Below are 230,686 nucleotides of genomic sequence, written 5' to 3'. Positions count from 1 at the left end.
CAGACCATTGGATGGTGCCAAACACCAGCCTTTTGTTAAAATAAGGCGGTGAAAGAAGGAAAAAAGCGCTTAATATAGAAGTTTTATTGTATTTAGATGAATTTCTGTTAAATATTAAAGAGCATAGCAAAAGGGGGGCTTAATTATTTACGAATTAAAAACAAAAGAAACCGACAACAATGTAATTGAGTTTATTGAAAATGTTGAAAACCCTAAAAAACGTGAAGATGCTTATAAATTATTAGATATATTTACTGAAACAACAGGGAATAAAGCTAAGATGTGGGGACCAAGTATTATTGGGTTTGGTAAATATCATTATAAATATGAATCAGGTCATGAAGGTGATGCACCATTAGTGGGCTTTTCACCTCGCAAAGCAAAAATCAGTTTGTATTTTGCTACAGGTGACAAAAAACGGATGGAGTTGTTAATGGACTTTGGAAAGCATACAACTGGAAAAGGATGTGTGTACATTAATAAAGTAGCTGATATTGATGTTGAAGTTTTAAAAGCTTTAATTGAACAATCGGTAAGATTTTTAAAAGAAATCTATCCAAATAATATTTGAGAAAAATTCATATTTTTCCAATTGATAAAAAATTTTTAAGGGGTCTGTCATGTCAATAATTGAAAAATTAAAACTTAATAAATACAATAATATGGCCATAATCAATCAACCAAGTGACTATGACGTCTTTATTGATCAAAAGTCAACATTATTGAAAGACCATGATGCAATTTTCGTTTTTATAAAAACGATTGATGAAATGGTTACTCAAACTAAATTTATCCTAGATAATGACCAGCTATTACTTGAGAAAGGCTATTTATTTTTCGCTTACCCCAAAAAAGGAAACACTCGTTATGAAACATTTGTTCACCGAGACGAAATATTTCCCGCAATGAATGTGGGAGAAGATGGCTATGTAGGGAACAGCGATCTTAAGTTTTCTCGTATGGTAAGCATGGATGATGTATTTACCGTTGTGGGCTTAAAACGCGAGAAAAAGAAAGCACAGAAAACTTCAGCTGCGAGCCGGTGCGTTGAGGATTATCAGGATAATGTGAAGGATGTGGAAGCTTTATTAGGCGACCATCCGAGTGAACTCAAGTTTTTTCAAGGATTAACACCAGGGTATCAAAAAGACTGGGCACGGCACATATTTTCTGCAAAACAACAACCAACGAGAGACAAGCGGTATCAACAAATGGTTGAGATCCTTTCACAGGAATACAAATCACTTGATTTGTTCCGGCAAAAAAAGAAATAGGGACCATGTATTGAACCTAACTTAGCGGAACAATGTAGAATGTGGAATTTTAGTGCTTTAGTGAGGATAGCCTACATACATATAGAAAATAAAAACTAATATCCTACATAAATAATTTTTTGAATGGAATTTAAAAGAGGTTATTATATTTGGTTTTTTAAAGCTTGAATAACATTTATCAGAGGACATTAAGTAGAGGTAGTGTATGGTATGAGTGAGGAGTTAATAAAGAATGCTGATGAGTGTTATCGGCTTGTAGAGCAGAGGGCTTCCCATTATTTTAAATCACTAAATGTGCTGGTCTCACAAAAGACCTATGTTTCTACACTAACAAAAGATATTCAATCCTGGAAACACAACCATATCCGTCATCATTCGTTATTTTCCCTATTTTCGGGTGGAAAGGGAAAACCTAGTCCCGAGGATTATCACAATTATATCCAATGGTTGGATCGTACAGGCAAACTTGATCATTACCTGGATCGAAGTATTTCATATATTTTCATGAGGGACCTTGGCAAAGCACTAGACTCAAAAGAGACACAAACCAGTATTCGACGCGTGGTTGACAGTTTGAAAAATCAATTGATTCATTCCAACGAAACGGAACAAGTTGACCAAACTGAGATGTTTAACATGGCTGGGTTGTACCGGAAAGCCCAGTCGGAAGGCATTGAATCGACCATGATTTGGCTAGTTAACAAACTAAAAACAATATCCTCCAATATTCCAAGGGGGTTGGATGCTGAACAAGCCCAGAGAAAACTGATTAAAATTACTGCTGGGGTCCTGATGCATGAAGTTATAGAGATGGATGATGGTGTAACAGCTGATGTACGAGCTCAGAAACTTGATGAAGCGATTAGGTTAGGTTATTCCTATGGTCTTACATATCCCTTTATTGACGACCTTTTGGATGCAAAAGTCTTATCCGCTGAAGAGAAAAAACAATATTCTGATTTGATACGGACCACCCTTATCACTGGAACTGTTCCGGAATTGGGAGAGTGGGCTGGAAATAACGCGGTTTTAATCCGTTTTATTCATTCGGAACTCCGAGATGCTTTTGAGTATATTAAGGCCAAACAACGACCAGGGACAATAAAAAAATTTTTTGAGCAATCGTATGTGTTTTTTAATTCCCAGGAAGTGGACCGCGAAAAGGATTTATCCAATCCAAATTACACCAATGAGGAGCTTTATATCCCAATCATCTTAAAATCTTCTTTTTCACGATTGATTGCCCGTTCAGTAATCAGTGCTCCTCTTGACGAAGGATTTGACAACAGAACATTCTTTTATGGAATATACAACCAGCTGGCGGATGATTTTGCAGATATGTTTGATGACATGAAGGATAGTGCCGTTACCCCTTATACTTATTATTTGAAATATCATGATAAACGCTCGGATCTTATTAACCCTTTTGAATTATACTGGACAGTCATCTCCAATTTAATCCATAACGTATATCACACAGACCCCAAGACATGTGAAGTGATTCTAGATCGTGCAATAAACGGTTTGAAGCGATTCAAAGAAAGAATGGGAACGAAAAAATACAACGAAGTTATGTTGTTATTTTCTTCTGGGAATCCAAAATTCAACACTCTAATCCAAAAAATGGTTCGGAAAGCGGACGATGTGGATTTCTTTGACAAACTTCTTCGTGATCATATGATAACCATGCTAAAAAATGAAAGGAAGGAGCAGGAAGAATTTTTAGATACAATCGAAACCGTACGAAATCAAATTAACAGTATCTTAAAAATCCCTAAAATTGAAACCGTTTCTTTGAATGAGCCAATCGTTGACGCTGCAAATTACAGTCTTGATGGTGATGGAAAACGGCTAAGGCCAATTATCGCTTGGGTCATGGGCGTTAAGGGGTATGGGTTAAAAAGTTCAGCGATTTTGCCACTTCTCCGATCCTTGGAGTATATGCATACTGCGTCATTAATCTTCGATGATCTGCCATCCCAGGATAATGCATCCACTCGCAGGGGTCGGCCAACCATCCATATGTCGTCCACCACTGCCATAGCGGAATTAACTGGTCTCTATCTGACCCAGAAGGCGATTGGGGAACAAACGTCACTTGAAGAATTTGATTCAAAGACCTTACTTAATTTGATTCAATATTCCACACAAATAGCAGAGGATATGTGTAAGGGACAGGCGTTGGACTTGGATTCCAAAGGGAAACAATTGACACTGGACCAATTGAATATGATGTGTTTTTATAAAACTGGGTTAGCATTCGAAGCTTCCCTTATCATGCCGGCCATCCTTGCTCATGCAAAGATGGAGGAAATAGACGCTTTAAAAAAATTTTCTCAACATGCAGGTATTGCCTTTCAGATTAAAGATGATTTGTTAGACGTTGAGGGAGATTTGGCCATACTTGGAAAACCCATAGGCAAAGATGCTGAAAACAACAATTCTACTTTTGTATCTATCCTAGGTTCTGAGGGTGCCAGAAAAGCAATGTGGGATCATTACTGTCTTGCAATTGAAGCTTTGCGAGAATTACCACGTAAAACCACTTTTTTGAAGCATTTAATGAATTATATTGTGAACAGGGACCATTAATTTTTGGGAAAGAGGAATAAAATTGATTGCTATTATTTTTGGAGGTATCGGCATTTTAGGATATCTATTTTTAACCTATTACCCTCCCTTTGGTGGAAGAGCTACAAAGGAGATGAGGGCAAAATTCGAACAATCTGCTAACTTCTCTGAGAAAAGAAAATTTGTTAATTTGATTCCTACAACAATGGGAGTAAGCAGGGAGAATGAATGGATATTTTCCACATTGAAGGAATTTATTAAGGGTAATCCCAACAGACGACCTCAAAAGAAGTTGCCAATTGAAATCGTGAACAAACCGCTTAGATTAAAGTATAGCTCCAAACCAAAGTTTATTTGGTTTGGCCATTCTACCTTTTATATAGAATTGGAAGGAAAATCATTGTTAATCGATCCGATGTTCGGTAAATCACCCTCACCCATACCGCTCGTTGGAATGGGTCGCTTTAACAAGAAATTACCGATAGACATCGAGGATCTTCCACCAATTGATATTGTTTTAATCTCTCATGATCATTATGATCATCTGGATCACAGCTCAATTAAAAGGCTAAAAGGGAGGGTTAATCAATTTATTGTGCCACTTGGTGTTGGAAGCCATTTAGTAAGATGGGGGGTAAATCCTGCAATTATTAAGGAACTCGATTGGTGGGATCATGCAATGGATGGGGATTTGCAATTGGTTTGTACACCATCGCGTCATTTCTCGGGACGTAGCTTAACAGACCGGAACGCAACTTTATGGTCCTCATGGGTTATAAAAGGGGAACAAACCAACATCTTTTTTTGTGGAGATAGTGGGTATGGCCCCCATTTTAAAGAGATTGGCGAAAAATTCGGTCCTTTTGATCTAACTTTAATGGAATGCGGTCAATACGATAAGCGTTGGGCTTCTATCCACATGGTTCCAGAAGAAACGGTCCAAGCACACCTTGACCTAGACGGGAAGATGATGATACCAATCCATTGGGGTGCTTTCACTTTATCGTTCCATGATTGGACTGATCCAATTGAACGAGTAACTGAAGCGGCTAAAAAGTATAATGTTACCATTTCAACACCTAAAATTGGGGAAATCCTCCATCTTGACTCAACGGATTATCCAACCTCTACCTGGTGGAAGGGGTTATAAAAAACGAACTTCCATTAGTTTGCTGAACCTATTTCTATAAGAAAATAGGTTCTTTTTATTAGGCAAAGTCTGGCTATGTCGATTTTTATGTCAAAAATATTGGAGGAAACCGTTGGATTTTGTCGAATGTTTAAATTATATGAAATCGAAAGTTTCCAAAGGAAGAGGTGGGACAATAAATTGGAATCCACATTGAAAAAAGTATGTTATAAAGAAGTATTGGTCGACTTTCTAGAAGAGCAACAACCCTTGTTTTTAAATGAATGGAACGAATCCATATTGATCGAAGAAATTGATCCTTTCAAAGGAAGAATAAAAGAAAATGGATCTCAAATGTACTCTCTGGTCATGAATACCATAAAAGGATCTATGTCCGAAGATGTACTGAAAGAATTGGCTTATAAGGTTGCAAATGAACGGCTTAATGCAAACATTAATATTGGGGATTTTCTTTACAATATTAATTTAGGGAGAAATATTTTTGTTAAAAATATTTTTAAGGCAAATATTCCAATAAATTATATGCAAATGTACATCGATGTCATCAACAAACATTTTGATACGTTTAGCTATCATGCAGTTACTAGATATACAAATCTGAAAAATGAAATGATCGATGAAAAAACCCTCTTTATTAGCGAAAATCACAAAGATAAATTGGCATTATTGGGACAAATATCATCTAGTTTTGTTCATGAATTCAGAAACCCCTTAACTGCAGTAATTGGGTTTAATAAGCTCCTTAAAAGAGAGAACCCTAATTTAAAATATTTAGATATCATTGATTATGAATTGAATCAGCTTAATTTCCGGATAACGCAATTTCTCCATACTTCGAAAGCTGAGTTTAATGAGGAACTTAGTGAGGAAATTTTTGTCATGAATCTAGTTAATGAAATTCAACAATTAACTTATGCAAGTATCGTCGATGAAAGCATAATTGTTGAGATTGATATACCTTCTGATTTCTCCATTAAAGCCAATAAAAATGAGTTAAAACAAGTATTATTAAACCTTTTTATCAATTCAATTGACGCACTAAAACAAAAAGAACGTCCAAGGAATTTGAAAGTAATCGCCACAACTGAATCAGGCGAACAGGTAATTAAAGTGTCAAATAACGGGCCAGGTATTGGAAGTGAATACATTGACTCGATATTTGAACCTTTTTTCACAACAAAGGAATTAGGAACTGGGATTGGTTTGTATGTTTGCAGGAAGATTGTTGAGCGCTATGATGGTTTTATGAAGTGTGTATCTAATGATGATTTAACCACCTTCAGCATCCATTTTCCGAAAAAGGAACTTTCGCTCGACCACACCCCAAGCAGTAGTCAAGATCATCTAAATCCAGGAGTGGAATAGTGAACTTATTAAATAAAAAGATCCTGTAGAGAGGTGTCATCCTAAAATTGGGTGGTGCCTCTTTCATTTTTTGTTATTGCTATAAAAATGTCTTTTTTAAAATCTATTATATTTTTTTGCGGCTAGGTGTTAAAAACTATGTCAGGTTATTTAACAGGTTTATGGTATTTACATAAAATTACTATTATTGTAGATATTGTGGTTGAGAGAGTAAAACTCTTAATTTTTAGAATAATACGAGGAGGATTCAAATGACAAAATTAACCTTAAAACTGGCGAAGAAACTAATTGAGGCATCAGAAAGAAAAGCAAAGGATCTTGGTGTAGCGATGGTGATTACCATTGTTGATGAAGGAGGGAATTTAATTGCTGTTCACCGTATGGATGACGCTTGGATAGCAAGTATTGAAATAGCTCAAAATAAGGCTTGGACATCTGTTGCATTAAAAATGCCAACTTCTAATCTAGCAAGTGCTACAATTCCAAATAGCGAATTATATGGATTAAATACAACCAATAATGGAAAAATAGTTGTTTTTGGTGGTGGAATCCCGTTAGTTGAGGATGGGAAGGTTGTCGGTGCAGTGGGTGTAAGTGGCAGCTCCGTAGCAAATGATACCCAAGTGGCAGAAGCTGCTATTTTAGCATTTGAGAAGCAAGAGTTAGTTAATAGCTAAGAATCACCAGGGTCCCGTTGCATCCAATAAAACTTGTTTTAGAGGTTGTTTCACTATATGGGGGCTAAAGAAAAAAACGGAGAGAAATCAATAATATTGATTCTCTTCGTTTTTTATAAGTTTCTTTGCCAAATACAAACGGTCTAGCCGGTGATTCTTATAGGATTATTTTCGTTTCTTTCCAACGGCAGCTAGGTAAAGCACAAATTCCTCGTCCCCATCTAATTTTAAAATCCCGTCAATTAGCTTTTGATCATAAATACCAATAGCACAAGCCCCTGCTCCAATAGATTCACTAGCTAAATAAAGATTCTGACATACATGGCCAATATCAATTAGGATTTTTTATCATCCTTCCGACAGAATACCCCTTCCTCAAGGAATGTGAAGGGCGAAGCCCAATGTGTAGGGAGGGGATGAATGTAGGTTGGCGATAGCCAAAACTTTCTTCCTTGTGTTATAATAAGAACGAATGTTCTTGTGAGGCGAGGTGAAATATATGCTAGTAAACAAGGCTTACAAGTTCCGCATCTACCCAAATAAAAAACAAATTGAACAGATTAACAAAACCATTGGCTGTTCAAGATTTGTATTCAATTTCTTTCTTGGTAAACAAAAAGAAAAAGATGCTTACTGGTATATCGTCGAAGAAATGAGGCAAAATGGTCAGCTCCCAGCAAATAACTGGAAAGGCAAATTCCTAAACAAATTTGAAACTGTTAAATCGCTTCCTGAACTGAAGAAAGAGTACTCATTTTTGAAAGAAGTCGATAGTATTGCTTTGCAAAAATCAGTAGAAAATTTAGCTGATTCCTATGATCGCTACTACAAAAAGCAAAATAAACAACCTCGCTTTAAGTCAAAAAAGAATCCAGTGCAATCTTATACAACAAAATATACAAACGGAAATATAGCTGTCATAGACAACCACATCAAACTCCCCAAACTAGGGTACGTCCGTTTTGCAAAAAGTCGTGAAGTCGAAGGCCGTATTATAAGTGCCACCATCAGAAGAAACCCCTCTGGAAAATATTTTGTTTCTTTAGCTACTGAATCAGAAGTAAAAGAATTGCCTAAAACTAATTCAGCAATTGGTATTGATGTAGGACTGAAAGATTTCGCTATTCTTTCGGATGGAACGATTTACCCTAATCCGAAGTTTTTTCGTTCATTAGAAGAAAAATTAGTTCATGCGCAAAAAGTTATGAGCAGACGAACGATAGGTGGTGCGAACTGGTATAAAGCCAAAAGAAAAGTCGCATGTATTCATGAAAAAATTGTGAATGCAAGAAAAGATTATTTGGACAAGATTTCTTCCAAGATTGTCAAAAACCACGACATTATTGGGATGGAAGACTTGTCCGTATCCAACATGTTAAAGAACCACCATTTTGCTAAAGCAATCAGCGAAGTATCTTGGTCACAATTCAAATGTATGATCGAATACAAAGCGAAATGGTACAGTAGACAAGTGGTAACCGTTTCAAAAAACTTCGCTAGTAGCCAACTTTGTTCTAGTTGTGGCTACAAAAACAAAGACGTTAAAAATCTCGGATTACGTGAATGGGAATGCCCTAAATGTCATACCTATCATAATCGAGATATTAACGCAGGAATCAATCTAAAAAACGAAGCCCTAAGACTTCTAACCGCAGGGACTGCGGGGATCGCCTAATCAATAACTGGTGGATACACTGGTGTTCTTAGGAATCCCCTTCTTCAAAACAACCCGTAAGGGTGTTAAGGAGGGGTAGTTCAAGAGCTGAGATATCATACTTCCACTCTGAGCGATATGGAGTCGTACTCCATGCAAATACCACTGCAGCTTTTTTCGCGAAATTGGGTACAAAAGGTTGTTCGAGAGTAATTTCATCTATCTTATTATCTATTTCCTCTAATTCAAACATAAATAAGAGTTTGTGCTCTACTGGAAGATATCGGTAGATCCCCTGTTGTATTCCTTTAACTCTGGTAATGAATAAATAGGTTTCAAAGGTATGTGTTGCACCACTGCACGGGACAGTACGAAGGGTAAGTCCAGCTTTATTGGTTGTAGTAATACCCTGCGTAGCCCATAGTAGGTAGGACAACTCCTGAAGACTTTTAAATTCATCAGAAAGAAAGCTGGTCATAAGGCTTAACCTGTGTTGGTTTAGGGATTCCTTTTATTTTATCTGTTTTTATCTTCTTAATTTCACTAAAGTTAGACTTTAAAAAATTTCTCTGTTGTGCATATCTTGTCATATTAGAAGCTCCCTTAATTTTTCACTTTAAATTCTTTCCTTTCATAATAATATCCTATCCCATAAAAATATCTGTGACTTAGGTTACAGTATTTTGGCGATTCACTTTTTTTCGCAGATCGTCCAAGCCTTTTTCGTGTAACTTGTTTGAAACCGTTAATGTAGGTACAATTAGGGATGGAATTAGTTTCCTCTCTATATATAATGAGATAAATACAAATCTTATTTAATACATAGGCTGTGTTAAAGGTCATGTTGATTTTTTGCACAATGTTGATTGGAGCGGATACAGCGAAGACTCCTGCGGGAGTAGCGGGACAGGTGAGACCCCGCAGGCGCTTTAGCGCCGAGGAGGCTCACCGCCCGCCCCTAAGGTGCGCAAAGCGCCTGGAACGGAAATCAACATTTTATTTTAACAGAGCAAATTCATAATCTAAATAATGAATGGTTTATGTTTTTAGTGAAAGGAAGGAAGAATTTTGGCGAACACACATATTTATTCAAAAGAAGAAGAAATATCAAATTCAATTACCCACGGAATCGGTGCGTTATTAAGTGTGGCAGGACTGGTTATTTTAATCGTTTTCTCCTCTCTTTATGGTAACGCCTGGCATATTGTCAGCTTCACATTATTTGGGGTAACAATGGTTCTTTTATATACCTCTTCAACACTAGTTCACGCGTTTCGGCCTGGACGTGCCAAAGATTTTTTTGAAATTATGGATCATTCCGCGATTTATTTCTTAATTGCTGGTACATATACACCATTTCTGTTCATTGCGGTGAAGGGATGGGTAGGGTGGACTTTGTTTGGAATCGTGTGGGGTCTTGCAATAGGGGGAACCCTATTTAAATCTTTTTTCGTAAAAAAATACCTTTTCGCATCTACTTTTCTTTATGTTTTTATGGGTTGGTTGATCGTTTTCGCTTGGAATGATTTATCCTCAAACATTCATCCAACTGGTTTTCTTCTATTGGTAATTGGTGGACTTCTCTATACGGTGGGAGCGGTTTTCTATATGTGGAGATTATTTAAACATCATCACGCAGTTTGGCACTTATTCGTCCTAGGTGGAACCATTTGCCACTTCTTCTCGGTACTTTATCTACTAAAATAAATAGATAAAAAAACGCACCTAATTTGACACGTTCTTTACCTTTATCAATACTTTTTATTGAGAAAAAAATCAACAAAGAAAAAGAAGCTGATTATCTACTATCAAAGTAGGGGATCAGCTTCCTTTTTTATAGTTTATTAAGTAAAATACCGATTTTTTTAATCAAAGTGGGTCTTTTTACAATGGTCTTTCGTTTTAGCAAATTTGACGCCAAATTCGACCGCTCTCAGTTATTGAGATTTTTTCAATGATTGAGTAGGCTGCATTGATGATTGCTTGTTGTAACGTTTCGCCCTTTGCGCGTACGTCATTAAAACTAACCTCTGAAACTCCATTTGTTGTATATGAAAACCCGATTTCCTCTAATTTTTCAACGATTATCATGGCGTGGTCAAGATTTTGTTCGGGTTGAAATTCAGAATCATGAATGAAAACACCCTTTTCGTAATCGTACCATCTATCCCATCTGTTTAATTTCCACCCTAGTATTCTACGTGCAATTGAGTCTGTTTTGTTCATATTCCATTACCCCTTTTTCCTAGATTTTTTTTCATTTTCAAGAATCAAAAGATATCTTATCATTATATTAATTTATAGTGTTATATAACAGTGTGTTAGTATTTTTTTATTATATAACACGGAAAAGAAAACGACTAGCATTTTTTTGATTTTTTTAAATATTTTTTTTACAGCACATTATTTCAGTAGAAAGATCTTAATTTCAAGGGGAAGGCCATATAAAAAACCCACTCATCATTATGACGATTAGTGGGTTTTTTATATAAAAGCTACTATTTACTTCCGAGCTTTGACAGAGTGCGATAAATCTTCCAATTGGATAACCTTTTTTTCATGAGTTGACTTTCTCTTAGCTAATTCAAGTATATAGGGGGCTACATTTGCTGGATCATCACCGATGTGCATCAACCCTGTCTTCATTACACCAGGATTAAAGACGTGTACTTGTATTCCATTTTTATGTTCTTCATCCTCAACGGAAAAAGAAAGTGCTTCAACAGCAGCTTTGCTTGCTGTATAGGCACCGAAGCCGGCAGCACCTTCTTTTACTAATCCGGAAGTAAGATTTATTATATGACCAGACTGTTGTTTCCTCATCAATGGTAAACATTTTCTCATCATTAAAAATACACTTGTTGCATTATTATGAATAAGATATTCCCAAGAATCTAGTGGGCAATCGATAACGTCAAAATGATTAAAAACGGCTGCGTTATTGATTAAAATATCAATTCTTTTAAACTTTTCATAGGCTTTATCAATGAGCATTTCAACATCCGATTCTACTGAAACATCAGCGCGGACGGATAAAACCTCCACATTGTACTGGCTGGTGATTAGGTCTTCAACCACTTCCAATTTGCCAAAATGACGACCGCAAATGACTAGGTTTGTTCCTGCTTTCGCAAAGGCTATTGCCGTTTCCTTTCCTAAACCACTTCCTGCACCCGAAATAACTGCTACTTTTCCATTTAAAGTCATCAACAATAACCCCTCCTTTAAAATAAATCCTAATAGGTTTATAAATAAAGTGTAATAAGGTTTTGTTAAATTGTCAATAAATTCTGAAAATTAGAATGTGATATTTGAAAAAAGTTATAAATTAGAATGGGTTTTATAATTTTGCGAATAAGAGATTATTTAAGTATGATAGTTTCATTAGGAGAGCAAACCTTTTATAATAAATAATTTGTGAAAGGAAGAGTATCAAATGGTTGAAGTCAAATCAGTGAAAATTGATGGTGAAATTATTCATATTTTTAATAGTGCGATATATATCTTTGAGTCAAGTTCTGGATATACATTAGAATTGTCGATGATTGTAAGTGAAATTGTTTTAAAAAAATTCCGAGATGAAGAGAATTTAATTTTAGAAATTGAACTATCGAATGGGAGATTGATAAATACCATCATGCATCCCCAAGGTTTTTCAAGGGAATTACCGCAACTAAATTTGTACTGTGATCTGAATGATATTGACGAGTATCAAGATTTTTTAATGGTAAAAGAGGATGACCCTGTTTTCCCAATAATAGATGAAGGTATCACTTTAGCAGATATAAGAAAATATGAAATGCCTAATGAAAAGGTCACAATAAAATTAAATTTGCCAATCGATCAAGCTGAATGGTTAAAAAGGCAGAAAAAAAGTGATCTAGAAGAATTTTTTAAAGAAGTTATTTATGAATACTGGAGCAAACCATAAAGCCCAAAAAAGGGGGAAAAGATTCATCCCCTTATAAAAATAAAAAGACTGGTAACTGTCAGGGCTTCATCGGACATAGCTAATTCATTACGGTAAAGAAGCAGAGAATATCTTCTCTGTTTTTTTTGTTTGAAAAAAAACAGAATCAACAAACAGTGCACATTGTTGAAAGAAAAACTGTTTATTTTACTATTACAAGCATAGACATTATTAATCAGCATATTGTCAATTTGGAAATGTCCCCTTTGAGTGTGTTGGGGTTGATTAAAAAGGGGGAGTCAAAGATGATGGAACAACAAAAATTATTTATCAGTAGCGAACGCTTAAAAACTACAATCGAACAATTTGCCAACTTCGGACGGACAGCAAACAATGGCGTAACTCGCTTAGCGTTATCTGGGGAAGATCGCCTTGCAAGAGATTATTTTTGCACATGCTGTGATGAATTAGGGATGGCAATTGAAATCGATGATATGGGGAATATATACGCTACTTTGGCTGGGGTAGAAAATGAGCCGCCAGTCGTCATCGGTTCTCATTTAGACACAGTCAAAAAAGGCGGACGATTTGATGGAGTATTAGGAGTCGTGGCCGGTTTAGAAGTAGCACGTTTTTTTGTAGAAAATAATATTAAACCTCGAATTCCCCTGATGATCGCCAATATCACCAATGAGGAGGGAGCCAGGTTTGAACCATCAATGATGGCATCTGGAGTGTTGTCAGGTAAGTTCGATAAATCGACCATGTTAAAAAAAACTGATGTGAATGGTATTACATTTGAAACAGCCTTGCAATCAATTGGTTATGTTGGCTTAGAAGAGTCTCGTTTAAAAAAAGCAACAGCCTTTTTAGAATTGCACATTGAACAAGGGCCGATACTTGAGAGGGAGTCTAAGTCAATAGGTGTTGTGGAATGTGTGCTGGGAATGGTTTGTTATGAATTTGAAGTCACTGGGGAATCAGACCACGCCGGTACAACGCCAATGGAGATGAGAAAAGATGCACTTTTTGCTGCAAATAATTTAATCAGCGAAGCCCGGAAAATGCTTGGTCCTCTTGAAAAAGATTTAGTTTTCACAATAGGTAGAATGAATGTTTTTCCTAACGTACACACAGTCATTCCCAATAAAGTAGTCTTTACTTTGGAAGCAAGACATAAAGATCCAACGGTTATTAAACAAGTTGAGGAGATTATCCAAGGCTTAATACTCTTCCCAGCTAATGAGGGATGTGATATTAACGCGGTGAAATTATGGGATCGCTCCACGGTATGGTTTGATCAACAAATTTGCAATTTGTTAGAAAAATCAACACAGTCATTAGGATATTCCTATAAAAGGATGGTAAGCGGAGCAGGGCATGACTCACAATTCATAGCAAGCTTTGTGCCAACAGCGATGATTTTCGTTCCAAGTATCAATGGAAAGAGTCATTGTGAGGAGGAACTAACAACCTGGGAAGATTGTGCAAAGGGTGTAAACGTTTTGCTGGAAACAGTGCTGCTAATCTAATTTATGTGGCATTTTAATCAATTTCAGGGAGAGCGGAGTCCTAATATTTGTCAGTTTGCCGATAAAATCAAAATTTTACCGATATATTTAAAAATTTACCGATAAATCATGTTTTTTTGCCGATAAAACTAATTTTTCAGCGAAAAAACATAAACTAGTAGGTCAGATGTTGGAAATGAATATAAGGAGGTTATCGCTTTTGGGTATTACAAATCATTCAAGAATATCATCCGAAAATTTGAGTCTGAATTTTCAAGAAATAAATCCAGGATTAACGAAGCGTGATGCTCTTGAAGAATCTAATCGTTGTCTGTATTGCTACGATGCCCCTTGTATTAAAGCATGTCCAACAGGCATAGATATTCCAACATTTATAAAAAAGATTGCCTCAGGTAATTTAAAAGGTTCTGCTAAGACCATTTTTTCTGCAAATCCGATTGGTGCAAGCTGTGCACGTGTCTGCCCGACTGAAGAATTATGTGAGGGCGCTTGTGTCCTGAATCATGCTACAAAGCCGATTATGATTGGCAGTCTACAACGGTATTCGACAGACTGGACCATCCAAAATGAGCAAGTTTTGTTCGAACCAGGACAGAAAAATGGAAAATCAGTTGCCATCGTTGGGGGAGGACCCGCTGGTTTATCTGCCGCGAGGGAACTGGCGCTTCTGGGCTATCAAGTCACGATTTTTGAAGCAGAAAAGATGGCTGGTGGATTAAACAGATATGGCATTGTTTCATTTCGACTTCCAGTCCATATTTCCTATTGGGAAGTGAAGCAAATAAAAAACCTGAATGTTGAAATCCGAACCAATACCATAGTGGGAAAAGATATTTCTGTAGAAGAAATCCTGAAAAACTATGACTCCGTTATTCTGGCAATTGGCATGGCGAAGGTGCCAAAATTGGGCATTAGTGGCGAGGATTTAGCCGGTGTATATGACGCAATTGAATTTGTAAGGGACACAAAAACTAAACCAATTACAGGTCAACTCCAAGGGAAAAAGGTAGCAGTCATTGGAGCAGGGAACACAGCCATCGATGCAGCAACTAGTTCGATTCGTCTTGGTGCTGACAATGTCAAAATCCTTTACAGGAGAACTGCTGAGGAAATGACTGCTTATGAATTTGAATATGAATTTGCCAAACAAGATGGGGTTGAATTCAGATGGCTGACTTCACCACTCAAGATTGTAGGCGATGAACAAGGAATAGTAAAAGGAATCGAATGCATCAAAATGGAACTGGCAGAACCAGGAGAAGATGGCCGACGCCGACCTGTACATGTCAAAGGCTCGGATTTTACACTTGATGTTGATGTGGTAATAAAAGCAAACGGTCAATCTAGATATGTTGATTTGATTGAGAAGTTTAACCTAAAACACGATAGTGGCGTTGTAAAAATTAAAACTAACTCTTATCAGACATCAAACCAGAAAGTGTTTGCATGTGGGGATGTTATTTTTGGGAAAGGAAAACAAGGAGAAGCAATGGTTGTTTCTGCCGCACAACAAGGGAAAGAAACTGCCTATGCCATTCATCAATTTTTGAATCAAACTGCTGAGGAAACAGCTTAGGTCTGAAGGAATAAAGACAGAAACAGTAATTTAAGGGGGCTAGGATCATGGCAGATTTACGGATTAATGTAGCCGGAATTCAATCACCGAATCCATTTTGGTTGGCTTCAGCTCCTCCGACAAATTCAGGATATCAAGTACAACGAGCTTTTGAGGCAGGTTGGGGAGGTGTGGTCTGGAAGACATTGGGAGAACCGATTATCAATACTTCATCACGCTTTGCTGCTGTCAGCTTTAATGGGCAAAGGGTAGTGGGTTTCAACAATATTGAATTAATTACCGATCGACCCCTGGAAGTCAACTTAAAGGAAATTTACGAAACAAAAAAACGTTTCCCTGATCATGCCGTCATTGTTTCGTTAATGGTTGAGCCGAAGCAAGATAGTTGGCATGAGATTGTAAAAAAGGTCGAAGCTGTAGGCGTTGATGGCCTTGAACTCAATTTTGGCTGCCCACATGGAATGGCAGAACGGGGAATGGGCTCGGCTTCTGGCCAAGTACCAGCACTGGTTGAAAAACAAACGTACTGGGTAAAAGAAGTAGCGAAAACTCCTGTAATTGTCAAACTCACACCCAATATTACTGATATTACGGCAACGGCTGAGGCGGCTGAAAGGGGTGGAGCGGATTGCTTAAGTATGATCAATACGATTAATAGTTTAGCAGGGGTAGATCTTGATACTTGGAATACGATTCCACATGTTGGAGGAAAAGGAGCGCATGGCGGTTATTGTGGCCCAGCTGTCAAACCGATTGCTCTACATATGGTTGGGGAGTGTGCTAGAAACCCAAGAATTACGATTCCAATCTCTGGGATTGGTGGAATCGCAAACTGGCAAAACGCAGTCGAGTATCTATTGATGGGTGCAACAGGAGTCCAAGTTTGTACTGCTGCGATGCACCATGGATTTAGAATCGTCGAGGATATGATTGAGGGATTAAATAATTACTTGGATGAAAAGGGAATCGCCTCTGTAATAGATATAGTTGGGAAATCTGTTCCGAAATATTCTGATTGGGGTGACCTGGATCTTAATTACAATATTGTTGCAAAAATAAACACTGATGTTTGTATCAACTGCAATAAATGTTTTATTGCCTGTGAAGACACGTCTCATCAATGTATTGAAATGTTGAAGAGTGAAAACGGTGAAGGTTTCCTAAAAGTAAGAGAAGAGGATTGTGTTGGCTGTAATTTATGTTCCATCGTCTGTCCTGTCGATGGGGCAATTGACATGATTGAGGTCCCGAGTGAACTTCCATCGATGACCTGGAATGAGCGCCAAGTAGCAATTGGGTCGGTATCAGGTGGAAAAACCCGCTTGAAAAACAATAACTGAATTTTCAAACTTAACTGGAGGGGATCTCGTGAAAAAAATCATTAAAAATGGATTAATTGTTACTGCAACCGATACGTATCGCGCTGATGTGCGTATTGAAAATGGAATCATTACCCAAATTGGAGATCATCTGCCTACTGTCGGAGCTGAAGTAATAGATGCGAAGGGCTGTTATTTGTTCCCTGGTGGAATTGATCCACATACCCATTTGGATATGCCATTTGGTGGCACCGTTACAAAGGATGATTTTGAAACAGGCACAATTGCAGCAGCCTTTGGTGGAACGACAACTGTGATTGATTTTTGTTTAACAAATAAAGGGAAAACACTTAAAAGTGCAGTCGATACATGGCATGCAAAATCAAAAGAAAAGGCCGTCATTGATTACGGTTTCCACCTTCAAATTGTCGAAATGAATGAGGAGAAACTTAATGAACTTCCAAAAATGATTGAAGAAGAAGGGATTACCTCTTTTAAAATATTTATGGCCTATAAAAATCAGTTCCAAGCAGATGATGAAACACTTTTCGGAACATTGATTGCAGCAAAAGAACTTGGTGCACTTGTTATGGTACATGCAGAAAATGGTGATGTGATCGATTACTTAGTGAAAAAGGCATTAAAGGAAGGGAATACAGCCCCGATATATCATGCATTAACAAGACCACCAGAAGCTGAAGGGGAAGCGACTGGAAGAGCTGCAACTTTAACCAAACTGGCAAACTCGCAACTGTATGTAGTCCATGTTTCTTGTGAAGAAGCAGCCAGAAAAATAGCCGAAGCCAGAAATAAGGGCATTGATATTTGGGGAGAAACATGTCCACAGTATTTAGTTCTGGATCAATCCTATTTAGAGAAACCTGATTTTGAAGGAGCCAAATACGTCTGGTCTCCTCCTTTACGGGAAAAGTGGAATCAAGATGTGTTATGGAATGCATTAAAAACGGGACAACTGCAAACGTTAGGATCGGACCAATGCTCTTTTGATTTTGTCGGACAAAAAGAACTAGGCAGAGATGATTTTTCAAAAATACCGAACGGGGGACCAATTATTGAGGATCGCATCAGTGTTTTCTTTTCGGAAGGGGTAAATAAAGGCAGGATCTCACTCAATCAGTTTGTTGAAATTACTTCAACAAGAGCCGCAAAATTATTTGGATTATATCCGAAAAAAGGAACGATTGCTATTGGTACAGATGCTGACATTGTCATTTTCGATCCTACAGTGGAGCGGGTGATTTCAGCTGAAACACACCATATGGCTGTTGATTATAATGCATTTGAAGGGATGAAAGTAACAGGTGAGCCGGTTTCCGTATTGTCTCGCGGTGAGTTTGTCATCCATAATAAACAGTTTGTTGGTCATGCTGGAGCAGGACAGTATTTAAAACGTGCTAAATATGGAGTAACTCATCAAAATGACCAATAAAAAGTATTGATTCCCTTTTTACCCTATCAGAAGCTATTTTTGAAACATTATAGGGAGGAGATAGAATGTCGGAATATCAACAGTTTTTAAAAGAACGAAACCAAATTGACTCTCTTATGCAATCAGGTTTCAAAATTACCCAAATCACTGAGAATTTAAACGGTTCTATAGTCATTTTTTCAAAGAACAGGAGCGATAATCAAGGAAATATCATCGAAACCCTTCAAATTTCAAATGCCAATGCTCGGAAGTATTTCTCTGCCAAGTTAATTCAGCAACAAATAAATAGTAAAAAAGGAGACTAGTTAATGTCAACATCAATCCAGAAGATCAAGAGATTGAAAAATTACATTGGAGGAGAATGGGTTGATTCTACTTCCAAAAAAATAGAAATAGTCGTGAATCCAGCAACAGGGGCAGTGATCGCTGAAATTCCGCTTTCTACAAAAGAAGACGTGGATCAAGCTGTACAAGTTGCTAAAGAATCCTTTAAAACATGGTCACAAACACCTGTTCCAAAACGAGCTCGAATTTTGTTTAAGTATCAGCAGTTGCTTGTTGACAATGAGAATGAACTTTCCAAATTAGTAACAATTGAAAATGGGAAAAGTCTTTCAGAAGCAAAGGGGGAGGTACAACGAGGAATTGAATGTGTTGAATTTGCAGCTGGAGCACCAACATTAATGATGGGGAAACAGCTGCCGGACATTGCGACAGGCATTGAATCGGGTATGTATCGCTATCCTCTTGGCGTTGTTGGCGGTATCACGCCATTTAACTTTCCAATGATGGTTCCATGCTGGATGTTCCCGATTGCCATTGCTTGTGGAAACACATTTGTGTTAAAGCCATCCGAACGAACACCTATTCTGGCATCACGGCTTGTTGAATTAATGACAGAAGCAGGACTACCAAAAGGTGTATTAAACATCGTGAATGGTGCACACGATGTCGTGAACGGACTGCTTGAGCATAAAGACATCAAAGCAATCTCATTTGTGGGTTCACAGCCTGTTGCTGAATATGTTTACAAAACTGGGACGGGAAATCTGAAGCGGGTTCAGGCGCTTTCCGGTGCTAAAAATCATTCCATTGTGTTAAAGGATGCAAACCTGGAGCTGGCAGCAAGAGAAATTACCAATGCAGCCTTTGGTTCAGCAGGCGAACGCTGTATGGCTGCCTCAGTTGTTGCAGTTGAGGATAGTGTAGCAGACTTATTGATTAGGAGATTAGTTGACCTTGCAGATGAACTTAAGATTGGAAATGGACTGGAAGATTCGGTTTTCCTTGGTCCACTGATACGAGAGGGTAACAAAGTTCGGACAATCGACTACATTAAGTCAGGTATATCTCAAGGTGCCAAATTGGTTCGGGATGGACGGAAAGACGAAGTGGTTAACAGTGCAGGTTTTTTTATTGGACCCACCATTTTTGACCAGGTAACAAAGGATATGAAAATCTGGCAGGATGAAATTTTTGCCCCCGTTCTTTCTATTGTACGAGTAAAAGATTTAACCGAGGCGATTGACGTAGCCAATGTTTCTCCCTTTGCAAATGGTGCTTGCCTATACACAGATAGTGCAGCTGCAGTTCGTCAGTTCCGTGAAACAATCGATGCTGGCATGCTCGGTGTAAATGTTGGTGTACCTGCACCAATGGCTTTCTTCCCATTTTCTGGTTACAAAGATTCCTTCTATGGAGATTTACATGCGAATGGTACAGATGGATTTGAGTTTTATACTAGAAAAAAAGTGCTGACAGCCCGTTATCGATAGTCCGATAGAGGAAGGATGGGGAAAAATGTCGATGTTCAAAAATAAAACAGATGAAATGATGGAGAAAGATCGTCAATATTTATGGCACCATATGACTCCATATAGAGAAAAGGCAACTCCAACGGTTGCGGTAGCAGGGAAGGGTTCGTGGATTACTGATATTAATGGGAAAAAGTATTTAGATGCCATGTCTGGTTTATGGTGTGTAAATGTTGGGTATGGAAGAGAAGAACTTGCTCAAGCCGCCTATAATCAATTAAAAACAATGCCCTATTTTCCACTCTCACAAAGCCATCTCCCTGCTATCCAACTAGCAGAAAAATTAAATGAATGGTTAGAAGGAGATTATGTCGTTTTCTTTTCAAACAGTGGTTCAGAGGCGAATGAAACTGCCTTTAAAATTGCTCGTCAATATCATCAGCAAAATGGTGAACCGAACCGTTATAAATTTATTTCACGCTATCGAGCTTATCATGGTAATTCAATGGGAGCATTAGCTGCAACCGGGCAGGCCATTCGAAAATATAATTATGAACCGCTTGCTTCAGGATTTATTCATGTAAGCCCTCCAGACAATTATCGCCGTTCCGAAGGACAAACCGTTGAACAATTTAACCTTCAATGTGCATTAGAAATTGAAAAAACGATTATTTGGGAAGGGAAGGAAACGATCGCCGCAATTATTATGGAACCAGCCATCACTGGTGGCGGGATTCTTGTCCCTCATCCAATTTATATGGAAAAGACACAAGAAATCTGCCAAAAATATGGAGTTCTCCTCATTATGGATGAAGTGATTTGTGGATTTGGTCGGACTGGCAAGAAATTTGGCCATATGCATTTTAACCTCAAACCCGATATTGTCAGCTTGGCGAAGGGGCTAACTAGCGGTTACCTCCCACTTTCTGCAACAGCAGTTCGCCGTGATTTATACGAAAAATTCAAGTGTTCTGATGAGTTTGGTTATTTCCGACATGTGAACACATTTGGTGGAAACCCTGCTGCTTGTGCTGTAGCCCTTAAAAATCTAGAAATCTACGAAAAAGAGGAATTGGTTGAGCGTTCTCGAATTTTAGGTGAGCGGTTAAGACAAGAACTAAACGAACTAGTAGAGCATCCTATGGTGGGTGATATCCGCAGTTTTGGTTTTCTGCTAGGAATTGAACTGGTAGAAGATAAAGGAACGAAGGAACCGATAGCCACTTCAAAAATAGACCTAATTATCTCTGAATGTAAATCAAATGGTTTGATTATAGGAAAAAACGGGGCAACTGTAGCGGGCTATAATAATATTCTTGCCTTGTCGCCACCACTATCCTCAACCGATGGAGATCTGGAATTCATTGTGACAACAGTAAAGAAGGCGATATATAAGGTATTACAATAACTCATTTAGCCCCCCCATTTCCGTTGTGATACATGGAGGATTGAATGGGATTGGCATGGATTTTGTTGTATTATGGTTAAGAGTATCAGGTGAAGGGATATTCGTATCAACGTTCATCTCCAGAATGGCTGGGATTTAATTGCTTAAATTGCATCTTGTTTGCTAGTCATGTTCATGATTGTCCGACTTCCTATTTTATCCAATATTTTAAAGAGGGAGAAGAGAAATGAAGCGGAGTAAAAGAATTCTGTTAATGGCTCATTGTATCTTAAATCAAAATACAGTAATTGAGAATGAAGCACGAGCCGAAGGAGCAGTGAAAACGGCAGCAAATTGGGCAACGGAAGAGGGATTTGGAATCATTCAACTGCCTTGCCCAGAGTTTACTTTTCTTGGAATAAACCGTCCACCTATGACCTATGAGGAATACAATACCCCTGAATATCGGTTACATTGTAGGGAGATTTTGCAGCCTGCCCTTCATCAAGTTGATGAGTATTGTAAAAATGATTATGAAATTTCGGGTTTGTTAGGAATCCAAGGAAGTCCATCGTGCGATCCAAGTTATGGTAGAGGTGTATTCATGGAAGAGTTGATTTCGATGTTTGCGGAAAAGGGGATTAACCTAAAAAAGCTGTGGTATTTGCCTAACGCCAGTAAACCTGAATTTAACGGAGATGTGCACTTTTTGTAATGATTAGGTACTTGTACAACCTAATTAAACTTGTTTCATAGCAAGGGTACTGGCTCCTTGTTGCATTCAAATGCAATAAGGAGTTTTTTTTAGTCTCCTATAATTGATTCATAGTTACTGTTTATTTATTATACATGAAGGCAATAATAGAAGATTTGAAGCATTTATTTAAATAAAGTATTGTTAAGGGAGTCAATAGATTTCAGAAATGGAGCGGGTAATTGATGCAGAAAATTTATCTTGATTATAATGGTAGTACACCATTGGCACACGAAGTAGTAGATGTAATGAAACCATTATTAAATGATTATTTTGGAAATCCCTCAGCCTTACATTGGGCAGGAAAACCAGTTAAAGAATTGTTACATAAAGCCAGAGTTCAGGTTGCAGAATTAATCTCATGTTCTTCTAGAGAAATTATTTTTACGAGTGGCGGAAGTGAAGCTAATAACCAAGCGTTAAAAGGGTTTTATTTTAAAAACTCAAAAAAAGGGAATCACATCATAACATCAAAAATTGAACACCCTTCGATATTAAACCCATGTAAATTCCTAGAACAAGTAGGTGCAAAGGTTACGTATGTTGGAGTGGACCAGTATGGGAGAGTATCACCAGAAGAAATAGAAAAGGCGATTACAAAAGAAACCATCCTTATTACCATTATGCACTCAAATAATGAAGTAGGAACGCTTCAACCAATTATGGAAATTGGGGAAATAGCAAAAAGATATGGAATCGCTTTTCATTCAGATGCTTCACAGTCAGTTGGAAAGGTTCCTATCAATGTAAATGATTTGGGTGTGGATTTGCTTACGATAGCTGGCCATAAACTATATGCTCCAAAAGGAATAGGAGCACTTTATATTCGGACCGGAATCGAACTTGAGCCATTAATTCATGGTGCTAGTCATGAATACGGGCTTCGGGCAGGAACAGAAAATACTTTATTAGCTGTTGGTTTAGGAAAAGCATGCGAAATTTCCCGAGAGTATTTAAGTCATAATCAACTAAAAGATTTAACGAATGATTTATGGTTGGAATTAAAAAAGGAATTTGGTGTAAATGTAGTCTTAAATGGGCACATAGAGGAACGATTGCCAAATACGTTAAATGTTAGCTTTGTGAATAAAGTAGGTCAGGACATCCTGAATGCCATTCCAAATCTTGCTGCCTCAACAGGGTCAGCTTGTCATGCCGGAAGTATTGAATTATCCCCTGTATTAAAAGAAATGAAAGTACCTGAGCATATTGGAATTGGTGCAATAAGATTTAGTTTAGGTAGGAATACAACAAAAAATGAAATTGATCAAGTAATGAAATGGCTGAAAATACTGGAAAGCGCTAAGAATGTTAACAGTTAGATTGCACCATCCATATTTTGGGTGGTGTTTTTTGTATCAATACTTTCAAATTTACCCGTTTTCATTAATATTTCGGAATTCAAAATCTTAAAGTATTTTTACTACTATATAATTACTGTATATTCATTTTATAGATAAAAAATTTTTTAGGATGACTTGTAGAATTAATATCATGAATTTTAATACTTTAATAAAAGTTTCTATAATAAGGAGGGTATTTGTGAACGACAATAATAAAAAACTTTTAAAAGAGTTAGAAGAGCTGCGCTCACAAAATACTGAACTTGAAAGAGAAAAACAGGAGCTTTCAAAGAAAATTCGCGTAAATGAATCATTATATTTAAGCGTTCTAGATGCATTACCTATTAATATATTTCTTGAAGATCCTGAAGGGCACACCATTTTCGCTAATAGAGAAGCATGCCAATCAAATGGTATTGCTCTAAAAGATTTAATTGGAAAAACGGTATTTGATTTCTTTCCAAGACCCATTGCCGAAATCAATAGAGCACTTGATCTTGAGGTTTGGCACCAACGGAAACTAATTACTAAGGAAGTACTTGCTGGATTTAAAGGTGAAAAACATCATATGTTTTCTGGGAAAACCATTATTCATATAAATGAATCCAAAGAAGATTTTTTATTAGGATTTGGATTAGACATTTCTGATCGTGTTAGAACCGAGGCGTTGTTACGAGAAAGTGAAGAAAAATTCAGAAGCGTAATCGAGCAGGCGTCGGACAGTATTTTTCTCATCGGAATGGATGGTAGGTTCAAAGATATAAACCCTACTGCATGTGAGGTTTTGAACTATTCGAAGGAAGAATTCCTAAGTATGAGTACAGAATTGGTTTTTTCCAGAATACCTGAAAAAATTAAGTTATTACATAATGTTTCTAATGAAAATTTATCATCTAATTTTGAGGATATAATGACAGGCAAGAACAACACATTAATTCCAGTAGATATAAACATTCGTTTAATAACTATTGGTGAAAAAAAGATGTTTTTAGCTTTATGTAGAGATATTAGTGATAAAAAAAGAGCTGAAGCACAAATTAAGCATATGGCCTATCATGATGCATTAACCGAACTCCCAAATCGGTGGTTCATCCAGTCCTACCTTCAAGACTTTATATCAAACAATGATACAAACAAACCAATACTTGGTGTCTTCCTACTTGATTTAGATTATTTTAAAATAATCAATGATAGCTTGGGACATGATGCTGGGGATCTTTTATTAATTGAAGTGTCAAAGCGACTTGGAACAGCAACAGAGAATATAGACTCTGTCCTCGGCCGTTTTGGTGGAGATGAGTTTATTTTTCTTGTCCCACATTTATCAAGTAAAGATGATATATCAATGTTATGTGAAAAAATAATGCGAGAGATGTATGAACCTTTTATTATTTTTGATCAAAAAATTAATATCTCCGCGAGTATTGGTGTCAGTCTTTACCCAAAGGATGGGGAAGATCTTAATACTTTAATTAAAAATGCTGATCTAGCAATGTATGGTTCCAAAGACCAAGGGAGAAGTTGTTATAACTTATACAATCCAAATATGAAAACACAAGCAATTGAACGAATGGACTTAGAAATTCTTTTATGAGAGGCCCTTACCAGAAATGAATTTATACTCCATTATCAACCTAAAATTAGTTTAAAGACTGGGCAACCAAATGGGATAGAAGCATTAATCGGATGGAGAAATAAGGAAAACAAAATACTATATCCTGATTCATTTATCCACATTGCTGAAGAAACTGGCCTTATCATCCCAATTGGTGAGTGGGTAATCCGTGAAGCGTGTAGACAATGTAAAGAATGGCACAACAAGGGTTTAGAACATTTATCAGTAAGTGTTAATGTGTTAATTTATCTCCAAAGCAATTTCAAAAACATAACCTTGAGGATTTTATCGTTTCTGTACTAGAAGAGACCGGATTACCACCGTGGTCACTGGAACTGGAACTGACTGAAGGTATGATAATGAAACAACCTGAAGAAGCTGTTATCGTTTTAAAAAATCTAAAGGAATTAGGGATTAAGATTTCTATTGATGATTTTGGAACCGGTTTTTCTTCGTTGAGTTATTTGAAGCTATTCCCTATTGATACTCTAAAGATTGATAAATCCTTTATCATGAATATAGAAAGTGATGAAGCTAATGCAACTATTGCCGCAGCAGTTGTGTCCTTGGCACATAGCTTAAATTTAAAGGTAGTTGCAGAGAGGGTTTTGAAACTGAATACCAATATAATTTTCTCATGAACCTTTCTTGCGATTTTATCCAAGGTAACTATTTTAGTAAACCAAATAGTTCACGGGAGATCTTACCGTAATTAGACAGGTATGTTTTAGGATAATATGAAATGATTTAAAATGACGCAGTAAAATAACTGCGTCGTTTTAAATCAGATGACCTCTTTAATTACTTTTTTTAATACAACGCACCTATGCTTGTCTTCTTAATAATTAACGCTTAATATTCCCTCTAAGGTAAAGGCAAATTCTGGGAAGTAGTCAGTTTAATATTTTTCCCAAGTTAAGATGGATTTGTACTATATTTGGTCAAGGATTCGTAAAATTAGAAGATAGTATCTCGATAACACGTACCGAAAAAAATAAAAGGGGCGCTGAAAATGAAAAAAGTAATCGCACTTTTAGCTGTAATTTCTTTGACTGGTATCCTCAGTAGTTGTGAAATAAATAATGTCAACATCAGTAAAGAAAAAGAGAACAACAGCATTGTTGATAAGAACAATTATAAAAAAAATAGTACCAATCATACCAATGACGAAAATAAAAAACAAAAAACACAGTTAAACATACAGGAATATTACCCTATCAAGGAAAATACTCGTTACATATATGAAGGAACAGGGAACGAATTTGCTTCTTATAATGTATACAATGACTATATTTCCGGAGAAAAAGTTCAACAAAGAATCAATAATGGTGGTACAGTGATTGCTAGTGTAATTGAATTAAAAGATGGAAAACTCAACAAGATTTATTCTAGAGGTGAAGTATACTACAGAGAAAACCTTTTAGAAGCAACTGGTTATGGTGAAGAAACCCTTTTGATGGAACCATTAAAGAATGGGACAACATGGACTTTAAAGGATTCAAGAGTTAGAACCATAACCAATACCTCAGCTGATATTATGACTCCAACAGGGACTTTTAAAGCAATTGAAGTTACGACTGTAAGTACAGATGGAAAAAACCTTGATTATTATGCTAAAAATAAGGGCTTAATTAAATCAATATATATTTCTGGAGATACTCAAATATCTTCCACTCTAAGTGAAATTGAGGAAAATGTCCCAGAGAAGCAAAATATTAATTTTTATTATCCCAATATTAATGATGGGAAAATTTATTATAAAAATAAAGAGGTTAGTTTCAGAACTAATGAAATAACAAGAAAAGTTCTAGCTGAAGCTTATAAAGAAGAAGTTAATAATCAACTTGGAAAAGTATTTTCTCCAAATACACAGATCAACAGCCTATATTTGAATAATGACCAACATGTGTATATTGATTTGAATCAAGATTTTATAAAGGAAATGCAAGCTGGAGCACCTTATGAAACAATGATTCTTCAAAGCGTTGCTAATACATTTGGTCAATATTATCATTCAGATAGAGTTTATCTTACCATTAACAATAATCCATATGAATCAGGTCATATATCTATAAAAAAAGGAGAGTATCTCAAAGTTGGATTACAGAATATAATTGAAATGAAATAGTAATTAGAGACGAGTTTCACGGAATGCATTCTGAAATTTCCCCTTGCGTTAATACAAGGATGATGTTAATATATATAAGTCGCGTTACAAAGTGTATCAACAAAATTATTATTTACGTAATATTTTTTAAAGTTTTTATTGATAACACAGTAGATATGTGATATTATATTATTTGTCGCTTCTAAACGACGATAAACAAGTTGTTCTTTGAAAACTAAACAAACAAACGTCAACAATAAAATTTTTTATAGTGTGAATGACTTCGGTCATAACACTAGCCAACGTAACTTTTATGAGTCAATCAACTTTCTTGGAGAGTTTGATCCTGGCTCAGGACGAACGCTGGCGGCGTGCCTAATACATGCAAGTCGAGCGGATTGATGGGAGCTTGCTCCCTGATATCAGCGGCGGACGGGTGAGTAACACGTGGGCAACCTGCCTGTAAGACTGGGATAACACCGGGAAACCGGTGCTAATACCGGATAATCCTTTTCCTCTCATGAGGAAAAACTGAAAGTCGGTTTCGGCTGACACTTACAGATGGGCCCGCGGCGCATTAGCTAGTTGGTGAGGTAACGGCTCACCAAGGCGACGATGCGTAGCCGACCTGAGAGGGTGATCGGCCACACTGGGACTGAGACACGGCCCAGACTCCTACGGGAGGCAGCAGTAGGGAATCTTCCACAATGGACGAAAGTCTGATGGAGCAACGCCGCGTGAGCGATGAAGGCCTTCGGGTCGTAAAGCTCTGTTGTTAGGGAAGAACAAGTATCGGAGTAACTGCCGGTACCTTGACGGTACCTAACCAGAAAGCCACGGCTAACTACGTGCCAGCAGCCGCGGTAATACGTAGGTGGCAAGCGTTGTCCGGAATTATTGGGCGTAAAGCGCGCGCAGGCGGTTCCTTAAGTCTGATGTGAAAGCCCCCGGCTCAACTGGGGAGGGTCATTGGAAACTGGGGAACTTGAGTGCAGAAGAGAAGAGCGGAATTCCACGTGTAGCGGTGAAATGCGTAGAGATGTGGAGGAACACCAGTGGCGAAGGCGGCTCTTTGGTCTGTAACTGACGCTGAGGCGCGAAAGCGTGGGGAGCAAACAGGATTAGATACCCTGGTAGTCCACGCCGTAAACGATGAGTGCTAAGTGTTAGAGGGTTTCCGCCCTTTAGTGCTGCAGCTAACGCATTAAGCACTCCGCCTGGGGAGTACGGCCGCAAGGCTGAAACTCAAAGGAATTGACGGGGGCCCGCACAAGCGGTGGAGCATGTGGTTTAATTCGAAGCAACGCGAAGAACCTTACCAGGTCTTGACATCCTCTGACACTCCTAGAGATAGGACGTTCCCCTTCGGGGGACAGAGTGACAGGTGGTGCATGGTTGTCGTCAGCTCGTGTCGTGAGATGTTGGGTTAAGTCCCGCAACGAGCGCAACCCTTGATCTTAGTTGCCAGCATTCAGTTGGGCACTCTAAGGTGACTGCCGGTGACAAACCGGAGGAAGGTGGGGATGACGTCAAATCATCATGCCCCTTATGACCTGGGCTACACACGTGCTACAATGGGTGGTACAAAGGGTTGCAAAACCGCGAGGTCGAGCCAATCCCATAAAACCACTCTCAGTTCGGATTGTAGGCTGCAACTCGCCTACATGAAGCTGGAATCGCTAGTAATCGCGGATCAGCATGCCGCGGTGAATACGTTCCCGGGCCTTGTACACACCGCCCGTCACACCACGAGAGTTTGTAACACCCGAAGTCGGTGGGGTAACCGTAAGGAGCCAGCCGCCTAAGGTGGGACAGATGATTGGGGTGAAGTCGTAACAAGGTAGCCGTATCGGAAGGTGCGGCTGGATCACCTCCTTTCTAAGGATATTGTCGTAAAGACAATCGGAACACAACACTTATAGTGATGTGATGTTGATGGTTTGTTTGTTTAGTTTTGAGAGAGCAATCTCTTAAAGCTTTTTTGTTCCTTGAAAACTAGATAATCGTAAGAAGAAGAATTGTAAGACCGAGAAACACCACATTAGTTTTTTTCTCTCTTATATAATAAGAGATTAACCTTTAGGTTAAGTTAGAAAGGGCGCACGGTGGATGCCTTGGCACTAGGAGCCGATGAAGGACGGTACTAACACCGATATGCTTCGGGGAGCTGTAAGTAAGCTTTGATCCGGAGATTTCCGAATGGGGAAACCCACTGCTCGTAATGGAGTAGTATCTTTACCTGAATACATAGGGTATTGAAGGCAGACCCGGGGAACTGAAACATCTAAGTACCCGGAGGAAGAGAAAGCAAATGCGATTCCCTGAGTAGCGGCGAGCGAAACGGGAAATAGCCCAAACCAAGAGGCTTGCCTCTTGGGGTTGTAGGACACTCAACATGGAGTTACAAAGGAACGGGGTAAATGAAGAGGTCTGGAAAGGCCCGTCAAAGAAGGTAAAAACCCTGTAGTTGAAACTTCGTTCCCTCCTGAGTGGATCCTGAGTACGGCCGGACACGAGAAATCCGGTCGGAAGCAGGGAGGACCATCTCCCAAGGCTAAATACTACCTAGTGACCGATAGTGAACCAGTACCGTGAGGGAAAGGTGAAAAGCACCCCGGAAGGGGAGTGAAATAGATCCTGAAACCGTGTGCCTACAAGTAGTCAAAGCCCGTTAATGGGTGATGGCGTGCCTTTTGTAGAATGAACCGGCGAGTTACGATTACATGCAAGGTTAAGTTGATAAGACGGAGCCGCAGCGAAAGCGAGTCTGAATAGGGCGAATGAGTATGTGGTTGTAGACCCGAAACCAGGTGATCTACCCATGTCCAGGGTGAAGGTAGGGTAACACCTACTGGAGGCCCGAACCCACGCACGTTGAAAAGTGCGGGGATGAGGTGTGGGTAGCGGAGAAATTCCAATCGAACTTGGAGATAGCTGGTTCTCTCCGAAATAGCTTTAGGGCTAGCCTCACGTTGTAAGAGTCTTGGAGGTAGAGCACTGTTTGGACTAGGGGCCCTCATCGGGTTACCGAATTCAGACAAACTCCGAATGCCAAAGACTTATCCGTGGGAGTCAGACTGCGAGTGATAAGATCCGTAGTCAAAAGGGAAACAGCCCAGACCACCAGCTAAGGTCCCAAAGTATACGTTAAGTGGAAAAGGATGTGGAGTTGCTTAGACAACCAGGATGTTGGCTCAGAAGCAGCCACCATTTAAAGAGTGCGTAATAGCTCACTGGTCGAGTGACTCTGCGCCGAAAATGTACCGGGGCTAAACGTATCACCGAAGCTGTGGATTGACATCTTAGATGTCAGTGGTAGGAGAGCGTTCTAAGGGCGTTGAAGCTAGACCGTAAGGACTGGTGGAGCGCTTAGAAGTGAGAATGCCGGTATGAGTAGCGAAAGATGGGTGAGAATCCCATCCACCGAATGCCTAAGGTTTCCTGAGGAAGGCTCGTCCGCTCAGGGTTAGTCGGGACCTAAGCCGAGGCCGAAAGGCGTAGGCGATGGACAACAGGTTGATATTCCTGTACCACCTCTTTATCGTTTGAGCAATGGGGGGACGCAGAAGGATAGGGTAAGCGCGCTGTTGGATATGCGCGTCTAAGCAGTTAGGCTGGTAGCGAGGAAAATCCCGTTACCGTGAAGGCTAAGCTGTGATAGCGAGGGAAATATAGTACCGAAGTTCCTGATTTCACACTGCCTAGAAAAGCCTCTAGCGAGATAAAAGGTGCCCGTACCGCAAACCGACACAGGTAGGCGAGGAGAGAATCCTAAGGTGAGCGAGAGAACTCTCGTTAAGGAACTCGGCAAAATGACCCCGTAACTTCGGGAGAAGGGGTGCTCTTTAGGGTGAATAGCCTTGAAGAGCCGCAGTGAATAGGCCCAGGCGACTGTTTAGCAAAAACACAGGTCTCTGCAAAGCCGCAAGGCGAAGTATAGGGGCTGACGCCTGCCCGGTGCTGGAAGGTTAAGGGGAGAGGTTAGCCGCAAGGCGAAGCTTTGAACCGAAGCCCCAGTAAACGGCGGCCGTAACTATAACGGTCCTAAGGTAGCGAAATTCCTTGTCGGGTAAGTTCCGACCCGCACGAAAGGCGTAACGATCTGGGCACTGTCTCAACGAGAGACTCGGTGAAATTATAGTACCTGTGAAGATGCAGGTTACCCGCGACAGGACGGAAAGACCCCGTGGAGCTTTACTGTAGCCTGATATTGAATTTTGGTACAGCTTGTACAGGATAGGTAGGAGCCGTAGAAGCCGGAGCGCTAGCTTCGGTGGAGGCATTGGTGGGATACTACCCTGGCTGTATTGAAATTCTAACCCATACCCCTGATCGGGGTAGGAGACAGTGTCAGGTGGGCAGTTTGACTGGGGCGGTCGCCTCCTAAAGAGTAACGGAGGCGCCCAAAGGTTCCCTCAGAATGGTTGGAAATCATTCGTAGAGTGTAAAGGCACAAGGGAGCTTGACTGCGAGACCTACAAGTCGAGCAGGGACGAAAGTCGGGCTTAGTGATCCGGTGGTTCCGCATGGAAGGGCCATCGCTCAACGGATAAAAGCTACCCCGGGGATAACAGGCTTATCTCCCCCAAGAGTCCACATCGACGGGGAGGTTTGGCACCTCGATGTCGGCTCATCGCATCCTGGGGCTGTAGTCGGTCCCAAGGGTTGGGCTGTTCGCCCATTAAAGCGGTACGCGAGCTGGGTTCAGAACGTCGTGAGACAGTTCGGTCCCTATCCGTCGTGGGCGCAGGAAATTTGAGAGGAGCTGTCCTTAGTACGAGAGGACCGGGATGGACGCACCGCTGGTGTACCAGTTGTCTTGCCAAAGGCATAGCTGGGTAGCTATGTGCGGAAGGGATAAGTGCTGAAAGCATCTAAGCATGAAGCCCCCCTCAAGATGAGATTTCCCATAGCGCAAGCTAGTAAGATCCCTGAAAGATGATCAGGTTGATAGGTCAGAGGTGGAAGCGCGGTGACGTGTGGAGCTGACTGATACTAATCGATCGAGGACTTAACCAAAAACGGTGTTATTGGTTTTACAACTTCTTCTGCATTATCTAGTTTTGAGGGAATGAAAATTCCTAATTAAATAGTCTGGTGGCGATAGCGAGAAGGTCACACCCGTTCCCATACCGAACACGGAAGTTAAGCTTCTCAGCGCCGATGGTAGTTGGGGGATCTCCCCCTGTGAGAGTAGGACGTTGCCGGGCACATGAAGAACAACTCATTGGGTTGTTCTTTTTTGTATATATAAAAATGTCCGAAGGAACAATAAAGGACCTGTCATCGCTTTAGGAGGATGGAGCAGAAGGTATCGAGATGGGGACACGAGGTTCATTGCCACATGGGAATGTGTACATGCGGACACCAATGCCGCTATTAATGCATAAAGGAATGTTTTTGATAGCTTAACGGACACTAGAGTCTTTATTCGTTAGTAAGCAGGCATGATCCAGTGGTTTTTATGAAAATAAGGTATCCTGTGTCCTGTAAATCTAAAAAATGGGTAATTTCATGAAAATAAAGTCTTCTGTGTCCGTTTGGGATTAGCAGACGAATGGTAAGAGGATTAGGACGATAAAAGAAACATTTAATAAGTTTGGCTACCCAAAGACAAACATGGAAGTTAAGCTTCGGGCCCGATGGTAGCATGGTATTTTATTTTTTAACCAAATATAAAATTAAATTTCATGTTGTTCGCAATATTCATCAATGAGTTGCTCAATTTGATCAAGCTCCGGATATTTTCCAGAAAAAGAAAACTTCACTTCTTCAACAAATTCTCCTTTGATATAAACGTGAATCGCTCCATTTTGCCTAATTACACTATATTCTGGTTCAAATCTATACCCATTTCGTTCTATAGCACCCATTTAAAAACCACATCTTCTCTTCTAAATTTAACTACTTACTTACAAGTCAGTGTTTTTAACACCCTAGATTTTAAAATCTAGGGTGTTTCTGATGTATTGTAACTTTTACTTTCTGAAAGTCCTTTGTGTTCATAAGCGATTAGAGTACATCCTAATTCATTTTCAAATTGTTTCAATTTTTCCATCTGAGAGCTCTTTAAATTTGCCACTTTAAAATCAACTGTTTTCAAGAAATTCGCCTCCTACATCATAGTATGAACATCCTTTAACAAAAATATTTTTTAAAAAAGTTTACCCATATTTACTTATTCTAAAATAAATTTCATAATAGCATTAAATGCTAGGGGGGATTTTATGAATGATGAAGGCTATGTCCAAGTAAAGAATGGAAAGGTTTGGTACCAAGTATTTAATAAAACTGCGGGTGGTACGCCAGTGATTATTTTGCACGGTGGGCCCGGTTCTTCATCTTATTCACTACAAGGCCTTAAAGCTCTCGGAGAGAACCGGCCAGTTATTCTTTATGATCAGTTGGGATGTGGTAGATCGGATAGACCAACCGATAGGTCTTTATGGAAAATAGAAAGGTTTGTTGAGGAACTAGCACAGGTTAGAAAAGAATTAAACCTAAGTGAAGTACATATTCTTGGTCATTCTTGGGGGACTACGCTAGCAGCTGCTTATTGTTTAACAAAACCGAGTGGCATAAAGAGCGTAATTTTTTCTAGTCCATGTCTTAGTGCACCATTATGGGGACATGATCAGAAAAGAAACCTCAAAAAGCTTCCAAAAAATATCCAAGATATAATTAAAAGATGTGAAGAAACTGGAACAACCAATTCTGCAGAATATAAAGCTGCAACAGATGTATTTAATAAAAATTTTGTTTGTAGGTTAAATCCCTATCCTGAATTCTTAAAACGAGGGACACATTACAAAAACCCTCAAGTTTACAATATTATGTGGGGTCCATCTGAATTCACTGTGAAGGGTAATTTAAAAGAATTTGATTGTACAGGTAGATTAGGAGAAATAACATGTCCCACACTTTTTACATGTGGACGTTTTGATGAAGCTACTCCAGAGACAACAAAATTTTATAGTAGTTTAACGCCACATTCTGAATTTTATATTTTTGAGAAAAGTGCTCATATGCCATATATCGAAGAAGCTGAGGAGTATATACATATAGTTGGTAGCTTCCTAACATCCGTTGACTCTTTGGATAGGTTATAGTTAACTGGACAGAAATATTAAGGTCAAGTAGACTACAGATACTATTACTTAGGAGAATCTATTATGGCCAAAAGAGAGCGAAGAAAGTTCACAGAAGAATTCAAGAATCAGATGGTTCAGCTTTATTTGAACGGCAAGTCTAGACAAGAAATTATTCGTGAATATGACTTGACCCCTTCATCACTGGATAAGTGGGTGGGTCAAATGATTGTTCTAAATTTGTACCATTCAAGAAATTATTTAATCATCACTAGCTGATGATTAAATAATTTCTTCTTTGATCCACTAAGAGGTGGATTAATTTTCCCACTCAATATTAGGTAAACAGTCATTCCTAACTTCTTTTGTAAGATCCTAACAATATTATTTATAAAATGTCACCTACGCCCATTACTGGAAATTTAGGGAAGGAAGGAGAATGACACCATATTTTATTTTAATATTTACTGTAGTTTCTTACTTTTGAATAGGTTAGCTGCAATAGCCATTGCTAAAGTAATAAAAAATACAGGAACCTCCACAATCTCTGGCGATGATATCGCACTAAGAGTTTTTAGAAATGAAGCATGTTGAGGGGGTTAAAATTAGAAGATTGGATATTACTGGTGAAGATTTATATGATCCAATAGCACAAGTCATTCAGTTAGGAAAGAATGTATATGGCTGTAAAACCATTTACTCTTTAGCTGTAGGCTGTCACGAGGTGTGTCATGCAATGGATTTTCAATATCTTAGGTTTTTATCTGCACCGATAACTATAATAACAAAGTTTGTGTTTATCCCGTTATTTCTCCTCTCTTTGGTTTTTCAATCTTTACCAAATTATCACTAGTAAAAAAAGCTTAGTTCCGGAAGTAAAACTTAATAAAAAGGGCTATATAATGATGTAATTACGGCGAAAGAGTATGATAAAATATTATAATTTAAAAATAACATCAATGATTATCTCCAAGGAGGAACAGAGGTGAGAGGACAAGCTAAATTAATTACAGCTATGCTAATTTTTGGAAGCATTGGTGTATTCGTTAAGAATATTAATCTATCTTCAAGTGAAATTGCCCTTTTAAGAGGTGTTATTGGAAGTATATTCTTATTTTGTGCAAGTTTTTTTGTTAAGAAGAAGATTTCTTTTAAGGCAGTAAAAGAAAATATTGTTCTATTAATCCTATCTGGTGCAGCGATTGGATTTAATTGGATTTTTCTATTTGAGGCATACGGATACACTACGATTGCCAATGCAACAGTAAGCTATTACTTTGCACCAATCTTTGTCGTTGTCTTTGCCCCGCTCGTACTTAAAGAAAAACTGACACAGGTGAAAGTTGGAAGTATTATTGTAGCAATGATAGGTTTATTTTTAGTTGTTAACAATGGCGGGAGCGTTTCGAATGGTTCATACAATCATAGAGTTGGTATCCTGTATGGCTTATTAGCTGCAGGACTATATGCAAGTGTCATTTTAATGAATAAATTCATTAGAAATCTTTCTGGATATGAAACGACTCTAATTCAGTTAATGATGGCTTCTTTTGTACTGTTTCCATATGTGTATATAAAGGGACATATGGACTTATCAGGTCTCGATCCTAAAACGATGATGCTAATCCTGATTCTCGGTATCATTCATACAGGTATGGCGTATTTCTTATATTTTGGGGCTATTAAGGAGTTAAAAGGTCAAACGATTGCAGTTTTAAGTTATATTGACCCCATTTCAGCAGTCATTATCGCTGCCATTTTTTTACGAGAGAATATGAATGGTATTCAAATTGTTGGCGGGGTACTTATACTAACATCCACCTTTTTGAGCGAAAAACTTGGAAATGAACAGCTTGAAAGGGAATATTAATCATATTTAGAGGGTGGAAAAATGAATATAAACAATATATTAATGGTCAGTCCAATCTTTAATGAACTCCAAACTTTAATTGAAAAAGAGGATATAAATAAGAATTTCCGCTATCTACCTGAAGAAAAGATGACAGAGGAAGATTTAGTATGGGCAGATGCATTGGTTTGTTTTAACTTGAAATCAGATATTAATTATGATCAGGTGAAATGGGTTCATTCCCTAGGTGCGGGTGTTGATCGTTTATTATATAGGAAAGCTTGGAACAACGATGTTGTATTAACCAGGACAATTTGTTCTTTTGGACAAAGGATTGCTGAGTTTTGTTTAAGCTATCTGCTAAAAGATTTACAATTTCACGACGAATTTCATGAATTAAAGCTTCAAAAAAAATGGTCCCCAATTACTCCCAGGTTATTGAATGAACAAAAGGTGTTAATCTTTGGAACAGGGGAGATTGGTCAAACGACTGCCAAAATTTTTTCCGGATTAGGTATGGAAGTTTATGGCGTTTCTTTAAGTGGAAAAAGAAAAGAATATTTTCAGGAGGTCTTCCAAGTTAATTCACATTTTTCACGACTTGGTGATATGAATTTTATTATTAATACTTTGCCGTTAACGGAACAAACATCTAATTTAATTAATGAAGAAATTTTCCGACATTTATCAAATGTGGGATTTATCAATGTTGGCAGAGGTGCATCATTGGATGAACAAGCATTACTTGAGGCCTTAAATCAAGATTACATCCGCTTTGCTGTTCTTGATGTATTTACACAAGAGCCACTTCCTGAGGAAAACCCTTTGTGGAATCACCCAAAAGTACATATAACTCCTCATATTTCTGCGGTTACTACACCTGACGAGGGAGTTGCCTGTTTCATTGAAACACTGGAAAACATCGAAAAAGACCTACCTCTTCGAAATTTGGTTGATGTAAAGAATGGTTATTAAGCTTTAATGGGTAGCGTTATGTCAATATAGAGTAGCCTAAACAAAGTGCCATCCAATGCAAAACTCTACTTTGGATGGTGTTCTCGTTCATTTTCCCCAGTTTGAATTTACCTCCTATTCTAGAATTTTCCTCTCTCATAATGGAAGAGGCATTTTAGTGACAATTTATCTATAAATTCGGTTTCAATTGTCACAATGTTACTTATTATTGAAAATTCTTTTTGTGTTTTGTCGACATCACCTGTTATATTATAGGTAAACATATTTATTATGATAAAAAAAACGCACGCTAAAAGTTGAATATTATGAAAAATCATTCAGCATGTTTAAGCTTTGAAATTATAAACGAATTGTTATTTTTAAAAAGAAACATCTTCAGATTTGTGTCTATATGGGGGTAAAATAATGAGTCTAAAACAAAAAAAATATAATTTTTTTCAACGGATTGGACGGGCTTTTAAGTTGAATTTTATTAAGCTTTTTCGTTCACCTGGAGGAGCAAAAAAAGTATCAATGGGGTTTGCAATTGGTTTTGGGTTAGAAATGTTAGTAATATCATCAGCTTCGCTAATTTATATATTGTTTGTACCAATCGTCCGCTTTGCAAAAGGCTCTTTTCCCGCTGCTATTATTGGAAATGTCATTGGGAAAATATCTTTTCTTCCAGTAATCCTTTTACCTTTTGCTCGAAAACTTGGGAAAATTATTTATCCCATGAAAATAAAAATCGGGCACAGGACTCCATTTTCATTTCAAAATATGATCCATGGTGATTTTAAAGGCTTAATCAATGTCCTTCATGGAGGAATCCATCTTTTGATTGGCATGACCGTAATTGGAATTATTCTTGGGGTTTGTTCGTATTTTATCGTTCATTATTTTTACGAAAAAGAAAAAACAAAACGATTAACAAGAATTCGCGATAAACAAGGAATTAGTAAGAATAATTTAAATAAAAGTTTTATATAATTTTTAACTGTTCTGTTTGCTGCCTTTGTAGTTACCAGTATGCTTTAACAAGTTTTTTTATATGAAATATGGAAAGGAAAGTAATCGATTTTTGATTACTCTCCTATTTGATATGACGAAGATTTAATTATTATAAAGCGCCAGTCACCATCCAAAAAATTTGGAAGGTGACTGGCGCTTTAAATTAATTTTAAGGTGTTGATGGATTAGAGCGCTAAAGTTTTTTGTAATTTTAAAATATTTTTACTTCAAACAAGAAGTTATTTTAACATAACTTAATTCCGACCGTTAATATTTGTGTTAAAATCAAATGTTTTTATTATCAAAAGGTCAGAGTAGATAATGGTATCAACTGTTAGTATCGTAATATCATTTAGAACTTTTTATAATATTTTTACTATTTAATTTGGCGTTCACATAAACAAATGTCTATGCTACCATCAGAAATATAGTGAATTACTTGATATCTACTCCAAATTATTTTGAGGACATTAGCACAAGTAATCTAGCTTTTCAAAAATCATAGTTAAAAGGTGGGTCATAATATGATGTTAGGAAGAGAAACTATTCAAACTGAAAACATGAGCCTTTTAGTAGAAATAAGAAGTCTTAAAGAAAATTTACGTGAATTATACCTTCAAACTGGACCAGGAAATTCAAACTATATTTCGCTTTCCATAAAGCTAGATGTTCTGATAAATGAATATATTGAAGGGCAATTAGTGGAATTAACTTAGACCTAAGCCTTTCGAAATAACGATATTAAATCAACTTCTAGCCACTTCCGCACACTATTGATAAACCAAACTTTGTTGCAATTTTTTAAATCATTGACTGTTAATGTTTTTTCAAGGATTTCTCCATTTTTTATTAACAGTTCACGAAATGTGCCCGCTAACAAGCCGCTATTAACAGGGGGTGTCCAGTGGATACCATCTATTTCCAAGACGATGTTTCCATTTGTAAATTCGGTGAGTTCTTCATCTTCGTTCCAGAGGAGAACATCGAAAACATCAGCGGGCTTTTTCATTTGAAATCCTGAGTAGATTTTTCTATTTGTTGTTTTGTGGTATAGGAAAGGATTGTTCTTTTTTACCGGTTCCTCAGCGACCATTACTTTAATAGGTACCCCGGTAGGTTGAGTTATTAACTGCGTCTCTGTTGTGATTTCCCCATTTTTAGATAAAAGAAAACGAACTTTTAACAGTCCCTTGTTATTTTGACTAGCAAAATAGTTCAATGTGTTAACAACATTAGCTAATTGAAATGAAAATCCAAAGTATAATGCAGAGTTTTTAAGCCGGTTAAGGTGCTCTTCTAACAAGAAGTAATGGCCATTATCTAACAAAATGCTCTCGAGTAATTGAAACTCTGGCCGATCCTCCTCAAGTAAACTTGCTTTGGTAATGATTTCATCATATTCATCCTCAGTTGTAGAATCCCAAGTAATCCCACCACCAACGCCATAAGTTGCTTTTCCAGTCTGTTGATCAATCACAACTGTTCTGATTGGAACATTAAAAATAGCTTTCTTATTTGGTGTAATAAAACCAATGGCACCACAATAAACGTCACGAGATGTGGTTTCTAAATCAGCAATAATTTTCATCGTGCTGACCTTTGGTGCACCGGTAATCGAGCCACATGGAAAAAGAGCTTTGAAAATATCAACGAGTAGGATATTTTCTGAAACCTTTGCTGTTATAGTGGAGGTCATTTGATGTACGGTAGGGTACTGTTCTATTTCAAACAGCTTTGGTACTTGAACAGTTCCAGGTTTAGCAATCATGTTTAAATCATTCCGTAACAAGTCGACAATCATGATATTTTCTGCACGATTCTTTTCCGAATGAAAGAGCCAACTGGAGTTAGCCTGATCCTTTGAAAATGAATTTCCTCGTTTTGTTGTGCCTTTCATCGGCCTAGTTGTGATTGTGTGATTTTCTAAGTGAAAAAAAAGTTCAGGCGATGCAGACAATATGCTATGTACTCCCGTATTTAGATAGGCACAATAACTTGAGGTTTGAGCTCTTTTTAGTTTTTCAAAAAAAGCCAGGTCATCACCTTCGAATTGAGAGTTTAGGCTAATCGTATAGTTTGTCTGGTATGTATCGCCACTTTCAATTAATTGCTTAATAGCTAATATCGAAGAATGGTATTCATCCTTTTTTATCGAAGGTTTCCATTCCGTAACATTAAAATGTCCCGAGCTGCTGACTGATTGAAGTTCTGGCTTCGAAAAGATGCCGAACCATAATAACGGGAATGAATGTCCTTTTTTAACTTTAAATGCAGGATCAAAGGCAGGGGCACATTCATATGATAAATATCCCGCAGCATAATAACCAGCGTCAATTGCTTCTTGTATATGTTGGAAGCATAATAGTATATCTTCGATGGTATCAGTCGTTATGACCTTAATGGGATTTCTAAAAGTATATGGCTTGATTTCTCCAGTTTCGGAAGCGAATTCAAAAGATAATAGTGGTTCTTGTGTTACTGTTGTTTTCATGTCTATGTTCCTTTACAATCATGATTTTTGATAATATTTTGTTGATTGCTGTCCTAACTTCAATGTCCAATTAAATTGCTTAGTGATATTTGTTATATTAACACTAGATTCAATTATAGATGGAGAGATGAAGGCCGTGAAGAAATAAAACTTCACAACAATCAAGATATTTAACTAATTATTCAATAAATAAAGGATCCCATTAACATAATACCCATACTAAACCTGGAAAACAATATGTAAAGTTGTAAACAACAATGAGAAAACAGGTCATTTCAATCATGTTAATTTTTATGTTTGCTTTAATGAACACTCCGTTTATTGCAGAAGCAGAGGGTAGAACACCTGCGAAGGCAGCATGCTTAAATGAGAAAGTAATTAAATTAAAATATGGAATGCAAGAGCTTTGGATTGAACATGCGTGGTGGACAAGAAGTTATATCGTTAGCAATTTGGCTGGACTTGAAGACCAAAATAATGTATTAGAAAGGCTTTTACAAAATCAGGTGGATATTGGAAATATCATTAAACCTTATTATGAGGAAAAAGCTGGCAATAAGTTAACTTCCCTTTTAAAAGAACATATCTTACTTGCAGGAAAAATAATCGATGCTGCAAAAAAAGGGAGTCAAGCTGCTGTTGATCAATATAATAAGCTATGGCTTCGAAATGCTGATGAAATAGTTGCTTTTTTAACGAGCGCTAATCCACATTGCTCAAAACAAATGCTTACTGATATGTTTTATACCCATTTGAAATTGACTACGAGGTTGAACACAGACTAAAAAAGGAATGGAAAGAGGATATAATCACAGCCGACCATAATGAAACTCATCTGATCCATATGGGAGATATGTTAACTGATGGAATTGTAAAGCAGTTTCCTAACCAGTTTAAATAATCTTTGGGTTAACTTGTGCAGGGGCCATCCTATTTTGGGATAGCCCCTTATTTGTTTTCACTTGGATTGTTTAAAAAATGGTATCATGATTATTAGTTAGAATTCAGTTAATTGATTGGTTGGAGAGCCGGAATAAATATACAGGAGGGAAAATAATGAATAAGCATGAACACGAGGAAAAGCATTTCATGAATTCAGACCTCGTCCATGATATTGTAATAGGAATGTCTGATGGATTGACGGTTCCGTTTGCGTTAGCTGCGGGCTTGTCAGGCGCAGTTGATTCCACAGCTTTAGTTTTGACAGCTGGGGGAGCAGAAATTGCGGCAGGGTCGATTGCAATGGGTCTTGGTGGATACTTGGCGGGTAAGACGGATGCTGAGCATTACCAAACAGAATGGGAAAGGGAACAAAGAGAAATAATTGAGGTCCCTGAAAAAGAAGAGGAAGAAGTAGCTGAAGTGTTTCGTGGCTATGGTCTAGAAGAGAAGCAAATACAATCTATTACCGAGACTATGAAAAAAAACCCAGAACAATGGGTGGACTTTATGATGAGATTTGAACTTGGTTTAGAAAAACCGGAAAATGGTAGGGCAAGAAAGAGTGCATTAACTATAGCTATTTCCTATATTGTAGGTGGTATCGTACCTTTATTCCCATACATAATCATTTCTAATCCAACTTCAGCCTTAAAACTATCCGTTATTTTAACATTAATAGCTCTGATGATTTTTGGATATATAAAAGGGAGATTTACTGGAACCGCTCCGTGGAAAAATGCCATACAAACAACGATAGTGGGTGGATTGGCTGCCGCTGTTGCATTTTGGATTGCAAGATTACTTTCTTAACATAGGTTTGATAAAACTGTATAAAAAAGTGTGCTGTGCTCCATCTGAATATTGGATGGGGTCTTTTCCTATTTCGTTATATAATGGACGATTGAAGCTTTATAAAAAGTAAATAATGTTTAAAAATGGCTTAAAAATGCAACAATTTGAAGTAAGAATATATAATGAAACACTCTAGAAAGAGACAACCATCGATTTTTAAAGTAAAATGAATTTATCTAAATAATATTAATACATTATTAATAGTAAAATCTCAGGAGGTAAACATTGTTAACTAATCATTTAGATTTTAGACTTGAACCAAAATTAACGGAACTATATGAGGAACACAAGAAAAGAGCAGAAAAAATAGATTGGGGCTATCATGATTTCTTGCCCTGGGACAAAGCTCAGGATTTTCGAAGGGTACCATGGGATCCAAATCAGGTTACACTTCCACAAGGGATAGTTACTGCTGTCGAGACCGCTCTTTTGACAGAAGTTAATCTACCATGGTTTACATCCCACCTTGACCAGACCTTTAAAGGATCACTTTCTGTCATTAAAGATTTTGTTCACACATGGACAGCAGAAGAGGACCAACATTCGAATCTTTTGGAAACCTATTTGTTAATTACCAGAAACGCCGATCCTAAACGCCTTCGTCAGTTGCACAAACAAACAGTAGAAGGGGGCTGGCAACCGGGTTTCCACACACCATTTGAAACAATGGTCTATACGTCTCTACAAGAATTGGCAACGATGGTATTTTATAATAATGTAGCAAAAGTAGCTGGAGAACATGATAAAGAGTTGGCAACTCTCCTTAGAAGATTGGCAAAAGATGAAACTCTCCATTACGCTTTTTACCGTGATATCATCAAATATCATTTGGAACTAGAACCAAATTATTGTTACTATCTTGGATATGTTATTAAGAACTTCCAAATGCCAGGTACAGTTATGCCCGATTTTGAGGACCGTATGTCGATTATCGCAAAAGAAGCCAATTATGGACCGATGGAATATTTCGATCAAGTATTGGATGTAATTGTTGATTATTGGGATTTGGAAAAACTTCGGCCAATTGCTCCTGAGGCAGAAAAAGCACGTGTGGATATTCTTACTTATCGAGCAAGACTAAAACGCGTCAGAGATCGTTTTTACGCATCAAAAAGGAATTCAAGCAATTAGATCCCAACTTAATTTCTGGCTATAAATTGAACAAGGCCCTATCCGAGATGGGGCTTGTTTTCTATAAGTTGGTCAAAATAAGTAAAAAAAAAGAGCCTGAACTGCCCACGCTCCTTGAAAAAATATATAGTACCAGCCCCACCTACGCTGAATACCTTGATGACCACGTGTGTCATCCCGCCTATAATCATTATAAATGCAAACGCTTACATCTTTCAATACTTATTTGGTTAATTCAGTAAAAAGGGACAAAAGACCCACTAAATAATTGGAATAATAACCAGTCTTATAAGGATAATATCAGTTGATAAGGTTAGAAAAAGCATCTAATATATTTACTTAAGGAGGTGGGATGTTTTATGACGAAAGCATTGATAAATATTGATTACACAGTTGATTTTGTTGCAGATAATGGATCTTTGACATGCGGAAAACCTGGCCAGCAAATAGAAAAGGCGATTACGAAAATAACAAATGAGTTTATTAAAAATAATGATTTTGTCGTTTTCGCAATTGATGTTCATCATAAAAAGGATATTTATCACCCTGAAACAAAATTGTTCCCGCCCCACAACATCATAGGTACCAAGGGACGACAATTATATGGGGCTTTAAACACAATTTTTCAAAATCATCGGTTGGATGAAAATGTTTATTGGATCGATAAAACGCGTTATTCAGCATTTGTTGGAACGGATTTAGAACTGAAATTAAGAGAACGCGGGATTAACGAGATTCATTTAGTTGGAGTTTGTACGGATATTTGTATATTACATACAGCTGTCGATGCTTATAATAAAGGCTTCAAAATGGTTATACACCAAGACGCTGTAGCGAGTTTTAATGCAGCTGGACATGATTGGGCGTTGCAACACTTTGCCCAATCACTTGGAGCTATCGTTATTTGATTAACAGATAGATTCGAATTGATAAACCCAGAGAGACTGAACACAATTAGTTTCAGTTACTCTGGGTGGGCATTTACCCAATCTTTTACTTCATAAATGCCGACAATATCCTTTTTTGCCATTTCAAATACCTCAACGGATTCATCGCTTGAAACAGAAAATATATAATGAGTCGGTGTTTCAGTGAGAACCCGAAAGGAATCTAGTTTACCATCCTGAATTTCAATCATATAAATTTTTCCTGCTAAAACCGCTTTAGTATTTGCTAAATTTTTCATCAGTAACCAACCCCTTGAATTTTCTATACCAATATAGTATATCAAATCCATCTTTCTCTAACACAGAAAAAATTTGGTGGGAAGAGACCAAGTTGAGTGGTGATGACTAACTAACGTTTAATGATAAGGTAATCGAACCATTAGTTTATCATAATAGTATTATGTTAACTAATGGTTTTATTTAAAAAACCTTCTTTTTATAAACAATGTAATTTATTTCTTTTCTCCTTTTATATCAAATGTTAAAATATCTAATATCGCATTAGTTTTTTCAATTTTAAAAAAGATAAATAAATAGATAAAAGTGGGGAACAAAATGATTAAAGCTGTATTTTTTGATTTAGATGATACACTTCTTTGGGATCAAAAAAGTATAAAGGATGCCTTTGAAGCAACTTGTAAAATAGCTGAAGAGCGCTATGGATTTAATCCCGAACAATTTGAAGAAGCGGTAAGGGAAGCTGCAAGAACTTTATATTCTTCATATGAAACCTATCCTTTTACTCAAATGATTGGGATTAATCCGTTTGAAGGATTATGGGGTAATTTTTTGGATGATCAAGATGATTTTAAGAAAATGAAAGAAATTGCACCAATGTATCGAAAAGATGCTTGGACAACTGGTCTAAAGTCTATGGGGGTGGATGACCCTGACTTTGGATATGAATTAGCAGAACGCTTCCCACAAGAACGCCGGAAGGTACCGTTTGTGTATGAAGAGACTTTTAATACGTTAGATAAATTGAAAGGGAATTACCAGCTTCTACTTTTGACAAATGGATCACCAGATTTACAAAAAACGAAACTAGAGATTACACCAGAACTTGTTCCTTATTTTGATCAAATTGTCATATCTGGTGATTTTGGAAGAGGCAAGCCTGATCCTTCTATTTTTGAACATGCATTATCACTAATGTCATTGAAAAAAGAAGAGGTCATCATGGTCGGAGATAATTTAATGACGGATGTTCTTGGCGCTAATCGGGCCGGAATCAAAACGGTATGGATTAACCGCCATAATAAGGATCGAAATGAAGTGATCCCAACATATGAAATTAAACATTTAGAGGAGCTTTTTCCTATTTTAGCTGAGTTAGCGGAGAAGTAAGAAAAAATGAATAGCCAAAGTGCCAATTTCCATTCACAATTTAGATGGTAATTGGCACTTTTTTGTTTAATTATCAGGCTGTGTTAAATTAGAATGTTAACCTCCGCTCCCCAGGCGCTCGTGCACCTAAGGGCGGTCCGGGAGCCTTCTCAGAGCGCACGACTTCCGTTTCAATCAGTATTGTGTAACAAATCAACAATGAGCACTAACATAGTCTATTTTTTAAATAGCTTCAATAACATCTTTAATGATTTTTCCGTAGTTCTTTTTTACCTTTTCCACTGGTATTGAAAGTGATGTGGAAAGTTGGAGAAGTGAATCATTATCAAAACGAAGCCATGAGTTGGACTGACGTTTAATATAATTTTCTGCACTCTCATATGAATCAAAAGTTTGTTCTAATTTTTTATTATTTTGAATCACTTCGTAGTTCTCGTTAGATAAAGGCAGAATATATGAAATTTCTCCCCGACTGTTTTCATAACAAGTACCATATGAGGCACCTTTAACATTTAGTTCATTCCTATCAGGGTCTGGTTTTATTGGAGATAGCTGAAATACATTGACAACAAATTTTTCAAACAGTGTTTGTGATAATTCACATCCAGATGCTTTTGGATGTCCGCCACCACCAAATCGCGACGCAAATTCGGAAACATCCACATGATCGTGGATTGTCCTGAAGCCCACTTTTTTGCCTCCAGTGTTCAGCATAACAATCATATCCAGATGCGGGTTTAACTTATGTAACTCATTTCCGAGTTCTGATAAATATTGCTCAGCATGGACGATTCCTATGCAATAATCATCGGTTGTAGTTTGGACAATTTGTCTGTTTTTAGAAAAAATATATCGTTTAATTTTCTGATCTTCCACGTCAAGAAGGAGGTTTTCCGTTTCAGTTAATGAAAAAGATTCGGGATTCTCTTGTAACCTTTTTAAGATTTCTTCTTCAAACTGTCGTTTGTCCAAAATATAAAATAAATCATTTAGTCGTTTTGCGGTGACATTATCATTTGCATCCCATTCCCAAGTATCAAATTGGCGAACAAGATCAACAAATTCCTCCAATGCTTTGCTTCCTTGGATTTTATTATTTTCAATCAAGTAATCATAAAATAAAGAAGTCGCGCAAGTTTTTTTGCCTGTGTCATATTCAGGAATGACCATCCCCCATTTGTATTCGTTAAAATGCATGGCGGTGACATGATGGTCAATCATCTGTATATGATGTCCTTCATTAAATCGTTTTTCTAGCTTTTTTTCTACATCTTCATTAACTGCAAGGTCGGTAATATATGTTTCTTTATCGTTAAAATCCGGGTTATCAATAAAATGTTCTACCCGTTGGTTTAAATTCCGGTATGAACAATACGAAACATAAGCTTTTTCTCCAAAGGCAATCTTCGCGATTACTCCACAACCTAGACCATCTAGGTCAATATCTGTAAAAAGTTTCATCGAATCAAAACACCATCCCATTCTTTTTTTCCATAAAGCTTATTTTAAACTAGGCTGTCATTCTTATCCAGCAGTGATTGATAAAATTTGATTATTAATAAAGGAAGTGTACCTTTACAGTATCCTCTTTTTCATTTGAATAAGCAGGTATATACTCATACTAAAGAGCTTAAGGTAGGCTTGAAGGATTTTCTCAAAATATAATTTTCTTACGTATAAAAAAATATTTAAAATGCAAAAGGAGAAGATATGAAAGTTACTAAAGATGTCTTTGGTGAAGTGGATTGTCAAGTTGTTAAGTCGTATCAAGTGAGAACCGACAATGGAATGGAATTCACTTGTATTGACTATGGTTGCACGATTACAAAGATTGTGGTTCCTGATAAAAACGGTATAAAGGAAAACGTCGTTTTAGGTTTTGATACAATTGAAGAGTACCTAAATTTTTCAGCATATTTTGGTTCTGTCATTGGTCGGATTAGTGGAAGAATTAAAAATGCGGTGTTTACCTTAAACGGGGAAACATTTAAATTAGCAGAAAACGATAATGGAAATAATCTTCATGGGGGACCTCATGGCTTTAATCAAGTTATTTGGAATTCATCAATTGAAGAAAAAAAGGATGTAGTGAACATAACCTTTACCTATACAAGCCTTGATGGTGAAGAAGGGTTCCCAGGCACGTTAAAGGTTAAAGTGAGATATACAATAAAAAATGACAATGAAATCATCATTTCTTATCAAGCTATTTCTGATAAAAAAACAATTGTTAACTTAACGAATCATTCGTATTTTAATTTAAGTGGAGATCTTAAAAGAAACATATTAACACATGAAGTAACATTAAAAAGTGATAGTTATTTAGAGCTTGATGATCAACTTTTGCCAACCGGAACATTTCTTCCTGTTGAAAATACTGTGTTCGATTTTAGAAATGGTCAGCAGGTATTACAAGGAGTCAATTCTGGACATCCCCAAACAAAAATAGTGGGTAATGGGTTTGATCATCCTTTTCTATTAAACACGAATAACGACCAAGAAATTTCACTAGTTGATCATGAAAGTGGGCGGAAACTTGTCATTGAAACAGATCAGCCATGTGTGGTTTTCTATTCTGGAAATGCACTTAATAATAAATTCAAAATAAGAGGGGTTCAATCTGTCCAACATTTAGGTTTGTGTTTAGAGACGCAAATACCACCTAACATGATTGATCATCCTAATTTTCTATCGGCCATTTTGGAAGCAAACGAACTTTATTCAACTAAGACTAAATATGCTTTTGGAATAGTCTAACTTTTATGGACCGATTGGGTATTAGTGTTTTACATATAATTAAAAGGCTCTTTTCTAAAAGCTCTTTTCGTAAATTTTGTTGCTTTCTGAACTTATGTGTTCCCACTTAGCCGCTATTTGGGACATTGATGCCCAAAATTTCGAGGCGACTGGAAAAATGGGAACGAAAGAACCGTGTTGATGCCCAAAATTCGAGGCGACTGGAAAAATGGGAACGAAAGAGCCGTATTGATGCCCAAAATTCGAGGCGACTGGAAAAACGGGAACGAAAGAGCCGTATTGATGCCCAAAATTCGGGGCGACTGGAAAAACGGGAACGAAAGAACCGCATTTATGCCCAAAATCCGAGGATTCCTAGGTAAAAAAATTAAATTTGTTCAAAAAACAACAATCTTTGTGAAAACAGCCTTTCTAAAAGATTGTTGTTTTTTAATAGGTTTTTTTGAAAGAAAACAGTTTAAAAAGAAGTTGATTGGAGCGGAAGGTGCTCGACTCATGCGGGAGCAGCGGGACAGGTGAGACCCCGCAGGCGTAACACGCCGAGGAGGCTCACCGCCCGCCCCGCGGAAAGCGAGCACCTGGAGCGGAAATCAACCACACTTCTCTTTTAAAGACTATGGCTTAATATTTTCTTGTATTCTTTAGGTGTAAGTTGAATAAATTTCTTGAATTCCTTAATAAAGTGCGCTTGATCATAATATCCATTTTCATAAATGACATCGTATAGTTCAGATTTATCCTTTACTAAAACCATATCTAAGGAATTCTGAAATTTAACAACTTGGCAAAATTGTTTTGGAGAAAACCCAATATATTCTTCAAACTTTCTGCGAATATATTGCTGAGAATATCCAATAGAAGTGGATAAATCACAAATATTCAATTGACCCCGTGAAGCATAAATTTGATGTATGGCAAATTCGACCATATTTTGATCTTTCCCCATTTTAAAGCGGGTGCTAATTAAAAATTGTTCAAACTGTTCGATTCTTTCACAGAAAGATTCGCCCGAAGCAATTCTTTCAATTATGGATTTATTTCCACTCATCACATCAAAAAGCGGAATTTGCTTATCTAGAAGTTCCTCCATAGGGTAATTTACCTTTAAAATACTTTGTTCGGGAAAAAATCGAACACCAAAATATTCGCAGTCTTTTTTAAATTCAGGCTGTTTTCTGCGATGGAGTGGACTGGTCCAAAGAAATGCAGATGGAAAATTCGGATGACAACAAAATAAAATATCAAAGCAGCCATCTGGAATTAGTGAAAGGAACGTAGGAATACTTGTATCTGTTTTGAATTGGTAAAACAAAGCGATATCTTTACTATACCAAGAGAGAATAGGTTTTTGCTCCTTATAGAATTTGGTTTTGTCTTGAATTTCTGGCTGGTTAGGAAAATAGTTTTCTAGTCTATTCTGAGCATTTTTCATTCACTTACCCCTTTGTCATTACTTCGTTAACATGAGAAACAAAATAAATACCATAATATTTTGAATGTTTCATTATTTGGGATTTTATCACTAAATGAGATATAGGGATGTTTCCCTGTTAGATAATCTAACAGGGAAATTTTTATATTGCACGGTAGTCCTTGTTCTGGAAACCTACAAGCTATGGAAGGAACTAGAGGATTTGTATGGAAAACCATGCCAGATGCAGCCAATGATTTGGACGATAGATAATAGGGTTTAGATGAGGAAACCGAAAGAAGGAACACCGTTTAATGGTGCTCCTTCTTTCGGTGAGGTATTAACGCTTTGATTTTATCATTTTGTTCTGACTAGAAAAGGAACCCTAACAAAGTGCCGTTTTTTTTATTAAGGGACAATATTCCCTGCTGCTTTATAAATTAAGTACCATTCTTCTCTTGTTAGGGTGATCTCTGATGCTTTACAGGCATCTTTCAGCCTTTGTGGATTGGTCGTTCCAAGTACAACCTGAATGTTGGCTGGATGACGTGTAATCCAAGCAGTTGCGATAGCAGTATTCGTTACACCATATTTTGCAGCAAGTGTGTCGAGCAACGTGTTCAGTTCTGGAAAATGCACTAAGTCACCGAGAAATGGACCTTCAAAAAACCCTCTTTGGAACGGTGACCACGCTTGTAGAGTGATATCATGGAGACGGCAATATTCCAAGATGCTACTGTCGCGATTGATAGCTTGGTCAATATTCATATTTAAAGCAATCCCTGAATCGATAACAGGTGTATGTACAATACTAAATTGTATTTGATTTATCACAAGTTTTTGTGGAATATATTTTTGCAGCAGTTCAATTTGTAAGGGATTAAAGTTTGAAACTCCAAAATACTTTACTTTTCCACTATTATGAAGTGTTTCAAACGCTTCGGCTACTTCAGCAGGTTCCATTAACGGGTCAGGGCGATGTAGTAGGAGAATGTCAAGATATTCAGTTTTTAGACGTTTCAGAATACCGTTAACTGACTCGAGAATATGTTCTTTAGAAAAATCCAAATAGTTTTCTTTAGAGCGGATGCCACATTTACTTTGGATAATCATTTTTTCTCGGATAGTTGTGTTCATTTGAATTGCCTTAGCAAATAAGGCTTCACATTGCCCAGAATCATAAATATCTGCGTGATCAAAAAAGTTAATTCCTTCATCCATTGCCGTCCTGATTAGTTTTTCAGCCTCTGGAATTGAAAGTTGGGTCAAACGCATATTACCCATGACTAGGTTAGAAACATTTAAATCAGTGTTGGCGATTTTTTGATATTTCATAAATATTATCCTCCTTATTCTTTCATTATTCCGCTTGGATATATATACTTTTCGCTGCATTTATATATTAGCATAATATTTATGTCGTTGTTTAACACGCCCATTTTAAATGGGTAAATTTTATGCTGATAAACATTCCATTAAAATGAACGTTTCTGATTTTGTTATTTTATCAGTTGACTGTGTTAAATTAAAATGTTGATTTCCGCTCCAATCAACATTGTGCAAAAAATCAACAATGAGCATTAACACAGCCTATCAGTTAAAATATTAATTATACTATAATGGACATAAAGTAATATTAAAGCAAAAAGGGAAGTCTTTTTCTCGATAGCTTAAATAAATATAAAGGGGAATCTTATGAAAAATTACCAATCCAGAGAAGAAGTGCCAGTCATTGAAAAATGGAACTTGGAAGATATCTATTCTGATGTGAGTAAGTGGGAAGAGGATCTTGCACAAATTGAAAAGATGGCGGCAAAGCTGAAGGAATATGATGGTGCTATTAAAGATGGTAAAAGTTTGTATCAATATCTTAAACAAAGGGAAGAGTTGTCTTATAAATTTAATCATGTTTATGCTTATAGCATGCTGATGGTGGATCAGGACACCAGGAATACCGCTTCTCAATCCTTGTTGGACAGGACAAAAGGTTTAAGTGTCAAGGTCAGCGCGTCTAACTCCTTTTTTATGCCATATTTATTGAGCTTGGATGAAGAAAACCTAAAAGGATACATTACAGCTGAAGAGGGACTAAAGTATTTTGAAGAGGACTTAATTGATTCTTTTCGTTATAAGAAACACGTTCTAAATAAAGACCAGGAGGGAATCTTATCTCAGTTAGGTGAAGCACTCTCCGCACCAAGTAATACTTATGGAATGATCAACAATGCAGACATTAAGTTCGGGGAAGTTACTAATGAAAACGGTGAAAAGGTTGAGCTTACAAGGGGAATGTATTCAAAGTTAATAGAAGATGAAGACCGCAGAATACGTCGAGAAGCGTACAAGGCTTACTATAAACCCTATTTAGAATCAAAAAATACAATTGCTTCAACTCTTTCAGCAGCAATAAAAAATAATGTTACCTTAGCAAGGATTCGTCAATATCCTTCAGCTTTAGAGAAAGCACTGTTCGGTGATAAAGTCCCTAAAGAGGTTTATGAGAATCTAATTGCCTCTACAAAAGACAATATAACATCACTTCACCTGTACTCCAAAATTCGTAAAGAAAAATTGCAAATAGATGAACTCCACCAATATGACATGAGTGTCCCACTCGTGCAAGGGGTTAAAATGGTAATTTCTTATGAGGAAGCGTTTGATACCATGCTCAAGGGATTAGCTCCACTCGGTGTGGATTACATTAATATTTTAAAAGAGTTTAAAGCAAATAGATATATTGACGTTCGAGAAACTCCTGGGAAGCGCTCAGGGGCATACAATCTAGGTATATACGGCGTGCATCCATACATTCTTTTGAATCACCAGGACGACTTGGACAGTTTATTTACGCTAGTCCATGAGTGTGGTCATGGTGTTCACAGTAGACTAAGCTCACAGCATCAACCTCAAATCACAGCAGGGTATAGTATCTTTGTAGCCGAAGTGGCATCAACGGTCAATGAAGTATTAATGATTAATTATTTGTTAAACAATGAAAAAAACCAGGAAGTCCGTAAGCACCTTCTAAACCATTTTATTGATCAATTTAAAGGCACCTATTTTACTCAGGTGATGTTTGCAGAATTTGAGATGAAAACCCATGAAATGGCTGAACAGGGGATACCACTAAATGTGGAAGTATTCAACCAAACCTATGAAACACTGTTTAGGGAATACAATGGGGATGAAATGGTGTTCGATGATGAAGTAAAATATGGCTGGTCAAGAATTCCACATTTTTATCGACCTTTTTATGTATATAAATATGCAACTGGATTTGCTTCAGCCATTCATTTGGCTACCAAAATCCTTGAAGGAGATAAAAAAACACTCGAATCATATTTGGAATTCTTAAAAAGTGGCAGTTCAGATTATCCACTTGAATTATTAAAAAAGACAGGTGTGGATTTGACTTCGCCAATACCAATTGCCAATTCCCTAAAACGATTTAATGAGTTAGTGGAAGAGTTCGCAAAATTATAAAAATCAATAATGTTAACAAAGAAGGCTGTCTGAGCAAATTAACTCAGACAGCCTTCAATTTATATTACTTACTGATTGGAATTTATTCCTTGAGTAACTTGATAATTATATTTTGTTCTGTCAACTGGAACAAAGTTTTCAGGGGTGTAGAAACGTAATAAATCACCGTTGACTACTTCATCAGAAAGAGCTAATTTATGCTCTACACTTTCTTTCAATTTATTTGCCTCTTCGGTTTTGGCCTTTGCTAGTTCCATTCCTGTTTTTGAATCATAGAATTTGTCGTTAATAGACGTGATAGTAGAACTCACATAGTCTCCATTTCGGAAAGGTACTAAATCATTGTGCTGCTCAGATAATAGATCTGAACCAAACTGGATATAATCTTTTGTATCTGTTCCAAGTAAATGAAGAAGTGTTGGAAGGAGATCTGTTTGACCACCATAAGTGTGATTCACTCCACCCTGGACACCTGGTACACGAATGAATAATGGTACACGTTGTAAACCGGCATTTTCAAAAGGTGTTATCTCTTTTCCAAGAATTTGTGCCATTGCATCATTATGATTTTCTGAAATTCCATAATGGTCGCCGTACATTATAATAATGGAATGATCATATAAACCAGAACTCTTCAAGTAAACAAAGAATTGTTTTAAAGCCTCATCTGCATAACGCGCTGTTTGGAAGTACGAATCAACAGAAGCGTCACCAGTAGATGCAGGTGCTATTGTCGCATCTTTTTCATTAATTGGGTACGGAAAATGATTCGAAACGGTAATAAACTTTGTGTAAAATGGTTGTGGTAATGATTCCAAGAGTGGAATGGATTGCTCAAAGAACGGCTTATCCATTAGACCATACTCTGCTTGATCATCAGTACCCATTTTATAGTAATTTGAATCAAAAAACTTATTAAATCCAAACGATTTGTATATTTCATCTCGGTTCCAAAAGCTTCCTGAATTTCCGTGGAACACAGCAGATGTATAACCTTGCTGCCCTAATATAGCAGGGGCTGCTTGGAACGTATTTAAACCTTTTGTTGTATAAGCTGAACCTTGTGGTAATCCAAATAGAGAATTTTCTAACATAAATTCGGCATCAGACGTTTTACCTTGTGCTGTTTGATGAAAAAAATTATCAAAATAAAACGTATTTTTTTCACTCGTTAGTGAATTTAAAAATGGTGTTACTTCTTCACCATTTAATTTGTAATTAATAAGGAAGTTTTGCATTGATTCTAGATGTAAATATATTACATTCATTCCTTTTCCAGTACCGAAGTAAGCTGGATTAGGCTCAGCATAGTTAGATTGAGTGTAGTTAATGACTTCAGTTATGTCATTACTATCTGCCAAAACCCTTTGTGCCGATGCCTTTGTACTTTGAACAGCGTCATAAATCGTGTAATTGTACATACCTAAATATTTAACAATATAATTTCTATCAAATCCTCTTGTTAATAGTTGGGGACGGTCCGCCTCTGCTAAACCCAAATTTGCACTTGATATACCTAGAGCAAATAAAAATAAAGCAGCAACCCTTTGGCGGTTCATGTCTTTAACTTCAACTTTTACAAAACGAAATGATACTAGTGCGATTAGAACAATAATATCCAAAAAGAAAAAAATGTCATATGGTTTTAATAAAGAACCAACACTACCACTTACATCTCCAAAATTTTGGGTCTGAGTTAAAGTTGGTAAAGTAATAAAATCATTAAAGAATCGGTAATATAACACATTGGCATATAAAAGTAATGATAAAAGAAAATCTATAACAATCAACCCAACATACTTTTTTCTTCCTTTAAAAAAGGTAGCCAAGCCTAAAAATAATATAGCAGATCCTAAAGGATTAATTAATAAAAGAAACTTTTGGATAGAATTTTCAATTCCTAGGTCAAACTGTGTTAATTGAACAATATATGTTTTCATCCAAAGGAAGAATACAGCCAAAAAGAAAAAGCCCATATATTTATTGCAAACACTTTGACCCTTTTGAAATAAGCTATTCATTTTTGCACCCACCTTCGTTGTTTTGTATTAAATCATCGATAATTGAAAGAGCACCAGGATAATCTATAACCTATCATAACAGAAATATATGAACAATATATTAACAAGCTAAAAAAATGTAACACAAGAATATTAATATACTCCTTTTTTTTAAAATGTCAAATCGGTTAAATAAATATCCTTAAATATATCTGTTATACTTAAAACGCGAACAAATATTCTTATAAATGATGAATTAGCAAGCAGGTGATTTTGTGTCAGTAAATATTCAAATATCTGTCAGAACCCTTGTTGAACATGTGTTCAGAAGTGGAAGCATTGATACACGTTTTCGCTCACAATCGTCCCTTACAGAAGGAACGAGAATTCACCAAAAGATCCAAAAAACATATGGAGTGGGAGATTTAAAAGAAGTCTACCTCCGTGCACAAATTCCTTATGAAGCCTTAACCTTTATAATTGAAGGAAGATGTGATGGACTGTTATTTAGGAATGAATCGGTAATAGTTGATGAAATAAAGTCCTTCTCTCAACCACTAGAACAACTAGAATTGGATGGTTATCTGGTGCATTGGGCTCAAGCGAAGTTGTATGCGTATATGTATGCATTCGAGCATGGATTGAAGGAAATATCTGTTCAATTAACTTATGTTCACGTTGAGACAGAAACAAAACGATCCATGATTAGGCACTATTTTTTTTCTGAGTTAGAAACATTCATTATTGACGTAATAAAAACCTATGCACCGTATGCGTCGTTGCTGCAGGAGCATAGACTCAAACGAAATGAATCAATTAAAGAGATGGTTTTCCCGTATGATTCGTATCGCATCGGACAGCGGAAATTAGCGGGAGTTGTATATAAGTCTATTTTAGACGAAAAAAGTCTATTTGTTAAAGCCCCCACCGGGATTGGAAAGACCATATCGACGTTATTTCCTTCAGTTAAAGCAGTGGGAGAAGGCCACCTAAATCGGATTTTCTATCTCACCGCTAAAACGATAACCAGAAAAGCAGCTGAAGAAGCAATGAATCGAATGCGTTCCTGCGGTCTTCGTATGAATTCCTTAACAATTACCGCTAAGGACAAGGTTTGCTTTAAAGATGAAACGAACTGCCAGAAGGATTATTGTGAGTTTGCAAATGGCTATTATGACCGAATCAATGAAGCAATCGTGAATATTTTATCTAAAGAAGCGAGTTTGACAAGAGAAGTAATTGAGATTTATGCCCGTAAGCACACAGTTTGTCCCTTTGAATTTTCAATTGACCTTGCTTATACCGTGGATACGGTCATTTGTGATTACAATTATATATTCGACCCGCGTGTGTCATTAAAACGATTGTTTGAGGATCAAAAGAAGTCTACAGCTTTACTAGTTGATGAGGCCCATAATCTTGTTGATCGGGGTCGGGAAATGTTCTCAGCGCCGTTAAACAAAGAAATCTTCCTACAACTAAAAAAAGAATTCAAGGGTGTGAATAAAGAATTTTATCACGTAGTTAGTAAAATAAATTCATTGTTCATTTCTTTAAAAAAAGAGAATGACAATCACCATGAGTTTGTCATAGATAAATTGAATGTAGAGTTTATCGAACATCTCACTCATTTTGTCAACACTGCTGAACAAGTTCTTTTAATAGGAAATAATCCAATCAAAGCACTTTTAGATGTATATTTTATGGTTCAAAAATTCTTGAAAATTATTGAGATAGTGGACGAACATTATACAGTTTATGCTGAAAAAAATAAAAATGACTTAACACTAAAACTATTTTGTATTGACCCATCCAAACTTCTTAACCAAATGGGAAAAGGTTTTCGTTCAAAGGTTTTCTTTTCTGCTACACTAGCGCCACTCCCGTATTACCAAGATATTTTGGGAGGTGAAGAGGAAGATTTTTTGCTGTCCATTCCCTCACCATTCTCAGCCCAACAAGTAGACGTCTTTATTAATCCATTGTCCACACGCTACCGTGATCGAGATCGAACAAAGACCCCAATAGTTAACATGTTACAATCATTGATAAAAAACAGACCAGGGAATTATTTGACCTTTTTCCCTTCTTATCAATATTTAATGGATGTTTATGAGCAGTTCAAACATGTTGACGGAGAAACAAATACACTTATTCAAGAAGCTAGAATGAAAGAAGAAGAAAGGGAAGATTTTTTAGAATCCTTTAAGCCTAATCCGAAAGAGACATTAATTGCCTTCGCTGTCCTTGGGGGTGTTTTTTCGGAAGGAATAGATTTAGTTGGAGATCGATTAAATGGTGTGGTTGTTATCGGGGTGGGGTTGCCTCAGCTTTGTTTTGAAAGAAATTTGATCAAGGATCATTTTTCTCTCAAAGGCAAAAATGGATATGAATACGCTTATGTTTATCCAGGGATGAACAAGGTGTTACAAGCTGGAGGAAGGTTGATCCGATCGGAAGCTGATCGTGGAACAATTGTTCTTGTTGATGATAGATTTTTACAAAATCAGTATCAATCGCTTCTTCCAAAGGAATGGCAGCGATATACAATCATTTAATTTATTTTTTTAAGAAAATTCAAATTATTTAAAAAGTTTTTCATTTTTTGAAGGAATACCTTATTTAAGAACAGAATAAAATGGGAAATGGAAATGATTCCCTATGAATGATGTTTTGTTATTTTTATCGGACAAGGGTGTCAGTAAAAATAAAAGGGAAGCCGGTTGGGGGAAAAATGAATAAGCTTAAATGGATTATGGCAATTATTTTATTAGCTAGTTTAGTAGCGTTAACTGGATGTGCGGAAAAAACTGCCAAAGAAAAAATATTGGAGAAAAAAGTAGCTAATCTGGAAAAACAAATCGATCAAGAGAAACAAACCGGGGAAAATAAGACAAAAAATGAGGAACCAAAGCAAATTGTAGTGAATGTTGTTGATCCGAATACAAAAAGTAATATCAAAACTTTTGTACCGAAAGAAATGGGCTTTGGGACAGATGATGATAATTATAAAAGGGAGATCGAAAAAATATCAAAGGAGTTAGCTAAGGGAACAGATACTACACCTGGTTATGATGTTAGGAATACCCCAGATCGGATTGACGCAAATGGTCAGATTATTAAAGGAACGCCAAGAGTGATTCTTGAGGAAGTCTTGCTAACTCAGATGGTGATTGAGGCTTCTCAAAAGGGTGGCAATGTTGAATTACCTTTAACAGTAACCGAAAGTGGGTATAGGACAGAGGATGTTTCTCATTTAGGTGAAGTGGTGGTTGCTTCCTATACGACCAAATTTAATCCAAGTGTCGCGGGAAGAAATAAAAATATCGAATTGTCAGCACAGGCAATTAATAATGTCATTGTTGGTACGAATGATTATTTCTCTTTTAATACCACAGTTGGGCCAAGTGACGAAGCACACGGATATCAGCCGGCCCAAGAAGCGGTAGATGGAAAATTAATAATGGGAATTGGTGGAGGTATTTGTCAAACCTCATCTACACTATATAATGCCGTCGATCAGCTAGGTGTAAATTATATAGAAAAACATCATCATTCGGTAAATGTAGGGTATGTTCCGAGTGGAAGAGATGCAACGGTTTCGTATGGGGGAGTAGACTTTAGATTTCAGAACACAGCAGGTGCACCGTTTTTATTAAAAACAATTTTTGGAAATGGGACATTGACTGTGGAAGTGAGGACCTCCACACAATATCAAGGAGTCATAAAAAAGAGTGTCTAACTTTGAAGGTTAATCTGAGAAATAAGAAAAGCTGGCTTCCTAAATGGATAAAGCCAGCTTTTTTAATGCCGAATTATTTTTTTGAAAAATATAAATTAATATTTGTCAATTGATTATTATGTTTTTCTATTTAATAATCTCGCAATTGTTCGTTTTGTTGATTATACTAGAAAAGTATTGTATATGAGTGTATTGTATTTAATCAACGGAAAAGAAAGAGTGAAGGTAAAAAATGTGGTTTTTTGGGGCGATTTTGACAACCATTTGTTTTGGAATTAACAACACTATTTTTAAGTGGAGTACCGGGAAAGGCTATTCAAAAGTAAATCTCCAATTTTTCTTTTATTTATCGGCATTCATTATGACACTTGCTTATGGCATAGGATCTGGATCACTTCATATGAATCTTACAACGATTTTTCTTGGAGCACTAATTGGGGTATTGAACGCAAATGGAAATATTCAATTATCTAAAGCTTATGAAAAAGGACCTGCTAGTTTAACAGCCCCGATTATTGCGTCTAATGCTATTTTTCCAGTATTAAGTGCTGGACTGATTTTCCATGAACACATATCAAGTGTGCAATGGATTGGAATATTAATTATTCTATCGTCAGTGGTGGCCATCCAATACACCCCAAAACAATTAAAGGTAGATACAGATTACTCGGCGTGGATGTTTCGGATTTTGTTAGCCGTTCTTTCCTTTGGTATTTTAGGTGTATTAATGAAATTAACCACCTTTCTACATATTAGTTCGATCAATATATTAATCGCTATGTATGGAGGCGGCGGTGCCTATCTGCTCACGCTAATTATAAACGGGAAAGAAAAAATCTCTGCTCCTGTAGTTAAACTTGGCACTTTGGTCGGTGCAATTAGTGTTACAGGCTACAGTTGTTATTTCTTTGCGTTACAGAAGGGTATTGCAAGTATTGTTTTTCCAATAGTAAGTTTAAATTGTCTAGTCGTAGTATTTGTAGGATGTCTTCTTTTTAAAGAGAAATTACGATTCTATCAGCTTGTTGGAGTGTCGTCCGCTTTGGTTGGAATCATCCTTACGAAATTATAAGTCTCTGTTAAACTAGAATGTTGATTTCCGTTCCAGGCGCTTCGCTTTCCGCGGGGCGGGCGGTAAGCCTCCTCGGCGCTAAAGCGCCTGCGGGGTCTCACCTGTCCCGCTGCTCCCGCAGGAGTCTCGCGCCTTCCACTCCAATCAACATTGTTCAAAAATCAACCTTGAGCTTTAAAACAGCCAATTATAAAAAGAATTTTAGGCACGATACTTCATCTAGGGGTATCGTCTTTTTTATTTATCACTTTCTTAACATAGGCAAACATTAAACTCCTTTTTTGACATAAAGTATATAATGATTTGTTCGGACCTAGAAAAGAAATCAACTTTCTGTTGAATTTTGCATAACCGATAATGAGGTGCAATAATTGAACATAGATTCGTTGATAAAAAAAGATATATGGGCTAATTAAAATGAACAGAGGGGAAGAAAACAGGATGAATATTATGGACATTATTAAGACTCGTCGGACAATAAAAAAGTTTAAGTCAGACGGCATTAATCGTGCCGTGATCCTTTCATGGTTAAGCGCTGCAAGTATGGCACCAAATCACAGGATGACTGAGCCCTGGGAAATTGTTTTTATTGGAAGCGAAACGCGAGCAAACCTTCATCATAAAACAAACTTTGGCAATGCGCCAACTGTATTTGCAATCATCTCACAGCGTGGGAAAAATGAGGTAGAAAGGGAGGAAAATAGGTCTGCAACTTCTTGCTTCATTCAAAATTTTATGCTTGCTGCCTGGGCAGAAGGTGTGGGGACATTTTGGTCATCAATCGGAATCACACCAAAGAATCGCACCCTTCTAAATGTGCCTGATGATTATGACGTGATCGGTGTATTAGCCGTTGGATATCCAGAAGAGGTACCGGAAGCGAAGCCGAGGACACCAATTGAAGGGAAAATTCGTGAACTCTTTTGATTTTTTAATTTTAGTAGGGAAAGCTAGAATATTTTTCTCACTTGATAAATCTGATTATTTAATTTAAAAACCCAAAGTCCCATCACTAGGTGGGACTTTGGATACCATGTGTATTTCTTTATTTTGAAAAAATAATGATAAAAATACGTCTAATCATTTGCTGAAATGATAAAGTTTTATATTAAAGAAAATAGTTAACAAAAATCCTAGTGCAAAAATAATTTCACCAGTTAAGGAGTTTGGAGATAGATAATCCCATAGTTCCATGTTGAATCACCACCCTTTTTTGTCATTAATTCAGCAAAGCTTATATTTTCTTAAAAAAATCAAAATATATCTCAATGCGATATATCCTTCTGTTTTTATTATATCGTGGTAAGATATAATTATCAATATGAGAAAAGGGGAAATTTTTTGGATTCATTATTATCAAAGGAAGTGTATGAATACCTTGCTGAATTTAGATATCAGCTCCGAAAGTTTCAAAAATTTAGTGATTCAGCTGCGAGAAAACTTGGCCTTACTTCACAACAGCATCAATTAATGTTAGCCATTAAAGGTTTCCCTGGCAGAGATTTCGTCACTGCTCGGGAGTTAGCGGAACGATTGCAAATTACTCATCATGCGTGTGTCGGCCTAATTGACCGCTGTGAGGCATTGGGACTCGTACTTCGAAGACAGAATCCTGATGATGGTCGTAGTATTTTAATTGAAGTGACGCAACTCGGAATTGAAATCCTAGAACAGTTATCCGAAATACACCTTGAGGAAATAAAACGGATTGGGCTATTTAAAGAATAGGCTCTGTCTCAAATTGTCTCTCTAATCTTAGGAACATTAAGAGTGCCATCAAACTGCAAATAGATGAGTAAGAAAAGTGCCCGTTACCCAACTTTCCAATGGTGTATCAGGCACTTTTTTTTATTTAGTCATTGTTAAATAATGTTGTTGAGGAGCCAATATTTACATCATAAATTTTCTTACTTTTATAAAGAATAAGTATAGGGATGTCATTCTAATTAATATTTTCCCTTTGTGATTTCTATCCATAAGCAAATATGAGGTGATTAGCTTGAATCGGGTTGGGAAATATGCAGTTAGTGGAGAGGTGGACGAGCTCCTCCTAATGAATATGGTTTTTGAACTCTCAGAAAAAGAAAGAATGATTATGTGGTCAGAAGGTTATATAGATTTGATTATTGAAAAATTACCTGTCTTTGCACGAGATATTTTAGAAAATCGGAAGGAAAAGTGGGAAGACACTAAGGCATACATTATAGATACCCTTAATCAAATTTCAGGCCAAAGGGATTTTTTAGAAAGAATGAACGGGGAACGCAAGCAATTTGCTATTTTTGTCATCGAGCATTATCGGGTTTATCAATCATTATTGTTTTTAATGTATGATGGGAATTTAAAAGATGAAGATGTAAGGAAATTTGTTTATCGGCATAGATTTGGAGCAGGAAAATATTCACTAAAATGGACGATTCAAGGAAGTTCATTCTAGAAATATACAAAAAAAGAGGCGCCTGCCCGACTACTTCATTAATATAAATGAAGATAGCCGGAGTCAGACACCAACAGGTTATTTTATTATCTTACACCCTTCATAAGGCCCTGAATCTTTGGAGCGAACAAGAATAGGATTACACCCAAAACGATAGATGCCCCACCTATAACACCGAAGTAGGTCATTTCAGTTGCAGGTGAATAAAATTTAACCATCTGGGCATTTAGAGCCTGAGCGGCTGCGTTAGATAAGAACCATAAGCTCATCGTTTGTGCAGAGAATGCTGCAGGAGCTAATTTTGTTGTGGCAGATAGTCCAACAGGTGATAAACATAATTCACCAAGTACACAGACTAAATAACTAAGTACAAGCCACATTGGGTTTACTAAAGAATTAGATCCACCAAGGTAAGCAGGTAATAGAATGATAATGAATGATAAACCAGAGAACAATAAACCTAATGAGAATTTTTGCGGTATGGTTGGTTGTTTCTTGTCTAACTTAACCCATAACCAGGCAAAAACTGGTGCTAACGTAATAATAAATAGAGGGTTTAGCGATTGGAACCAAGCTGGTGATATATGCATACCAGCGAAGTCCAATTGGGTGCGTTTATCAGCGTAACTTGCTAGAATCGTTGAACCTTGCTCTTGAATTGCCCAGAACATAACAGATGCAAGAAAAAGCGGGATATAGGCAATGATTCTAGACCGCTCTACAGCCGTCGTTTTAGGACTGCGGTACATCACCACAAAGTAGATAGTTGGAATCAAGAATCCAAGAATCCCAACTACCGTAACAAAAAAGTCGAAGGTTAGAATTCCGGTTTGAATTGCAATAGCTATCAAAATCGCAAAAATTAACAGACCCAATCCAATGTAAGTATAGACTTTTTTCTTTTCAGATGGGGATAGCGGATTGGCAATTGTTTTGCCCGCAAGACCTAGGTTTTTTTTCTTTGTTAGAATAAAGACGACTAAGCCTAAGAACATACCGACTGCTGCTATACCGAATCCAAGGTGGAAATTGTAATTCATTCCCACGGTTCCGACAACCAGTGGAGATAAGAAACCTCCCAAGTTAATCGCCATATAGAAAATACTAAAACCAGCATCACGGCGGCGGTCTTCGATACTATAAATTTCACCAACAATACTAGATACGTTTGGTTTAAGTAAACCAGTACCAATAATAATTAAGACCATCGAAATAAAGAACATTGAAACACTTCCAGGTATAGCTAAAAAGATATGCCCGAACATGATTGAGATTCCACCGTAAAATACGGCTTTTGATGTTCCGAATATTCTATCTGCTAACCATCCGCCGATAATTCCAGACATATAAACTAGCGAGCCGTAAATTGACACGATCGAAAGTGCAAGGGTTTCATCTATCCCCAATCCACCTTTGGTGACTTTGTAATACATATAGTACACGAGGATGGCTTTCATTCCATAGTATGAGAAACGCTCCCAGAATTCAGTGAAGAAAAGTGTGAATAAGCCCATAGGTTGTCCTAAGAACCCTTTTTGCGGAACACTATCCACAATCTTCTGTCTATTTTGGTTTGACATGATACTACCTCCTTATTATTCTACTATATTACTTTCGGCGGTATTAACTTGTCAAAAACAATTTTTGTTAATGAAGTTGATTATGTTTAAAAACCTTTATACATTATGGATTTGAGAATGTTGGTTCAGAAAAAGAAAGTTTTTTTAAAAAAATAAAGCTATTTTGATAAAATAAAATACCTTTCCCCTAGTAAAGGAAAAGTGAATTATATAATAATTAGGCAAGGTTAAACTAAAATGTTGATTTCCGTTCCAGGCACTCGCTTTCCGCGGGGCGGGCGGTGAGCCTCCTCGGTTAAGCGCCTGTGGGGTCTCACCTGTCCCGCTGCTCCCGCAGGAGTCTTCGTGCCTTCCACTCCAATCAACATTGTGAAAAAATCAACATTGAGATTTAACACAGCCAATCATTAAAAAGAGGTTTGATTAATAAGATTGTGTCCATATTTTTTTTTGACGAAGTACCATCTTGTGCTAAATGTGTTATAATATTCTGAAAAAGGAGGGAGATAGATGGAAGAGACAATAGTTAAGGCAATTCAAGATGAGTACCCTGATGATTTTGCATGGTGTTATGGATGTGGACGATTAAATGAAAAGGGACATCAATTTCGAACAGGTTGGCAAGGGGAGAAAACTGTGACGATTTACACCCCGGAACCAGAACATACAGCCTTACCTGGTTTTGTTTATGGTGGGATCGTTGCGTCATTGATAGACTGCCATGGGACAGGCTCAGCAGGGTTAGCTCTACATAGGAAGAATGGTCATGAAGTTGGTGAAGGGGCAGAACCGCCACGTTTTGTAACCGCTTCCTTGCGTGTAGACTTTGTAAAACCTACCCCACATGGCGTTGACCTAAAAGCTGTGGGAACGGTGGAAGAGATTCATCCCAAGAAGTTTAAAGTGACGACAGAGGTTTTTGCTAAAGATGTTCTTTGTGCTCGTGGAGAAGTCATTGCTGTGGTAATGCCAAGTACTTTTTTGAAAAAAGATTAGATAAAGATAAATACCCAAAAGCAGGAGTGACTCAGATCCTGCTTTTTGCTTGTAAAAAATGCTATGGCAGTTGCTTATTTTTCGTCTAGTTATTTCGCACTTTCAAAACCCAATTACTGTGTGGTAAGTCATTGTTGATTCTGGTGATCTTATTTTAAAATTATATAGAAAAAGTAAATGAATCATAAGAAATTAACAGGCCATCGAAGCTAAGGGAAACAAACATTTTGGGGGAGAAGGCAAATGATTAGAATCGTAGTAGCGAGTGTTATAGGATTTATTCTTATTTTTATCGAATCGATGATTGTAATGAAACTAAAAGGTTATGAAACCATTGAATATGGAGGATTGGCACCTTTCCTAAACATTTGGGCGATGAATTTCTTCTTCGTATTTGCGATACTCACTCAATTAACCAATTGGTATGAAAACAAGAAAAATTTGGAGAATAATAGCTATTAACCTTAATTGGTATATATGATTAGACAAATAACCATGCGCATTACTCAGAAAATTTTTCGGAGAGATGCGCTATTTTTATATTATTTTATTTGGAAAGTGCCTGTGCAGCAGCGTCACAAAGCTAATAAAATAGTATAATTAAGATAAGAAGACATCTTGGTTAAGCAAATGAAGTATTCATAAAAAATCGACATTAAGATAAAAGACTAAGGAGGGGGTACAAATGGAATTCTTTCTGTTAGGCTTTAGCTTTGGGGATTGGGGTCTCTACTTGGTTGGTTTTATCTTATGGGGATTAATTATAGCGTCTGGTATATTATTGACTTGGGGTTTTTGGAAAAAATCCTGGAAAGCTTTCTTGATATGTGGTTGTACGGTATTGATTCCATCCATTATCATTTCAACCCAACCAGGTTGGTTAAGATTGTCTGTTTTAGTTCCTTTGATTGCCTTTGGTCTTGCCTTTTATATGAAAAAAAAGCAATAAGTCCTTTATAGTCTCAAATAAGCTTACATCCAATAATGATGGAATTTAAATGAAGGGAATCTTGGCATTATATGCTTTGATTCCTTTTATATCTTAGGCTCTGTTAAACTCGAATGTTGATTTCCGTTCCAGGCGCTTCGCGCACCTTAGGGGCGGGCGGTAAGCCTCCTCGGCGCTAAAGCGCCTGCGGGGTCTCACCTGTCCCGCTGTTCCCGCAGGAGTCTCGCGCCTTCCACTCCAATCAACATTGTTTAAAAATCAACCTTTAGCTTTAACACAACCATATCTTAAAAACAAACACATTCCAAAGGAAATCACGGTATAATGAAAGAAATAAAACCACTAGTCTCCTAGTATAAGAGGAGGAACCATACTTGTTACAAACAGCCCAACAAATATTAAAAACCCACTTTGGTTACGATGAATTCCGTCCTGGTCAAAAAATGACCCTTGAACACGTATTCTCAGGCCAAAACAGCTTATGTGTCATGCCAACTGGAGGAGGAAAATCCCTCTGTTTTCAAATCCCTGCACTTGTTTTTTCAGGGACAACCATCGTTATCTCCCCACTCATTTCTTTAATGAAGGATCAAGTCGATACTCTTCAACAACTGGGGATTGCGGCTACCTATATTAATAGCAGCCTAACAACAAATGAAATCCAAGAACGAATGATGCAAGCAAGGCAAGGAGTGTATAAGTTACTGTATATCTCTCCAGAACGACTGGAGTCTGGTTTATTTTTACAAGAGTTAGGGGAATTAGAAATCCCACTAATCGCTGTCGATGAGGCACATTGTATTTCACAGTGGGGACATGATTTTCGCCCAAGTTATATGTACATTTCTAGCATTCTTAATCACATCCAAACAAAGCCGATTATACTGGCACTAACGGCTACTGCAACAGCACAAGTTCGTCAGGATATCAGTCAGTCATTAAATATTGAACATGAAGTTGTGACCAGTTTCGAGCGCAACAATCTTTCTTTTTCAGTGGTTAAGGGTCAGGATCGCGACCGATATTTACTTGATTATGTGAAAAAGAATGATAAGGAATCAGGAATTATTTATGCAGCAACACGGAAAACAGTCGACCAGCTATATCAAGAATTAGTAAAAGCGAAAGTAAAAGTGGCACGCTACCATGCAGGTCTTAGTGATAAAGAGCGGCTAGAACAACAAAATGCTTTTTTGCTGGATGAAAAGCCTTTGATGGTCGCTACTTCAGCGTTTGGGATGGGAATTGACAAGTCCAACGTCCGATATGTCATACATTACCAAATGCCGAGAAATATGGAGAGTTATTACCAAGAGGCAGGTAGAGCAGGGCGAGATGGTCTCGATAGTACTTGTATTTTGTTGTATGGGCCAGGTGACACGCAAATTCACCGTTTTTTAATTGATCAGACCTTGGAACGGAATAGAATCCCATTGGAGTTAGAAAAACTTAATCAAATGGTTGGATATTGCCATACTGAAAATTGTCTTCAATCTTGGATTGTGGAGTATTTTAATGAGGCATCAGCTGGGAGTTGCGGTCGTTGCAGTAATTGCACGGACACAAGAGAGGCGGTTGATGTTTCAAAGGAAGCTCAAATCGTTCTTTCGTGTATTGTGAGAATGGGGCAACGATTTGGAAAAGCTGCTGTTGCCAAAGTCCTGACAGGTTCAAAAAGTAAAACCATAACACAATTCAATTTTGACAAGCTATCCACATATGGAATGCTACAAACAAAAAGTGCAAAGGATGTCACCGATTTTATTGATTATTTAATAACTGAAGATATCATTGGCATTGAAAACGGGCAGTATCCAACTATTTATGTGACTTCAAAAGGAAGAGAAGTGCTTATAGGAAATCAATCCGTTTCTCGAAAAGAGGAAATCCAAGCTAAAACGATTTCTAAGGCGGATCCATTATTCGAAGAGTTGCGACTGTTGCGGAAAAGTATTGCGGATCATGAAAAAGTACCGCCATTTGTGATTTTTTCCGATACCAGCTTACAGGATATGTGCCTAAGACTTCCGAAATCCAATGAAGAGTTTTTAAATGTTAAAGGTGTCGGTGCACATAAATTAGAAAAGTATGGACTCGAATTCATTCAAGCAATCCGGATATTTTGCGAAAGTAATCCTCACAGAATAACAGAAGACAAGACTGATAGTGAAGTTGAAAAAGGAAAAACGAAAAAAAGAGAACCAAAAGATCCTGATGGAAGACCTTCACATTTAGTAAGTTATGATTTGTATTCCTCAGGAGCAACCATTTCGCAAATTTCTAAGGAACGAAATTTGTCTGTTATCACCATACAAAGCCACTTATTAAGAAGTGCTGAGGAAGGGCAATTTATCAATTGGGAAAAAGAGCTTCCAAGCGATTGTCGACCATTAATAGAAGCTGCCATTGCCGAAGCGGGGACTGACAAATTGAAACCGATAAAAGAGCTGTTACCTGCAGAGATCAGTTATTTTATGATTCAGGCGTTTTTTTTCTTGCGAAATTCAGCTAATAATTAGATTTTAAGAAATTGGCCCGATTGCATCACTGTGATCTGGGCCTTTTGTTTTTTTAGTTGTACAAAATTTAATTTTTCTAGAAAAGTTTTAATTTTATTAATTGTTATAGTACAGTGTGTTATAATTTACACATAAACAGAAAATTCTATCTATTATTTTCAAAATGAAGGAAGTACCATTCCAATAATTTGGTCAAAATACTTCTTTGTAACAACAAAACTTTTTGTTAAAAGACCAGAAAGAAACCATTTTATAACAATTTTTTAAGGGAGAGGGAAAGAATGAGAGTTGGTATTAAAAGGATGGAAGAGGAACAAGCAAAAATCACCCTTCAAGAAACAGGTGGGTTAGCTATAATAACGATACATCGTCCTCAAAAGCGGAATGCACTAACTGCAAATATGTGGGACCAACTTGCTGAAATTGGTGAGATGGTTTTGGAGAACCCTAAAAATCGAGTGTTGTTATTAAGAGGAGCAGGGGAACAATTCACAGCAGGTTCAGATTTACAGGAATTCCATGAAATGTCACTCGAAGAGGCAGAAAATGCATTTGTTCTAATGGAAAAGGCCATCTCAACAATTGAAAATTTACCACTACCAACTATTGGTGTAATAAATGGTCCAGCGATGGGGGCGGGACTTGAACTTGCACTTGCTTGTGATTTGCGGATTGGTTCAGAAAAATCAAGATTGGGAATACCCGTCGGAAAATTAGGCATCACCTTGAATAATAAATTTGCTAAGCGTCTTGTAGATTTAGTGGGACCAAGTGTTACGAAAGAACTAGTTTATTTGGGTCGCATACTTAAAGCCGAAGAAGCATACTCGGTAGGAATGCTAAATTATTTGGTTGAAGAAGCAGAGTTAGGCCGATATGCTTTGAAAATGGGGAAATTGGTAGCATCCATGTCTCCGGCGTCATTACTTGCAGTTAAACAATCAGTTAATGAGTGTATAAATAGCACTCCAGTTCTTTGGAATGGATCGACTCCATTTGTAGATCAGCAGGATTTTCCTGAAGGAGTAGCAGCATTTGTTGAAAAAAGGGCTCCACAATTTACCCGTCGAACAAAATAAAATAAGATTTTCTATAAAAATAGAAAGCTCATTTTTTAATCGAGCTTTCTATTTTTTGTGACCATCTGAACATTTAGATTGACGGAGTACAATTCAATATTAAGTTTATTGATAAAGTGGAAACGTATATCACTTTGAAGTTTTTCAACGATTTCTATTAAGTTGGACGGAAGAGGGTGCTTGATTGTGATAGTAGCCTTTAGTATAGGTAGCCCATTTAATTGTAATTCAACAGACTTGCATTCATCAATATCTGTGAAACTCATACATATAATCTTTACAATATCGTTGAAGGCCTTCTTATGTATTTTTATTGCTCCTCGGTGAAAATCAGGATGAACAACTGTGTTTTCCCCGATTATTTCCTTTTTGGGTGAAAAAATTTCCACTCCTCTATGAATCAATTTTTTAAAAAAGCTTTGATCAACCTGTTGATATGGAATGGGAATAATATGTTTGCCTTCCGTTTTTCTAACAAACTGGGCTATTTTAATCTCACTAGATGAACGAACATCTTCTACATGATAAAAATGTTTAATTTCACCTAATTGTAGACGGCTAGCAATTAACTTGGTCATTCGGTCAGATGTTCCAATTATTAATATTCTATCAACATAATAATTATTAATGGCCATTTGTACTTCCCTGACATGATCCTCATCAAAAAAGGTAGCTCTTTTTACTGCAGACAGCGAATATTTTTCAAACTTTGCAGAAGTCCCAGCAATTTTTTGTCCATTAAAAATGAGCAACCCATCATCGATGATAGCTGGTATTTTTTGTTTATGTGCAAATGATAAAGCACTTGTGCTTTTCCCCGTCCCACTTGCCCCACTTAATGAAAATATCTCCATGATTGATTCCTCAATTCGATAATTATTGATACTTTTCTCTATTATATTTTCTTTTGATGGACATTTTATTCCACTAAAACAATTGATAAGTCTGGGGCATTTATCATAAAATGCCCCCTTTCAATAGGCTAATTTAATTTCACAAAAAAAGATTACTTAATAGGTGTCTGAAACCAAATGCGCCTAACGAACTAACACTTGTCACAAGTACCGCAATAGATAAATATTGAGTGTAACCAGATTTGTTTTTAAGTCTAAACCAAAATATGGAAGACCAGATGATTCCAACAATAAAAATAAAAGTCCAGAAACCGTTTAATAGCATCGTACTTTCAATATGTAGAACATAGTAACCAAAATAAAAGATATCTATTAATAGTAAAATAATGAGGATTATTTTATTCAAGTCTACCATCTCCCATCCATATTTTAACACATTACAATTCCGATTTGTAAAAATATACAGACTATTCGGAAATGAGGGAGATAATGTACATTTAAAACAAAAAAGACTCAAAACTGTTTTCGTTTTAAGTCTCATTATATGTAGAATAGGTAACCGTTAAATTTGCTGGAGCAACTCCCTAATTTTTATCGCCCATTTCTCTGCATGATCAAGTTCTGTTGGTCCAAGAGGTCCTTCCCATTTACTAACAAAAAAGCTTTCAGGTTTACAAATTGAATGAAAACCTAATTTATTTAGTCTTTTTGTCATCCGTTTTGCTGCAGAACCAGATAACCATATTGGCATGAAATATCTAGTATCAAAAATAGCGATATGTATTAATGGGAATTCTGATTTTCTAAGTTTATTTAAAAATATAGCCATTTCATGAGTAGGCCTATGCCCATGAGTGGGACTACCTATAATAAGAAGATCCTTATCAATAATTTGAGCTGGATCTATTTCATTATGGATTGAGCCGATGATCACTTCACAATTTTTTCTAAGTTCCTGTGAAATTCGTTCTGCAATCGCTTTTGTATTTCCGAAAATAGAATCATAAACAATAGCAACTGAAAGCTCCTTGTTCATAGAATATCCCCCCTTTTAAAAGCGTAAACAAACTCCTACCAACATTTAATTTACCATATTTTTATACAAAGAATCGCATTTGAAATATTCATTTTTTTATAAATACAAATTATTTTTGTGAAATAATTATATATTATTTTACTATAAAAATTAACGAAAACTATGTATAATAAAAACTTGGCTGTGAATTTTCATGAATTCCAGCACATAACTATCCATTCACTAGCTTTGAAAAAATAACAATCAAAACTTAGAGGTGTAATATGCCAAATTCTCAACTCGCAAGACAAGAAGAATACGACGATTTACAAATAGATAAACAGGGTAGTCCTGATGGAGAACATCTATCGAGAAAACTTAAGACAAGACATCTTTCGATGATTGCCATTGGTGGAACGATTGGAACGGGTTTATTTTTAGCTAGTGGGGCAACTGTTGCCGCTGCTGGGCCTGGCGGTGCACTTGCTGCTTATCTGATTGCCGGAATCATGGTTTATTTCTTGATGACTAGCTTAGGTGAAATGGCTGCTTTCATTCCGATTACTGGTTCATTTAGTACCTATACTTCAAGATTTGTTGATCCTGCCTTAGGGTTTGCGATTGGCTGGAATTATTGGTATAACAATGCAATTATTGTTGCGCTAGAATTATCAGCATCTTCGCTCATTATGAAATACTGGCTTCCTAACGTACCCGGAATTATTTGGAGCGCCATATTTCTCGCACTCATATTTGGTTTAAATATACTATCGGTTAAGGGATATGGAGAATCAGAATTTTGGTTTTCAATCATAAAGGTTGCCACTATTATTATTTTTATCGTTATTGGTTTATTGATGATATTTGGGATTATGAATGGACATACTGGTGGATTTGAAAATTTCACTAAAGGAGAGGCCCCATTTAAAGGTGGTTTTCTATCAATTATTAGTGTTTTTATGATCGTAGGATTTGCTTTTCAAGGAACTGAACTGGTCGGGATTGCGGCTGGTGAAAGTGAGAATCCAGGAAGAGATATGCCAAAAGCAATCAAACAAATTTTCTGGAGAATTCTATTGTTCTATGTTTTAGCAATTTTTGTCATTGGCTGTCTGGTAAGTTATAAAGATCCACAATTATTAAGTTCAGATTTAGAGAATGTTGCTGTTAGTCCATTCACACTTGTGTTTAAACACGCGGGTCTAGCATTCGCAGCGGCTTTAATGAATGCAGTTATTCTTACTTCGGTTTTATCTGCAGGCAACTCGGCTATGTACGCAGCTACTCGTGTTCTTTGGGTTTTGGCGAAAGAAGGGAAAGCTCCTGCATTCTTAAAAAAGGTAAATAGGGGTGGTATTCCCACAAATGCTTTATACTTATCTACTATTATTGGGATGGCGTGTTTCCTAACTTCTCTTTTCGGAGATGGAACGGTCTATTCATGGTTATTAAATGCTTCAGGTTTAGCAGGATTTCTTTCTTGGCTAGGGATTTCGATTACGCATTACCGATTCCGCAAAGCGTACGTCGCCCAAGGAAGAGATTTCAAGGATTTACCTTATGTTTCAAAATGGTTTCCGTTTGGTCCAATTCTCGCAACAGTATTATGTCTTGTTGCTATTTTGGGGCAAAATTATGGTGCTTTCTTTGGACCGAAAATTGACTGGTATGGTATTTTAGTTTCTTATATTGGTCTCCCATTATTTTTCTTGGCCTTCATGGGTTATAAAATAGTTAAGAAAACAAAAATGGTTGACCTTAATGAGGCAGATTTTAGTAAGGAATAGTGGGGAGGAGGGTTACGATGACAACATTAGATAATCTTGAAATTCGCTCCCTGCATTCTGTTGCAGAGCTTGAGGAAGTCAGAGCGCTAGAATCGAAAATTTGGGGTCCTCAAGATTCGATTCCAACCCACCAAACCATAACGTCTGTGAAAAATGGTGGGTTGGTTTTAGGTGCTTATGTAGATGAGCAACTGATTGCCTTTCAATATAGTTTTCCGGGCTTTAATGGAAGGAATGTTTACCTTTGTTCTCATGTTCTAGCAACTGATCCGCATTTTCGCAGCAAAGGGATTGGAGAGAAATTAAAAATTGCCCAACGTGAGGAAGCTCGCAAACTTGGTTACGAGCTGATAACTTGGACATACGATCCGTTAGAAAGCGTAAACGGATATTTGAACATCGGTAAACTAGCTGCTGTAAGCTCCACTTATATCCCAAACTGCTATGGGGAGATGGATGACCTTCTTAACGGTGGGATTCCTTCGGATCGTTTTCTAGTTGAATGGCAAATTCAGCTAGATTCAACTTCAGGGACCCCAGAACAGGAAGTTGAAGGAGAGTCTTATTTAAAGAATTCACTCATTCAATTTGAAATAGATCATAACGGTCTACCAATTCCTATGCCTACTCATTCTTTGCCTAGACAAACTGATCAAATAGTTTCCGTCGCGATTCCAAAGAATTTTAGAGAAATCAAAAAAATTAACATCGAAACAGCAATCCTATGGAGGATGAAAACGAGAGAAATCTTTATAGAGCTGTTTCGGGAAGGTTGGCAGGTCTCTGGTTTTAAAAAGAATCCAATCACCGAAAGTCCGGTTAATTATTATATCCTTACGAAAAAGTAATCAAGTGTTCTCTGATTATATTAGGAGGAACTCCAATTATGAAAATTAAACAAGTAATTTTACGGCACCTTAAACTGGATTTGCTTACGCCTTTTACAACTAGCTTTGGAACTGAATACGATCGTGATTTTATTTTGGTCGAAGCAATTAGTTCAGATGGCGTTTCCGGTTGGGCGGAGTCCGTTGCCATGCTTGACCCACTTTATAATGAAGAAACGTTAAAAACAAACTGGCATATCCTCGAAGATTATTTGATACCAATCCTATTAAAAAATGAAATTAGGCACCCTGATGAACTTTCTGAAAAATTATTTAGCCATATTCGTGGAAATTATATGGCTAAAGCTGCTTTAGAGGGGGCTGTATGGGATATTTATGCAAAAGAGCAAAATGCTTCATTGTCAAGTATGCTTGGTGGAACAAAAAAATCCATCGACGTTGGAGTTAGTATTGGTATAAAAGATTCGATTGATGAGACTTTAACAATCATTGAATCACGTCTAACGGAAGGTTATAAGCGGATTAAGTTGAAAATCAGACCGGGCTGGGATGTAGAATTAATTAATAAGGTCCGGAAAGTTTATCCGGAAATTCCGTTGATGGCAGATGCAAATTCAGCCTATTCTCTTCAAGACATCGATAGCTTAATTGCACTTGATGACTATAATCTGATGATGATTGAACAGCCACTTGCTTATAACGATATAATTGACCATGCAGAGCTACAAGCTAGATTGAAAACGCCGATTTGCCTTGATGAAAGCATTCATTCACTTGATGATGCCCGCAAAGCGTTAAAGCTTGGCAGTTGTAAAATTATTAACATCAAGATTGGTCGGGTTGGTGGCTTGACACCTTCACGTAAAATTCACGATTTGTGCCTTGAACAGGGAATTCCATTGTGGTGTGGTGGCATGCTAGAATCTGGGATTGGCCGTGCTCATAATATCGCGATTACTTCCCTGAAAAATTTCACTTTACCGGGAGACACTGCAGCATCATCATTATATTGGTCAGAAGATATTATTGAACCAGAAGTTACTGTTGATTATGGCACGATTAATGTCCCGACAACACCTGGAATTGGCTATAATGCCTCACTTAAAAAAATCAGTAAGTACACGAAATACGCTCAAACATATAGATTTTGATAGTCAATTACATAAACCGATTTTTATTTCTTTTGAAGTAAAAATCGGTTTTTTTCTGTTCTCTAGTGGTCAAAATAGACTGAGGAAACCCCTTTCGTTCGGTAGTATGACATTTGTCACTTTTTGTCCATGACACGTATGACTGCAAATTACCTTTTTCATTATTTATAATTAGAAATAGCATAAGAGGAAAGGAAATAACCAAATATGACACATCAAAAACAAATCAATTTACGTAAACAAGTTGCTCCATATGAAAAATCAAATACAAAGGATAGTGTTTTGCAAATCGTTAACACGATGGTCCCATTTTTTCTTTTTTGGTACTTAGCATATCAAAGTCTATCTGTTTCCTATATCTTAACATTGGTACTAGCGATGATTTCTGCTGGATTTTTGGTGCGTATTTTTATTATTTTCCATGACTGCTGCCACCATTCTTTTTTTAAAAGTCGTAAGGCAAATAAAATACTCGGTACCATTACTGGAATTTTAACCTTTTTCCCTTATTACCAATGGCAGCATGATCATTCCGTCCATCATGCAACGAGCAGTAATTTAGATAAGCGTGGTACAGGTGATATTTGGGTTCTTACCGTGGAAGAATATGTATCTTCTCCATTTTGGTTACGATTTTCTTACCGATTTTATCGGAATCCACTCGTAATGTTTGGTATTGGACCAATTTATGTATTCCTTTTTAAAAATCGTTTTAACAGAAAAGGCGCGCGAAGGAAAGAACGCCTTAATACTTATTTAACAAATATTTCGATTGCGATCTTAGTCACAATCCTTTGTTTAACAATTGGATGGCAAGCTTTCCTGTTGATTCAAGTTCCTATCTTTATGGTCTCTGGTGCAGCTGGCATTTGGCTCTTCTTCATCCAACATACCTTTGAGGATTCTTATTATGTAGAGGACGAACAATGGGATTATGTGAAAGCAGCAGTAGAAGGGAGTTCTTTTTATAAACTTCCTAAGATTTTGCAATGGATAACAGGAAATATTGGTTACCATCACGTCCATCATTTAAGTCCAAAGGTGCCAAACTATAAGCTTGAAGCGGTTCACAACAATACACCACCATTGCAAAACGTACCAACCATCACTTTAGCGACTAGTATTCAATCGCTTAAATTCGGACTGTGGGACGAAAACACAAATAAGTTCGTTCAATTTAAGGAGATCAAATCAATCGCTAAAATGAAGAGCAGTGTTTCGAATTAATTTCGATATGTAAATTACGCCCTTACTTACGATAGCAGTTTAACTAAAATTGCTATCGTAAGTAAGGGCGTTCATCATCTAATGAAAAGTGTAAACATTGCAAGAATTCGTAGCTTTTGCTATTTTTGTAATAGGTTGTGTTAAAGCTCAATGTTGATTTTTTGCACAATGTTGATTGGAGTGGAAGGCACGAAGACTCCTGCGGGAGCAGCGGGACAGGTAAGACCCCACAGGCGCTTTAGCGCCGAGGAGGCTCACCGCCCGCCCCTAAGGTGCGCGAGTGCCTGGAACGGAAATCAACATTCTAGTTTAACAGAGCCTTGTAATAAGAAAGCAATGGCAAAAGTATCTAATACTAATAAATGAGGTTCTAATCATGATTAAGAGGTATGCTTTTTTTCAAAAAAGCCCTGGGATTTCTCCATATATATGGACTATCCTTGGTATTTTACCATTTTATTTTATATTTCAATCTACCTCGACAATCAACATAATAATAGGAATTTTACTTACCATTTTGTTTTATGTCGTCTACCGTTTTGCCTTTATTTCAAAAGGGTGGTCCGTTTACATTTGGACATTGATACTGATTGGTATTTCTGTTGCTGCAACTAGCTTATTTAGCTATATTTATTTCGCTTTTTTTCTTGCCTATTTTATTGGCAATATTAAGAACCGTATGGCCTTTATTACCTTGTATATTGTTCATTTAGTCACCACGACCGTTTTAATAAATTATAATATCGTCATCCAAGAAGAATTATTCATTAAGCAATTGCCATTCATTATTATCACTTGGATTAGCGTCATATTGCTTCCTTTTAATATTCATAATCGAAATGAACGAGGACAGCTTGAAGAACAGCTTGAAGACGCTAATAAACGAATTTCGGAGTTGGTGATTATGGAGGAACGCCAAAGGATTGCACGTGATCTTCATGATACTCTTGGACAAAAGCTCTCTTTGATCGGTCTGAAAAGCGATTTAGCAAGAAAGTTGATAAATAAAGATCCCGAACAAGCTCGGAATGAGCTAAAGGATGTCCAACAAACCGCAAGGACAGCATTAAATGAAGTACGGAAAATCGTTTCATCAATGCGTGGCCTGCGATTAAAAGAAGAAATAGACAGGGTCAAACAAATTCTTGAAGCTGCTCAAATCGAGTTTGTATGCGAAAAGTGTAAGCCACTTACCAATGTTTCCTTGTTAACTGAAAATATCTTGAGTATGTGCTTGAAAGAGGCAGTAAATAATGTCGTAAAACATAGTGGTGCATCGATCTGTAATATTTCCATTCAACAAACATGGAATGAAATCACGATCATCGTTTACGATAACGGAAAATTCATAGAGACTACTGAGTCGTCCGGAAAAGGCCATGGACTGATGGGGATGAAGGAACGTTTGGAGTTTGTAAATGGAAGCCTTGAATTGAGTACAAAAGAAGGAACGTCACTAACAATAAAAGTTCCTAATGATGTAAAGCCGTCAGATAAGGAGGATCATCGATGATCAAAATCGTCATTGCCGAAGATCAGCAATTGCTTTTGGGAGCCTTAGGTTCACTGTTGAATTTAGAAGAAGATATGGAAGTGGTTGGAAAAGCTTCAAACGGCGAAGAAGCGATCTCTTTTGTAAAAAAACATCAGCCAGATGTCTGTATAATGGATATCGAAATGCCTGGAAAGAGTGGGCTTGAGGCTGCTGAAGAGCTAAAGGGGCTCGGCTGTAAGGTGATTATTCTGACGACATTTGCAAGGTCAGGTTATTTCCAACGGGCGTTTAAAGCCGGGGTAAGTGGGTATCTTTTAAAGGATAGTCCAAGTGAAGAGCTCGCTAGCTCGATTCGTAGCATCATGGCAGGTAAACGAATCTACGCACCTGAATTAATGGATGATGTCTATAGTGAAGGAAATCCGCTCACAGAACGGGAAAAGGAAGTTTTGGAGCTTGTAGCGGATGGGAAAAATACGAAGGAGATAGCCGATGAGCTTAGTCTTAAAGCCGGGACGGTCCGAAACTATATTTCCACGATTTTGGATAAGCTTGAGGTTAAAAACCGCATTGAAGCTATTACCCAATCAAAGGAGAAGGGTTGGTTTAAATAGAAACGGTTAATTCGTATTATCACCGAAAAAAACACTTTTAGTGTACTGCACCCCAAAAGTTAGAGTTAAAACCTAACTTTTGGGGTGTTTGTTTATTGCTCAAAATAGATTGCTACTTTAATAGCTCACTTAGGGTAACAAGCTTGTACCCTTTTGCAGATAAAATTGGAATGATATTGTCGACTGCTTCTGGTGTATTGATTCCACCAATATGCATGAGAATTATATCGCCGTTGCTTGCACCGGTTTCAATTCGAGAGATGATGACTGCAGATGAAGGCTGCTGCCAGTCTATCGTATCGAGAGACCATTGGATGCTAAGTGGATATCCAGCTTCTCCGACTGCTTTTAAAGCAGTGGTATTGTATGAGCCATAAGGAAAGCGGAAATAAGGACGTGGTGATTTTCCGGTAGCTGTTATGATGGCATGTTCCGCATTGGTAATTTCTTGAATAAGAGTGCTAGTGCTGATTTTTACTGGATCGGGATGAGAATAGCTATGATTTCCGATCTCGTGTCCTTCTACAACAATCCTTTTAGCATAGCTTGGAAACTTCTCTGCCCATTTACCAGTTAGAAAGAAAGTGGCTTTGATATTATACTTTTTTAAGACATCTAAAATTCCAATACCTGCAATATCGCTACCTGCGTCAAACGTTAAGGCAATTTCCTTTTGTGAAAGGATGCCATGTGAAAAAAGAACGGAAGTAGCGGTATTTTGTGGTGTTTCGGGTGTGGAGGGATTTGTCGGAGGCTGTGGCTCAATATTTTTCCCATATATCTTTAATTCTTGACCTACATAGATGACATCAGAAGAAAGGTTGTTCCATTGTTTTAATTTTGTAACGGTCACACCAGCTCGTGTAGCAATTTTCCATAGAGTATCGCCCTTTACAACTGTATAGTTGATTGTTCCATTTTCAGGAACAATTATTTTAGAAGGTTCAGTTGGGGAAGGGGGATTAGGGTCAGATGGAGGAGTTTGGGGTTCTGAGGGTTCCAGTGGTGGAGGTGTTTGTGTTGGAACTGGTTCCACACTAGGTTCTTCTGCTGGAGGTACCTCCACAGCCGGCTTTTCTTTTTCGATATTTTTTTCGTCATCTGTTTGAGTTTCTGGCTCTTTTTTGTTTATCTCAGTGTGGGGTGATGATGTCTTTTCTACTTTTCCAATATCACTCAAATCCCAGTGAATAATGGCCACCATTAATAAAGCTCCAATCAGGTTAAAAACAGCTAGTGCAAAATAAACCAACTTCTTGCCGGATTTTTTAAAATACGAGATTAACCCAATCACAAGAAAGACTAAAAACAATAGAATTAGAATAGCAAGCCAGATTTCTGACATACAAAATTCCCCCTTAAATTTAGCAATGGCTAGGGAGCAGAAATCAATATGAATATTTAGACACCATGAGAGTTTTATAGGAGTAATGGTGAGGTTGGAGAAGTTGAATTTCTACTTTAATTATACCATATAGGTCATTTATCCTCTTTTAGAATTTCTTAACACGGATTGGGCTAACCATTAAAATAGAAAGTAAAATGGTTATATACTGGTTGGTATAGAAAAATAAACCCATCGTTGCAATAGTAAGTCCTGCTAGAGGAATAGGTATGCCTAGAAAATAGCCAATAGTTGGTTTTGCGCTGAATCTTGCCAGTCTAAGAGCACCCATTGTTGGGTAAAGAAGAAATGCGATCGATGTTAATAAAGAGTGTGGTGATAATGTATGAAAGAGTATGGCTGGCGCTACTCCAAAGCTTACAACATCTGCTAAAGAGTCTAGTTCCACTCCTAGTTCACTATTCACTTTTAACTTTCTTGCAATCCTCCCATCAAATAAGTCAAAAATAGCAGCGAGAAAAATTAAAAAAACAGACTCGCGCATATACCCATTCATCATACAGGTAATGGAGAAAACGCCGCTTAATAGATTTGCAATTGTAAATAAATTAGGTATCCAGGATGCAAAAATGAATGGCAATTTTCTGTTCATCCTTTCGTGAGGAAAGATTCAAATGATTTTTACTAACATCCTTATTTTGTCGAGAATGTAAAATTTTATCCCGTTTTCTAAGGATTAATTCGGGATCATATATTGGGAATGTTTTCATTATATTGTTTAGTCAAGGTTAATCATAAATATGGAGGTGTATTCTTTGAGAACAATTTTAAATATGTATAATCATTTGGAGTGGGCTAATCAGCGGATTTTGGAACTCTTGCAATCTATAGAATTTGAAAATGAGAAGGCAATCCGATTGTTTAGTCATATCCTCCTTGCTGAACAGGTATGGTTTACTAGATTAAAGGGGGAGGATAGCTCTCAAATCTCGATTTGGTCAGATATAGATGTTGCAGCATGTGCAAAAATTGCCAAGCAAAACGAAGAAAGCTATTCGTTACTTTTAAAAGAATTAACAAATTCTGACCTAGATCTAATAATTTCCTATAAAAATAGCAAAGGGAAAGAGTTTGTTACTTCAGTCGGTGATATACTAACTCACATAGCACTTCATGGTCAGTATCATCGCGGACAAATAAACCAACTGGTTCGACGTAATGGGATTGAACCAGTAAATATCGATTATATTACGCTGGTAAGATAGGTAAATCAGACTATTTTCTGAAAAATACTTGTAATATTCAGAAAATTATATATAATTAAGATTAAGTTCTTCACCCTATCTGCCAGCCAGCAGAAGGAAGGGAAGACTCAGAAGTAGCATCAAAAATCATTGACTGTTAAGATTCATCGACCATCCTTTACCGGATGAAGCTTATGAATCATGTAGCCAGTCCTTACCACATTTATTGTGATAGGACTGGCTTTTTGTATTTTGAAAAAAATGATTTCACAAAAGGAGTGGATATGGTGGGAGGTGCTTTAGCTGGAATTAAAGTTTTAGATTTAACTAGAGTGCTTGCAGGACCTTACTGCACAATGATGCTAGCCGACCTCGGAGCAGATGTGATGAAAGTTGAAGCACCAGGAGGAAGTGATGAAACTAGAGGATGGGGTCCTCCATTCAAGAATGGTGTCAGTGCCTATTACTTATGTGCAAATCGTAATAAAAGGAGTATTACCGTAAATTTAAAAACCGAAGAAGGCCGGGACATTATTCGAACTCTAGCCAAAGATGCTGATGTTCTGATCCACAATTTTAAAACGGGTTCGATGGAAAAGTGGCTACTAGACTATGAGAGTTTACAAGAATTGAATTCAGGACTAGTATTTTGCTCGATTACCGGCTTTGGGGAAACAGGACCGTATTCTCAATTGCCTGGTTACGATTTCATCGTACAAGGGATGAGCGGGCTCATGAGTATAACTGGAACCGAGGAAAGCGGGCCGTTAAAAATTGGTGTGGCAATGGTGGACATTTTAACGGGATTATATGCTGCGATTTCCATCCAGGCCGCTCTCCTTGAACGAGTGAAATCGGGTTTAGGCCAAAAAATCGACATGTCTTTGCTGGATGCGGCAGTTGGGTCTCTAGCAAATGTTGCAAGCAACTATTTAATATCTGGGAAAGTTCCACAAAAGCTAGGAAATGAACATCCGAATATTGTCCCTTATGCTACTTTCCAGACTGCGGATGGTGAAATGATTATCGCGGTTGGAAACGATCGCCAATTTACAACCTTGTGCGAGTTGCTAGAAATGAAAGCGATTGCACAGCACGAAAAATTCCGAACGAATTCGGCTCGGGTCCAAAATCGACTGGAACTTACTAGCATTTTAAACGAGCGGCTTCAATCCCAATCTATGGAATATTGGACCAGTTTATTCTCAGCTTACAATATTCCATGCGGACCGATCAATACGATGGATCGTGTTTTCAACCATCCACAAATTAAAGCCCGACAAATGGTAGTCGAAATGAATCATCCTGAGGCTGGCGTGGTGAATTTAGTTGGGTCACCCCTCAAACTTTCTCGCACTAAAGTGAGAATGGAACGACATCCACCAGTTGCCGGAGAGCATACGATTGAAATAATGCAACAAGCAGGATTTTTACAAACAGAAATTAATCAATTCAAAAATAACAATATAATATAGGGGGTTTTTATATGAATTTCGAATTTACTGAAGAACAAGTGATGTTAAGAAAAATGGTCAGAAGCTTTGTTGATAAAGAGATTATGCCAAATATCGGTGAATGGGATGAAAATCAACAATTTAATCAAAATATTTTAAAGCGCTTAGCTGAATTAAATCTTATGGGTGTTTGTATTCCTGAAGCATACGGCGGAAGCGGAATGGATTATAATTCCTTAGCTATTGTTTGCGAGGAGTTAGAAAGAGGGGATACAGCTTTCCGCACAGCTGTCTCGGTGCATATCGGACTGAACAGCTTAACATTATTACAATTCGGGACTGAGACACAAAAGCAAAAATATCTTGTACCTCAAGCAAAGGGTGAAAAAATTGGGGCATTTGGATTAACAGAGCCTGGTGCGGGTTCTGACGTGGCATCTCTTGCTACGACAGCGGTGAAAGATGGCGATGATTATATCTTAAATGGTTCCAAAACATGGATTTCGTTATGTGACTATGCTGACAATTTCATTGTGTTTGCTTATACCGATAAAGATAAACGTCATAATGGGATTTCTGCCTTTATTGTTGAGCGTACAATGCCAGGCTTTTCATCGCATGCAATCAAAGGGAAGTTGGGAATTCGCGCAGGTAATACTGGAGAGTTGTTCTTTGACCAAGTACGAATTCCAAAAGAAAATCTGCTTGGTAAAGAAGGGGAAGGATTTAAAATCGCAATGTCTGCTCTAGATAACGGCCGATTCACTGTAGCTGCTGGAGCCGTGGGATTGATCATGGCAAGTTTAGAGGCAAGTGTGAAGTATTGTCATGAACGACAAACGTTTGGAAAGGAAATCGGCAAACATCAGCTTGTCCAACAAATGGTCGCTAAGATGGAAGCGGGATTGCAAATGAGTAGCTTGTTAGTTTATAAGGCAGGCGAAATGAAAAATAAAGGTAAACGAAATACTCGTGAAACTTCTTTGGCGAAATGGATGGCCTGTGATTTTGCTAATCAAGCAGCCGATGATGCTGTTCAAATTCATGGAGCTTATGGATATTCAAATGAATATCCAGTTGAACGCTACTTACGCAATTCAAAAGCGCCAGTTATTTATGAAGGAACACGTGAAATCCACACCGTTATGCAAGCCGAATATGTGCTTGGTTACCGAGCGGACAAACTACTAAATCAACCCTTACCTGCTTGGCCCTTTGAATGCGATAAAGAAGCAGTAAAAAACTGAGTTATTAGGGGCGGACTAGTAACCTAATCCGTCCCACCTCTAATAGTATTAATATTTTGTTCCTCATGAAAATAGAACATTATCAAAAAATTAGAGAGTTTGGCTAATAATGAATGGATCAAACTTTACTACTAAGTATAAACAAATGAGGTGTATAAAGAAAATTTAATGCAGTTAATATAAGGGGGATCAATATTGGGGGAGAATCAATCAAACAGAACATGGATTATTGTATTCGTCGCCTGTTTTTTAGGGCTATTAGTAGATGGAATGGATATTCAAATGCTATCTGTAACGATTCCAAGTTTAATGGAAGAATTTCACCTTACTAAAGCAGCGGCCGGGCTAATCAGCACATGGTCCCTAGTTGGTATGGCCATCGGAGGAATCATTGGTGGTTGGTTATCTGACAGATTCGGACGAGTACGAATGGCAGCCTGGATGATGGTACTTTTCTCTGTAGGAACAGCTTTTCTTGGATTTGTCCAATCTTACGAACAATTCCTCATCATTCGTTTTATTTCTGCCATTGGGATTGGGGCAGAATATTCTATTTGTACAATGCTTATGGCCGAATATGTCCCTACGAAAAAACGGACAACGATCCTTGGTGCTTTACAATCGTCTTATTCAGTCGGATATTTAGCAGCAGTCTTATTGGCTGGTGCAATCATCCCACAGCATGGTTGGCGACCTCTCTTCTTTATCTCTATTTTGCCAGTCATATTGGCAATTTTCATTGCTTACAAAATTCCAGAACCTAAAGGCTGGAAGGATGAAACGAAAAAGTCCAATGAGAACAAGAAAAATGAATGGGTTACAATTTTCAAAGATCCAAAAACAAGGGGGACTTTCTTGTTCTGGATTCTTACCGCAACTTTTTTACAATTTGGCTATTACGGTGTAGGAACCTGGCTCCCTACCTATATTGTAACCGAATTAGGTTTTACTTTTACTAAAATGACAGGGTATCTTGTTGGAACCTATACAGCTGCGATCCTTGGGAAGGCTATGGCAGGATGGTTAGCAGATCGATTTGGGCGGCGCAATGTTTATGTCATAAGTGCTTTTTTAACTGCAGGTGCCTTGCCATTCATTTATTTTTATCACACACCAACAAATATTATTATGCTTCTAACCATTTTAGGATTTATTTATGGGGCACAATATGGGATAAATTCTACTTACATGAGTGAAAGTTTTCCCACCCATATTCGGGGTACAGCTGTTGGTGGGGCGTATAATATCGGACGATTCGGAGCAGCGATTGCACCGATAAGCATCGGCATTATTGCAGAATCACATTCAATTGGACTAGGCTTAGCGATGTTGGGCATTGCTTACGCGATTTCTGGAATTATTCCAGCGTTATTTATCCGAGAAAAAATGTTTGATCCATTTGAAAATATATCAATCGATATTACGGATCAAAAAGAAGGCGCTTCCAAAAATCATTCGGCATAAAATCCTACATTTAATGGGGGCATTCATTTTATAGATGCCTCCCATTTCCATTTAATATCTTCCCATTATTTTGCTTCGTATTGTTTATATAAATCTTTTAATGCAGCAACCAGGGCGTTATTTGCTTTCCCAAAATATCCGTTTTTTAATGTTTCAAGCGGCAAATCAATTCCATCCAAAAGGCTGTGGCCTTTTAAAATTCTGCGAATAAAATCCTTCCCATGCTCAGTTGCTAATGTACATGAAGCATCGACGATTACCCCATATTTTTTATCAATTTCAGCAGTGATTGTCAATGTTTCAAAAACACTTCTCGCAGCCATCCCTGATGGTAATTTTGCATGTCCGGCAATAAAAATTGTATTCATCCAATCCCTCACTTAAATTATGAATTTTCTATATATTCAGGATAATGCAATTTTATAAGAATGAAAAGAATAATCGCAATATATTTCAATGAAATACATCTGAGTCTAAATCGCTCCCAATAACTACAGAAGTTCAATATTGAAAAAGTTCTAAAAACAATATTGAAATAAGACTCTTCGTTTTTAAATACTTTATCATGGCACTCCTCTACTATATTACTATACTAAAATATGGAAAATAAATTGACATTTAAGGTTCTGATGCATAAACTTATAGTAAGTTATTAGTTAATAGTTAAAATTCGAAATATGAGGTTGTGTATGAGTCAAAAAATAGCAATAGGAAAATTAGCCGTACTTCTGGCTGCCCTGACAGAGGAAGAATTAGAAAATTTTCAACCTTCACTTAAGGATGTCACATATTGTCAGGGAAAAGTCGGTTCGATGAATATGCAGAAGGTCATTTCAGCAGTGGAAACGGCTGCTAAGCGAACCAAGCTCATTCAAGATCAGTTTTACCGGGAAACTCATGCTTTATATCACGCCATATTAGAAGCCATTAAGGGTGTAACTAGAGGTCAGTCTGCTATTGGCGAAATGGGAAGGACCGTAGGACTTCGATTTGCAGTTGTTCGTGGGACTCCGTTTCCTGATAAAGGTGAAGGGGAATGGATAGCCGTTGCTTTTTATGGGACCATTGGTGCTCCCGTAAAAGGTTGGGAGCATGAAACGGTTGGTTTAGGAATTAACCATATATGAATCACATGCTACACGTTTGCTTCAATTTAAATTTACATGCAAATTTTAAAAATTAATCGAATAAAAAGTTTACATTGCCTATAGTCCACTAGTCAGTAGGAGGCGATGATGGTATCACTATGCCATTGTCGTCTCCTTTTTGTTTTTTTAATTATTGAAATAGGAGGCTAAAAATAAATGGTTGAGCTAACAGGGAACTCTTTAACTTTACAAGAAATAAGCAGAGTTTGTTTTGATGGTGAAATCGTCACGATTAGTGCAGAGAGTATGCATAAGGTTGCGGAAAGCCGAGCAGCTGTGGAAAAAATTGTTTCAGAAAAACGGACGATATACGGGATCAATACTGGGTTTGGTAAGTTCAGTGATGTGATGATTGATGAACAGGATGTAAATGATCTGCAATTAAATTTAATCCGCTCCCATGCTTGTGGGGTTGGTGATCCATTTCCAGAAGAGGTATCACGAACCATGCTATTGCTTCGTTTGAATGCTTTAATAAAGGGCTTCTCTGGAATACGCCCCGTCATTGCAGATAGACTCGCCGAATTATTAAACTCCAGAATACATCCTGTGATTCCTCAGCAAGGTTCATTGGGCGCATCAGGTGATTTAGCCCCGCTTTCTCACCTCGCCCTCGTCTTGGTAGGAGAAGGAAAAGTCTTTTATGGGGGAAGGGTTTGCTCAACCAAAGAGGCGTATAAACAGGAGGGGCTGGAGCCAGTCGTCTTGCAGGCAAAAGAAGGGCTAGCTTTGATCAACGGCACACAGGCCATGACTGCAATGGGGGCCATTAATTGGATTGAAGCAAATGAATTGGCCTATCAGTCCGAATGGATAGCAGCCCTGACAATGGAAGGATTAGAGGGCATAATTGATGCCTTTCATCCGGCTATCCATGAAGCTCGGGGGTATCCAGAGCAAATGGCAGTGGCACAGCGTATGAGACAACTATTATCAGGAAGTAAACTCATTACCAGACAAGGGGAAAAACGTGTCCAAGATGCCTATTCATTAAGATGTATTCCACAAGTCCACGGCGCCTCTTGGCAAGCATTGGATTATGTAAAAGAAAAACTTGAAATCGAAATGAATGCAGCAACCGACAATCCTTTGATTTTTGATGACGGCGAGACCGTGATATCGGGAGGGAATTTCCATGGCCAACCGATTGCAATCGCCATGGATTTTATGAAAATAGCCGTGGCTGAGTTAGCTAGTATTTCAGAGCGGAGGATTGAAAGACTTGTAAATCCGCAACTAAATGATTTGCCTCCGTTTTTAAGTGTCCAACCCGGCTTACAATCAGGGGCAATGATCATGCAATATGTGGCTGCCTCGCTTGTTTCAGAAAACAAAACATTAGCTCACCCAGCTAGTGTCGATTCTATCCCTTCCTCTGCAAATCAGGAGGATCACGTCAGTATGGGGACAATCGCCGCAAGACACGCATTTAGCATCATTCAGAATGTTCGGCGGGTTCTAGCAATAGAATGTATTTGTGCTCTTCAGGCAGTTCAATATCGTGGTGTGGATAAAATGGCACCACAAACGCGAGAATTTTATGAAGAAGCAAGAAAACTAGTGCCATCGATTACGGGGGATCGTGTATTTTCGGAGGATATTGAAAGAGTAACAGATTGGCTAAAAAAAAATGACAGGACATGGACAAATATAAGGGATGGATTCCAGGTCGATGAATGTAAACCATATCCTATCATTGATATAGCTCTTTAAAAAGATACTGAATTTAGTAAGAAAAAAATATCTTTAACCTAGGCTGTGTTAAAGCTCAATGTTGATTTTTTGAACAATGTTGATTGGAGTGGAAGGCGCGAGACTCCTGCGGGAGCAGCGGGACAGGTGAGACCCCACAGGCGCTAAAGCGCCGAGGAGGCTCACCGCCCGCCCCGCGGAAAGCGAGTGCCTGAAACGGAAATCAACATTCCAGTTTAACAGAGCCTTAACCTAAAAAAGAATGAAATGGGGAAATACAATGACGACTATTCCGAATCGAACGGTCCGGGCAAAAAAAGGTTTGGAGTTAGAGTGTAAAGGATGGGAGCAAGAAGCAGCACTTCGGATGCTTTATAACAATTTAGATCCTGAAGTGGCAGAAAAGCCAGAGAAATTGGTAGTTTACGGAGGAATTGGAAAGGCTGCTCGAAATTGGGAGGCATTTGATGCGATTGTAACAACGTTAAGACGTCTTGAAAATGATGAAACAATGCTCGTTCAATCAGGGAAACCAGTCGCCGTTTTTAAAACTCATAAAGCGGCACCTAGGGTTTTAATATCGAATTCTGTTCTTGTTCCAAAATGGGCGACTTGGGAACATTTTCACGAGCTCGATAAAAAAGGATTAATGATGTACGGGCAAATGACAGCAGGAAGCTGGATATATATTGGTACCCAGGGAATTTTGCAAGGGACATATGAAACGTTTGCTGAGGTAGCTCGTCAGCACTTTGGCGGTTCGCTTAAAGGGACGATTACGCTAACGGCTGGCCTCGGTGGAATGGGTGGAGCCCAACCATTGTCCGTAACCATGAATGATGGTGTTTGCCTTGCGGTTGAAATTGATCCAAAGCGGATTAAGAAACGGCTTGATACTCACTATTGCGATAAAATGACCGAATCAATTGATGAAGCCATCGAATGGGCTCTTGCGGCAAAGCAACAAGGACTTGCACTGTCAATTGGACTTGTTGGGAACGCCGCAGAAATCCATCACGAGTTACTTAGGAGAAATGTACAAATAGATATTGTAACAGACCAAACATCAGCGCATGATCCACTAAATGGCTATATCCCAGAGGGGATGACATTGGAAGAAGCCAGCTCTCTACGAGTCAATGAACCTTATGAGTATATGACTTTAGCAAAACATTCAATGGCGAATCATGTTCGGGCGATGCTTGCCTTCCAGCAAAAAGGCGCCATCACTTTTGATTACGGAAATAATATTCGTCAAGTGGCGAAAGACGCGGGTGAACAACATGCGTTTGACTTCCCAGGATTTGTTCCAGCTTATATCCGACCTTTATTTTGCGAAGGAAAGGGTCCGTTTCGATGGGCTGCATTATCAGGGGATCCTGAGGACATTTATCGGACAGATGCCCTCATTAAAGAACTATTCCCAGATAATAAGCCACTCATTAGATGGATTGATATGGCTCAGAAAAAGGTTGAATTCCAAGGACTTCCGTCCCGGATTTGCTGGCTCGGATATGGTGAACGAGAGAAAATGGGCCTGGCCATTAATGATCTTGTAAGAAAAGGAGAGTTAAAAGCTCCGATTGTTATTGGTCGAGATCATTTGGATTGTGGGTCTGTAGCTTCACCAAATCGGGAGACAGAGTCGATGAAGGACGGTAGTGATGCGGTAGGAGACTGGGCCATTTTGAATGCACTCATAAATGTTGCCGCAGGTGGATCGTGGATTTCTTTCCATCATGGTGGTGGAGTTGGTATGGGTTATTCCCTTCACGCCGGAATGGTTATAGTTGCTGATGGTACCGATCTCGCCGAGGAACGTTTGAAAAGGGTGTTAACAACGGACCCAGGCATGGGCATTGTCCGGCATGCTGATGCCGGATATGAAAAAGCGATTGAAGTCGCAAAAGAAAAAGGAATCGATATTCCCATGCTTCCTTGAAAATTGGAGTCAGTAGTAAGCACCTATCATCCTTGAAAGGATCTGAAACCATGGAATACGATTTAATCGTTGATAATATCGGACAGCTGATTCTACCTACCTGTTCGTTGAAACCGTTAAAAGGAACTGAGATGAGTCAATTGCCGGTAAGAGAGAATGCTGCTTTTGCTGTTATGAATGGGAAAGTTGCCTGGATTGGATCAGATCAAGAAGCACAAGCCCTTACAGCAAAAGAACGGGCAAATGCCCGGAAAAGGGTAGTTTCTCCTGGACTGGTTGATCCCCATACTCATCTTGTTTTTGGGGGGTCTCGAGAACAAGAACTTGCTTTAAAGCAAGCAGGGATGCCCTATCTAGAAATTTTAGCGAATGGCGGTGGAATTCTAGCCACGGTGGAAGCAACGAAAAAAGCAACTGAAGAAGAATTAGTCCAAAAAACATCACGATATTTGGAAAGAATGATTTCCTTTGGTGTGACAACGATTGAAGCCAAAAGCGGTTACGGGTTGGATAAAGAAACGGAACTGAAGCAACTTCGGGTTACGAAGCGTCTGCAGCAGCTGTTTCCAGTTTCCATCATCTCGACATTTCTGGGACCACACGCGATTCCACCATCCTATAAAGGGAAAAAGGATGCATTTTTACAGGAAATGATCGATTTATTAGCCGAAATAAAGAAGGATCAACTCGCGGATTTTGCCGATATATTTTGTGAAACAGGTGTGTTTACCACCGAGCAAGCAGGGGTATTTTTACAAAAAGCGAGTGAAGCAGGTTTTGGTTTAAAAATTCACGCTGATGAAATTGACCCACTCGGTGGAACAGAATTAGCAGTGGCACTCGGTGCAATCAGTGCCGATCATTTAGTTGCCGCATCAAATGAAGGAATCAAGCGATTGAGTGAGTGTGACACTGTCGCTGTGTTGCTACCAGGAACAACATTTTACCTCGGCAAAGAACATTACGCACGGGCTCGGAAAATGATTGATGAAGGAGTGGCAGTGGCACTGGCGACGGATTTCAACCCAGGTAGTTGTGTAACCGAAAATCTTCAATTGATCATGTCACTTGCAGCTTTAAAACTAAGAATGACTGCTGAGGAAATCTGGAATGCGGTGACAGCGAATGCAGCTTTTGCGGTAGGTAAAGGGGGAGAAGCGGGCATTCTGGAAATCGGAAAACCAGCAACTTTTGTCGTATGGGATATTCCGAATTATTTGTATATTCCTTATCACTTTGGTGTGAATCATACTAAGAGCGTTTACTATGAAGGAATCAAAATATGGGAGAGAAAATGTTATGGCGAAATTTAGTTATCTTCAGCCAGGGCAAGCAGCCGTTTTTAAAGACCGGCATCTGACAAAGGTAAATGAGTGTATTACATCTTTTTCGGAAGGGCTTAAGGGAGAGATTGGTTTGATTGGTCTTCCATCTTCCAAGTCTTCGATTTCCCTGTCTCAGGCAGCAGAGGCCCCCAAAAAAATCAGAGCCTGCTTAAGTAGTTACTCCACTTTTTCAGGAGAGAACAATCATGATTTTAATGATATGAAAATTCTTGATTTCGGCGATTGTTTAACGCATCCAACAGATATTGAAGAAACGTTACAAAGGCTATATGTGAGTGTATCGGAAATGCTCAAGACCAATTCGTGTGAGCGTTTTATCATGTTGGGTGGCGACCATGGAGTCAGTTTTCCTTCTATCCGCGCTTTTCAAGAGTCATTTGGTAGGGTCGGGGTGATTCAGTGGGATGCCCACCATGATGTTCGTAATTTAACAGATGGAGGCAGAACAAATGGTACTCCTTTTAGGAGTTTGATTGAAGGTGGTTTTGTTAAAGGGGAAGACCTTGTCCAAATTGGGATACGTGATTTTTCAAATGCAAAAAAATATCATGATTATGTGTTGAAAGCAGGTGTTTCTGTCTACACGATAAACGACGTGGAAAAAGCAGGGATTGTTCCAATAGTAAAAAAGGAAATTAGCAGGTTGTCCCAACAGGTTGATTTTATCTACCTTTCTGTTGATATGGATGTAGTCGACCAAGCATTTGCACCAGGCTGTCCCGCAATTGGGCCGGGTGGACTGACGTCTCGGGAGCTTCTTGCTAGTATTACTGAGGCAAGCGGGCATGAGAAAGTAAAAGCGATGGACATCGTTGAGATTGATCCATCAAAGGATTTTCGTGATATGACGAGTCGACTGTCTGCCCATGTTATGATGAATTTTATGTATCATAATCGTGTTAACTAAATGGATAACACTTACCTATTAAACGGGGAGATTACTTTTGTAATTCTCCTTTCTCCTTCCTCTTTTCATTCATTCTTTTAACTTTCACCTAAATATAATTTTTCCTTCCTTCACTTTTAACCGTTTTCCGTTTATAATGATTTTATAGGAGATATTATGACCTAGTCATAATTTGTAAATGTCATAATAATCAAGGATGTTAGGGTGATGGAATGAAAAGAGTTGGAATTATCGGTGTTGGGACATATCTACCTGAGCAAATTGTTACAAATATTGATTTAGAAAGTAGAATAGATACTAACGATGAATGGATCCGTACCAGAACAGGGATTGAAGAACGCAGAATTGCCGGGGATGATATAGATACATTACATATGGCAATAAAAGCTGCTAAAAATGCGATTGTAGACGCTGGTTTAGATGCTTCTGACATAGATATGATATTAGTTGCAACTTCTACTCCTGATCATCCTTTTCCTTCGGTTGCTTGCATGGTACAAGAGGCCTTAGGAGTTAAAAATATCCCAGCTATGGATGTAAGTGCTGCTTGTTCAGGGTTTATATATGCAATGGCAACTGCCAAACCATTTATTGAGAGTAATACTTATAACAATATATTGGTGATTGGTAGTGAAAAATTCACTAAAACGCTGGACTGGTCAGACCGGGCTACATGTGTTTTATTTGGTGATGGTGCAGGCGCTGTTGTTCTAAGTGAAGTCTCTGGGGACCGAGGGATTTTATCCTTTGAACTTGGTGCAGACGGTAGCGGCGGAAACCATTTATATATTGACGCAGAGACAGGCAAGATTGCCATGAACGGTAGAGAGGTGTACAAATTCGCTGTTCGTCAATTGCCTGAATCTAGTTTAAGGGTTGTTGAAAGAGCTGGACTGCGGAAAGAGGATATAGATTTTCTCATTCCACATCAAGCAAATATCCGAATAATCGATGCGGCAAGAGAAAGACTTGGTCTTGATCAAGAAAAGGTTTCTACCACCGTTAGAAAACATGGTAATACCTCAGCTGCCTCCATTCCATTAGCTTTGTTTTCAGAAATTCAAAACGGTTTAATTCATGATGGGGATATTATTGTCATGGTCGGTTTTGGTGGAGGTTTAACTTGGGGTTCAGTATGCTTAAAATGGGGTAAATAAATTGCATTTAAGGAGAGAACGATGAAAAAACGAGTAGTTGTTACAGGGATTGGAGCCGTTACTCCAGTAGGAAATGATGCATATTCAACATGGAACAATATTAAAAACGGTGTGTCGGGTGTAGCACCTATCACAAAGTTTGATACGGAAAGATTTAATGTAAAAGTAGCTGGTGAAGTAAAAAACTTCATGCCTGAAGAATTTATGGATGGTAAAGAAGCGAGACGAATGGGTCGTTATACTCAATTTGCTGTTGCAGCTAGTAAGATGGCAATAATGGACGCTGGAGTCCATATTGGCGAAAATGTGGATCCAGAACGTGTAGGCGTATGGATTGGTTCTGGAATTGGCGGATTAGATGAGTTCGAAGAACAACATAAGCGCTTTATGGACAAAGGTCCAAAAAGGGTAAGCCCATTTATCATTCCAATGTTGATTCCCGATATGGCCGCAGGTCGTGTCTCGATTGAATTAGGAGCGAAAGGAATCAATAATTGCTCTGTAACGGCCTGTGCATCAGGTGCAAATTCAATCGGTGATGCTTTCCGTGTGATTCAGAATGGTGAATTGGATATGATGATTGCAGGAGGAACCGAAGCTGCGATCACCCAAATGACGATTGCTGGATTTTCTAACATGACGGCACTTTCGACTAATACCGATCCGACAAAAGCAAGTCGCCCATTTGATAAAAATCGTGATGGATTTGTAATCGCCGAAGGCTCAGGAATCTTAATTTTAGAAGAGCTAGAACATGCCTTAGCTCGAGGTGCAAAAATTCACGGAGAAATAGTGGGTTATGGAGCTACCGGTGACGCTTATCATATTACGACACCTGCACCAAATGGTGAAGGTGGTCAGCGTGCAATGAAGTTGGCATTAAATGATGCAGGGATTACTCCTGAGCAAGTTGATTATATTAATGCACATGGTACAAGCACTTATTATAATGATTTGTACGAAACTAAGGCGATCAAAGAGGTATTTGGGGATTATGCCTATAAGGTTCCTGTTAGTTCAACGAAATCAATGACTGGACATTTGTTGGGGGCAGCTGGAGCGATTGAGGCAGTATTTGCTCTATTAACTATTAAAGAGGGTATTATTCCTCCGACAATTAATATCGAAACACCTGATGAAGAACTTGATTTGGACTATGTTCCAAATAATGCAAGACAAAGTAATGTTGAGTTTGTATTATCCAATTCTTTAGGATTTGGTGGTCACAATGCCACATTAATCTTTAAAAAATACTAATGGTAAAAACCCGAATTTTATTTAAAAATTCGGGTTTTTTTATTTTTGATGAAAGACTTTTTTTGTGGCTTACGAAAAGTGGATGAATGGTTTTGTTTATTTGTTTGCTCGCCCTTAATGATAAAAGGAATTAACAAAATGAGCAGCGTGTAGATTATTGCAGCTTTTAAAGAGATAAGCCACCAAATTGCGATATCAATTGAAAAAAGGAGTAAAAAGGAGATTGTGAATCTTCCTTCTAAGAATATTTTTTTGAGTCGTAACTTCCTTTTTCTTTGTTTGTATTTTGCTAAGTCATAAACTTTTTCCATATAGCCCTCCGCGTTAATTTTTAATATTCCGATAATTCCTTTTACCATATGAATTTATGATTGTCAATTAATCCACCTTGTATATAGTGGGAAATATGCTGATTATACTCCTGTTTTTGTAAATTACTTTCCTTTTCAGTAGACGATGTCAGTAAAATTTGAAGGTTTTGTTAACATCGTTATATTGGAAATATTAAGTGGTATAATGTCTATAAAGTCAAAAATATACAGGAGTGGTTGCCATGATTACGGCAAAAGAAAGATTATTAAGAGTGATAAAAGATATCCCTGAAAGTGAAGTAGCCGATATTTTAGACTATGCAGAGAACTTAAAAGAAAAATTAGACCCTAATTTCAGCAAAGAAATGGCAGATTTTAGTGAAATTAAAATAGAATATTGGGATAGCGATATTTATGATGAGGTTTGGAAAGACGTATAAAGCAACTGAATTTTCTACAATCAACAAAATCATTCTCATTCCGAGTTAGAAAATGATGTTTTCCCGTCCTTTCAATTAAATCTTTGATTTTTGGAAAAGATCCATCTAAAAATTAAATCATCCTAAAAGGCGCACAGTATTTCATTTGAAATACTGTGCGCCTTTTTTGTGAATTTTTCTCCCTTTTTTTAGAGTATTTTTTGTGTATACATGATTTTACTAAACATATCGAAAAATACTAATAGATAAAAAGTGAGGTGTTTGACCATGGAAATTGTAAAATATAAACTTTTGCAAGAAGGTAGCAGTTATTCTCTGGTTATTTTTGTTAGTCATCCTAATGTTGAGTTTTCTAGAGAACTTGGAAGAGATCAAGAAATCAAATTATCGATTCGTCAAGATATTAAAAATCTGTTAATTTATAAATTCCCACATGTTAAAGTGAGCACTGTTACAGTTATGATGGGAGCAATGTTATTAGGATCGTTCCCCGTTGGTGAGATTGTTACAAAAGCAGAAATAAATCAGGTACCTAGTATCAATTCAACAGTTCCATATGTGAACTATATCGTTAAAAGTGGTGATTCTCTTTATGGTATTGCTGCAGCCAATGGAATTAGTGTGGACCAAATCAAACAATTAAATAAATTATCAGGAAACACTATATTTATCGGCAAAACCCTGCAATTACCGTTTGTATCATATACGGTTGTACCTGGAGATTCGTTATTCAGAATCGCTAATAAATACTATTCAACCACCGAAAGCATCAAAATAAAGAATAACTTAACATCTAATACAATTTTTATTGGACAGCATTTAACCATTCCAGTATTAAACCCACCCACGAGTGCCACTGTGGCACCGAACGTTCCAACAGCACCACCAACAACCGTGACACCACCGATAACAGCACCACCAATAATTGCACCATCAACTCCTCAAACGGTTTCTACCATTTATAAGGTTGTATCTGGGGACTCGTTATATGGAATTGCTAAACGGTTTAACACATCTGTATCAGCCATTCAAACTGAAAACAAATTATTAACAAATACCATTAACATCGGTCAGATCCTAAAAATACCGGCACATCAGCCAATCTCAGTACCGTCACCCACACCAGTTCCAGTGCCAATACCAACACCAACACCAACACCTGTTCCTACAGGAACAGTGATTGATTACGTAGTTGTACCAAGCGACACGTTAACAGGAATTGCAAGAAAATATAATACGACAGTGCTTAGAATTAAGGAACTGAATAACCTTTCAACAGATGTAATAAATGTCGGTCAGCATCTAGTTTTTCCGGGAACTGTTGAAGCAGTTATTGTAAAAGATACAACACCACCTTCAATCCCAAATGTCCAAGTTGAAAAAGTGGTGACTGAGCAAAATGTTATAGATTATAAATTATCGGGAACGACTGAGACAAATGGAATCATTGTCGTAACGGTGCTTGATGAGTCAAAACAGACTATCTCCAAAGAAATTAATGCAGACACAAGTGGGATATTTTCAACCAATTTGGATTTGTCTACACTTCAAGATGGGAAAATTACGATATCTGTGGTTGCACAAGATGGCGCTGGTAACAAAAGCCCGATTAATTCTTCCGTTATCATAAAGGACACGAAAGGACCGACAAGAATTATATTTGATAATCTCCCTACCATTTCAAAATCAAATGTAGGTACCTACACAGTTTCTGGACAAACGGAACCAAATAGCCTAGTCGATTTAAAAATTATAAGTAAAACCAATACGATTAATCTTAGTACTCACTCTGATAATAACGGGGATTTTTCAGTCACGCTTAATGCTAATTCAATCCAAGATGGAGAATTAATGATTACAGCCTTGTCACAAGATCAATATGGTAACCAAAGTACCACATTTGAAAAACGGATTTTGAAGGATACAATAGTCAATCCTGTTTCATCTGTAATTCTTGATTCAAATGGTAAAGTAAGTAAGCAAAATGCAAGTGAGTTTCACATTAGAGGTAATAGTGCCGAAGAGGGTGCCATTGTCCATTTTGAGATTTCTGATGGAATGAACAAAATATCGGAAGAGGCTCTTGTCTTAAATGGACTTTATGACAAACAAATTGATCTCAGCAGTTTGAAAGATGGACCTTTAACAGTCCGTATCACTCAAATAGATCAAGCTGGAAATGTTAGTGAAGAAATTTCAAGTCCCATTCAGAAGGATACGGTGGTTATCGAACCTGTGGTGTATACGAGTAAAGTTGAAAAAAAAGCGACAGGTTTCAACTATAAAATTACAGGGCAAGCGGAGCCATTATCGGTGGTTAATGTGTCCGTAATGGGACAAACAGGGCCACAGGAGATAAAACAAACGATTAATTCGAATGAAGCAGGACGATTCGAACTGGATTTAAACATTACTTCCTTCGCCGGTAATCGACCGTTTGTAACGATCAATCAAATGGATCCATTCGGAAACATTAGTAGGACAGCTGTGGTTGGAATAACGAGTTATGTGGTTGGAAGTGGGGATACTTTGTGGGCAATCGCCAACAGATTTAATGTGTCAATTGATAAAATAACGGAATTGAATCAATTAAGTAATACAATCATAAGTGTCGGGCAAGTACTAAATCTTCCAAGTGTAGCGGGAATTAGTTCCCCTAACATCACAGAACAACAGTTTTTTAATATGGGCTATTTATATTTTGGGGGCTCACAAACCTATCTCGTTAGTGTGAGACAAACGGAGAAAACGATTAATGTTGTCTCACCTAGCTATTTTGATCTTAACAGCAACGGTACACTAAAATTAACCTCACAGTTTGATCGTCAATTTATTGTATCCATGCAAAGTTCAGGGATAAGAGTGGTTCCATTTTTAAGCAATCATTGGGACAGAGCAATGGGAGAAATGGCACTAAAAAATAGAGAACAACTCTCCACGCAAATTGCTGACATGGTTCGTTTATATAATTTAGATGGAGTAAACGTCGATATTGAAAATGTAACTGAAGCCTACAGGGACGATTATACGGATTTCATCCGACTTTTAAATGAAAAGCTTCCAGAAAATAAAGAAGTATCTGTAGCCGTTGCTGCTAACCCGTATGGATATACGAAAGGGTGGCAAGGGTCTTACGATTATACCAGCTTAGCCAAGTATGCTGATTATTTAATGATCATGGCCTACGATGAAAGCTATCCAGGAAGTGACCCAGGACCAATTGCAAGCATTAACTTTGTTGAGAAGTCGATTCAATATGCGCTAAATAACGGAGTGGCAGAAGATCAAATCGTCGTTGGAGTTGGCCATTATGGCCGCTATTGGATGGATGGCACATCTTATGGGGGCGATGGAATTTCAAACTTTCAAATCCAGAAGGCTTTAGATTTATACAACGGCACAGTTACATTTGATGAAGCCACAAAATCTGCAAAAGCCATGTTTACAATAAATAAAGGTGACCCAGTCATGACAGTTGGTGGAAAGACTTTAACAGCAGGTACTTATACCGTTTGGTTCGAGAATTCAGATGCCATAAAGGCTAAAATTGATTTGGTGCATAAATATGGTGTTAAGGGACTTGGAAACTGGAGCTTAGGTCAAGATAATCCACAAATTTGGAATGATATCTCTACTTGGTTAAATCCACAAACCACACCGACAGATGGAACCGTCACCCCATAACGGTTTTTATTTAAATACTCAAGGACTTCGTTATTTGCGGAGTTCTTTTTTTAAAATTAAAATTTCATATTATCTTTAAACTAGAGAATGTTAAAACATAGAGGTGATATAGCAATGAATATAATAAAACATCAAATCGTCCCAAAACAAGACGGTTATATGGTTATTTTATATTTAGATCAAAATGAAACTGAGTTTGCTAATGAATTCAACACTATTCAAGAGAAACAGTCCGAAAACTTGGAAAATGATGTTCAAAAATACATGAATGAAAAGATACCAAAAAAAATTATAGTAAAAACAGTTCAAATCATGATCGGTACGGTAATTATATCGACGATAAGCCTTACTGGGAATCATTTTAATTCGACTTCGGCCGAGGCAAGTACAATTAATGCAGACCAAGGTGCTTCTTATATTGTAAAAGCAGGAGATACTTTATTTGGAATAGCTAAACAATATGGAATGTCTGTGGACCAATTAAAGGCTGTAAATAACCTGTCATCAGATATGCTCAGTATTGGACAAGTATTATACATCACAAAAACAACAGTACCAAGTGTAACTCCATCAACAACTTATAGGGTTGTTGCCGGAGACAGCTTATATGGCATTGCAAAAAGATATAGCATTACCGTAGATAGTCTTAAAAGTACAAATCAATTAACTTCTGATGTGCTTAGTGTGGGACAGGTCTTATCGGTTCCCGGTGGTAGCAGCAATTTGGTAACACCAACCGGGCCCTCTACAGTACCTCAGACTTCTACAACTATCGCCTCTTATCAAGTAGTCTCAGGGGATAGCCTCTGGGGAATTTCTAAAAAATTCGGAGTAACAGTAGATGCCATCCAAAGTGGAAACAATTTAACTTCGGATCGATTGTTCGTTGGACAGACTTTAACAATCCCAACAGCAACCACAATAACACCTTCATCAGAAGGTCAAACGGTATCTTATACAGTTAAAGCAGGAGATAGTCTTTCGGCGATTGCCAAGCAATATAATACAACTGTCGATGCTCTCAAACACATAAATCAATTGTCAACCGATATGATTTTGATAGGACAGGTCCTTATCATCCCAAATGGTGGATTAAACGTACCTCAATCAACGAATATGGTTGTAACATTAACGCCTGTTCAAAAACAGTTACAAACGCTTGGCTATTTCGTGGTTCCAGCAACGACCGGTAGTTATGAGAGCGCAGCAATTCAAGCCCTTAAAACCTTTCAAAGTAATTACGGATTGCCCACAACCGGTGCTGAAGACACTGTCACCGTTACAGCCATTGAACATGCCATTGTAAAAAAAGGGTTGGTTCAAGACACCAATCACTACATAGGAGTGCCATATGTTTGGGGTGGAGAAACACCGAGTGGTTTTGACTGCTCTGGATTTGTATATTACATGTTTAAAGAACACGGTGTCGATATGGTGCGTACAACTTCTGGTAATTTATATACGAAAGGAGCGGCAATTGATCGAAGCAGATTACAACCTGGTGATCTCGTATTCTTTGGTGTAAATACCCCTGGAGTGGTTTCACATGTAGGATTTTATGCCGGCAACAATCAATTCGTTTCCGCCACCAGTTCCAAAGGGATCCAGGTTGTTTCGTTAGATAACACTTACTGGTCAAAATATTATATAGGAGCTAAAAGAGTCTATTGATAAAAAGCTAGAAGGGTAAATGAAAATGCAAGGATTGATTCCTTGCATTTTATTGTGTTTGAAAAAATTGTAAAAAGGGGCTTTCTTTTTGGAAAGAGATGAAATATAATCAAACTGTATTAAGAATGATAGTACACTTAGTACAGATGAGAGGGCATTATTTTTGCTTAAAAAAAGGATGGAGCCTAGCACCTGTACTACAGAACGGGGGTCATTATGTTTGAGCTTGACATGAGGAGCCGCAAACCCATCTATGAACAGCTTGTTGATAAATTAAAGGAACTGATCATCAACGAGGTTCTCAAGACTGATGAACAGCTGCCTTCTGTTCGGACATTGGCTCAGCAGCTGACAATTAATCCGAACACGATCCAGAAGGCATATCGGGAATTGGAGATCCAAGGCTTTATTTATTCAGTAAAGGGCAAGGGGAGCTTTGTGAATCCGACCAATCAGACAAGGGATTCGGAAAAAATAACAGCAGTAAAAAGGGAGTTAGAAAAGTTGATCTTAGAAGCACTTTACCTTGGTGTTTCTGCATTAGAATTAGTTGAATTAATCCAAGAACTAGACTCATTGAAAGGGGGAGGCGACAATAATGATTGAAATGAAAAACGTCAGTAAATTATTTGATCGTCAATTAGCAGTGGAAAATGTCAACCTTTCCATCCATACAGGGTCCATTTATGGATTAATTGGTTCAAATGGAGCAGGAAAAACGACGTTGATCAAACTGCTTGCTGGAATTTATCGCCAGGAAAAAGGCGAGGTGATGATAGATGGCCAACCAGTTTACGAAAATATCAGTCTGAAACAGAAAATCTTTTATATCTCGGATCAGCCCTTTTTTCTCGCACAATATACTACACGGGAAATGGCTAATTTATATAAAAATCTCTATCCGAACTGGTGCGAAGAGCGATTCAAAAAACTCGTGCAATCCTTCGATCTTAATATAAACAAAAAAATACAATCATTTTCAAAGGGCTGGCAAAGACAGACCGCATTCATTCTTGCCCTTTCTTCCAAGCCTGATATTCTCATCCTTGATGAACCAATGGATGGGCTTGATCCCGTTATTAGAAAAAAAGTGAAGAACTTAATGATTCAGGATGTTGCAGATAGAGAGATGACGATATTGATTTCATCTCATAATCTACGTGAAATTGAAGATATATGTGACCATATTGGGATCCTTCATAAGGGTGTCCTATTACTGCAAAAAGAGCTTGATGAATTGAAATCAGACATCCACAAAGTGCAAGTCGCCTATAAAGAGGGGCTTCCAAAGAATGTTCTTAAAGATCTTAACGTACTCCATACCGAGACCAGAGGTAGCGTTCAGCTTTGTATTGTCAGGGGGCAGGAAGAGGTCATATTTGAAAAAATCCAAAAGACCAATCCGGTAATTTTTGACTTACTCCCCCTTACACTTGAAGAAATCTTTATTTACGAAATGGGGGATATCGGCTATGCCATTGAAAATGTCATTGTTTAATAAAGAAATCCTCCTGCAAATCTTAAGAAGCGTTGGCTGGGTCTCTATCGTGTATTTCATTGGCTTGTTGTTTGCATTGCCAATCAGAATGATGATGACCTATTCAAAAGATGAATTTGTCAAAGCGCCGTTAGACAGTCTGTTTCAATCTGATTTCGTTATTCAGATCGTCCTACTCATTATCATTCCAGTCCTGTTGGCTGTTTTCCTTTTTCGATTTTTACATGTAAAACAGTCTGTAGATTTGATGCACAGTTTGCCAATTCGAAGAGAGATGTTGTTTTATCATTATGTGATAACGGGTGTAGGGCTCCTTGTCATTCCCGTCCTCTTGATTGCCATTCTTGTCATGATCACTCATGCTTCTCTTGATTTGGATCTTTACTTTGGAATGAGGGACGTTTTGTACTGGGTGGGGGTTACTATTCTACTGAATCTGGTTCTTTTTTCCGCAGGAGTGTTTGTGGCAATGATGACAGGGATTTCAGCAGTCCAAGGTGTCTTAACATATATCTTTCTACTATTTCCGATGGGAATAACATTATTAATCTTTTTTAATTTAAGAATTTTTCTATATGGCTTTCCAGGTGACTATTATTTAAACAAAGACTTTGAAAAAATGTCACCGATCACCTATGCAGCTGTTCTTGATGGTCGCCCTTTACAATGGGGTTATGGGTTATTCTATGCTGTATTAGTGATTATCCTGTTTGTTCTAGCATTATTTTTCTATAAAAAAAGAAAACTGGAAGCAGCCTCTGAGGCGATTGCTTATTCAAAGCTGCGCTCAATATTTAAATATGGAGTTACTTTCTGCACGATGCTGTTTGGAGGGGTGTATTTCAGCGAAATTCAAAATACCAATTTGGGCTGGATAATCTTTGGCTATGTGGTAGGTGCCATCATTGGTTACTTTGTGGCCGAAATGGTTCTCCAGAAAACATGGCGGGTTTTTAGTAGTTTAAAAGGGTTAGCTATATATTCTGCTGTTATTGGATTACTGATTGTTGTGATGCAATCTCTCGGTATTTATGAACAAAAGATTCCTGATCAAAGCGAGATCAAGAGTGTCTTTTTATCGGACAATCCAAACATTTTCATTGACAATAGTGAGACATATGCGCCATATTTTGTTCCCTCTAAAATGAAAGGGATAGAAAACATTGAGGCAGTCCGCAAGTTACACCATCAGATCCTCGCGGATAAAAAAATGAATCAAGAGCTGATTGATGGTCAATATGAAACTGCTTTTTTTATGTATAACTTGAAAAATGGGGATCAAATCGTTCGTCAATACAGGGTCAATCGAGAAATTTATGAAGATTACTACAAATCCATTTATGAGTCAAACGAGTATAAACGGACTACCAAAGAGATTTTCCAAGTGGATGAAAACAAAGCTAATAAAATCACGATAACAGCGAATTTTCCTTATGGGAAAAATGTTGTCATTTCCAATCCTAACGAAGTTATAGAAGCAGTCCAAGCGTTAAAAGCTGACATATTGAATGAATCTTACGAGGATGAGATTTATTATCAAGACCGCGGCTCAAGTATTCAAATCTTCATTGGAAAAGGACGCTCTGTCTATCTCAACTTCAAGCCTTCCTATCATAAATTTGCAAAATGGCTTGAGGACAAACAATTACTCGATCGCTCCTTAGTAACATCAGAAGATATAGACCATGTCCTGGTGGCAGAAATGAAAGCAAACGATTTAGTGGATATGGATGAAAACATAAAAGAAATTGAAAAACGAAAACATTTATTGAAAATTACAGATAAAAGGCAAATAGCGCAAAGTCTTAATCAAGTAGGGTCGAGATATAAAAATAAATACATCGCCATTTTCTACTTTAATGATGGCAACTATCAGGAAGTGTACTATTTAAATGAGGAGCATACTCCAGATTTTATAAAAAACTATTTTAAGTAAATTAGTAAGGTTACGGATTGGATTTTTTGAGGGCTTACATAATAGAGCGGTTCGCTTTATGAACCGCGCCCTTTTTTGCATCATTAACATGTAAATATTTATCAAAAAAGATAATATTTTCTAGAGGAGGAACGGTTATGATCACGGTGCAAAAAATAAGCCATGATTTTGAAATTGGGAAAAAGGGTCGTCAAACGGTTATCCCTGTGCTAAAAGATGTTTCGTTTAAAGTTAATAAAGGGGAAATAGTGAGCATTGTCGGCAGAAGCGGTTCTGGAAAATCAACACTACTAAATCTCATTAGTGGATTTATTCACCCTATGCAAGGGGAAATTTGGATAAATGGAGTTCTGGTTACTGAATTAAATGAAGCAAAGTTCGCAGACTTTCGTATCGAAAATCTCGGCTTCATTTTTCAAAGCTTTCAGCTAATCCCAAGCATGACTGCCTTCCAAAATATCGAACTGCCATTAATCTTAAAAGGGGTTAGCGAAGTGGCACGTCGTAAGTTAACGGAAGAAATGCTGGCCAAGGTGGGACTCCTTGATTATCAGGACCATTATCCGGGCGAGCTTTCCGGAGGACAACAGCAACGGGTCAGTATTGCTAGGGCATTAATTGTGAATCCCCCAGTTATACTTGCCGATGAACCTACCGGAAGTCTTGATAGTGAAACGGAAGACGATTTGCTGCAATTTATCATTGACTTGAATCGCGACCTTGGTATTACCTTCCTCATTATTACTCACGATGATAAAGTGGCAAAAATTGGGCACCGAATGATTGAACTAAAGGATGGTCGGATTTTAGAGGAGATGATTGCATCATGAAGTTAAAAGATCAGTTCCGGTTTGTCCGGCAAAACATGAAAAAGAGTAAGACACGAGTTTTTATGACGATCTTAGCCACGGCAATGGGATGTGCGTTCCTGATTGTGCTTGCATCAGTTGGATTTGGCCTGCAAAAATCAATTGTCAAAGATATAACGGAACAAAGAATCGTAACAGAGATTGAAGTACATGGAAAAGAAGTGGATAAAGGAAACTTTCAGCAATTAACGAATAAGGACGTTAAATATTTTGAAAAGCTGGGAAATGTGAAGGCGGTAACCCGTCGGATTCAACTTCAGCAGCAAGCGAATTATGAAATTGACAATTATCAAACTAGTGCCGAGACCATTGTCACCCATATGCCCTCTGAGATGAAATCAGGCTTTGAGCTTTCTTCTGGTCGACTTCCTGAAAAGAAGGATGAAGTGATAGTAGGTTATGATTTTATAAAGGAACTTGCTTCAAAGGATGCTGATCCAAATGATCTATATGATAAAAAAGGGAAGGTTAAGGCCAAATATCTTTATAAAGAGGACCTAATCGGTAAAAGGGTTGCTTTGGTTGTTAGTAAGTTTGAAAATGGAAAAACGGAAAAGAAAAGTATACAGGTCACTGTTGTTGGAATTGGTAAGAAACCATCCAAGCAATGGAGTTATGATAGAAACGTCTTTATTTCAGAGGAAACCCTAAAGGAAATAGAAACATATACCGGTACACCAAGAGGGATGATGAAGGACCCAAACAATCCAGATATGAAGGTGCCAGAAAATATGGTTAACCAATACGATCAGGTCAAGATATATGCTAAAAATGTGGAAGCCGTAAAAAGGATTTCTGATAGGCTTGAAGAAAAGAAATACGCCACCTATTCGGTTCTAAATGAATTAAAAGAGATCAATATGGTTTTTACAATCGTAAAAGCTGGCCTTATTTTCATTGGAACAATCGCCATTTTGATTGCCTCCATTGGTATTTATAATACCATGACTATGGCCGTTACTGAGCGAGCTCCAGATATTGGGATCATGAAGGCTATTGGCGCAAATCCAAGGACGATTAAAAACATTTTTCTATTGGAAAGTAGTTATATTGGGCTGATTGGGGCACTGATTGGGACCGTAGTTTCATATGCAATTAGTTATGCTGTGAATTTTGGTCTTCCATTAATAATTCAACAGGTATTTGATGAAAAGCTACCTAAAGATTTATTGTTCAGCTATATTCCATGGTCATTACCTTTGATTTGTTTCATTATTTGTTATTTAGTGACAATCCTTTCTGGGCTAAGACCGGCACAACGGGCTACTAAAGTTGATGTGCTAAGGGCGATGAGAAGAGAAGTTTAACTTTTAGTTGCGAATGTTTTTCCTTCCAGTTGGTTACAGTAACTACGAGGATTAAACCTAAGGAGGATTATCAATGGAAAATACTCGTGAATTTGTAGAGAAACTGAATGAAAATAAGAAAAAACAAGAAAAGAATAAAAGAACCCATGGAAGTGGTCACCCCGGAAGACATCTACCTCAGAAACAGCATGACTAAAGCGTTAGGGAAATAAATTTAGTTCAAAATTCAGATAAAATGAGTGAGGCATCGGGCAACCCCGATGCTCTTTTTTGTTGGGTTATTATGGAATACTAATACCAAAAATGGGGAAATTAAGAAAGGAATGGCATTTATGGGCATCCTTTTGCCAATCTTTGCGAAAACCTTTAGGAGGGATTAAATGAATTATCGGAAATTATGGATTAGCTTAAGCTTAGTCATTATTATTTCTTTTGCAATTTTAGGATACTTTGGTGGACGAATTTATCAAGTAATGCCCCCGATTCCAGATCGAGTCGTAACGGATGATGGGAGGGAATTGTTTACAGGTAAAGATATTCAAGATGGACAAAACGTTTGGCAGTCTATTGGAGGTCAAGAAGTCGGAAGTATTTGGGGACATGGTGCATATGTAGCACCAGATTGGAATGCTGACTGGCTTCATCGAGAGTCAATCTTTATCTTAAATAAATGGGGAAAAGCGGATTTCGGAAAAAAATACGTGGACTTAAATGAAGAACAGAAGGCTCAATTACGTGCTCGTTTGAAAAAAGAAATTCGGACAAATACCTACGATAAAAAAACACATGTATTAACGATTTCAAAAGATCGAGAGGATGCTTATCGGTATTTAAATAGCTATTATTCGGGATTATTTATGAATGATCCGGACTTGGCAGATATACGTAATCATTATGCGATTCCTAAAAATACGGTGAAAAATCAGGCCAGGATGGACGATATGACCACATTTTTCTTCTGGAGTACTTGGTCAACCGCAACTAACCGTCCAGATAGCAATATCACCTATACAAATAACTGGCCGAATGAAGATTTGATTGATAATCGCCCAACAGGAGAATTGGTTATTTGGTCAGTAGTTAGTTTTGTAATGCTACTTGCTGGAGTTGGCGCACTTACTTGGTATTATGCTGCCCAACGCCACAAGGAACAGCATATTGAGGAAGTGTACCCAGAAAAGGATCCGCTCCTTGCACTATCACCTACTCCATCAATGAAGGCAACTTTAAAATATTTTTGGGTTGTAGCCGCTTTGGTAGTCGTCCAAGTAGGTCTTGGCGCAGTTACTGCCCACTATGCTGTAGAAGGGTCAGGTTTTTATGGTATCCCACTACAAAAATGGCTACCGTATTCCGTGGCGCGAACTTGGCACACTCAACTAGGGATTTTATGGATTGCCACTGCTTGGCTTGCCACAGGGTTGTTTATGGCACCAGCTGTTTCTGGTCATGAGCCAAAATTTCAGCGTGGTTTAGTCAATATTTTATTTGTTGCCTTGTTAATCATTGTGGTAGGATCAATGGCTGGCCAATGGTTTGGTGTATTCCAAAAGTTTGATAATCAAACAAATTTTTGGTTTGGGCATCAAGGCTATGAATATGTTGATTTAGGTCGTTTTTGGCAAATATTCTTAACGGTGGGTCTGTTCATTTGGCTGTTTTTAATGGGCAGAGCCTTATTACCAGCCTTTAAAAAATCACGTGAAGATCGACACTTGTTGGCGATGTTTTTAATCGCAGCGACAGCAATCCCGTTATTTTATGTTCCAGGATTAATGTGGGGACAACATACTCATTTGGCCATGGCTGAATACTGGCGCTGGTGGGTTGTTCATTTATGGGTAGAAGGATTTTTCGAAGTATTTGCGACAGTGGTGATTGCCTTCTTATTTACAAGAATGGGATTGCTACGAACAGCTACCGCTTCAGCCTCCGTGTTATTCTCAACCAGTATATTCTTGTTTGGAGGAATAATTGGAACCTTCCACCATTTATATTTCAGCGGTACACCATTGGGTGTCATTGCGTTTGGAGCAGTGTTTAGTGCATTAGAAGTTGTCCCACTGGTGATTATCGGATTTGAAGCCTATGAAAATCTCACTTTAAGCAGAACAAAACCATGGGTAACTGCTTATAAATGGCCGATATATTGCTTCGTAGCAGTAGCGTTTTGGAATTTAGTAGGTGCAGGATTGTTCGGTTTCTTCATTAATCCCCCAATTGCGCTTTATTATATGCAGGGGCTGAATACAACAGCTGTCCATGGGCACACAGCACTTTTTGGTGTTTATGGAATGCTTGGCATTGGATTGATGCTCTTTTGTTTAAAGGGGTTAACTGGACAAAGGAAATGGAAGACAAAGCTGCTAAGTTTTGCATTTTGGGCCATTAATATCGGCCTTGCATTAATGGTTCTACTAAGCTTAATTCCAATCGGACTAATGCAAACCTGGGCGAGTGTAGAGTATGGCATGTGGTATGCAAGATCTGCCGAATTCTTACAACAAGATACAGTGCAAACCTTTCATTGGCTTCGTGTTGTGGGTGACACTATATTTGCCATAGGAGTTTTGGCGCTAGGCTGGTTTATTCTAGGATTAAAAACAGGCTGGTCAGTAAAGGATGAGTCGCCTGATTTTGAAAGAACGGTAGGCAGATAAGTTTTGAAACAGCAGTTAGTTTGTAGACGTCGGACATCAAATCAAAAAAAGAGCGAACCAAGTAAATTTTGGGACGCTCTTTTTTTCTATTCTGATAAACCCATCGTTATACTCTGATATCCGACGGAATAATCATATTAGTAACTTACTTTGAATGCTCTGTTAACCAACTATCAATAGTCGGGTAGGTCCGTTTAATGGCACTTCCACCGACAATGACAGATACATGTCCAGTAGGCATAACTGTGAATGTTTTGTCTTTGCTTGAAATTTTCTCAAGTAAAGGTTCCACTTGATCTGGAGCAGCAATATGATCACGTTCGGCCGCAATATTTAAAACATTAGCCGTGATATTACTTAATAGAACTTGGCGTCCACGAATATAAAGATCATCGTTGATAAGCTTGTTTTGTTGATAAAACTCGCCAATCCACTGTCTAAATGCTTCACCTGGGAACGGAATACCATCCGCAACCCATTTTTGCATTAGTTGCCAGCTTTGAACAAATGCTTCATTTTCAACTCGATCAGCCAGACTTACGTAAGGACCAATATAATTGACAAGTGGCTTTAATAATTTATTTCCAAGGTCAATCATTTCAGGAGGTATAATCCCTAATGTATCAACCACTTTATCTAAATTAAAATAACGCTCGTCAAGCCAGTTCGTAAATAGACCTGTATCAGAAAAGTCAAACGGACTAGTTAAAAAGATTAAGTTACGAATAGGTAATTCAGGGTGAAGAGCAGCGAAAATAGAAGTAAGTGTGCCACCCATGCAATACCCTAGTAAGCTGATTTCTTCAGCACCTGACGTTTTTAATACTTTTTTAACAGCACGTGGAATGTATTCTAAAACATAATCATCAAACTTCAAATTACGATCTTCGTAACCTGGAGTTCCCCAATCTAAAAGGTAAACATCATGACCTTGGTTTGTCATGTATTCGATAAAGCTATTTCCAGGTGTTAAATCTAATATATATGGTTTATTTATTAATGCGTAAATAATTAATAGCGGAACTTTATTCGTTTTTTCCTTTGTTGCTTGATAGCGATAAAGTTTTGCCTTGTTTTTAGTCCAAATGACTTCCTTAGGAGTTTGACCAACCTTAGGCTCTGGGTTTCTTGTAAGTACATCTGAAACCTTTTTGAAACGATTATAATTTCTTTGAATATCCTCAGGCAGTAAATTAATCCATGATTCTACTTCTTTTGTTGCTGATAAAACCATCGAAATCCTCCTCGTTAGTTAACTTTTTTCACAAATAATCACCCAGGCAAGGGTGGTTATTAATCAGCTCCTTAGACTGGGTTTTCTTGTGTCATACTGGTGATCTTATGGCTTAATTGCCTATCACCCAAACGATATTACATATATAATCCGCCATTTACATTTATGCATTGACCAGTGATGTACTCGCTGTTTGCAAGGAAGATAACGGCTTCAGCAATTTCAGATGTTTTGCCTAAACGTTTCATCGGTATCTTACCAACGATTCCTTCCATTACATTTGCAGGAATTTCAGCAGTCATTTCAGTTGCAATAAAACCTGGGCAGATTGCATTTACAGTGATACCGCTTCTTGCAGTTTCCAATGCAAGTGATTTTGTGAAACCGATCATTCCAGCTTTTGCAGCAGAATAATTTGTTTGACCAAATCCGCCAGATTGTCCAATAACAGAACTGATATTGATAATACGGCCAAATTTTTGTTCTAACATTACATTGATTACAGCAGAAGTTGTGTGGTAAACACTATTAAGGTTAACGTTGATAACCTCGTTCCATTCAGCTTGGCTAAGTTTGCGGAAAGTACGGTCTCTTGTAATACCAGCGTTATTTACAAGAATGTCGATTCGACCAAATTCACTGATTGTTTTTTCAACTAATAATTGTGCCTCTTCCAAATTACTAACGTTAGCTTTGCAAGCAATAGCCTTGCCGCCAAATTCAGTAATTTCGTCTACAATACTTTCAGCTGATGCAGAGCTTGCATTGTAATTAACGACAACATTCGCGCCTTTTTTAGCAAGTTCTTTAGCGATTGTTGCCCCAATTCCTTTTGAGCTACCAGTTACAATTACAACTTTATCCTTTAAATTGTATGTATCCTCGATTTGGTTAACAAGATTCTTTTCAATAGTAGTCATTTTATTAGCTCCTTTGATTTTATAAATTAATTATTTTTATTTTTTTTCTACTGGTGTAGCGGGTGCTACGGATGCAGCAACTGGAGTGACTTCTTCATTCAATTGAACTGCCTTTAACAGGGTATCAATTTTTTTATCCAGTTTAGCGATACTAGCTTTTAATTTATTGATTTCTGATTGTGAATTATTGACTAACAATTCATCCTCGATTTTTTGATCAAGGTTTTCAACTTTTTCCTCTAAGTTAATAATAAGAGAAGCTACATTTGATATTTCATCCCGTGTAGGCATATTAACTTGTTTTAAATAGGCTTCAGTTGTATTTTGAACAGCGCCTTGATATTCCAAGTATCCGTTTTGAACTTGGCCCATCCATTCTGAAAATGCTTCTTTCTGCATTGTTTCATGAATAACACCATTCCACTTTTCCTCTGTTTTTTCATAAATACTCTTCCAGACAGAAAATGGATCCAATTTCGTTTTTTGTGTCACAAAGTCCCAACTCCTTTTTAATAAAATAAAAAATTTTTGAGTTTTGATAATTGTCCAGCTCAATCGCTCAGCGATTAGTGGATTTCTTCTGTAATTTTCAAATCTTCAAAAAATTCTCTCATGTATTAGAATAATCTATTTTATTCACCTATAGGGAATATAAAAACCGTGAAATTATGCGTAATATCACTAAATAACGACAAATTTCTTTGAATATTAGCTAAAAAAACCCTTTATTTGTCTATTTTTGAAACAAAAGTAATATTTGACAGGTATAACAAATAGGTGTAAATTACATATACAAGTTGAACAAGCTTGAACTATTTTTTTTGGTAATTGAATAAGCATTATATTACGGGGCAGTTTTGCCTTTGGGATCCAGATTCATATTTAGGAGGGTTATTGATGGCTACAAAAAAAAATGATGTTAAGGTTGTGAATGTAATGGATGTATTTTGGGATGGATGGTTTAATAGCTTTAAAACGTTTCACTCTCTTCAAAATGGGGTTGAAGAGCAGTCGTTACAGGTAATTGAAACACAAAAGGATTGGATCAAATCAACTGGCGAACAACTTTCACGATTAGAAGAAGACACAAAAAAATTGACATCAGATTGGCTTGGGAATTTACAAAGTACCTTAAATAAAGCACAAAGCGAATTTGGTGGACAAAACATACTTGAGTGGACAGATAAATTAGAAGAAATTGGCTTTAAATCAGATATCTCTGACTTTAGCCCTAGCAAAGCATTTACAGATATGCTTTCGAAATCTCATTCTCATTTAGAAGAAACGCTAAAAAGCGCGTTTGATCAACAACAAAAAAATCGTACTGAAATTTTGAAAGCATTAGAGGTTTATGTGGATCAGCTAAAGCAATCCCAGAATGGTGTCATGAAAACTTTCGAATTATACAATCCTTTAGTAACAAAATAGGAATAGGGATAGAGAAGGGGGCAAACATGCAAGAACTTTCCTACATGGATATTAACGTTGGGGATCATGCATCTTTTTCTAAAACGATTTCCGAGTCTGATATTTATCAATTTGCAGGGATTACGGGTGATTTTAACCCATTGCATGTTGACAACGAATTTGCAAAGAACTCAATTTTCAAAGAACGGATTTCACATGGTCTATTGACGGCGGGATTTATTTCAACCGTTATTGGAATGAAGCTCCCAGGAGTTAACTCAATATACTTAACCCAAAATTTAAAATTTTTAGGACCTGTCAAAATTGGCGACACTGTCAAAGCTGAAGTGAAGGTTCTGGAAAAAATCGATCGAAAAAAAATTATCCGCCTTCAAACTCTGGTAAAAAATCAACACGGGGAAATTGTAGTGGATGGAGAAGCGACGGTAATGAAAAAAGTTTAACAGCAACTGATTGATTGGAAGTTATTTTAAAAACATATCACTAAGAGCTAATCGGAGGAAGTTCCGATTGGCTCTTTTTATATTAATCAACTATTTTTCTAGTCCGTAAGCGGTTAATTCTCTTGAAAATTGATTGACGTCAAGGTTTTTAATTTCTTTTGTTAGTAAGATAACGAAGAAGCAATGAAGATGATGCACAATCTCGTAAGTAAAGTCAGGAGTGTGGATAATGGAAGGCTGTCATCATTTGCATAATGAAACGAATATCAAAAAACTATGTATTTCCATCGTTCCGATGTTTCAGGACCTGAGCCAACAAGAGATGGAGGAAATAGCAAGAACGAGTAAACATCAACAATACCAAAAGGGTGAGCTCCTCATTCAGGCAGGTGAGCCCACTGAACATTTATATATTATCCATACTGGGCGAGTGAAAATGTATCGACTTTCTGATTCAGGTAAGGAGCAGCTCATCAGAATTTTAGAACCTGGAGATTTTTTAGGAGAACTATCGCTATTTTCGCAACATGAATCTGACAGTTATGCCGAAACGATGATTAACTCAGACGTTTGCTCGATTCATCGGAAAAGTATGACTGACATTCTGCTGAATTATCCATCCATTTCTTTGAAACTATTAGGACAATTAAGTTCACGCTTAGAAAAAACAGAAAACCTTGTTGGAAGGCTAAGTTTGCAGGATGTCGAGAAAAGGACAGCCTCTTATTTAGTCGAAATGGCTGAAAAATTTGACGGTCTTGAAATTTTAACCCTTCCCATGAGTAAAAAAGATTTAGCATCTTACCTTGGAACAACGCAAGAAACGATTAGCCGACGTCTCTCTTCCTTTCAGGATCGGGGATGGATTGAGCAGACTGGACAAAGAAATATAAAAATTCGCAACTTAGATGCTTTACGAAAATCAGCAGAGTCCTAAATTAGTAGGGGGAATAGAACATGAATTGTATTATAGTATATACAAGTATGACGGGAAACACCGAAGAAATGGCAATGAAAATCAGTCAGGGTCTCTACGAATCCAATATACATGTCGTTGTTAAGGATTCATTTCTGACTAGTCCTGAGGAGCTTCTAAATTACGATGGAATTATCCTAGGTAGTTATACCTGGAACGATGGAGATTTACCAGATGAATTTATTGATTTTTATGAGGAAATGTGTAAATTGGATCTTTCTGGTAAAAAAACAGCTACCTTTGGCTCAGGCGATTCCACATATACTGATTTTTGCAGAGCTGTTGATATTTTGAAGGAACGATTTCAGGAATTGGGAGCAGTGAATATTCTCCCTGGGCTAAAAATAGAAGATACACCACTGGATGTGGAAATTGATCAGTGCAGAGAGTTTGGTAAAAAGTTTGCTGAAGGATTAATGAACTAATAATCATTTAGAGTAAAATTATTTTTTAAAATAATATTAGAACAACTTGAAGGCAGCCCTAAAGGCTGTTTTTTCTATTCATAGATAATTAAAAATGGGGTTTGTTGATAATTTTATATCCATAATTTCATATTTGACCTGAGTCAAAGAAACGGTTTGAGAATCAGCTTATGATAGTGTCAGACTAAAAAATAGGAGTGATCAAGATGAACAAAGTTAAATTCCAGTTAGAGTCTCTTTCATGTCCATCATGTATTAAAAAAATCGAGGGAACACTAAAAAAAATGATAGGAGTAGATGAAGCAAATGTGCTATTTAACTCCAGTAAAGTTAAAGTTACTTTTGATTCTACACAAATCAATCCAGAAGATTTGCAACGAACAATCGAGAAACTAGGTTATGAAGTACTTTCTATGCAGAGGGTGGTTCATTAATAAATGGGTAAAATTAAGCAAATCCATAGGATTATTGTTTCAGGACTGTTACTATCTTTAGCTTTTAGCTTTCATTTGCTAAGTTTGTCAGGTTGGGAAAAGGCCCCTTTAATTATCGCAACATTAGTTGCGGGGTATTCAATTGTTATCAAGGCCCTACAATCAGTCCGCATGAAGGCATTTAGTATCGAGCTTCTTGTTACCATCGCTGTTATTGGTGCCATGATCATAGGAGAATATGTTGAATCAGCAGCTGTAACGTTCTTGTTTTTATTTGGGGCTTACTTAGAAATACGAACGTTAGAAAAAACACGTACCTCCTTAAAATCATTAATGGATATGACACCACGAGAAGCAACAGTTATAAAAAATGGTGGACGAGTGGTGATGCCCGTTGATGAAATCATAATAGGTGATCACCTATTCATACAGTCAGGTGAGAAAATCGCCATTGACGGAAAAATTGTCTCTGGTAATGCCTATATTAACGAAGCAACCATTACAGGGGAATCTGTACCAGTAAATAAACAAAAGTTTGATCAAGTCTTTAGCGGAACGATCATTGATACTGGCTATATTGAAGTGGAAGCAGAAAGGGTCGGTGATCATACTGCTTTTGCTAAGATTATTGAATTAGTTGAAGAAGCACAGGAAACGAAAGCTAAAACACAGAAATTTTTAGAACGATTTGCTAGTTTGTATACTCCAGGAATTCTCTTGCTGTCGGTCATCGTTTTAATTTTAACAAAAAACATTGAACTTACCCTTACATTCCTCGTTATCGCTTGTCCTGGAGCCCTTGTCATTTCTGCCCCGGTATCACTTGTCGCCGGGATTGGAACTGGAGCAAAGAACGGCATCCTGATCAAAGGTGGTGAGGTGATGGAGAATTATGCAAGGATTGATGTCTTCGTTTTTGATAAAACTGGGACACTGACAAAAGGGAAACCTAAAGTAATAAACATCAAAGCTTTTGATACGGAAGAAAATGACCTTTTAAAAATCGCTGCAGAAGTTGAAATCATATCTGAACACCATTTAGGGAGAACAATCGTCAAAGAAGCTAAAGATCGTGGTATTGTGCTAACTAACGAACCCAAAAATTTTACCATAAAAAAAGGGTATGGATTAATTGCGTCGTTGTAAGACAAAACGATCATCATTGGTAATCGTAAGCTAATAATTAACCATGGCATTCCAATCCAAGAAGAAATTGAGAACTACGTAATTCAGCAAGAGAAAAATGGGAACACGTCGATTTTTATTGGAGTAGATAACATAGTTATTGGTATTATTTCGATTGCAGACCAAATTCGGGAAGAAGCAGCTGATACGATTAACCAACTAAAAGCGTTGGGTATAAAACAAACCATTATGCTTACCGGTGATAATCAGCATACTGCCGAGAAAGTAGCCTCACAGTTAGGGATTGATCATGTTTTTGCAGAATTGCTTCCAGAAGAAAAAGTAAATCATATTAAACAGTTAATATCAACAGGAGCCCGTGTTGCAATGGTTGGTGACGGCATCAATGATGCACCAGCAATAGCACTAGCGGATGTTGGATTGGCGATGGGGGCCGCCGGTACAGATGCAGCCATGGACATAGCCGATGTCGTATTAATGGGCGACAAATTAAGTAAGATCCCATATACCTATAAATTGGCTAAAGCAACCGTAATGAATATGAAGCAAAATATGTTCTTCGCTGTTGGAACTGTAGTCTTGCTCTTGGCGGGAGTATTGTTAGGAAAAGTTTTTTTGGCAACAGGAATGCTGATTCATGAAGCAAGTGTGCTGATCGTAATTATAAACGCTATTAGGCTGGTTGACTTTAAACAACGCCAACATTAGAGGGCTAGCTTGAGAAGTTTCCCAAATTGAAAACGACTAAAAACATGGAAATTGTATTTCCCTCCTTGACAGCGAGTCAGATTACGATAACATTTTAACAGTGAAGTTATCAATAGGAGGAACAAGGTTTGAGCCCTCAATTAACACAATCAATGATTAAACTATTCTGTGGGCAAAAGGCCTACGAAGAAGGCGAAGTTTACTATCGAAACGGAAAAGTTACTTTCTTTAATTATGACCAGAAAAATAATTTCTATGAAGCAGTGGTTGAAGGAAATTTAGACTTTCAGGTAACCTTTGAGGTGGATCGAAATGAAAAGGTTCATGCAGAATGTACCTGTCCTCCTTTTACTTTGAATCATAGATTCTGCAACCACATCGCCGCTGTCATGTGGAAAATTCATTATCTACCGGTAGAACATCCTAAGCCTCGTGATCAGAAACCAGCTTTAAGTTCAACCTCAATTAATGAGGGTTTTCTTGAGGAAAATAGGTTGACTAAAGGGGTTTTAGATCTATTTACAAGCAACTCATTCCACAAAATTGGTGTGCAGACATACTTTGAAAATAAAGAAATAATAAACATGAGCTTAATATGCCGACCGATTCCATCCGAAAACAGAAAATACATTTTTGGACTTGAGCTTCAGGTTGGGCTTAAACGGATGTATCTCGTTAAAAACATTAGAGAATTTCTCGAACACGTTGACCGAGGGGAACCCTATCCTTTCTCAAAACATTTTACCTACACACCTGAGCTTCATCGATTTCAACATGAAAACGAAGCGATACTTCAGCAATTAATTCAAATCTACCGACAAGAAACGATTTACCTTGGTGCAGATAATGTTTTTAATGAAAAGGTTGAACGCTCTCTTGATAAGAGAATACTGATCATCCCACCTTTCTTATGGGAAACTCTTCTTCCATTGCTTGTTCAGGCTCCGCTGGTAAAAATAGAACAGGAGCGGACTGTCTATTTGGGAATCCAGATATCTGAAGAAGCGCTTCCGCTTAAATTTGAGTTTGATCAGGCACAGTCGGAAGGATATCAATTAAAAATTCAGGGTCTCGATTGGATTACGGTATTTGAATCCTACAGCTGTGTCCTGTTTGACGGTAAAATCATTAAGCTGTCAGGGGATCAGTGCAAACTTCTTTCAGAACTAATGCAAATACTTGAAACCTATCGTAAAGATGTTGTTACGATTCCAGCACAACAAATGGAAGCTTATATGGAAAAGGTCATACCTGGTTTAATGAAATTAGGAGTAATTGTCATTTCTAAAGCCGTTTCCGACCGAATTGTCAAAAAAACTCTAAAAGCGAAACTATATTTAGACCGCCTGAATGGTCGACTCCTTGCTGGTCTAGAGTTTCAATATGACGATATTATTATTAATCCATTAGAAAGAGCTAGACAAAATCGAAGCTCGGATTTTCTTCTTTTGCGAGAAGGGGATAAAGAACAACAAATTTTGGAGTGGATGGATCAAAGTTCTTTCACAAAAACTGATGGCGGATATTTCATGCAAAATGAAGAGGAAGAATACCAATTCTTATACCACGGTGTTCCACAGCTAAAGAAACTTGTTGAGGTTTATGCCACCACGGCAGTAAAGGCCAGACTTTACACAGGAAATACCCCTATCAAGATAAAAGTGGATCTCGAAGAACGAACTGATTGGCTTGTATTCAAATTCGAGCTGGACGGGATTCCAGAATCAGAGCTCAGACAATTAATCAAGTCAGTGGAGGAGAAACGAAAATATTATCGTTTACCGAACGGTTCTTTGTTATCACTTGAAAGTAAGGAATTTAAAAAAACAAATCGACTCCTAAACGAATTAATTAACCAAAAAGAAGATTTGATTGATAACGAACTCCGTCTGCCAGTAATGTCTGGTCTTAATTTAATGGATTCTTATGAGAAGGTAAATGGCATTAGCCTAGGAAAATCATTTCGTCGTCTCTTAGAAAATCTTCGTAATCCTGATATTCGAGAATTTCCTGTCCCAGATAGCCTAGTGCACACCCTTCGGGATTACCAAGAGTATGGATTTCAATGGCTGAAGACCCTTGCTCACTATCGGTTTGGTGGTATTTTGGCAGATGAAATGGGATTAGGAAAAACGATTCAAAGTATCGCCTTTATTGTATCAGTGTTGCCTGAGATCAGAACTCGAGAACTGCCAGCCATCATTGTTGCTCCAGCCTCCCTTGTATATAACTGGTTTAATGAACTAAAGAAATTCGCTCCTGAGGTACGGGTGGCGATGGCTGAAGGCAGTAAAACCGAGCGGAGTCGTATTGTAAAGGATCTTAGCGCTATCGATGTGCTGATCACTTCTTACCCACTTTTACGTCAGGATATTAAAATATTTCAAGAACTGTCATTTCATACGCTAATTTTGGATGAGGCACAAGCCTTCAAAAACTATACGACGCAAACTGCAAGGGCAGTAAAAAAGATACAGGCCAAGCACCGTTTTGCACTTACGGGTACACCAATCGAAAACTCGTTAGAAGAACTATGGTCCATTTTCGATGTGGTTTTTCCAGAGTTATTTCAAAATAGAGCCAAATTCCATGATTTATCCCGTGAAACAGTTGCTAACCGAGTACGACCTTTTATATTAAGGCGGGTAAAATCAGACGTTCTTAAAGAGTTGCCCGAAAAAATAGAGTCGCAGCAAGCCTCAGAACTGCTGCCTGAACAAAAAAAATTATATGCTGCTTATTTGGCAAAATTGCGCCAGGAAACCCTGAAGCATTTGAACGAAGGCGGTCTTAAGAAAAATCGCATTAAAATCTTAGCGGGTTTAACGCGACTTCGGCAACTATGCCTTCACCCCGCTTTATTTATTGAGGGGTATGCAGGGAGTTCAGCCAAATTTGAACAATTGCTAGAAATTATCGAGGAATGCCGTAATGAAGGTAAAAGACTACTGATATTCTCACAATTTACGCAAATGCTAAAAATAATCGGAAAAGAGCTAGCCTATCAGGGAATACCATACTTCTACTTAGATGGTAATACCCCTGGGTCCGAGCGGGTAGAGTTGTGTAACAGGTTTAATGATGGGGAGAAGGAGATGTTCCTGATCTCACTTAAGGCAGGTGGGACTGGTCTTAATTTGACTGGAGCGGATACTGTGGTCCTTTATGATTTATGGTGGAATCCTGCAGTTGAGCAGCAGGCAGCCGACCGTGCCCACCGTATTGGGCAAAAGAAAATCGTCCAAGTGATACGCCTTGTTAGCCAAGGGACGATAGAAGACAAGATGTATGAACTCCAGCAGAGAAAGAAAAACCTGATTGACGAAGTTGTCCAGCCAGGGCAAGAAACACTTTCTACACTAACTGAGCAAGAGATCAAAGATATTCTATCGATTTAATCTTGAAAATAATAACAATGGTGATAGAATGTCGAAAAAAATAAAAATACAGCAACCAAAAATTAAACCATATTAATAAAGCATGCGGGTAGCTATCCGCATGCTTTATTTTTTATAAATTTGATTGATCTGTTCTTGTTGCTTTCAGTTCGGCAAAAATAGTACCCGTTATACTGTTCACTCCATGTGAATCTTGACCGAGTTCCCAAAGCATCATGCCACCGAAGCCGTGATCAAGCGCTAGTTTGGTTTTTCTTTGAATCGTGGCACCACCGTTATAATGGTAGGTCGTACCGTTGATGTTGACGGTATCCAGTCCGGCATTTACTGGATCACTTTTGATAATCGTCCCATAAGAAATCTGTTTGATGGCTGGATCTTCAGGCTGTGCATAACAGGGAACACCTAACACAAGCTTTTCTAGCGGTAGGTTCTGTGTCTTAAACAGGTTTGTCCAATAGTTTACAACATTCTCAGTAAATGGATACGGAGACAAATTGGCTGCATCGTATTCACCATCCCACTGGCCATCATAAGCCATGATATTGATATGGTCGACATGCTGGAACATCAATGGGTCATAAACCACTGAGGTAATTTCCGTTCCAGCAACGCTATGAATTTTAGAATTAACCGCAATGGACAGTTCCTTATTTTTAGCGTGAAGCTTATCACTTAACTCTTTTGTAAAAATAGCTAGGTTTTGAGCATCATCCTGTGATCGCGGATGCTCAAAATCGATATCAATGCCATCTAGTTTTTCGCGCTCTGCTATACTAGCGAGTTCGTTTATAAGCTTTGTACGTGAAGTAGGATTGGTAATCGCTTGCTTAAAATACTTATACGATTCCCCACCCTGGATGTGGTACCAACCACCCACGGCAAGCATAACTTTTGTGTCGTGTTGATGGGCTTTTGAAACGATCGTCCGCAAATTATTGAGAGCAGTATCTCCATTAAGCAAAATGCCACCGTCCTCTGTCGGATGGGCAAACGAAAAGATAACGTGAGTCAGTTTAGTGTAATCAACAACATTTGGATCACGAAAATCCTGAACATAACCGATAAGAACTTTTGGGTTTTCAGGATATAACTTTGGTTTTGCTTTTGGTTCAAGCTTTTTTGCTGATAGGGGGGCCTGCTTCGTTTTCAAGGGTTCTTCCTTAGCGTTGTTTGTAGAGAATAATACCCCTGCAAGAAAACCTCCTAAGAAGGTAATAAGCAATACTAGTGCAAGAAGGAGATTATGTTTCTTCATAAGTTGAATTCCTCCCTGAAATTAATCAACTTAAAAATTGTATCAGAAAAGAAGGGGAGTGGGAGGTGGTAATAAAAACCTATATTAATGTTCACACTAAAAATTGAGGGGATGGATTAATAAATTCATGTGGTGTAAATAGGTGGAAACCGAGGGGCTACAAAGGATTTGAGTGTTTAATAGATTTCAATGGTAAAAGAATCGAATCTCCAAAGCTTTAATTATCTGGTCCAGTGTAAGGATAGGACTTCTTGGTGGTGCTGGCCAATAAATACCAGTAGGATGCATTAAATTTGTTTTTGTTGCATTATGTGCTGGATCTCCCTTAATTGGATTGGGATCTGAAGTATTTCCAAAACGGTTGTTATTAAACAAAAAATGTCCTAACTCGTGAGCTAATATAAACTCGTTTTCCTTCGCGCCATTAGACATTATGATGAGTGGGTGGTCTATATACGAGATTGCGAGAATTTTAGTGCCATCTCGCCGAACTGTGCCAATCGTATTACCCTTCATATAAACGATGAACAAATTAGCTGTGGGGCAAAACTTTCTTCCTAGCCGCATTAGGATTTTTGCGTTTTGTTCTAGTTTTTGATTGGATAAAACAATATTTTCTGCATTTGAATTTAGACCTTGTAAATCTTTGTCAGGAATAATAAAATCGATAACCTCGAATCTTACTCCTATATTTATACTATTAACTTTTTGCTGCCACATTTTATTAGCAATAGCAAAATCCCTTTTAACTCTAATCGGGTCTGTCAGATTTCTTCCTACTTGAGCTCCTGGGAAAGCCATCACACATACACGTATAGTTCTACTCGAAACTATTTTGATGTAATTTTTCACTTATACACCTCTCTAAAGGTTGTTTACTATTTTTATATGAATTAATGGAAGAGAGGTGTGGACAAACACACTTGTATAGCTAAATTTGTATCCTATAAAGAGTTTGATAAGGAAGTGATCGAATGGATATACAGGGACAGCATCTAGTTGTGGATGCCTATGATTGCATTCCAGAAACCATTAATGATGCTGATGGGTTAAAAAGGTTAATGCTAAAGGCATTAAATGAGCTAAAAATGGAGGTCTTACTAGCTTACTTTCATTCTTTTTCACCACAGGGGGTAACAGGAATCATTGCCATTTCCACTTCCCATTTTTCGATCCACACCTGGCCGGAATACGGGTATGTTGCCTTGGATTTATATACTTGCTCTACGAACGATGCCTGGCCGGCCTTAAAGAGGGTTCTTGGCAAAATGGGAGCAAGAAGGGTCTGCATGTATGAAATCACAAGGGGGATTGAAGGGCAAGTACTATCTAAATGTGAAAATTTTCGTGCTAATGTGGGAAAACAGGGACTAACGGTAAGTGGTAGTCGAGGAAATGAGTGGGACATGAAGGTTTTAAAAGAAATCAAAAGAGGAGGACATAAAATCTTGTTCGAGGGATCTAGTCCGTTCCAGGACATTTTGCTAGCAGAAGCAAAGGATCTCCGTCTGTACCTGAATGAAGAATTACAGTTTTCATCTCTTGATGAAAAGCATTACCATGAAGCCTTGGTTTTACCGGCAATGGAACTAGCGAAATCCCGGGACCGTGTGTTAATTTTAGGAGGTGGGGACGGTCTTGGACTTCGGGAGGTTTTAAAATACCCTGATGTAAAACATACAGACCTTGTCGATATTGATCCATTCGTCATTGAACTTGCAAAAAATGATTGTGCACTTGTTGGCGCAAACACAAACTCATTGAAGGATGGCAGGGTGAAAGTGCATATTACTGATGCAATAGACTACTTAAAGGGCGTAATGGAAGCATATGGGGTAATTATTATTGATTTTCCCGATCCAGTTGATCCAACAACAAGCTCATTATATACAAAAGAATTATTCCATGAAGCAGGTCGGCATTTGGCGGAGGGTGGGGTCATCGTCTGCCAAGCTAATTCTCCACAGGACACTCCTAGGGTGTTCTGGAGTATTTCCATGACATTAAACGCTGCTGGATTTCAAACTAAAGCTTATTTTACCGTGGTACCGTCCTTTGGGGTATGGGGATTCCACTTGGCAAGCCGTGGAAAAATAAAGGAAAAAATGCCTGAAATAAGCGTTCCCCATCAAGCCATCGAGTCTAATTTAGATCCATTATTCTACCTACCCCCAGTTCTCCAAAAGCCGATAAAGGGCTTGATTATTAACCGTAAAAATGACCCCAGATTGCATGAATTATACCTAGAAGAAATAGAAAAAATTTAGTCCTAAACCCCGGTCCCTACGGAAGACTTTTTGGATGGGACCTCCATAATTTGGTTATAGTAAATATATCAGAATAACTTATAAGGATGATTCTATGATATATATCTATAATGATTATGGTGGAACCCATTCAACTTCAATGGCAGCAGCATATCATCTTAACCAAATCTCGGCTGACCATCCATTAACAAAGGAGGAAATATTCAATACTTCAATACTTTAACTTCTTCTGATTTTGGTAAGCTTATTTTTCATGGGATTGATGAGGATGGAAATTCAGTACATACCCTGGGCCGGAAATCATCAAAATATGTCGTTCCTTCTTTACAAAGTTTAAGTTTGTTATTACAAGAAAAGTATAAAGGTGAAGAAAAAATAGTTTTTTCAAACACTTCACCTACTGTTCCCATACCTATGTCACTTGGAGGCTTTTTTTCAAGAGGACTAAAAATTGATTCCATTGGTGTTCCATTATTAGTTTCAGGAGCGAAAATTTGCTTTAAGGACATTATACGGTTAGTGGATCACACAAAAAATATTGGTAAATCAACAAAAATACCAGTAACTGTATTAGACAATAAAGAATTTAAATAAAGGAACGTGAAAAGCCCTCTGAAATAAGAGGACTTTGAAAATATATATTTTATGATTCATTCAGATTCAAAATTGACTTTGCCAAAGCAATGGATTGATCCTTCGAATAGGTATTATACAACCCAGAACTTAATCTGATTGGGTCACCAAAAAAGAATCTTTCATAAAGGGTCTGCCTGCCGCCAAAGGCACTTATGCTTATATCCCATGCGAGCCTAAACAGTCTAGTTCTTTCTTTTGCATCACTGGATGCGCTCTGTAAGTATTGATGTAAATCTGTTTTAATTTCAGATTCAAAATCCTGTTCTGTGGGAATTGAAACCAATCCACTTGCTCCAAGCAACTGCAAAATCTCAGTTAATCTCGGGTATAACCTAGGAAACGTGACTATTGCTGCGTATAAGGGATTGGCATCGGGTATCATGATTCCTCGCTTATCTACTTTTGCCCCAATTTCGGAACTCAATAACAACGCCTTTTCGGTTTCAAGTCCCGTAATGATTTCACCTATTTTTTCTTGAACGTGCTGATATCCCCCGATATCAATTGAATCAACAAGTAATTGTGCTACACCAAGTAAAAACTCGCATTTTATTATCTGTCTAGACACGGTTTGATGTAGTAAAAATAAGTTAAATTTCGTTTCATCGTTAAAATTTCTTACAATTGAATAATCCTTGTAAAGGAATACCCTTTCCCAAGGCACGAGTACATTATCAAATACCACAATTGTATCCATTTCCTCAAATCTCGAACCTAATGGATGGTCAAATTCAGAGGTGCGGTATGCAAAGGATTCACGGCAGATAAACTTTAGGTTTGGTGTATTACTTGGAATGGAGAATGCATAAATAAATGGATCCTCAATATATTTCCCACCAACTGGTAAAACCAATAGTTCATCCGTAATGCCGCCTTGAGTAGCTAGCAGTCGTGCGCCTTTTATAATGATACCTTCACTATTTTGTTTAATAACTTGTGCAGAAATAGGAGTTTCGTTGGTCTCAAAATAAACCAAAGAACGGTTTACTTGAGGACTTACAAATGTGTGGGAGAAAGTAAGGTCATTTTCCCTGGCGTTTTCATATAATTTCCTGATATTTTTGCCACGATTTTGTTTGTCCTCAAAAACATCCCAAGCACTTCCTAACGCCATCAAACCTGTGTTCATATAATCTGGAGAACGCCCCATCATGCCTCCTGACGTTTTTGCCCATTCTTGTGTCGTTAATCTCCTCTTTTCTAAATCTTCTTTTGTTTTTGGCGGTAAAAAAGAACTCCCCACTCTTTTTCCTGTTAAAGGAGACAGATAGGTCATAAAGTCTTTGTTCTTTTCCAACTGTAGATCATAGAGCTTTGCTTTACTGGTTAGGATTCCTTTAAAGGCATGGTGTTCACATATATTTTTAGAAATTTTTTTACCATCCATCCAAATTTCTGCTTTTAAATTACCAATTCTTTTTAAGAAGGTTGAACCATCAATAGCAGGCACGTTTTTCACCTATTTTCCTTTGTATTATCTAGTCGTTTAAGCATAAACGCTTCAAATTAGCTTATTAAACTTAAGTTAATATATTGCTTATCCACCAAAAAAACAGGGATTTAGTCTAGAAGATGTGATGAGAAAAGATTAAAGCTCCCCAGCTAACTAATCGAATGTTTAGAACAATTAGAAATGGAGAAGGGGAGTCCACAATAGATAGCGAATTTATAAAGAATAGATAAAACAATATTACCTATTTGAAATTAATTGATATTCGATTTTCTCAATGATTTCCGCCAAAATAGATAAAAAATATCTTAATCTCGACAAATTAACTTAAATAAGGAATGGGGAATTCTTATGAACACCGAAGAATACGAAAATGTGCTTTCTATCCATCGAGTCCCAGTATCAAAACTTAGACCAGAGTTTGATGCTAGTTATTTCAACTTTGAAACTACAGACGATATTGAATTAATACCAACTGAAATGATTGGACAGCACCGGGCAGAGCAAGCGATGGAGTTTGGTCTATCAGTTGAACAATCCGGTTATAATTTGTTTGTCGTAGGTCCTGCAGGGACAGGAAGAATGACTTATACACGAAATAGTGTGGCAGAAATGGCCAAAAAGCGATCAGTACCTGAAGACTGGTGTTATGTACATAATTTTGAAAATCCCGATAGACCAATGGTGATTTCCTTACCGGCAGGAAATGGTCCTCTATTTCAACGTAAAATTGAAACCTTGTTAATAGAAATTGGACGAGAACTCCGCTCCACTTTTTCAGGAGAAGGATACGAAAAAAAGAAGCAAGCAATTTTAGAGGGATTTCGTGAAAAAATGGAGGATCTTTGGAAACAGGCAGAAGCTTTTGCCTTAGAACTTAGTTTTAAAATAGAACATACACCTGAAGGGGTTAATACCTATCTTTTGCGTAACGGAAGACCTGTTGAAAGGAAGGAATATGGAAAACTATCCGATTCTGAAAAAGAAATACTATCAGGGAAAGAAAAAAAGGTAGAAGAAAAAATTCGAGAAACACTGTATCAGATGAGAAAAATAGATGAGCAAATAAGGAAGAGCTTAGATCAATTTATGCGTGAGACAACATCTGACGCCATTTTGAGTCTTTTTCAGCCAATTCGAGAGATCTACAAAGAACATGTTAAAGTCCTTTCTTATTTAGACGCCTATTTTCATGATGTAGTCGTTCACTTTTCATTCTTTTTAACTAATGGTGAGCCACAAAATAATGTTATGAACACACTCATAGCCTCGAAAGAACAGCAACTGAATCGTTACACTGTTAATTTATTTGTGAATCACAAAAACCAAAATGGTGCACCCGTCATTTACGAGACAAACCCTACTTACCATAATCTATTCGGAAAAGTTGAATACAAAGGGGAACTAGGAAGCTGGGTTACTGATTTTTCTTATATTAAGCCAGGTGTTTTGCATTTAGCAAACGGTGGGTATTTAATCCTACAAGCAACTGAATTACTCCAGCAGCCTAATGTCTGGACCCTATTAAAAAGAGCCCTACAGACTGGAAATGTTCAAATCGAGAATTTATATGAGGAAAGAGGGGTTTTTCCTACCACAGGAATCAAGCCTGAACCAATCCCATTAAATATTAAAGTTATTATTATTGGTTCCTATTATTTATATGATTTACTTTCGAGTATCGATGAGGATTTTCATAAGCTGTTTAAGGTCAAAGTGGAATTTGATATGGTTATGGAAAAGGATGAAGAAAACAGCCTAAAAATGGCTCGTTTTGTCAAAAATTACGCTAACCAGGAAGGTCTACTTCCTTTTCATTCTAGAGCTGTCGGAAAAATTATTGATTATAGTTCGCGATTGGTAGAGGAACAATCGAAACATTATGGTCGATACAGATGGGTTTCGTGTCGGACAAATCAATGGTTTAGCAGTGATGGGGGCTCGTGATTCTATTTTCGGTATTCCAACCAAGATTACGGCGCAAACTTATGTTGGAAAAAGCGGAATTATGAATATCGAAAGAGAAACATCGTTAAGTGGTCAAATTCATAATAAAGGGATGATGATTTTGAACGGTTTCCTTTCTGGTGAATTTGCCAAAAATCGCCCCATTCCTTTATCAGCTAGTATTACATTTGAGCAAACGTACTCGCATATTGATGGAGATAGCGCCTCTAGTACAGAGCTATATGTGCTCCTATCATCACTCGCGGAAGTTCCAATCAACCAAAGTATTGCTGTTACAGGATCGGTGAATCAGTGGGGAGAAATTCAGCCCATCGGTGGAGTAAATGAAAAAATCGAAGGATTTTATCATATTTGCAAGGAACGAGTGCTGACTGGAAAACAAGGGGTTATTATTCCTAAACAAAATGTAAAAAACTTAATGCTTGAAAATGAAGTAGTAGATGCGATAAAGAGGGGGCAGTTCCATATTTGGGCAGTAGGTCATATTGCTGAGGGCATTGAAATTTTATCGGGTGAAAGTGCAGGAAATAATCGTGATCAAAATGGACAGTTTCCGGCTGATTCGATTTTTTCAAAAGTGGAAGCTCGGTTCAATAGAATGTATGAGTCTGCTAAAGTTACAAAGTGAAATCAATATAGAAGGGACACGCTGATTAAAGCAGCGTGTTTTTTTGTGGGAAAGACTAAATATTAGCCCTTTTTAAGCTAAATAATTGAAAAGTTTGCTAGTATGGCTAAAATTTCTTAACTACTAAATATTAATGTAAACAGTTAGTTTAGGGTACAAATGTACCCTAAACTTTTAAAAATAATAACTACAAGCAGCTAAGAAAAGTTTAAAACAGGACAAAAAGAAAACAACTATATTGTAAAAGTAAGAAAATTCTTTAATTTTAAATAATTCGAAGGATAAACCGAACGTACAATCGAATACTAACTATATCTAGAACAGGAGGGACGTGGAGAGGATGCCTTATGGATTTATCAAACACATTGAGAACAGGGGTTATAGTTCGGAAACCGTTAAAAGTTATCAAAGAGTGTGTGAACAGTTTTTTCTCTTTATAAAGAATACCTATCTAGCTAATAAGGAGCCTTTCCAAATTTCTCCTACTGATATAAAAAATTATTTAGAAGAACAACTAGACAAGGAAAAGAGTATTTCTACTATAAATAAAGAATTGGCCATTTTAAAGACATTATTTAATTTCCTCTGGGAAATCGACAAAGTACCAGTTGATCCAGCTGTTAAGCTGAAAAGGTTCAAGAATACAGACGATTTAAAGATTGAAGTTCCCTATCAACAAATATTGGAAATCCTTAACAAAACATTTCATAACCAAAGCTATTCACCATTGCGAAAAGCCATCTTTCTTTTAGCCACAAAGGGATTAAAAACAGCGGACTTCCGTTTCAAAAAAGATGATGTTTTGATTGCTGAAAATAAGGTTGAAATCAAACTGAAAAACCGCACAATTTACCTTGAAGAGGAAGAGGCGACCTATTTCAAATCGTATTTTGATGAAACGATGCTTAATGGGAGTGAGTATGTTTTTGTCACAAAGCAGCATGGGGAGGAAACAGGTGGTCCAGTCCAAGTCATGTCCATCCTTCATCATTTACGCACCATTTCAAAGGATTACTTACAGGAGGGAGCTCAAGCCCTCACTCTCATTTCGATTCGGAGGGCCTTAGCTTATTATTTGTACGCCAGTAAAGACCCAATTCAAATGATAGCGAAAGAGCTAGGTATTGAAGAGATCTCTGCATCAAATTACCTTAAACAAATAACCGAAGCGCTGCAGTCTCAAAATTACGTGGTAGAAAGGTGAGAAAATTAGATTATGAAAGTCATTTCACTATGTCCGAGTAATACGGAAATCATCGAATACTTAGGTTTAACACATCTGTTAGTGGGGGTGGATGATTACTCAGATTGGCCTACCTCCATTGCTAACTTGCCTAAATTGGGACCTGATTTATCAATCAACATGGATCTTGTTGAAAAATTAAAACCAGATCTTGTCGTGGCCTCGTTAAGTGTTCCAGGAATGGAAAAGAACGTCGAAGCTTTAGTGAAAAGGGGAATCCCACATATCGTATTGAACCCTCAATCTCTATCCGATATAGAACGAGACTTAATTATTACTGCTGAAGCACTTGGAGAGGATGAGCGAGGGTTCGATGCTGCTCGAAAGTTTCGCACTCGGCTGGATGAAGTTAAAAAGAACGGGGCAAAGGTTAATTTGAGGCCGTCATTATATTGGGAGTGGTGGCCAAAACCCATTTTCACCCCAGGAAAAATCAACTGGTTAACAGAAATCTCTGAAGCAGCTGGCGCTTTAAATGTATTTGATGATGTTGATTTAGCGAGTGTTCAGACGGATTGGGAGGATGTATTGAATCGCAAACCGGATTTTATCTGTCTAGCTTGGGTTGGCGTGCGAAAGGATAAAATTAAAAAAAGTGCTATTACTAAACGACCAGGTTTTGAAAGGTTGAACTTTCCGAATGATGATCAAATCCTAATCCTTGAAGAAGAATTATACTGCCGTCCGTCACCGAGGCTCCTTGAAGGGCTTGAAAAACTGTTTAAGTTAATACATATAAGGGATTAACAGTTTTCTCCTGTGCAAAATATTTATTCATTTTTTTACTATTTCATTGTTTCAAAAAAAAAGAAGAAACAAGAAATAGTGATATAATAAATATTTATTGTGTTTTTATAAGCAAACTCAGTTTGCATAGGAGATGGATCAAATTGAAGAGTATTTATCAAAATAAATGGGCTGTCATCATTATAGCTATTTTTTGTTCATTATTGTGGGGCAGTGCTTTCCCTGTACTAAAAATAAGCTATCAAGAATTGCATATGGCCCCAGATGACACGATGGCAAAAATTGTGTTTGCTGGAATGCGTTTTCTTATAGCTGGGATAATCATTTTAGTTTTTTTATTATTTACAAATCGTAATAAATTGGTTGTAAGACGCTCACAAATCCTTGTATTGGTTGTGTTCGGTATTATTCAGACCGCTATACAGTATTTTTTCTTTTATAATGGACTGGCGAAAGTATCTGGGATGCAAGGATCTATTTTGACCTCAACCGGAACATTTCTGGCTGTGTTTTTGGCACATTTTTACTACAAGGACGACAAAATGAATGGGAAGAAAGCCATTGGAATTTTGGCTGGAATTACGGGGATTATTGTTGCCAATTGGGGACAGGAATTCCAGTTTCAATTTCAGTGGACCGGGGAAGGGTATATGATTCTTTCTGCGCTTACCAGTGCGATTACAACGATTATGGCAAAAGAGTTAGCAACTGATATTGATCCCATTACACTCACAGGGTGGCAGTTAACAATAGGGTCTATCTTGTTACTTATCATTGGATTGCCCCAGTTGGGTCCTCATTCCTTAACTTTCACTCCATTTAGTTTAGGATTACTAATATATGCAGCAGTGATTTCTTCGGTGGCATTTGCGATGTGGTTTTCAATTTTGAAATATAATAAAGCTGGTGAAATGAGCATATATAATTTTTTAACACCTGTATTTGGTGCGTTTTTATCGGCGATGTTTATTCCTGGTGAAAGATTGAATTTATATATTTTAGCTGCGATTGCTTTGGTTGCAATTGGTATTATAGCGATTAATTATAATGGACGGGAAAAGAAAGCAATCGCTAGTAGAATCAGCAGGAAAATTAGTTAATTCGGTTTTCAGAGCGAAAAAAGAAGGTCAACCGGTTGTGAAAATGTAGTTTAACTTCTATCAGAGGGAGGATCCCCTCTGATTTTTCTTTGGCCTAAATATAGGAGCATGAAACTAGATCTATAAAAATATAATTGAAAGGGATAATCAACCGTGTTTGATATAAAAATGATTATATAAATTTTCGAAGTCTAATTGGGTGGTGATAAGGTAATGGCTGAAATTAGTGTAGACCCTTATTTATATGTTCGTACAGCGAAAAATCCTGTATACAACCCAAATGGAAAAAAGATAAGCTTTCTATCTGATTTTACGGGGACAGTACAGGTTTGGGAGCTTGATCGAAGGGATGGTTGGCCTGCACAAGCCTCTTTTACAAAAGAAGATATTACCTTTATTAAATATATTGATGGCACATCGGATCTGATTATTGGAATGGATGCTGCTGGAGATGAAAGGGTGCAATTGTGTCTATTAAAGGAGAATGGTGAACTGATCGCCCTAACCAACTCCCCAGAACATGTTCATTTGTACGGTGGAAGCTCTCCTAATGGAAAATGGATTGCTTGGTCTAGCAATCGCCGAAATCAAGCCTTTTTTGACATATACATTCAAAATATCGAAACACTAGAAATTCGACTCGTTTTTACCCAAGATGGGACCTTTTCAGTAGTGAAGTGGTTTCCTGATGGAAATTCTTTGTTAATTAAACAAACAAAATCTCTCCTTGATCATGTATTAGGTGCATTGTCTCTTTTAACTGGTGATGTAAACTGGATAACAGAACATATTGGTGAAGCAAGTTTTAAAGATGTTCATTTTAATAATGATGGAGACCATATTTATTTATTAACCAATAAAGACCGGGAATTCTTTGGACTCGCATTCATTCATTTAGCTACTAAACATTTCACATGGTTGGAGCGAGGTGAGTGGGATTATGAGGGGCTAGCAATGAATAAGAGAAAAAACAAATTAGCTTACACAATTAACGAAGGGGGGATATCCAAAGGCTACCTATTAGACTTGAATCTAAGCACACTTTATGCATGGGAAACACCAATGGGTGTAATCACCAATCTCAAATTTTCACCAGATGATCAAAAGTTAGTTTATGTATTTAACGGGCCAGCACATCCATCTGATTTATGGGAGCTGGATCTTACGACTATCCTCGCAGAACGACTTACATACGTCTCTCGCACCCCAATACTGGAGAAAAAACTAATTGAACCTGAATTAATATCTTACCAATCGTTTGACAATCTTAAAATACCCGCCTTTTACTACAGGCCTAAAGATGCGACTGGCGAAATTCCTGTTGTAATATATATTCATGGGGGCCCGGAAAGTCAAAGTCGTGCGGTTTACAACCCATTGGTGCAGTATTTTCTAAGTGTTGGTTATGCGGTGGTAGCTCCAAATGTTCGCGGTAGTGCAGGTTATGGAAAAACGTACACACATCTTGATGATGCTAAGAAACGTATGGACGCTGTAAAAGATCTTATTTTTTTAGTGGAATGGCTAAAAGAAAATGGAAAAGTAGATGCTGCAAAGATAGCAGTCATGGGAGGTAGTTACGGTGGATTTATGGTTCTTGCTGCGATAAGCCACTATCCAAATTTGTGGGCTGCAGCGATCGATATCGTTGGAATTTCTAGTTTTAGAACGTTCCTAAAAACGACAGTTCCTTGGCGGAAAAAGCTAAGAGAGGCTGAATATGGAACCATTGAAAAAGAAGGAGATTTTTTTGATCAAATAGATCCTTTGAATCATGCCGATAAAATCACATCTCCAATTATGGTTCTTCACGGAAAAAACGACCCGAGAGTCCCGATTGAGGAATCTGAGCAAATTGTAAATAAACTAAAGAAACGAAATCATCCAGTTACGTATATTCGTGTTGAAGATGAGGGTCATTCGTTGGTAAAACTTAAGAATAAGATTAGTGCTTATTCAAAGTTTGCTGATTTTCTTAAACAGTATATTGGGAAGAAATAATATACATTTAAAACATTACAGCTTAAATTGTCTTAGGTAGTTCGGAAATTTATTAATTGAAGGAACAGAACTACAAAACCACTGATTAAAGTCAGGGGTTTTGTAGTATTTTTTTTTGAAGTTTTTAGATGCACAATGGAGCAGCGACATTAAACAATAGCCGTACCGTATTGTTAAGGTTTATTTCAAGTTTACATAATATCTATTATAGGAAGTTGGATTAAATAATTAAAAACCATCTCATTACCTGAGTATACTTAAGATAGTGAGACGAAAATTAAAATTTTGGACTTCTTAAGATTATGTTTATTTACGGCTGTCAGACTTAAGTATCGAAAATTTTATGAAATCCTTGTTATTTTTTTATCTTTTTACATTAAATTAGTTTTTAATGGTAAATGGCAATCCAGACCTTTTTATAATGATTCAATTAATATGTTTATTAATTAGGCTCTTTGTTTACATAATCATATTATGTAATTGTTTTCATTAATTGTTTAGCCATCACATTTAATTTCATCATTTTATTTCAAACTCTGGTTATTCCATACCTTTGTTGTAGTCCGTTTCATATGGTCATAAATAGTACTTTGCATTATTTTAACAGCTCTTGCTATTTCTTTAGGTAATTGATAAATTTTGGACTGAAGCCGATTTTGTGCTGCTCCTCCACTATCTCGTTTGCTACCTATATAGTAAGCACAATGGCAAGAATATATACAAAGAGTTGAATCCTAATAACAAAAAGTGGCTCAACTACATGAGTCACTTTTTGTTATTTCTAAAACTTGATCCCTTATCACTTTCAACTAAATTGCGAGGTAATCATCCGCCATCTAACTAACAGAAAAATGATCATGGACCTATCTATTCACTGAGTTTTAGTAAGATAGGAACTATTGGCTATTTTCACAAGGTAATTTCCATATTCATTTTTCATCAACGGTTTAGCCAAAGACAGCAGATCTTCCTCAGTAATTGAGTCCATTCTAAGAAGGTTCAATTTCGAGAAAAAATAAAAGGATACTGAGGCTACTAATTGGCCTTGAGATCAAACATCAGCTACAAAAGGCAGCTAACAGCATCCCTCGGACACACAACTCTTTTACAATAAAAAATTGTACTAGCCTTATATATATATATTTTAAATTACAGTAAATGGAATCGGTCATATGCTTCAGTATAAAAGAAATTGATAAAAATAATAAAAAAGCCCACCCGTAAATTCGAGAATAGGCTCAATTTAATATCGTAATGATAAGACCCTATAACCAAGATTTGAAAATTCACTATCATTGTCCATGAATAGTTAATGATGGTTCACCTCTAAAACCTTTGCCTTCTGAAGTGTCCAATTTCCATTTACCCAGGAATAGTAGGATTCTACAAAAGCAATGGTGTCTGTCTTTCCAATCCCACTGATGATTTGTACCCCTTTTAACCCCATTTCATTCTCATGGACTTGAGTTTGATTAAACCCGCCATACGGGCGGATCACTAGTTCAGTTGGTTCATTTACTTTTCCATTTCGATAAATTCCTAATGAATCATAATTTTCTTTCCTTGAATTTAGCTTTAACATATAATACATTTTTGTTTCTTGAATGGTTATTTTAGCTTTGTACCCATTCGAAAATTGCCCTTGAATGGTTGGTAACTCAGGTACACTCCACTCTTTAAATATAGAATCCTTAAATGAAAATAGCTGATGTTCCATTGTTCCCCCTTTTGCAAATCGAACAAATATCTCTTTTACACCATCATTATTAAAATCAACCAAAACCAATTTAGGATTTTGACCATTCCTAAGATTTATCTCCTGGGTTTTTCCGTTAGAAAGCTTTAGAGATATAATTGTTTTTTTACTATTATTTCCATGTTTTCGGATGGAGTATTCCTTTAGTGTTACCTCATCCTTTACACCATCCCCGGTAATATCTGCTTTCTTTACCAACATCTTTGATTTATTCGGTTTTGCTTCAACCGTAATCGCTGCCAATGTTATTAATAAGAATGCAACACAGATAATAACTAGTTTTTTTTTCATCAAGCCATCTCCTGAGTATTTATTCCATACTAGTATGACCAATACAATGAAAATGATGTAATAAAGGAGACAATTTACTGTCATTAATAAAAAAAAGGACGATTCCCCTTTTTATGGGAATCAGTCCATTAATAATTTATTATTATTTTATTCTATTCCTCTGGATTTTCAATCACCCAAATTTCTACTGTTTTGCCACTTTCGCTTTCATCCAATAAAAATGAACCATTAGAATAACGGTCATTATTGCGGATACTTGCAGCATTTATGCTTTCAATCGTTCCCTTTTCGGATTGAATATAAATGTCGTCCTTATCTTGAACAAGGACAAAACCAATAACTCGGTGAGGGTTCGATTTAAGTTCTCGCAATTGGACAAGACCACGTTTTGCCCGCGTAGCACGCTCAAATTCAGAAAGCTTCATTTTTTTCACAGCACCTCGTTGGGTTGCAATGACAATGGCTCTTTTTTCTGTTGTTGACAAAATTTTGCCACTTATCACAAAATCGTTGTCCTTTAAGTTTATTCCTTTTACACCAGCGGCTCGAGCTCCGACAATGCTGACTTCTTCTTCACTAAACCATAGTGCATAACCATAATGAGTCATTAAAAATAAATCATTTTTCCCATCAGTTATATAAACATCAATCACCTGGTCATGATCTTTTAAATTAATTGCAGTAAGCGGTTTTGAGTATCGTTGTGCTTTATATTGAATTAACTCTGTTTTTTTGACCATGCCATTTTTTGTTACGAACAATAAATATTGATTAGTATTGAAGTCCTCAATCGGAATCGCTTTTATAATAGATTCATCACGATCTATCGGAATAATATTAGCAATATGCTGTCCGAGGTCTTTCCAACGGATATCCGGCAATTCATGGACAGGACAAAATAAATAATTTCCCTTATTTGTAAAAAGTAAAAGAACATCAGTTGTGTTCACATCTAACCTAGCAAGTAAGCGATCTGAATCCTTCATTGCTAGGTCCTGCCCATTTGATGCTGCGTAAGAACGTTGGCTTGTCCGTTTCACATAACCTTGTCTTGTTACAGTTACTATGACGTCCTCATTGGCAATCAAAACTTCAAGGTTTATTTTGATTTCTTCAATTTCCGCTTGGACCACTGATCGCCTTTCATCGGCGAATTTCTTTTTCACTTCTTTTAAATCTTTTTTAATCACATTCAAAAGGTTTTGCTCACTGTTTAAAATAGAAGTCAATTCATCTATCTTTTTTGCAAGTTCTTCCGCTTCCTTTTGCAAAGCAGTAATATCCGTATTAGTTAAACGATATAACTGTAAGGATACAATCGCTTCTGCTTGAGCTTCGGAAAATTGAAATCTAGCAATTAAATTATCCTTGGCGTCTCTTTTGTCTTTAGAAGCCCTAATGGTTGTTATGACTTCATCTAGAATTGACAGTGCCTTCATTAATCCTTCAACAATATGTTGACGTTCATTTGCTTTTCTTAACTCATAATTAGATCTTCTCGTAATAACTTCCTTCTGATGGTCAATATAGGCAGATAGTAGTTGCTTAATACCCATTAGTACTGGTCGCTTGTTAAAGATTGCGACCATATTAAAATTATAAGTGACCTGCAGATCACTATTTTTATATAAATAATTTAGGACACCTTCAGCATCCACATCTTTTTTCAATTCGATTACAATTCTTAAACCAGTGCGATCAGTTTCATCGCGTACTTCAGATATTCCCTCAAGTTTTCGGTCAAGTCGGAATTCATCCATTTTTTTTACTAAATTAGCTTTATTCACTTCAAATGGGATTTCGGTAATCACGATTTGTTGTTTTCCACCACGAACATCCTCAATTTCTGCTTTTCCACGAATAATGATTTTACCTTTACCTGTTTCATATGCTTTTTTAATTCCGTCAACGCCTTGGATAATCCCACCTGTAGGGAAATCAGGACCTTTCATAACGGTCATTAATTCTTCAACAGAAACATCAGGTTTGTTCATTTTCATAATAACAGCATCAATCACTTCACCAAGGTGGTGCGGTGGAATTTCAGTTGCGTAACCTGCCGATATCCCAGTAGAACCATTAACCAGAAGGTTTGGAAACATTGCTGGGAGTACGGTTGGTTCATTTGAGGTGTCATCAAAGTTTGGAATAAAATCAACTGTTTCTTTTTCAATATCCCTTAATAACTCAGCAGAAATGGCAGATAGCCTTGCTTCTGTATAACGCATCGCAGCAGGAGGGTCCCCATCCATACTTCCGTTATTCCCGTGCATTTCAACCAGATAATTTCGCACTTTCCAATCCTGACTCATTCGGACCATTGCCTCGTAAACAGAAGAATCACCATGAGGATGATAGTTACCGATTACGTTTCCAACCGTTTTTGCTGATTTACGAAATCCCTTTTCGTGTGTATTACCTTCTACATGCATGGCATATAAAATCCTTCTTTGCACAGGTTTTAACCCATCACGCGCATCAGGCAAAGCTCGTTCTTGGATAATATATTTACTATAGCGACCAAATCGGTCACCCATAACATCTTCAAGAGGAAGATCGCGGAATTTTTCTACTAAACTCATGCCTCAGTATCCTCCCCTGCAACACTAATATTCTCATTTTCAAGGATATTTCCATCTTCTTGTAACCCAAACTCAACATTGGCTTCAATCCACTTTCGCCGAGGCTCTACCTTATCACCCATCAGCGTGGTAACACGACGTTCAGCTCGAGCGATATCATCGATACGGACGCGGATTAATGTTCGAGTGTCGGGATTCATGGTTGTATCCCATAACTGATCAGCATTCATTTCGCCTAGCCCTTTATAACGTTGAAGGATATATCCTTTTCCAACTTTTTTAATGGCAGCTTGAAGATCATCATCGCTCCAAGAGTACTCAATTACTTCTTTTTTTCCAGTTCCTTTACTAACCTTATACAAAGGTGGAAGAGCAATAAAGACCTTTCCAGATTCAATCAAGGGCTTCATATATCTGTAAAAGAAAGTTAATAGCAAAACTTGAATATGAGCCCCATCAGTGTCTGCATCAGTCATAATAACAACTTTATCATAATTGATATCTTCGACACTAAAGTCCGATCCTACACCACCGCCAATCGCATGGATGATCGTGTTTATTTCTTCATTCTTAAATATATCGGAAAGCTTTGCTTTTTCAGTGTTAATTACTTTTCCTCTTAACGGAAGTACTGCTTGGAAACGGCGGTCACGACCTTGTTTAGCTGAACCACCGGCAGAATCTCCCTCCACTAAATAAAGCTCATTTCGTTGGGGATTTCGGGACTGAGCTGGGGTTAATTTCCCTGACAGAACAGCATCTGAACGTTTCCGCTTTTTCCCGCTTCTTGCATCTTCGCGTGCCTTACGGGCTGCTTCTCTTGCTTGGTAGGCTTTTATCGATTTTTTTATGAGTAAGGAACTAATATCAGGGTTTTCTTCTAAAAAATAAGAAAGATGTTCAGATACGACGGAATCGACTGCGGAACGAGCTTCACTAGTGCCAAGCTTTCCTTTTGTTTGTCCTTCAAACTGTAGAAGATCCTCAGGAATCCGCACTGAAATTACTGCCGCTAACCCCTCGCGAATATCGGCTCCTTCAAGGTTTTTATCTTTTTCTTTTATTAAACTTACCTTACGGGCATAGTCGTTGAAGACCCGTGTCATTGCTGACCTGCAACCTGCTTCATGGGTTCCACCGTCTTTTGTACGGACATTATTGACAAAGGATAGGACATTTTCTGAATAACCGTCATTAAATTGGAAGGAGAAATCCACCTCAATTCCGATTTGTTCACCTTCAATGTTTACAACTGGTTGAAGAACATCCTTTTCCTCGTTTAAATATTCAACAAAGGCTTCAATGCCATTTTCGTAATGAAAAACATCCTGAACATCATTTCGATCGTCAATCATTTCAATTTTCAAGCCTTTAAGTAAAAAGGCCGATTCACGTAAACGTTCACACAACGTTTCATAATTATAAGTAGTTGCTGAAAAGATGGTAGGATCCGGTTTAAAATGAATCGTTGTCCCTGTCTGATTGGTCTTGCCAATTTTCTCTAAAGTCGTTACAGGCTTCCCACCATTTTCAAAGCGCTGCTCATATACAAAGGAATCACGTTTTATCGTGACAACGAGCCATTCTGACAAAGCATTTACAACAGAAGCACCAACACCGTGTAAGCCTCCGCTTGTTTTGTACCCGCCTTGACCAAATTTCCCACCTGCGTGGAGAATGGTTAATATCACTTCTGGAGTAGGTTTTCCGAGTTTATGCATACCTGTAGGCATTCCTCGCCCTTTATCTTGAACACTTATTGAATTATCTTTATGAATTTTAACAATAATATGATTTCCAAAGCCTGATAAAGCTTCATCTACCGAGTTATCAACTATTTCATAAACTAAATGGTGTAGACCGCGGGCATCGGTGCTACCTATATACATACCAGGCCGTTTTCTAACAGCCTCTAGGCCTTCGAGCACCTGAATGGCGTCATCATTGTAATCAAATACTTGCTGGTTTCTTGCCACGAACATACCCCTTTCATCCATACAACACAACAAATCAAATCTATTTCTATGTTGTCAAACTTTGTTTAATTATTCGTCTAATGAATGGCATATTCCTTTTCGGTTCTGTAAATATCTATTCTTTCAGAACGAACGTTTGGATTATCATATCTTACCATATTTTTTATAGACGTCTATGCTTTATTGTATCTATTTATTTCATTTTGGCAAACCGTTCCTTGATTTGCTCACGAATTTGTAGAAATTACATAGTTGGGAAATGAATATCTATTATGGTGATTTATTCAAAAGCGGGGCAAAAAAAACAAAGTAGCATGAGGATGTCCCATGCTACGAAATTTCTCTATTTTGTTAAGGCATGTTCAACCTTAATGCAACGGTCCATAATAACAGTGTATCCCTTTTTCTTTAAAAAGTCATATGCTTCTTCATTCTCTACCCCAAGCTGTGCCCAAAACACATCAGCATCAATTTCGTCAAAATCCTTTGCAATTTCAGGTAAAAATTCTGAACGACGGAAAATATTGACGATATCAATATGTCCTTCAATATCACTCAACTTGGAAACTGCCTTTACACCAAGGACTTCAGTAAATTGAGGATTAACTGGAATAATTTCATATCCAGCATCTTTCATTGCTTTTGAGACCATGTAAGAAGTTCGGTCCGGTTTGTCACTTATTCCCACAACTGCAATTCGCTTCGCTTTTTTTAAAATAGACCCTATTTCTTCTCGGCTTGGATTTTCGATTGACATGTTAAGCCACCCCTTTAACATTTTAATTATTATTCTACCGCTTTTATCAGATATATTCCTACTAATTTGCTTTGAAAAAGGGGTAATGTGCTGATATATTAATATTTGTTGTACCAATTCTCAATTTTTATTAAGCTAAATGGTTATTATTTTGAAGCTTCAAGATCATCTAATATTTGAAGGGCCGTCCAGGCTGCTGGAGCTGCGAAGTAGCGGGACCAGCTTGCGATACCCGCAAGATTATATTTACTAGTTAATTCCGCACGTTTTTTTAAAGACACTTCATCTTCAAGCCAAACCTTATAGGTTGCCTTATCTTCTTCAGAATAAAATTCCGCATAGTTTTGGCCACTAGCCTCATCATAAACAGGTGTAAGCTGATGTTCAATAATCCACTCACTGATAGCAGACATGGACTTTGATTTTGAGGATACTTTGGTTTTCCTATCCTCCCCCGTTTCTTCCTTCCACAACCTCGTGTACAGTGGAACACCAAGTATGAGTTTTTGATTGGGAACTTCTTTTAATAAGCTTTGAAGGTTCTGTTCCACCCAAGGAAGGCTCGCAACACTACCTGCTACGGGAGAACTACCCCAATGCTCATCGTAAGCCATCACGACCATATAATCGACGATTTCAGATAGTTTTCCTCTTTCATAAAAAGCAGACCAATTCCCGCTTGTTGAAATAAAAGTAATATCCATTGATACATTTATTCCAGCCTCGTGAAAATGTGGTGTTGCTTCACGAATAAACTGAGTTACAAGTGGTCCATCCTCGTTCCGAACATTCTCAAAATCAATATTGTAACCATCCAGTTGATACATCTGACTAAAATGAATCAATTGGCGAATGATGGTTTGTCTTGTTTCAAAATCGCTTAACGCTTCATGGGTAAGATCAGGGTTAAAATCATTCGAAAAAAGGCCCCAGACCTGATAACCACGCCCTTTTGCCCATTTAACATAATCAAGTGATGCAAGATTGTGAACCGTTCCGTCTGCACTCCCCAGTTTAAACCATGTTGGAGAGACAATGTTCACTCCAGGCATATCTGGAATTGTGGTTGTGTTTGGATTTTTTGTGTACACCGCTTCCCAAGTAAGCTGAATAGGACCATTTATCACTGGGGGATTTGCATTTGCAACATTTTGTTTGACAGTAACTTTTTCCGGATCCCCTTGAGGTTTCACTAATTTTTTATTAAGATAACCTGCAGAACCGTCTTCTTTTCTCACAAAATAGTAATCTCCTTTCTCACCTTCAATGAAGATTGGTTCATTTTTGGTGGTCTGAGCTGAATAGGGAGATTGCAAATTTAAGTTTACTCGTAAACGTAACTTTTCTTCGTTAACCTCTTTCCCTATCACGATACCACGTGAACGTTTTTCCCCATCTTTTTGAATTAGGATCGCGTGACTTCCCTCAAGAATGGTCGAACGGATCGGATAAAAAGGCAAAATCGTATCGAGCGAAATATAATATTCTCTACCCTTCCTTTTTATGGGGGGGATTTCTAAATTTACAGGCTTTTGATTGATAAAATAAGTCAGTGATTCTGATGGCATTTGGATCACTTTGTCTTTTGTCGTAATAATAATGGAATGTGATTTTTCATCAAACAAAATACTGTCATCCATCGATTTCAAGAAGTTAAATGGGACGTAAATCGTCTCCCCCTCAATCAGAGCATTTCCTTCTTGCTTTCCTAAAAATAAAATTGGGTTATCACCTTTAAAATAGGCCACTTTTTTCGATGACGCAAATGGATATAAGAATAGCAGAATGCTAGATATTACTAAAAATAACCCCAAAATGATTCCCCACACTAGTCTTGCTGTCGGTATGGGTTTTTGTTTATGATATTCAATTCTAGCCAGAACATTTCCTCCTTCCACAAAATCAATGATTCTAATCAAACCAAGAATCGAGTATAATTCGCATGAACAGTTTTCCTCACGTAAATTGTCCAAATAGGCGATTTAGATTATATTTTATTTTATCAGACGAAAATAATTAAAAAAAGCAAGACTAAAGGATTATTAAAAAGCGATGGATTCATCATGGAGTTTTATAAAAATAATGGTACAATGGTAAAATGACTTAAGTTTGAAGGAGAAGTTTTCATGGCAATTAATATTTTAATTATAGTTATCGCATATTTACTTGGATCCATACCTTCAGGACTAATTGTCGGGAAGGTTTTTTACGGAATTGACATTCGTGAGCATGGTAGTGGAAATTTAGGCGGAACAAATACATTTAGGACACTGGGAAAAAAAGCAGGAATCGCTGTAACGTTAGCAGACATATTAAAGGGTACACTTGCTGTATTTTTAGCAAAATGGTTCGGTAATGATTTACATCCTTTAATAGCTGGGGTTGTGGCAGTAATTGGTCATATGTATCCCCTTTTCGCAGGTTTTAGAGGAGGAAAGGCGGTTGCCACTTCTGCAGGAATATTATTAGGATACACTCCGTTGATGTTTCTTATATTATTTCTTATCTTTATGTTAAGTCTATATGTTACAAAATATGTTTCTCTAGCTTCAATGCTTGCGGCGGTTGGATCACTTACTTACGCTTTTATTGTTGGTGACAATGCCCTTATCATGGTTGTAGCGGTCCTATCAGCCTTTGTCTTTTATCGACATCGAGCTAACATCAAACGGATTATGAATAAAACCGAACCTAAAATTAAATGGCTTTAAAAAGAACCTTAAATACAGGTTCTTTTTTTATTTTGTTGTAAAAAAAATGAAAATTTTCTGTGGATTCTTGTCTATAAATGGTTTATTTTGGTATGATGAAACCATGTCGGTGTGATTTAAGTCGCAGTTAACGGAAAGGGATTTTCAAAAATCGACATATTCTTATCTGTTTTGAGTATATAGATTAATAGAAACATAAATCTAACTGGCTTATATACCAGTAATAAATAAGGATGGTTGGTAATGCAAATGGATAATTCCCTTTTAGAACGAATGCCTTTTCCTTACTTTATCATTAATGCTGATTTACAAATTTTGTTCTCCTCCAAATCAGCAAAACGAATATTTTCATCCCCTGCTTCTTTAAGCGAATTAATTTCCACATCCCAGGCCGATGAACTAAGGGAGTTTCTTAACTCAAAAAGCGAAACCACTTGCTTGGAACTGAAAATGACTGGTAGAACTGAACAATTTGAAGTGTTTCATACCTATAAACTGATTTCAAGTGATGGCTCTATCCATTTATTCTGTGTTCCGAATGGGTCAGATCAATCAGAAATTCAAAACATGTTAGATCATGTTGAAAACAAAATATCCAGTATTAATGGTGAGTTATTGACGAACAAACAAAACTTTGACCAAACCGTGTTTCAAATAAAGGAAGCGGCCATTCTTTCAGACCAGCTTGCGACTATAGGACAGCTTGCTGCAGGAATTGCTCATGAAATCCGTAATCCCCTAACAACGGTAAAGGGATTTATTCAATTAATTCAGCCTTATTTGGCTGAAATTGGGAAAGAAGAGTATGCAGTCATCGCATTGGATGAAATTGAACGTGCAAATGACATCATTTATGAATTTTTAAATGCTGCTAAACCACAACAAAATAAGAAAAAACTGATTTACGTAAATAAACTGATAAGCGATATTATGATTTTGTTTGAAAGTGAAGCTATTTTTCGCAATCTAGAAATTGAAACGGTTTATGAGTGTGAAAATGAAAAGTTATATATAGATATTAAACAAATCAAGCAGGTCCTAGTAAATATTATCAAAAATGCGATTGAAGCAATCGATGAGAGTCAAAACAACTTAAAGGGCAACATACGAATTCAAACAAAAAATATAAATGGGAATGCCGTTATTTTAATCGTGGATAATGGAATCGGGATGAAAAAAGAAACCATTGATCAATTGTTTAAGCCGTTTTTTTCTACAAAAGAAACTGGGACTGGAATTGGATTAACAGTGTGCAAAAAAATAATTGAGGACCATGGTGGAAATATTTTTGTTTCAAGTACACCCAATCATGGTACTTCCTTTCAAATTGAATTACCAATATATGAAAACAATTTCTAAGTTAAACCAAGAAAGAGCTAAATCTATGGAAACAAATAAGGATTCATGAATTTGTCAAAAAATAACATCCATTCCTTCCAATCAGACGATAAAATAAAGATAAACAACTGAGGAGGATGTTATTTATGAAAAGTTCTAAAATAGTTCAGGATGACTTCGTCTTTTCTACGACTGCAACTGGTATTGACAATCCAACTGATGAATTTTTATTAGAACTGTTTGATTATTCACCAGACCTGTCTTGTGATGGCATCCCTAAAAAGGTGATTAAAAACTTTGATGAACTGATTGAATTTTTTGAAGCCATTGATTAGATTTTGGATCATGATCATTCTAAAAAAACGCATAAGGGTTGAATTCACTCTAATAAGTCGTGGTAGGTTGATAACCAAACGACATATTTTGTGGATTCAACCCTATTTTTTTAAATATCTTGGAAAGATTATCCTTTAAACAGCTTAAACTTTCCGTTCCCATACACATCTTTGACATAATCTAATTTGGTTTGTTCAAAATATACAAGATCTCTTTTTTGGATAATATATTGGATATTTTTATATACAATTATTTCATCATCGGTTATAGGCTGCTCCTCCAGAGACAGCTTTAGCTGTGGGCTACCTCAACCTATTCCTATGCTTAATCTTACATAAAGCTTTTCGTCTGGGGATCTTCTTTCTTTTTCCAGTGCTTTATCAATTAGGCAATGTGCCCTGCTGGTTACGTTGAGCATTTATATTCTCTCCTAACATATATTTATATCTATAAAGAATTACTTTTAATCATGCACTCCATTCCGCTATTAAATGTATTATAGTTAGTTTAGGATTGATTGTTTATTAATTTGCTCAAATTTAATTCTTTAATCTGAGGAGAATTTCATGAAAAACAGAAGAGTAAAGATAGGTGTAATCCTATTTATTGGACTCATTATATTTGCCGGGTATTACTTTCTACAAATAAACAAACAAATATTAACAGATAAAGATAAACAAGTTAAGGTGGGGTACCAACCTTTTCGCACAGTGAATACCATCGAAAAACACATGAATGAAACAGCTACAATCGGAGCAATCGGCGATATTCTCATTCATGATTGGGTGTACGAGGATGCTAAGACCGAAAGTACATATGACTTTAAACCAATGTTAGCCAACATAAAGGGACTTATGCAAAAGCCGGACCTACTAACTGCCAATCAAGAAACTATTCTTGGCGGGGTCGAAATGGGATTATCCAGTTATCCGACCTTTAACAGCCCCCAGCAGGTTGGAGATGCCTTTATTGACGCTGGTGTTGATATCGTTTCTACTGCCAATAATCATAGTCTAGATAAGGGTGAAAAAGGAATATTAGCTGAAATCGATTACTTTAATCGGGTAGGGCTCCCTTATGTTGGGGCATTTATAAATAGTCAAGACCAACAAACATTAAGAGTTAAAAATGTAAATGGAATTAAACTAGCGTTTCTGTCCTATACATATGGTACAAATGGGATTCCTATTCCAAGTGGGAAAGATTACTTAGTCAATATCATAGATAAAGAAAAAATGAAGACTGAAATTCAGCGTGCAAAAAAAACAGCTGATGTCGTGATCATGAGTATCCATTGGGGCACTGAGTACCAACGGATTCCATCCCTTCAACAAAAGGAACTTGCTCAATACCTAGTAAATGAAGGTGTGGATATCATCTTTGGGTCCCATCCCCATATTCTTCAACCAATGGAGTGGCTGACTGACAAGAATGGTCACAAGTCGTTTGTTTTTTATTCACTTGGCAACTTTTTATCGGGGCAGATGCATGATTATAAAGATATCGGTGGGCTAGCAACCATTACTATCAAAAAAAGTGTAGGAAAATCAGGAGTTAAGATCAGCTTAGAAAACCCAACATTTACCCCAACCTATGTATCGAATCAAAAGTTACAAAACTATCGGGTCGTTCCTCTCAAAGACGCTGGTGCTTACGGTTTAATTGATGCAACCAGTAAATACGATGAAATCATGACCCAAATGACACAATGGCTCCAATAAGCGTGGTCCCTTATTTTAATCGCTTAATATTGATAAAGTGCAATCCCCTATTTCTTAACGATTAGTGGCAAAAGTTTTACGGAAAAACGAATTTAATATTTATCACGCTGGAAATACTATTTAAGTCATCGACAGTCCTATCATCCTTTTTTATAATAAAGACATACCGAAGGAGGGAGTTTTTCAGAATGAAAATCCATATTAGCAATGAAGCAGCAGACTGGTACAAGGATGAGTTGGTCCTAAAAAACGGAGATTTTGTTCGTTTTTTCGCCCGTTATGGAGGATTTAGCACAGTTCAACAAGGATTTTCTCTTGGTCTTTCCAATGAACAACCGGAGGATGTCGGTGTAAAACTAGAAATGAATGGGGTTACCTATTTTATCGAAGATAGAGACCTATGGTATTTTGATGAAAATGACCTTTATATAGATTTTAATGCGAAATACTTAGAACCTGAATTTCGTATTTCAAAATAATAGATAAGCAGGCGCAATTAACGCCTGCTTTTTTTCTTTTTATAACAACTTTCGTGTCTATTCGCTACCAAATAAGGTGGGTTAATCCTTCTTTGCTTAATATATCAACCTGCTTTTCACCAAGTAAATCAAAATGAGGGTAGGATTTATTCCGTCCATCGATCCATTCTGGTTTAAGGTCATATTGACTTCCCCATGCGATTAATTTATTCACATCGCTGCAGCCTACTTTTGTCACCGTTTTACAATTTGGAAAGCGGTCATCAACCCAGTAATGGGTAATAAACGCTATCTGCCCTTCAGTAACTTTCCGTTTCCACTCGTGAAGCTCATATTTCCTGATTCCAAATGCCATGTTTTCACCCCTTCATTATGCTAGAGCAGGGTCCTTCTTTGCTTTTGCGTACGCTTCATGCCACTCAGGGTAAGAACGTTTGATAGAGATTGGACGAAAGGATTCCTTTTTAACGCAAACATGCTGGGATTGACCTGTTACAGCAAGCTCGCCTTCTCCTGTATAAATTTCATAACCATATGTAACCCGAAACCCGTCATATTTTTCTATCCATGTGTTGATAGTAGCTGATTCCCCATATCGAAGGGGTTTTTTATAAGAAACAGAGATGTCAATGACTGGTGAAATAACTCCGTCTTTTTCCATTTCGGCATAATTAAAACCCAAGTCTTTAATTAGTTTGGTACGCCCCAGTTCCATCCAAACGAGGTAGTTGGCATGATAAACAACCCCCATTTGGTCTGTCTCGGCATAGCGCACCTCAACTTCTTTATTTGATACGAGCATGGTTGATTCCCCTTTTACATTTGATAGAATCAATCTTAACATATTATTTAAAAATACAAAGAAACCATGCTCACAAAGATATTGCCTCTACCTAATAAATAAGACCCATCCACAGGACAGGTCTGTTTGTAAAATTATTGGTTCCGTTGTGCCCGCGCTTCATCTTTTACTTCTGCCCTCATTGCATCAATGCTTGCCCGTCGTCTTTCATTTTTAGCTTCAACTTGCGCTTTAGCTTCAGGACTCGCAAATTCTAGCGTTTCTTCGGCCTCATCCATATTTTCAATCGTATTAACGATCATTTCTTGGAGCTTTTCAACATTATCACTGCGATCATCTGGTTTTGGTCTTTGGTTTGCCATTTTTCATCCTCCTCTTAATTAACTCGTTACGACTATAGTTTGTAACGAAACGAGAAAATTATTAGCCAAACTTGGAGAAAATCGAAAAGCGTAAGCGTCTTGCCCAGGGGCGACAGGCATAAGACGAGACGACGAGAAGGTTGTTTTTTAACCTTCTTACGGATTGGCTAATGACCCCGAGCCCCTAGACGCTGGAGCTACCTAAATTTCAAAAATTTATACTTTCTTACTTGTAAACAAAATAAAACCCACCAAGAGGCGGGCTATAATTCAAACATATATTTACTCCCCTTTTGTTTGGATGACTTGGGGATGTTGTCCAGAGCGATCCTGCATTTGCTTCCCTTTATTACCACCAAATCCTCGGGGTTGCGTACCTAAGTGTTCTGGAACAAATTGCTGACTTCTTTTCTTTTGATTACCCATTTATATCCCTCCTCAATGTTAGATTACCCATTTTTGAGGGAAACAAGGAACAAATTGCTGACTTCTTTTCTTTTGATTACCCATTTATATCCCTCCTCAATGTTAGATTACCCATTTTTGAGGGAAACAAATATGTTAAAAAATCCAAGTTTATTCAGCTTTTTCTAATCGTTTTTCTTCAATACGTGCTTCGATTTTTTCCATTGCAGCGTGATCACTTAATAATTGACGTTTATTTTCTGAAACAAGCTCTGCAAAGGAACGTTTCCGTGGTTTTCTCATCATATTCACCTTCCTTATTGTTATTCTAACAGTTATTCTTTCCGAAATCGGTTACAATTATTACAACTTTTTGAAAATTTATTTAAATTTTTTAATAGTAATAATCATAAAAACCTAATATTTAGTTTTTTGTGTTAAGAATTAGGCTCTGTTAAAGCTCAACGTTGATTTTTTGCACAATGTTGATTGGAGTGGAAGGCGCGAAGACTCCTGCGGGAGCAGCGGGACAGTTGAGACCCTGCAGGCGCTAAAGAGCCGAGGAGGCTCAACTCCCGCCCCGCGGAAAGCGAAGCGCCCGGAACGGAAATCAACAATCTAGTTTAACAGAGCCAAGAATTAAAAAAACTGTCCCATCATTCTTTTGGGACAGTTTTTGATGTGTTATTTAGTATATTTTTCGATATCTTCTAATTTCATTGATCCTATAAATTTATGTGTAATGATGCCCTTTTCATCGACAAAATAGGTGGTCGGAATCGAAACAATTTGGTAATTTTTATTAATTTCATCCTTTTCATCTAAAAGGATTGGAAAGGTTATCCCATGTTCTTTGGCAAATCCGGCAACATCATTTTTGGGGTCCATGTTTATCGCTAGGATTTCAACTTTATCTTTTGAAGCTTGATAAAATTTCTCCATTTCCGGCATTTCTGCCTTACATGGAGGGCACCAAGTTGCCCAAAAGTTCACCATAACTTTTTTTCCTTTTAAGTCAGATAATTTTACCGATTCACCTGCTAAATTTTTTAATTCAAAATCAGGAGCCTTCATTCCTTCTTCAAGCCCAGATTTTTGGCTCGTAGTCGTTTTTTGATCACTTTTATCCATTGCATGCACCATGGCGACTGCAAACAAGGCCACTAATGCTACTGCAGCAATTACTTTTTTTACCATGCTGCACCTCCTTTAATTCTTTCTTAATTTCTATCATCAAAAGTATTTTAACCTAATTAATGTAGAAAAATAAAGTTTTAACTAAGTTAAATATGTTACAAATCAGCAAACAGCAACAATATTGTCGTAAGCCATATTGATTCATCATATACTTGCCTATTTATCATAAATAAAAACACAGGAAATAGACATTTCTGAAATAAACAAAAAAACGAAAAGACACCTGATCAAAATGATCAGGTGTCGCTAAAGGGATTAAATTATCCTTTAATCTTTTCGCGTAAAACCATTTGTAAAATACCACCATGACGATAGTAGTCAATTTCAACTTCAGAATCAAAACGAACAAGAACTTCAAATTCTTTCTTGTTTCCAGCTTCGTCAGTAGCTGTAACTTTTACAAAATCACGAGGTTTAACCGTTTCATCAACTAGTACGTCGATTGCTTCTTTACCTGTTAAGCCAAGTGTTTCAGCACTTTCGCCTTGTTTGAATTGAAGCGGAAGAACACCCATTAACACTAGGTTTGAACGGTGAATACGCTCAAAGCTTTCAGCAATAACTGTTTTGATACCTAATAGGTTTGTTCCTTTAGCTGCCCAGTCACGAGAAGATCCCATTCCATAGTCCTTACCAGCTAAAATAGCAAGACCTGTACCATCTTGTTTATATTGCATACAAGCATCAAAGATAGAAGTTACTTCACCAGTAGGCCAGTAAGTTGTTACTCCACCTTCTGTTCCTGGAGCAATTTGGTTACGAATACGGATATTAGCAAATGTCCCTCTCATCATGACTTCATGGTTACCACGGCGTGAACCGTAAGAGTTGAAGTCGCGAGGAGCAACACCTTTTTCTGTTAGGTATTTACCAGCTGGAGTATTTTTACCAATTGATCCGGCTGGAGAAATGTGGTCAGTTGTAACTGAGTCACCAAACTTACCAACAACTCGTAAACCCGTTAAAGGTTTAACTTCTTCTGGATCTGGTTTTAATCCTTCAAAGAAAGGTGGGTTTGCAATATAAGTTGACTCCTCATCCCAAGTGTATAAAGGCTCGTTACTTGTTTGGATTTGGTTCCAACGTGCATTGTCAGCAAACACATTGTCATATTCTTTACGGAATAATTCAGGTGTTACGTTTTGTTTTACTATCTCATTAATTTCTGCAGTAGTTGGCCAAATATCTTTAAAGAATACATCGTTACCATCTTTATCTTTACCGATTACATCTTTTTGAAGATCTACATTCACGTTACCAGCTAAAGCGTACGCCACTACTAATGGTGGAGATGCTAGGTAATTGCCTTTTACAAGTGCATGAATACGTCCTTCAAAGTTACGGTTACCAGAAAGAACAGATGTAACAAGTAAATCACTGTCTGCAACTGCTTTTTCGATTTCTTCTTTTAATGGACCAGAGTTACCGATACAAGTTGTACAACCGTAACCAACTGTATTAAACCCTAATTTTTCAAGGTATGGAAGTAAACCGGAATCACGAAGGTATCCTGTTACAACCTTAGATCCAGGAGCTAAAGAAGTTTTTACAAATTTAGGAACTTGCAACCCAAGTTCAACTGCTTTTTTCGCAACTAAACCAGCGCCAACAAGAACATATGGGTTAGATGTGTTTGTACAGCTTGTAATTGCAGCAATCGCAATTGCACCTGTTTTCATAACTGTTTCATCACCATTGTCAAACTTAACAGTAATCTCACGGTCAAGTTCAGCAGCAGTCAAACCAAACCCTTGGTTACCTTGCGGTGAACTTACAGCATTTACAAAGGTTTCTTTCATTTCAGAAAGCGGAATTAAATCTTGTGGACGCTTAGGACCAGAAAGATTTGGTTCAATGATTGAAAGATCAATTTCAACTACTTTTGTATAAACTGGCTCATCAGTTGGATTTAAGAATAAGCCGTTTGCTTTGCAATATTGTTCTACAACTTTAATTGATTCCTCATTACGTCCTGTTAAACGTAAATATTCTAAAGATTCGCCGTCAATTGGGAAGAAACCACAAGTTGCACCGTATTCTGGTGCCATGTTAGCAACTGTTGCACGGTCTGCTAATGGTAAAGATGAAACGCCAGGTCCGAAGAACTCAACGAATTTATTTACAACACCAGCACCACGAAGTACTTGTGTTACTTTTAATGCAAGGTCAGTTGCAGTTGCACCGTTTGGAAGTTCTCCAACAAGTTTAACTCCAATAACTTCCGGCACTGGGAAGTATGAAGGTTGTCCAAGCATTCCAGCTTCTGCTTCAATACCACCAACACCCCAACCAAGAACACCGATACCGTTGATCATCGTTGTATGTGAGTCAGTACCAACTAATGTATCAGGAAATGCTTCAAAGCCGCCATCTTCTGTTTGAGCAACATGAACAACATCAGCAAGATACTCAAGGTTTACTTGATGAACGATTCCAGTTGCAGGTGGAACGGCACGATAGTTGTTAAATGATTTTTGAGCCCAGCTAAGGAATTGGTAACGCTCTGCATTACGTTCAAATTCTAATTCCATGTTTTCTTCTAAAGCACTTTCTGAACCATAAAAGTCAACTTGTACTGAGTGGTCAATAACAAGATCAACTGTTTTTTCAGGATTGATTTTGTCTGGGTCTCCACCCATATCAGCCATTGCTTTACGAAGTGAAGCAAGGTCAACTACTGCTGGTACTCCTGTAAAATCTTGAAGGATAACGCGGGAAGGTTTGAATGGAACATCTACTTCCTTCACTTCGCTTGTACCCCATTTTGCAAGGTTTTCTACGTGTTCTTTAGTGATAACCCGTCCGTCATATTGACGAAGTACAGATTCAAGTAATACTTTAATAGAATATGGTAATCGAGAAATTTTCCCAAGACCCGCATCTTCTAAAGCACCTAAACGATAAAAATTATACTTCTTTCCGTTCAAATCAAACGATGCACGTGCTTGAAAAACATCATTTTTTGCTAATACTTCATTTTTAGACATATGTATTCCCCCTATTCGTACTCATCATATCCTAAAACAAGGTAAATTGTCGAAAAGTTTGAATTTTCGCCCATCCTCACTTTTCTTGCAATTCTAATTTTAATACAACAGAGGTTATAAGTAAATAACAAGAAAGTTATTGCTTTTGATAAGTATATCTTATTATAAAAATGATTTTTATCATGAAAAGATTACAATCCTTGCTGTGAAAATATTTTATATTTTTCTTTACAGACTTTCTTTTCAAATGAAAATATTTCAATAAAATATCTAGCGTCTAGAATGGTTACATATATCTAGGAGCAGAATAAAACGGGAGGTGAATATTTTGCCAAAACGAAAATCGAACCATGTCATTCCAGGCGCGAATGCTGCAAAATCGCAAGGAATTGGTACAGGATATAATGAGGAATTTTCCAATGAACCCTTAACAGAAACCCAAAAACAAAATAATAAAAAACGAAAGAAAAATCAATAAAAACGAAAGCGGCCCCTTGATGAAGGCCGCTTTTTCTTTATTTGCTATTGTTCATTCTGGCAGATTGACGTCATGAATGATTGTTTCCAGGTCATTTCTAAACCGTTCCAGTTGGGACCGTTGGTGTTCTGAGGCCACCTCTAGAGCATTTTCAATTTGTTGGTAAGCTATATTAACTTCATCTTTTAAATGTTTTAATTGATGGCCATAGCTTGCGCTATCTCGGACAATTTCACTATATAATTCAGTTGCATCTTCAATACCCTGTTGTGCTGCTTGAAACGCTTGTTGTTTGTTCTTATGATAAGGCATATTTTTTCACTCCTAATACAATGGTACCGTTAAATTGTGCAGTTTAATAAATATTATTCAGTATAATAATTTTATAAAAATGCAACCTAACATTAGGAGGGATGTTATATGAACAAAAACGATGGTAAGGACATGCGTAGAAATGCACCTAAAGGTGGAAATAGTGGACAACCAGAACCTCTAAGTGGATCACATAAAGTAAAGAATCGAAACCATACGAGACAAAAACATAATTCCCATCACGATATGTAATTTTTTTATGGGAAAACATTCTCTATACCACCATTTGTGAAATACAAAATAAAGGTTGCTGAAAATTCATTCAGCAACCTCCAATTGCTTTTATACACCCCGTAAGGCTTCAATAATTAACTCTTCCTCTGATTTCGTAACCGTTCGCAAATCCAATTGAATTTCTTCATTTTGAATTCGGACTATGATTGGTGGGCCATTTTCAACCCTTAGCTTTCTTGCAAGATGCTCAGCAGATAAAACGGAATGGCTTAAACCAACCACAAAGGTTGGTAGGAAGACATCTGGCATCGTTCCCCCACCTACTTGACTGGTCCCCTCCGAAATCCTTACCTTGTAATCCTCAGGAACCTGTAAAGCAAACTGTTTTGCTCGTTCTTTCATTTCTTCAGCCGTATAAAGGAGATCCCGAATGGTTGGGATGTTTTTTAATTCTGTTCCACCCTTTAGGTAATCAATTAACGTCCCTTCCAAAGCAGCCAATGTCATTTTATCTACACGAAGGACACGGGCAAGCTGATGCTTTTTTAATTTATCAATTAAGGATTTTTTTCCTGCAATCACTCCTGCTTGAGGACCTCCAAGTAACTTGTCCCCACTGAAGGAAACTAGATCGGCTCCCATTCTAAGAACCTCACCGACAACTGGTTCTTCACCTATGTCATGCTTTTGAAAATCATAAAGAACGCCGCTACCAAGGTCTTCGTAGAAAATAACCTGTTCATGTACTTTAGCCAAATCCACTAATTCTTGCGTGTCGACAGATTTTGTAAATCCGATTGTCTTAAAATTACTGGTGTGAACCTTTAGGATCATAGCTGTATCGGAATTTATGGCGTTTTCATAATCGTATAAATGGGTTTTATTTGTGGTTCCAACTTCTACTAGCGACGCACCGCTTTCTTCCATAATAGATGAAATTCGAAAAGAGCCTCCAATTTCAACAAGCTGACCGCGGGAAACAATCACTTCTTTTTCAAATGCAAGAGCACGTAATACTAGGTAGACTGCGGCTGCATTATTGTTAACCACCATGGCAGCTTCCGCTCCTGTTATTTCCTTTACCAATGATTCAACATGACTATGGCGCGAGCCTCTTGCTCCTTCTTCAAGTTTGTATTCTAAGTTGGAGTAGTTTTGTGCCGTCTCCAGAACATGCGCTGTTGCACGGTCACTGAGTCGTGCCCGACCAAGGTTTGTATGTAAAATGGTCCCAGTAGCGTTGATGACCCGCTTTAATGTATAACCTATATTTTTTTTAACTGATTGATCAACAAGAGTAAAAAATTCATCAAGAAAGCGATTGTCTCCTGGTTCAAATCCTTTCCATGTCCCAGCAATGATTTCTTCTCTGATTGTTTCAAGAATTTGTTTTAAAACATTCGTTAAATAAATTGTTTCAAGCCCGTTCTCGACAATTATTTTGGAAAATCTAGCTTCCTTTTGAAGCTCATGAACGGGAGGCAATGATCGTAGTAAATGTTTCAAAAATACCCCTCCAAATTAGGTGAAACTTCTCCAATTATTATATCATTATTTTTCATGTGGATAGCTGGGTTCTTTCCTACCTACTTCATAAAAAAATAGTAAGAGACTGACACAGTTAATGAGTCAGCCTCTTACTTAAACTATCCTTCCATTTTCTCTATTATGGCTTCCGAACTTGGAAACAATCCCGTTTCTTTTTTTGAATATATTTTTTCGCCATTGATTGTGACCTCAAAAACGCCACCAGACGACGGAATAAGCTCCAATTTTTCAATATTAGATCGGAAATGAGTAAATAAATCTTCCGCGAGACTCGCAGCTTTTGGTGCATAATTTCACATCATGCAAAACTCAACGACTAAATGGTACTTTTTCATCGCACTAAATTCCTCCTTAAACAATGTTTGATGCTGCTCCACGACTTTTCTCTTTTGATAGGGTATTGATATTGTATTATAAGCAAATACTTTTCAACAAATCTTCTGTTTGTATTGGATGCGAGATTTCTTAATTAAAGGTATAATAACTATGGAGGTGGTAAACGGTGAACGAACAAGAAAAAGTACGCCTAACATCATTATCATCAAAAGCTGGCTGAGGCTGTAAAATTGGTCCTGAGGACTTAGCGCAAGTATTGCGCCTATTACCAAAACAAGAGCCCATTCCAGAATTGCTTGTTGGGCACGAAACATCAGATGATGCCGGAGTTTTTCAATTAACTGACTCCATCGCATTAATCCAAACGCTAGACTATTTTACCCCGATTGTAGATGATCCATATAAATTTGGGCAAATTGCTGCCGCAAATGCTTTGAGCGATGTCTATGCTATGGGTGGTGAACCTAAGACCGTTCTGAACATAGTTGGATACCCTGTAAAAAAATTGGGACCGGAAATTCTTTCGGACATATTACGTGGTGCTGCTGATAAAGTAAAAGAAGCAGGTGCCTACACGGTTGGTGGTCATTCAATTGATGATCAGGAACCAAAATTTGGCTTATCCGTAACGGGCATTGTCCATCCAGATAAAATATGGAAAAACGTTGGCGCAAAGCCAGGTAATGTGCTTGTCATCACAAAACCGATTGGTGTGGGAATCCTCACTACCGGAATAAAACGAAACGCAGTTACACCAGAACAGGAAGAACTGGTTACAGAAACGATGGCATCTCTTAATAAAACAGCCGCTGAAGTGCTCACTGCTTTTCATCCATATGCTGTTACAGACGTTACAGGTTTCGGCCTACTTGGGCATGGAAGTGAAATGGCACGGGGAAGTAATGTCAGCTTTGAAATCTCACTAGCTAAAATTCCAGTTCTTCCAGGCACGTTTGAATTGGCCAAGGCCGGAGTGGTTCCTGGCGGATCTAAATCAAATCATAAATGGCTTGAAAACGACGTTGATTATGACTCGATTTTACCTGAAGAAGAAATCATCCTATGCGACGCGATTACATCTGGGGGATTGTTGGTTGCTTTGGATGAAACCGAAGCAAATCAATATATAGATGCACTCCATCAGCGAGGTCACGCTATCGCTGAAATTATTGGAAGAGTAACCGAGCAAAAAGATAAATTAATTTATGTAACACGGGATTAAGCAAGGTGATCCTTCCACACAAATAAGTGGCCCGTCCTTAAAGGACGAGCCATTTATTTTTTTTATAATGTTTCGTTTTTTACTTTCTTTAGCTTGTCTAATTCTAGTTGGACTTCATCTTGAAGGGCTTTGTCCAAATAGAATGATTCCTGTGGTCGTTTCATTTCATAAAATGATTGCGTTGCACTTGCCTTAGCCTCAAGGTTCAGAATTTGGTCTTCCATTCGTGCAAATCCCTTAACAGCATTTTCTGGTGAGAATGAAACCAATGTTTGATTCACTTGGTTTGTTGCCTGTGCGGCATTCGCTCTGGAAATGAGAGCTAATTTTTTTTGCTGTAACTCTTCATATGTTTCTTTTAATTTTTTTATTTGGCCATATAAAATAGTGGTTTGCTTTTTCGTCGAATCATACGCCATTTGAACATTGCTTAATTTTTTCTCTTGGGATATTTTATCTTGTAATGCCAGCTTTGCGATTTCATCTTCATGCTGATCAACCGCTAATTGTGCCTGCCGAGTCCGCTTGATGATGACTTCCTCTACTTCTCCGATGATGTATTCATATTTCTTTTCTATAAAAAGTTGGTTGGATAGTGATTTTTCAGCCTTCTTAATTTCAACTTCTAAATCTCTTAGATATTGCTTTAGCATACTAATTGGGTCTTCCAATTTATCGATAGTAGAGTTGATATCTGCAAGGGCAATCCCTTTTAACCGTTTAAAAATACCCATCTTAATTATCCTCCTCTTTAATGGTTCGTTCCCACTCATCCAGAAAATCAAAATTTTTACTAGGTGCTACAGCAAATTCTTGATCAATTCCTCCAGTAAATGTATTTGGAGTCTCACTTTTTTTTCTTGATTTATACCAGTAATACCCACCTGCAATCAGTGCAATAAGAACAAGCCAGTTTGGTAAAAGGGCCCAAACCCCTATAAATAGTAGTGCTGCACCAAATGACTTCTGCAGTTTATTTTTATTTCCAAGTTTCCATAAAACCCAACCAAAACCAATCAGGCCTAGATCAATTAGCATCGGGAAAAACCAGTTTTCATGGCCTCCATTTCCATTTGCAAATCTTTCATGACCACCCATCATCATGTTTTGAGAAGGACCATTAAATTGCTCAAATCCACCGTTATGTAAACCTTGTGCGCTAAAGTATTTTCCTTGTTGTGATACTTGTGCAACAGAAGAGCAATTAAAGTGAAAAACAGCCATTTTTGCAAATTGGAACAGGATGACCGCTGTAACAGCAATACCTAAGAACCAAAAAATCCTTTTTCTCATTGATTTCACCTCCTTTCTATTTAGACCTCATTTATTTTGAAAGCGTAACAGTGATTTTTTGTAATTTTCCATTTCTGTAAATTTCTAAATTCACTTTGTCGCCAATTTTTACATTGGTATAAAGATTTTTTCTAAGATCACTAGAGTTTTCAATTTTTGACCCATTAAATGAAATGATGACATCCTGAACCTTAAGTCCAGCTTTACTCGCAGCAGAATTATCATCTAGGTTAGTAACCATCGTACCTTTTGTGACGTTTTGTGGTAGATCTTGCAAATATTGAGCTGGAATTTGCTCCAAGTCCTCGAGACTAACTCCTAAATAGGGCCGGTCTATTTTCCCTTTTTGTATCAACTCATTCACGATTGGAATCACATCGTTACTTGGAATGGCAAATCCCAATCCTTCAACGCCGCTTTCGGAAATTTTTAAACTGTTGATTCCAATTAACAGTCCCTGAGTGTTAATAAGCGCTCCTCCACTATTACCAGGGTTGATTGCTGCATCGGTTTGAATAACGTTTAATTCCCATTCACCACTAGAGGTTGTAACAGGCATTGAACGCTCAGTGCTGCTGATAATTCCTTGTGTGACTGTCCCAGAAAAATCAAGACCAAGCGGATTACCGATCGCCACTACTTGATCACCAGATCGAAGAGTGGATGAATCTCCAAACTCAAGTACAGAACTTGCATACTTGGCATCAATTTGGAGGACAGCAAGATCTGTAAGCGCATCTGCCCCGACAATTTTTGCAGTTGTCTTTTCTCCTCCAGACAAGGTAATTTCTACTTGACTAGCGTTTTCAATGACATGATTGTTTGTTACGATATAGGCGGAATTCCCATCCTTTTTAAAAATTACGCCTGATCCAGTTCCGCTTTCTACTGTTTGCGATTGGTTTGAAAATCCACGGTTGGATTGTTGCATGTTGACCACGCCTACAATCGATTTTGAAGCTTGTTCTACCATATCGGCAATGTCTGATGGCTGATACGTTGTTTCCTTTGCCTCAACAGTACTTGTTTTGTTGTTGCTAGTGGTCTGTTTTGTCGTTTCTGATTGGGTTACCGTTTGTTTGGATTGATTCCCTAAATGTAATTGATCTAGGATGGTATCTGAATAGGGACCCACCACTGCCAAAGTTAAAAGAGAACCAATGATTCCACCTGTTACAGTCGAAAAAAATTGTTTCCCAATTGAATGTTTTTGTACTGCTATTTGTGGTTCTGGACGTTGATTATCTTCCATCGTTTTCCCCTCCATTTCGTGCTCCCAAATGACAAATTTCTTTGGAAACCAACACTTTCTTTCATCTGCCCTCATCATATCCAGAAAATATGACCAATCTATTAACAAACATGTAAAAGATAATGAATAGTTATGTAAATAATCATTACTTTTTAATTATTTGCTGCTGCCATTTTTATAGTAGAAAAAATAAAAACTGGCACCCGAAATGGGTACCAGTTTTAGGTCCTATTCATTTGTCTGTTTGGCTGGAATTCGAATGATAAATTTTGTCCCCTTGCCATGTTCACTAGTAACCGTAATCTCACCTTGATGAAGTTGGACTAATTGTTTAACAATCGATAACCCTAAACCGAATTCTCCATAAGGATTATTTGTTCGAGATAAATCAGCTTTATAAAAACGGCGCCAAATCGATTCGATTTCATCAGCGGGAATTCCAACACCTGTGTCCTCAATTTCAATAATGGTTTCTTTATTGCCTACTTTGCCTCGCAACCAAATCGTTCCATCAGATGTAAATTGAATGCTATTTTTAGAAATATTGATAAGAATTTGAATAATGCGGTCATAATCAGCATATAAGGTTACGTCTGGATCTACTTCAATAATCATTTGGTCATTTTTATCTTCGGCTTGAATGAATAGTGTTTCCTTAATAATTTCTAGGAGGTCTGTGACCAGGATATCCTCTTTTAACAGCTTAATTTGATTGGATCTGATCTTTTCATAATCCAAATTCTCATTAACAAGCCTAATCATCCGCTTCGATTCTTTACTGACCAAATTGATCCCTTTTTCCTTATCTTCTTCAGAAATCATTTTGCTTCTCATCCCTTCGATTACCCCGCTAATCGTGGTCAAAGGGGTCCGCATTTCATGAGAAACATCGGCCATAAATTGTCTTCGTCTATTTTCCAAACTATCTATCTCTTCCATTGAATTTTTTAATTTCTTAACCATGTCATTAAAATCATTCCCTAACTCGCCAATTTCATCAAAGGTTGACGATGGCAATTGCACATCATAATTCCCTGCTGAAACCATTGAGGTTGCGTCACGAATTCTTTGGATTCTGCGAACATGAAATTTTGAAAGAACCCAGCTTAATAAGAGAGTTACCGATAAAGCAATCAACACTGTAAAAAGTAAATATCTATTAATTTCACTAATCATTTCACGTGAACCACTAATCGGGGAAAATAATAAAATCCCCCCGAGTAGTCTACCGTTTTCAAAATATGGTACGGCAACAAGAGAAACATCCTGATCAAAGCGTTTAATATCTTGCTTTACAACTACGGTTTCCCCTTCGGTAATCTTCTTCCATTCATTTTGTGATAATTGTATCCTTGGAATATTACCAATAACAGGATAAACAACGTTGCTGTGTTCATCAAAGATAATAAAATTTATATTTCTAGCCTTAAGGACTGAACTATATTGACCGAGGATATTCTCTCGTCCAACCTGGATTTTTTCAAATTGATCCAAAATGTTCTCACCATAGTTTGTAAGCTCTTGTGCTTTATTTTGATATACAAATTTTTCAAGGTAATTTGTAAATACGACACTCGAAATTAAGAAGGCGACTAGCAAAATGCTAATATGACTAATAAAAAGCTGGTAAATAAACTTAAGCCTCATCTTCTACCACCGATTCATCAAATTTATAGCCTACTCCCCAAACCGTTTGTAAAAATGGCTGATTGGGCGTCCCAATCTTGTTTCGCAACCGCTTAATATGAACATCTACAGTCCGTTCATCTCCATAATATTGATAGCCCCAAACCCGTTCTAATAATTGCTCTCTTGAAAAAACCTGACGGGGATGTTCGATAAAATAATAAAGTAAATCAAATTCCTTTGGAGTGAGGTTGGTAATGGGCTTACCCTTCAATAATACTTCACGAGTATCTTTACTTATTTTAAACAATTGTGTTTCGATAAAATGAGTTCTATTTGCCTCTTCTTCTTTCCCAGCAATAGTTGAACGTCTTGAAACAGCTTTAATCCTAGCCATTAAAGCTAATGGGCTGAAAGGCTTTGTAACATAGTCATCCGCACCCATTTCAAGCCCTAGAACTTGATCAGACTCTGTATCTTTAGCTGTTAGCATAATAATCGGGATCGTTTTATTTTCCTCACGTATTTTTCTGCAAATTGTCACGCCATCCATATTAGGTAGCATCCAGTCGATAATTAATAAATCCCATTCACCACTTTGAAACCGTTGATATCCTTCTAGTCCGTCATTAACAAACTCCCCATTAATGCCTTCCTTTAAAAAGAACATCTCAACCATTGAACAAACACTTTCATTATCCTCTATCATCAGAATGTTCATAAAAACACCTTCCTATCTTCAATACGTACATATCCTGAATAAATAACTTTCTTTATTGATAAAGTCTAGCCAATTTATTTGACCAAAACAACCTTGTTAATAGGTTTCTTTAGTCAAAGGTAAAACGAAATCCTTCAATGTTCAACCGTTTTTTCAATTTATACCAAATAATTAATCGCGCTGAAATAGTTTGTTAATAATTTGTTCATAGTGGCACATTTTTGAATGAGATTATCCGCCTCTTTAATATGAAAAGACGATGGGCAAATTTAAGCTCATCGTCTTTATTTACTTGGTTACCCAAGGTTAATATTTTTTTATTTTGGCATCCTTTTTCTCTTCTGCTAACCATGTGGTATATTCAGTTTGGATTTTTTCACTCATGATGGCTTCTTTAACTTCTGCTTTGTGGTCTTCATATTTAGCATCTGTGGAAGCTTTCTTGTCAACCACTTTAATAATATGGTAACCATAATCTGTTTTAATTGGTTCGCTAATTTCATTCACGCCTAAAGAGAAAGCGGCCGTTTCAAATTCCGGAACCATATCCCCTTTTTTGAAGAACCCGAGGTCTCCCCCATTATCCTTGGTACCTGTATCGGTAGAGTACTCTTTTGCTAACTTGGCAAAATCTTCTCCCTTGGCCAGCTTGTCCTTTACTTCATTAGCTGTTTTTTCATCTGCTACTAAAATATGACTAGCTTTTACTTGCTCATCTTGGGCAAAGGTTGCTTTGTTTTCATCGAAATAAGTTTTCATTTCCGCATCGGTAATTTTGATGCGAGGTTCTAATATTTTTCTGGTCAGGACGTATGTTTTGAGATCTTTATTCACTCTTTCCGTGGACAACCCGCTTGATTTCATAGCTGACTTAAAAGCAGTTTCTCCACCATAGGAGTCTTGTAGTGTTTTTAGCTCTTTCTTAAGTTCACTTTCACTCACAGTGATTTTCTTTTTCTTGGCCTCTTGTAAAACTAATTTTTCAGATATGAGGGAATCTAGCACTTGTGCCCCATACTGATCATTTAGCAAGCTATTAAGCTCGGTTTTGCTGATAGCTTCACCATTTACTTTGGCGGCGGTATCATCCTTTTTGAAATAGCTAAAGCCAACGAGAATGGCGGCGGTGACGATCAATATTGCGGTTATTAGAATGATACCTTTACGATTTTTAAATATTTCTAACATGGTTCATCTCCTTAATGTTTTCTATCCTCCCTTATCTTAGCGATTAAATATGAATATTTTATTACCAAACCATGAAAGGGTTATGAAAAGTGGAACAATACTTTGAAGCCTGAAGAAATGATGATTCAAAAAAATAATTAATAGCCTACATCTTTATACCTTTGTCCACATTAATTAAATAAATTTATAAAATATGGAATATATTTTGTACATTTTGTTACAGAGAGGTTTTTTTCTAATTATTGTGATAAATTGAAAGTGTAATTTTAGAAAATTCACTAATCAAAGGTGGGTACGAAGTATGAAACGTAAGCGCTTTAATTCCCGCAAATGGTCGTTGATGGTGTCTTTGGTTGTTTTGTTGGCAATTAGTATTGGGTGGGCTGGGGATGTAGGCGCAGCAGAGGAATCAAAAAACAGTCAAGCTACGGTTACAATACAAGCAGGAGGAACAGCCGAAAATGGTGGTCTCTATTTTTCAAAAATTCCTAACGCGGTTGACTTTGGTACCATTAATCTCAATGGAATTGGGTCTACTCAATATGGAAATCTTACTCAACTATCTGTCACTGATGCAAGAGGAACTGGTACTGGATGGATTGTCCAAGTAAGTGCTAATCAATTAACAAATACTAACAACGAGACTTTTCCATATGGTTCTCTAAAAATCAATGCTCCAGACTCTTTTACACCCGGTTATGCCCCAGCTTCTAATAGTCCAGTTGCTTCTATAAGTAAAGATACGAGTATTGATAATGTAGGTGGTGTACCAGTCCCAATTTTTAGGGCAGATAATAATGCAGGACTTGGATTATGGAATATAGATTGGCCTTCTCAATCCATCAGGCTCGATGTTCCAGGAAATGTAAAAATCGGAACCTATACATCAACAATTACGTGGGTGCTAGTAGCAACTCCATAATATTAAAAATAATAGTGCCAGTTTTTATATTTTTTTAGGGGAAAAAGATATGAACAATAATTTTTTAAAATTGGCAATTTCACTCACTCTACTTTTCATTTTAGCTTATCCGAAAAGTGTGGAAGGAATTATGCTAAAATCGGTTCCAGGAAATGTATCCTTTCCTACAGTTAGTTTAAACGGTACACCACAAGAAACTTCTGGTGGGACTGGCAGCATTAAATTATATAATATTGATCTTTTAATCCCTGAAGATTGGAGGATGACTGTACAAGCAACGCAATTTGTGCAATCTGGAGGAATTGGTTTAACCCTACCCCTTCACTCTTTATCATTAAAGAAACCTAAACCATATGAATACATTGGGATTTTAGATATTTCTTTAGGATTATTAGGTGTGCAATATAATGGACTAATAGTCGGTAACGGCGATTCATGGATCATTGATAATGAGGAACCTGTGGTTATACTTCAACGTGCGTCAACAGGAATATTAATTGAGGTTGCCGGAATAGAATTCAAATTTCCAATTGACGCTTTTACTCTTAATCTGAACCCAGGAACAAAAATGATAAGTGAAGGAAGTCATTCTTCAACCTTTACTTCCACAATTACGTGGACCCTATACAATGATATTGCATTATAGTATTTGAGAGATAACTGTAGGTGACGATATGCATCCACTAATTAAAAATTTACCTTTATTAATATTCGTTTTATTTTTTTATTCATCTCCCTCATTTTATGTAAGGGCACAAGATAATATTCCTTTTACGGTTTCACCTGTAGCCCCAGAAATACAAAAACAAGGTGCTTCGGGCTACTTTGATTTCGATGTGGTAGCGAAACAGAAGCAAACGATTTATGTACAGATAAAAAACAATAAGAATGAACCATTAGCATTTATAGTCACACCCTTAAATGCTATTACATCGCAATATGGACAAATTCTTTATGATGTTAATACTAAAAAATCAAATTTTATTAATTTAAAGGTACCATTAAAAAAATATATGACACCTGAAAGTGAAATTGTTGTCCCGCCAAATGCTTCTAGGCAAGTTCCTTTAGAGATAAACCTCCCAGATGTAAATGAAGGGTTGGTACTTGGAGGAATTCATGTTATTGCAGAAGATGCAACATTTGATGAAAAAGAGATTAATAAAGGAACTTCAACCTTGCAAATTAAAAACCAAATTGCCTATGTTTTAGGAATAAAAATGCAGTTTCCTGAAATGGTCCCCCCAAAGTTTTCTTTTGGTAAGATTAAAATAGATATGGTGGACGGGATGCCAAAATTATTAATTGAAATGAAGAATTCTGCCCCGGCTGTGATTAAAGATTTAAGTGGGAAATACGTTGTTACGGCCGAAGATGGCAAGAAAGTTTTAAAAGGCTCGTTCTCGTCCTTAAAAATGGCTCCTAACACTAGGGTTAAATATCCTGTTGATTGGGTTAGCGGTAAGCTAAAACCTGGTACTTATAAAGCTAAATTAACTGCTACTTTTGGGGACAAGAAAGTAATCGCAACAAAAAATTTCGCCATAAAAGAAACGAAGACGATTAAAGAATACAATCAACTCACAAAAGAAGTCGTTAATGAGCCAGCGATTCCATGGTGGAATTACCTGTTAACTACATTAGTTGCTGGATGCATTTTCTTTATTATTGGCAGAAAATCAAAGAAAGAAAAGGAAAAAGAAAATTAAGAAGTTAATGTGGGAAGAATAAATAAACCACAATAACTAGGACCCAAATTTATCCCTTATAACTTGACAAAGAGGCTGACTCATCCAAAATTGGAGTCAGTCTCTTTATTTATTTAGAGATGTAGCAATGAAATGTTTCATTAGCTTTTTTTTTATATCCCAGCTTTTCCAGCATGTCTCCCGTCATACTTACCAAATCGTAGGTTGTTTTAAATCCCCATTCTTCCCTTGCAAGCGAGGAATCAATTGAATTTGGCCAGCTATCAGCAATACGTTGAAGAACCGGATCAACTTGATAGGACAGTTCGAACCTAGGTAAATGGTGGCGGATCTCAGCGGCAATTCCTTCTGGATCAAAGCTCATCGCGGTCACGTTATATGAATTTCGATGCTTTAGTTTTGATGGATCTGCTTCCATTAAATTGATAATCGCATTTAATGCATCTGGCATATACATCATGTCCATATAGGTTCCCTTATTGATATAGGAAGTATATTTGCCATTTTTTATTGCTTCATAATAAATTTCCACTGCATAATCTGTTGTTCCTCCCCCTGGGGGTGTAGCATAGGAAACCAAACCTGGAAAGCGTAAACCCCTTGTGTCCACCCCAAACCGGAGATGATAATAATCAGCTAGTAGCTCTCCAGCCACCTTACTTACCCCATACATCGTGGTTGGTCGCATAATCGTTTCTTGCGGAGTGTTTTGCTTAGGAGTCGTGGGTCCAAATGCCCCAATCGAACTAGGTGTAAAAAATTGACAATGGCATTCTTTTGCGGTCTCGAGGCAATTTAAAACGCCGCCCATATTTAAATTCCAGGCAAATAAAGGGTTGGCTTCGGCTTTGGCCGATAACAGTGCTGCCATATGAATAATCGTGTCCACATGATGTTTAGTGGCGATTTGCGCCATTAATTTTCCATCTGTTACATCAAGAATTTCAAACGGCCCAGCTTGAGTCATCTCGTTGTCTATTTTCCTAATATCTGTTGCAATCACATTGTCTGTTCCATAAATGCCACGGAGTTTACCTGTTAATTCAGATCCAATTTGACCTAATGCACCGGTTATTAAAATTTTCTTCATGGTGGTTCCTCCAAATTTCTCCTCAAAACATGTTTCCATGTTTTGTCTTCCTGATTTGATGGATCAGTCTTAAATAAGCCCCAATTCTTTCCCCACTTTTTCATAAATGGAAATCGCTTGATCGAGCATCTCTTTTGTATGAGCAGCGGTTGGCATATTTCGAACTCGGCCTGTTCCTTTTGCGACCGTTGGAAAAACAATCGCTTTGGCATAGACACCCTCTGCGATTAATCGTTTACTAAACTGCTGGGTTTTGACCTCATCGCCAAGTATGCATGGCGTAATCGGTGTTTCACTATTCCCTATGTTAAAACCAAGGTTTTTCAAACCCTTCTTCAAATAGTTCCCGTTCTCCCACAGACGTTCGTTTAGCTCAGAGCTTTCAGTAAGGATTTCGATTGCCTTTATGGATGCCGCAACATCACCTGGTGTTAAGGACGTGGAAAATAGAAATGGACGACTACGGACTTTTAACCAATCGATTAAAGCTTGTTTGCCAGCTACATAACCCCCTACCACCCCGATTGCTTTGGAGAGTGTGCCAATTTGGAAATCAATCTTATCGGATAATCCAAAATGTTTTACTGTCCCAGCACCTTTGCCTAACACACCTGAACCATGAGCATCATCCACATAGGTTATGAGATCATATTCCTCAGCAATTTTTACGATTTCAGGGAGCTTAGCGACATCTCCATCCATTGAGAAAACACCATCAGTAATCACCATTAGTTTATTATATTGACCTGATTCAGATGCTTCTTGGGCCTTTACGCGTAAATCCTCCATGTCTGAATGTTTGAAAGGAATAATTCTTGCTCTCGATATACGGCAGCCATCGATGATCGATGCATGGTTTAACTCATCGGAAAGAATAGCATCGTGTTGATCCATCACAGCCGAAATCGCTGCCATGTTACAATTGAAGCCAGATTGGTAGGCAATTGCCGCTTCAGTATGTTTGAATGCCGCCAGCTTATCCTCAAGTTCCACATGCAGTTTCAGCGTTCCGTTTATTGTTCTAACTGCTCCTGATCCAACCCCAAATTGACGAATAGCAGCAATTGCTGCATACTTTAGCCGTTGATCGGTTGCAAGACCTAAGTAGTTGTTAGATGACAGGTTGATTAAGTTTCTGCCTTGTATCGTAATGATTGGACCATTTGGACTCTCTATTGGGTCAATCACATTATAAAGACCCCTGTTTTTAAGATCCTGTAAATTCTCAGCTAAAAAATGATGTAAGCCTTTACTTGACATATTCCATCCTCCTGCTTTAGATTTAAGCATTACCTTCCAGGAAAACATTTGTCTACTTGTGACGTACAATTTATATAACGATAAACCGTTATATAATAAGGGCTCTTCAATTATAATTTTATCATATTCTATTCAAGTGTTCATATATAGAGGACAAAAAAATAATAATATTCAGTTGATTCACTTTAACGCTGTAAAGCAGAAATTGGTGCCTGACCCCCGGTGCTTTAAAGTGATAAAACCTTAGGTAATTATAGGATTGTTTGTAAACTGCTAGTTTTCGTTGAGGGAATTTAGTATGATGAAAAATGACGATTTAAAATGAATATGTAAATGTATCAAAATATATATGAATGATGAAAAGCGAGGAATACAATTAACATGAGTTTATTATCAGTTGAAAAGTTAAGTCATACATTTGGCGATCGCACCCTGTTTAAGGATGTTTCATTCCGTCTATTAGACGCAGATCATGTTGGATTAGTAGGAGCAAATGGAGTCGGGAAGTCCACTTTAATGAACATTATTACTAATCAATTAATTCATGATGACGGTCGGGTTGAGTGGACTCCGAGTGTAAAATACGGATACCTGGATCAGCATACTGTTCTAACACCAGGAAAAACCATGCGTGATATTTTAAGAGATGCTTTCCTTCCTCTATTTGAACAAGAGGCACTATTAAACGAAGTAACCTCTAAAATGGCCACTGCCACTCCTGAAGAGTTGGGAGTTTTACTCGATGAAATGGGTAAAATTCAAGATCGACTTGATGCAGGCGGATTTTATAATCTTGATATGAAAATTGAAGAGGCAGCACGTGGTTTAGGTCTTGATGCGATTGGCTTGGACCGTGATGTTTCTGCACTTAGTGGTGGACAAAGGACTAAAGTGTTACTGGCGAAGCTTTTATTAGAGCAACCTCAAGTCCTTTTATTAGATGAACCAACAAACTACCTGGATGTCGAGCATATTCGGTGGCTGACCAACTATCTAAAAGAATACCCATATGCCTTTATCTTAATATCACATGATACTGAATTTATGAACCCTGTATCCAATGTCATCTTCCACTTAGAATTTTCAAAGTTAACAAGATATACGGCAAGCTACGAGAAATTCCTGGAATTAGCAGAAATTAATAAAAATCAGCACATCAATGCCTATGAAAAACAAAAGGAATTCATCAAAAAACAAGAAGATTTCATAGCAAAAAACAAAGCGCGTTATTCCACAACCGGTCGTGCTAAAAGTAGACAAAAGCAGCTTGATCGGATCGAACGAATTGACCGTCCTGAAACAGCCGTGAAACCAACGTTTAGTTTTAAAGAGTCACGAAGCAGTAGCCGTTATGTGTTCGAAGGAAAAGATATTGAAATCGGCTATGACCACCCGCTTCTACCGAAAATGTCGATGACGATTGAGCGTGGCGACAAGATTGCAATAATTGGCTGCAACGGGGTTGGAAAATCGACTTTATTAAAAACAATGCTTGGAAAAATTGAACCTTTAAACGGTAAAATTGAACGTGGTGATTTCCTCTTCCCTTCTTACTTTGAACAGGAAGTAAAAGCACAAGGAATTACGCCGATTGATGATCTTTGGAATGCCTTCCCTATCATGGATCAAAACCAGGTCCGTTCGGCACTTGCACGATGCGGATTAAAGAACGAGCATATTTCTAGACCATTGAATCAGCTTAGTGGTGGCGAGCAAGCCAAGGTGCGAATTTGTAAGCTACAAATGAATGAGAGTAACTGGCTTTTATTTGATGAGCCGACAAATCACTTGGATATTGCCGCAAAAGCTGAATTACAGCGTGCTATGCAGGAATATAAAGGTACGATTGTCTTGGTATGCCACGAACCTGACTTTTACGAAGGTTGGGTAACAAAGGTATGGAACGTTGAGGAATGGGCTCAAGAAGCCGTAAAATAAAATGCGATTTGAAAACTCACAAGAAACACAATTAAATAAGGAGGGAATCTCATTAACTGGGATTCGCTCCTTATTTTTTGAATATCGATTATTTTCTTCCTGCTTTTACCTATGAAAAAAGTCTCCGAAAACAACTCGGAGACTTTTCTCGGTTAATCCCATTTATTTATCCAAACTAGTAGTTTTTGTTTGATTTTGGTGAGGACAGTTGTTTCCCCTTTTGCCGTTTTTTGTTTATGCCATTCATTGTAGCTTGCTACAGAAATAAGGATAGACCCTGAGATTAATAGGTAGCCCCACCATGGGAGGTTGCCCCAATATGGTCGGGTTTGCAAAAATACGTTTAATAACAACACGCCTACTCCCACAACAAAGTATGATTTCACCCGTAAAAACATCCCTCCTAGGATTGAAATCAATGAGAGTGTCCCTAAAATTAAGGCATCATATATGGTGGAGCTTTCCAAACCATCCTGAATCAATAGGAGTGAGACTATGATGAGGACGGCCCACTGAATCTCATTTATCAGTCTACGATGTTTCCCAGCTAAGCAGCGGCGAAAATAAATAACGACTGCCACCCATGGTAACACGAACAACTCACGCTCGAAAAGTGAAGGAATTTCTATAGCTGAAATGGTAGAATAGTATGGTTCTAATAAGTACACACCGGCAAAGAGCTTTACCCACATCGACCAGTTTTTAGGTACTCTTGATTTTTGGAGCCACAAACTAATCGAAATCAGTAACCCAGGAACGAAATTCGTCCATACATAGGCTGATTGAATGAAATAGCCTGATCCGAAATAAAGGAACGCACTAATCGTAAATACATCAAGTTGAGTAATGTCCTCTTTTTCATTTACCACAAACAGCTCACGGTGTAAAACACTTCCTAAACCTAGCGAAGCGGCTCCCATTAAACTAACGAGGACCAACTTCCACTCTTCAACTATGCCATTTAACTGTAAAAATTGCTGTGTAGCAGCAAAGAGGAGAAAAAGTGGAATGATTCTGGATATCTTCCAATTTACCACCGTCAGAATCACAATCAACCCTATTGAATAGACAAGCGTTACTAAAAATAGCGTTAGACCATAAGGATAGCTCACAATAAAGGCGACGATTCCAACTACTGAAAATGGAACAAGGTAATATATCGTGCGAACTTTAAAGCTTTGTTTTGCTAACATCCAAAAACCACTAATGATCAAACTTGTGATTAAAAATGAATACTCAAGATCCAAACCAGTTTCAAGGTTTAACATGGTTGTGACGACTACCATAAACATCGTTGAAAATGTACTGTACAAAAAAGTTTTGGTTATCCATTCAGTATGGACGAAATACGTGCTTGCAGAATACAGCATCGTTGCTATTAGAAAACTCCAAATTGAAGTTTCACCATACTGGAAATAAGTGATGAGTAAAGCACCCGGCAAAAACAGCTGGCCTACCCACGCAAAACCATTGGCAATCGATACTTCTTTATTTTTCAAAAGATAGGAAGTAACGAGTAAAATTGCTCCACCAAAGGTGTACTCAAGGGATTGAATTTCATTCGGAACATTTAGCTTTAAATAAACGGATTGCACAATAGTGAAATACGTGATTAATGATAGTGAGCTAATCAGATATGGAAGCCATTTGTACTTTTCAAATCGATAAAAGGCAATATAAACGCCAACTCCTCCGCATAATACGAGGGGGCGCATCCACAATTCATTAACATTGGTTACTAACGCCAAAAAACAGGCTAATGTATAAAATACCTGGCCCATATAAAATGAATTTTTAGCTAAGGCCTTTTCATTCGTTTTCCCCCAGCCAAGATACGCTAAAAACGAAATCAAGCTTCCAAGGATGGTATTCATTGATAAACCAAGTTGTCCATGAAAAAAGGCCCAAGTTGATCTTCCTTCCTCTCCAAAAGCAGTAAAGGCAAGTGCTAGAGAAATAGGTAACAACCACGGTACTGAAATTTTGTAGAAAGGTCGTTCCTCAACACGGTGGCTTAAGTAAAGAATAAAACCTAACAAGCATAGGACAAACCCAAGTTCAAGCCAGTTGAAGGTTAATAGCTCGAGCAAGAGCGCTAAAAACATTGTTGCCAAACCAACATCTCTGGAACTTTTTTTAATAACCGATATTTGTGAAAATTTTATGTAAAAACCGCAGGTAATGAATTGGATAAACCCAACCAGGAATGTTGGAAAAATTAAGTTATCAAAATACAAATATTGGTCTAATATTAAGACCAGTTCATAATAGGATGCCATGAAAAAAACGGGACTTAAATAGGTAAATAACTGGGATTTTGTTTCGATAGCCAAATAAATAAATTGCCCTGCTAAAAGTAGATAAGCCAATAAAAGTGCCCAGGATGGATTGTTCATGTTCATGACAACGCTATCAAAGCTGATAGCTAAAAAAACTAAACCTGAAACAATGGCACTTGTCAGCTGAAAGATTTTTTTCCAATGAAATCGGTCATCTAAAAACTTAGGAAGGATTAAAAACCCAATTCCTATTAGAACGTATAGAACCGGGCCAAATAGCTCCAGAACAGAATGCTCAATCAGCTGGTAAGCACCGTACACCACCATTGCAGTAAAAATGAAATGATATTCCTTCTTTCCGCTTACATAGACCATCGCTAAATAAACGGCTGCGGATGTTAAAATATTGATGCCGTTCAAGACATGATTATCATAGAAAATCATCGTTAGTAGGGAAGAAATGACCAATTGTATTTGAGCAAAAGCAACTAGTTCTTTCGTGAATAGGGCTAATGCTTCGTTTTGTTTAAAACGGTGAAACAACATCACAGCGATCACATTGTAGAGCATGATACCAAAATAAAACCAATCCTTATCTAAATGAAAAGCTGAGAGTAAAAAGGCAACGGTTACGGTTATTGCTAAGTACGAGAACCAAACAAATAAGCGGGAAGCTAGTCGTTTTGCAAAAGTGATATAGACTGGAACCACAAGCAACCCACTAATAAATCCAAAAATATATCGACCTTCCCCTGTATATGATAAATATTCCCCTAAAAGCTTGAACCAACCAAGTGATAAAAGAAAGATTGGTAGAAACAAACTTCCTAGGACGACAAAAGCAAGTTCTGTTTTTTCAATCTTTAAAACTTTCCTCGACAAATAGGCGATGCCGAAAAATAATAAAGAAACCAGCCCAACTGAACTACTTTTCATCAGGTTTGACATCGATTCCCAATTACTAGTAGCGACAAATAAACCGCCAATTAACAACAAAATAACGCCTAAATTCAATAACCAGGTTATGTTTCTTTCTCGCATTTGATCTGCAGTAAGTTTCTTTTTTTCAATTTTTGGCTTGGGTGTTGTTACAACCACAGGCTTTTTATCTTTGATTACCTGCTTGATTGGTTCCTTCTGTTCGTTCCTCTCTAATCCTAGATCATAATAATATTGGTGGTGAGCTTTAGCAATCACATTGAATTGGTTACTGGTGATGTAGTCTTCTTTGGCTAATAAATTCAACTCTGATATAAATATCTTTTTTCGATCATCTTTTGAGTCGTTTTCCACTGTTTCTCCCCCCCTATATACAATAATTCCTAATTGCTTAGTTCGGATTTTATGTATAGTGTAATTTTACACCTTTTTAAAATAATATTCAATATTATCTGCCAATAGAACGACCATTTTCCGCCTTCAAATAGGTTTTTTGCCTATTGTCACAGTGTTTTTCTGATTTCGACAATATTTTGAAATACCTTTTCGAACGTTTGATGAAACAATTTCAGATTTATAGATTTAAATGAAATTATTAGCTAGTATGAAAACGTAGTAGATGTGAGTAAGTTCACTAATATATATATAATTATCAATAGTACAATTGAAATTTCACATGAGGTGACGATAAATTGAAATACGACCTAGTCCTCCTGCATGCTCCAAGTGTTTATGATTTTCGAGAAAATTCTTTATTAGCTGGTCCAATCAGTGATGTGGTACCATCTTCTCCCGTTTTCGAAATGTATCCAATTGGATTGACCAGTATTGCTGACTATTTAGAAAGACATGGATTGCGAGTGAAAATTGTTAACATCGCCAACCGAATGTTAATGAATCCATCGTTCGATGTTGAGAAAAAAATAAAAAGTATTAATGCTACAGCATTTGGAATAGATCTCCATTGGCTACCACACGCTCATGGTAGTATTGAGTTAGCTAAAATAGTGAAAAAAATTCATCCGGATGTACCCATGATTTTTGGTGGGTTGTCAGCCACTTACTATCACCAAGAATTATTGGAATATCCATTTATCGATTTTGTAATGCGCGGCGATTCAACTGAAAAATTAATGCTCATGTTAATCGAAGAGATTAAGTATGGTAAAAAGAATTTTTCAGATATCCCAAATTTAACTTGGAAAAACAATAAAGAAGTGATTAGTAACCCCTTATCATACGTTCCAGACAGTTTGGATGAATTTGATGTTCCAGGATACCGCTATTCAATAAAATCTGTATTTAAATACTTTAACTATAAGGATCCCCTTCCGTATAACGGTTGGTTGCAATACCCTAATACAGCTATCTTAACAGCACGTGGTTGTACACAAGGCTGTCTCATTTGTGGTGGCTCTAAAATGTCTTATGAGCAAAACTGTAATCGTCCTGGTCTTGCATTAAGATCACCAGAAAAATTGGTTGAGGATATCCTATTTATTCAAAGATTCAGTCGTGCACCAATTTTTATCCTCCATGATATTCGTCAAGGTGGGAAGGAATTTGTCGATGACTTCTTAGGTCGATTAAAGAAAATCAACTTAAAGAATGAGCTAGTGTTCGAATTGTTTCAATATGCTGATGAGGAATTTTTCAAAAAAATTGAAGATGCTGTTCCAAAATATAGCATGGAACTTACTTTGGAGACACATGATGAGGGAATTAGACGGTTCAACGGGAAGTTCCGATGCACTAATCAAAAAGTTATTGACACTTTAAATTATGCCTTAAACCATGGCTGTGCAAAAATCGACCTATTTTTCATGGTGGGAATTCCAGACCAAGATTATGCAAGTGCTTTGAAAAACGTGGACTTCTGTGAAGAAATCCACCAAGCATGCAATCAAGATCGCCGCTTATCTTATTTTATTGCTCCGTTAGCACCTTTCTTAGATCCTGCTAGCCCGGCATTTGAAAACCCTGACCTTTACGGTTACAAAAAATTCTGTAACACACTTGAAGATCACCGTGAGGCCATTAAAGCCCCTTCTTGGAAATATATGTTAAGCTATGAAACGACCAAAATGACAAGAGATGACATTGTTAACTCTACTTATGAATCTGCTCAGCTTCTTAATGAGTTTAAGCTAAAGTACAAGCTGATTGACTTGGAAACTTATGAAGATGTTAAAGGGAAAATTCTCGCCTCTATTCATTATATCGAGAAAATTGATCAGATTATCACTTTACCAGAAGCAGAAAAAACACTTGCGCTTGCTAAAATAAAAAAAGAAATTCAAGAAGTAAATGAATACAGTATTTGTGGAGAAAACGAGCTAAAATGGGAAGTTAAAAAACACTATGCTAACTTCTTCTCACTTACATTGGTTGGAATGGAGCTTCTTTTAGAGGATATTGCCGTAACTCTGAAGAAGCAGTTATCGTTCAAAACCCGCACTCAAGTAAAACTGGATAACTAAACAACAAAAAAATCACACGTTAAGTCGTGTGATTTTTTTATTAACTCTCATGATCGGTTATCATGAGAATAGCTTCTTCATTTTTCGCTATTTTTGTAAGCTGGGCGTCTAACCGTTTATGAATAAGTGTTAATTCTTCTGCGTACCGGATATCTTTAATAGCTTTTGCCATCGGAAGAACTTCATCCCGTTGGAAGTTTTCCATTTTTTCAACTATATCCTTAATGTCACTCAAGTCAATTTGGTTGACCTCTACTCGGTGCTCAATACTATCCATTTTTCCATAACGTTCTACGCGGCGTTCTAAGTTTTGAATAGATTCATTTATACTTAAAACATTTTCTTTTATATCATTAACGGTATTAATTAATTGTTTTAATAATTCCTCCATTGAAGTCTCTCCTATCTAAATGTGAATTAACGTTATTTTATCACTGAATGCCCAGTATAAGCTGTGTATATTTTTTTACTTTTTCACTATCAATACAATAATAATATGCTTCATTAATAAAAGATTTATTTAGGTCATACAATAAACTTGGATATGATATTTGAATGATTTTCCTCACTGCTTAATGAAAGGGCTTAAAATATAATAAAAAGTATAAAATATAGATATAAAAGCCACACTTAGATCGAATAGTGTATTAGGGAGGTTTACAAAATGAGCTTCTATCAAAATTTAAATCTATATTACGATATTCTTTTTCCAGCAAATCCTACCCAAATTAGCTTTATTGAAAAGTATTCCAAGCCTGCAGCAAGGATTCTCGATATTGCGGCTGGAACTGGGAATCAAGCGATTTTACTAGCTAGTAATGGCTATGATGTGACCGCAACAGATAGTGAAGAAGAAATGGTCAATACTATGGCTGAAAAAGCTCTGAATGAAAATGTTCCACTTCAATCTATCAGATTAGAAATGGAGAAAATTCAGCTTCTCTCCACTTCCTCTTATGATGTCATCGTGTGTATTGGTAATTCGATTGTTCATTTAAACTCTATTGACGAGATCAGAAATATGATTAAGGATATATATAAGCTCTTGGAAAACGATGGAACTTTCATTGTACAAACGGTCAACTATGATCGTATATTAAACCTACAAATTCAAGAGTTACCATTGATCAAAAAGCCTGAAGGCATCAGTTTCCGTCGCACATATGAATTTTTAGATGAAAAAATCCGCTTTAATGGGGCTTTAACTGTTGAAAAAGATGGAGAAATACAACAATTTGATCATTCTGTCGAGCTTTATCCACTTCAATCCTTCCAGCTGGTTACTGTTTTACAGGAGGCTGGTTTTTCTGAAATTACTCTTTACGGGGATTTTAAGGAGAATGAATATAGCATCACGTCTCCAGCAATTATTGCCGTAGCAAAAAAATAAAGACTGCCGATTTTTTTAATCGAGCAGCCTTTTTTCTTTGTATTCGGCTGTGTTAAATTAGAATGCTGATTTCCGTTCCAGGCACTCGCGCACCTTAGGGGCGGGCGGTGAGCCTCCTCGGCGCTAAAGCGCCTGTGGGGTCTCACCTGTCCCGCTGCTCCCGCAGGAGTCTTCGTGCCTTCCACTCCAATCAACATTGTGCAAAAATCAACATTGAGCTTTAACACAGCCTTGTAGTTAATTACAGACAAGCTTATATTTTTGTGGCGAAACGTTAGTCATTAATGGGCAAAGTTGTCCCACTGATGTTAGGTGAAGCTCGTGCATCGCCCTTGTGCATGCTGTATAGAAAAGTTTCCGTTCGCTTTCCTCGGTATACTGGGAACAATCATAAATAATAACAGCGTCAAACTCAATCCCTTTGGCTAGATAAGCCGGGATCACTACCACGCCTGTTTCAAAAGTTATCGTCCCCTTTTCAATTAAGCGAACTGTCTCAGTCATCTTGAGTGCTTCGTAAGCCGCTCTGCTTTCCAGCGCTGTTTTACAAATCACAGCAATGGTTTGGTGCCCCGCTTCTTTATACCTTTTGATTTGTTCAATGACATTTTGGCGAAGCTCTTCTTTGTTTTGAACTACCACAACAGTCGGCTTATTCCCCTCGCGATTAAACGGTTCTATTTTATCTCCGTCCTTAATGAACGCGCTAGTCAACTCAACGATCGGTTTTGTCGAACGATAGGTCCGGGTTAAAACGTACGTTTCTGTTGAACTTGTTTGGTCAATACTGTTTGAAAGTAGCGTGGTAGATTCAGCTGAATGCGAATAGATCGCCTGGTTGATATCTCCTAGCAGCGTCATTTTACTATTCGGAAACAGATGTTTAATAAATGCTAACTGAAAGGGCGAATAATCCTGTGCTTCATCCATAAAGATATGACGAATCGAACCATTCGTTCTTTTTCCCAAGATTAAATCCTGTAAATAAACAAACGGTGTAGCATCTTCATACAGGATTGTCTTATTTTGAAGACTTTTTATGGTAAGTTCGCCTATTTGACGCCAGTGATCGGGAGTAACTTCTATGTTTTGTTCAAATACCTTTTGATAGGTGGCTTTCATATTAATAAACTGAAATTTTTTCACTCGATTAAAAATTGGTTTAAACTTCTGTTTGACCAACATTTCCGCCAATAGTTCTTGTTCACGATCAAAATCATCAAAGGTATTATCACTAAATCGACCTTTTTCCTGAAGTTGCTGAAATACTTCGATAAAATCATCCTTGTCTAAAAACTGAATTTCATCCTCGACCCATTTTTTCTTTTGTTCAAGCTTCACTCTTTTCTTTAGTTCTTTAACTAGCCATTCTTTTACAAGTTGAACCCGGTTAGGAATAGAATAATCTCGATCAAGGTTGTAAAAATACTCGTATATTTGTTCCTTACTAATGAGGACTTTTTTCCTGAAAACTAATGGCCGAAAAACTAATCCATCGTGCATTAGTTTTTCCACATAACAATCGACCATGATTTTGAACTCCATGCTACTCTTATAGTGTATACTTCTTAGCCGGATCTGATAGTCAGCATCACTATGTTCAGCTGTTAATAAATATTCCATTTGATCAAATGGGTCCTCGAGTTGAAACTCTTTACTTAACCGCTGCTCAAGATATTCCTGAAATGTACTTTGCTTCATATTCTCTTCGCCTAGTTCAGGTAAAACGGTCGAAACATAACTGTTAAATAAAGGATTTGGTGAAAACAAAATGATATTTTCAGGCGATAACGATTCCCGATAGCGATAAAGCAAGTAGGCTACACGCTGTAGGGCAGCAGACGTTTTACCACTACCAGCCACTCCTTGGACAACCACAATCTGACTCCGTTCATTTCGAATGATTTCATTTTGTTCTTTTTGAATGGTGGCAACAATACTCTTCATTTGTGTATCGGCATTGCTCCCAAGAACAGCCTGAAGCATCTCATCCCGGATCGTTATTCCACTGTCAAACATTCCGTTTATTTCTCCATTTTTGATGATAAATTGCCGTTTTAATTCCATTTCTCCACTAATATTCCCAGACGGAGTACGATATTGAGCTGGTCCAGGTGGAAAATCATAATAAAGGCTTGAGATCGGTGCGCGCCAATCATAAATAAGAAAGTTTTGATCGTCCCGATCCATAAATGAGCCGATCCCAATATAAATTGTATCCTGTTGTTTTTCCCCTTCCTCTAAAAAATCAATCCGTCCGAAATAAGGCGAATTCTTTAATCTCGTCAAAGTTTTTATTTGTCGCTGAATTTGCGAACGACTTCGTTCACGTTCTGAAAGTAATTCAGCATGCTGTCTTATGCTGGTATGGGTTTCGATAATATCGTCAGGTTCATCCATGTTTACGGTAACATCATTCCAAAATGTTTCACGAAGCTCTTGAACATCTTGACCAACAGCACCTCCCTTTTCTTTCAGTTTCACCATCTTTTTCTCTATTTCATAAATCACATCTGAAACTCGAATTTGTTCTTTTTGCCACTCTATTTGTTGATGGTTACTCATCCAATCACTCCTAGAATTTATTTTTAGTATTTTGTTGACATTGATGTTTGTTTATGATAATGTTATTATAGGGTTATTTTATAAAGATAAACAAAAATGTATTTTTGACCGTTTATTATTGTAGCATGTAGGGTTTTTTTTTACAAGATATAATTACATATATAATGGCAAACGGGATGTGATTCGCGTTTTTTTGTTGTTTAGGAAATTTGCCATTTTAAAAGAAGGCCTCCTTCAAAATATGAAGGATGTCTTCTTTTTTTTCAAATTAATGTATCGACACTTTTAAACAACTCAAACATTTATGTTTTTATTGAAGCATTTTGAAACTATACGTAGCACTTAAATTCTCCCAATGTATTTTGGATCCCTAATAATTCCTGGTTGCCCTTGGACCCAATTAGCAGGTACCCCTTCTCCAGTCCTTCTACTATATTGTATCCCTTGAATTACCCTTAAAATTTCGTAAACATTTCGACCAACTTCTAAAGGGTTTACGAATTTGGTAACGATTATCCCTTCTGGATCTATAATGATGGTTGCTCTAAATGTAGCGCCCGTTTTCTCATTTAGTACTCTGTAGGCCTTACTAATTTTATGGTTTCGATCACTTAAAAGTGGAAACGCCACCTTTGACGCAGAAGGAGAAACCTCGGTAAAAACCTTATGGGAATATACACTGTCTGTACTTATAGCAAGTAATTCGGAATTTAGAAATTTCAGTTGATCATAAATAGCAGCGACCGCTGCCAACTCTGTTGGTCAAACAAAAGTGAAATCACTTGCATAAAAAAATAAGATAACCCATTTCCCTCGAAGACTTTCTAGACGAACCTCTTTTATTTTCTTTTCTACATTGTCGTATGCTTCTGCAAAAAATAAAGGTGCTAAATCTGTTGTTTGTGCACAAAACGTAGATGCACAATCTTCTAAAACATCCTCAGGCCTTATAAATTCCATTTTTCCACCTCAATTCATATCACCTAAATGATTATTTTGCTAATTTTTATTCTCGATTTGAATTTCATTACATATTATATGTCTAGTTTTTTGTCCAATTGAGCCTATTTAGGGAAAGTCTTTCGCTTCAATCACTTTACAAATTAAGAATAAGATCTAAACAATCTAATACTTTTGCATTTCTTTATAAAACATAGCCGAACTCCATGAGCATTCATTTTTCTCTTTAAACTACAAAAAAATGTTGTCTTTATTTTTATACAACACAGTTAATTTGTCCCTTTCAAAACCACGTTCACTCGCATTTATTAAAGTAGATGCACTTGATGCTTATTGCAATTTTATTGTTCGGCGTCATGTAGAGTGTAGGTGCGAATCTATTTAGGAGAGATGTAGAGTGAAACTGGGTATTATGTGTGGGATACCACTAAGCGGAAAATCAACATACGGTAAAAATCTTCAAAAGCAAGGGTGGGCTCGCGTATCTATTGACGACATCAGGCTAGCTTTACATGGCCAAACTTTTAAAGCTGAGGCTGAACCAGTCGTGTGGGAGACCGCTGAACTCATGGTACGTTCATTGTTAAAAAGTGGACATAAAGTGGTTGTTGATTCCACAAACAGAACTAGGGATCGGCGTAAAAGATGGATCCGTGTTGCTAAGGAATTCTGACTTACTTTGGAAATTTTCCATGTTGATACTGATTTAGAAACTTGTAAAAAACGGAACAGAGCGTTGTGGCGTTTACCTGAAAGTTTTTTAGAACAAACTTACAAAGTATACCAAAAACCGACTGCAGAGGAGGGATCAATTATTAAGGTGAAATAGCAAAAAATACATCCATGCTAAGGAGAGAATGTATAAATAGGCTGAATTATATATATACGAATAATTTACTTACTCTAAGAGATTTGTGATATAAAAAATATCGACAATCAACTCCGAAACATGAGGATTTCGAAATTGTAGAAGCGGCTTATTGAGTAAAGTGCCGTTCTGGAGGCGATTCGGAACGATCTTTTTATGTAAGACTTTCAAATGTACGATAAACTTCGGTGATTAATGGTCTTTGTAAAATTTGGCAAATTGAATAAAACAATTTACTAATGAATACCCTTGTTAGGGTTTTTGTCATCTTTGGAAGGTCACTCACTATAATTGGATCTCGAAGTAATTTTTATCAAAAGATAACGAATAATAAATCCATTTGCTAAACCAGGAATTAGAGACAACATTGGAAACCAAATGGGACCAAATGTTATACCGAGAAATATATTTGGTGAGTACATAAGACCTATTGTGACAAAATAGGCTCCAAAAGCAAATGGGAGAAACGATAAATGAGGAATTTCTCCGTCTGAAAATTTATAAGCATCGTACATTGCATACAAATAAACACAAGGGTAAAACATTAGCCACTGGTAATCAACCACTCTAGCAGCTTCCGTTATCTTCCCGAGAAAACTCAACATGATAGCTTTGTTAAATGAACTCATTACATTAATGGTGAATTCTAAAAGAATAAAAATTATTCCTTTTATCAGGTTTCCATTTAATAATTGTCCAAAACCTGGAAATGCCATGCTCCAAAGAATTGCTTCTAACTTATCCGTTTTCTTCATATAATCAACCTTTATTATTCTTTATATATTTTGCTTAACCTATGCATTCTTGAATTTATCTAGCCTTCTTAACAATGAAACAAATCCTCTTATCGTAAATAAAGTAAAACTTACACTTCCAAACGTATGGAATGGCGACCATTTTTTCCATTTGAATAATTTGGAGTTTTTTTCAAAATACCATTGACCGAGGCTCATGGGGATACTCCATGTCAAACTTTTCAAAAGAATTTTCCCCAAATTATCATTATAGGATTGTTTAACCCAGATGACACTTAGAATTGGAAAAAACAGCATATCAAAAATAATGTTGGTTTTGAAAATTTTAGGAAAAGGTCGGGCTGGATATTCGACTCTTTTGGAACCAACAACATAAGCATCTATAAGTGTTGCCAAAACTCCTTTTGAGAAGAAAATAACTAGATTTTCTCTCATTTTTGACCCTTTAAATAAAAATGGCAAGGAAACCATACACAAAGCAAAAAGTCCGTTTAACATTTTTTTCTCCATAAAAAAACAACCTTCCCAAAGGATTTATATTTGATTAATATTAAAATTACCAAATCAAATTAATATTATCCTTTAAAATATTCTTAAAATAATACTGTTCAATACTTGCAAGTGAAATATGTGTAGAAAGAGCCAATCGTAGCTTATTTTATCGATTCCCACTCTTTTACCCCTTCTGCAACAGTAACAGTTGCATTTATTACAAAGATTTGACAGGTTTTAACAATCCTTTATAATATGGCCCTGTTAAACTAGAATGTTGATTTCCGTTCCAGGCACTCGCACACCTTAGGGGCGGGCGGTGAGCCTCCTCGGCGCTTAAGCGCCTGTGGGGTTTCACCTGTCCCGCTGCTCCCGCAGGAGTCTTCGTGCCTGTAACGAAGATCAACATTGTTCAAAAAATTAACTTTGAGCTTTAACACAGCCTATACTAAAAAGACTTCGTTTCCCATTCCCATCTTTTCAAAACAATTGTTAAGAACCTGTTTATCGATTCCATTTACTAAGTAATATTTCTCTTTATAAATAGCACGAATAAATCCCATGATTTCTTCTTTAGTTATTTTATTTTTTTGTAAACCTTTAATATAAAGATTGAGTGGGATATTATTACCAACGCCATGTAATGGTGGTTGTAGGTACTCGATATTTTCATATCTTTTATAATCATTTCTTTCAAAAAATCGATTTCTTTTAATACAATCTTTTCTTTCTGTTTCGGTATGTACCATTTCCTGTGATTCTGTTTCTAAGATTACTGCTTTTAACGAAGCATTTCCTGCAGAAATAGCATCCTTGTGTAATAACTCTTCCATTTTAAGTAAGGTTTTAGAGCCTACCCCTCTATGCCTTTGTACCTTCGGATTTGTTGCTATATAGACAATAAACCCAGAATTTACATCAGCTAAATAGTGGCCTGTTGCAAAAGAAACAAGTTGCTCCCCATTAAAACCTATCAAGAATCGGAAATTATTTGGCTTCCTATTTCTCGAATATTGTAAACTTTTTAAAAAAATATCATGTGGTTCTCTCACTTCAATCGGAAAGGCTTGATCATATAATTTTAAGACCATATCTAAATTAATTAAATAATCATCTGTTATTTCATCCCATCTAATGGTCATAGCATTCCCCAGCTATATGATAATGAGATTTCATTGATAAATCGATTCGGTTTCTGATAGATTGGCATAAGACCCCATCTTTCCTTTTCATTATTTTTTGTCCATTCCTATTTTATCCATAAAGTAAGATCTTTTCCATAAACACACAATAACCCTGCCTGGTATCATTATACCTGGCAGGGTTATTGTTTGATTTTCACATGAGGTTCCGTAGTAATCACGTCCTATAGTTTAATTGGAATTCTTACTGTATTCATGCAATTGTTCTGTTGTTAAATGTTTTACGAAATGATTAAAGTTGATTGACTCCATCCCAAAATTTTCACAAGCCTCTTTATAAGATTCATATGCTTCTCGATACATCTCCATTTTTTCACCTCCCTGTTATATAACAATTTATTTTTATTATTAATAATATATAACAGATTAAAAATCTCGTCAATATGTTTTTCGAATTATTTGAAACTTAATTGAGGTAAAAAGAAAACAGCTTTAGTTTTAGGTTTAAAAGACAATTAATGAATAGTTTGATTAATTTTGGCATGAACATCCCTAGTTAAAAATAATATAGGTAAGACTATCTATTTAAGGGTGGTGATAAAGATGAGTTTTTATCTCCCTTTTATTATTGGCTTTATCCTATTAATGGGATTAATTGTTTATTCAATCGTATGGTATACAAAGAAAAAAACACAAAAGGTAAGAAGCAAGATATTAAGCGGTGAAAAGTCCTTTCTTGTTCATTGGACGTACGACGATACTATTAACATTGCCGAATTTCAAGGAATAGGCAGTGCCCTATTCTGGTATAAAAAGAAATTATCAGATTGTAAGGAGGTCTATATTTGTTCAGACGGAATATTACTTGGAAACGTCATTTTTTACAGTTGGAATCAATTTTCTAAATTTAAACAGTTACGGATTAAAACGGGTAATCCGCCTTGTATTCAATTTAAAATCGAATTCTCAGCTGGCGAATCAGAAACCATTGCAGAATTCTTTATTCCAATTCCTCAAGGGAAACAACAAGAGGCCGAATCTGTTCTTAATACTTTATATGGAATGGTACAAATTGATTTTTAAGTGTGCTTTAGGATGAAATCTAAAAAGGAGTCTCCGATATTAGGAGACTCCCATTCTATTTAAACGCTTAATAATTCCAACTTATTATGACTCTTCATGATAAGAACAACAATAATCAGCAACTGTATGAACCTTTAGTAAAAAACTGTCGTTAGCTGGTACATAAAAAGTTCCGGTTTCTTCTATTTTTTCCCAATATTCACCAGTCAATTTATATTCTAATTTTCCAGCAAGGATCTCCATTTCTTCCCTCTGGGAAGTCGTAAATTCATACTCACCTGGAAGCATAATACCCAAGGTCTTTTTAGTTCCGTCTGGAAACAAAACCGTTCTGCTAGTGACTTTTCCATCAAAATAAATATTTGCTTTTTTAATAATCGTAACATCTGTTAATTGCGACAAGTCTATCACCCTTTCATATATTTTTCTAATTTATCATAAAAGAATAATAATTTACACTTTAATTTTTAAAGAACCAACCTTAAGATTCTTTTGCCGTTCCATCCTCAATGTGGATAATTCTATCATAATAACTCAAACCCTTCGAATTGATTATTAAATTTTTATTATTGAATAGTCAAGCAAGACTATTCACAAAATGACTATAAATGTGATAAATTTAACTCAAACACCGGAAAGGAACTGTTTATATGGACAATCGGTCACTTATTTTACTTGGTTTGCTCATGGCACAGGATCAACATGGCTATCAAATCAATGAATTTATCGAGAGAAATTTAAGTACGATGACGAATATGAAAAAACCAACAGCCTACGCTACACTGGATAAACTTAGCAAGCAGGGCTATATTGATGTACAACATGAGCAAGAAGGGAACCGTCCCCCACGCAAAGTTTATTCGATCAATGAAAAAGGAATAGAATGCTTTTATCAATTGCTTATTGAAAATTTATCCTCACCTGAGAATGTTTTTTTTGAGGGAGATATTGGTCTTATGTTTCTCGACCATCTCCCAATCAAAAAAGCGATACCTGCCCTACAAAAAAGGCTGAACGGAAGCAAAAAGATTCTGGAAGGTCTCATCCAAACCCCAAGTCATGGGAATGGGATTGGAGTCAATTTAGCAGTTGAGCATAAAAAAATCATGTTGGAAGCAGAAGTACAATTTTTACAAAAGTCCCTGCAAATTTTAAAAATGAAATCAAACGGTGAATAAAAAATATTAATTAAAAGGTAGGAAGTGAAATATATTGAAAAAAAATAAGTCATTACTCATCTTGTTCCTCATTATGTTTCTTGTCTATGTTGGCTTCGGAATTATGATTCCTGTTCTTCCCTTTTATGCTGAAGAATTTGGGGCGTCTCCAACTGAACTTGGTCTATTAATGGCTGTTTACTCCTTATTACAACTCCTATTCGCACCGATGTGGGGCAGAATTTCTGACCGTATGGGTCGAAAACCAGTTATGTTGATTGGTATTGCTGGTCTGGCAATTTCTTTCTTAATGATGGCTGTTTCAACTAATTTGTGGTGGTTGTTTGCAGCACGGATTATTGGTGGATTTTTATCATCAGCTACAATGCCTACTACGATGGCCTATGTTGCCGACATTACAACACCTGAAGATCGTGGGAAAGGCATGGGGGCAATAGGGGCAGCTATCGGGCTTGGATTTGTGTTTGGGCCAGCGATTGGAGGAGTTTTTTCCAAAATCAGTTTAAGCCTCCCTTTTTATATCGCGGCGATCTCCTCAGTAGTGACGTTATTACTTGTTGTCTTCCTATTAAAAGAATCTTTATCAGCCGAGCACCGACGTGAGCATGTTGAAAAGAAAATATCCTTATGGCATTCCTTGAGTGGGGCAATGTCCATCCTTTTCATTTTACAATTGTTTATATCCTTGTCCCTTTCAGGGTTGGAAGCAACATTCGCCTATTTTGCTGCAAAAAAAGCAGGAATGGATGCCACAGAAATGGGTTACGTCTTTATGATCATGGGACTTGCTGGAGCTTTTGTTCAAGGTGGGTTAATGGGGAAATTAACTAAAAAATACGGAGAAGGTCCTGTTATTCAAGCTGGAATTATCATTTCAGCCATCGGGTTCGCGCTGATTTTACTCGTTCATAATTTTACGACTGCTGCCATCTATTTAACGATTTTTGGAATTGGGAATGGTGTTATTCGTCCAAGTATTTCTTCGCTCCTTACGAAAACTACAACAGCAGGACATGGCAGTGCAACTGGACTTCTGTCTTCCTTTGATTCCTTTGGTAGAATTGTAGGGCCTCCACTTGGGGGATGGCTGTACACCATTGCCATCGGAATTCCTTATATTTCAGGGGCGATTATTTCATTATTTGCCTTTGTTCTTTACCGAATCTACATTGTAAAGGCAAAAAAGGTTGAAGTGGTGTCAAATTAGTAGAGGAAACAACCATATCTGTTTGAACTTTAATAAAACCCCATTGAAATAGGCTGATAAAAATTTATCAGCCTTTTCTTTATTTTTCGCAGTGATTAATGAGGTTTGAATCTTTTCCACCCCTCTCTCAAATGGGATGGGTGGATTATTCAAGATCAAAGGACTTTAAATGTTCGAATTTTTCTTGTCATTTTATGATTTACACATTTAGTCGAAATTATTCAAAGTTAAGTGAATATCAGCATATATTCCTTTGTTGTTGCTAGGATCGAATTGAACCTAAAATTGAAAAAGACTATAATGTGAATGAAGATTAACTGGAGGCGATTGCATGAGTAAAAATAAAAATTGCCAGAGCTGTGGGATGCCACTTTCAAAGGATGAAAAAGGTGGAGGAACAGAAAAGAATGGACAAAAAAGTGATATGTATTGTAGTCACTGCTTTGAGAATGGAGAATTTGTCCTTCCTAATCTCACAGTAGATGAAATGAAACAACGTGTTCAAGATAAAATTGCTGAATTCGGGTTACCGAAATTTATGTCAGGTTTTTTCACAAGAAATATACATAAATTAGAGCGTTGGAAAAATTCATAATTTGATTAAAATACAAAACACCCTGCGAAATTCGCAAGGTGTTTTGTTATTCTCACATCAGCCTAATATATATCTTTCCTAGTAAAAGTGAAAAATGAAACAAATATCCCAGCTACACCCCATATTAAAAGGACCATTAATGAAAAACCAAGTGTCATTCCTTCAATCGGAGGAGCTGATCCAGTTAAATAATCTGTTGGAGTCAAATTCACCATAAATAAATATTTCGCAGACTCCCAAGAAGAAACCATACTAGTTAAAATGGCTCCTGATATTAAACAAGCAAGCATTACGCCCATCCCTGCTGCGGTACTCTTGATTAATGTAGACAACATGAAAGATAATGTTCCAACAACAAGGGATACAAACCAGGCTAAACCAAATACCATTAGCAAAAATCTCCATTGTGGAATGAGATGAACTGCTGCTGTACTTAGTTCTCCTTTTTCAACGACAAATCCTGTTAAAACTGGGGCTGACCACCCTTTATATCCAAACACGATTCCCGAAATGAAATATGAAAGGACCGCGAAGGCCAAGACCAAAAAAGAAACAGACAGAATTAAAGTGATATATTTACTCATTAAAATTCGCCATCTTTTCACGGGCCTCGTTAGTAGTAGCTTCACAGTCCCAGCACTATGCTCAGATGAAACAATGTCCGCTGCAATAATCATAACCAATAGTGGAAGCAGGAGCTGTATCGTATGCATCAAGAACTCTCTTACAAATGTTGGTGCCCCTGGCTCGGCTGGATTAATATCATGGTCAAGGTAAAATTGCTGCTGAGAGATGGTAATCTGTAGTTGTTTTTTCCATTCCTCAGATATCCCGGTGCTACTGATTCTGTTTTGCTTATCAACAATATCCTGTTGCAACGTAGTGCGCCAATCTCGCGTACCTAGCTTTTCCTGTACCCTTTCTTTCTCTCGATATTGAGCATATGTAAACATCGAAATAAGCACAGCCATGATTAACAGAACGACGATCATTTTCTTTTTTCGAACAAGCTTTAAAAGTTCATTTTGGACGAGGTTATTCAATAGAATCCCCTCCAGTCATTTCTAAAAAAAAATCTTCCAGTGAAGGAAGCTTCCGATTCATTTCCAAGACTGTAACATTTGCTTCCACCAATCTACAATTCCAGTCTCCCACACTTTTTTCAACATATGGAGTAATGACTTTCTCTCCTTCAATTTTTGCATCTGTTAAATCATTTAAAATCCGAAAACCTTCATTGAACGGAGAGAATCTCCAAATTAACCGCTCTTTATGTGATAAGAGGTCGTGAACCATTTCGGTATGAATAATTTGTCCCTTAGAAATAATCGCAACCCGATCACACAAAAGTTGGATTTCTCCTAATAAGTGACTTGATACTAATACACTAAGTCCCTCCTCTTCGGCCAAATAACGAATAAATTTTCGCATATCGCGAATGCCGGATGGATCAAGACCATTTGTAGGTTCATCTAATATTAATACTTTTGGCTTACCGAGAAGGGCTTGAGCAATCCCTAACCTTTGTCTCATTCCCAAGGAGTAAGTTTTCACTTTGTCGTGGATTCTTTCCTGCAGACCTACCAGCTCGGTTACATACTTGATTCGATCGTCTTCAATCTTATTGAGCATTCCCGCAAAATGATTTAAATTTTCCCATCCTGTTAAATACGGATACAATTCAGGATTTTCGACGATGCAGCCCATATACTGCATGGCTTTTGTAAATTGTGTTGCCACATTATAACCACAAATATGTATGGATCCAGAGGTCGGCCGAATTAACCCGACTAGCATCCGAATCGTTGTTGTTTTCCCAGCTCCATTAGGTCCTAAAAACCCAAAAACTTCCCCTTTTTTTAACTCAAAATTGATTCCTTTAATAATTTCCTTTTTGCCGATGACCTTACGAAGCCCTTCGACAGACATAGTAATTTCGCTCATATACTCCCTCTTTTACAATGTGATTAATGAGGCAACCCGTTCAGCAATCAGGCGATAGCCCTCTGTATTAGGATGAAATTGATCGGTGTATAAGTACTGATTCACATTTAATTGAAATAAATCAAAGGTTGGAACGAATACTGTTTTTGGATATAAGGCACTGATTTCAGCACTTTTAAAATTCCAAGCACGGACAACTTTTGATGTTTGTTCTGCATTTTCTAACTTAATAAAAGGGTTGTACAAGCCAATCATAAAAATATTTGCAGTCGAGTTGACGGACCGTATCTGCGAGAGGATTGAATTTAAGTTTTGTTCATATTGTGCCTCAACTGGTTGCAAAGCTTGATCACTTAAATTGGTAAGCCCTTGTCCTCCGCGGAAGAGGTCATTTCCACCAATCGTAATCAAAATGATATCTGCGTTTTTAACTTCCCTTTGAACCTCGACTTCCTTCACTTGACTAGCTAATTGAACTGATGTTAATCCTTTTATCCCCATATTGTTAATTGAAAGCTTCTGGGTGGTTTTTTTCTCAAGATCAGCAACTAAATTCCCGACATAGCCCTTACCCTCAGAATCACCTGTCCCTCTCGTTAACGAATCACCCAATGCCACGATTTGGACCCGCTTTTCAACATTCTTTGTTTCAGGCTTAACTGTTGTCTTTGCTAAAGGTTTGCTTGAAGTATCGAAATAATCATAAAGGGTCAATCCCAAACCTCCGATACAAATCAAACAAGCCAAAAAGGAAGTGACCGCAACAAATGACACCGATATTTTTTTCAATCAATTTCCCACCTTCTGGATTAGATACAGATATTGGTGAAACTACCACATGTATCTTTCATAATAGAATCATTATATCCTTTTATCCCCTTTATAAAAGAGTACAAACTAGCAATTTTTTTAAAAAAAATATGGCTGAGAATAAAACCAGTACAACCGGTCTTTTCTCAGCCAATCTGACTTAAAACTTTAAATTTTCATAACTCCACCAGTGCTGGCAGAAGTAACAAGCTTAGAGTAACGAGCAAGATAACCCTTTTTAACTTTAGACTCAAAGCCTTTCCAATTAGCTTTCCGTCTTGCAAATTCTTCATCTGAAATTTCCAATTTAATTGTTCGATTATTCAAATCTAGTTCAATAATGTCACCATCTTCGACAAATGCAATAGGTCCTCCCTCTGCTGCTTCTGGAGAAATATGACCGATGGAAATACCTCTAGATGCACCAGAGAAACGACCATCTGTAATCAAACCAACCTTGGCTCCAAGTCCTCTACCAACGATTTGCGAAGTTGGTGCAAGCATTTCCGGCATACCTGGTCCACCTTTAGGACCTTCATAGCGGATAACCACAACATCTCCTTCTTTAACTTTACCTGTGATAATTCCGGAAAGTGATTCTTCTTGTGAATCAAAACAAATTGCAGGACCCCGATGGTAACCACCTACAGAAGCATCTACTGCTCCTACTTTAATAATTGAGCCATCTGGTGCTAAGTTCCCAAACAATACTGCAAGTCCTCCGCGTTCAGAATGTGGATTATCTAGTGGCCGAATGACATCCTTATCTAAAATATCGGAACCAGCAACATTTTCGCGGATTGTTTTACCTGAAACAGTTAGGCAATCTCCATTAAAAGCACCTGGTTTTTTAAGCAATTCATTGATAATTGCACTAACGCCGCCTGCATTATGTACATCTTCAATATGATATTCCGATGCTGGTGCAATCTTTGCTAGATGCGGCACGCGACTTGCAATTTCGTTGATACGTTCTAATGAATAGTCAATTTCAGCTTCATGGGCTAAAGCTAAAGTATGCAGAACCGTGTTTGTAGAACCACCCATCGCCATGTCTAGTGCAAATGCATTATCAATCGCATCAATCGTTACGATATCACGAGGCTTAATATCCTGTTTGATGAGTTCCATCAATTGAGTAGCAGATTTTTTAACAAATTCTTTCCGTTCTTCAGCTACAGCTAAAATGGTTCCATTACCAGGGAGTGCAAGACCAAGTCCCTCTGCCAAACAGTTCATTGAGTTTGCTGTAAACATTCCTGAACAAGATCCACAGGTAGGACATGCTACTTCTTCAATTTCTTGTAATCTTGCTTCATCAATATTACCAGCCTGATAAGCTCCTACTCCTTCAAAAACAGATGTCAGGTCAAGAGCATTACCTTTTGAATCTCTACCAGCCTTCATCGGGCCACCGCTGACAAAGATTGTTGGAATATTGACGCGAAGGGCTGCCATCATCATCCCTGGAGTAATTTTGTCACAGTTTGGAATACAAACCATTCCGTCAAACCAATGTGCAGAAACAACTGTTTCAACTGAATCAGCAATGATTTCACGGCTCGGAAGTGAATAGCGCATTCCGATATGTCCCATGGCGATTCCATCATCCACGCCGATTGTATTCATTTCAAATGGCACACCGCCAGCATCACGGATTGCTTGTTTAACAATTTTTCCAAACTCTTGTAAATGTACATGTCCTGGAACAATATCAATATATGAGTTAACAACACAGATAAATGGTTTGTTGAAATCTTCTTCTTTTACTCCTGCTGCACGAAGCAAACTCCGATGTGGTGCTCGGTCATAACCTTGTTTTATCATATTACTACGCATTTCTGCCAATTTAATTCCCTCCACACTCTTACTTTTTTTAGTGAAATTTAAGTATTTATTATTGTACCATTATTTTTACTATATTTATAGATTTTTAAAAAGGTTTAGATTAGTCAGAACATTTGTGAACCACTTAATCTTTCTTTTTTTAAAGTTTGGCTCTATTAAACTAGAATGTTGATTTCCGTTCCAGGCGCTTCGCTTTCCACGGGGCGGGCGGTGAGCCTCCTCGGCGCTTAAGCGCCTACGGGGTCTCACCTGTCCCGCTGCTCCCGCAGGAGTCTTCGCGCCTTCCACTCCAATCAACATTGTGCAAAAAATCAACATTGAGCTTTCACAGCCTAAAGTTTAATGAAAGAATACAATTCATGCATCGGTCTGATTACATTTTGTTTCATCCTCACTGATGCAGTTTCTGCATCATGTTGCTCTAAGGCGGATATGATACCTGCATGCTCTTCAACTGAAGTTAATGTCTCTGCGATGGGCTGCTTTAAAAAAACATACTTAAATCTTCTAATGTGAATCTGCAATGATTCACTAAACGAGGCAATGTAGGGATTATCCGATACCTCTACAATCAGATTATGGAACTGTTCATCAATTTCCATGGCTTGATACGGCTGGCCCGATTCGATGGCTTTGGCAAACAGCATATTTTGTTGTTTCAGAGTTTCAATCTGTTCTGGTAAAATGACCTGTGCTGAGTACTCTGCAGCTAGAGCATAGAGTGCTGCAAGCGTCGGATACATTTTTAAAATATCTTTTTTTTCAATAATCATAACCCGAGTTTCTTTGCCAGGATGCATCGAAACCAATCCTTGCACTTCCAACAGTTGCAATGCTTCCCTAATTGGAGTTCTGCTGACACCTAAAGACTCTGCCAGCTCTGCATCGATTAATTTCTCGCCAGGTTCAAGTGTTCCTTCAATGATCCATCTTTGTATCTGGGATAGTGCTCTTTCTTTCGCAGACATTCGAACCGGCGAGGAAAAATTATGAGGGACTGGCATCTTAATCCTCCTTTCTGAATTTATGATTATATGCAATATATCGCATATAGCCGTAAAAAGCAATAGTTCTGAATCTTCTTAACCGATTGAATTCCTAAAAAAATAAACCTAGAGTGCAAACTAGGTTTATTTTCTCTTTTTTATGAAATTTTCTCTAATTCTTTAACCAATCTGAGAAATTCTGCTTTATTTCTTTGCTCTAGTGATAAATCGATAGCTTTTTTAATTTGTTCTCTTCTAAAATCATCTAGGGACTTTTCGAGCACCATTTCGGCAATTAGTGCCTCAGAAACATTCAATTCGTTACCTTGCTGCTCGGGAGTTTGTGAGTAGTAGTTTTTCATGAATTTTTGCATTTTATGATCCATAAGAAATCAACTCCTTGTCCTTTTTTATATTATAATATAATTTTTCGATTATTCCAACACTATTTATAGGGAAAATAAAAATATTTAAAATTTCAATTTACAAAACTGAGTTTTAGTGTAAAAAAGGCTTAAACAGTTCGTCAATCCCCCACAACACTTTCAATGACAAGCATATAATACCTTAGATTGTCCTAAGGGGGTGAAGATATGAGTTATGGAAGTGGAGCTGGATTTGCGTTAATTGTCGTGCTTTTTATCCTGTTGATTATTGTTGGAACAAGATTTGGCTACTAATTTTACGTACAAAGACTAACGAGGGCTCTCGTTAGTCTTCTTTTTTATAATAAAAGTTCTTTGAACACATGAATTCACTATTGATTTTTTGATTTAATTAAAAACAAAACAAACCAGGGACTATTCAAAGGTCGCGTATTGCGACTTTTGAATAGTCCCTAGTTATTTGGTGTAAATTGACTCTCACAATAAAGCTATTCTAGTACTTCGAGAAAGTGACTTAATATTCTCGCGGTCAGGCCCCAAATAACCTTATCCTGATACTTGTAAAAATACTCGTCCACATGGCGAGTTTGCCATTTATAATTTTCTCCACCAATAATCAACTCATAGGGGAAATTAGGTTCAGGGTTTGCCGCTAAATGTACCTTGAAAATTTCCGGTTTTACTTCTCGAAAATATTCTAATGGCACGGTAAAAATCTCTGCAACTTCTGATTCATTCGGTACGATATCATCAGGGGTATCAATCACCCCTAGAAAAGGATAAATAATATTGCCAAATGCGGTTACCATGTAATCTAAAGGAAATATACTAGATATACTATTTAGTCGTATCCCTAATTCCTCTGATGTTTCTCTTATCGCAGTGTATTGCTCGTTTTGATCCTCAGGGTCTACCTTTCCTCCTGGGAAACAAATTTCCCCTGGTTGCCGACGCATATTGTAGGCTCTAACCTCAAAAAGAATATGAAGACCATCGTCCTTTTCAATTAGAGGTAAAAGAACGGCAAATTTCAAAAACTTTGAGCTATCTAATATTGATGACTCACGATTTTGCAGCTTTAACAAAATTTGATTTACATCCATTTATTCTCCTCCGCATTGAAATATGCTTTTTCCCTATTATACTTCTATCTATGTGGTCTATATGACAAATGTTATCGTTTCTTATATTATTATACAACTTATCAAGCTTATTTCCCTTGGTGAAAAAGGAGGAGCACCCGCACTACAACTTTTTCTTCTTTTGATCTCCCACCTTACTAGGAAACGGTCCTTCATTACTATACCCACTCGTTAATATCTCCCTATTTGTTGGACTAGCGTCTTTCCCTGCACCTGGAGCAATATTCGCCATTGGCAACTGTTCTAATTCTTTTCCTCTAGGCATCTATTACACATCCTTTTTTTATATTGGCGGTACCCAATTATCGATGAACCTGTCCTAACTCAAATTTGATCAGCATATACTAAAGTGTATCTTTGTTAACTGAGGGGGAAAATCATGTTATCAATTTTTGAAAAAGCAATCGTCGGGATGACTTTATTAAGAATGGTATCGGGCAGTATCGAAATTATCGTTGCCTTACTTATCCTAAAGTCTAATAATATTGAAAAAGCTCTAGTATTAAACAGCAGCTTAGCACTTGTTGGACCTATAATCCTTATTCTCACAACAACTATTGGCTTATTTGGGCTTGCAGAAAAAATTTCCCTCATAAAAATATTCTGGATTTTTGGCGGCGTTGCTTTAATTTTATACGGAGTTAGAAGCACTTGAAACACATTTAGAATCAATTTTATTTATATTTATCCATTTGATTCAGGATAACGAGTAAAATCTAGACTATATGCTTCACCTGTAAGCCGCTGATTAGTTGAGAATTGAAAAGAAACACCAGGAAGTTGGAACGTGTTAATATCGACAATGTATTTTGGACGACGTTTCGATTCTTTATATAATTTACCAACATACTCCCCGATTAAACCAATCGCTATTAACTGTAATCCCCCTATTAACCAAATTGAAGTAATCAGTGAAGTCCAACCTGTTACGGTTGTCCCAAAAAATTTCAAAGCAAAGAAATAAAGACCAAACAGCAGACTGACAAAGAAAGAAATAAAACCCGAAACAAGAACTAGCCTAATCGGAGTGACCGAAAATGAAGTAACTCCATCAAATGCGAAAGCAACCATTTTTTTTATTGGATATTTTGATTCTCCTGCAAGGCGTTCTTTCCGGTCATAATAAACACAAGTTGAACGGAAACCAATCAGAGGCACAATTCCCCGTAAAAATAAATTGACCTCCTCAAATCGGGCCAGTTCCTCAAGTACTCGTTTACTCATTAGTCGATAGTCAGCGTGATTATAAACTAGATTAACCCCCATTTTTCCCATTAAACGGTAAAATCCCTGCGCCGTACTTCGTTTGAAATAGGTGTCGGTCTTACGATTTTGGCGGACCCCGTAAACAATCTCATTACCATCCTGAAATTTGTCCAAGAAATCTCGAATGACATGAATGTCATCCTGCAGGTCCGCATCGATGGAAATAACACAATCAGATCTTTCCTTTGCAGTTAGAAGCCCTGCTAATAAAGCATTCTGATGCCCGACATTTCGGGATAGCTTTAATCCCTTAACCCGTTCGTTTTTCAAACCCTCTTTATAAATCATCATCCAGGTTTGGTCTTTACTACCATCATCAACAAACAAAAGTTTACTATTCGTGGAAATGATATTATCCTGAATTAACTCATCCATGTATCGATCTAATTGAGAAATCGTCTCTGGAAGAGTTTCCTCTTCGTTATAACAGGGGATGACAATTGTAAGTGTAGGTTCCATCATGTTTATTTCCTCCAGACGATTACAACACTTTATACAAATATATTTTCCATGCAGATGTTTTAGAAACAAAAACTTTTTCAAATGCAAGACCATTTTCTTTTGCATTTTTAATAGGAATTCCAGAAAACAAATATTGACCTCCCATTTTTTTAAAAGGCACTAAATTCAAATTAATATGTTTTAACTGTTTCTTGGAATGTTTTTTTAACATATAGGATTTCCCTAGTTCATCTGTAAAAAAGTAACATCTTCCACCCCATTTATCAAAATATCGTTTTATCAAGTGATTTTTATCTAACTCTTTTTCAATAATTTTTCGAAACTCATGCTTATACTTGAGTGGATAAAAATTATTATAGCTATCAAGTGTATAAAAGCCATTATACTGTGCAATTGCCGGATGAAGGCCAATGCTGGCAACCCGGTACTCGTCTATTGGTCGGTGAATATAATCTTTAATCTCTTGAAATTGATTTTCTGCATAGAATTCTTTAATTGTCGGTTTTTTTTGATAAATGAGTTCATCATTATAACAAGACAACAATATTACTTGGCATATTATTAAAAAATTTACTGCAGTCTTCCAAGATTTACATTGTTCCCATAGTATTTTTAAACCAAGTCCAAAGCTTACATAAATCACAAGTGGCCTTAGAAAGTGGAATCTTGCAAAATTAAATGTATTCATAAAATGAAATCGTTCAGTCATTGGCTGCCATCCTTTATAAAACCAAAAAGCATACCAAACCGATAGCGCAAAATTCAAAAAAAACAACCAAATAAATACTCTTTCTTCCTTCCATCTTCTATTTTTCAAAACCATATAAAACGCAAAGAATAGAACAGGTAGAATAACTAAGGTATGAACAGTCATCACATGAGTGTGGCCAAGAATATAATTTTTAAAAGTTAGCTTGAACGCACGCCAAAATGGTAATTGGGCATGAAAGTACTCATCACGACTGTTAGGTTCTTTAGTAAAAAGAAACGAGTATACCAAACGATACTCGACTAACAAATAGATCAATGTCATATACATAACTGCTAAAATAAAACGGATGTTCCACCTTTTAGTTTTTACTACATCTCGAACCCATAGGACTCCCATTGCACTTAAAAAAAAGAAAAAACCAAGAACAATACTTGAGTAAAAAGGCAATAAAGTAAGAATAATACTATTCTTCCAAGACTGAATTCCCTTTCTAATATTCAAAAATACCCAAAGTGCAAGTGGCATCCCTAACGTACTTAGCATTCCCGATGGCCAAAACGGTGTTATGGCAAATGCCAAAGCCACTCCAACCCGAATATTCATATACCTGTTTAATACTAAAAAGTGATCTTTTAGCAGAATGTACATCCCAAGGAACGCAATTATGCGAGTGATGGCTTGACTTAATCCATAAGCAACTGTTGTTGGAAATAATACATATAACCAGACAATTCCACTGAATTCTGACCCAAATGCATTTCGGGGAAGTCCGTTGATAATTTGCGGTATGGTTGCTTCAAACCCACCAAATAACATTCCACTTTTCGCCAGTACTTTATACCACGCAATGTTAGAATCTAAATTATCATGTACACGGATATGCGCATTCTCCCCTAAAATAAACAGAGGCGACAAATAAACTATGATTATTAAAAATGCCAAGCAAATTAAGAACTTTTCCTTATTCATTTGATTATCCTTCATCTGTTACACCTCAAGAGTAGATTTAAATAATGTTGGATCCAAATGATTGTTTTTAACGTTTGCAAAAATAGGAAAATATATTCCTTTCATTGATGTTTTTTAGTGTAGAAAATCGATGAAAGCTCTATTTATGGTTTGGTACTGTCAATATTTACACGACAAAAATACTGCCTAAAAGAAATAGGCAGCAAATAAAGATAATTAAATTGTAATATTTTTCAAGCAAAAGTTTGGTTTATTGCTGTTTCTAAATCTGCTTCAAAATTTTTTGTATATCGCCTAGTGACATTGATATCACGATGTCCAGCTAATTTTGCAACAGTTCTAATATCTACTCCGTGGTTAATTAACTCTTGGCAAAAGGTATGCCGTAATTTATGTGGATGAACATGGTACTTTTGTAACATGTATTGAACGGAACGGGTGGTCATCCTACTTTTTAAACTTGATAAAAACAATGGATCATTTTCGGTCTTCCCTTTTTCAGCAGTAAAATAGCTTTTAAACTGCTGTCTAAGGTCCCTTGAAATAGGGATGATTCGATCAATTTCACCATTCTCTTTTCGTACGGTTAAGTTTCCTTTTTCATCCGACAAATCGACATCTGAACAATTTAAGTAGCAAAGTTCTGAAACACGAATTCCGGTTTGTAATAACGTATATACAATAACGCTATTCCTAAGGTTTCCGTCCAATTCTATTTGTCTAAGAAGGTTTATTTTTTCGTAAGGATTTAATGACTCTGGAATTTCCTCGGTTTTCGATACGACTTTTCTGTGGACATTCACCATTAACTGGGGCTTTTCAAGAAATTTAGTAAACACACTGATTACGGCAAACGCTTTTTCAATCGTCCCCACACTCAATTGTTTCTCTTCTAAATAATCAATATAGGCTTGAATATGATTTGACTTCAATTCTTTTAAAGACGGTTCAGACCTCTTTAACCAATCATTAAAGGATTCAAGAACACCAATATACGTTTTAACCGTATTGTTTGACTTTCCCTTTTTAATCAACCACTCACGAAACTCGTTTAGAATCGCTCTACCGTTTTCCAGGGGTCAGCCTCCTCTTTATATTGTTCATTTTATTCTATTTTATCAGGTTGTTTCAATAAAGTAAATTTCTGCGAATATTTTTATAAATAAACAAATTAGGAGTACACGCCTCTCCTTTTGAATAATATGTACGAGCAATGTTTTATGAAGGAGGAATTTAAATTTGTCTATTTTTCTAAGTTATGTTTTTTTAGGATTATCTTTAGCTGCACCAATTGGACCTATTAATGCTGCACAAATTGAGAGGGGAATTAAAAATGGCTTTTTCCATTCCTGGTTTGTAGGATTAGGAGCTATGATTGCAGATAGCTTTTATATGATTATTGTTTATCTAGGTTTTGTACAATTTTTAGAAAAACCAATTATCCAAACCTTTCTTTGGTCGTTCGGTTGCTTTGTACTAATATACACAGGTATTGAGAGCCTCATTGGAGCTGGAAAAACTTCAGAAAACAGCTTACGAAATCACGAACCGTTGTATAGATCATTTTTATCTGGATTTTTCATGTCAATTTCTAACCCTTTAACGATCCTTTTCTGGTTAGGAATATATGGGTCAGTATTAGCAAAAACGGCAACAAGCTTTAGTAATGACCAATTAATATTGTATAGCTCTGCGATTTTTTGTGGGTTATTAATTTGGGATATTACAATGGCGTTAATGGCTAGCACCTTTCGAATGTATCTATCACCTTTTCTGCTAAAGATAATTTCAATTATATCTGGTTTATCATTGATTAGCTTTGGATCCTATTTTGGTTGTGAAGCGATAAAGAAGTTATTTTTTTCGTAAGAAGAAGATTCATTTCGAATATTTTTTATACAAAAAAGAATACCTCATTTGAAACGGGTTCCGTTATCTATCGCAAAATATAATTTACACACTAAAATGTAAAGTAAAATGCATAAAAATTGCACCGCAAATTGCTGAAGTAATAATCCAGTCCAATATGGACTAAGATTGATGCTTCTTAGCTAATCCTCTTATCCTTCGACCATTTAAACCCAAACGGACACAGAGGACCTTATTTTTATAAAATTACCCATTTTTTAGATTTACAGGACACAGGATACCTTATTTTCATAAAAACCACTGGATCATGCCTGCTTACTAACGAATAAAGACTCTAGTGTCCGTTAACCTATCAAAAACATTCCTTTATTCATTAATAGCGGCATCGGTGTCCGCATGAACACTTTTCCACGTGGCAACAAACCTCGTCCCAATCTCGATATCTTTACTACAAGTGCTAACAAGGCGAGTAATCCACTGCCATCTCTGATTCACCCTGAAGCGCTGACAGGTCCTTTATTGTCCCTTCGGACATTTTTATACAAAAAAAAGAACAACCCCAATGAGTTGTTCTTCATGTGCCCGGCAACGTCCTACTCTCACAGGGGGAGAACCCCCAACTACCATCGGCGCTGAGAAGCTTAACTTCCGTGTTCGGTATGGGAACGGGTGTGACCTTCTCGCTATCGCCACCAGACTATTTAATTGGGAATTTTCATTCCCTCAAAACTAGATAATGCAGAAGAAGTTGTAAAACCAATAACACCGTTTTTGGTTAAGTCCTCGATCGATTAGTATCAGTCAGCTCCACACGTCACCGCGCTTCCACCTCTGACCTATCAACCTGATCATCTTTCAGGGATCTTACTAGCTTGCGCTATGGGAAATCTCATCTTGAGGGGGGCTTCATGCTTAGATGCTTTCAGCACTTATCCCTTCCGCACATAGCTACCCAGCTATGCCTTTGGCAAGACAACTGGTACACCAGCGGTGCGTCCATCCCGGTCCTCTCGTACTAAGGACAGCTCCTCTCAAATTTCCTGCGCCCACGACGGATAGGGACCGAACTGTCTCACGACGTTCTGAACCCAGCTCGCGTACCGCTTTAATGGGCGAACAGCCCAACCCTTGGGACCGACTACAGCCCCAGGATGCGATGAGCCGACATCGAGGTGCCAAACCTCCCCGTCGATGTGGACTCTTGGGGGAGATAAGCCTGTTATCCCCGGGGTAGCTTTTATCCGTTGAGCGATGGCCCTTCCATGCGGAACCACCGGATCACTAAGCCCGACTTTCGTCCCTGCTCGACTTGTAGGTCTCGCAGTCAAGCTCCCTTGTGCCTTTACACTCTACGAATGATTTCCAACCATTCTGAGGGAACCTTTGGGCGCCTCCGTTACTCTTTAGGAGGCGACCGCCCCAGTCAAACTGCCCACCTGACACTGTCTCCTACCCCGATCAGGGGTATGGGTTAGAATTTCAATACAGCCAGGGTAGTATCCCACCAATGCCTCCACCGAAGCTAGCGCTCCGGCTTCTACGGCTCCTACCTATCCTGTACAAGCTGTACCAAAATTCAATATCAGGCTACAGTAAAGCTCCACGGGGTCTTTCCGTCCTGTCGCGGGTAACCTGCATCTTCACAGGTACTATAATTTCACCGAGTCTCTCGTTGAGACAGTGCCCAGATCGTTACGCCTTTCGTGCGGGTCGGAACTTACCCGACAAGGAATTTCGCTACCTTAGGACCGTTATAGTTACGGCCGCCGTTTACTGGGGCTTCGGTTCAAAGCTTCGCCTTGCGGCTAACCTCTCCCCTTAACCTTCCAGCACCGGGCAGGCGTCAGCCCCTATACTTCGCCTTGCGGCTTTGCAGAGACCTGTGTTTTTGCTAAACAGTCGCCTGGGCCTATTCACTGCGGCTCTTCAAGGCTATTCACCCTAAAGAGCACCCCTTCTCCCGAAGTTACGGGGTCATTTTGCCGAGTTCCTTAACGAGAGTTCTCTCGCTCACCTTAGGATTCTCTCCTCGCCTACCTGTGTCGGTTTGCGGTACGGGCACCTTTTATCTCGCTAGAGGCTTTTCTAGGCAGTGTGAAATCAGGAACTTCGGTACTATATTTCCCTCGCTATCACAGCTTAGCCTTCACGGTAACGGGATTTTCCTCGCTACAAGCCTAACTGCTTAGACGCGCATATCCAACAGCGCGCTTACCCTATCCTTCTGCGTCCCCCCATTGCTCAAACGATAAAGAGGTGGTACAGGAATATCAACCTGTTGTCCATCGCCTACGCCTTTCGGCCTCGGCTTAGGTCCCGACTAACCCTGAGCGGACGAGCCTTCCTCAGGAAACCTTAGGCATTCGGTGGATGGGATTCTCACCCATCTTTCGCTACTCATACCGGCATTCTCACTTCTAAGCGCTCCACCAGTCCTTACGGTCTAGCTTCAACGCCCTTAGAACGCTCTCCTACCACTGACATCTAAGATGTCAATCCACAGCTTCGGTGATACGTTTAGCCCCGGTACATTTTCGGCGCAGAGTCACTCGACCAGTGAGCTATTACGCACTCTTTAAATGGTGGCTGCTTCTGAGCCAACATCCTGGTTGTCTAAGCAACTCCACATCCTTTTCCACTTAACGTATACTTTGGGACCTTAGCTGGTGGTCTGGGCTGTTTCCCTTTTGACTACGGATCTTATCACTCGCAGTCTGACTCCCACGGATAAGTCTTTGGCATTCGGAGTTTGTCTGAATTCGGTAACCCGATGAGGGCCCCTAGTCCAAACAGTGCTCTACCTCCAAGACTCTTACAACGTGAGGCTAGCCCTAAAGCTATTTCGGAGAGAACCAGCTATCTCCAAGTTCGATTGGAATTTCTCCGCTACCCACACCTCATCCCCGCACTTTTCAACGTGCGTGGGTTCGGGCCTCCAGTAGGTGTTACCCTACCTTCACCCTGGACATGGGTAGATCACCTGGTTTCGGGTCTACAACCACATACTCATTCGCCCTATTCAGACTCGCTTTCGCTGCGGCTCCGTCTTATCAACTTAACCTTGCATGTAATCGTAACTCGCCGGTTCATTCTACAAAAGGCACGCCATCACCCATTAACGGGCTTTGACTACTTGTAGGCACACGGTTTCAGGATCTATTTCACTCCCCTTCCGGGGTGCTTTTCACCTTTCCCTCACGGTACTGGTTCACTATCGGTCACTAGGTAGTATTTAGCCTTGGGAGATGGTCCTCCCTGCTTCCGACCGGATTTCTCGTGTCCGGCCGTACTCAGGATCCACTCAGGAGGGAACGAAGTTTCAACTACAGGGTTTTTACCTTCTTTGACGGGCCTTTCCAGACCTCTTCATTTACCCCGTTCCTTTGTAACTCCATGTTGAGTGTCCTACAACCCCAAGAGGCAAGCCTCTTGGTTTGGGCTATTTCCCGTTTCGCTCGCCGCTACTCAGGGAATCGCATTTGCTTTCTCTTCCTCCGGGTACTTAGATGTTTCAGTTCCCCGGGTCTGCCTTCAATACCCTATGTATTCAGGTAAAGATACTACTCCATTACGAGCAGTGGGTTTCCCCATTCGGAAATCTCCGGATCAAAGCTTACTTACAGCTCCCCGAAGCATATCGGTGTTAGTACCGTCCTTCATCGGCTCCTAGTGCCAAGGCATCCACCGTGCGCCCTTTCTAACTTAACCTTGCGACAAATGATCAGCTTCGAATCTCTTCGTCAGCTTCATTCCCTCAGATCCTCACGTACAGACTAGGTACGCTCCGGTCTTCGTTCACTTGCTTCCTCGACCTTCTCGCTGCTGATTTGTCTCGGTTTTCTTCTTATAATAAGAAAGAAAGTTTAAATGTGGTGTTTCTCGGTCTTACATTCTTCTTCTTACGATTATCTAGTTTTCAAGGAACAAAAAAGCTTTAAGAGATTGCTCTCTCAAAACTAAACAAACAAACCATCAACATCACATCACTATAAGTGTTGTGTTCCGATTGTCTTTACGACAATATCCTTAGAAAGGAGGTGATCCAGCCGCACCTTCCGATACGGCTACCTTGTTACGACTTCACCCCAATCATCTGTCCCACCTTAGGCGGCTGGCTCCTTACGGTTACCCCACCGACTTCGGGTGTTACAAACTCTCGTGGTGTGACGGGCGGTGTGTACAAGGCCCGGGAACGTATTCACCGCGGCATGCTGATCCGCGATTACTAGCGATTCCAGCTTCATGTAGGCGAGTTGCAGCCTACAATCCGAACTGAGAGTGGTTTTATGGGATTGGCTCGACCTCGCGGTTTTGCAACCCTTTGTACCACCCATTGTAGCACGTGTGTAGCCCAGGTCATAAGGGGCATGATGATTTGACGTCATCCCCACCTTCCTCCGGTTTGTCACCGGCAGTCACCTTAGAGTGCCCAACTGAATGCTGGCAACTAAGATCAAGGGTTGCGCTCGTTGCGGGACTTAACCCAACATCTCACGACACGAGCTGACGACAACCATGCACCACCTGTCACTCTGTCCCCCGAAGGGGAACGTCCTATCTCTAGGAGTGTCAGAGGATGTCAAGACCTGGTAAGGTTCTTCGCGTTGCTTCGAATTAAACCACATGCTCCACCGCTTGTGCGGGCCCCGTCAATTCCTTTGAGTTTCAGCCTTGCGGCCGTACTCCCCAGGCGGAGTGCTTAATGCGTTAGCTGCAGCACTAAAGGGCGGAAACCCTCTAACACTTAGCACTCATCGTTTACGGCGTGGACTACCAGGGTATCTAATCCTGTTTGCTCCCCACGCTTTCGCGCCTCAGCGTCAGTTACAGACCAAAGAGCCGCCTTCGCCACTGGTGTTCCTCCACATCTCTACGCATTTCACCGCTACACGTGGAATTCCGCTCTTCTCTTCTGCACTCAAGTTCCCCAGTTTCCAATGACCCTCCCCGGTTGAGCCGGGGGCTTTCACATCAGACTTAAGGAACCGCCTGCGCGCGCTTTACGCCCAATAATTCCGGACAACGCTTGCCACCTACGTATTACCGCGGCTGCTGGCACGTAGTTAGCCGTGGCTTTCTGGTTAGGTACCGTCAAGGTACCGGCAGTTACTCCGATACTTGTTCTTCCCTAACAACAGAGCTTTACGACCCGAAGGCCTTCATCGCTCACGCGGCGTTGCTCCATCAGACTTTCGTCCATTGTGGAAGATTCCCTACTGCTGCCTCCCGTAGGAGTCTGGGCCGTGTCTCAGTCCCAGTGTGGCCGATCACCCTCTCAGGTCGGCTACGCATCGTCGCCTTGGTGAGCCGTTACCTCACCAACTAGCTAATGCGCCGCGGGCCCATCTGTAAGTGTCAGCCGAAACCGACTTTCAGCTTTTCCTCATGAGAGGAAAAGGATTATCCGGTATTAGCACCGGTTTCCCGGTGTTATCCCAGTCTTACAGGCAGGTTGCCCACGTGTTACTCACCCGTCCGCCGCTGATATCAGGGAGCAAGCTCCCATCAATCCGCTCGACTTGCATGTATTAGGCACGCCGCCAGCGTTCGTCCTGAGCCAGGATCAAACTCTCCAAGAAAGTTGATTGACTCATAAAAGTTACGTTGGCTAGTGTCATGACCGAAGTCATTCACACTATTAAAAAATAATATTGTTGACGTTTGTTTGTTTAGTTTTCAAAGAACAATTTATTGTTCAGAAGTGAACTTTATTATCATAACATTTCATCTCATAGATGTCAACTTCTGCGAAGTTAGTAATTATTACCAAGCATAAGTTCGTCTGCAATAAATAGTAGACATTATCACAATGACACTGTAATAGTATAACGATTAACAACTAAAATGTCAACCTCAACGAAATAGAAATACCTAATCTCTTAAATATGATTCCTTCATACTAAAAGATTTTCATATTTTCCAAGAGTTCTTAAATAATATATCACCCTATTACTTGAATGTCAATTTCTACGATTGACCACATTAACATTTCCATGCCTCTTCTTTTTAGAAGGATGGTTTCTAAAAGATAGGTGTTTTTAAACGAGTTTTGAATGGCATACCTTTGAAAATAAACCACACTTCTCTTTTGAAAAATAGCAACAAAGGTTACGAAGACAGCCTTTTAGAATAATCAAGCCAAATTTCCTCTCGGATCATTCCATTTATAGTAGAAGAAAGGCGAAACTATAGAGAGGGATTAATAGTAAAAATTAATCATTTTTCGCATCGCTTCAAAATTAGACATATTTCAACATTGACAAATAGAATAATGTCTGATTATGCGCTTTCCCAAGAAATAAAAGCTGGGAAAGTCAGTACTTTCCAAGCCTTTATTAATATTATTTATTCACAGCATCTTCAAATGGCGCGTAAAAAACACCTTTTGGGGCTAAATAGTCATTTTCCTGCTCCCTTATTTCCCCTTCCACTTCGTATTCCCCTGGTGGAAAATAATCAAAAAGTCCTGATGTACTATGGAAAAGAATAAAATTCTCATTGAGTTCTTCCATTAGTTCTCTGTATCCATCATAATCAACGATTTCATAATCTTGATCCAACTCAAAATTTTCCTTTATCGCCTCAATAAATTCTTCGTGATTGTTAGTGGCCAAATAGATATCTACATCCAGACAATCTAAACATAAAAGGATTTCTTCCCCTTTTACGTTTTCATAAGACTTTATAACAATTCCCATTAATATTTTATAAATTTTCTCAGCATTAATTAGTGGTCTTTTTGTGTTTAACATTCGTTCTCCCTCCAGTGGGATCAGTAAAAATATAAAGCTAATAGCATCCACCCTATTTTCTAACCAAAAAAAATTAATGTCAATAAAAAATAGCCCTATTTATTAGGGCTACTCGTTAAAAAATATTTGTATTATTACGTTCTATTAATTAGATGTACATTTTACGAATCCTTTCAAGGTCTTCAATTAATCCGCTAACCTCGTTTTGCGATAGTTTAATGGGCATTTGATCATATAAAGTGACAATCTGACCATCCTCTTCATCTGAATGGCTTTTCAAATAATAATACAAACTACTAGTTTGTTTCTCATTTAAAACGGTTTGAGTGGAAAATTGCTTAATTTTCATGACTGAAAATTTATTAATATCTTGGTCAAAATTACCTGAAATTATTTGTCCATTTAATAAGTTCATATCCCCACTCCTTTCAGACTATTTATTAGTATACCCAATAACAAATATTACTAACTTATTTTTAGATACAATATTAGCTATTGAACTACCCCTCCATAACACCCTTACGGGTTGTTTGAAGAAGGGGATTCCTAAGAACACCAGTGTATCCACCAGTTATTGATTAGGCGATCCCCGCAGTCCCTGCGGTTAGAAGTCTTAGGGCTTCGTTTTTAAGATTGATTCCTGCGTTAATATCTCGATTATGATAGGTATGACATTTAGGGCATTCCCATTCACGTAATCCGAGATTTTTAACGTCTTTGTTTTTGTAGCCACAACCAGAACAAAGCTGACTACTAGCGAAGTTTTTTGAAACGGTTACCACTTGTCTGTTGTTCCATTTAGCTTTGTATTCGATCATATATTTGAATTGTGACCAAGATACTTCGCTGATTGCTTTAGCAAGATGGTGGTTCTTTAACATGTTCGATACGGACAAGTCTTCCATCCCAATAATGTCGTGGTTTTTGACAATCTTGGAAGAAATCTTGTCCAAATAATCTTTTCTTGAATTCACAATTTTTTCATGAATACATGCGACTTTTCTTTTGGCTTTATACCAGTTCGCACCCCCTATCTTTCGTCTGCTCATAACTCTTTGCGCATGGACTAATTTTTCTTCTAATGAACGAAAAAACTTCGGATTAGGGTAAATCGTTCCATCCGAAAGAATAGCGAAATCTTTCAGTCCTACATCAATACCAATTGCTGAATTGGTTTTAAGTAATGCAATAACTTCCGATTCAGTAGCTAAAGAAACAAAATATTTACCAGAGGGGTTTCTTCTGATTGTGGCACTTATAATACGACCTTTGACTTCACGACTTTTTGCAAAACGGACGTACCCTAGTTTGGGGAGTTTGATGTGGTTGTCTATGATAGCTATATTTCCGTTTGTATACTTTGTTGTATAAGATTGCACTGGATTCTTTTTTGACTTAAAGCGTGGTTGTTTATTTTGCTTTTTGTAGTAGCGACCATAGGAATCAGCTAAATTTTCTACTGATTTTTGCAAAGCAATACTATCGACTTCTTTCAAAAACGAGTACTGTTTCTTCAGTTCAGGAAGCGATTTCACTGTTTCAAATTTGTTTAAGAATTTGCCTTTCCAGTTATTCGCTGTGAGTTGACCGTTTTGTCTCATTTCTTCGACGATATACCAGTAAGCATCTTTTTCTTTTTGTTTACCAAGAAAGAAATTGAAAACAAATCTTGAACAGCCAATGGTTTTGTTTATCTGTTCAATTTGTTTTTTATTTGGGTAGATGCGGAACTTGTAAGCCTTGTTTACTAGCATATATTTCACCTCGCCGAACAGGAACATTTGTTCCTATTATAACACAAGGAAGAAAGTTTTGGCTATCGCCAACCGACATTCATCCCCTCCCTACTCATTGGGCTTCACCCTTCACATTCCTTGAGGGAGGGGTATTCTGTCGGAAGGATGATAAAAATGTTTGCCATAACGTTTAAAAAGAGGGTACCTAGGTTGCAGTACCCTCTTTTTAACATAGATCTTACTGAAGGAACTGTCCAAACTGTGGTTGATACGCTGGTATTTTAAACGATTGATTCGTTAATGATTGCGGTATTGTTGTTTCAGAAGCTGTTTGGCCCACGAATTCCCGCTCCATTTGATTGCAAACCTCTATCAATTCTTGACACTTTTGAATCGATTTTTCATGACTTTGCAAGTTTTGCTGAATAAATTGAGCTGTCTGCCTCTCCCTTTGTACCAACTGTTCAAGCATTTGTGCATTTCGTTGCTCCTGTTGCAGCATATGATTGTACATTTGATTACCCTGCTGTGTTTGTTGAATAAGTTGCTAAGCCATTTGGCGGCATTGGTTAATATGCATTGAAATATGTTGTTGCATCGTTTGCATTATTTTCACCTCCAGTTTTTTAATTATGACTGTAATCCATTATGAAAAAGATTAGGGTCTGGCGCTTCTTGATATTGATTTAAGACATCGTCCTGATTTGCTAACTTTGGAACTTGGTAATATCCTCTAACATTCATATATTGAAAAATTTCATAGGCCTGATCGGCACAATTTTTCACACCTTGTAAGAGCCCCTCTCTTAAGCTTAAATCTGCACATTCTAGTGAGGATGTTAATTTCTTTTCCGCCAATGTCTTATGCAAGTTCAACATACCTGATGCAATATCAGAATCCGTTAACTGGCGAAGAAAAGGTTTTGGATAAGATTGTATTGGCTGATCCAGCCCATATCTGGGCTCAAAATCCAACGTTGAATCTTTTTGTTCATTATGTTCAACGATTTCAGAATGTACGTTCGTTATATTTACTAGTTGATTATATTCGTTAGTCATAAATTGTGTTTGATGCTTTATGATCCTTTTCAGTTCTTGATCACGAATATGCGGTTCATATAAATGGAACAGGTTCAAAACGTTAATAGAATGACATAAAACCTCATGTAACTCTAATACCTCATGTGCTCCAAGTTGATGATAAGTCATATTAATCCCCTTTAGTAAGCCAATTTAGAATTAAGGAAATTCCAAACTTATATTCGCCCTCTTTTGAGAAACTTATTCTATGTGAATTTTGCCAAATTGGAAAAGAAGAACGGTCATACTTTGTTAGAAGTGGCATATTTCAGTACTATCCGCCAATAATAAGAAATGAATATTAACGGAATGAGGTGCATTATAATGAAGTTATGTTATCTTTCAAAAATTGTCTATATCTGTTTGGCTATATTCCTATTTGCTTACCCATCTCAAGTTGCAAACGGCACTACCATCAGTATTGAGCAAAAACCGATTCCTCCCTATGCAAAATGGGGACGACTTGCAATGAAGGAAACAAAAACTAGGTATCCTAAAGCCGAAATTGTTGATTACTTGCATATAGGAAGAATTACAAAACCCGATGAAACCATTGAGAAATTTAAACTTTGGTTAATTGAGGACAATAAAGAATTCGGTGTTTATATTACAATTGTATTTGAAACAAAAACTGAAAAAATCAAAAAAATTTCTTTCAAAGAAACTATAAAATGACCAGTCAATTCCTCTACCTTCAATTGATAAACTTCAAAACCACTCCTTCATTATCTTATAAGACCATTAAAAAAGTTGACAAAGAAATAGCTAGCCAATACACTTTAGATTGGTTTTGGAGCATTATTTTTTTGAAATGATTTATTTATTATCTTATTGAAGGAGAAATCACATGGTAAATGAGGAATCAAATTTAAAACTTGTTGTGGCCGGATTATTACTTGGAATCCTAATGTCAGCGATGGATAATACGATTGTTGCTACAGCAATGGGGACAATTGTGGCAGACCTGGGTGGGTTCGACAAATTTGTCTGGGTTACTTCAGCCTATATGGTCGCAGTAATGGCAGGAATGCCGATTTTTGGAAAGCTATCAGATATGTATGGAAGGAAACGGTTTTATGTTTTCGGATTAATTGTCTTCCTTTTAGGCTCCGCATTATGTGGAATCGCACAGAGTATGGTTCAACTAAGTGTTTTTCGTGCGATTCAAGGAATTGGTGGTGGTGCACTGCTTCCAATTGCTTTTACAATTGTTTTTGATGTGTTCCCTCCAGAAAGACGAGGAAAAATGACTGGTCTTCTCGGGGCTACATTTGGAGTTGCAAGTGTCTTAGGTCCACTTTTAGGAGCTTATATTACTGAATATATTAGCTGGCATTGGGTTTTTTACATAAACGTTCCTATCGGGATCGCTTCATTATTCTTGATTCTTCGCAATTATATAGAATCCCCTCAGCATAAAAAGCAAAGAATTGACTGGGTTGGAGCAATTACATTGGTCATTGCCATCGTAAGCCTAATGTTTGCCCTTGAATTGGGTGGCAAGGAGTACGATTGGACGTCCATTCAAATTATTGGATTATTAAGCAGCTTCGCTCTTTTCTTTATCGTTTTTATTATCGCAGAAACAAAAGCACAAGAGCCGATTATTTCATTTTGGATGTTTAAAAGTAGATTGTTTGCCACCTCACAAATTCTCGCATTTTTATACGGGGCTACCTTCGTTATTCTTGCTGTGTTTATCCCTATTTTTGTACAAGCTGTTTACGGTGGTACAGCATCAAACGCTGGATTAATTCTTACACCGATGATGTTAGGATCTGTTGCCGGTAGCGCCATTGGAGGGATTTTCCAGACTAAAACCACTTTCAGGAAATTAATGTCTATTTCAGTTGTTGCCTATTTTGCTGGAATGTATTTACTTGGAACTTTAACACCTGATACAGCCCGCTGGCTTTTAACTCTTTATATGATTATGGTAGGTTTTGGGATGGGATTTTCATTTTCACTTTTACCCACTGCCTCAATTCATAATTTAGATCCACGCTATCGTGGTTCTGCAAACTCAACGAACTCCTTTTTACGGTCATTGGGTATGACTTTGGGAGTTACGATATTTGGAACAATCCAACACAACGTCTTTACTGATAAGCTTAAGGAGGCTTTTAAAGGCTTGCAAGGAGCCGGTGGTCAAGGTGGATCTGGCATGTTTAATATGAATGACCCACAACAAATATTCCAAGCCGACCAACGTGCAGAAATTCCTGGATTTATTTTAGACAAAATAGTCAATGCTATGTCAGACTCGATAACATCCATTTTTATGCTAGCATTAATTCCAGTTGTTCTTTCAGCCATTACCATCGTATTTATGGGAAATGCACGAATAGAAATTGGTAAAAAGGGTGACGCTAACCACCGTTCTTAATCATGAACACCGGATATTTTTTCCGGTGTTTTTTTCATTATGCGCAAATATTATTGAATATTTCCCACTATATCCGACAAAATAGAATGAAAACATATGACAAACGACAAAAATAGGTTGGTTAACTGATAAAACAGGAAAAATTTGTCGAGCATATGTTCTTGATATTCCCTTTATCAGGATCATATAATAGTAACAATATCTTTTAAGTTCCACGATTTCTATTTCCTTAAAAGACATCTTCTCTTACTTTAGCCAATCTAAAGTAACCCTTTAGTACCTGTTTTAGCCTTAGTTGTATTCCTCAACTACTGCGGTAATCTTTCCGCAATCCAAACTGCTTAGAAGGTCTTCTTCTATTCAAAAAATCTTTCAAATCTATCTTTAATAAAAAATGATGAAGGGAGCAATTTATTATGATTAAGGTAACGGTGACAATTAATTATCTTGGTAAGAATTATTTAACAAATGTTTTAACAGATAAAGAGGAAAAAGAAGATGTAATTAAACAAGTCGCGTTTGAACAAGTTAAAAGACAGTGGTCTCATTAAAAATGAAAATCACTAAAAAACCACATCGTTTCACTCCCCCACATTTTCGAAACCTTTAAAGAATAATCAGCCATGCCTCGTTAAAGAATAAGGGGGAGGAGGCATATGATTAATGATTTTACTGAATGATATATACAGTGCTCAAGAAAAAATGCAAGGAATGATTCATAAAACCCCTCTTGATTATTCCAAAACTTTTAGTTCTATTGCCAAAAATGAAATCTATTTAAAACTAGAAAATCTCCAAAAAACAGGATCCTTTAAAGTTAGAGGGTCCTTTAATAAAATGAGTTCCCTTAAAAAAGAAGAAATAAGTAAAGGCGTGATTGCCGCCTCCGCTGGAAACCATGCACAAGGAGTAGCATTTTCAAGCCATTTATTAAATATTCCATGTACGATTGTTATGCCCAAAGGTGCACCACTAAGTAAAATTCAAGCGACGAGACATTATGGTGCAGAGGTTGAATTATACGGCTCGGTTTTTGATGAGGCATTAGACTATGCCCTTGAATTAAAAGATAAAACTGGAGCAGCTTTTGTCCATCCCTTTGATGATCACCTCGTTATTGCGGGACAAGGAACGGTTGGCCTTGAAATACTCGATCAACTACCTGAAGTAGAAGTTGTGGTCTGCCCAGTTGGTGGTGGTGGATTGATAGCAGGACTTGCCCTAGCTATTAAAGAAATGAAGCCATCAGTAAAAATCTATGGCGTTGAGGCACTTGCCTGTCCTAGCATGAAACAATCATTACATGAGAATAAAGTAGTATCCATTAATTCAATGCCTACCATGGCCGATGGGATTGCCGTAAAAAAACCCGGTGAGCTTACCTTCCAAATCGTTCAAAAATACGTTGATGAGATATTCTGTGTTGACGAAATGGAAATAGCAAGAACAATGCTAATGATTCTTGAACGAAATAAACTTCTCGTTGAAGGGTCAGGAGCTAGCTCACTAGCTTCTCTTCTGTATCAAAAAATTCCTATTGAAGGAAAAAAAGCAGTTGCAGTAATAAGCGGTGGAAATGTTGATGTTAGTTTTATTTCACGCATTATTGAACGTGGAATGGTTGAAGCAGGAAGGTTTGTTCATTTCGGTCTCTCACTTAAAGACAAGCCAGGTGAACTCGAAAAACTTCTTGGTATCATTACATTATTAGAGGCAAATGTATTGAACCTCTCACTCGAGCACATGGGTGAAAAAATTTATCCAGGTTACGCAGTTCTACAATTATCCTTGGAAACCAAAAATCATACCCATGTTGAACACATCTTTAAAGAACTGATTAACAAAGGATACGAAATTATCCAGTGATTCTTTCCATTTCTAATTATTAGGCTGTGTTATATTAGAATGTTGATTTCCGCTCCAGGTGCTCGCTTTCCGCGGGGCGGGCGGTGAGCCTCCTCGGCGCTAAGCGCCTGCGGGGTCTCACCTGTCCCGCTGCTCCCGCAGGAGTCGAGGACCTTCCTCTCCAATCAACATTGTGCCAAAAATCAACGAGCTTTAACACAGCCAATTATGAAAGAAACCCGCCGGTTAACCCCAATGGCGGGTTTCTTTCATTTATAAGAATGAATCCAACCCAAACACATATATTGTATGATTACAGCTTTTTCCCGAAAGGAGAAGGAATGGATTGAACCACATCTGGGGAGTTGACTCGGCGGCAACAGTGGACAAAGAATTATATGAATGTGTTTTAAATCAATTTGGCAAGCCATTATTTTGGGGAAGATATTTAGTTACAGTTCCAAATGCTGCGAACGGATTAACGAGAGACGAAATTTCTTTACTTAGAAATAGCGGAACGAAAATCATGCCAATATATAGCAACTTTACACATGCAACGGGGGAACGTCAGGGAAGAACTGTTGCAAAGAATATGATTTACCACGCAAAGAGACTCGGGTTTCCTAAGGGAAAAATCCTATTTGCATATATTGAAAGAAATTTTGCTGTTGATGCAGCATGGATCAACGGGTATATCAATACGATGTATACTAATGACTATAAAGCGGGAATCTACTTTGATCCGATAAAAAAAATTTTCCAACAAGGATACTGTGAGGCAATTTCAAAAAATAGTGATCTTGGAAACCAAGTCGTTTTATGGAGCGCAAGACCTGAAACTGGGGTCTCAAGGGCTAGAAACGCCCCAAGGTTTAGGCCATCAAAACCTCCCTGTCAATCCAATGTTTGGGGCTGGCAATATGGAAGAGACGACAAGGAGTATCAAATCGATACTAATCTAATTAATCTAAGATTATTTGATCTTTTATGGTGAAATATAATAAGTTTTCATTTTTATATTCTTGAATACTAGGGATCCTATTGAATGGCTACCGATATAAACCGGTAAGCCCTTTTTTAGTTATCAGCTCCTTCACAGTTGGTGATCAAAAATACTACGATTACCAGTTTGACTATGCTATTCTATAACCATATTAATGATTTACATTACATTTATTTGGGATTAATACAAAATGTTAGGAGTTTCAGCTATGAAAGATTATGAAATATTATTCTTAGATATGGACGGCACAATATTGCGACCAGACCATACTATTGAAGAATCAACAATCACTGCAATTAACGAAATGAAAAAGAAAGGAATCGAAGTCGTTTTGGCGACTGGCAGACCTCTTCACGAAATATTGGACACAGCCAAAGAACTGAAAATCGACTCTTTTATCGCCTACAATGGTGCGTTCGCCATTTATAAAGGACAGGAAGTTTTCAAGGAATATATGAAACATGAGATCGTAACGGAATACTTAAGTGTTGCCGAAAATAAAAATCATGATTTGATTTTTTACACAAGGACTAATAACCTCCCTACCAATTTGGAGTCTCCACGGGTTAAAGATTTTTTAAATGAATTTGATCTTAGAAAGAACAAATTATTCACCACAAATATCATGAATGATATATTAGCCATGACTGTGATTACGAATGAACAAAGCGAACGGATCTATTATCCTAAGTTTGATGGAATCTTTTTATCACCAGTCAACGTGGCAGGAATGCACCACTGCTTTGATGTTATTATGGAAAATGTCAATAAAGGGGTCGCGGTTCAATCCATGTTGGAGCATTTGAACATTCCACGAGAGCATTCTATTGCGTTTGGGGATGGTCTTAACGATAAAGAAATGATTTCTTTCGTCGGGGAAGGTTTTGCGATGGGAAATGGACATCCTGATTTATTTTCCTATGCGAAACATACTACTTCAACTGTTAATGACTCTGGGATTTATAATGGATTAAAATCGTTAGGCTTGCTTAAATAAATATTTTTTAACTTAACCAAGGAACCGATTAACGCCTCCTTGGTTTTTCATTTTATCGATTAATTCCCTATAAACATTGGTGGACGTTTTTCTAAAAGAGCTCGTACCCCTTCTTGGTAATCTTTAGTTTGGAGCAATACAGTTTGGACCATATTTTCATTCATAAGTGCTACATCAAAATTACTTGAACCAGCTCGGTTTAATAAGTGTTTAACATATTTATTGCAAAGTGGTGCTCCATTAATTATGAATTTTGAAAAATCAACAGCTTCCTGAAGAACGTTATGATCTGCAATTCGATTAATCATCCCGTTTGAAAACGCTTCTTCAGCAGTTATGATTTTTCCAGATGAAATCCACTCTTTTGCAATGGCCAAAGGAACATGATCTACTAAATGTTTTGTAAGTCCTAAATCAGGTATTAACCCTAACTTAGCAAAGCTTAAAGAAAATTTTGAAGATCTTTCTGCAACAACAAAATCTGAAGCAAGGGCGATACTGAAACCAGCTCCTGCAGCATAACCACGAACAGCTGTCACTACATATTTATCAAGATCGACAATCGTTTTTGTTAGTGATGAAATCATTTCAATATATTTAGATATTTCGCTGGCACCTTCTAGTTCCTTCATTAATTCAATATCTCCACCTGCACAAAATGAACTACCTTCTCCAGAAAGAATGATCACCTTTACCTCAGGATCGTCCTCTGCAACTCTTAAAGCATCAATCACCCCTGCGACGAGACCTTCGGAAAGAGCATTTAGTTTATTAGGGCGGTTCATGATGATATGTCCAATTTGGTTTTCCACTCTGTAAATAACTGGTACTGACATTCCATTCTCTCCCTTCCATTTTTTTAAAATAGATTTTAAGGCCAAGGTCCTCTGAGGTGTTTTAGCTCCATCGAGTAAATCTAGGTTAAGAATATTTGATATAGATTAATTTCCATGAATGATTTCTATTTCCTTTTGAATTTTCATTGTATTTTTTACAATTTTATGTCAAATATTTCCACCGTCTATACGTTCATTACTGTTCTTTCGTAACTGAACATGTATATATATATTCACCTTAGGAAGAACTAAAAAAAAATAGTCCAAAGGTGCTTTTGGCATCCATTCGACTATTAATGATGGAAAGTGATCACAATTACATAAGTACCCTTTTCTTGAAAAACGGTCTACATCTATCTATAGGAACGAGATTAACCCTGCAGTCTATGCAACGATTACAATATCTTCAGGACGAAATCGCCATCGTTCATCAAAATATTGATTAAACAAGAAATTCCCCAAACAAAAATGGATTGTTTATCTTTTCATATTCATCATTAATTTATAACGGTCACCTCGATAAGTGGACTTAACAACTTCAAACGGAGTTCCATCCTCTAGAAAGGTATGACGTTGAATAAGCAAGACAGGTGACCCTGTTTTAATCATCAAATATTTTGCTTCTTTTTTGTCAGCAATGGATGATTCAATCACTTGCGAGGCACTTGCTATTCTTAACTTTGCTGTTTTTTCAATGAATTGATACAATGATTTCTCTGCAATCTCTTCGGTTAATCCCTTAACAAGGTTTGCAGAAACATAGGTCGATTCAATCGCCATTGGCATTTCATCAGCAAAGCGAATTCGCTTAATCTCATAAACCGCTCCATGCTCTCCAATCCCCAATAAGCTAGAAATCTGTTGGTCTGACGGGATAATAGAAAAACTAATTAACTTGCTACTCGGCTCCATGCCTCTTGCCTTCATATCCTCGGTAAAACTCGTTAAACCTTGTAAGGCTTGTTCTATTTTCCGTTCTGCAACAAAGGTTCCTTTTCCTCTAATACGGCTTAGAAGACCCTTATTTACTAGATTGGAAATTGCCTGTCTAACTGTCATTCGACTGACTTTAAATTCCTCCGCATATTCACGTTCTGATGGAATAATATCCCCGTATTTTAGTTTCCCCGTTTCAACTGTGCTTTTAATTATTTCTTCTATTTGAAAATATATTGGAACCGGGGAATTTTTATCGATCATGAACTGTTCTCCTCTCAAATAACTACCCTAATCTTTGATAGTTCATTCCATTTGCAATAATAGTAACACACGATACATTTTTAAGGCAGATGCGGGAAAAGTTTCACTTATGCCTCATTAATCAGCTGACTAATGCTTCACTTTTTGTATCACCTGAAACAAGAAGCTGATAATCTAAAATCCGATAATTTTCATATGTTGATCTCTCCTTTTTTAAAAGCAATTTTCCCTTTACAAATCGTCATAAATACATCCAAATTTCCGTCCAAAATTACCATGTCTGCGTCCTTACCAGTTGAAATGCTACCCAATCTTTCAAATAAACCCAATTCCTTAGCTGGATTTTCAGAGACCATTTTGATTGCGCTCTCTATTGTACAACCTGTAAATGCCAGAATATTTTTGAAGGCATTCCCCATTTTTAAGACACTTCCTGCTAAAGTTCCACGCTTTAAGGTAGCCTTTCCATCTGCTACTGTCACTTCTTGGCCACCAAGATCATAAACCCCGTTTTTCATACTTTTTGCACGCATTGCGTCGGTTATTAAAATGAGACGTTGGTCTGTGACCTGTTGGAAAGCAAGCTTCACTATTTCTGGCCGAATATGGATTCCATCAACGATTATTTCAGCTCTTAGTTCATCTCGTAGAAATGTAGCTCCCACTATACCAGGTTCACGGTGATGCAACCCCCTCATTTGATTAAATAAATGAGTGACTTGTTTTGCACCGGCTTCTATTGCCTGATCTATTTCCTCATAGTTTGCATTCGAGTGACCAATGGATACGACTACACCATTTTCATTTAAATAACGAATCAATTCCATGCCGCCCTTTGCCTCTGGAGCCATGGTAACTAGTTTAATTGTTTGCTGGGAATGATCCTGCCATCGTTTAAATAATGAAACATCCGGTTCTATGATGTGATGTATGGGTTGAGCTCCAGCCATGTCTTTATTTATAAAAGGACCTTCAAGATGAATTCCCAAAACTTCTGCATGTCCTTCTTTTTGGAAATGTGTAATGTAGTCCCCGGCATTTTGGATTGCTTCTTCGATTAAAGACTTATCTTGTGTCATTGTTGTTGCCAGAAAACTAGTGGTCCCTTCCTTTGTAAGGGCAGCTGAAATGGTATCAAGTGCACCACATGTTCCATCCATCGAGTCTGCCCCATCTGCACCATGTATGTGAATATCGATCATTCCAGGAATGACAGAATAATTTCCCGGAAGTGGAATTTCCTTATAATTTTCTTCTTCTGTTAACTTACTATTTTCGCCTATCTCAATTATTTTTCCGTTTTTGATCTTTATATATCCTGAATTATAAGTCGCATTTTCTGCATAAATTTTGATGTTTCTGAGCAAAATCATATTTACTTTATCCATGACTTTAGTCTCCTTCTTTTCGTTAATTTTATGATATTACTAGATTAATATAGTTGTCTATACCAGATGGAGAAAAAACGTTGATTATAAGCTGTTATCTTAGTGTTAAAATTTTCTCGTTTGTGAGATGTTAATATTTACGTTTATTGTGGTATAGACATCTATAACATTAAACAGGCAGTGATGACCCTATCCATCACTGCGACATCACTTTTTTCATTTTTGGTTAAGATCTAGTTTGTATATTCCAAAGCCTTGATCATCAGTTTGATTGGAATAAGCGATTTTACTGCTTGGATTTATGTACAATGACCCGCGGGGCGAAGAAATAAATATCACGTTTACGGTTTTATTAATGGGTGCAATCGACCAATTGTTATCTGTGGTTGGAGTTATTTCGTTTACTTCCTTGATATAGTTCATGAGCACTTGCCAGTTTTCATCAGCCGAATCAACCACTAGTTCACTCCCCTTTACCCCGGGAAAATTACCGCCTCCTCCGGCACGATAATTGTTTGTTACGATAATAAACTCTTGGTTCAAATCAACTGGCTTACCATTGTAGATAAACTTACTTATCCGACTTGAATTGGAATTAATTACATTCCCGTTAGAATCATATTTAGCAGGTTTGGTTACATCAATTTGGTACTGAACACCATCGATTACATCAAAATTAAAGGAAGGGAATTTTGGATTATGTAAAAATTGAGGTTCGGTTTTTAAAGGGTCAATCTGATTAAATTTTCCGGCCGACATTTCTAGCCATTCCTTTACAACCTTACCCTTCACCTTAATTGCTTTTAAGGTATTATCATATAAATATAAGTTGGCAGCACTGCGGATGGTTAAATCCCCTTTTTTAATTTCGGTATAATCCTCTACGCCATTTCGACCAGCTTTAAATGGAGCACAAACAGATAATATAGGCATATTTTTAAGTTCTGGTTTTTCTTTATCAATATATTTTTTGATCTGCCATTTTTGAGCATTTGTCACAATTTGAATAGAAGGGTCATCCTGAACCAATGCAAAATAGCTATGGATATCTTTAGTTGTTCTGCCAATGGAAGTATCCACATAATTTATCACCTCATTGTGCTCCCCAATTACTGCATTTACAATCGCTTTATCGGGTGTTACGACACTTTCTGCCTTCATGATTCCAGTAGTTGGATCTGTAACATCTTTCCAAATTTGGCGAGTAAATGACTTTGATCCAACTACCCTCCATTTTCCTTTCACTTTGTTTAGGTCTAGGTCAATGATTCCTAATGATCCCCCACCAAAACCACCTTGAACCACTGGAACTCCGTTAATCGTTCCTATTTCATAATTGACTCCAGGCCAGGGAGTTTTATCCGGGCCCAGAAACATTTCGCCAAGAGTTTTTCCTGATTTTTCTGGAAACAACTTATGAGTATGGGCGAAGGTGATAGCATCAATTCCAGTAACTTCACTTAAAGCATAAACAACATTCTCAGTATCATCTTTATTACCACTAAAGCCGGTGTGTGCCAAGGCAACGATTAGATCGGCACCCTTTTTTTGGATCTCTGGGATGAATTTTTTTGCCGTTGTTACTATATCTTTCACGATAACTTTTCCTTGAAGATTGGCTTTATCCCAATCATTTGTTTGTGGTGGGACAAAGCCGATATAGCCCATCTTCAAAATGTGTTTCTTGCCTTTCTCATCTATAACTTTTTTCTTGATAATCTTATAGGGCTGGAACTTATTCTTGTCATTATTTTGGTTTTTATCATGGTCATCTAAATAGACATTGGCATTTATATAAGGAAAATTTGCATCATTATAAGCTTCCTCGAGATATTCTAAACCATAGTTAAACTCGTGATTCCCTAATGTCGCCACATCATATTTCATTATATTCATCGCTTTAAATATTGGATGGACTTCCCCAGGTTTTAAAGGATTAATCTTTGCTTTATACATTCCGAGTGGTGTTCCTTGAATTAAGTCACCATTATCAACAAGAACACTGTTTTTTACTTCATTTCGAGCATTCTTCACTAGGGTAGCCGTCTTTGCTAAACCAACTTTTAGATAGGGAGCATTTTGATAATAATCATAGCTCATCAGATTAGCATGAACATCAGTTGTTTCCATAATTCGAAGCTTCAATAATGGAGTGGCAGATTCGAGATCTTTTTTAGTGTAATTGCTTTCCTTATCGGTTTCTACTTCTTTTGCTAATATGTTGGAGGAAAAGGTGGTTCCCAAAACTAAACCTATAGAAAACGAAGTAAATAGGAGTTTTAATACATGATGATGTTTGTCTCTCTTTTTCATAAAAAGATCTCTCCTTCAGCATTTAAAGGTATCAGTTCATTAATGGTGAAAAACAAATTTGCATTCTTGAAGGATAAATTCCTTTTTATTCTTTCCAATTTTGTTATCAAAATCCTCGATAATTCTGTTTTCTATTCCACGTAATTGTGTTAACCTAAAATATATATAGGTTTACATAAAAATAAAAAATATGAATAATGGAGGTGGCGGAGTTTGTTTTTACGAGGGCATCATCTACTTTGTGTTCAGGGCTTTCGAGGAATGGGATATAGCGATGAATTCGTCACTAATATGACAGAAATCGTAAACGATATCAGAAATGATGAGCTTGATTTTTCGGTCAAGGTTCTGGCAGGCTTTGACAACGCTTGTATAGCATGTCCCCATCAAGGCGAACGAATATGTGAGGCTAATGAGGGTTCACAAAAACATGTATTATCAATGGACAAAAAGGTTATTAATCATCTTAACTTAATGGAAGGGAAAAATTATCAAAAATCGGAGCTTATATCACTTGTGGCCACAAAAGTTGAACCTGATGATTTAGACTACCTTTGTAAAGGTTGTTCCTGGCTTCAATATGGTGTTTGTAAAGAAGGCATCAAGGAAATGAAAGAAAAATATCAGCATTTAGAAAAAAAACCAGCCTTTCTTTAATTAGAAAGACTGGCTTTTTTGTCTTTTTATTTACGAATTTGTCCATTACCATAAATATAATACTTACTTGAGGTTAAGGCTGGCAACCCCATTGGCCCTCGAGCATGAAGTTTTTGTGTACTAATTCCGATTTCGGCTCCGTACCCAAATTCAAAGCCATCTGTAAAACGAGTCGAAGCATTATGATAAACTGCAGCAGCATCTACCTTTGTTAAAAACAATGCTGCATGTGCCTCGTTTTCAGTGATAATTGCTTCTGAATGGCTCGTTCCGTATCGATTAATATGATTAATCGCTTCCTCAACATCTTTGACGACCTTTACACTTATTTTAAGAGCTAAATATTCTGTACACCAATCCTCTTCTGTCGCAAGTTTGGCTGAGGAAATGGTCTGGCAAACTTCTTCATCTCCAAAAATTTCTACCGAATGATTTTGCAGTGTTTTCAGCAGCTTTTCACCATGTTTTTGAAACCAGTTTTCCTGGATCAATATTGTTTCAATTGCATTGCAGACTGATGGACGCTGTGTTTTTCCATTAATGGCAATTTGTTCAGCCATTTCCGGATCAGCAGTTTCGTCTATAAAAATATGACAATTTCCAGCTCCTGTTTCTAATACTGGAACAGATGATTCTCGAACGACGGTATCAATTAGGTTTTTTCCACCTCTTGGAATCAAGACATCTAAATACTCATTTAAATGGAACAATTCCTTAGCAGTTTCCCTACTTGTATCTTCAATCAACTGGACTGCATCGATTGGGAGATCAGTCCTTTCCAATGCTCGATGAATTGAATTAACAAGGGCTTGATTGGAATAACGAGCCGATGAACTTCCTCGAAGAATTACGGCATTTCCTGTTTTTAAAGACAAGGTCGCTGCATCAATTGTGACATTTGGTCTTGCTTCATAAATCATCCCAATAACCCCGATTGGAACTCGCCGTTTCTTAATCAGTAACCCGTTTTCTTTTTCGATTGATTCTAGTGTTTCTCCAATTGGGTCATTTAACTTGATTAATAGTCGAATAGCCTCTGCCATATCAGAAATGCGCTTTTCGTTCAATAGAATACGGTCAAGGACAGATTCATTAAAACCAGCCTTTTCCCCTTGCTCCAAGTCTTTTCCATTTTCGGAGATTAGATAATCCTTATCAACTAATAATTGCTGGGCGATTTTTTCTAATGCATCATTCTTTTGCTCTGTGGTAACTCCAATTAACGCAAAACTTGCTGCTTTGGCAGCTTTTCCTTTTCTTTGAATCTCAGTCATATTATTCCCTCCCTTTTATGCTTGAACCCATTTATCTCTGTGAATAACAGCCATCTTTACCACACTAGTCAATTCGTCTGTTCTTTTTCCCATAATCTTCATTAATTGTTCAGAAGAGTATAGAACCTCCCCCTTACCCAGCAGCCCAGTCGTACCAAACACTTCTACTACTTCACCTTTTTCAAATGAACCGTTAACATCGTATATCCCGGCAGGCAATAGGCTCCCACCCTGTAACAGCAGAGCATCCTCTGCACCTTTATCCACAAAAATTTGGCCAGATACCTCGGAATGAAGTGCAATCCATTGCTTGTTATTTGTAACAGCAGTCAGGTCACGAGCACCAATATAGGTTCCGTCACCTTCCCCCTCCAAAATTTCCAGTAATTTGTTTCTCCCTTTCCCATTCCCGATAAAAATGCGAACACCTAAGGAAAGAGCAGTTTTAGCTGCAATTAGCTTTGAAAGCATCCCCCCAGTTCCAACATTTGAACCTGTACTATCAGCGACAGAAAGCATGTCGTCCGTCACTTCCTCGAGATAATTAAATCTTTTAGCATCAGGATTTTTTCGAGGGTTGGCATTGTAGAGTCCATTTATGTCGGTTAGAATAATCACTTGCTCGGCATGAACTAACCCACTTACCAATGCCGAAAGCATGTCATTATCACCAAAGGTCAACTCTTCAACCGAAACTGTATCATTTTCATTGATTATTGGCAGAATTCCTCTTTCTAATAACTCTGTAATCGTCGAATAAGCATTTCGGTAGCGATCCTTTTTAGAAAAGTCATTCCGAGTTATTAAAATTTGAGCAGGGATAATATTATATTTGCCTAACTGTTCCATATAGGACTGGATGAGCAAGCTTTGGCCAACAGCAGCAGCAGCCTGTTTCCCTTTTAAAGTTACTGGTCTGGAAGGATAGCCAAGTCGTGCAAAACCAGCTGCCACTGCACCAGATGAAACTAAAACAATTTCATGGCCCGCTTCACGCATTGCGGCAATTGCCTGAATATGATCAATGAATTTTTCATAATCAATTTCACCTTTTGAATTTGTTAAAGAACTACTCCCAATTTTGACTACAACCCGCTTTTTTTCCATACCTGTTCCTCCATGTTAGACAAAATCCTAGTTTGATTAGCTCCAGTCGCGAAGCACTGAACGAGAACCTATTGATATTTTAAAAAGAATGCTTTTTGTAAATAAAAAAAGCCCTATTCATCCTATAAAATAAGGACGAAAAGCACTTTAACTTCCGTGGTACCACCTTGATTGGATGTATACAACATCCCACTTTGACTGATAACGCAAGATTGCGCCTATGTTTGACATAGGACTCAGAAGGCAGGTTCTGCAGCTTTAACGTGGCGGGCCTTCCAGCTTATAGACACCGCTCTCTGTCACATAAAGTAGATGCATACTAATCCTTCTTCAACGTTCTTTGATTTTAATTTATTATGCAGATTTTCATCCAAAAAGTCAAGAATGTTCAGATGATTTATCTAGTTTTCTTTTTTCAACATTCGTTCACAATATCTAACAAAAAAGGTTTTAGGGTTGATTATATCGAACTCTTAAACAAGAAAGCTGCGGAGGTGTGCCATGATACCAACACTTACAACGGATAGACTAATTCTAAGGGAAATTACAATGAAGGATACGGTTGATATTTTTCGAATTTTTTCGCTGAAAGAGGTCACGCAATATTATGGAGTTAAAACCTTTACTACATTACAGGAGTCAGGTAACCTAATTGGGACCTTTTCCAAAAGCTATCAAGACCGTCGAGGCATGCGATGGGGAATTGAACGGAAAGACCAAAAAGGGCTTATTGGAACAATCGGATTTAATTTGTGGTCACCCATTCATCGACGTGCAGAAATTGGGTATGAAATTCATTCTTATTTTTGGAATCGAGGATATGCAACAGAAGCTGTTATGAAAATAGTTTCTTACGGGTTTGAAAATTTGAAACTTAACCGGATTGGTGCGATTGTTTTATCAGAGAATGAAGCCTCTATTCATCTTCTGAAGAAGCTGGGATTTGAGGAAGAAGGGATTTTGCGAGATTATATTTATCAAAATGGTGAATCACTGGATACCTATGTATTGGGATTAGTTAAGCCTTGAGTTGTCTTGATTCCTTTAGTCATGATAAATAAGCCCTATTCATCCTCTTACCAGCTTGATGAACAGGGCTTTAATATTATTCATTCCTCTAAATTACACTAACACACTTGCAAAGAACTCATGATACAACGCTTGGACTGCTCTTTTCTCCAATTCTTCCTTAACGCCAAACATCATACTGACTTCAGAAGAACCTTGGTTAATCATTTCAATATTTACGTGAGCGTTCGCCAACGCCTTTGCAGCGCGTGAGGTTGTTCCTACGTTATGGCGCATTCCTTCACCAACGACCATAATTAGCGCCAAATCATGTACAACTGATACCTCATCTGCATGTAACTCATTCTTAATTCGATTGACAATAGCTGTTTCATTTTCAGGACTCATTTGTCCTTGACTTAAAATAATTGAAATATCATCAATTCCTGATGGTATGTGCTCATAGGAGAAACCAAAGTCCTCTAAAATTTGCAGCAACTTTCGTCCGAAACCAATTTCACGGTTCATTAAATATTTGCTGACATAAATACTGCAGAAGCCACCATCACTAGCAATTCCAACAACTGGACCACTAGTGAGACTCCTCGCATTTACAATTCTAGTTCCTGGTGCAGACGGATTATTTGTATTTTTCACATTAACGGGAATTCCTGCCCGAAACGCAGGGATGAGAGCCTCATCATGGAAAACAGAGAAGCCAGCATAGGAAAGCTCGCGCATTTCACGATAGGTTAACTCCCGGATTTCCTTCGGGTTTTGGACAATACTTGGATTCACCGAATAAACGGCATCAACATCGGTAAAATTCTCATATAAATCAGCTTTAATAGCATTGGCAAGAATGGATCCGGTAATATCTGATCCGCTTCGTGAAAAAGTTAATACTTCACCAAATTCGTTATATCCAAAGAACCCTGGAAAAATAACGATTCCTGACCGCTCACGAAGAGAATATAACCGGTCATAGGATTCTGGAAGAACTTGAGCATTTCCGGGTTCATTACTTACAAGGAGCCCTGCTTCTTTCGGATTAACATATGAGGCTTCCACACCTCGATGTTGGAAATAAGCAGCGACTAATTTTGCGTTATTGTCTTCCCCACTTGCCTTAACCGCATCAAGATACCGCTCAGGTGAACTCTTGTCACCATTTAGCAATTCTAATAGGTCCCCTTTGATTTTTTTAATGATATCGGTAGAAAGTCCTAGTTCATTGGCAATGGTAGAATATCTTTCTATAATGCTATCAACTAATTCTTGTGCATCTCCACATTCCAAATAACGTTCGGCACAAGCAATTAATAAATCTGTAACCTTTATATCATCAGCAAACCGTTTACCAGGAGCTGAAACGACAACTATTTTACGCTCTGAATCATTTAAGACAATCTGAAAAACTTTTTCAACTTGTTCACCTGATGCTAGTGATGAACCTCCGAATTTTACAACCTTCATTCTAACAACCCCTGCTCTCAAATTTCTAAGTGCCAAATTTAGTTATTATTATCACCCTTTATGAAAAAAGAATCAAGGCTTTTCTTCCAGGAAAGCACAAATGTTTTTTTGACACGGACTTAACTTTGTTCTCCAAAGTTAAAAAAGGATAGACTTAGCTTCACCAGCTATATCTACCCTTTAATATGATTAAATTAATGATTTTTTACGACTCGGTTTAGTTCATTAATATCAGCTTCATGCTGAATCGACCGTGCCGCAAGTAGATCAATAGTTTTTTGCTTATCGTGAATGGCTGTTAATCGTTTTATTTCGGTTCCAATAAATGATTCTAAATGCTGATACTGAACAATGATACTACTAATTTTCTTGTCCTTTCGTTCATAATCATGTTCGATTTTTTCCAAACAATCAGCCATTTTTTCATCTTTTTTTTCCATGGTTCCAATTCGCTGATCGAGATTACCTAAGATATGCTCCAGCTTTTCCATACGGTCCGAGGCCTCAACCCTTAACTCAGCAAGATCGTTTTGAAGCTCCATTGTGGTTCTTCGAAATTCAGCAAATTCTTCCTTTAAGACTTCACGCAGTACGTTTTTAATTTCTTCGCTCATCCTAGTCTTCCCCCAATATCTTTTCTATTTATGTAAGAAAATCTTTGGTCGTCACAATGAATGAAAGCGTTGTAAAAGAGAGGTTAGGAAAATGCCCCCCATGAAACTATATTAATTTTAACATTTTTCGGAAATCTTGTGCTATTCTTCACCAAATTAATATATGTGTAGTTGCAAGGATGCTAATCTTCACCTTGTACTTGAATTAAAAGGAATTGAAATTCCTTTTGACGATTGGTGCTTCCCAAATAACTTGGACTGACAATTGCTTTAAGAAGCTCTTTCTTTTTAGTAGGATCTTGAACCGTCTCCAAAATCGTTTTTCGAGATTCTGAAAGAAATTCTAGATAGTCAACATATTGATCATCAAATTGCTGCTCCAATTGTTTGCGGATTTCTTTTGCTAAAATTGGACTTGCACCTTCTGTAGAAATGGCAATTGATAGTTTCCCTCTCCTCAAAACTGATGGGAATTGAAAATCTGAGTTTCCCGGATCATCTACTAAAGAAACAAGCTGGTGTTCTCCTGCAGATCTTTTAACAGCGAGATTGATTTGCTTATCGTTAGTCGCAGCAATAATAAGAAAAGCTGATTCTACATCACTTGGAGAAAATTGCTTGTTTTTCCAAAAAACTATTTTGTCCTCAGCCATTTTTTTCAAACCTGCTGTCAAGTCAGGACTAATCACCACAATATGGGCCCCTTTTTCCAATAATGACCTTATTTTGCGTTCAGCAATTTTGCCGCCACCGATGACGATCACATTCTTGCCTGCTAAATTCAGACTTATAGGATAGTGTGCAACCATATAACCACATCCGTTTCTTATACTGTTCTATCATTTTCCATTTTCGCATAGATGTCACAAACAGCTTCTATCCTGACTATTTTTCATTAAACATTCCATTAAAGAAAGCTTTGATGGTTGTTGGGGCATTTTGTATTCCGTTAAACCATATGCTTCAGCCATTTGTGAGGTTTTTTCCCCCATACAAATAATTTCAGCTGTCTCAAAAATTGATCTCGGTAGGATCTGAGTTTTCTCCATCTCCTGAAGGAGTTTTTCCACGGAAAGACTACTAGGAAAAATGATTGTATCCAGGCTAGCCTCAGCGAACATCAGCTTCAACACTTGGGAAAATTTTTCATCAATCTCCAGCTTGCTTGTTATATAAATATCACTATTTTCGTATTTGCTTATATAACGATTATCCCCGACAACAAGCAGCTTTTCAATTCTTTTTAGATCACTTTCTAATTGTGCCAAGAAACCATATTTATTAAGCGTTTTTACCGATTTTATTGACACGCCGTATAGTGCCCCACTTATACTCCTAATATCAATTCCTTGTTCAACCAATACTTCAAAAAAGTCCGTTACACTCTCTGGGGAGGTAAACAGAATCTGCTCATATTGATTGAGGTTCGTTAATACCTTTATATTTAGGGGGACGGTGGTTTTTTTCCATTTTGGAAATTCATAAACGTCTGCTCCCTGATCTGCTAATTCCTTGGCCATTTCACTTTGAGTAACTCCTGTCCGTGCCAAAAGGATTTGGCGGCCAAACAAAGGTTTTTTTTCAAACCAATTCATTTTATCTCGAAGCGAAATGATGTTGCCAACAAGGGTGATGGCTGGATTGGTGAATTTCACCTCATCTGCCTTCTCTGCAATCGTCTCCAAGGTCCCTTCCAGCGTTTTTTGGCGACCAAACGTCCCCCATTGAATGAGAATAACTGGAGTCGTTGCTGGTTTACCAAATTGGATTAGGTTTTTGCAAATATAGGAGAGATTGGCGATT

200 protein-coding genes, 6 rRNA genes, 5 pseudogenes and 1 other annotated feature (1 of these 212 running past the window's edge) are annotated in these 230,686 nt (G+C 37.5%); of the genes and pseudogenes, 124 read left to right on the top strand and 87 right to left on the bottom strand.

The features are described 5' to 3' along the window. Window positions 1–145: 145 nt before the first annotated feature. The 6 genes from B1NLA3E_RS11770 (at window position 146) to B1NLA3E_RS11745 (ending at window position 7,037) form a co-directional block, all read left to right on the top strand. Window positions 146–571 carry a DUF1801 domain-containing protein gene (locus tag B1NLA3E_RS11770; RefSeq protein WP_041580483.1) on the top strand — a complete coding sequence of 142 codons (426 nt, stop codon included), beginning with the start codon at window positions 146–148 and terminating at the stop codon, window positions 569–571. 49 nt (window positions 572–620) lie between these two features. Next, window positions 621–1,274, top strand: coding sequence for a YdeI/OmpD-associated family protein (locus tag B1NLA3E_RS11765; protein ID WP_015594057.1), 654 nt, complete (start codon window positions 621–623; stop codon window positions 1,272–1,274). A gap of 210 nt (window positions 1,275–1,484) precedes the next feature. Then, window positions 1,485–3,866 carry a polyprenyl synthetase family protein gene (locus tag B1NLA3E_RS11760; RefSeq protein ID WP_015594056.1) on the top strand — a complete coding sequence of 794 codons (2,382 nt, stop codon included), beginning with the start codon at window positions 1,485–1,487 and terminating at the stop codon, window positions 3,864–3,866. A 22-nt stretch (window positions 3,867–3,888) separates the two neighbouring features. Further along, complete coding sequence (locus B1NLA3E_RS11755) at window positions 3,889–4,995, top strand: MBL fold metallo-hydrolase (protein ID WP_015594055.1); 1,107 nt, start codon at window positions 3,889–3,891, stop codon at window positions 4,993–4,995. 180 nt (window positions 4,996–5,175) lie between these two features. Then, the gene (locus tag B1NLA3E_RS11750) at window positions 5,176–6,360 is read left to right on the top strand and encodes a sensor histidine kinase (protein ID WP_051120150.1); all 1,185 of its coding nucleotides are present in this window, start codon (window positions 5,176–5,178) and stop codon (window positions 6,358–6,360) included. A 251-nt stretch (window positions 6,361–6,611) separates the two neighbouring features. Beyond that, on the top strand, window positions 6,612–7,037 hold the full coding sequence (locus B1NLA3E_RS11745) for a GlcG/HbpS family heme-binding protein (RefSeq protein ID WP_015594053.1): 426 nt from the start codon (window positions 6,612–6,614) through the stop codon (window positions 7,035–7,037). Between the two features lie 165 nt (window positions 7,038–7,202). Here B1NLA3E_RS11745 and B1NLA3E_RS26020 read toward each other — a convergent pair whose 3' ends face one another. After that, the gene (locus tag B1NLA3E_RS26020; protein ID WP_442852664.1) at window positions 7,203–7,367 is read right to left on the bottom strand and encodes a nitroreductase family protein; all 165 of its coding nucleotides are present in this window, start codon (window positions 7,365–7,367) and stop codon (window positions 7,203–7,205) included. Between the two features lie 169 nt (window positions 7,368–7,536). Between B1NLA3E_RS26020 and tnpB (B1NLA3E_RS11740) the strand changes: the two genes are divergently transcribed. Further along, a complete protein-coding gene (gene tnpB, locus B1NLA3E_RS11740) occupies window positions 7,537–8,712 on the top strand; it encodes an IS200/IS605 family element RNA-guided endonuclease TnpB (protein WP_015594052.1) in 1,176 nt (391 codons plus the stop codon). 28 nt (window positions 8,713–8,740) lie between these two features. Here the strand turns inward: tnpB (B1NLA3E_RS11740) and B1NLA3E_RS11735 are convergent, their stop codons facing one another. Next, a complete protein-coding gene (locus B1NLA3E_RS11735; protein WP_015594051.1) occupies window positions 8,741–9,169 on the bottom strand; it encodes a SagB/ThcOx family dehydrogenase in 429 nt (142 codons plus the stop codon). A gap of 590 nt (window positions 9,170–9,759) precedes the next feature. Here B1NLA3E_RS11735 and trhA point away from each other — a divergent pair. Further along, a complete protein-coding gene (trhA, locus tag B1NLA3E_RS11730) occupies window positions 9,760–10,398 on the top strand; it encodes a PAQR family membrane homeostasis protein TrhA (RefSeq protein WP_015594050.1) in 639 nt (212 codons plus the stop codon). 195 nt (window positions 10,399–10,593) lie between these two features. On the opposite strand, the gene B1NLA3E_RS11725 is transcribed toward trhA, so the two are convergent. Beyond that, on the bottom strand, window positions 10,594–10,917 hold the full coding sequence (locus tag B1NLA3E_RS11725) for a BC1872 family protein (protein ID WP_015594049.1): 324 nt from the start codon (window positions 10,915–10,917) through the stop codon (window positions 10,594–10,596). Between the two features lie 276 nt (window positions 10,918–11,193). After that, the gene (locus B1NLA3E_RS11720) at window positions 11,194–11,898 is read right to left on the bottom strand and encodes an SDR family oxidoreductase (RefSeq protein ID WP_015594048.1); all 705 of its coding nucleotides are present in this window, start codon (window positions 11,896–11,898) and stop codon (window positions 11,194–11,196) included. Window positions 11,899–12,127: 229 nt separating this feature from the next. Between B1NLA3E_RS11720 and B1NLA3E_RS11715 the strand changes: the two genes are divergently transcribed. The 17 genes and pseudogenes from B1NLA3E_RS11715 (at window position 12,128) to rrf (B1NLA3E_RS11645) (ending at window position 32,648) form a co-directional block, all read left to right on the top strand. Further along, the gene (locus tag B1NLA3E_RS11715) at window positions 12,128–12,622 is read left to right on the top strand and encodes a hypothetical protein (protein WP_015594047.1); all 495 of its coding nucleotides are present in this window, start codon (window positions 12,128–12,130) and stop codon (window positions 12,620–12,622) included. A gap of 287 nt (window positions 12,623–12,909) precedes the next feature. Then, the gene (locus B1NLA3E_RS11710; RefSeq protein ID WP_041581056.1) at window positions 12,910–14,133 is read left to right on the top strand and encodes a Zn-dependent hydrolase; all 1,224 of its coding nucleotides are present in this window, start codon (window positions 12,910–12,912) and stop codon (window positions 14,131–14,133) included. A 199-nt stretch (window positions 14,134–14,332) separates the two neighbouring features. Then, window positions 14,333–15,709 (top strand): NAD(P)-dependent oxidoreductase, encoded by a 1,377-nt coding sequence (locus B1NLA3E_RS11705; protein WP_015594045.1) that lies wholly within the window; start codon window positions 14,333–14,335, stop codon window positions 15,707–15,709. 47 nt (window positions 15,710–15,756) lie between these two features. Beyond that, window positions 15,757–17,049: an NAD-dependent dihydropyrimidine dehydrogenase subunit PreA gene (gene preA, locus B1NLA3E_RS11700; RefSeq protein WP_015594044.1), complete on the top strand. Its 1,293-nt coding sequence runs from the start codon at window positions 15,757–15,759 to the stop codon at window positions 17,047–17,049. A gap of 28 nt (window positions 17,050–17,077) precedes the next feature. Further along, entirely contained in the window at window positions 17,078–18,478 is a 1,401-nt protein-coding gene (gene hydA / locus B1NLA3E_RS11695) for a dihydropyrimidinase (RefSeq protein ID WP_015594043.1), read from the top strand. Between the two features lie 65 nt (window positions 18,479–18,543). After that, window positions 18,544–18,783: a hypothetical protein gene (locus B1NLA3E_RS11690; RefSeq protein WP_015594042.1), complete on the top strand. Its 240-nt coding sequence runs from the start codon at window positions 18,544–18,546 to the stop codon at window positions 18,781–18,783. A 3-nt stretch (window positions 18,784–18,786) separates the two neighbouring features. Next, entirely contained in the window at window positions 18,787–20,253 is a 1,467-nt protein-coding gene (locus B1NLA3E_RS11685) for a CoA-acylating methylmalonate-semialdehyde dehydrogenase (RefSeq protein WP_015594041.1), read from the top strand. Window positions 20,254–20,284: 31 nt separating this feature from the next. Further along, window positions 20,285–21,640 carry an aspartate aminotransferase family protein gene (locus B1NLA3E_RS11680; protein WP_015594040.1) on the top strand — a complete coding sequence of 452 codons (1,356 nt, stop codon included), beginning with the start codon at window positions 20,285–20,287 and terminating at the stop codon, window positions 21,638–21,640. 226 nt (window positions 21,641–21,866) lie between these two features. Beyond that, window positions 21,867–22,334: a CD3072 family TudS-related putative desulfidase gene (locus B1NLA3E_RS11675; RefSeq protein WP_015594039.1), complete on the top strand. Its 468-nt coding sequence runs from the start codon at window positions 21,867–21,869 to the stop codon at window positions 22,332–22,334. Window positions 22,335–22,558: 224 nt separating this feature from the next. Next, the gene (locus B1NLA3E_RS11670) at window positions 22,559–23,695 is read left to right on the top strand and encodes a cysteine desulfurase family protein (RefSeq protein WP_015594038.1); all 1,137 of its coding nucleotides are present in this window, start codon (window positions 22,559–22,561) and stop codon (window positions 23,693–23,695) included. Between the two features lie 220 nt (window positions 23,696–23,915). Next, window positions 23,916–25,310 (top strand): sensor domain-containing protein, encoded by a 1,395-nt coding sequence (locus B1NLA3E_RS11665; protein ID WP_051120149.1) that lies wholly within the window; start codon window positions 23,916–23,918, stop codon window positions 25,308–25,310. A gap of 12 nt (window positions 25,311–25,322) precedes the next feature. Next, window positions 25,323–25,634: pseudogene (locus B1NLA3E_RS26015) on the top strand (EAL domain-containing protein); the annotation flags it as partial. Further along, window positions 25,595–25,972: pseudogene (locus B1NLA3E_RS25485) on the top strand (EAL domain-containing protein); the annotation flags it as partial. The pseudogenes B1NLA3E_RS26015 and B1NLA3E_RS25485, both read left to right, overlap by 40 nt. A gap of 371 nt (window positions 25,973–26,343) precedes the next feature. Beyond that, window positions 26,344–27,459 (top strand): GerMN domain-containing protein, encoded by a 1,116-nt coding sequence (locus B1NLA3E_RS11660; RefSeq protein ID WP_015594037.1) that lies wholly within the window; start codon window positions 26,344–26,346, stop codon window positions 27,457–27,459. Between the two features lie 307 nt (window positions 27,460–27,766). Then, a 16S ribosomal RNA gene (locus B1NLA3E_RS11655) occupies window positions 27,767–29,316 on the top strand. Between the two features lie 204 nt (window positions 29,317–29,520). Beyond that, window positions 29,521–32,457 (top strand): 23S ribosomal RNA (locus tag B1NLA3E_RS11650). A 74-nt stretch (window positions 32,458–32,531) separates the two neighbouring features. Further along, window positions 32,532–32,648, top strand: a 5S ribosomal RNA gene (rrf, locus tag B1NLA3E_RS11645). Between the two features lie 471 nt (window positions 32,649–33,119). Here the strand turns inward: rrf (B1NLA3E_RS11645) and B1NLA3E_RS11640 are convergent. Further along, the gene (locus B1NLA3E_RS11640; protein ID WP_015594036.1) at window positions 33,120–33,311 is read right to left on the bottom strand and encodes a YbxH family protein; all 192 of its coding nucleotides are present in this window, start codon (window positions 33,309–33,311) and stop codon (window positions 33,120–33,122) included. 77 nt (window positions 33,312–33,388) lie between these two features. Then, entirely contained in the window at window positions 33,389–33,541 is a 153-nt protein-coding gene (locus B1NLA3E_RS25310) for a hypothetical protein (protein WP_187292099.1), read from the bottom strand. Between the two features lie 124 nt (window positions 33,542–33,665). Here B1NLA3E_RS25310 and B1NLA3E_RS11635 point away from each other — a divergent pair, with 124 nt between their 5' ends. The 7 genes and pseudogenes from B1NLA3E_RS11635 (at window position 33,666) to B1NLA3E_RS11605 (ending at window position 39,056) form a co-directional block, all read left to right on the top strand. Next, the gene (locus B1NLA3E_RS11635) at window positions 33,666–34,547 is read left to right on the top strand and encodes a proline iminopeptidase-family hydrolase (protein WP_015594035.1); all 882 of its coding nucleotides are present in this window, start codon (window positions 33,666–33,668) and stop codon (window positions 34,545–34,547) included. A gap of 63 nt (window positions 34,548–34,610) precedes the next feature. Beyond that, window positions 34,611–34,751: pseudogene (locus B1NLA3E_RS11630) on the top strand (transposase); the annotation flags it as partial. 355 nt (window positions 34,752–35,106) lie between these two features. Next, on the top strand, window positions 35,107–35,379 hold the full coding sequence (locus B1NLA3E_RS11625; protein WP_041580481.1) for a zinc metallopeptidase: 273 nt from the start codon (window positions 35,107–35,109) through the stop codon (window positions 35,377–35,379). A 132-nt stretch (window positions 35,380–35,511) separates the two neighbouring features. Next, entirely contained in the window at window positions 35,512–36,396 is an 885-nt protein-coding gene (locus B1NLA3E_RS11620) for a DMT family transporter (RefSeq protein ID WP_015594033.1), read from the top strand. Between the two features lie 21 nt (window positions 36,397–36,417). Further along, on the top strand, window positions 36,418–37,350 hold the full coding sequence (locus B1NLA3E_RS11615) for a D-2-hydroxyacid dehydrogenase (RefSeq protein WP_015594032.1): 933 nt from the start codon (window positions 36,418–36,420) through the stop codon (window positions 37,348–37,350). A 405-nt stretch (window positions 37,351–37,755) separates the two neighbouring features. Then, complete coding sequence (locus tag B1NLA3E_RS11610) at window positions 37,756–38,319, top strand: DUF2062 domain-containing protein (RefSeq protein WP_015594031.1); 564 nt, start codon at window positions 37,756–37,758, stop codon at window positions 38,317–38,319. Window positions 38,320–38,864: 545 nt separating this feature from the next. Further along, complete coding sequence (locus B1NLA3E_RS11605; RefSeq protein ID WP_041580480.1) at window positions 38,865–39,056, top strand: Spo0E family sporulation regulatory protein-aspartic acid phosphatase; 192 nt, start codon at window positions 38,865–38,867, stop codon at window positions 39,054–39,056. 2 nt (window positions 39,057–39,058) lie between these two features. Here the strand turns inward: B1NLA3E_RS11605 and pabB are convergent, their stop codons facing one another. Beyond that, window positions 39,059–40,831 carry an aminodeoxychorismate synthase component I gene (gene pabB, locus B1NLA3E_RS11600; protein WP_015594030.1) on the bottom strand — a complete coding sequence of 591 codons (1,773 nt, stop codon included), beginning with the start codon at window positions 40,829–40,831 and terminating at the stop codon, window positions 39,059–39,061. Window positions 40,832–41,088: 257 nt separating this feature from the next. Between pabB and B1NLA3E_RS11595 the strand changes: the two genes are divergently transcribed. From B1NLA3E_RS11595 to B1NLA3E_RS11580, 4 genes are all read left to right on the top strand, one after another. Continuing rightward, the gene (locus B1NLA3E_RS11595) at window positions 41,089–41,616 is read left to right on the top strand and encodes a glycosyltransferase (RefSeq protein WP_236619567.1); all 528 of its coding nucleotides are present in this window, start codon (window positions 41,089–41,091) and stop codon (window positions 41,614–41,616) included. A 271-nt stretch (window positions 41,617–41,887) separates the two neighbouring features. Next, complete coding sequence (locus B1NLA3E_RS11590) at window positions 41,888–42,583, top strand: VIT1/CCC1 transporter family protein (protein WP_015594028.1); 696 nt, start codon at window positions 41,888–41,890, stop codon at window positions 42,581–42,583. Between the two features lie 267 nt (window positions 42,584–42,850). Next, on the top strand, window positions 42,851–43,756 hold the full coding sequence (locus B1NLA3E_RS11585; protein WP_015594027.1) for an acyl-ACP desaturase: 906 nt from the start codon (window positions 42,851–42,853) through the stop codon (window positions 43,754–43,756). Between the two features lie 359 nt (window positions 43,757–44,115). Further along, window positions 44,116–44,664 (top strand): cysteine hydrolase family protein, encoded by a 549-nt coding sequence (locus B1NLA3E_RS11580; RefSeq protein WP_015594026.1) that lies wholly within the window; start codon window positions 44,116–44,118, stop codon window positions 44,662–44,664. Window positions 44,665–44,720: 56 nt separating this feature from the next. Here B1NLA3E_RS11580 and B1NLA3E_RS11575 read toward each other — a convergent pair whose 3' ends face one another. Continuing rightward, window positions 44,721–44,942: a hypothetical protein gene (locus B1NLA3E_RS11575; RefSeq protein WP_041580479.1), complete on the bottom strand. Its 222-nt coding sequence runs from the start codon at window positions 44,940–44,942 to the stop codon at window positions 44,721–44,723. A gap of 316 nt (window positions 44,943–45,258) precedes the next feature. Here B1NLA3E_RS11575 and B1NLA3E_RS11570 point away from each other — a divergent pair, with 316 nt between their 5' ends. Continuing rightward, a complete protein-coding gene (locus tag B1NLA3E_RS11570; RefSeq protein ID WP_015594024.1) occupies window positions 45,259–46,050 on the top strand; it encodes an HAD family hydrolase in 792 nt (263 codons plus the stop codon). Window positions 46,051–46,272: 222 nt separating this feature from the next. Here B1NLA3E_RS11570 and B1NLA3E_RS11565 read toward each other — a convergent pair whose 3' ends face one another. Then, window positions 46,273–47,511, bottom strand: a complete 1,239-nt coding sequence (locus B1NLA3E_RS11565; RefSeq protein ID WP_015594023.1) for a DHH family phosphoesterase — start codon at window positions 47,509–47,511, stop codon at window positions 46,273–46,275. 249 nt (window positions 47,512–47,760) lie between these two features. On the opposite strand from B1NLA3E_RS11565, the gene B1NLA3E_RS11560 reads away from it, so the two are divergent. Both B1NLA3E_RS11560 and B1NLA3E_RS11555 read left to right on the top strand, forming a co-directional pair. Continuing rightward, a complete protein-coding gene (locus tag B1NLA3E_RS11560) occupies window positions 47,761–48,807 on the top strand; it encodes an aldose epimerase family protein (protein WP_015594022.1) in 1,047 nt (348 codons plus the stop codon). Between the two features lie 180 nt (window positions 48,808–48,987). Continuing rightward, complete coding sequence (locus B1NLA3E_RS11555) at window positions 48,988–49,326, top strand: hypothetical protein (RefSeq protein WP_041580478.1); 339 nt, start codon at window positions 48,988–48,990, stop codon at window positions 49,324–49,326. 88 nt (window positions 49,327–49,414) lie between these two features. Here the strand turns inward: B1NLA3E_RS11555 and B1NLA3E_RS11550 are convergent, their stop codons facing one another. Beyond that, complete coding sequence (locus B1NLA3E_RS11550; RefSeq protein WP_015594020.1) at window positions 49,415–50,239, bottom strand: helix-turn-helix domain-containing protein; 825 nt, start codon at window positions 50,237–50,239, stop codon at window positions 49,415–49,417. A 387-nt stretch (window positions 50,240–50,626) separates the two neighbouring features. Then, window positions 50,627–51,553, bottom strand: coding sequence for an aldo/keto reductase (locus B1NLA3E_RS11545; protein WP_015594019.1), 927 nt, complete (start codon window positions 51,551–51,553; stop codon window positions 50,627–50,629). 360 nt (window positions 51,554–51,913) lie between these two features. Here B1NLA3E_RS11545 and pepF point away from each other — a divergent pair, with 360 nt between their 5' ends. Continuing rightward, window positions 51,914–53,701, top strand: coding sequence for an oligoendopeptidase F (gene pepF, locus B1NLA3E_RS11540; RefSeq protein ID WP_015594018.1), 1,788 nt, complete (start codon window positions 51,914–51,916; stop codon window positions 53,699–53,701). Between the two features lie 68 nt (window positions 53,702–53,769). Here the strand turns inward: pepF and B1NLA3E_RS11535 are convergent, their stop codons facing one another. Then, entirely contained in the window at window positions 53,770–55,722 is a 1,953-nt protein-coding gene (locus B1NLA3E_RS11535) for an LTA synthase family protein (RefSeq protein ID WP_015594017.1), read from the bottom strand. A gap of 254 nt (window positions 55,723–55,976) precedes the next feature. Here B1NLA3E_RS11535 and B1NLA3E_RS11530 point away from each other — a divergent pair, with 254 nt between their 5' ends. From B1NLA3E_RS11530 to B1NLA3E_RS11505, 6 genes are all read left to right on the top strand, one after another. After that, window positions 55,977–58,259, top strand: coding sequence for an ATP-dependent DNA helicase (locus B1NLA3E_RS11530; RefSeq protein WP_015594016.1), 2,283 nt, complete (start codon window positions 55,977–55,979; stop codon window positions 58,257–58,259). Window positions 58,260–58,435: 176 nt separating this feature from the next. After that, a complete protein-coding gene (locus B1NLA3E_RS11525) occupies window positions 58,436–59,443 on the top strand; it encodes a VanW family protein (protein WP_041580477.1) in 1,008 nt (335 codons plus the stop codon). Window positions 59,444–59,675: 232 nt separating this feature from the next. Then, entirely contained in the window at window positions 59,676–60,515 is an 840-nt protein-coding gene (locus tag B1NLA3E_RS11520) for an EamA family transporter (protein WP_015594014.1), read from the top strand. Window positions 60,516–60,956: 441 nt separating this feature from the next. Continuing rightward, window positions 60,957–61,442 (top strand): nitroreductase family protein, encoded by a 486-nt coding sequence (locus B1NLA3E_RS11515; RefSeq protein ID WP_041580476.1) that lies wholly within the window; start codon window positions 60,957–60,959, stop codon window positions 61,440–61,442. A 414-nt stretch (window positions 61,443–61,856) separates the two neighbouring features. Beyond that, complete coding sequence (locus B1NLA3E_RS11510; RefSeq protein ID WP_015594012.1) at window positions 61,857–62,243, top strand: MarR family winged helix-turn-helix transcriptional regulator; 387 nt, start codon at window positions 61,857–61,859, stop codon at window positions 62,241–62,243. Between the two features lie 271 nt (window positions 62,244–62,514). Next, a complete protein-coding gene (locus B1NLA3E_RS11505) occupies window positions 62,515–62,952 on the top strand; it encodes a hypothetical protein (RefSeq protein WP_015594011.1) in 438 nt (145 codons plus the stop codon). Between the two features lie 86 nt (window positions 62,953–63,038). On the opposite strand, the gene B1NLA3E_RS11500 is transcribed toward B1NLA3E_RS11505, so the two are convergent. Further along, on the bottom strand, window positions 63,039–64,532 hold the full coding sequence (locus tag B1NLA3E_RS11500; protein WP_015594010.1) for a peptide MFS transporter: 1,494 nt from the start codon (window positions 64,530–64,532) through the stop codon (window positions 63,039–63,041). A gap of 510 nt (window positions 64,533–65,042) precedes the next feature. Between B1NLA3E_RS11500 and B1NLA3E_RS11495 the strand changes: the two genes are divergently transcribed. The 5 genes from B1NLA3E_RS11495 (at window position 65,043) to B1NLA3E_RS11475 (ending at window position 70,075) form a co-directional block, all read left to right on the top strand. Further along, the gene (locus B1NLA3E_RS11495; RefSeq protein WP_015594009.1) at window positions 65,043–65,528 is read left to right on the top strand and encodes a PaaI family thioesterase; all 486 of its coding nucleotides are present in this window, start codon (window positions 65,043–65,045) and stop codon (window positions 65,526–65,528) included. 243 nt (window positions 65,529–65,771) lie between these two features. Further along, a complete protein-coding gene (locus tag B1NLA3E_RS11490; protein ID WP_015594008.1) occupies window positions 65,772–65,990 on the top strand; it encodes a hypothetical protein in 219 nt (72 codons plus the stop codon). Between the two features lie 223 nt (window positions 65,991–66,213). Beyond that, on the top strand, window positions 66,214–66,477 hold the full coding sequence (locus B1NLA3E_RS11485; RefSeq protein WP_015594007.1) for a hypothetical protein: 264 nt from the start codon (window positions 66,214–66,216) through the stop codon (window positions 66,475–66,477). A 374-nt stretch (window positions 66,478–66,851) separates the two neighbouring features. Then, complete coding sequence (recQ, locus tag B1NLA3E_RS11480; protein ID WP_015594006.1) at window positions 66,852–68,996, top strand: DNA helicase RecQ; 2,145 nt, start codon at window positions 66,852–66,854, stop codon at window positions 68,994–68,996. 281 nt (window positions 68,997–69,277) lie between these two features. Continuing rightward, the gene (locus tag B1NLA3E_RS11475; RefSeq protein ID WP_015594005.1) at window positions 69,278–70,075 is read left to right on the top strand and encodes an enoyl-CoA hydratase/isomerase family protein; all 798 of its coding nucleotides are present in this window, start codon (window positions 69,278–69,280) and stop codon (window positions 70,073–70,075) included. A gap of 35 nt (window positions 70,076–70,110) precedes the next feature. Here the strand turns inward: B1NLA3E_RS11475 and B1NLA3E_RS11470 are convergent, their stop codons facing one another. From B1NLA3E_RS11470 to B1NLA3E_RS11460, 3 genes are all read right to left on the bottom strand, one after another. Then, a complete protein-coding gene (locus B1NLA3E_RS11470; RefSeq protein ID WP_015594004.1) occupies window positions 70,111–70,929 on the bottom strand; it encodes a hypothetical protein in 819 nt (272 codons plus the stop codon). Between the two features lie 139 nt (window positions 70,930–71,068). Then, window positions 71,069–71,335 carry a hypothetical protein gene (locus B1NLA3E_RS11465; protein ID WP_041580475.1) on the bottom strand — a complete coding sequence of 89 codons (267 nt, stop codon included), beginning with the start codon at window positions 71,333–71,335 and terminating at the stop codon, window positions 71,069–71,071. A 156-nt stretch (window positions 71,336–71,491) separates the two neighbouring features. Then, window positions 71,492–71,965: a flavodoxin family protein gene (locus B1NLA3E_RS11460; protein WP_015594003.1), complete on the bottom strand. Its 474-nt coding sequence runs from the start codon at window positions 71,963–71,965 to the stop codon at window positions 71,492–71,494. A gap of 263 nt (window positions 71,966–72,228) precedes the next feature. On the opposite strand from B1NLA3E_RS11460, the gene B1NLA3E_RS11455 reads away from it, so the two are divergent. From B1NLA3E_RS11455 to B1NLA3E_RS11425, 6 genes are all read left to right on the top strand, one after another. After that, complete coding sequence (locus B1NLA3E_RS11455; protein ID WP_015594002.1) at window positions 72,229–73,731, top strand: amino acid permease; 1,503 nt, start codon at window positions 72,229–72,231, stop codon at window positions 73,729–73,731. A gap of 17 nt (window positions 73,732–73,748) precedes the next feature. After that, on the top strand, window positions 73,749–74,579 hold the full coding sequence (locus B1NLA3E_RS11450) for an acetyltransferase (protein ID WP_015594001.1): 831 nt from the start codon (window positions 73,749–73,751) through the stop codon (window positions 74,577–74,579). A gap of 38 nt (window positions 74,580–74,617) precedes the next feature. Then, window positions 74,618–75,730, top strand: a complete 1,113-nt coding sequence (gene menC / locus B1NLA3E_RS11445; protein WP_015594000.1) for an o-succinylbenzoate synthase — start codon at window positions 74,618–74,620, stop codon at window positions 75,728–75,730. 207 nt (window positions 75,731–75,937) lie between these two features. Then, complete coding sequence (locus B1NLA3E_RS11440) at window positions 75,938–76,957, top strand: fatty acid desaturase (RefSeq protein ID WP_015593999.1); 1,020 nt, start codon at window positions 75,938–75,940, stop codon at window positions 76,955–76,957. A gap of 376 nt (window positions 76,958–77,333) precedes the next feature. Continuing rightward, entirely contained in the window at window positions 77,334–78,470 is a 1,137-nt protein-coding gene (locus tag B1NLA3E_RS11430) for a sensor histidine kinase (RefSeq protein WP_015593998.1), read from the top strand. Further along, a complete protein-coding gene (locus B1NLA3E_RS11425; RefSeq protein WP_015593997.1) occupies window positions 78,467–79,066 on the top strand; it encodes a response regulator transcription factor in 600 nt (199 codons plus the stop codon). The genes B1NLA3E_RS11430 and B1NLA3E_RS11425 overlap by 4 nt, the downstream gene beginning before the upstream one ends. Before the next feature lie 112 nt (window positions 79,067–79,178). Here B1NLA3E_RS11425 and B1NLA3E_RS25895 read toward each other — a convergent pair whose 3' ends face one another. Then, window positions 79,179–80,411 (bottom strand): polysaccharide deacetylase family protein, encoded by a 1,233-nt coding sequence (locus B1NLA3E_RS25895; RefSeq protein WP_015593996.1) that lies wholly within the window; start codon window positions 80,409–80,411, stop codon window positions 79,179–79,181. A 148-nt stretch (window positions 80,412–80,559) separates the two neighbouring features. Continuing rightward, complete coding sequence (gene pssA, locus B1NLA3E_RS11415) at window positions 80,560–81,051, bottom strand: CDP-diacylglycerol--serine O-phosphatidyltransferase (protein ID WP_041580473.1); 492 nt, start codon at window positions 81,049–81,051, stop codon at window positions 80,560–80,562. A gap of 166 nt (window positions 81,052–81,217) precedes the next feature. Here pssA and B1NLA3E_RS11410 point away from each other — a divergent pair, with 166 nt between their 5' ends. The 4 genes from B1NLA3E_RS11410 (at window position 81,218) to B1NLA3E_RS11395 (ending at window position 85,820) form a co-directional block, all read left to right on the top strand. Then, complete coding sequence (locus B1NLA3E_RS11410) at window positions 81,218–81,676, top strand: DinB family protein (RefSeq protein WP_236619666.1); 459 nt, start codon at window positions 81,218–81,220, stop codon at window positions 81,674–81,676. A gap of 266 nt (window positions 81,677–81,942) precedes the next feature. Next, window positions 81,943–83,130, top strand: coding sequence for a CaiB/BaiF CoA transferase family protein (locus B1NLA3E_RS11405; RefSeq protein ID WP_144061580.1), 1,188 nt, complete (start codon window positions 81,943–81,945; stop codon window positions 83,128–83,130). 11 nt (window positions 83,131–83,141) lie between these two features. After that, window positions 83,142–84,356 carry an acyl-CoA dehydrogenase family protein gene (locus B1NLA3E_RS11400; RefSeq protein WP_015593992.1) on the top strand — a complete coding sequence of 405 codons (1,215 nt, stop codon included), beginning with the start codon at window positions 83,142–83,144 and terminating at the stop codon, window positions 84,354–84,356. A gap of 195 nt (window positions 84,357–84,551) precedes the next feature. Beyond that, a complete protein-coding gene (locus tag B1NLA3E_RS11395) occupies window positions 84,552–85,820 on the top strand; it encodes an MFS transporter (protein ID WP_015593991.1) in 1,269 nt (422 codons plus the stop codon). Between the two features lie 65 nt (window positions 85,821–85,885). On the opposite strand, the gene B1NLA3E_RS11390 is transcribed toward B1NLA3E_RS11395, so the two are convergent. Beyond that, window positions 85,886–86,188, bottom strand: a complete 303-nt coding sequence (locus B1NLA3E_RS11390; RefSeq protein WP_015593990.1) for a DUF3870 domain-containing protein — start codon at window positions 86,186–86,188, stop codon at window positions 85,886–85,888. 321 nt (window positions 86,189–86,509) lie between these two features. On the opposite strand from B1NLA3E_RS11390, the gene hutP reads away from it, so the two are divergent. The 7 genes from hutP (at window position 86,510) to fabF (ending at window position 95,269) form a co-directional block, all read left to right on the top strand. Continuing rightward, entirely contained in the window at window positions 86,510–86,947 is a 438-nt protein-coding gene (hutP, locus tag B1NLA3E_RS11385; RefSeq protein WP_015593989.1) for a hut operon transcriptional regulator HutP, read from the top strand. A gap of 177 nt (window positions 86,948–87,124) precedes the next feature. After that, window positions 87,125–88,681, top strand: a complete 1,557-nt coding sequence (hutH, locus tag B1NLA3E_RS11380; protein ID WP_015593988.1) for a histidine ammonia-lyase — start codon at window positions 87,125–87,127, stop codon at window positions 88,679–88,681. Between the two features lie 259 nt (window positions 88,682–88,940). Next, entirely contained in the window at window positions 88,941–90,602 is a 1,662-nt protein-coding gene (hutU, locus tag B1NLA3E_RS11375) for a urocanate hydratase (RefSeq protein WP_015593987.1), read from the top strand. 50 nt (window positions 90,603–90,652) lie between these two features. Beyond that, window positions 90,653–91,915 carry an imidazolonepropionase gene (hutI, locus tag B1NLA3E_RS11370; protein ID WP_041580472.1) on the top strand — a complete coding sequence of 421 codons (1,263 nt, stop codon included), beginning with the start codon at window positions 90,653–90,655 and terminating at the stop codon, window positions 91,913–91,915. Beyond that, the gene (hutG, locus tag B1NLA3E_RS11365) at window positions 91,902–92,855 is read left to right on the top strand and encodes a formimidoylglutamase (protein ID WP_015593985.1); all 954 of its coding nucleotides are present in this window, start codon (window positions 91,902–91,904) and stop codon (window positions 92,853–92,855) included. The genes hutI and hutG overlap by 14 nt, the downstream gene beginning before the upstream one ends. Window positions 92,856–93,067: 212 nt before the next feature. Further along, a complete protein-coding gene (locus B1NLA3E_RS11360; RefSeq protein ID WP_015593984.1) occupies window positions 93,068–94,012 on the top strand; it encodes a beta-ketoacyl-ACP synthase III in 945 nt (314 codons plus the stop codon). A 21-nt stretch (window positions 94,013–94,033) separates the two neighbouring features. Then, a complete protein-coding gene (gene fabF, locus B1NLA3E_RS11355) occupies window positions 94,034–95,269 on the top strand; it encodes a beta-ketoacyl-ACP synthase II (protein ID WP_015593983.1) in 1,236 nt (411 codons plus the stop codon). Window positions 95,270–95,286: 17 nt separating this feature from the next. Here fabF and B1NLA3E_RS11350 read toward each other — a convergent pair whose 3' ends face one another. Further along, the gene (locus B1NLA3E_RS11350) at window positions 95,287–95,580 is read right to left on the bottom strand and encodes a hypothetical protein (RefSeq protein WP_144061466.1); all 294 of its coding nucleotides are present in this window, start codon (window positions 95,578–95,580) and stop codon (window positions 95,287–95,289) included. A gap of 242 nt (window positions 95,581–95,822) precedes the next feature. On the opposite strand from B1NLA3E_RS11350, the gene B1NLA3E_RS11345 reads away from it, so the two are divergent. The 10 genes from B1NLA3E_RS11345 to B1NLA3E_RS11305 all read left to right on the top strand — a co-directional run bounded on the left by B1NLA3E_RS11345 (window position 95,823) and on the right by B1NLA3E_RS11305 (window position 109,645). Next, window positions 95,823–96,020: a hypothetical protein gene (locus B1NLA3E_RS11345; RefSeq protein WP_015593981.1), complete on the top strand. Its 198-nt coding sequence runs from the start codon at window positions 95,823–95,825 to the stop codon at window positions 96,018–96,020. A gap of 267 nt (window positions 96,021–96,287) precedes the next feature. Then, complete coding sequence (locus B1NLA3E_RS23285; RefSeq protein ID WP_015593980.1) at window positions 96,288–99,704, top strand: LysM peptidoglycan-binding domain-containing protein; 3,417 nt, start codon at window positions 96,288–96,290, stop codon at window positions 99,702–99,704. Window positions 99,705–99,818: 114 nt separating this feature from the next. Further along, the gene (locus tag B1NLA3E_RS11335; RefSeq protein WP_015593979.1) at window positions 99,819–101,375 is read left to right on the top strand and encodes a C40 family peptidase; all 1,557 of its coding nucleotides are present in this window, start codon (window positions 99,819–99,821) and stop codon (window positions 101,373–101,375) included. A 216-nt stretch (window positions 101,376–101,591) separates the two neighbouring features. Beyond that, complete coding sequence (locus tag B1NLA3E_RS11330; protein ID WP_015593978.1) at window positions 101,592–101,981, top strand: GntR family transcriptional regulator; 390 nt, start codon at window positions 101,592–101,594, stop codon at window positions 101,979–101,981. Next, window positions 101,974–102,873 carry an ABC transporter ATP-binding protein gene (locus B1NLA3E_RS11325; protein ID WP_015593977.1) on the top strand — a complete coding sequence of 300 codons (900 nt, stop codon included), beginning with the start codon at window positions 101,974–101,976 and terminating at the stop codon, window positions 102,871–102,873. The genes B1NLA3E_RS11330 and B1NLA3E_RS11325 overlap by 8 nt, the downstream gene beginning before the upstream one ends. After that, complete coding sequence (locus tag B1NLA3E_RS11320; protein ID WP_041580471.1) at window positions 102,848–104,809, top strand: DUF6449 domain-containing protein; 1,962 nt, start codon at window positions 102,848–102,850, stop codon at window positions 104,807–104,809. The genes B1NLA3E_RS11325 and B1NLA3E_RS11320 overlap by 26 nt, the downstream gene beginning before the upstream one ends. Window positions 104,810–104,946: 137 nt before the next feature. Further along, window positions 104,947–105,639 (top strand): ABC transporter ATP-binding protein, encoded by a 693-nt coding sequence (locus B1NLA3E_RS11315; RefSeq protein ID WP_015593975.1) that lies wholly within the window; start codon window positions 104,947–104,949, stop codon window positions 105,637–105,639. After that, entirely contained in the window at window positions 105,636–106,985 is a 1,350-nt protein-coding gene (locus B1NLA3E_RS11310; RefSeq protein WP_015593974.1) for an ABC transporter permease, read from the top strand. The genes B1NLA3E_RS11315 and B1NLA3E_RS11310 overlap by 4 nt, the downstream gene beginning before the upstream one ends. A gap of 73 nt (window positions 106,986–107,058) precedes the next feature. Then, complete coding sequence (locus tag B1NLA3E_RS23935) at window positions 107,059–107,181, top strand: DUF4023 family protein (protein ID WP_083935086.1); 123 nt, start codon at window positions 107,059–107,061, stop codon at window positions 107,179–107,181. A 184-nt stretch (window positions 107,182–107,365) separates the two neighbouring features. After that, window positions 107,366–109,645: a nitric-oxide reductase large subunit gene (locus B1NLA3E_RS11305; protein ID WP_015593973.1), complete on the top strand. Its 2,280-nt coding sequence runs from the start codon at window positions 107,366–107,368 to the stop codon at window positions 109,643–109,645. 145 nt (window positions 109,646–109,790) lie between these two features. Here the strand turns inward: B1NLA3E_RS11305 and phaC are convergent, their stop codons facing one another. The 3 genes from phaC to B1NLA3E_RS11290 all read right to left on the bottom strand — a co-directional run bounded on the left by phaC (window position 109,791) and on the right by B1NLA3E_RS11290 (window position 112,291). Beyond that, entirely contained in the window at window positions 109,791–110,879 is a 1,089-nt protein-coding gene (phaC, locus tag B1NLA3E_RS11300; RefSeq protein WP_015593972.1) for a class III poly(R)-hydroxyalkanoic acid synthase subunit PhaC, read from the bottom strand. Between the two features lie 137 nt (window positions 110,880–111,016). Next, a complete protein-coding gene (fabG, locus tag B1NLA3E_RS11295) occupies window positions 111,017–111,799 on the bottom strand; it encodes a 3-oxoacyl-[acyl-carrier-protein] reductase (protein WP_015593971.1) in 783 nt (260 codons plus the stop codon). Between the two features lie 36 nt (window positions 111,800–111,835). Further along, window positions 111,836–112,291 (bottom strand): poly(R)-hydroxyalkanoic acid synthase subunit PhaE, encoded by a 456-nt coding sequence (locus B1NLA3E_RS11290; RefSeq protein WP_041580470.1) that lies wholly within the window; start codon window positions 112,289–112,291, stop codon window positions 111,836–111,838. 405 nt (window positions 112,292–112,696) lie between these two features. Between B1NLA3E_RS11290 and B1NLA3E_RS11285 the strand changes: the two genes are divergently transcribed. From B1NLA3E_RS11285 to B1NLA3E_RS11255, 7 genes and pseudogenes are all read left to right on the top strand, one after another. Next, complete coding sequence (locus tag B1NLA3E_RS11285; protein ID WP_015593969.1) at window positions 112,697–113,227, top strand: phaP protein; 531 nt, start codon at window positions 112,697–112,699, stop codon at window positions 113,225–113,227. Window positions 113,228–113,253: 26 nt separating this feature from the next. Beyond that, window positions 113,254–113,670 (top strand): MaoC family dehydratase, encoded by a 417-nt coding sequence (locus B1NLA3E_RS11280; RefSeq protein ID WP_015593968.1) that lies wholly within the window; start codon window positions 113,254–113,256, stop codon window positions 113,668–113,670. Window positions 113,671–113,899: 229 nt separating this feature from the next. Beyond that, window positions 113,900–114,607 carry a Crp/Fnr family transcriptional regulator gene (locus B1NLA3E_RS11275; protein WP_015593967.1) on the top strand — a complete coding sequence of 236 codons (708 nt, stop codon included), beginning with the start codon at window positions 113,900–113,902 and terminating at the stop codon, window positions 114,605–114,607. Window positions 114,608–114,627: 20 nt separating this feature from the next. Next, window positions 114,628–115,071, top strand: a complete 444-nt coding sequence (locus tag B1NLA3E_RS11270; RefSeq protein ID WP_015593966.1) for a flavodoxin — start codon at window positions 114,628–114,630, stop codon at window positions 115,069–115,071. Window positions 115,072–115,277: 206 nt separating this feature from the next. Further along, entirely contained in the window at window positions 115,278–115,505 is a 228-nt protein-coding gene (locus B1NLA3E_RS11265) for a heavy-metal-associated domain-containing protein (protein ID WP_015593965.1), read from the top strand. A 3-nt stretch (window positions 115,506–115,508) separates the two neighbouring features. Then, a pseudogene (locus B1NLA3E_RS11260) lies at window positions 115,509–117,359 on the top strand (heavy metal translocating P-type ATPase). A gap of 152 nt (window positions 117,360–117,511) precedes the next feature. Then, window positions 117,512–120,757 carry a DEAD/DEAH box helicase gene (locus B1NLA3E_RS11255; protein ID WP_015593964.1) on the top strand — a complete coding sequence of 1,082 codons (3,246 nt, stop codon included), beginning with the start codon at window positions 117,512–117,514 and terminating at the stop codon, window positions 120,755–120,757. Window positions 120,758–120,869: 112 nt separating this feature from the next. On the opposite strand, the gene B1NLA3E_RS11250 is transcribed toward B1NLA3E_RS11255, so the two are convergent. Both B1NLA3E_RS11250 and B1NLA3E_RS11245 read right to left on the bottom strand, forming a co-directional pair. Then, entirely contained in the window at window positions 120,870–122,015 is a 1,146-nt protein-coding gene (locus B1NLA3E_RS11250; protein ID WP_015593963.1) for a glycoside hydrolase family 18 protein, read from the bottom strand. A gap of 186 nt (window positions 122,016–122,201) precedes the next feature. Next, window positions 122,202–122,867: a hypothetical protein gene (locus B1NLA3E_RS11245; protein WP_051120146.1), complete on the bottom strand. Its 666-nt coding sequence runs from the start codon at window positions 122,865–122,867 to the stop codon at window positions 122,202–122,204. A gap of 122 nt (window positions 122,868–122,989) precedes the next feature. Here B1NLA3E_RS11245 and speD point away from each other — a divergent pair, with 122 nt between their 5' ends. Both speD and B1NLA3E_RS11235 read left to right on the top strand, forming a co-directional pair. Next, window positions 122,990–124,282, top strand: coding sequence for an adenosylmethionine decarboxylase (speD, locus tag B1NLA3E_RS11240; protein WP_015593961.1), 1,293 nt, complete (start codon window positions 122,990–122,992; stop codon window positions 124,280–124,282). Window positions 124,283–124,376: 94 nt separating this feature from the next. Then, window positions 124,377–124,876, top strand: a pseudogene (locus tag B1NLA3E_RS11235) (DUF3189 family protein). A 49-nt stretch (window positions 124,877–124,925) separates the two neighbouring features. Here the strand turns inward: B1NLA3E_RS11235 and hpaB are convergent. Continuing rightward, the gene (hpaB, locus tag B1NLA3E_RS11230) at window positions 124,926–126,368 is read right to left on the bottom strand and encodes a 4-hydroxyphenylacetate 3-monooxygenase, oxygenase component (RefSeq protein ID WP_041580468.1); all 1,443 of its coding nucleotides are present in this window, start codon (window positions 126,366–126,368) and stop codon (window positions 124,926–124,928) included. 351 nt (window positions 126,369–126,719) lie between these two features. Here hpaB and B1NLA3E_RS11225 point away from each other — a divergent pair, with 351 nt between their 5' ends. The 6 genes from B1NLA3E_RS11225 to B1NLA3E_RS11205 all read left to right on the top strand — a co-directional run bounded on the left by B1NLA3E_RS11225 (window position 126,720) and on the right by B1NLA3E_RS11205 (window position 134,055). Next, a complete protein-coding gene (locus B1NLA3E_RS11225; protein ID WP_236619631.1) occupies window positions 126,720–128,315 on the top strand; it encodes an AAA family ATPase in 1,596 nt (531 codons plus the stop codon). Continuing rightward, window positions 128,251–128,964, top strand: a complete 714-nt coding sequence (locus B1NLA3E_RS25635; RefSeq protein WP_236619630.1) for a S16 family serine protease — start codon at window positions 128,251–128,253, stop codon at window positions 128,962–128,964. Before B1NLA3E_RS11225 ends, B1NLA3E_RS25635 begins: the two co-directional genes overlap by 65 nt. A 340-nt stretch (window positions 128,965–129,304) precedes the next feature. After that, window positions 129,305–130,168 (top strand): tyrosine-type recombinase/integrase, encoded by an 864-nt coding sequence (locus B1NLA3E_RS11220; protein WP_041580467.1) that lies wholly within the window; start codon window positions 129,305–129,307, stop codon window positions 130,166–130,168. Window positions 130,169–130,180: 12 nt separating this feature from the next. Beyond that, window positions 130,181–130,954, top strand: a complete 774-nt coding sequence (locus B1NLA3E_RS11215) for a cobalamin-binding protein (RefSeq protein WP_015593958.1) — start codon at window positions 130,181–130,183, stop codon at window positions 130,952–130,954. A 143-nt stretch (window positions 130,955–131,097) separates the two neighbouring features. Beyond that, entirely contained in the window at window positions 131,098–132,054 is a 957-nt protein-coding gene (locus B1NLA3E_RS11210) for a DMT family transporter (protein ID WP_015593957.1), read from the top strand. Window positions 132,055–132,267: 213 nt separating this feature from the next. Then, window positions 132,268–134,055 carry a S9 family peptidase gene (locus B1NLA3E_RS11205; protein ID WP_015593956.1) on the top strand — a complete coding sequence of 596 codons (1,788 nt, stop codon included), beginning with the start codon at window positions 132,268–132,270 and terminating at the stop codon, window positions 134,053–134,055. Between the two features lie 1,309 nt (window positions 134,056–135,364). Here B1NLA3E_RS11205 and B1NLA3E_RS11200 read toward each other — a convergent pair. The 5 genes from B1NLA3E_RS11200 to B1NLA3E_RS11180 all read right to left on the bottom strand — a co-directional run bounded on the left by B1NLA3E_RS11200 (window position 135,365) and on the right by B1NLA3E_RS11180 (window position 143,297). Further along, window positions 135,365–136,102 carry a hypothetical protein gene (locus B1NLA3E_RS11200; protein WP_041580466.1) on the bottom strand — a complete coding sequence of 246 codons (738 nt, stop codon included), beginning with the start codon at window positions 136,100–136,102 and terminating at the stop codon, window positions 135,365–135,367. A gap of 152 nt (window positions 136,103–136,254) precedes the next feature. Continuing rightward, window positions 136,255–138,684, bottom strand: a complete 2,430-nt coding sequence (gene parC, locus B1NLA3E_RS11195) for a DNA topoisomerase IV subunit A (RefSeq protein ID WP_015593954.1) — start codon at window positions 138,682–138,684, stop codon at window positions 136,255–136,257. Further along, window positions 138,681–140,660: a DNA topoisomerase IV subunit B gene (gene parE, locus B1NLA3E_RS11190; RefSeq protein ID WP_015593953.1), complete on the bottom strand. Its 1,980-nt coding sequence runs from the start codon at window positions 140,658–140,660 to the stop codon at window positions 138,681–138,683. Before parE ends, parC begins: the two co-directional genes overlap by 4 nt. A 343-nt stretch (window positions 140,661–141,003) precedes the next feature. After that, window positions 141,004–141,417, bottom strand: coding sequence for a CoA-binding protein (locus B1NLA3E_RS11185; RefSeq protein WP_015593952.1), 414 nt, complete (start codon window positions 141,415–141,417; stop codon window positions 141,004–141,006). A gap of 146 nt (window positions 141,418–141,563) precedes the next feature. Further along, window positions 141,564–143,297 carry a glycosyl hydrolase family 18 protein gene (locus B1NLA3E_RS11180; RefSeq protein WP_041581042.1) on the bottom strand — a complete coding sequence of 578 codons (1,734 nt, stop codon included), beginning with the start codon at window positions 143,295–143,297 and terminating at the stop codon, window positions 141,564–141,566. Between the two features lie 246 nt (window positions 143,298–143,543). Between B1NLA3E_RS11180 and plsY the strand changes: the two genes are divergently transcribed. The 5 genes from plsY (at window position 143,544) to B1NLA3E_RS11155 (ending at window position 148,002) form a co-directional block, all read left to right on the top strand. Beyond that, window positions 143,544–144,128 carry a glycerol-3-phosphate 1-O-acyltransferase PlsY gene (gene plsY, locus B1NLA3E_RS11175; RefSeq protein WP_015593950.1) on the top strand — a complete coding sequence of 195 codons (585 nt, stop codon included), beginning with the start codon at window positions 143,544–143,546 and terminating at the stop codon, window positions 144,126–144,128. A 243-nt stretch (window positions 144,129–144,371) separates the two neighbouring features. Continuing rightward, window positions 144,372–145,487 (top strand): ATP-binding protein, encoded by a 1,116-nt coding sequence (locus B1NLA3E_RS11170; RefSeq protein WP_015593949.1) that lies wholly within the window; start codon window positions 144,372–144,374, stop codon window positions 145,485–145,487. 125 nt (window positions 145,488–145,612) lie between these two features. After that, the gene (locus tag B1NLA3E_RS11165; protein ID WP_015593948.1) at window positions 145,613–145,801 is read left to right on the top strand and encodes a hypothetical protein; all 189 of its coding nucleotides are present in this window, start codon (window positions 145,613–145,615) and stop codon (window positions 145,799–145,801) included. A 567-nt stretch (window positions 145,802–146,368) separates the two neighbouring features. Next, window positions 146,369–147,523, top strand: coding sequence for a CapA family protein (locus B1NLA3E_RS11160; RefSeq protein ID WP_015593947.1), 1,155 nt, complete (start codon window positions 146,369–146,371; stop codon window positions 147,521–147,523). Window positions 147,524–147,711: 188 nt separating this feature from the next. Next, window positions 147,712–148,002: a HesB/YadR/YfhF family protein gene (locus B1NLA3E_RS11155; protein WP_015593946.1), complete on the top strand. Its 291-nt coding sequence runs from the start codon at window positions 147,712–147,714 to the stop codon at window positions 148,000–148,002. 64 nt (window positions 148,003–148,066) lie between these two features. On the opposite strand, the gene B1NLA3E_RS11150 is transcribed toward B1NLA3E_RS11155, so the two are convergent. The 7 genes from B1NLA3E_RS11150 to acnA form a co-directional block, all read right to left on the bottom strand. Then, window positions 148,067–148,357 (bottom strand): hypothetical protein, encoded by a 291-nt coding sequence (locus B1NLA3E_RS11150; RefSeq protein ID WP_015593945.1) that lies wholly within the window; start codon window positions 148,355–148,357, stop codon window positions 148,067–148,069. Window positions 148,358–148,372: 15 nt separating this feature from the next. Next, window positions 148,373–148,804 carry an acyl-CoA thioesterase gene (locus B1NLA3E_RS11145; protein ID WP_015593944.1) on the bottom strand — a complete coding sequence of 144 codons (432 nt, stop codon included), beginning with the start codon at window positions 148,802–148,804 and terminating at the stop codon, window positions 148,373–148,375. Window positions 148,805–148,938: 134 nt separating this feature from the next. Further along, entirely contained in the window at window positions 148,939–149,166 is a 228-nt protein-coding gene (gene tlp, locus B1NLA3E_RS11140; protein WP_015593943.1) for a small acid-soluble spore protein Tlp, read from the bottom strand. Window positions 149,167–149,448: 282 nt separating this feature from the next. Beyond that, window positions 149,449–149,592: an acid-soluble spore protein N gene (locus B1NLA3E_RS11135; RefSeq protein ID WP_015593942.1), complete on the bottom strand. Its 144-nt coding sequence runs from the start codon at window positions 149,590–149,592 to the stop codon at window positions 149,449–149,451. A 150-nt stretch (window positions 149,593–149,742) separates the two neighbouring features. Beyond that, window positions 149,743–149,874, bottom strand: coding sequence for an FbpB family small basic protein (locus B1NLA3E_RS11130; RefSeq protein ID WP_015593941.1), 132 nt, complete (start codon window positions 149,872–149,874; stop codon window positions 149,743–149,745). A 381-nt stretch (window positions 149,875–150,255) separates the two neighbouring features. Next, the gene (locus B1NLA3E_RS11125; protein WP_015593940.1) at window positions 150,256–150,768 is read right to left on the bottom strand and encodes a TlpA disulfide reductase family protein; all 513 of its coding nucleotides are present in this window, start codon (window positions 150,766–150,768) and stop codon (window positions 150,256–150,258) included. Between the two features lie 260 nt (window positions 150,769–151,028). Beyond that, window positions 151,029–153,755, bottom strand: a complete 2,727-nt coding sequence (gene acnA / locus B1NLA3E_RS11120) for an aconitate hydratase AcnA (RefSeq protein ID WP_015593939.1) — start codon at window positions 153,753–153,755, stop codon at window positions 151,029–151,031. 328 nt (window positions 153,756–154,083) lie between these two features. Here acnA and sspO point away from each other — a divergent pair, with 328 nt between their 5' ends. Further along, on the top strand, window positions 154,084–154,233 hold the full coding sequence (gene sspO, locus B1NLA3E_RS11115) for a small acid-soluble spore protein O (protein ID WP_015593938.1): 150 nt from the start codon (window positions 154,084–154,086) through the stop codon (window positions 154,231–154,233). A gap of 51 nt (window positions 154,234–154,284) precedes the next feature. Here the strand turns inward: sspO and B1NLA3E_RS11110 are convergent, their stop codons facing one another. After that, window positions 154,285–154,545, bottom strand: coding sequence for a hypothetical protein (locus B1NLA3E_RS11110; RefSeq protein ID WP_015593937.1), 261 nt, complete (start codon window positions 154,543–154,545; stop codon window positions 154,285–154,287). A 108-nt stretch (window positions 154,546–154,653) separates the two neighbouring features. On the opposite strand from B1NLA3E_RS11110, the gene B1NLA3E_RS23930 reads away from it, so the two are divergent. Beyond that, window positions 154,654–154,797 carry a small acid-soluble spore protein P gene (locus B1NLA3E_RS23930; protein ID WP_015593936.1) on the top strand — a complete coding sequence of 48 codons (144 nt, stop codon included), beginning with the start codon at window positions 154,654–154,656 and terminating at the stop codon, window positions 154,795–154,797. Window positions 154,798–154,887: 90 nt separating this feature from the next. Here B1NLA3E_RS23930 and selA read toward each other — a convergent pair whose 3' ends face one another. Both selA and B1NLA3E_RS25825 read right to left on the bottom strand, forming a co-directional pair. Beyond that, a complete protein-coding gene (selA, locus tag B1NLA3E_RS11105; RefSeq protein ID WP_015593935.1) occupies window positions 154,888–156,285 on the bottom strand; it encodes an L-seryl-tRNA(Sec) selenium transferase in 1,398 nt (465 codons plus the stop codon). A gap of 140 nt (window positions 156,286–156,425) precedes the next feature. Continuing rightward, window positions 156,426–156,662, bottom strand: a complete 237-nt coding sequence (locus B1NLA3E_RS25825) for an Rdx family protein (RefSeq protein ID WP_144061464.1) — start codon at window positions 156,660–156,662, stop codon at window positions 156,426–156,428. A gap of 167 nt (window positions 156,663–156,829) precedes the next feature. Here B1NLA3E_RS25825 and selD point away from each other — a divergent pair, with 167 nt between their 5' ends. Next, a complete protein-coding gene (gene selD, locus B1NLA3E_RS11100) occupies window positions 156,830–157,885 on the top strand; it encodes a selenide, water dikinase SelD (RefSeq protein ID WP_083935085.1) in 1,056 nt (351 codons plus the stop codon). A gap of 62 nt (window positions 157,886–157,947) precedes the next feature. Here selD and B1NLA3E_RS11095 read toward each other — a convergent pair whose 3' ends face one another. The 6 genes from B1NLA3E_RS11095 to B1NLA3E_RS11070 form a co-directional block, all read right to left on the bottom strand. Then, the gene (locus B1NLA3E_RS11095) at window positions 157,948–158,619 is read right to left on the bottom strand and encodes a PspA/IM30 family protein (RefSeq protein ID WP_015593933.1); all 672 of its coding nucleotides are present in this window, start codon (window positions 158,617–158,619) and stop codon (window positions 157,948–157,950) included. A 1-nt stretch (window position 158,620) separates the two neighbouring features. Next, the gene (locus tag B1NLA3E_RS11090; RefSeq protein ID WP_015593932.1) at window positions 158,621–159,178 is read right to left on the bottom strand and encodes a hypothetical protein; all 558 of its coding nucleotides are present in this window, start codon (window positions 159,176–159,178) and stop codon (window positions 158,621–158,623) included. 31 nt (window positions 159,179–159,209) lie between these two features. Then, window positions 159,210–160,430 (bottom strand): S1C family serine protease, encoded by a 1,221-nt coding sequence (locus tag B1NLA3E_RS11085; protein WP_051120145.1) that lies wholly within the window; start codon window positions 160,428–160,430, stop codon window positions 159,210–159,212. A 228-nt stretch (window positions 160,431–160,658) separates the two neighbouring features. Further along, window positions 160,659–162,077, bottom strand: coding sequence for a sensor histidine kinase (locus tag B1NLA3E_RS11080; protein ID WP_015593930.1), 1,419 nt, complete (start codon window positions 162,075–162,077; stop codon window positions 160,659–160,661). Continuing rightward, entirely contained in the window at window positions 162,067–162,777 is a 711-nt protein-coding gene (locus B1NLA3E_RS11075) for a response regulator transcription factor (RefSeq protein WP_015593929.1), read from the bottom strand. Before B1NLA3E_RS11075 ends, B1NLA3E_RS11080 begins: the two co-directional genes overlap by 11 nt. Before the next feature lie 306 nt (window positions 162,778–163,083). Continuing rightward, window positions 163,084–163,965 carry a peptidylprolyl isomerase gene (locus tag B1NLA3E_RS11070; protein WP_015593928.1) on the bottom strand — a complete coding sequence of 294 codons (882 nt, stop codon included), beginning with the start codon at window positions 163,963–163,965 and terminating at the stop codon, window positions 163,084–163,086. A 301-nt stretch (window positions 163,966–164,266) separates the two neighbouring features. Here B1NLA3E_RS11070 and B1NLA3E_RS11065 point away from each other — a divergent pair, with 301 nt between their 5' ends. From B1NLA3E_RS11065 to B1NLA3E_RS11055, 3 genes are read left to right on the top strand one after another with little or no spacing between them, the layout of a single operon-like run. Further along, the gene (locus tag B1NLA3E_RS11065) at window positions 164,267–164,887 is read left to right on the top strand and encodes a WxL domain-containing protein (protein WP_015593927.1); all 621 of its coding nucleotides are present in this window, start codon (window positions 164,267–164,269) and stop codon (window positions 164,885–164,887) included. A gap of 49 nt (window positions 164,888–164,936) precedes the next feature. Next, entirely contained in the window at window positions 164,937–165,533 is a 597-nt protein-coding gene (locus B1NLA3E_RS11060; RefSeq protein WP_015593926.1) for a hypothetical protein, read from the top strand. 28 nt (window positions 165,534–165,561) lie between these two features. Continuing rightward, window positions 165,562–166,596, top strand: a complete 1,035-nt coding sequence (locus B1NLA3E_RS11055) for a DUF916 and DUF3324 domain-containing protein (protein ID WP_015593925.1) — start codon at window positions 165,562–165,564, stop codon at window positions 166,594–166,596. Window positions 166,597–166,705: 109 nt separating this feature from the next. Here the strand turns inward: B1NLA3E_RS11055 and B1NLA3E_RS11050 are convergent, their stop codons facing one another. Together B1NLA3E_RS11050 and B1NLA3E_RS11045 are read right to left on the bottom strand one after the other, a co-directional pair. After that, window positions 166,706–167,686, bottom strand: a complete 981-nt coding sequence (locus B1NLA3E_RS11050; RefSeq protein WP_041581040.1) for an L-threonine 3-dehydrogenase — start codon at window positions 167,684–167,686, stop codon at window positions 166,706–166,708. 69 nt (window positions 167,687–167,755) lie between these two features. Next, the gene (locus tag B1NLA3E_RS11045; RefSeq protein ID WP_015593923.1) at window positions 167,756–168,946 is read right to left on the bottom strand and encodes a glycine C-acetyltransferase; all 1,191 of its coding nucleotides are present in this window, start codon (window positions 168,944–168,946) and stop codon (window positions 167,756–167,758) included. Between the two features lie 381 nt (window positions 168,947–169,327). Here B1NLA3E_RS11045 and B1NLA3E_RS11040 point away from each other — a divergent pair, with 381 nt between their 5' ends. After that, window positions 169,328–170,884: an ABC-F family ATP-binding cassette domain-containing protein gene (locus B1NLA3E_RS11040; RefSeq protein WP_015593922.1), complete on the top strand. Its 1,557-nt coding sequence runs from the start codon at window positions 169,328–169,330 to the stop codon at window positions 170,882–170,884. A gap of 152 nt (window positions 170,885–171,036) precedes the next feature. Here B1NLA3E_RS11040 and B1NLA3E_RS11035 read toward each other — a convergent pair whose 3' ends face one another. After that, window positions 171,037–174,456, bottom strand: coding sequence for a hypothetical protein (locus B1NLA3E_RS11035; protein WP_015593921.1), 3,420 nt, complete (start codon window positions 174,454–174,456; stop codon window positions 171,037–171,039). Between the two features lie 338 nt (window positions 174,457–174,794). Here B1NLA3E_RS11035 and B1NLA3E_RS11030 point away from each other — a divergent pair, with 338 nt between their 5' ends. Beyond that, complete coding sequence (locus B1NLA3E_RS11030; protein ID WP_015593920.1) at window positions 174,795–176,582, top strand: TIGR04190 family B12-binding domain/radical SAM domain protein; 1,788 nt, start codon at window positions 174,795–174,797, stop codon at window positions 176,580–176,582. A 40-nt stretch (window positions 176,583–176,622) separates the two neighbouring features. Here the strand turns inward: B1NLA3E_RS11030 and B1NLA3E_RS11025 are convergent, their stop codons facing one another. Further along, a complete protein-coding gene (locus tag B1NLA3E_RS11025; RefSeq protein WP_015593919.1) occupies window positions 176,623–176,973 on the bottom strand; it encodes a hypothetical protein in 351 nt (116 codons plus the stop codon). 273 nt (window positions 176,974–177,246) lie between these two features. On the opposite strand from B1NLA3E_RS11025, the gene B1NLA3E_RS11020 reads away from it, so the two are divergent. Then, window positions 177,247–177,972, top strand: coding sequence for a class I SAM-dependent methyltransferase (locus B1NLA3E_RS11020; RefSeq protein ID WP_015593918.1), 726 nt, complete (start codon window positions 177,247–177,249; stop codon window positions 177,970–177,972). A 237-nt stretch (window positions 177,973–178,209) separates the two neighbouring features. On the opposite strand, the gene helD is transcribed toward B1NLA3E_RS11020, so the two are convergent. Both helD and B1NLA3E_RS11010 read right to left on the bottom strand, forming a co-directional pair. Beyond that, window positions 178,210–180,537, bottom strand: coding sequence for an RNA polymerase recycling motor HelD (helD, locus tag B1NLA3E_RS11015; RefSeq protein WP_015593917.1), 2,328 nt, complete (start codon window positions 180,535–180,537; stop codon window positions 178,210–178,212). A gap of 342 nt (window positions 180,538–180,879) precedes the next feature. After that, window positions 180,880–181,497 carry a peroxiredoxin gene (locus B1NLA3E_RS11010; RefSeq protein WP_236619663.1) on the bottom strand — a complete coding sequence of 206 codons (618 nt, stop codon included), beginning with the start codon at window positions 181,495–181,497 and terminating at the stop codon, window positions 180,880–180,882. A gap of 397 nt (window positions 181,498–181,894) precedes the next feature. On the opposite strand from B1NLA3E_RS11010, the gene B1NLA3E_RS11000 reads away from it, so the two are divergent. Next, complete coding sequence (locus tag B1NLA3E_RS11000) at window positions 181,895–182,170, top strand: ATP-binding protein (protein WP_015593914.1); 276 nt, start codon at window positions 181,895–181,897, stop codon at window positions 182,168–182,170. A 473-nt stretch (window positions 182,171–182,643) separates the two neighbouring features. Here the strand turns inward: B1NLA3E_RS11000 and B1NLA3E_RS10995 are convergent, their stop codons facing one another. The 4 genes from B1NLA3E_RS10995 to B1NLA3E_RS25305 form a co-directional block, all read right to left on the bottom strand. Further along, on the bottom strand, window positions 182,644–183,120 hold the full coding sequence (locus B1NLA3E_RS10995) for a hypothetical protein (protein ID WP_015593913.1): 477 nt from the start codon (window positions 183,118–183,120) through the stop codon (window positions 182,644–182,646). 39 nt (window positions 183,121–183,159) lie between these two features. Further along, window positions 183,160–183,630: a CBO0543 family protein gene (locus B1NLA3E_RS10990; RefSeq protein ID WP_015593912.1), complete on the bottom strand. Its 471-nt coding sequence runs from the start codon at window positions 183,628–183,630 to the stop codon at window positions 183,160–183,162. 425 nt (window positions 183,631–184,055) lie between these two features. Beyond that, window positions 184,056–184,754, bottom strand: a complete 699-nt coding sequence (locus tag B1NLA3E_RS10985; RefSeq protein ID WP_015593911.1) for a GNAT family N-acetyltransferase — start codon at window positions 184,752–184,754, stop codon at window positions 184,056–184,058. A 231-nt stretch (window positions 184,755–184,985) separates the two neighbouring features. Continuing rightward, entirely contained in the window at window positions 184,986–185,123 is a 138-nt protein-coding gene (locus B1NLA3E_RS25305; protein ID WP_187292174.1) for a hypothetical protein, read from the bottom strand. A gap of 234 nt (window positions 185,124–185,357) precedes the next feature. Here B1NLA3E_RS25305 and B1NLA3E_RS10980 point away from each other — a divergent pair, with 234 nt between their 5' ends. After that, the gene (locus B1NLA3E_RS10980; RefSeq protein ID WP_015593910.1) at window positions 185,358–185,837 is read left to right on the top strand and encodes a hypothetical protein; all 480 of its coding nucleotides are present in this window, start codon (window positions 185,358–185,360) and stop codon (window positions 185,835–185,837) included. An 84-nt stretch (window positions 185,838–185,921) separates the two neighbouring features. Here the strand turns inward: B1NLA3E_RS10980 and ppnP are convergent, their stop codons facing one another. Next, window positions 185,922–186,239, bottom strand: a complete 318-nt coding sequence (gene ppnP / locus B1NLA3E_RS10975; protein WP_015593909.1) for a pyrimidine/purine nucleoside phosphorylase — start codon at window positions 186,237–186,239, stop codon at window positions 185,922–185,924. 248 nt (window positions 186,240–186,487) lie between these two features. Between ppnP and B1NLA3E_RS10970 the strand changes: the two genes are divergently transcribed. The 3 genes from B1NLA3E_RS10970 to B1NLA3E_RS10960 all read left to right on the top strand — a co-directional run bounded on the left by B1NLA3E_RS10970 (window position 186,488) and on the right by B1NLA3E_RS10960 (window position 188,817). Then, the gene (locus B1NLA3E_RS10970; RefSeq protein WP_015593908.1) at window positions 186,488–187,015 is read left to right on the top strand and encodes a PadR family transcriptional regulator; all 528 of its coding nucleotides are present in this window, start codon (window positions 186,488–186,490) and stop codon (window positions 187,013–187,015) included. A 34-nt stretch (window positions 187,016–187,049) separates the two neighbouring features. Then, on the top strand, window positions 187,050–188,222 hold the full coding sequence (locus B1NLA3E_RS10965; protein ID WP_015593907.1) for an MFS transporter: 1,173 nt from the start codon (window positions 187,050–187,052) through the stop codon (window positions 188,220–188,222). A 331-nt stretch (window positions 188,223–188,553) separates the two neighbouring features. After that, window positions 188,554–188,817: a zinc ribbon domain-containing protein gene (locus B1NLA3E_RS10960; protein ID WP_015593906.1), complete on the top strand. Its 264-nt coding sequence runs from the start codon at window positions 188,554–188,556 to the stop codon at window positions 188,815–188,817. Between the two features lie 62 nt (window positions 188,818–188,879). On the opposite strand, the gene B1NLA3E_RS10955 is transcribed toward B1NLA3E_RS10960, so the two are convergent. From B1NLA3E_RS10955 to B1NLA3E_RS10925, 6 genes are all read right to left on the bottom strand, one after another. Next, the gene (locus tag B1NLA3E_RS10955) at window positions 188,880–189,860 is read right to left on the bottom strand and encodes an ABC transporter permease subunit (protein WP_015593905.1); all 981 of its coding nucleotides are present in this window, start codon (window positions 189,858–189,860) and stop codon (window positions 188,880–188,882) included. Continuing rightward, window positions 189,853–190,761, bottom strand: a complete 909-nt coding sequence (locus B1NLA3E_RS10950) for an ABC transporter ATP-binding protein (protein ID WP_015593904.1) — start codon at window positions 190,759–190,761, stop codon at window positions 189,853–189,855. The genes B1NLA3E_RS10955 and B1NLA3E_RS10950 overlap by 8 nt, the downstream gene beginning before the upstream one ends. Before the next feature lie 12 nt (window positions 190,762–190,773). Beyond that, the gene (locus B1NLA3E_RS10945; RefSeq protein WP_041580464.1) at window positions 190,774–191,550 is read right to left on the bottom strand and encodes an SGNH/GDSL hydrolase family protein; all 777 of its coding nucleotides are present in this window, start codon (window positions 191,548–191,550) and stop codon (window positions 190,774–190,776) included. Window positions 191,551–191,739: 189 nt separating this feature from the next. Next, entirely contained in the window at window positions 191,740–193,419 is a 1,680-nt protein-coding gene (gene ilvD / locus B1NLA3E_RS10940) for a dihydroxy-acid dehydratase (RefSeq protein ID WP_187292173.1), read from the bottom strand. A 332-nt stretch (window positions 193,420–193,751) separates the two neighbouring features. Further along, window positions 193,752–194,423 carry a GntR family transcriptional regulator gene (locus tag B1NLA3E_RS10930; RefSeq protein WP_041580463.1) on the bottom strand — a complete coding sequence of 224 codons (672 nt, stop codon included), beginning with the start codon at window positions 194,421–194,423 and terminating at the stop codon, window positions 193,752–193,754. Between the two features lie 140 nt (window positions 194,424–194,563). After that, window positions 194,564–194,791: an IDEAL domain-containing protein gene (locus B1NLA3E_RS10925; RefSeq protein WP_015593899.1), complete on the bottom strand. Its 228-nt coding sequence runs from the start codon at window positions 194,789–194,791 to the stop codon at window positions 194,564–194,566. Window positions 194,792–194,998: 207 nt separating this feature from the next. On the opposite strand from B1NLA3E_RS10925, the gene B1NLA3E_RS23910 reads away from it, so the two are divergent. Continuing rightward, window positions 194,999–195,085 (top strand): YjcZ family sporulation protein, encoded by an 87-nt coding sequence (locus B1NLA3E_RS23910; protein WP_041580462.1) that lies wholly within the window; start codon window positions 194,999–195,001, stop codon window positions 195,083–195,085. 194 nt (window positions 195,086–195,279) lie between these two features. On the opposite strand, the gene B1NLA3E_RS10915 is transcribed toward B1NLA3E_RS23910, so the two are convergent. Further along, on the bottom strand, window positions 195,280–195,894 hold the full coding sequence (locus B1NLA3E_RS10915) for an NUDIX hydrolase (protein ID WP_015593898.1): 615 nt from the start codon (window positions 195,892–195,894) through the stop codon (window positions 195,280–195,282). Between the two features lie 142 nt (window positions 195,895–196,036). Then, the gene (locus tag B1NLA3E_RS25300; protein WP_015593897.1) at window positions 196,037–196,198 is read right to left on the bottom strand and encodes a hypothetical protein; all 162 of its coding nucleotides are present in this window, start codon (window positions 196,196–196,198) and stop codon (window positions 196,037–196,039) included. Between the two features lie 114 nt (window positions 196,199–196,312). Here B1NLA3E_RS25300 and B1NLA3E_RS10905 point away from each other — a divergent pair, with 114 nt between their 5' ends. Next, on the top strand, window positions 196,313–196,588 hold the full coding sequence (locus B1NLA3E_RS10905; RefSeq protein ID WP_015593896.1) for a YqhV family protein: 276 nt from the start codon (window positions 196,313–196,315) through the stop codon (window positions 196,586–196,588). Window positions 196,589–196,617: 29 nt separating this feature from the next. Here B1NLA3E_RS10905 and B1NLA3E_RS10900 read toward each other — a convergent pair whose 3' ends face one another. From B1NLA3E_RS10900 to B1NLA3E_RS10890, 3 genes are all read right to left on the bottom strand, one after another. Next, window positions 196,618–197,661: a glycosyltransferase family 2 protein gene (locus B1NLA3E_RS10900; protein WP_015593895.1), complete on the bottom strand. Its 1,044-nt coding sequence runs from the start codon at window positions 197,659–197,661 to the stop codon at window positions 196,618–196,620. Between the two features lie 19 nt (window positions 197,662–197,680). Beyond that, window positions 197,681–199,357, bottom strand: coding sequence for a DUF6044 family protein (locus B1NLA3E_RS25630; RefSeq protein WP_015593894.1), 1,677 nt, complete (start codon window positions 199,355–199,357; stop codon window positions 197,681–197,683). A gap of 218 nt (window positions 199,358–199,575) precedes the next feature. Beyond that, window positions 199,576–200,400, bottom strand: a complete 825-nt coding sequence (locus B1NLA3E_RS10890; RefSeq protein WP_268870674.1) for a tyrosine-type recombinase/integrase — start codon at window positions 200,398–200,400, stop codon at window positions 199,576–199,578. Window positions 200,401–200,581: 181 nt separating this feature from the next. Here B1NLA3E_RS10890 and B1NLA3E_RS10885 point away from each other — a divergent pair, with 181 nt between their 5' ends. Beyond that, a complete protein-coding gene (locus B1NLA3E_RS10885) occupies window positions 200,582–201,211 on the top strand; it encodes a LysE family transporter (RefSeq protein ID WP_015593892.1) in 630 nt (209 codons plus the stop codon). Window positions 201,212–201,791: 580 nt separating this feature from the next. Here B1NLA3E_RS10885 and rrf (B1NLA3E_RS10880) read toward each other — a convergent pair. The 8 genes from rrf (B1NLA3E_RS10880) to B1NLA3E_RS10845 all read right to left on the bottom strand — a co-directional run bounded on the left by rrf (B1NLA3E_RS10880) (window position 201,792) and on the right by B1NLA3E_RS10845 (window position 210,908). Beyond that, window positions 201,792–201,908, bottom strand: a 5S ribosomal RNA gene (gene rrf, locus B1NLA3E_RS10880). 74 nt (window positions 201,909–201,982) lie between these two features. Beyond that, a 23S ribosomal RNA gene (locus B1NLA3E_RS10875) occupies window positions 201,983–204,919 on the bottom strand. A gap of 322 nt (window positions 204,920–205,241) precedes the next feature. After that, window positions 205,242–206,790: ribosomal RNA gene (locus B1NLA3E_RS10870) — 16S ribosomal RNA — on the bottom strand. Between the two features lie 762 nt (window positions 206,791–207,552). Then, window positions 207,553–207,963 (bottom strand): hypothetical protein, encoded by a 411-nt coding sequence (locus tag B1NLA3E_RS10865; protein WP_015593891.1) that lies wholly within the window; start codon window positions 207,961–207,963, stop codon window positions 207,553–207,555. 148 nt (window positions 207,964–208,111) lie between these two features. Beyond that, window positions 208,112–208,378 carry a hypothetical protein gene (locus B1NLA3E_RS10860; RefSeq protein WP_015593890.1) on the bottom strand — a complete coding sequence of 89 codons (267 nt, stop codon included), beginning with the start codon at window positions 208,376–208,378 and terminating at the stop codon, window positions 208,112–208,114. A gap of 163 nt (window positions 208,379–208,541) precedes the next feature. Further along, the gene (tnpB, locus tag B1NLA3E_RS10855) at window positions 208,542–209,717 is read right to left on the bottom strand and encodes an IS200/IS605 family element RNA-guided endonuclease TnpB (RefSeq protein ID WP_015593889.1); all 1,176 of its coding nucleotides are present in this window, start codon (window positions 209,715–209,717) and stop codon (window positions 208,542–208,544) included. A gap of 220 nt (window positions 209,718–209,937) precedes the next feature. Beyond that, window positions 209,938–210,213, bottom strand: a complete 276-nt coding sequence (locus B1NLA3E_RS10850; RefSeq protein ID WP_015593888.1) for a hypothetical protein — start codon at window positions 210,211–210,213, stop codon at window positions 209,938–209,940. 116 nt (window positions 210,214–210,329) lie between these two features. Then, the gene (locus B1NLA3E_RS10845; RefSeq protein ID WP_015593887.1) at window positions 210,330–210,908 is read right to left on the bottom strand and encodes a spore coat protein; all 579 of its coding nucleotides are present in this window, start codon (window positions 210,906–210,908) and stop codon (window positions 210,330–210,332) included. Between the two features lie 195 nt (window positions 210,909–211,103). Here B1NLA3E_RS10845 and B1NLA3E_RS10840 point away from each other — a divergent pair, with 195 nt between their 5' ends. From B1NLA3E_RS10840 to B1NLA3E_RS10810, 6 genes are all read left to right on the top strand, one after another. Further along, complete coding sequence (locus B1NLA3E_RS10840) at window positions 211,104–211,454, top strand: YqzG/YhdC family protein (RefSeq protein WP_015593886.1); 351 nt, start codon at window positions 211,104–211,106, stop codon at window positions 211,452–211,454. 172 nt (window positions 211,455–211,626) lie between these two features. Continuing rightward, complete coding sequence (locus B1NLA3E_RS10835) at window positions 211,627–213,165, top strand: MDR family MFS transporter (protein ID WP_015593885.1); 1,539 nt, start codon at window positions 211,627–211,629, stop codon at window positions 213,163–213,165. Between the two features lie 416 nt (window positions 213,166–213,581). Next, a complete protein-coding gene (locus B1NLA3E_RS10825; RefSeq protein ID WP_041580459.1) occupies window positions 213,582–213,716 on the top strand; it encodes a BA3454 family stress response protein in 135 nt (44 codons plus the stop codon). Window positions 213,717–213,828: 112 nt separating this feature from the next. Next, window positions 213,829–215,031, top strand: a complete 1,203-nt coding sequence (gene ilvA, locus B1NLA3E_RS10820; protein WP_015593884.1) for a threonine ammonia-lyase — start codon at window positions 213,829–213,831, stop codon at window positions 215,029–215,031. Between the two features lie 325 nt (window positions 215,032–215,356). Then, window positions 215,357–216,004, top strand: a complete 648-nt coding sequence (locus B1NLA3E_RS10815; RefSeq protein WP_015593883.1) for a glycoside hydrolase domain-containing protein — start codon at window positions 215,357–215,359, stop codon at window positions 216,002–216,004. A gap of 217 nt (window positions 216,005–216,221) precedes the next feature. Beyond that, entirely contained in the window at window positions 216,222–217,010 is a 789-nt protein-coding gene (locus B1NLA3E_RS10810; protein WP_015593882.1) for a Cof-type HAD-IIB family hydrolase, read from the top strand. A gap of 59 nt (window positions 217,011–217,069) precedes the next feature. Here B1NLA3E_RS10810 and B1NLA3E_RS10805 read toward each other — a convergent pair whose 3' ends face one another. Next, window positions 217,070–217,846, bottom strand: coding sequence for an enoyl-CoA hydratase/isomerase family protein (locus B1NLA3E_RS10805; protein ID WP_144061461.1), 777 nt, complete (start codon window positions 217,844–217,846; stop codon window positions 217,070–217,072). A 275-nt stretch (window positions 217,847–218,121) separates the two neighbouring features. On the opposite strand from B1NLA3E_RS10805, the gene B1NLA3E_RS25295 reads away from it, so the two are divergent. Continuing rightward, window positions 218,122–218,292: a hypothetical protein gene (locus tag B1NLA3E_RS25295; RefSeq protein WP_187292172.1), complete on the top strand. Its 171-nt coding sequence runs from the start codon at window positions 218,122–218,124 to the stop codon at window positions 218,290–218,292. Between the two features lie 31 nt (window positions 218,293–218,323). Here B1NLA3E_RS25295 and B1NLA3E_RS10800 read toward each other — a convergent pair whose 3' ends face one another. From B1NLA3E_RS10800 to B1NLA3E_RS10790, 3 genes are all read right to left on the bottom strand, one after another. Next, window positions 218,324–219,046 (bottom strand): GntR family transcriptional regulator, encoded by a 723-nt coding sequence (locus tag B1NLA3E_RS10800; RefSeq protein WP_015593880.1) that lies wholly within the window; start codon window positions 219,044–219,046, stop codon window positions 218,324–218,326. Window positions 219,047–219,237: 191 nt separating this feature from the next. Further along, entirely contained in the window at window positions 219,238–220,434 is a 1,197-nt protein-coding gene (gene nagA / locus B1NLA3E_RS10795; protein WP_015593879.1) for an N-acetylglucosamine-6-phosphate deacetylase, read from the bottom strand. Between the two features lie 216 nt (window positions 220,435–220,650). Continuing rightward, window positions 220,651–222,747 carry a bifunctional 2',3'-cyclic-nucleotide 2'-phosphodiesterase/3'-nucleotidase gene (locus tag B1NLA3E_RS10790; protein WP_015593878.1) on the bottom strand — a complete coding sequence of 699 codons (2,097 nt, stop codon included), beginning with the start codon at window positions 222,745–222,747 and terminating at the stop codon, window positions 220,651–220,653. A gap of 261 nt (window positions 222,748–223,008) precedes the next feature. On the opposite strand from B1NLA3E_RS10790, the gene B1NLA3E_RS10785 reads away from it, so the two are divergent. Continuing rightward, entirely contained in the window at window positions 223,009–223,404 is a 396-nt protein-coding gene (locus B1NLA3E_RS10785) for a DUF1284 domain-containing protein (protein ID WP_051120210.1), read from the top strand. Between the two features lie 26 nt (window positions 223,405–223,430). Here the strand turns inward: B1NLA3E_RS10785 and B1NLA3E_RS10780 are convergent, their stop codons facing one another. Continuing rightward, a complete protein-coding gene (locus tag B1NLA3E_RS10780; protein ID WP_015593876.1) occupies window positions 223,431–224,678 on the bottom strand; it encodes a glutamate-5-semialdehyde dehydrogenase in 1,248 nt (415 codons plus the stop codon). 15 nt (window positions 224,679–224,693) lie between these two features. Further along, complete coding sequence (gene proB, locus B1NLA3E_RS10775) at window positions 224,694–225,785, bottom strand: glutamate 5-kinase (RefSeq protein ID WP_015593875.1); 1,092 nt, start codon at window positions 225,783–225,785, stop codon at window positions 224,694–224,696. Window positions 225,786–225,913: 128 nt separating this feature from the next. Then, window positions 225,914–226,128, bottom strand: a binding site (T-box leader). 158 nt (window positions 226,129–226,286) lie between these two features. Between proB and B1NLA3E_RS10770 the strand changes: the two genes are divergently transcribed. Then, entirely contained in the window at window positions 226,287–226,814 is a 528-nt protein-coding gene (locus tag B1NLA3E_RS10770; protein ID WP_015593874.1) for a GNAT family N-acetyltransferase, read from the top strand. A gap of 93 nt (window positions 226,815–226,907) precedes the next feature. On the opposite strand, the gene B1NLA3E_RS10765 is transcribed toward B1NLA3E_RS10770, so the two are convergent. From B1NLA3E_RS10765 to cobA, 4 genes are all read right to left on the bottom strand, one after another. After that, window positions 226,908–228,269 (bottom strand): aspartate kinase, encoded by a 1,362-nt coding sequence (locus tag B1NLA3E_RS10765; RefSeq protein ID WP_015593873.1) that lies wholly within the window; start codon window positions 228,267–228,269, stop codon window positions 226,908–226,910. A gap of 194 nt (window positions 228,270–228,463) precedes the next feature. Further along, window positions 228,464–228,883, bottom strand: a complete 420-nt coding sequence (locus B1NLA3E_RS10760; RefSeq protein WP_015593872.1) for a hypothetical protein — start codon at window positions 228,881–228,883, stop codon at window positions 228,464–228,466. A gap of 182 nt (window positions 228,884–229,065) precedes the next feature. Next, window positions 229,066–229,692, bottom strand: coding sequence for an NAD(P)-binding protein (locus B1NLA3E_RS10755; RefSeq protein WP_015593871.1), 627 nt, complete (start codon window positions 229,690–229,692; stop codon window positions 229,066–229,068). Window positions 229,693–229,746: 54 nt separating this feature from the next. Further along, window positions 229,747–230,686 carry the 3' portion of a uroporphyrinogen-III C-methyltransferase gene (cobA, locus tag B1NLA3E_RS10750; protein WP_015593870.1) on the bottom strand. Its footprint extends 521 nt past the window's final position, so only the last 940 of its 1,461 coding nucleotides appear in the window; its start codon lies beyond the right edge, outside the window; it ends in the stop codon at window positions 229,747–229,749.

It is taken from the genome of Bacillus sp. 1NLA3E (assembly GCF_000242895.2).
Lineage (GTDB): Bacteria > Bacillota > Bacilli > Bacillales > Cytobacillaceae > Bacillus_BU.
This window is presented reverse-complemented; position numbering and strand designations above follow the sequence as displayed.

Coding starts and splice junctions, on each gene's coding strand:
- B1NLA3E_RS11765 (WP_015594057.1), top strand. CDS start 621: ATGTCAATAATTGAAAAATTAAAACTTAATAAATACAATAATATGGCC.
- B1NLA3E_RS11760 (WP_015594056.1), top strand. CDS start 1,485: ATGAGTGAGGAGTTAATAAAGAATGCTGATGAGTGTTATCGGCTTGTA.
- B1NLA3E_RS11745 (WP_015594053.1), top strand. CDS start 6,612: ATGACAAAATTAACCTTAAAACTGGCGAAGAAACTAATTGAGGCATCA.
- tnpB (WP_015594052.1), top strand. CDS start 7,537: ATGCTAGTAAACAAGGCTTACAAGTTCCGCATCTACCCAAATAAAAAA.
- B1NLA3E_RS11735 (WP_015594051.1), bottom strand. CDS start 9,169: ATGACCAGCTTTCTTTCTGATGAATTTAAAAGTCTTCAGGAGTTGTCC.
- B1NLA3E_RS11725 (WP_015594049.1), bottom strand. CDS start 10,917: ATGAACAAAACAGACTCAATTGCACGTAGAATACTAGGGTGGAAATTA.
- B1NLA3E_RS11720 (WP_015594048.1), bottom strand. CDS start 11,898: ATGACTTTAAATGGAAAAGTAGCAGTTATTTCGGGTGCAGGAAGTGGT.
- B1NLA3E_RS11715 (WP_015594047.1), top strand. CDS start 12,128: ATGGTTGAAGTCAAATCAGTGAAAATTGATGGTGAAATTATTCATATT.
- B1NLA3E_RS11710 (WP_041581056.1), top strand. CDS start 12,910: ATGGAACAACAAAAATTATTTATCAGTAGCGAACGCTTAAAAACTACA.
- preA (WP_015594044.1), top strand. CDS start 15,757: ATGGCAGATTTACGGATTAATGTAGCCGGAATTCAATCACCGAATCCA.
- B1NLA3E_RS11690 (WP_015594042.1), top strand. CDS start 18,544: ATGTCGGAATATCAACAGTTTTTAAAAGAACGAAACCAAATTGACTCT.
- B1NLA3E_RS11685 (WP_015594041.1), top strand. CDS start 18,787: ATGTCAACATCAATCCAGAAGATCAAGAGATTGAAAAATTACATTGGA.
- B1NLA3E_RS11680 (WP_015594040.1), top strand. CDS start 20,285: ATGTTCAAAAATAAAACAGATGAAATGATGGAGAAAGATCGTCAATAT.
- B1NLA3E_RS11675 (WP_015594039.1), top strand. CDS start 21,867: ATGAAGCGGAGTAAAAGAATTCTGTTAATGGCTCATTGTATCTTAAAT.
- B1NLA3E_RS11670 (WP_015594038.1), top strand. CDS start 22,559: ATGCAGAAAATTTATCTTGATTATAATGGTAGTACACCATTGGCACAC.
- B1NLA3E_RS11660 (WP_015594037.1), top strand. CDS start 26,344: ATGAAAAAAGTAATCGCACTTTTAGCTGTAATTTCTTTGACTGGTATC.
- B1NLA3E_RS11640 (WP_015594036.1), bottom strand. CDS start 33,311: ATGGGTGCTATAGAACGAAATGGGTATAGATTTGAACCAGAATATAGT.
- B1NLA3E_RS11635 (WP_015594035.1), top strand. CDS start 33,666: ATGAATGATGAAGGCTATGTCCAAGTAAAGAATGGAAAGGTTTGGTAC.
- B1NLA3E_RS11625 (WP_041580481.1), top strand. CDS start 35,107: ATGAAGCATGTTGAGGGGGTTAAAATTAGAAGATTGGATATTACTGGT.
- B1NLA3E_RS11615 (WP_015594032.1), top strand. CDS start 36,418: ATGAATATAAACAATATATTAATGGTCAGTCCAATCTTTAATGAACTC.
- B1NLA3E_RS11610 (WP_015594031.1), top strand. CDS start 37,756: ATGAGTCTAAAACAAAAAAAATATAATTTTTTTCAACGGATTGGACGG.
- B1NLA3E_RS11605 (WP_041580480.1), top strand. CDS start 38,865: ATGATGTTAGGAAGAGAAACTATTCAAACTGAAAACATGAGCCTTTTA.
- pabB (WP_015594030.1), bottom strand. CDS start 40,831: ATGAAAACAACAGTAACACAAGAACCACTATTATCTTTTGAATTCGCT.
- B1NLA3E_RS11595 (WP_236619567.1), top strand. CDS start 41,089: ATGAGAAAACAGGTCATTTCAATCATGTTAATTTTTATGTTTGCTTTA.
- B1NLA3E_RS11590 (WP_015594028.1), top strand. CDS start 41,888: ATGAATAAGCATGAACACGAGGAAAAGCATTTCATGAATTCAGACCTC.
- B1NLA3E_RS11580 (WP_015594026.1), top strand. CDS start 44,116: ATGACGAAAGCATTGATAAATATTGATTACACAGTTGATTTTGTTGCA.
- B1NLA3E_RS11575 (WP_041580479.1), bottom strand. CDS start 44,942: ATGAAAAATTTAGCAAATACTAAAGCGGTTTTAGCAGGAAAAATTTAT.
- B1NLA3E_RS11570 (WP_015594024.1), top strand. CDS start 45,259: ATGATTAAAGCTGTATTTTTTGATTTAGATGATACACTTCTTTGGGAT.
- B1NLA3E_RS11565 (WP_015594023.1), bottom strand. CDS start 47,511: ATGAAACTTTTTACAGATATTGACCTAGATGGTCTAGGTTGTGGAGTA.
- B1NLA3E_RS11560 (WP_015594022.1), top strand. CDS start 47,761: ATGAAAGTTACTAAAGATGTCTTTGGTGAAGTGGATTGTCAAGTTGTT.
- B1NLA3E_RS11555 (WP_041580478.1), top strand. CDS start 48,988: ATGCCCAAAATTCGAGGCGACTGGAAAAATGGGAACGAAAGAGCCGTA.
- B1NLA3E_RS11550 (WP_015594020.1), bottom strand. CDS start 50,239: ATGAAAAATGCTCAGAATAGACTAGAAAACTATTTTCCTAACCAGCCA.
- B1NLA3E_RS11545 (WP_015594019.1), bottom strand. CDS start 51,553: ATGAAATATCAAAAAATCGCCAACACTGATTTAAATGTTTCTAACCTA.
- pepF (WP_015594018.1), top strand. CDS start 51,914: ATGAAAAATTACCAATCCAGAGAAGAAGTGCCAGTCATTGAAAAATGG.
- B1NLA3E_RS11535 (WP_015594017.1), bottom strand. CDS start 55,722: ATGAATAGCTTATTTCAAAAGGGTCAAAGTGTTTGCAATAAATATATG.
- B1NLA3E_RS11525 (WP_041580477.1), top strand. CDS start 58,436: ATGAATAAGCTTAAATGGATTATGGCAATTATTTTATTAGCTAGTTTA.
- B1NLA3E_RS11520 (WP_015594014.1), top strand. CDS start 59,676: ATGTGGTTTTTTGGGGCGATTTTGACAACCATTTGTTTTGGAATTAAC.
- B1NLA3E_RS11515 (WP_041580476.1), top strand. CDS start 60,957: ATGAATATTATGGACATTATTAAGACTCGTCGGACAATAAAAAAGTTT.
- B1NLA3E_RS11500 (WP_015594010.1), bottom strand. CDS start 64,532: ATGTCAAACCAAAATAGACAGAAGATTGTGGATAGTGTTCCGCAAAAA.
- B1NLA3E_RS11495 (WP_015594009.1), top strand. CDS start 65,043: ATGGAAGAGACAATAGTTAAGGCAATTCAAGATGAGTACCCTGATGAT.
- B1NLA3E_RS11490 (WP_015594008.1), top strand. CDS start 65,772: ATGATTAGAATCGTAGTAGCGAGTGTTATAGGATTTATTCTTATTTTT.
- B1NLA3E_RS11485 (WP_015594007.1), top strand. CDS start 66,214: ATGGAATTCTTTCTGTTAGGCTTTAGCTTTGGGGATTGGGGTCTCTAC.
- B1NLA3E_RS11475 (WP_015594005.1), top strand. CDS start 69,278: ATGAGAGTTGGTATTAAAAGGATGGAAGAGGAACAAGCAAAAATCACC.
- B1NLA3E_RS11470 (WP_015594004.1), bottom strand. CDS start 70,929: ATGGAGATATTTTCATTAAGTGGGGCAAGTGGGACGGGGAAAAGCACA.
- B1NLA3E_RS11460 (WP_015594003.1), bottom strand. CDS start 71,965: ATGAACAAGGAGCTTTCAGTTGCTATTGTTTATGATTCTATTTTCGGA.
- B1NLA3E_RS11455 (WP_015594002.1), top strand. CDS start 72,229: ATGCCAAATTCTCAACTCGCAAGACAAGAAGAATACGACGATTTACAA.
- B1NLA3E_RS11450 (WP_015594001.1), top strand. CDS start 73,749: ATGACAACATTAGATAATCTTGAAATTCGCTCCCTGCATTCTGTTGCA.
- menC (WP_015594000.1), top strand. CDS start 74,618: ATGAAAATTAAACAAGTAATTTTACGGCACCTTAAACTGGATTTGCTT.
- B1NLA3E_RS11440 (WP_015593999.1), top strand. CDS start 75,938: ATGACACATCAAAAACAAATCAATTTACGTAAACAAGTTGCTCCATAT.
- B1NLA3E_RS11430 (WP_015593998.1), top strand. CDS start 77,334: ATGATTAAGAGGTATGCTTTTTTTCAAAAAAGCCCTGGGATTTCTCCA.
- B1NLA3E_RS11425 (WP_015593997.1), top strand. CDS start 78,467: ATGATCAAAATCGTCATTGCCGAAGATCAGCAATTGCTTTTGGGAGCC.
- B1NLA3E_RS25895 (WP_015593996.1), bottom strand. CDS start 80,411: ATGTCAGAAATCTGGCTTGCTATTCTAATTCTATTGTTTTTAGTCTTT.
- B1NLA3E_RS11400 (WP_015593992.1), top strand. CDS start 83,142: ATGAATTTCGAATTTACTGAAGAACAAGTGATGTTAAGAAAAATGGTC.
- B1NLA3E_RS11390 (WP_015593990.1), bottom strand. CDS start 86,188: ATGAATACAATTTTTATTGCCGGACATGCAAAATTACCATCAGGGATG.
- hutP (WP_015593989.1), top strand. CDS start 86,510: ATGAGTCAAAAAATAGCAATAGGAAAATTAGCCGTACTTCTGGCTGCC.
- hutH (WP_015593988.1), top strand. CDS start 87,125: ATGGTTGAGCTAACAGGGAACTCTTTAACTTTACAAGAAATAAGCAGA.
- hutU (WP_015593987.1), top strand. CDS start 88,941: ATGACGACTATTCCGAATCGAACGGTCCGGGCAAAAAAAGGTTTGGAG.
- hutI (WP_041580472.1), top strand. CDS start 90,653: ATGGAATACGATTTAATCGTTGATAATATCGGACAGCTGATTCTACCT.
- hutG (WP_015593985.1), top strand. CDS start 91,902: ATGGCGAAATTTAGTTATCTTCAGCCAGGGCAAGCAGCCGTTTTTAAA.
- B1NLA3E_RS11360 (WP_015593984.1), top strand. CDS start 93,068: ATGAAAAGAGTTGGAATTATCGGTGTTGGGACATATCTACCTGAGCAA.
- fabF (WP_015593983.1), top strand. CDS start 94,034: ATGAAAAAACGAGTAGTTGTTACAGGGATTGGAGCCGTTACTCCAGTA.
- B1NLA3E_RS11350 (WP_144061466.1), bottom strand. CDS start 95,580: ATGGAAAAAGTTTATGACTTAGCAAAATACAAACAAAGAAAAAGGAAG.
- B1NLA3E_RS11345 (WP_015593981.1), top strand. CDS start 95,823: ATGATTACGGCAAAAGAAAGATTATTAAGAGTGATAAAAGATATCCCT.
- B1NLA3E_RS23285 (WP_015593980.1), top strand. CDS start 96,288: ATGGAAATTGTAAAATATAAACTTTTGCAAGAAGGTAGCAGTTATTCT.
- B1NLA3E_RS11335 (WP_015593979.1), top strand. CDS start 99,819: ATGAATATAATAAAACATCAAATCGTCCCAAAACAAGACGGTTATATG.
- B1NLA3E_RS11330 (WP_015593978.1), top strand. CDS start 101,592: ATGTTTGAGCTTGACATGAGGAGCCGCAAACCCATCTATGAACAGCTT.
- B1NLA3E_RS11325 (WP_015593977.1), top strand. CDS start 101,974: ATGATTGAAATGAAAAACGTCAGTAAATTATTTGATCGTCAATTAGCA.
- B1NLA3E_RS11320 (WP_041580471.1), top strand. CDS start 102,848: ATGCCATTGAAAATGTCATTGTTTAATAAAGAAATCCTCCTGCAAATC.
- B1NLA3E_RS11315 (WP_015593975.1), top strand. CDS start 104,947: ATGATCACGGTGCAAAAAATAAGCCATGATTTTGAAATTGGGAAAAAG.
- B1NLA3E_RS11310 (WP_015593974.1), top strand. CDS start 105,636: ATGAAGTTAAAAGATCAGTTCCGGTTTGTCCGGCAAAACATGAAAAAG.
- B1NLA3E_RS23935 (WP_083935086.1), top strand. CDS start 107,059: ATGGAAAATACTCGTGAATTTGTAGAGAAACTGAATGAAAATAAGAAA.
- B1NLA3E_RS11305 (WP_015593973.1), top strand. CDS start 107,366: ATGAATTATCGGAAATTATGGATTAGCTTAAGCTTAGTCATTATTATT.
- phaC (WP_015593972.1), bottom strand. CDS start 110,879: ATGGTTTTATCAGCAACAAAAGAAGTAGAATCATGGATTAATTTACTG.
- fabG (WP_015593971.1), bottom strand. CDS start 111,799: ATGACTACTATTGAAAAGAATCTTGTTAACCAAATCGAGGATACATAC.
- B1NLA3E_RS11285 (WP_015593969.1), top strand. CDS start 112,697: ATGGCTACAAAAAAAAATGATGTTAAGGTTGTGAATGTAATGGATGTA.
- B1NLA3E_RS11280 (WP_015593968.1), top strand. CDS start 113,254: ATGCAAGAACTTTCCTACATGGATATTAACGTTGGGGATCATGCATCT.
- B1NLA3E_RS11275 (WP_015593967.1), top strand. CDS start 113,900: ATGGAAGGCTGTCATCATTTGCATAATGAAACGAATATCAAAAAACTA.
- B1NLA3E_RS11270 (WP_015593966.1), top strand. CDS start 114,628: ATGAATTGTATTATAGTATATACAAGTATGACGGGAAACACCGAAGAA.
- B1NLA3E_RS11265 (WP_015593965.1), top strand. CDS start 115,278: ATGAACAAAGTTAAATTCCAGTTAGAGTCTCTTTCATGTCCATCATGT.
- B1NLA3E_RS11255 (WP_015593964.1), top strand. CDS start 117,512: ATGATTAAACTATTCTGTGGGCAAAAGGCCTACGAAGAAGGCGAAGTT.
- B1NLA3E_RS11250 (WP_015593963.1), bottom strand. CDS start 122,015: ATGAAGAAACATAATCTCCTTCTTGCACTAGTATTGCTTATTACCTTC.
- speD (WP_015593961.1), top strand. CDS start 122,990: ATGGATATACAGGGACAGCATCTAGTTGTGGATGCCTATGATTGCATT.
- B1NLA3E_RS11225 (WP_236619631.1), top strand. CDS start 126,720: ATGAACACCGAAGAATACGAAAATGTGCTTTCTATCCATCGAGTCCCA.
- B1NLA3E_RS25635 (WP_236619630.1), top strand. CDS start 128,251: ATGGTCGATACAGATGGGTTTCGTGTCGGACAAATCAATGGTTTAGCA.
- B1NLA3E_RS11220 (WP_041580467.1), top strand. CDS start 129,305: ATGCCTTATGGATTTATCAAACACATTGAGAACAGGGGTTATAGTTCG.
- B1NLA3E_RS11215 (WP_015593958.1), top strand. CDS start 130,181: ATGAAAGTCATTTCACTATGTCCGAGTAATACGGAAATCATCGAATAC.
- B1NLA3E_RS11205 (WP_015593956.1), top strand. CDS start 132,268: ATGGCTGAAATTAGTGTAGACCCTTATTTATATGTTCGTACAGCGAAA.
- B1NLA3E_RS11200 (WP_041580466.1), bottom strand. CDS start 136,102: ATGAAAAAAAAACTAGTTATTATCTGTGTTGCATTCTTATTAATAACA.
- parC (WP_015593954.1), bottom strand. CDS start 138,684: ATGAGTTTAGTAGAAAAATTCCGCGATCTTCCTCTTGAAGATGTTATG.
- B1NLA3E_RS11185 (WP_015593952.1), bottom strand. CDS start 141,417: ATGTCAATCGAAAATCCAAGCCGAGAAGAAATAGGGTCTATTTTAAAA.
- plsY (WP_015593950.1), top strand. CDS start 143,544: ATGGCAATTAATATTTTAATTATAGTTATCGCATATTTACTTGGATCC.
- B1NLA3E_RS11170 (WP_015593949.1), top strand. CDS start 144,372: ATGCAAATGGATAATTCCCTTTTAGAACGAATGCCTTTTCCTTACTTT.
- B1NLA3E_RS11165 (WP_015593948.1), top strand. CDS start 145,613: ATGAAAAGTTCTAAAATAGTTCAGGATGACTTCGTCTTTTCTACGACT.
- B1NLA3E_RS11160 (WP_015593947.1), top strand. CDS start 146,369: ATGAAAAACAGAAGAGTAAAGATAGGTGTAATCCTATTTATTGGACTC.
- B1NLA3E_RS11155 (WP_015593946.1), top strand. CDS start 147,712: ATGAAAATCCATATTAGCAATGAAGCAGCAGACTGGTACAAGGATGAG.
- B1NLA3E_RS11150 (WP_015593945.1), bottom strand. CDS start 148,357: ATGGCATTTGGAATCAGGAAATATGAGCTTCACGAGTGGAAACGGAAA.
- B1NLA3E_RS11145 (WP_015593944.1), bottom strand. CDS start 148,804: ATGCTCGTATCAAATAAAGAAGTTGAGGTGCGCTATGCCGAGACAGAC.
- tlp (WP_015593943.1), bottom strand. CDS start 149,166: ATGGCAAACCAAAGACCAAAACCAGATGATCGCAGTGATAATGTTGAA.
- B1NLA3E_RS11135 (WP_015593942.1), bottom strand. CDS start 149,592: ATGGGTAATCAAAAGAAAAGAAGTCAGCAATTTGTTCCAGAACACTTA.
- B1NLA3E_RS11130 (WP_015593941.1), bottom strand. CDS start 149,874: ATGAGAAAACCACGGAAACGTTCCTTTGCAGAGCTTGTTTCAGAAAAT.
- B1NLA3E_RS11125 (WP_015593940.1), bottom strand. CDS start 150,768: ATGGTAAAAAAAGTAATTGCTGCAGTAGCATTAGTGGCCTTGTTTGCA.
- acnA (WP_015593939.1), bottom strand. CDS start 153,755: ATGTCTAAAAATGAAGTATTAGCAAAAAATGATGTTTTTCAAGCACGT.
- B1NLA3E_RS11110 (WP_015593937.1), bottom strand. CDS start 154,545: ATGCCTTATCATAAGAACAAACAACAAGCGTTTCAAGCAGCACAACAG.
- B1NLA3E_RS23930 (WP_015593936.1), top strand. CDS start 154,654: ATGAACAAAAACGATGGTAAGGACATGCGTAGAAATGCACCTAAAGGT.
- B1NLA3E_RS11095 (WP_015593933.1), bottom strand. CDS start 158,619: ATGGGTATTTTTAAACGGTTAAAAGGGATTGCCCTTGCAGATATCAAC.
- B1NLA3E_RS11090 (WP_015593932.1), bottom strand. CDS start 159,178: ATGAGAAAAAGGATTTTTTGGTTCTTAGGTATTGCTGTTACAGCGGTC.
- B1NLA3E_RS11085 (WP_051120145.1), bottom strand. CDS start 160,430: ATGGAAGATAATCAACGTCCAGAACCACAAATAGCAGTACAAAAACAT.
- B1NLA3E_RS11080 (WP_015593930.1), bottom strand. CDS start 162,077: ATGAGGCTTAAGTTTATTTACCAGCTTTTTATTAGTCATATTAGCATT.
- B1NLA3E_RS11075 (WP_015593929.1), bottom strand. CDS start 162,777: ATGAACATTCTGATGATAGAGGATAATGAAAGTGTTTGTTCAATGGTT.
- B1NLA3E_RS11070 (WP_015593928.1), bottom strand. CDS start 163,965: ATGTTAGAAATATTTAAAAATCGTAAAGGTATCATTCTAATAACCGCA.
- B1NLA3E_RS11065 (WP_015593927.1), top strand. CDS start 164,267: ATGAAACGTAAGCGCTTTAATTCCCGCAAATGGTCGTTGATGGTGTCT.
- B1NLA3E_RS11060 (WP_015593926.1), top strand. CDS start 164,937: ATGAACAATAATTTTTTAAAATTGGCAATTTCACTCACTCTACTTTTC.
- B1NLA3E_RS11055 (WP_015593925.1), top strand. CDS start 165,562: ATGCATCCACTAATTAAAAATTTACCTTTATTAATATTCGTTTTATTT.
- B1NLA3E_RS11050 (WP_041581040.1), bottom strand. CDS start 167,686: ATGAAGAAAATTTTAATAACCGGTGCATTAGGTCAAATTGGATCTGAA.
- B1NLA3E_RS11045 (WP_015593923.1), bottom strand. CDS start 168,946: ATGTCAAGTAAAGGCTTACATCATTTTTTAGCTGAGAATTTACAGGAT.
- B1NLA3E_RS11040 (WP_015593922.1), top strand. CDS start 169,328: ATGAGTTTATTATCAGTTGAAAAGTTAAGTCATACATTTGGCGATCGC.
- B1NLA3E_RS11025 (WP_015593919.1), bottom strand. CDS start 176,973: ATGGAGGAATTATTAAAACAATTAATTAATACCGTTAATGATATAAAA.
- B1NLA3E_RS11020 (WP_015593918.1), top strand. CDS start 177,247: ATGAGCTTCTATCAAAATTTAAATCTATATTACGATATTCTTTTTCCA.
- helD (WP_015593917.1), bottom strand. CDS start 180,537: ATGAGTAACCATCAACAAATAGAGTGGCAAAAAGAACAAATTCGAGTT.
- B1NLA3E_RS10995 (WP_015593913.1), bottom strand. CDS start 183,120: ATGAAGAAAACGGATAAGTTAGAAGCAATTCTTTGGAGCATGGCATTT.
- B1NLA3E_RS10990 (WP_015593912.1), bottom strand. CDS start 183,630: ATGGAGAAAAAAATGTTAAACGGACTTTTTGCTTTGTGTATGGTTTCC.
- B1NLA3E_RS10985 (WP_015593911.1), bottom strand. CDS start 184,754: ATGACCATTAGATGGGATGAAATAACAGATGATTATTTAATTAATTTA.
- B1NLA3E_RS25305 (WP_187292174.1), bottom strand. CDS start 185,123: ATGGAGATGTATCGAGAAGCATATGAATCTTATAAAGAGGCTTGTGAA.
- B1NLA3E_RS10980 (WP_015593910.1), top strand. CDS start 185,358: ATGAGTTTTTATCTCCCTTTTATTATTGGCTTTATCCTATTAATGGGA.
- B1NLA3E_RS10970 (WP_015593908.1), top strand. CDS start 186,488: ATGGACAATCGGTCACTTATTTTACTTGGTTTGCTCATGGCACAGGAT.
- B1NLA3E_RS10960 (WP_015593906.1), top strand. CDS start 188,554: ATGAGTAAAAATAAAAATTGCCAGAGCTGTGGGATGCCACTTTCAAAG.
- B1NLA3E_RS10950 (WP_015593904.1), bottom strand. CDS start 190,761: ATGAGCGAAATTACTATGTCTGTCGAAGGGCTTCGTAAGGTCATCGGC.
- B1NLA3E_RS10930 (WP_041580463.1), bottom strand. CDS start 194,423: ATGCCAGTCCCTCATAATTTTTCCTCGCCGGTTCGAATGTCTGCGAAA.
- B1NLA3E_RS10925 (WP_015593899.1), bottom strand. CDS start 194,791: ATGGATCATAAAATGCAAAAATTCATGAAAAACTACTACTCACAAACT.
- B1NLA3E_RS23910 (WP_041580462.1), top strand. CDS start 194,999: ATGAGTTATGGAAGTGGAGCTGGATTTGCGTTAATTGTCGTGCTTTTT.
- B1NLA3E_RS10915 (WP_015593898.1), bottom strand. CDS start 195,894: ATGGATGTAAATCAAATTTTGTTAAAGCTGCAAAATCGTGAGTCATCA.
- B1NLA3E_RS25300 (WP_015593897.1), bottom strand. CDS start 196,198: ATGCCTAGAGGAAAAGAATTAGAACAGTTGCCAATGGCGAATATTGCT.
- B1NLA3E_RS10905 (WP_015593896.1), top strand. CDS start 196,313: ATGTTATCAATTTTTGAAAAAGCAATCGTCGGGATGACTTTATTAAGA.
- B1NLA3E_RS10900 (WP_015593895.1), bottom strand. CDS start 197,661: ATGATGGAACCTACACTTACAATTGTCATCCCCTGTTATAACGAAGAG.
- B1NLA3E_RS25630 (WP_015593894.1), bottom strand. CDS start 199,357: ATGAAGGATAATCAAATGAATAAGGAAAAGTTCTTAATTTGCTTGGCA.
- B1NLA3E_RS10865 (WP_015593891.1), bottom strand. CDS start 207,963: ATGTTAAACACAAAAAGACCACTAATTAATGCTGAGAAAATTTATAAA.
- B1NLA3E_RS10860 (WP_015593890.1), bottom strand. CDS start 208,378: ATGAACTTATTAAATGGACAAATAATTTCAGGTAATTTTGACCAAGAT.
- tnpB (WP_015593889.1), bottom strand. CDS start 209,717: ATGCTAGTAAACAAGGCTTACAAGTTCCGCATCTACCCAAATAAAAAA.
- B1NLA3E_RS10850 (WP_015593888.1), bottom strand. CDS start 210,213: ATGTACAATCATATGCTGCAACAGGAGCAACGAAATGCACAAATGCTT.
- B1NLA3E_RS10845 (WP_015593887.1), bottom strand. CDS start 210,908: ATGACTTATCATCAACTTGGAGCACATGAGGTATTAGAGTTACATGAG.
- B1NLA3E_RS10840 (WP_015593886.1), top strand. CDS start 211,104: ATGAAGTTATGTTATCTTTCAAAAATTGTCTATATCTGTTTGGCTATA.
- B1NLA3E_RS10835 (WP_015593885.1), top strand. CDS start 211,627: ATGGTAAATGAGGAATCAAATTTAAAACTTGTTGTGGCCGGATTATTA.
- B1NLA3E_RS10825 (WP_041580459.1), top strand. CDS start 213,582: ATGATTAAGGTAACGGTGACAATTAATTATCTTGGTAAGAATTATTTA.
- ilvA (WP_015593884.1), top strand. CDS start 213,829: ATGATTTTACTGAATGATATATACAGTGCTCAAGAAAAAATGCAAGGA.
- B1NLA3E_RS10810 (WP_015593882.1), top strand. CDS start 216,222: ATGAAAGATTATGAAATATTATTCTTAGATATGGACGGCACAATATTG.
- B1NLA3E_RS10805 (WP_144061461.1), bottom strand. CDS start 217,846: ATGTCAGTACCAGTTATTTACAGAGTGGAAAACCAAATTGGACATATC.
- B1NLA3E_RS10800 (WP_015593880.1), bottom strand. CDS start 219,046: ATGATCGATAAAAATTCCCCGGTTCCAATATATTTTCAAATAGAAGAA.
- nagA (WP_015593879.1), bottom strand. CDS start 220,434: ATGGATAAAGTAAATATGATTTTGCTCAGAAACATCAAAATTTATGCA.
- B1NLA3E_RS10790 (WP_015593878.1), bottom strand. CDS start 222,747: ATGAAAAAGAGAGACAAACATCATCATGTATTAAAACTCCTATTTACT.
- B1NLA3E_RS10785 (WP_051120210.1), top strand. CDS start 223,009: ATGGGATATAGCGATGAATTCGTCACTAATATGACAGAAATCGTAAAC.
- B1NLA3E_RS10780 (WP_015593876.1), bottom strand. CDS start 224,678: ATGACTGAGATTCAAAGAAAAGGAAAAGCTGCCAAAGCAGCAAGTTTT.
- proB (WP_015593875.1), bottom strand. CDS start 225,785: ATGGAAAAAAAGCGGGTTGTAGTCAAAATTGGGAGTAGTTCTTTAACA.
- B1NLA3E_RS10770 (WP_015593874.1), top strand. CDS start 226,287: ATGATACCAACACTTACAACGGATAGACTAATTCTAAGGGAAATTACA.
- B1NLA3E_RS10765 (WP_015593873.1), bottom strand. CDS start 228,269: ATGAAGGTTGTAAAATTCGGAGGTTCATCACTAGCATCAGGTGAACAA.
- B1NLA3E_RS10760 (WP_015593872.1), bottom strand. CDS start 228,883: ATGAGCGAAGAAATTAAAAACGTACTGCGTGAAGTCTTAAAGGAAGAA.
- B1NLA3E_RS10755 (WP_015593871.1), bottom strand. CDS start 229,692: ATGGTTGCACACTATCCTATAAGTCTGAATTTAGCAGGCAAGAATGTG.